Annotated in this window: 186 protein-coding genes, 3 tRNA genes and 14 pseudogenes (1 of these 203 only partly in view); 133 read left to right on the forward strand and 70 right to left on the reverse strand. The window is 50.1% G+C overall.

Annotated features, from left to right (window positions below):
* From apbC to dcuC, 5 genes and pseudogenes are all read left to right on the forward strand, one after another.
* Positions 1-757, forward strand: the 3' portion of a protein-coding gene (gene apbC / locus LOZ86_RS06990) for an iron-sulfur cluster carrier protein ApbC (RefSeq protein ID WP_039482652.1). It extends 353 nt beyond the left edge of the window; only the last 757 of its 1,110 coding nucleotides appear in the window; its start codon lies beyond the left edge, outside the window; its stop codon occupies positions 755-757.
* A gap of 378 nt (positions 758-1,135) precedes the next feature.
* Positions 1,136-1,777 carry a uridine kinase gene (udk, locus tag LOZ86_RS06995; protein ID WP_010281304.1) on the forward strand — a complete coding sequence of 214 codons (642 nt, stop codon included), beginning with the start codon at positions 1,136-1,138 and terminating at the stop codon, positions 1,775-1,777.
* 107 nt (positions 1,778-1,884) lie between these two features.
* Entirely contained in the window at positions 1,885-2,466 is a 582-nt protein-coding gene (dcd, locus tag LOZ86_RS07000) for a dCTP deaminase (protein WP_039482649.1), read from the forward strand.
* 63 nt (positions 2,467-2,529) lie between these two features.
* Positions 2,530-4,363: pseudogene (gene asmA, locus LOZ86_RS07005) on the forward strand (outer membrane assembly protein AsmA).
* Positions 4,364-4,625: 262 nt separating this feature from the next.
* Positions 4,626-5,978 (forward strand): anaerobic C4-dicarboxylate transporter DcuC, encoded by a 1,353-nt coding sequence (gene dcuC, locus LOZ86_RS07010; RefSeq protein ID WP_230242991.1) that lies wholly within the window; start codon positions 4,626-4,628, stop codon positions 5,976-5,978.
* A 43-nt stretch (positions 5,979-6,021) separates the two neighbouring features.
* Here dcuC and hepT read toward each other — a convergent pair whose 3' ends face one another.
* The 3 genes from hepT to LOZ86_RS07025 form a co-directional block, all read right to left on the reverse strand.
* On the reverse strand, positions 6,022-6,441 hold the full coding sequence (gene hepT, locus LOZ86_RS07015) for a type VII toxin-antitoxin system HepT family RNase toxin (protein WP_230242992.1): 420 nt from the start codon (positions 6,439-6,441) through the stop codon (positions 6,022-6,024).
* The gene (mntA, locus tag LOZ86_RS07020; RefSeq protein ID WP_039482638.1) at positions 6,438-6,821 is read right to left on the reverse strand and encodes a type VII toxin-antitoxin system MntA family adenylyltransferase antitoxin; all 384 of its coding nucleotides are present in this window, start codon (positions 6,819-6,821) and stop codon (positions 6,438-6,440) included. Before mntA ends, hepT begins: the two co-directional genes overlap by 4 nt.
* Before the next feature lie 139 nt (positions 6,822-6,960).
* Positions 6,961-8,547 carry a TerC family protein gene (locus tag LOZ86_RS07025; RefSeq protein ID WP_039482635.1) on the reverse strand — a complete coding sequence of 529 codons (1,587 nt, stop codon included), beginning with the start codon at positions 8,545-8,547 and terminating at the stop codon, positions 6,961-6,963.
* A 733-nt stretch (positions 8,548-9,280) separates the two neighbouring features.
* Here LOZ86_RS07025 and wecA point away from each other — a divergent pair.
* The 15 genes and pseudogenes from wecA to LOZ86_RS07100 all read left to right on the forward strand — a co-directional run.
* A complete protein-coding gene (gene wecA / locus LOZ86_RS07030) occupies positions 9,281-10,378 on the forward strand; it encodes a UDP-N-acetylglucosamine--undecaprenyl-phosphate N-acetylglucosaminephosphotransferase (RefSeq protein WP_111779044.1) in 1,098 nt (365 codons plus the stop codon).
* Between the two features lie 119 nt (positions 10,379-10,497).
* Complete coding sequence (locus tag LOZ86_RS07035; RefSeq protein WP_230242993.1) at positions 10,498-11,634, forward strand: polysaccharide export protein; 1,137 nt, start codon at positions 10,498-10,500, stop codon at positions 11,632-11,634.
* A gap of 8 nt (positions 11,635-11,642) precedes the next feature.
* Complete coding sequence (locus LOZ86_RS07040) at positions 11,643-12,077, forward strand: arsenate reductase/protein-tyrosine-phosphatase family protein (RefSeq protein WP_230242996.1); 435 nt, start codon at positions 11,643-11,645, stop codon at positions 12,075-12,077.
* A gap of 15 nt (positions 12,078-12,092) precedes the next feature.
* Complete coding sequence (gene wzc / locus LOZ86_RS07045; RefSeq protein ID WP_230243000.1) at positions 12,093-14,261, forward strand: tyrosine-protein kinase Wzc; 2,169 nt, start codon at positions 12,093-12,095, stop codon at positions 14,259-14,261.
* 291 nt (positions 14,262-14,552) lie between these two features.
* A complete protein-coding gene (locus LOZ86_RS07050) occupies positions 14,553-15,347 on the forward strand; it encodes a glycosyltransferase family protein (protein WP_230243002.1) in 795 nt (264 codons plus the stop codon).
* Positions 15,348-15,368: 21 nt separating this feature from the next.
* On the forward strand, positions 15,369-16,454 hold the full coding sequence (locus tag LOZ86_RS07055) for an FAD-binding protein (RefSeq protein ID WP_230243003.1): 1,086 nt from the start codon (positions 15,369-15,371) through the stop codon (positions 16,452-16,454).
* Entirely contained in the window at positions 16,447-17,958 is a 1,512-nt protein-coding gene (locus tag LOZ86_RS07060; RefSeq protein WP_230243005.1) for a lipopolysaccharide biosynthesis protein, read from the forward strand. The genes LOZ86_RS07055 and LOZ86_RS07060 overlap by 8 nt, the downstream gene beginning before the upstream one ends.
* Positions 17,959-17,962: 4 nt before the next feature.
* Positions 17,963-19,048 (forward strand): polysaccharide pyruvyl transferase family protein, encoded by a 1,086-nt coding sequence (locus tag LOZ86_RS07065; RefSeq protein WP_230243006.1) that lies wholly within the window; start codon positions 17,963-17,965, stop codon positions 19,046-19,048.
* Positions 19,041-19,943 carry a glycosyltransferase family 8 protein gene (locus LOZ86_RS07070; RefSeq protein ID WP_230243007.1) on the forward strand — a complete coding sequence of 301 codons (903 nt, stop codon included), beginning with the start codon at positions 19,041-19,043 and terminating at the stop codon, positions 19,941-19,943. The genes LOZ86_RS07065 and LOZ86_RS07070 overlap by 8 nt, the downstream gene beginning before the upstream one ends.
* Positions 19,944-20,083: 140 nt before the next feature.
* On the forward strand, positions 20,084-21,022 hold the full coding sequence (locus tag LOZ86_RS07075) for an EpsG family protein (protein ID WP_230243008.1): 939 nt from the start codon (positions 20,084-20,086) through the stop codon (positions 21,020-21,022).
* The gene (locus LOZ86_RS07080; RefSeq protein ID WP_230243009.1) at positions 21,019-21,903 is read left to right on the forward strand and encodes a glycosyltransferase family 2 protein; all 885 of its coding nucleotides are present in this window, start codon (positions 21,019-21,021) and stop codon (positions 21,901-21,903) included. Before LOZ86_RS07075 ends, LOZ86_RS07080 begins: the two co-directional genes overlap by 4 nt.
* On the forward strand, positions 21,900-22,934 hold the full coding sequence (locus LOZ86_RS07085; protein WP_230243010.1) for a glycosyltransferase: 1,035 nt from the start codon (positions 21,900-21,902) through the stop codon (positions 22,932-22,934). Before LOZ86_RS07080 ends, LOZ86_RS07085 begins: the two co-directional genes overlap by 4 nt.
* Positions 22,935-22,936: 2 nt before the next feature.
* A complete protein-coding gene (locus LOZ86_RS07090) occupies positions 22,937-23,743 on the forward strand; it encodes a glycosyltransferase family 2 protein (protein WP_230243011.1) in 807 nt (268 codons plus the stop codon).
* A 397-nt stretch (positions 23,744-24,140) separates the two neighbouring features.
* A pseudogene (locus LOZ86_RS07095) lies at positions 24,141-24,442 on the forward strand (transposase); the annotation flags it as partial.
* Positions 24,443-24,510: 68 nt separating this feature from the next.
* Positions 24,511-24,648 (forward strand): annotated as a pseudogene (locus LOZ86_RS07100) (IS5/IS1182 family transposase); the annotation flags it as partial.
* Between the two features lie 85 nt (positions 24,649-24,733).
* Here LOZ86_RS07100 and LOZ86_RS07105 read toward each other — a convergent pair.
* From LOZ86_RS07105 to rfbA, 4 genes are all read right to left on the reverse strand, one after another.
* On the reverse strand, positions 24,734-25,771 hold the full coding sequence (locus tag LOZ86_RS07105; protein WP_230243012.1) for an acyltransferase family protein: 1,038 nt from the start codon (positions 25,769-25,771) through the stop codon (positions 24,734-24,736).
* 633 nt (positions 25,772-26,404) lie between these two features.
* Entirely contained in the window at positions 26,405-27,247 is an 843-nt protein-coding gene (gene rfbD / locus LOZ86_RS07110) for a dTDP-4-dehydrorhamnose reductase (protein ID WP_230243014.1), read from the reverse strand.
* Positions 27,244-27,780, reverse strand: coding sequence for a dTDP-4-dehydrorhamnose 3,5-epimerase (gene rfbC / locus LOZ86_RS07115; protein WP_230243015.1), 537 nt, complete (start codon positions 27,778-27,780; stop codon positions 27,244-27,246). The genes rfbD and rfbC overlap by 4 nt, the downstream gene beginning before the upstream one ends.
* A gap of 1 nt (position 27,781) precedes the next feature.
* Complete coding sequence (gene rfbA / locus LOZ86_RS07120; RefSeq protein WP_165708474.1) at positions 27,782-28,651, reverse strand: glucose-1-phosphate thymidylyltransferase RfbA; 870 nt, start codon at positions 28,649-28,651, stop codon at positions 27,782-27,784.
* A gap of 240 nt (positions 28,652-28,891) precedes the next feature.
* On the opposite strand from rfbA, the gene LOZ86_RS07125 reads away from it, so the two are divergent.
* From LOZ86_RS07125 to LOZ86_RS07210, 16 genes and pseudogenes are all read left to right on the forward strand, one after another.
* Positions 28,892-29,788, forward strand: a complete 897-nt coding sequence (locus LOZ86_RS07125) for a sugar phosphate nucleotidyltransferase (RefSeq protein WP_044203345.1) — start codon at positions 28,892-28,894, stop codon at positions 29,786-29,788.
* A gap of 230 nt (positions 29,789-30,018) precedes the next feature.
* On the forward strand, positions 30,019-31,425 hold the full coding sequence (gene gndA, locus LOZ86_RS07130) for an NADP-dependent phosphogluconate dehydrogenase (protein WP_044203344.1): 1,407 nt from the start codon (positions 30,019-30,021) through the stop codon (positions 31,423-31,425).
* Between the two features lie 468 nt (positions 31,426-31,893).
* The gene (locus LOZ86_RS07135; RefSeq protein WP_230243016.1) at positions 31,894-32,178 is read left to right on the forward strand and encodes a hypothetical protein; all 285 of its coding nucleotides are present in this window, start codon (positions 31,894-31,896) and stop codon (positions 32,176-32,178) included.
* 75 nt (positions 32,179-32,253) lie between these two features.
* Complete coding sequence (locus tag LOZ86_RS07140) at positions 32,254-32,931, forward strand: YjbF family lipoprotein (protein WP_230243017.1); 678 nt, start codon at positions 32,254-32,256, stop codon at positions 32,929-32,931.
* 9 nt (positions 32,932-32,940) lie between these two features.
* The gene (locus LOZ86_RS07145; RefSeq protein WP_039482576.1) at positions 32,941-33,723 is read left to right on the forward strand and encodes a capsule biosynthesis GfcC family protein; all 783 of its coding nucleotides are present in this window, start codon (positions 32,941-32,943) and stop codon (positions 33,721-33,723) included.
* Positions 33,720-35,860, forward strand: a pseudogene (locus LOZ86_RS07150) (YjbH domain-containing protein). Before LOZ86_RS07145 ends, LOZ86_RS07150 begins: the two are co-directional and overlap by 4 nt.
* A gap of 515 nt (positions 35,861-36,375) precedes the next feature.
* The gene (locus LOZ86_RS07155) at positions 36,376-36,933 is read left to right on the forward strand and encodes a chorismate mutase (RefSeq protein WP_111779059.1); all 558 of its coding nucleotides are present in this window, start codon (positions 36,376-36,378) and stop codon (positions 36,931-36,933) included.
* A gap of 20 nt (positions 36,934-36,953) precedes the next feature.
* A pseudogene (locus LOZ86_RS21385) lies at positions 36,954-38,581 on the forward strand (S53 family peptidase).
* 271 nt (positions 38,582-38,852) lie between these two features.
* Complete coding sequence (gene licT, locus LOZ86_RS07175; protein ID WP_039482558.1) at positions 38,853-39,689, forward strand: BglG family transcription antiterminator LicT; 837 nt, start codon at positions 38,853-38,855, stop codon at positions 39,687-39,689.
* A gap of 233 nt (positions 39,690-39,922) precedes the next feature.
* A complete protein-coding gene (locus tag LOZ86_RS07180) occupies positions 39,923-40,984 on the forward strand; it encodes a diguanylate cyclase (protein WP_111779061.1) in 1,062 nt (353 codons plus the stop codon).
* A gap of 532 nt (positions 40,985-41,516) precedes the next feature.
* A complete protein-coding gene (locus LOZ86_RS07185; protein ID WP_230243022.1) occupies positions 41,517-49,235 on the forward strand; it encodes an Ig-like domain-containing protein in 7,719 nt (2,572 codons plus the stop codon).
* Positions 49,236-49,291: 56 nt separating this feature from the next.
* Complete coding sequence (locus LOZ86_RS07190; RefSeq protein WP_039482548.1) at positions 49,292-50,788, forward strand: TolC family protein; 1,497 nt, start codon at positions 49,292-49,294, stop codon at positions 50,786-50,788.
* A 177-nt stretch (positions 50,789-50,965) separates the two neighbouring features.
* Positions 50,966-51,727, forward strand: a complete 762-nt coding sequence (locus LOZ86_RS07195; RefSeq protein ID WP_106389056.1) for an efflux RND transporter periplasmic adaptor subunit — start codon at positions 50,966-50,968, stop codon at positions 51,725-51,727.
* Positions 51,724-53,043, forward strand: a complete 1,320-nt coding sequence (locus tag LOZ86_RS07200; protein ID WP_230243024.1) for an efflux RND transporter periplasmic adaptor subunit — start codon at positions 51,724-51,726, stop codon at positions 53,041-53,043. The genes LOZ86_RS07195 and LOZ86_RS07200 overlap by 4 nt, the downstream gene beginning before the upstream one ends.
* A complete protein-coding gene (locus tag LOZ86_RS07205) occupies positions 53,043-55,145 on the forward strand; it encodes an efflux RND transporter periplasmic adaptor subunit (protein ID WP_039482542.1) in 2,103 nt (700 codons plus the stop codon). The genes LOZ86_RS07200 and LOZ86_RS07205 overlap by 1 nt, the downstream gene beginning before the upstream one ends.
* Before the next feature lie 370 nt (positions 55,146-55,515).
* Positions 55,516-56,229, forward strand: a complete 714-nt coding sequence (locus LOZ86_RS07210; RefSeq protein ID WP_052012038.1) for a phage tail protein — start codon at positions 55,516-55,518, stop codon at positions 56,227-56,229.
* 87 nt (positions 56,230-56,316) lie between these two features.
* On the opposite strand, the gene LOZ86_RS07215 is transcribed toward LOZ86_RS07210, so the two are convergent.
* The 3 genes from LOZ86_RS07215 to LOZ86_RS07225 all read right to left on the reverse strand — a co-directional run bounded on the left by LOZ86_RS07215 (position 56,317) and on the right by LOZ86_RS07225 (position 58,956).
* The gene (locus LOZ86_RS07215) at positions 56,317-57,420 is read right to left on the reverse strand and encodes an ABC transporter substrate-binding protein (protein WP_039487678.1); all 1,104 of its coding nucleotides are present in this window, start codon (positions 57,418-57,420) and stop codon (positions 56,317-56,319) included.
* Between the two features lie 325 nt (positions 57,421-57,745).
* The gene (locus LOZ86_RS07220) at positions 57,746-58,051 is read right to left on the reverse strand and encodes a putative quinol monooxygenase (protein ID WP_039487676.1); all 306 of its coding nucleotides are present in this window, start codon (positions 58,049-58,051) and stop codon (positions 57,746-57,748) included.
* 47 nt (positions 58,052-58,098) lie between these two features.
* On the reverse strand, positions 58,099-58,956 hold the full coding sequence (locus LOZ86_RS07225; protein ID WP_010281425.1) for a MurR/RpiR family transcriptional regulator: 858 nt from the start codon (positions 58,954-58,956) through the stop codon (positions 58,099-58,101).
* 327 nt (positions 58,957-59,283) lie between these two features.
* Between LOZ86_RS07225 and LOZ86_RS07230 the strand changes: the two genes are divergently transcribed.
* The 12 genes from LOZ86_RS07230 (at position 59,284) to LOZ86_RS07285 (ending at position 74,854) form a co-directional block, all read left to right on the forward strand.
* Positions 59,284-60,795, forward strand: a complete 1,512-nt coding sequence (locus LOZ86_RS07230) for a CoA-acylating methylmalonate-semialdehyde dehydrogenase (protein WP_039487674.1) — start codon at positions 59,284-59,286, stop codon at positions 60,793-60,795.
* Between the two features lie 357 nt (positions 60,796-61,152).
* Positions 61,153-63,084: a 3D-(3,5/4)-trihydroxycyclohexane-1,2-dione acylhydrolase (decyclizing) gene (gene iolD, locus LOZ86_RS07235; RefSeq protein ID WP_039487672.1), complete on the forward strand. Its 1,932-nt coding sequence runs from the start codon at positions 61,153-61,155 to the stop codon at positions 63,082-63,084.
* A 757-nt stretch (positions 63,085-63,841) separates the two neighbouring features.
* A complete protein-coding gene (iolG, locus tag LOZ86_RS07240; RefSeq protein WP_039487671.1) occupies positions 63,842-64,828 on the forward strand; it encodes an inositol 2-dehydrogenase in 987 nt (328 codons plus the stop codon).
* Between the two features lie 71 nt (positions 64,829-64,899).
* Positions 64,900-65,838, forward strand: a complete 939-nt coding sequence (locus LOZ86_RS07245; RefSeq protein ID WP_039487669.1) for a substrate-binding domain-containing protein — start codon at positions 64,900-64,902, stop codon at positions 65,836-65,838.
* A gap of 72 nt (positions 65,839-65,910) precedes the next feature.
* Entirely contained in the window at positions 65,911-67,458 is a 1,548-nt protein-coding gene (locus LOZ86_RS07250) for a sugar ABC transporter ATP-binding protein (protein WP_111778860.1), read from the forward strand.
* 12 nt (positions 67,459-67,470) lie between these two features.
* Entirely contained in the window at positions 67,471-68,502 is a 1,032-nt protein-coding gene (locus LOZ86_RS07255) for an ABC transporter permease (protein ID WP_010281439.1), read from the forward strand.
* Between the two features lie 40 nt (positions 68,503-68,542).
* The gene (locus tag LOZ86_RS07260) at positions 68,543-69,676 is read left to right on the forward strand and encodes a Gfo/Idh/MocA family protein (protein WP_039487665.1); all 1,134 of its coding nucleotides are present in this window, start codon (positions 68,543-68,545) and stop codon (positions 69,674-69,676) included.
* A 57-nt stretch (positions 69,677-69,733) separates the two neighbouring features.
* On the forward strand, positions 69,734-71,638 hold the full coding sequence (locus tag LOZ86_RS07265; protein ID WP_039487663.1) for a bifunctional 5-dehydro-2-deoxygluconokinase/5-dehydro-2-deoxyphosphogluconate aldolase: 1,905 nt from the start codon (positions 69,734-69,736) through the stop codon (positions 71,636-71,638).
* A 158-nt stretch (positions 71,639-71,796) separates the two neighbouring features.
* Positions 71,797-72,687, forward strand: coding sequence for a myo-inosose-2 dehydratase (gene iolE / locus LOZ86_RS07270; RefSeq protein ID WP_230243025.1), 891 nt, complete (start codon positions 71,797-71,799; stop codon positions 72,685-72,687).
* A gap of 86 nt (positions 72,688-72,773) precedes the next feature.
* Positions 72,774-73,604 (forward strand): 5-deoxy-glucuronate isomerase, encoded by an 831-nt coding sequence (gene iolB, locus LOZ86_RS07275; RefSeq protein WP_039487660.1) that lies wholly within the window; start codon positions 72,774-72,776, stop codon positions 73,602-73,604.
* A gap of 180 nt (positions 73,605-73,784) precedes the next feature.
* The gene (locus LOZ86_RS07280; protein WP_052012117.1) at positions 73,785-74,492 is read left to right on the forward strand and encodes a zeta toxin family protein; all 708 of its coding nucleotides are present in this window, start codon (positions 73,785-73,787) and stop codon (positions 74,490-74,492) included.
* Positions 74,493-74,518: 26 nt separating this feature from the next.
* Entirely contained in the window at positions 74,519-74,854 is a 336-nt protein-coding gene (locus LOZ86_RS07285; protein ID WP_039487659.1) for a hypothetical protein, read from the forward strand.
* Between the two features lie 76 nt (positions 74,855-74,930).
* Here LOZ86_RS07285 and LOZ86_RS07290 read toward each other — a convergent pair whose 3' ends face one another.
* The 5 genes and pseudogenes from LOZ86_RS07290 to LOZ86_RS07310 all read right to left on the reverse strand — a co-directional run.
* Complete coding sequence (locus LOZ86_RS07290; protein ID WP_039487658.1) at positions 74,931-75,611, reverse strand: ABC transporter ATP-binding protein; 681 nt, start codon at positions 75,609-75,611, stop codon at positions 74,931-74,933.
* A gap of 21 nt (positions 75,612-75,632) precedes the next feature.
* On the reverse strand, positions 75,633-77,330 hold the full coding sequence (locus LOZ86_RS07295) for an ABC transporter permease (RefSeq protein WP_039487656.1): 1,698 nt from the start codon (positions 77,328-77,330) through the stop codon (positions 75,633-75,635).
* Positions 77,314-78,363, reverse strand: a complete 1,050-nt coding sequence (locus tag LOZ86_RS07300) for a Fe(3+) ABC transporter substrate-binding protein (protein ID WP_039487655.1) — start codon at positions 78,361-78,363, stop codon at positions 77,314-77,316. The genes LOZ86_RS07295 and LOZ86_RS07300 overlap by 17 nt, the downstream gene beginning before the upstream one ends.
* Before the next feature lie 234 nt (positions 78,364-78,597).
* A complete protein-coding gene (locus LOZ86_RS21505; RefSeq protein ID WP_230243026.1) occupies positions 78,598-78,720 on the reverse strand; it encodes a PRD domain-containing protein in 123 nt (40 codons plus the stop codon).
* A 130-nt stretch (positions 78,721-78,850) separates the two neighbouring features.
* Positions 78,851-79,078 (reverse strand): annotated as a pseudogene (locus tag LOZ86_RS07310) (family 1 glycosylhydrolase); the annotation flags it as partial.
* Positions 79,079-79,369: 291 nt separating this feature from the next.
* Between LOZ86_RS07310 and LOZ86_RS07315 the strand changes: the two are divergent.
* Entirely contained in the window at positions 79,370-80,410 is a 1,041-nt protein-coding gene (locus tag LOZ86_RS07315) for a sensor domain-containing diguanylate cyclase (protein ID WP_039487649.1), read from the forward strand.
* 41 nt (positions 80,411-80,451) lie between these two features.
* On the opposite strand, the gene LOZ86_RS07320 is transcribed toward LOZ86_RS07315, so the two are convergent.
* The 4 genes from LOZ86_RS07320 to LOZ86_RS07335 form a co-directional block, all read right to left on the reverse strand.
* Positions 80,452-81,258: a hypothetical protein gene (locus LOZ86_RS07320; RefSeq protein ID WP_039487647.1), complete on the reverse strand. Its 807-nt coding sequence runs from the start codon at positions 81,256-81,258 to the stop codon at positions 80,452-80,454.
* A 108-nt stretch (positions 81,259-81,366) separates the two neighbouring features.
* The gene (locus LOZ86_RS07325) at positions 81,367-81,819 is read right to left on the reverse strand and encodes a hypothetical protein (protein WP_039487680.1); all 453 of its coding nucleotides are present in this window, start codon (positions 81,817-81,819) and stop codon (positions 81,367-81,369) included.
* A 582-nt stretch (positions 81,820-82,401) separates the two neighbouring features.
* Positions 82,402-82,740, reverse strand: a complete 339-nt coding sequence (locus LOZ86_RS07330) for a DUF1869 domain-containing protein (protein WP_039487646.1) — start codon at positions 82,738-82,740, stop codon at positions 82,402-82,404.
* 10 nt (positions 82,741-82,750) lie between these two features.
* Positions 82,751-83,083, reverse strand: a complete 333-nt coding sequence (locus tag LOZ86_RS07335) for a TehB family protein (protein ID WP_039487645.1) — start codon at positions 83,081-83,083, stop codon at positions 82,751-82,753.
* Between the two features lie 381 nt (positions 83,084-83,464).
* On the opposite strand from LOZ86_RS07335, the gene LOZ86_RS07340 reads away from it, so the two are divergent.
* Positions 83,465-84,052, forward strand: coding sequence for a flavin reductase family protein (locus tag LOZ86_RS07340; protein ID WP_039487644.1), 588 nt, complete (start codon positions 83,465-83,467; stop codon positions 84,050-84,052).
* Between the two features lie 187 nt (positions 84,053-84,239).
* Here LOZ86_RS07340 and LOZ86_RS07345 read toward each other — a convergent pair.
* Positions 84,240-84,315: transfer RNA gene (locus LOZ86_RS07345), tRNA-Lys, on the reverse strand.
* Between the two features lie 336 nt (positions 84,316-84,651).
* Here LOZ86_RS07345 and cycA point away from each other — a divergent pair.
* Entirely contained in the window at positions 84,652-86,064 is a 1,413-nt protein-coding gene (gene cycA / locus LOZ86_RS07350) for a D-serine/D-alanine/glycine transporter (protein ID WP_111778862.1), read from the forward strand.
* Between the two features lie 169 nt (positions 86,065-86,233).
* Here the strand turns inward: cycA and iraP are convergent, their stop codons facing one another.
* Both iraP and LOZ86_RS07360 read right to left on the reverse strand, forming a co-directional pair.
* Positions 86,234-86,500, reverse strand: coding sequence for an anti-adapter protein IraP (gene iraP, locus LOZ86_RS07355; protein ID WP_039487640.1), 267 nt, complete (start codon positions 86,498-86,500; stop codon positions 86,234-86,236).
* A 409-nt stretch (positions 86,501-86,909) separates the two neighbouring features.
* Positions 86,910-87,179, reverse strand: a pseudogene (locus LOZ86_RS07360) (LysR family transcriptional regulator); the annotation flags it as partial.
* A 379-nt stretch (positions 87,180-87,558) separates the two neighbouring features.
* Here LOZ86_RS07360 and LOZ86_RS07365 point away from each other — a divergent pair.
* Positions 87,559-87,634: transfer RNA gene (locus LOZ86_RS07365), tRNA-Asn, on the forward strand.
* Between the two features lie 703 nt (positions 87,635-88,337).
* Here the strand turns inward: LOZ86_RS07365 and LOZ86_RS07370 are convergent.
* Positions 88,338-89,425, reverse strand: a protein-coding gene (locus LOZ86_RS07370; RefSeq protein ID WP_230242759.1) for an IS3 family transposase whose coding sequence is annotated in 2 segments (ribosomal slippage) — positions 88,338-89,173 and positions 89,173-89,425 — 1,089 coding nt in all. Because the reading frame shifts where the segments join, the coding sequence is not laid out codon by codon here.
* Between the two features lie 71 nt (positions 89,426-89,496).
* Between LOZ86_RS07370 and LOZ86_RS07375 the strand changes: the two are divergent.
* Positions 89,497-89,801: pseudogene (locus tag LOZ86_RS07375) on the forward strand (Tn3 family transposase); the annotation flags it as partial.
* Between the two features lie 360 nt (positions 89,802-90,161).
* Here LOZ86_RS07375 and LOZ86_RS07380 read toward each other — a convergent pair.
* From LOZ86_RS07380 to LOZ86_RS21340, 4 genes are all read right to left on the reverse strand, one after another.
* Positions 90,162-90,989, reverse strand: coding sequence for a hypothetical protein (locus LOZ86_RS07380; RefSeq protein ID WP_111778751.1), 828 nt, complete (start codon positions 90,987-90,989; stop codon positions 90,162-90,164).
* A complete protein-coding gene (locus LOZ86_RS07385; RefSeq protein ID WP_230243027.1) occupies positions 90,986-91,795 on the reverse strand; it encodes a lysozyme inhibitor LprI family protein in 810 nt (269 codons plus the stop codon). The genes LOZ86_RS07380 and LOZ86_RS07385 overlap by 4 nt, the downstream gene beginning before the upstream one ends.
* Positions 91,796-91,805: 10 nt before the next feature.
* Entirely contained in the window at positions 91,806-92,342 is a 537-nt protein-coding gene (locus LOZ86_RS07390) for a hypothetical protein (protein ID WP_230243028.1), read from the reverse strand.
* A 223-nt stretch (positions 92,343-92,565) separates the two neighbouring features.
* Positions 92,566-92,691, reverse strand: coding sequence for a hypothetical protein (locus LOZ86_RS21340; RefSeq protein WP_039488102.1), 126 nt, complete (start codon positions 92,689-92,691; stop codon positions 92,566-92,568).
* A 184-nt stretch (positions 92,692-92,875) separates the two neighbouring features.
* Here LOZ86_RS21340 and LOZ86_RS07395 point away from each other — a divergent pair, with 184 nt between their 5' ends.
* Entirely contained in the window at positions 92,876-93,124 is a 249-nt protein-coding gene (locus LOZ86_RS07395; protein WP_052012136.1) for a GNAT family N-acetyltransferase, read from the forward strand.
* 247 nt (positions 93,125-93,371) lie between these two features.
* Here LOZ86_RS07395 and LOZ86_RS07400 read toward each other — a convergent pair.
* Positions 93,372-93,446 (reverse strand) — tRNA-Arg (locus LOZ86_RS07400).
* Between the two features lie 522 nt (positions 93,447-93,968).
* On the opposite strand from LOZ86_RS07400, the gene mlaA reads away from it, so the two are divergent.
* From mlaA to LOZ86_RS07415, 3 genes are all read left to right on the forward strand, one after another.
* Complete coding sequence (gene mlaA, locus LOZ86_RS07405; RefSeq protein WP_039488099.1) at positions 93,969-94,730, forward strand: phospholipid-binding lipoprotein MlaA; 762 nt, start codon at positions 93,969-93,971, stop codon at positions 94,728-94,730.
* A gap of 362 nt (positions 94,731-95,092) precedes the next feature.
* Positions 95,093-96,676: a malate dehydrogenase (quinone) gene (gene mqo / locus LOZ86_RS07410; RefSeq protein WP_039483966.1), complete on the forward strand. Its 1,584-nt coding sequence runs from the start codon at positions 95,093-95,095 to the stop codon at positions 96,674-96,676.
* A 385-nt stretch (positions 96,677-97,061) separates the two neighbouring features.
* Positions 97,062-98,972 carry a PI-PLC domain-containing protein gene (locus tag LOZ86_RS07415; RefSeq protein ID WP_052012059.1) on the forward strand — a complete coding sequence of 637 codons (1,911 nt, stop codon included), beginning with the start codon at positions 97,062-97,064 and terminating at the stop codon, positions 98,970-98,972.
* 168 nt (positions 98,973-99,140) lie between these two features.
* Here the strand turns inward: LOZ86_RS07415 and fadL are convergent, their stop codons facing one another.
* Complete coding sequence (gene fadL / locus LOZ86_RS07420) at positions 99,141-100,442, reverse strand: long-chain fatty acid transporter FadL (protein WP_039483968.1); 1,302 nt, start codon at positions 100,440-100,442, stop codon at positions 99,141-99,143.
* Positions 100,443-100,905: 463 nt separating this feature from the next.
* Between fadL and LOZ86_RS07425 the strand changes: the two genes are divergently transcribed.
* Positions 100,906-101,202 (forward strand): YfcZ/YiiS family protein, encoded by a 297-nt coding sequence (locus tag LOZ86_RS07425; RefSeq protein ID WP_080728052.1) that lies wholly within the window; start codon positions 100,906-100,908, stop codon positions 101,200-101,202.
* Between the two features lie 59 nt (positions 101,203-101,261).
* Here the strand turns inward: LOZ86_RS07425 and LOZ86_RS21510 are convergent, their stop codons facing one another.
* Positions 101,262-101,378, reverse strand: a complete 117-nt coding sequence (locus tag LOZ86_RS21510) for a thioesterase, FlK family (protein WP_373425774.1) — start codon at positions 101,376-101,378, stop codon at positions 101,262-101,264.
* A gap of 93 nt (positions 101,379-101,471) precedes the next feature.
* On the opposite strand from LOZ86_RS21510, the pseudogene LOZ86_RS07430 reads away from it, so the two are divergent.
* A pseudogene (locus LOZ86_RS07430) lies at positions 101,472-101,627 on the forward strand (transposase); the annotation flags it as partial.
* A gap of 163 nt (positions 101,628-101,790) precedes the next feature.
* Here LOZ86_RS07430 and LOZ86_RS07435 read toward each other — a convergent pair.
* Positions 101,791-102,081, reverse strand: a pseudogene (locus LOZ86_RS07435) (hypothetical protein); the annotation flags it as partial.
* Positions 102,082-102,248: 167 nt separating this feature from the next.
* Positions 102,249-103,607, reverse strand: coding sequence for a hypothetical protein (locus tag LOZ86_RS07440; RefSeq protein WP_052012060.1), 1,359 nt, complete (start codon positions 103,605-103,607; stop codon positions 102,249-102,251).
* 274 nt (positions 103,608-103,881) lie between these two features.
* On the opposite strand from LOZ86_RS07440, the pseudogene LOZ86_RS07445 reads away from it, so the two are divergent.
* From LOZ86_RS07445 to fadJ, 3 genes and pseudogenes are all read left to right on the forward strand, one after another.
* Positions 103,882-104,004 (forward strand): annotated as a pseudogene (locus LOZ86_RS07445) (DUF4158 domain-containing protein); the annotation flags it as partial.
* Between the two features lie 205 nt (positions 104,005-104,209).
* Positions 104,210-105,523 carry an acetyl-CoA C-acyltransferase FadI gene (gene fadI, locus LOZ86_RS07450; protein WP_230243029.1) on the forward strand — a complete coding sequence of 438 codons (1,314 nt, stop codon included), beginning with the start codon at positions 104,210-104,212 and terminating at the stop codon, positions 105,521-105,523.
* Positions 105,520-107,757: a fatty acid oxidation complex subunit alpha FadJ gene (gene fadJ / locus LOZ86_RS07455; RefSeq protein WP_039514039.1), complete on the forward strand. Its 2,238-nt coding sequence runs from the start codon at positions 105,520-105,522 to the stop codon at positions 107,755-107,757. The genes fadI and fadJ overlap by 4 nt, the downstream gene beginning before the upstream one ends.
* On the opposite strand, the gene LOZ86_RS07460 is transcribed toward fadJ, so the two are convergent.
* The 5 genes from LOZ86_RS07460 to LOZ86_RS07480 form a co-directional block, all read right to left on the reverse strand.
* The gene (locus LOZ86_RS07460; RefSeq protein WP_039484172.1) at positions 107,750-108,760 is read right to left on the reverse strand and encodes a Csu type fimbrial protein; all 1,011 of its coding nucleotides are present in this window, start codon (positions 108,758-108,760) and stop codon (positions 107,750-107,752) included. The two genes, fadJ and LOZ86_RS07460, sit on opposite strands and share 8 nt — an antisense overlap.
* A 4-nt stretch (positions 108,761-108,764) precedes the next feature.
* Positions 108,765-111,134, reverse strand: coding sequence for a fimbria/pilus outer membrane usher protein (locus LOZ86_RS07465; RefSeq protein ID WP_230243031.1), 2,370 nt, complete (start codon positions 111,132-111,134; stop codon positions 108,765-108,767).
* Positions 111,135-111,192: 58 nt separating this feature from the next.
* Positions 111,193-111,969: a fimbrial biogenesis chaperone gene (locus LOZ86_RS07470; protein WP_039483979.1), complete on the reverse strand. Its 777-nt coding sequence runs from the start codon at positions 111,967-111,969 to the stop codon at positions 111,193-111,195.
* Between the two features lie 35 nt (positions 111,970-112,004).
* The gene (locus tag LOZ86_RS07475; protein WP_039483981.1) at positions 112,005-112,541 is read right to left on the reverse strand and encodes a Csu type fimbrial protein; all 537 of its coding nucleotides are present in this window, start codon (positions 112,539-112,541) and stop codon (positions 112,005-112,007) included.
* 179 nt (positions 112,542-112,720) lie between these two features.
* Positions 112,721-113,269, reverse strand: a complete 549-nt coding sequence (locus tag LOZ86_RS07480; RefSeq protein WP_039483983.1) for a Csu type fimbrial protein — start codon at positions 113,267-113,269, stop codon at positions 112,721-112,723.
* 1,096 nt (positions 113,270-114,365) lie between these two features.
* On the opposite strand from LOZ86_RS07480, the gene sixA reads away from it, so the two are divergent.
* Positions 114,366-114,848: a phosphohistidine phosphatase SixA gene (gene sixA, locus LOZ86_RS07485; RefSeq protein WP_039483985.1), complete on the forward strand. Its 483-nt coding sequence runs from the start codon at positions 114,366-114,368 to the stop codon at positions 114,846-114,848.
* 86 nt (positions 114,849-114,934) lie between these two features.
* Here sixA and smrB read toward each other — a convergent pair whose 3' ends face one another.
* A complete protein-coding gene (smrB, locus tag LOZ86_RS07490) occupies positions 114,935-115,477 on the reverse strand; it encodes an endonuclease SmrB (RefSeq protein WP_039483987.1) in 543 nt (180 codons plus the stop codon).
* Between the two features lie 171 nt (positions 115,478-115,648).
* On the opposite strand from smrB, the gene prmB reads away from it, so the two are divergent.
* The 6 genes from prmB to LOZ86_RS07520 all read left to right on the forward strand — a co-directional run bounded on the left by prmB (position 115,649) and on the right by LOZ86_RS07520 (position 120,460).
* A complete protein-coding gene (gene prmB / locus LOZ86_RS07495) occupies positions 115,649-116,581 on the forward strand; it encodes a 50S ribosomal protein L3 N(5)-glutamine methyltransferase (protein WP_039483989.1) in 933 nt (310 codons plus the stop codon).
* A gap of 200 nt (positions 116,582-116,781) precedes the next feature.
* The gene (aroC, locus tag LOZ86_RS07500) at positions 116,782-117,867 is read left to right on the forward strand and encodes a chorismate synthase (protein WP_039483991.1); all 1,086 of its coding nucleotides are present in this window, start codon (positions 116,782-116,784) and stop codon (positions 117,865-117,867) included.
* Positions 117,868-117,873: 6 nt separating this feature from the next.
* Positions 117,874-118,719, forward strand: a complete 846-nt coding sequence (mepA, locus tag LOZ86_RS07505) for a penicillin-insensitive murein endopeptidase (protein WP_039483993.1) — start codon at positions 117,874-117,876, stop codon at positions 118,717-118,719.
* Positions 118,720-118,768: 49 nt separating this feature from the next.
* Positions 118,769-119,569: a sulfite exporter TauE/SafE family protein gene (locus LOZ86_RS07510; RefSeq protein WP_039483995.1), complete on the forward strand. Its 801-nt coding sequence runs from the start codon at positions 118,769-118,771 to the stop codon at positions 119,567-119,569.
* A gap of 27 nt (positions 119,570-119,596) precedes the next feature.
* Positions 119,597-120,142 carry an elongation factor P hydroxylase gene (locus tag LOZ86_RS07515; RefSeq protein WP_010285076.1) on the forward strand — a complete coding sequence of 182 codons (546 nt, stop codon included), beginning with the start codon at positions 119,597-119,599 and terminating at the stop codon, positions 120,140-120,142.
* A 33-nt stretch (positions 120,143-120,175) separates the two neighbouring features.
* Positions 120,176-120,460: a YfcL family protein gene (locus tag LOZ86_RS07520; protein ID WP_014916053.1), complete on the forward strand. Its 285-nt coding sequence runs from the start codon at positions 120,176-120,178 to the stop codon at positions 120,458-120,460.
* A gap of 410 nt (positions 120,461-120,870) precedes the next feature.
* Here the strand turns inward: LOZ86_RS07520 and mnmC are convergent, their stop codons facing one another.
* Entirely contained in the window at positions 120,871-122,898 is a 2,028-nt protein-coding gene (mnmC, locus tag LOZ86_RS07525; protein ID WP_039484174.1) for a bifunctional tRNA (5-methylaminomethyl-2-thiouridine)(34)-methyltransferase MnmC2/FAD-dependent 5-carboxymethylaminomethyl-2-thiouridine(34) oxidoreductase MnmC1, read from the reverse strand.
* Between the two features lie 173 nt (positions 122,899-123,071).
* Here mnmC and fabB point away from each other — a divergent pair, with 173 nt between their 5' ends.
* Both fabB and LOZ86_RS07535 read left to right on the forward strand, forming a co-directional pair.
* Complete coding sequence (fabB, locus tag LOZ86_RS07530; RefSeq protein WP_039483997.1) at positions 123,072-124,289, forward strand: beta-ketoacyl-ACP synthase I; 1,218 nt, start codon at positions 123,072-123,074, stop codon at positions 124,287-124,289.
* Between the two features lie 333 nt (positions 124,290-124,622).
* The gene (locus LOZ86_RS07535; protein WP_039483999.1) at positions 124,623-125,942 is read left to right on the forward strand and encodes a hypothetical protein; all 1,320 of its coding nucleotides are present in this window, start codon (positions 124,623-124,625) and stop codon (positions 125,940-125,942) included.
* A gap of 153 nt (positions 125,943-126,095) precedes the next feature.
* On the opposite strand, the gene flk is transcribed toward LOZ86_RS07535, so the two are convergent.
* Positions 126,096-127,352: a flagella biosynthesis regulator Flk gene (flk, locus tag LOZ86_RS07540; RefSeq protein ID WP_039484001.1), complete on the reverse strand. Its 1,257-nt coding sequence runs from the start codon at positions 127,350-127,352 to the stop codon at positions 126,096-126,098.
* A 103-nt stretch (positions 127,353-127,455) separates the two neighbouring features.
* Positions 127,456-128,427 (reverse strand): DMT family transporter, encoded by a 972-nt coding sequence (locus LOZ86_RS07545; protein WP_039484003.1) that lies wholly within the window; start codon positions 128,425-128,427, stop codon positions 127,456-127,458.
* Between the two features lie 190 nt (positions 128,428-128,617).
* Here LOZ86_RS07545 and pdxB point away from each other — a divergent pair, with 190 nt between their 5' ends.
* The 9 genes from pdxB (at position 128,618) to purF (ending at position 138,258) form a co-directional block, all read left to right on the forward strand.
* Positions 128,618-129,754, forward strand: coding sequence for a 4-phosphoerythronate dehydrogenase PdxB (gene pdxB, locus LOZ86_RS07550; RefSeq protein ID WP_039484005.1), 1,137 nt, complete (start codon positions 128,618-128,620; stop codon positions 129,752-129,754).
* Positions 129,755-129,915: 161 nt separating this feature from the next.
* Positions 129,916-130,926 (forward strand): aspartate-semialdehyde dehydrogenase, encoded by a 1,011-nt coding sequence (locus LOZ86_RS07555; protein WP_039484006.1) that lies wholly within the window; start codon positions 129,916-129,918, stop codon positions 130,924-130,926.
* A complete protein-coding gene (gene truA, locus LOZ86_RS07560; protein ID WP_230243032.1) occupies positions 130,926-131,777 on the forward strand; it encodes a tRNA pseudouridine(38-40) synthase TruA in 852 nt (283 codons plus the stop codon). The genes LOZ86_RS07555 and truA overlap by 1 nt, the downstream gene beginning before the upstream one ends.
* 194 nt (positions 131,778-131,971) lie before the next feature.
* Entirely contained in the window at positions 131,972-132,634 is a 663-nt protein-coding gene (locus LOZ86_RS07565; protein ID WP_039484009.1) for a DedA family protein, read from the forward strand.
* Between the two features lie 224 nt (positions 132,635-132,858).
* Positions 132,859-133,776 (forward strand): acetyl-CoA carboxylase, carboxyltransferase subunit beta, encoded by a 918-nt coding sequence (accD, locus tag LOZ86_RS07570; protein ID WP_039471294.1) that lies wholly within the window; start codon positions 132,859-132,861, stop codon positions 133,774-133,776.
* A 103-nt stretch (positions 133,777-133,879) separates the two neighbouring features.
* A complete protein-coding gene (gene folC / locus LOZ86_RS07575; RefSeq protein ID WP_039484012.1) occupies positions 133,880-135,148 on the forward strand; it encodes a bifunctional tetrahydrofolate synthase/dihydrofolate synthase in 1,269 nt (422 codons plus the stop codon).
* Positions 135,138-135,902, forward strand: a complete 765-nt coding sequence (gene dedD, locus LOZ86_RS07580) for a cell division protein DedD (protein WP_230243033.1) — start codon at positions 135,138-135,140, stop codon at positions 135,900-135,902. The genes folC and dedD overlap by 11 nt, the downstream gene beginning before the upstream one ends.
* Positions 135,903-136,218: 316 nt before the next feature.
* Positions 136,219-136,719 carry a colicin V production protein gene (gene cvpA, locus LOZ86_RS07585; RefSeq protein WP_005969889.1) on the forward strand — a complete coding sequence of 167 codons (501 nt, stop codon included), beginning with the start codon at positions 136,219-136,221 and terminating at the stop codon, positions 136,717-136,719.
* A gap of 21 nt (positions 136,720-136,740) precedes the next feature.
* The gene (gene purF, locus LOZ86_RS07590; RefSeq protein ID WP_039484016.1) at positions 136,741-138,258 is read left to right on the forward strand and encodes an amidophosphoribosyltransferase; all 1,518 of its coding nucleotides are present in this window, start codon (positions 136,741-136,743) and stop codon (positions 138,256-138,258) included.
* Between the two features lie 120 nt (positions 138,259-138,378).
* Here the strand turns inward: purF and LOZ86_RS21345 are convergent, their stop codons facing one another.
* Positions 138,379-138,504, reverse strand: coding sequence for a hypothetical protein (locus LOZ86_RS21345; RefSeq protein WP_258210247.1), 126 nt, complete (start codon positions 138,502-138,504; stop codon positions 138,379-138,381).
* Between LOZ86_RS21345 and LOZ86_RS07595 the strand changes: the two genes are divergently transcribed.
* The 5 genes from LOZ86_RS07595 to hisP all read left to right on the forward strand — a co-directional run bounded on the left by LOZ86_RS07595 (position 138,491) and on the right by hisP (position 142,705).
* Complete coding sequence (locus LOZ86_RS07595) at positions 138,491-139,063, forward strand: UbiX family flavin prenyltransferase (RefSeq protein ID WP_010285043.1); 573 nt, start codon at positions 138,491-138,493, stop codon at positions 139,061-139,063. The genes LOZ86_RS21345 and LOZ86_RS07595 overlap by 14 nt on opposite strands.
* 532 nt (positions 139,064-139,595) lie before the next feature.
* Positions 139,596-140,375 carry a lysine/arginine/ornithine ABC transporter substrate-binding protein gene (locus LOZ86_RS07600; protein WP_014916042.1) on the forward strand — a complete coding sequence of 260 codons (780 nt, stop codon included), beginning with the start codon at positions 139,596-139,598 and terminating at the stop codon, positions 140,373-140,375.
* Between the two features lie 140 nt (positions 140,376-140,515).
* Positions 140,516-141,205 (forward strand): histidine ABC transporter permease HisQ, encoded by a 690-nt coding sequence (locus tag LOZ86_RS07605; protein WP_230243034.1) that lies wholly within the window; start codon positions 140,516-140,518, stop codon positions 141,203-141,205.
* Complete coding sequence (locus LOZ86_RS07610) at positions 141,198-141,914, forward strand: ABC transporter permease (RefSeq protein WP_039484021.1); 717 nt, start codon at positions 141,198-141,200, stop codon at positions 141,912-141,914. The genes LOZ86_RS07605 and LOZ86_RS07610 overlap by 8 nt, the downstream gene beginning before the upstream one ends.
* A gap of 17 nt (positions 141,915-141,931) precedes the next feature.
* Positions 141,932-142,705, forward strand: coding sequence for a histidine ABC transporter ATP-binding protein HisP (gene hisP, locus LOZ86_RS07615; RefSeq protein ID WP_039484023.1), 774 nt, complete (start codon positions 141,932-141,934; stop codon positions 142,703-142,705).
* 243 nt (positions 142,706-142,948) lie between these two features.
* Here the strand turns inward: hisP and LOZ86_RS07620 are convergent, their stop codons facing one another.
* The 3 genes from LOZ86_RS07620 to yfcG form a co-directional block, all read right to left on the reverse strand.
* On the reverse strand, positions 142,949-143,854 hold the full coding sequence (locus tag LOZ86_RS07620; RefSeq protein WP_039484025.1) for a TIGR01777 family oxidoreductase: 906 nt from the start codon (positions 143,852-143,854) through the stop codon (positions 142,949-142,951).
* A gap of 143 nt (positions 143,855-143,997) precedes the next feature.
* On the reverse strand, positions 143,998-144,369 hold the full coding sequence (folX, locus tag LOZ86_RS07625) for a dihydroneopterin triphosphate 2'-epimerase (protein ID WP_039484027.1): 372 nt from the start codon (positions 144,367-144,369) through the stop codon (positions 143,998-144,000).
* A gap of 125 nt (positions 144,370-144,494) precedes the next feature.
* A complete protein-coding gene (gene yfcG / locus LOZ86_RS07630; protein WP_039484029.1) occupies positions 144,495-145,121 on the reverse strand; it encodes a GSH-dependent disulfide bond oxidoreductase in 627 nt (208 codons plus the stop codon).
* Between the two features lie 262 nt (positions 145,122-145,383).
* Between yfcG and yfcE the strand changes: the two genes are divergently transcribed.
* Positions 145,384-145,935 (forward strand): phosphodiesterase, encoded by a 552-nt coding sequence (yfcE, locus tag LOZ86_RS07635; protein ID WP_039484031.1) that lies wholly within the window; start codon positions 145,384-145,386, stop codon positions 145,933-145,935.
* Between the two features lie 123 nt (positions 145,936-146,058).
* Positions 146,059-146,727: an NUDIX hydrolase YfcD gene (gene yfcD, locus LOZ86_RS07640; protein ID WP_080728053.1), complete on the forward strand. Its 669-nt coding sequence runs from the start codon at positions 146,059-146,061 to the stop codon at positions 146,725-146,727.
* Between the two features lie 72 nt (positions 146,728-146,799).
* On the opposite strand, the gene LOZ86_RS07645 is transcribed toward yfcD, so the two are convergent.
* The 3 genes from LOZ86_RS07645 to ackA all read right to left on the reverse strand — a co-directional run bounded on the left by LOZ86_RS07645 (position 146,800) and on the right by ackA (position 151,319).
* Positions 146,800-147,660 carry a DUF817 domain-containing protein gene (locus LOZ86_RS07645; protein ID WP_039484033.1) on the reverse strand — a complete coding sequence of 287 codons (861 nt, stop codon included), beginning with the start codon at positions 147,658-147,660 and terminating at the stop codon, positions 146,800-146,802.
* A gap of 239 nt (positions 147,661-147,899) precedes the next feature.
* On the reverse strand, positions 147,900-150,038 hold the full coding sequence (pta, locus tag LOZ86_RS07650; protein ID WP_039484035.1) for a phosphate acetyltransferase: 2,139 nt from the start codon (positions 150,036-150,038) through the stop codon (positions 147,900-147,902).
* A gap of 78 nt (positions 150,039-150,116) precedes the next feature.
* Positions 150,117-151,319, reverse strand: coding sequence for an acetate kinase (ackA, locus tag LOZ86_RS07655; RefSeq protein ID WP_039484037.1), 1,203 nt, complete (start codon positions 151,317-151,319; stop codon positions 150,117-150,119).
* A 441-nt stretch (positions 151,320-151,760) separates the two neighbouring features.
* Between ackA and yfbV the strand changes: the two genes are divergently transcribed.
* The 4 genes from yfbV to LOZ86_RS07675 all read left to right on the forward strand — a co-directional run bounded on the left by yfbV (position 151,761) and on the right by LOZ86_RS07675 (position 155,510).
* The gene (yfbV, locus tag LOZ86_RS07660) at positions 151,761-152,216 is read left to right on the forward strand and encodes a terminus macrodomain insulation protein YfbV (RefSeq protein WP_039484039.1); all 456 of its coding nucleotides are present in this window, start codon (positions 151,761-151,763) and stop codon (positions 152,214-152,216) included.
* 165 nt (positions 152,217-152,381) lie between these two features.
* Positions 152,382-152,876: a YfbU family protein gene (locus LOZ86_RS07665; RefSeq protein ID WP_039484041.1), complete on the forward strand. Its 495-nt coding sequence runs from the start codon at positions 152,382-152,384 to the stop codon at positions 152,874-152,876.
* Positions 152,877-152,897: 21 nt separating this feature from the next.
* Positions 152,898-153,554, forward strand: coding sequence for a sugar phosphatase (locus tag LOZ86_RS07670; protein ID WP_039484043.1), 657 nt, complete (start codon positions 152,898-152,900; stop codon positions 153,552-153,554).
* A gap of 123 nt (positions 153,555-153,677) precedes the next feature.
* Positions 153,678-155,510: an SLC13 family permease gene (locus LOZ86_RS07675; RefSeq protein ID WP_230243036.1), complete on the forward strand. Its 1,833-nt coding sequence runs from the start codon at positions 153,678-153,680 to the stop codon at positions 155,508-155,510.
* A gap of 44 nt (positions 155,511-155,554) precedes the next feature.
* On the opposite strand, the gene yfbR is transcribed toward LOZ86_RS07675, so the two are convergent.
* Both yfbR and LOZ86_RS07685 read right to left on the reverse strand, forming a co-directional pair.
* On the reverse strand, positions 155,555-156,154 hold the full coding sequence (gene yfbR, locus LOZ86_RS07680) for a 5'-deoxynucleotidase (RefSeq protein ID WP_039484047.1): 600 nt from the start codon (positions 156,152-156,154) through the stop codon (positions 155,555-155,557).
* A gap of 142 nt (positions 156,155-156,296) precedes the next feature.
* Positions 156,297-157,511: a pyridoxal phosphate-dependent aminotransferase gene (locus tag LOZ86_RS07685; RefSeq protein ID WP_039484049.1), complete on the reverse strand. Its 1,215-nt coding sequence runs from the start codon at positions 157,509-157,511 to the stop codon at positions 156,297-156,299.
* 502 nt (positions 157,512-158,013) lie between these two features.
* Here LOZ86_RS07685 and lrhA point away from each other — a divergent pair.
* The 16 genes and pseudogenes from lrhA (at position 158,014) to elaB (ending at position 175,395) form a co-directional block, all read left to right on the forward strand.
* A complete protein-coding gene (gene lrhA, locus LOZ86_RS07690; protein ID WP_039484176.1) occupies positions 158,014-158,964 on the forward strand; it encodes a transcriptional regulator LrhA in 951 nt (316 codons plus the stop codon).
* Positions 158,965-159,640: 676 nt separating this feature from the next.
* Complete coding sequence (locus tag LOZ86_RS07695; protein ID WP_010278904.1) at positions 159,641-160,081, forward strand: NADH-quinone oxidoreductase subunit A; 441 nt, start codon at positions 159,641-159,643, stop codon at positions 160,079-160,081.
* A gap of 17 nt (positions 160,082-160,098) precedes the next feature.
* On the forward strand, positions 160,099-160,773 hold the full coding sequence (locus LOZ86_RS07700; RefSeq protein ID WP_005969846.1) for a NuoB/complex I 20 kDa subunit family protein: 675 nt from the start codon (positions 160,099-160,101) through the stop codon (positions 160,771-160,773).
* 98 nt (positions 160,774-160,871) lie between these two features.
* Positions 160,872-162,671, forward strand: a complete 1,800-nt coding sequence (nuoC, locus tag LOZ86_RS07705) for an NADH-quinone oxidoreductase subunit C/D (protein ID WP_230243038.1) — start codon at positions 160,872-160,874, stop codon at positions 162,669-162,671.
* A 2-nt stretch (positions 162,672-162,673) separates the two neighbouring features.
* Positions 162,674-163,219: an NADH-quinone oxidoreductase subunit NuoE gene (gene nuoE, locus LOZ86_RS07710; protein WP_010295381.1), complete on the forward strand. Its 546-nt coding sequence runs from the start codon at positions 162,674-162,676 to the stop codon at positions 163,217-163,219.
* Entirely contained in the window at positions 163,216-164,565 is a 1,350-nt protein-coding gene (gene nuoF, locus LOZ86_RS07715) for an NADH-quinone oxidoreductase subunit NuoF (RefSeq protein ID WP_039484053.1), read from the forward strand. Before nuoE ends, nuoF begins: the two co-directional genes overlap by 4 nt.
* 187 nt (positions 164,566-164,752) lie before the next feature.
* Positions 164,753-167,479 carry an NADH-quinone oxidoreductase subunit NuoG gene (gene nuoG / locus LOZ86_RS07720; protein WP_039484055.1) on the forward strand — a complete coding sequence of 909 codons (2,727 nt, stop codon included), beginning with the start codon at positions 164,753-164,755 and terminating at the stop codon, positions 167,477-167,479.
* Positions 167,476-168,450, forward strand: a pseudogene (gene nuoH / locus LOZ86_RS07725) (NADH-quinone oxidoreductase subunit NuoH). Before nuoG ends, nuoH begins: the two are co-directional and overlap by 4 nt.
* Positions 168,451-168,467: 17 nt before the next feature.
* Positions 168,468-169,010: an NADH-quinone oxidoreductase subunit NuoI gene (nuoI, locus tag LOZ86_RS07730; RefSeq protein ID WP_039484056.1), complete on the forward strand. Its 543-nt coding sequence runs from the start codon at positions 168,468-168,470 to the stop codon at positions 169,008-169,010.
* Positions 169,011-169,019: 9 nt separating this feature from the next.
* A complete protein-coding gene (gene nuoJ, locus LOZ86_RS07735; RefSeq protein WP_005969837.1) occupies positions 169,020-169,580 on the forward strand; it encodes an NADH-quinone oxidoreductase subunit J in 561 nt (186 codons plus the stop codon).
* The gene (gene nuoK, locus LOZ86_RS07740) at positions 169,577-169,879 is read left to right on the forward strand and encodes an NADH-quinone oxidoreductase subunit NuoK (protein WP_005969835.1); all 303 of its coding nucleotides are present in this window, start codon (positions 169,577-169,579) and stop codon (positions 169,877-169,879) included. Before nuoJ ends, nuoK begins: the two co-directional genes overlap by 4 nt.
* A complete protein-coding gene (nuoL, locus tag LOZ86_RS07745) occupies positions 169,876-171,723 on the forward strand; it encodes an NADH-quinone oxidoreductase subunit L (RefSeq protein ID WP_039484057.1) in 1,848 nt (615 codons plus the stop codon). Before nuoK ends, nuoL begins: the two co-directional genes overlap by 4 nt.
* A gap of 100 nt (positions 171,724-171,823) precedes the next feature.
* Positions 171,824-173,359, forward strand: coding sequence for an NADH-quinone oxidoreductase subunit M (gene nuoM / locus LOZ86_RS07750; RefSeq protein ID WP_039484058.1), 1,536 nt, complete (start codon positions 171,824-171,826; stop codon positions 173,357-173,359).
* Positions 173,360-173,365: 6 nt separating this feature from the next.
* A complete protein-coding gene (gene nuoN / locus LOZ86_RS07755; RefSeq protein ID WP_039484059.1) occupies positions 173,366-174,823 on the forward strand; it encodes an NADH-quinone oxidoreductase subunit NuoN in 1,458 nt (485 codons plus the stop codon).
* Positions 174,824-174,884: 61 nt separating this feature from the next.
* Positions 174,885-175,028: a hypothetical protein gene (locus tag LOZ86_RS07760; RefSeq protein ID WP_156890180.1), complete on the forward strand. Its 144-nt coding sequence runs from the start codon at positions 174,885-174,887 to the stop codon at positions 175,026-175,028.
* A 55-nt stretch (positions 175,029-175,083) separates the two neighbouring features.
* On the forward strand, positions 175,084-175,395 hold the full coding sequence (gene elaB, locus LOZ86_RS07765) for a stress response protein ElaB (RefSeq protein WP_039484060.1): 312 nt from the start codon (positions 175,084-175,086) through the stop codon (positions 175,393-175,395).
* 376 nt (positions 175,396-175,771) lie between these two features.
* On the opposite strand, the pseudogene LOZ86_RS21515 reads toward elaB, so the two are convergent.
* A pseudogene (locus LOZ86_RS21515) lies at positions 175,772-175,977 on the reverse strand (IS630 family transposase); the annotation flags it as partial.
* A gap of 46 nt (positions 175,978-176,023) precedes the next feature.
* Positions 176,024-176,245: pseudogene (locus LOZ86_RS21520) on the reverse strand (IS630 family transposase); the annotation flags it as partial.
* Between the two features lie 439 nt (positions 176,246-176,684).
* Between LOZ86_RS21520 and LOZ86_RS07775 the strand changes: the two are divergent.
* From LOZ86_RS07775 to LOZ86_RS07810, 8 genes are all read left to right on the forward strand, one after another.
* Positions 176,685-177,473: a class I SAM-dependent methyltransferase gene (locus tag LOZ86_RS07775; RefSeq protein WP_159105489.1), complete on the forward strand. Its 789-nt coding sequence runs from the start codon at positions 176,685-176,687 to the stop codon at positions 177,471-177,473.
* Positions 177,474-177,527: 54 nt separating this feature from the next.
* Positions 177,528-178,043 (forward strand): dCTP deaminase, encoded by a 516-nt coding sequence (gene dcd / locus LOZ86_RS07780; protein WP_039484061.1) that lies wholly within the window; start codon positions 177,528-177,530, stop codon positions 178,041-178,043.
* Between the two features lie 27 nt (positions 178,044-178,070).
* Positions 178,071-178,592, forward strand: a complete 522-nt coding sequence (locus LOZ86_RS07785) for a dCTP deaminase (RefSeq protein WP_207783099.1) — start codon at positions 178,071-178,073, stop codon at positions 178,590-178,592.
* Positions 178,585-179,664 carry a hypothetical protein gene (locus tag LOZ86_RS07790; RefSeq protein WP_072012376.1) on the forward strand — a complete coding sequence of 360 codons (1,080 nt, stop codon included), beginning with the start codon at positions 178,585-178,587 and terminating at the stop codon, positions 179,662-179,664. Before LOZ86_RS07785 ends, LOZ86_RS07790 begins: the two co-directional genes overlap by 8 nt.
* 1 nt (position 179,665) lies before the next feature.
* Entirely contained in the window at positions 179,666-180,445 is a 780-nt protein-coding gene (locus LOZ86_RS07795; protein ID WP_039484066.1) for a metallophosphoesterase family protein, read from the forward strand.
* A gap of 80 nt (positions 180,446-180,525) precedes the next feature.
* The gene (locus LOZ86_RS07800) at positions 180,526-181,713 is read left to right on the forward strand and encodes an ATP-grasp domain-containing protein (protein WP_225969832.1); all 1,188 of its coding nucleotides are present in this window, start codon (positions 180,526-180,528) and stop codon (positions 181,711-181,713) included.
* Complete coding sequence (locus LOZ86_RS07805; RefSeq protein ID WP_052012063.1) at positions 181,710-182,924, forward strand: ATP-grasp domain-containing protein; 1,215 nt, start codon at positions 181,710-181,712, stop codon at positions 182,922-182,924. Before LOZ86_RS07800 ends, LOZ86_RS07805 begins: the two co-directional genes overlap by 4 nt.
* Positions 182,815-184,068 carry an MFS transporter gene (locus LOZ86_RS07810; protein ID WP_080728057.1) on the forward strand — a complete coding sequence of 418 codons (1,254 nt, stop codon included), beginning with the start codon at positions 182,815-182,817 and terminating at the stop codon, positions 184,066-184,068. Before LOZ86_RS07805 ends, LOZ86_RS07810 begins: the two co-directional genes overlap by 110 nt.
* A gap of 70 nt (positions 184,069-184,138) precedes the next feature.
* On the opposite strand, the gene treC is transcribed toward LOZ86_RS07810, so the two are convergent.
* From treC to LOZ86_RS07830, 4 genes are all read right to left on the reverse strand, one after another.
* Complete coding sequence (gene treC, locus LOZ86_RS07815; protein WP_039484186.1) at positions 184,139-185,827, reverse strand: alpha,alpha-phosphotrehalase; 1,689 nt, start codon at positions 185,825-185,827, stop codon at positions 184,139-184,141.
* Positions 185,828-185,903: 76 nt separating this feature from the next.
* Entirely contained in the window at positions 185,904-187,322 is a 1,419-nt protein-coding gene (gene treB, locus LOZ86_RS07820) for a PTS trehalose transporter subunit IIBC (RefSeq protein ID WP_039484072.1), read from the reverse strand.
* Between the two features lie 826 nt (positions 187,323-188,148).
* On the reverse strand, positions 188,149-188,292 hold the full coding sequence (locus LOZ86_RS21525; RefSeq protein WP_224651332.1) for a hypothetical protein: 144 nt from the start codon (positions 188,290-188,292) through the stop codon (positions 188,149-188,151).
* A 13-nt stretch (positions 188,293-188,305) separates the two neighbouring features.
* Positions 188,306-189,202 (reverse strand): PhzF family phenazine biosynthesis protein, encoded by an 897-nt coding sequence (locus tag LOZ86_RS07830; protein ID WP_039484074.1) that lies wholly within the window; start codon positions 189,200-189,202, stop codon positions 188,306-188,308.
* A 1,532-nt stretch (positions 189,203-190,734) separates the two neighbouring features.
* Here LOZ86_RS07830 and LOZ86_RS07835 point away from each other — a divergent pair.
* Positions 190,735-195,993: an inverse autotransporter beta domain-containing protein gene (locus tag LOZ86_RS07835; protein WP_052012064.1), complete on the forward strand. Its 5,259-nt coding sequence runs from the start codon at positions 190,735-190,737 to the stop codon at positions 195,991-195,993.
* A gap of 651 nt (positions 195,994-196,644) precedes the next feature.
* Here LOZ86_RS07835 and LOZ86_RS07840 read toward each other — a convergent pair.
* Positions 196,645-196,803 (reverse strand): hypothetical protein, encoded by a 159-nt coding sequence (locus LOZ86_RS07840; RefSeq protein WP_230243040.1) that lies wholly within the window; start codon positions 196,801-196,803, stop codon positions 196,645-196,647.
* A 234-nt stretch (positions 196,804-197,037) separates the two neighbouring features.
* Here LOZ86_RS07840 and LOZ86_RS07845 point away from each other — a divergent pair, with 234 nt between their 5' ends.
* Positions 197,038-198,630 (forward strand): ABC-F family ATPase, encoded by a 1,593-nt coding sequence (locus LOZ86_RS07845; protein WP_072012377.1) that lies wholly within the window; start codon positions 197,038-197,040, stop codon positions 198,628-198,630.
* A gap of 238 nt (positions 198,631-198,868) precedes the next feature.
* On the opposite strand, the gene LOZ86_RS07850 is transcribed toward LOZ86_RS07845, so the two are convergent.
* The 3 genes from LOZ86_RS07850 to LOZ86_RS07860 all read right to left on the reverse strand — a co-directional run bounded on the left by LOZ86_RS07850 (position 198,869) and on the right by LOZ86_RS07860 (position 200,404).
* Positions 198,869-199,201, reverse strand: a complete 333-nt coding sequence (locus tag LOZ86_RS07850) for a hypothetical protein (protein WP_103862156.1) — start codon at positions 199,199-199,201, stop codon at positions 198,869-198,871.
* Between the two features lie 119 nt (positions 199,202-199,320).
* A complete protein-coding gene (locus tag LOZ86_RS07855) occupies positions 199,321-199,890 on the reverse strand; it encodes a hypothetical protein (protein ID WP_116162623.1) in 570 nt (189 codons plus the stop codon).
* Positions 199,891-200,095: 205 nt separating this feature from the next.
* Positions 200,096-200,404: a Rha family transcriptional regulator gene (locus LOZ86_RS07860; RefSeq protein WP_116162621.1), complete on the reverse strand. Its 309-nt coding sequence runs from the start codon at positions 200,402-200,404 to the stop codon at positions 200,096-200,098.
* Between the two features lie 307 nt (positions 200,405-200,711).
* On the opposite strand from LOZ86_RS07860, the gene hutW reads away from it, so the two are divergent.
* The 7 genes from hutW (at position 200,712) to fdhE (ending at position 207,478) form a co-directional block, all read left to right on the forward strand.
* The gene (hutW, locus tag LOZ86_RS07865) at positions 200,712-202,025 is read left to right on the forward strand and encodes a heme anaerobic degradation radical SAM methyltransferase ChuW/HutW (protein WP_039484080.1); all 1,314 of its coding nucleotides are present in this window, start codon (positions 200,712-200,714) and stop codon (positions 202,023-202,025) included.
* A gap of 14 nt (positions 202,026-202,039) precedes the next feature.
* Positions 202,040-202,540, forward strand: coding sequence for a heme utilization cystosolic carrier protein HutX (gene hutX, locus LOZ86_RS07870; protein ID WP_010295337.1), 501 nt, complete (start codon positions 202,040-202,042; stop codon positions 202,538-202,540).
* Positions 202,537-203,166: an NAD(P)H-binding protein gene (locus LOZ86_RS07875; protein ID WP_039484082.1), complete on the forward strand. Its 630-nt coding sequence runs from the start codon at positions 202,537-202,539 to the stop codon at positions 203,164-203,166. Before hutX ends, LOZ86_RS07875 begins: the two co-directional genes overlap by 4 nt.
* Positions 203,167-203,326: 160 nt before the next feature.
* Positions 203,327-203,803: a YlaC family protein gene (locus LOZ86_RS07880; protein ID WP_039484084.1), complete on the forward strand. Its 477-nt coding sequence runs from the start codon at positions 203,327-203,329 to the stop codon at positions 203,801-203,803.
* A gap of 225 nt (positions 203,804-204,028) precedes the next feature.
* Positions 204,029-204,751, forward strand: a complete 723-nt coding sequence (locus LOZ86_RS07885) for a glutamine amidotransferase (protein ID WP_230243041.1) — start codon at positions 204,029-204,031, stop codon at positions 204,749-204,751.
* Positions 204,752-204,859: 108 nt separating this feature from the next.
* On the forward strand, positions 204,860-206,311 hold the full coding sequence (locus tag LOZ86_RS07890; RefSeq protein ID WP_039484087.1) for an aminotransferase-like domain-containing protein: 1,452 nt from the start codon (positions 204,860-204,862) through the stop codon (positions 206,309-206,311).
* Between the two features lie 237 nt (positions 206,312-206,548).
* Positions 206,549-207,478 carry a formate dehydrogenase accessory protein FdhE gene (fdhE, locus tag LOZ86_RS07895; protein WP_039484091.1) on the forward strand — a complete coding sequence of 310 codons (930 nt, stop codon included), beginning with the start codon at positions 206,549-206,551 and terminating at the stop codon, positions 207,476-207,478.
* A 53-nt stretch (positions 207,479-207,531) separates the two neighbouring features.
* Here the strand turns inward: fdhE and LOZ86_RS07900 are convergent, their stop codons facing one another.
* From LOZ86_RS07900 to LOZ86_RS07930, 7 genes are all read right to left on the reverse strand, one after another.
* Positions 207,532-207,858, reverse strand: a complete 327-nt coding sequence (locus tag LOZ86_RS07900; RefSeq protein ID WP_039484092.1) for a DUF202 domain-containing protein — start codon at positions 207,856-207,858, stop codon at positions 207,532-207,534.
* Between the two features lie 3 nt (positions 207,859-207,861).
* A complete protein-coding gene (locus LOZ86_RS07905; protein ID WP_039471932.1) occupies positions 207,862-208,227 on the reverse strand; it encodes a YidH family protein in 366 nt (121 codons plus the stop codon).
* 141 nt (positions 208,228-208,368) lie between these two features.
* Complete coding sequence (gene cydX / locus LOZ86_RS07910; RefSeq protein WP_010295317.1) at positions 208,369-208,473, reverse strand: cytochrome bd-I oxidase subunit CydX; 105 nt, start codon at positions 208,471-208,473, stop codon at positions 208,369-208,371.
* A gap of 19 nt (positions 208,474-208,492) precedes the next feature.
* The gene (gene cydB / locus LOZ86_RS07915) at positions 208,493-209,632 is read right to left on the reverse strand and encodes a cytochrome d ubiquinol oxidase subunit II (RefSeq protein ID WP_039484094.1); all 1,140 of its coding nucleotides are present in this window, start codon (positions 209,630-209,632) and stop codon (positions 208,493-208,495) included.
* A 2-nt stretch (positions 209,633-209,634) separates the two neighbouring features.
* Entirely contained in the window at positions 209,635-211,224 is a 1,590-nt protein-coding gene (gene cydA / locus LOZ86_RS07920) for a cytochrome ubiquinol oxidase subunit I (protein ID WP_039484097.1), read from the reverse strand.
* 539 nt (positions 211,225-211,763) lie between these two features.
* Positions 211,764-212,381 carry a tail fiber assembly protein gene (locus LOZ86_RS07925; RefSeq protein WP_039484099.1) on the reverse strand — a complete coding sequence of 206 codons (618 nt, stop codon included), beginning with the start codon at positions 212,379-212,381 and terminating at the stop codon, positions 211,764-211,766.
* A complete protein-coding gene (locus tag LOZ86_RS07930) occupies positions 212,381-214,000 on the reverse strand; it encodes a phage tail protein (protein WP_230243048.1) in 1,620 nt (539 codons plus the stop codon). Before LOZ86_RS07930 ends, LOZ86_RS07925 begins: the two co-directional genes overlap by 1 nt.
* A gap of 300 nt (positions 214,001-214,300) precedes the next feature.
* Between LOZ86_RS07930 and LOZ86_RS07935 the strand changes: the two genes are divergently transcribed.
* The gene (locus LOZ86_RS07935; protein WP_230243049.1) at positions 214,301-215,590 is read left to right on the forward strand and encodes a nitrate regulatory protein; all 1,290 of its coding nucleotides are present in this window, start codon (positions 214,301-214,303) and stop codon (positions 215,588-215,590) included.
* 125 nt (positions 215,591-215,715) lie between these two features.
* Here LOZ86_RS07935 and LOZ86_RS07940 read toward each other — a convergent pair whose 3' ends face one another.
* Positions 215,716-215,877 (reverse strand): hypothetical protein, encoded by a 162-nt coding sequence (locus LOZ86_RS07940; RefSeq protein WP_156890179.1) that lies wholly within the window; start codon positions 215,875-215,877, stop codon positions 215,716-215,718.
* A 390-nt stretch (positions 215,878-216,267) separates the two neighbouring features.
* Here LOZ86_RS07940 and LOZ86_RS07945 point away from each other — a divergent pair, with 390 nt between their 5' ends.
* The 7 genes from LOZ86_RS07945 to LOZ86_RS07975 all read left to right on the forward strand — a co-directional run bounded on the left by LOZ86_RS07945 (position 216,268) and on the right by LOZ86_RS07975 (position 228,129).
* A complete protein-coding gene (locus LOZ86_RS07945; protein WP_230243051.1) occupies positions 216,268-217,527 on the forward strand; it encodes a CmpA/NrtA family ABC transporter substrate-binding protein in 1,260 nt (419 codons plus the stop codon).
* A gap of 12 nt (positions 217,528-217,539) precedes the next feature.
* The gene (gene ntrB / locus LOZ86_RS07950; protein ID WP_039509401.1) at positions 217,540-218,454 is read left to right on the forward strand and encodes a nitrate ABC transporter permease; all 915 of its coding nucleotides are present in this window, start codon (positions 217,540-217,542) and stop codon (positions 218,452-218,454) included.
* A gap of 10 nt (positions 218,455-218,464) precedes the next feature.
* Entirely contained in the window at positions 218,465-219,259 is a 795-nt protein-coding gene (locus LOZ86_RS07955; RefSeq protein WP_010295297.1) for an ABC transporter ATP-binding protein, read from the forward strand.
* 19 nt (positions 219,260-219,278) lie between these two features.
* Positions 219,279-223,466 carry a nitrite reductase large subunit NirB gene (gene nirB / locus LOZ86_RS07960; protein WP_230243154.1) on the forward strand — a complete coding sequence of 1,396 codons (4,188 nt, stop codon included), beginning with the start codon at positions 219,279-219,281 and terminating at the stop codon, positions 223,464-223,466.
* Positions 223,463-226,171, forward strand: coding sequence for a nitrate reductase (locus tag LOZ86_RS07965; RefSeq protein WP_039484106.1), 2,709 nt, complete (start codon positions 223,463-223,465; stop codon positions 226,169-226,171). The genes nirB and LOZ86_RS07965 overlap by 4 nt, the downstream gene beginning before the upstream one ends.
* 25 nt (positions 226,172-226,196) lie before the next feature.
* Positions 226,197-227,030, forward strand: a complete 834-nt coding sequence (gene cobA / locus LOZ86_RS07970; RefSeq protein WP_230243053.1) for a uroporphyrinogen-III C-methyltransferase — start codon at positions 226,197-226,199, stop codon at positions 227,028-227,030.
* A gap of 154 nt (positions 227,031-227,184) precedes the next feature.
* Positions 227,185-228,129, forward strand: coding sequence for an Rpn family recombination-promoting nuclease/putative transposase (locus tag LOZ86_RS07975; RefSeq protein WP_039484110.1), 945 nt, complete (start codon positions 227,185-227,187; stop codon positions 228,127-228,129).
* 115 nt (positions 228,130-228,244) lie between these two features.
* On the opposite strand, the gene LOZ86_RS07980 is transcribed toward LOZ86_RS07975, so the two are convergent.
* Both LOZ86_RS07980 and LOZ86_RS07985 read right to left on the reverse strand, forming a co-directional pair.
* Positions 228,245-228,709 carry a YehS family protein gene (locus LOZ86_RS07980; RefSeq protein ID WP_039360165.1) on the reverse strand — a complete coding sequence of 155 codons (465 nt, stop codon included), beginning with the start codon at positions 228,707-228,709 and terminating at the stop codon, positions 228,245-228,247.
* 223 nt (positions 228,710-228,932) lie between these two features.
* Entirely contained in the window at positions 228,933-229,238 is a 306-nt protein-coding gene (locus tag LOZ86_RS07985; protein WP_072012378.1) for an ArsR/SmtB family transcription factor, read from the reverse strand.
* Positions 229,239-229,326: 88 nt separating this feature from the next.
* On the opposite strand from LOZ86_RS07985, the gene LOZ86_RS07990 reads away from it, so the two are divergent.
* Positions 229,327-230,415 carry an NADH:flavin oxidoreductase/NADH oxidase gene (locus tag LOZ86_RS07990; protein ID WP_230243054.1) on the forward strand — a complete coding sequence of 363 codons (1,089 nt, stop codon included), beginning with the start codon at positions 229,327-229,329 and terminating at the stop codon, positions 230,413-230,415.
* Positions 230,416-230,686: the final 271 nt, after the last annotated feature.

Below are 230,686 nucleotides of genomic sequence, written 5' to 3' on the forward strand. Positions count from 1 at the left end.
AGTCGGCAAATCCAGTACGGCAGTCAATATGGCGCTGGCGCTGGCGGCTGAAGGCGCGAATGTGGGCATTCTGGATGCCGACATCTACGGTCCTTCCATTCCGACTATGCTGGGCTCGGCCAGTGAGCGCCCAACCTCGCCGGACGGTCAGCATATGGCACCGATTATCGCACACGGCCTGGCAACCAACTCGATTGGTTATCTGGTGACGGACGATAACGCTATGGTGTGGCGTGGGCCGATGGCCAGCAAAGCGTTATTGCAGCTGCTGCAGGATACACTCTGGCCGGATCTGGACTATCTGGTATTAGATATGCCGCCGGGTACGGGTGATATTCAACTGACGCTGGCGCAGAGCATTCCTGTCACTGGTGCGGTCGTCGTGACGACGCCACAGGATATCGCGCTAATGGATGCCATGAAGGGCATTGCGATGTTTGAAAAAGTCAGCGTGCCGGTATTGGGCATCGTTGAGAATATGAGCGTACACATCTGTAGTAACTGTGGTCATCTGGAGCCGATCTTCGGCACGGGTGGTGCGCAGAAACTGGCGGAAAAGTACCACTGTTCCCTGTTAGGTCAGCTTCCATTGCATATCTCCCTGCGTGAAGACCTTGACCGCGGTGAGCCGACGGTAGTCAGCCAACCGGACAGCGAATTCACTTCTCTGTACCGCGAACTGGCGGGGCAGGTTGCCGCCCAGCTCTACTGGCAGGGTGACACGATTCCCAGCGAAATTTCTTTCCGAGCGCTGTAGCCTGCTATATGCCATACCCTAAATAATTCGAGTTTCAGGCAGGCGGCAAGAGAAGGACAAATTCGTCGGGAACGAATTTGACCAGCCAACGGCTGGCCTCCGGTGAGAGACAGGATGTCTCTCATTTCATCCCGATGAGCTTACTCAGGTAAGTGATTCGGGTGAGAGAACGCAGCCAACGCACATGCAACTTGAAGTATGACGGGTATAAAAGCCGGGCTGTGTCCCAGGTTGACCTGCGCCAGCATGCGGTTTCCCTCGCGCGCAATACGCGGAAAGGGTGGCGTGAAGGGGGGTAACTCCCTATAATTGCCGCGTCAAAGCGCCTATTGGCGCATTCCCCTCTCTTTTATTTATGTTAATCAGGTCGTTAATACCATGACTGATCAGTCTCACCAGTGCGTCATCATCGGGATCTCAGGAGCATCCGCTTCGGGTAAAAGTCTTATTTCCAGCACCTTGTATCGAGAATTGCGCGATCAGGTTGGTGATCAGCATATCGGGGTGATATCTGAAGACAGTTATTATAAAGATCAAAGCCACCTGACGATGGAAGAGCGGGTAAAAACTAACTATGACCACCCGAGTTCGATGGATCATAGTCTGCTACTCAAGCATTTGCAGATGCTGAAAGCGGGTCAGGCGATCGAAGTCCCGCAGTACAGCTATGTCGAGCACACCCGCAAGCAGGAAACCGTGCATATCGAGCTGAAAAAGGTCATTATTCTGGAAGGTATCCTGCTGCTGACGGATGCGCGCCTGCGCAGTGAGATGAATTTCTCTATTTTTGTCGATACACCGCTGGATATTTGCCTGCTGCGCCGTATGCGTCGCGACGTTAATGAGCGCGGGCGTTCAATGGATTCCGTGATGGAACAGTATCAGAAGACCGTGCGCCCGATGTTCCTGCAATTTATCGAGCCCTCTAAGCAGTATGCCGACATTATTGTTCCGCGCGGCGGGAAAAACCGTATTGCGATTGATATTTTGAAAGCCAAGATAAGCCAGTTTTTTGAGTAGTCGATACCCTAAATAATTCGCGTTGCAGAGCTAACGCGGAGGCAACGTGCAGCATGATGGGTAGATGAGGTTTATCTGATAGATACCGGCGTCGAATGGAGAATAAGATGAGACTGTGTGACCGTGACATTGAAGCCTGGCTGGATGATGGCCGACTGGTGATTACGCCCCGTCCGCCTACTGAGAGAATCAGTGGTGCGACTGTTGATGTTCGTTTGGGAAATCAGTTTCGCGTCTTCCGCGGACACACTGCGGCTTTCATTGACTTAAGCGGCCCGAAAGATGAAGTCAGCGCGGCGTTGGATCGCGTCATGAGTGATGAAATCAATTTGCCGGAAGGCGAGGCATTTTTCCTGCATCCGGGAGAATTAGCGTTGGCAGTGACGCTGGAGTCAGTCACGCTACCTGATAATTTAGTTGGCTGGTTGGATGGCCGTTCTTCGCTAGCGCGTCTAGGATTGATGGTTCACGTCACCGCACACCGCATCGATCCAGGTTGGCAAGGAAGAATTGTGCTGGAGTTCTATAATTCAGGTAAGTTGCCGTTGGCGTTACGCCCCGGCATGATGATTGGCGCTCTGAGTTTTGAACCGCTTTCCGGGCCGGCTGCTCGTCCTTACAACCGCCGTCAGGATGCCAAATATAAAGATCAACAGGGTGCGGTAGCGAGCCGGATCGATAAAGACTAAGCGTCTGGCGACAGGCCTGTAAGGTAAAAAGCAGGTGGCCGTGCGTTTCGCAATGAGGATGGCATGAGAAGATTTCTGACGACGCTGGCAATTCTGCTTGTGGTGGTTGTGGCAGGAATGACGGCCTTGGTCGTCCTGGTTAATCCCAATGACTTCCGCGCCTACATGGTGAAGCAGGTTGAGGAACGCAGCGGCTATCGCCTTCAGTTGGATGGCGATCTGCGCTGGCATGTGTGGCCGCAGCTGAGCATATTATCCGGTGGGATGTCATTAAGCGCACCGGGTTCCAGTGCGCCGATTGTCAGCGCTGAGAACATGCGTCTTGATGTGCAACTGTGGCCGCTGCTGTCTCACAAGCTGGCGGTCAAACAGGTGATGCTGAAAGGTGCCATTATTCGACTGACGCCGGAAAGTGAAGCCAAACAGGCCAACAATGCGCCCATCGCCCCGACGGGATCGCAGGCCATCCGAAGAACGGCACTGGCGGCTGGATATTGATAAGATAAAAGTTGCCGATAGCCTGTTGATTCTGCAACGCAGCAATAATGAACAGATTAATGTTCGTGATATTAATCTTGCTATTGAGCAGAACGGCGACCGTCAGGCCAACATCGAATTATCAAGCCGCATCAATCGCGATCAGCGCGATATTGCCTTCTCTCTTGCTGCAGATGTCGATTTGCTGCATTTCCCACAGCAGGTCAATGCCAATATCACCAAACTGGATTACCAGCTTCAGGGGGCAGGAATACCAGCAAATGGTATCAGTGGAACGGGGAGTGTTCAGGCAAGTTATCAACAGCAGCCTGAAAAAATCACGTTTAGCCAACTTTCACTCAATACCAATAATAGTCAGTTGTCGGGTGCCGGTAGTGTCACGTTGGGGGATATCCCCCATTACGAATTGGATCTGTTATCTGAGAAGCTGGATTTGGATTCTCTACTGGGGATCGCGTCAGCAAAAGAAAACAACGGCTCCAAGGCACCCGTTAAATCATCAGCCCCTGTGATTTCAAATGAAAGTGGGTTAACCAAGCCAGAAGACAGCTTACAGACATTCACTGCGCGTCTGTCGCTACAGGCCGCGACGCTGATCTACCGTGGGCTTGATGTCCGCCAATTTATGCTACGGGCAGATAATCAGCCAGGGCTGCTGGATGTGGCGACCTTGAGTGGTGAGCTGGGCGGTGGACATTTCTCATTGCCCGGTAAAGTTGTGACGAAGTCATCAACCACTATCACATTACGACCAGACCTCAAGGATGTTGAGTTATCTCAGTTGATGTCCGCATTTGCGCTGCCCGCCGAGACGGTCAGTGGGAAATTGTCGATGGCAGGACAGTTCAGCGGCAATAGCTTTGCGCTACCTGCGTTGCTCCAGCAGTGGCAGGGAACGGCGACGCTGCAAGCCAATAATGTCCGCGTGCAGGGTTTGAATATCCAGCAAATGGTGCAGATGGCCGTGGCGCGTAGCAACGGAAACGTGCGAGGACAAGAGCGCTATGAGCGTTACACTGAGCTGCAACGGCTAACTGGGAAAGTACAACTGAATGCGGGTAAGTTACGTCTTACCGATCTCACTGGCCACTCAGAGCTGCTGTCGCTAAACGGTGTTGGACAATTCGATTTGCCAGCCCAGACGTGTGACGTCAATTTGAATGTCTCTATCACGCAAGGGTGGCAGGGAGATGAGCAACTGGTCAGCGTGTTGAAAAATACAGCAATCCCGTTACGCGTCTATGGCGAGTGGGATAAATTGAATTACCAATTACAGGTGGATCAACTGCTGCGTAAACGTCTGCAGGACGAATTGAAAAAACGCCTAAATGACTGGGCCAGCCAAAATCAGCAAAGCCAGAAGGGCAAAGACCTGAAGCAACTCCTCGATCGCCTTTAATTTTCTAAATACGCCGATTTAGCTGGTTTGCTGACTCCTGTCAGCAAACCAGCAGCGTCTCCCTAACGTTTTCCTCTGGTTTGTCATCCTTCGCCAGACCGGCTTTGTGCTCGGTGTCTCTTTTTTAATGCTACATGTTAATATTTTTCTCTTTTTTTATTTTCTAAAGCAGTAAACTTCGCTCCCTATTTTCGGTGCGGCGTTACTCCGCTACCGGGGAATTTTCTGTCAGATAATTTATTACTCAGGTATCGAACCCACTATGCTCGAACTTTTGATTGGTGCTGCTGTAACGATTCTGGTTGGTCGTTACATTATAAAAGGGTACTCCGCGACTGGCGTGTTGCTGGTGGGGGGCCTCTTACTTCTGGCAATCAGTGCCATGCTGGGGAAAAACGTATTGCCAGCCAGCGCGAAGGCGACAGGCTGGAGCGCAACGGATATTGTTGAATACGTAAAAATTTTGCTGATGAGCCGCGGTGGCGATCTCGGCATGATGATTATGGTGCTGTGTGGTTTTGCCGCTTATATGACGCACATTGGTGCCAATGATGTCGTCGTCAAGTTGGTTTCCCGTCCGCTGAAAATGATTAACTCACCTTACTTACTGATGATCGCGGCCTATTTTGTCGCTTGTCTGATGTCGTTGGCGGTGTCATCGGCTACGGGATTAGGTGTGCTGTTGATGGCAACGCTGTTCCCCGTCATGGTGAACGTTGGTATTAGTCGTGGTGCCGCTGCTGCAATCTGCGCCTCCCCTGTGGCGTTGATCCTGTCGCCGACCTCGGGCGACGTGGTGCTTGCCGCACAAGCATCACAGATGAAATTAGTGGATTTTGCCTTTAAAGCCACGCTGCCTATTTCCATCATGGCGATCGTGTGCATGGCCGTCGCGCATTTCTTCTGGCAGCGCTATCTGGATAACAAAGCGAATGTCAGCCATGAGATTCTGGACGTCAGCGAGATCACGACGGATGCCCCGCGTTTTTATGCCATTCTGCCTTTTACGCCGATCATGGGTGTGTTGGTGTTTGATGGTAAATGGGGGCCGGAACTCCACATTATCACCGTACTGGTTATCTGTATGGTGCTGGCCGCAGTGCTGGAATTTGTCCGTTCGTTCAGCGCGAAAAAAGTGTTTGATGGGTTGGATGTGGCTTACCGTGGGATGGCCGATGCCTTCTCTAGCGTTGTCATCCTGTTGGTTGCCGCCGGTGTCTTTGCCCAGGGTCTTGGCACTATTGGCTTTATCAGCGGCCTGATTGGTCTTGCGCAGTCATTCGGCAGCGGCGGGTTGGTGATTATGCTGGTACTGGTCGCGATCACGATGTTGGCTGCGATGACAACGGGCTCGGGCAATGCGCCGTTCTATGCGTTTGTTGAGCTGATTCCAAAGCTGGCGTCGCAAATGGGTATCAACCCTGCCTATCTGGCTATTCCTATGCTTCAGGCTTCCAACTTGGGCCGTACCATTTCTCCGGTATCCGGAGTCGTGGTTGCCGTTGCCGGGATGGCGAAAATATCGCCTTTCGAGGTGGTGAAGCGCACATCGGTTCCGGTTCTGGTTGGGCTGATTGTGGTGGTGGTTGCTACCGAAATTATGGTGCCTGCCTGATAACCGAAATTAGGTAAACAGCAGCACCTTTAGTCTATGTGGCCTAAAGGTGCTGACTGTCGCTGTATCGGGCTACTTTTTTGATGAAACGTTCAAAGTCGCTTAAACGATGAGAAATGACGTGGATGACAATATCCAGATTGAGCGCCTGATAGTCATGTACGGCAATATTTCTTAATCCCACCATTTTTTGCAAATTATCAGACAGATCAATGGTAATTATCTGGTTTGCAGCAAGAAGCGCGAAGCTATCTCGGCTGCTTTGTGGTATGCCTAGATGCTTGATACGGATAAGATAATTAGCGATATCAATAGCGGCTTCGCAGGCGCGTTGTATGTTAAGTATGACGGAATCTTGCTTGGTGAAGTTCTGGCGAAACTCTTCTTTAGTATCGAATTCCTCACGAATACGACGTAGGCATCTTTGAATGGTGCTGCTTTTGTTGAGCAAAATATCTGTCATGCTTTTAGATCCTGATTAAAGCTACGAATGATATCCGCACGCTCTCTTTGCAGATGCTGGTACATTGAAAGTGTTGTCATTTCAAATTCTCCTGCCGCTGCTTTTGCATCATAAAGTAGCTTGCCGTTACGAACGATCTCCATTTTTAATACCGTTGAGGCCTGCAATAAATCGATAAGATCGACATCACGTCCCACTTCCTTTGCTAATTGATTGGATAGCTCCCAGCGTTCGACGGGATCCAATGCTCTCGTCGCCAGGATGGCGATATCAACATCGCTGTCTGCTCTGGCATTGCCCGTTGCCTGGGAACCAAAGAGGTAAATAATCTTGATGTCTGGTATCTGCTTTTTTAATGTTGAAACGATCTTATCGAACATGTAATAGCCCCCGTTCCTACTATTATCTTATTGTCTGACAGGATTGCCCGAACATCAATGTATTGCCAGCCAGATGAAAGAGAGAAGAAAAGTTATCTCCTCCACCTCTCTCTATTTCACGCTTTATTGACCTACTTCATCACACTTCAAAATCAGTCTGTGGCTCGTTGTTCGGTGTGATGCGGACTTCTACGATACGGTGGCTCTCCACCGCCAGAATAGTGAACTGATAGCTATCAATTGATAATGTATCGCCCACCTGTGGAACCCGTTGTGAATGCTCCATCAGCAGCCCTGCCAGCGTGTAGTATTCACGCTTTTCATCGAGCGTCAGCGGCACATACATTGTCAGGTCTTCCAGCGGAATATAGCCATTTACGGTCCAACTGCCGTCGTCATTTTGCTGAATACTGTGGCGTGCATCGCGATCTTCTCCTTCGCGCGGCAGGTTGCCGGCAATGGTTTCCATCACGTCGCTTAATGTAACTATCCCTTCCATTGAGCCGAATTCATCAACGACAAACGCAAAGTGCGTTCGCGCTTCTCTAAACTGTTCCAAAGCCTGTAAAAGCGAAAGTTGTTCAGGAAAGACCAGCGGCTGACGAATCAGAATACGTGGGTTAAACGGCTCGCAATTTAGCTGCTGCTGGAGTAAATCAGCAACATGTACGATACCCAACGGTTCGTCGGACGTATTGCTGTCGGTTACCACCAGTCGGGAATGCTGGTTGGTCGTTAACAGTTTAGCGAGCGCATCCTGTGTAATATCCAGCTCAACCGAATCAATATCATGCCGCGACGTCATAATGCTGCTGATGGTTCGCTGCGCCAGCCCCAATACCCGCTTTATCATCCGTCGTTCCTGAATATTGAAGATTTCCCGACCGGCTCGGGTATTGTCTGCAATCATCGACGACGTTTGGTTGTCCAGCTCAGCTTCTTCATGGTTGCCGCGCAAAATACGCAAAACCACTTCCGCGGTACGCTGGCGCAGCGGAACCGAAGAAGACAGGAAGCGTCGGCGGTTGAACAGAGAAACCTGATTCAACATCTCAATCATCACCGAGAAACCTATCGCGGCGTAGAGATAGCCTTTGGGAATGTGATAACCGAAGGCATCCGCTACCAGACTGAAACCAATCATCAGCAGGAAGCTGAGACACAGGATAACGATAGTCGGATGTTCAGCAACAAAGCGGGTCAGTGGTTTGCTGGCCAACAACATCAGGAAAATGGCAATAGTCACGGCGGACATCATGACCAGCAGATGATCGGTCATGCCGACGGCGGTAATCACGGAGTCCAGTGAGAATATGGCATCGAGTACCACGATCTGTGCGACGACTGGCCAGAAACGCGCAGCTTTACGTTGGTTTTGCTGCTCCTCATCTTTTCCTTCGAGACGTTCGTTGAGTTCCATGGTGGCTTTAAAGAGTAGAAACAGCCCTCCAACCAGCATGATGACATCACGAGCGCTGAATGTGTGCCCAAGGAACGTGAAGAGGGGGGTTGTCAAAGACACTAGCCACGAGATGGACGCCAGAAGGCCCAGGCGCATAATCAGGGCAAGTAACAGACCGACGACTCTGGCTTTATCGCGTTGTTCTTTTGGTAATTTCTCAGCCAGAATGGCAATGAAGATAAGATTATCAATGCCCAGAACCAGTTCCAGGACGACCAGCGTGGCCAACCCGGCCCATATCGTGGGATCAGCGATCCACTCCATATCTATTTTTTCACCTTTAAATGAACATCACTCCGATAGCGTATCAGGGCATGCGCGGATGAACCAGAATTTGCAGGGATATTCTTTGTTATAGGGTAGCGTTAGCAGATGTTAGGTTCTATTTTGGTCTTTTTATGCACAGCATATTAGGGACCGACGTTACAAAATTATGTTATCGCCCTTAAGCAAAATTTTATGCTGCTAACAGAGATACGGGTCGTAACATTTGATTACGTTATGTATCCGAGCATAGAATAGTGCGCAGATTGAATTCCCACATAATCATGTGGTTTTACATTCCGCGTAGCCTTTTTTATGGCTGAAATAGGCTGGCTTTGTTTTTTAGCCGGTTTTTATACTTATAGAGATTTTTACACAATGGATATCCGTAGTCTTATTCCGAAAAAACGGCTTCCTAAACATCTTATCCTTGTACTCCCACTTGAGTGGTTAATACTATGTTAGTTGTTGAGGCTAAGTTTAGTATAGCCTTTCACAGTGAAGGTATGGAATGGCGGGTCTGCCAATTGCCGTATGCCCTCTGCTAGAGAGGCAGTAAGTAGATGGTTTACTCTTCTCTAAAATAAAAACCATAATAAATCTGTAGCTTAACGATTTAAAAATGTAAACCACAGGACTGGGGCCGTACTTTGATAGTGCATTGGTAGCTACAAGCCAAGGGCGGTAGCGTGCCTGTTGCATAAACATACAACGGTTAATGATGGTGTAAAAAATGCAAGAATTCATAGTGATCTTTCTAAGCGCTTTTACTGCACTTTTCTTAGCCAGAAAAGCGGCAATTCGCGTTGGTTTAGTCGATAAACCCAATGTACGTAAAAAGCACCAGGGCCATATTCCCCTTGTTGGCGGTGTGTCCATCTATCTTGCGCTATGGGTTTTATATGTGCTGCAGCCAGATTGGTTGCCTGATTTCTCTCTGTATATGATTTGTGCCACCGCGCTTCTGGTGGTTGGAGTTCTGGATGATCGCTTTGATCTTCCTGTATTACCGCGTGTGGGATTACAAGCCTTTGTCGCTGGGCTAATGATGTATGCAGGGTTGTATTTGGAGACATTAGGACACGTTCTCTTCGGATATGAGCTTTTCCTCGGTATCTTTGGTTATACGGTGACATTATTTGCGGTATGGGGAGCCATCAATGCCTTCAATATGGTTGACGGCATTGATGGCTTATTAGGGGCGCTATCCTGCGTGACGTTTGGCGCGCTTGCTATTGTGTTCTACCTTGGTGGCGCTAATGAATTAGCGCTTTGGAGCGCGTGCCTGCTTGCAGCAACGTTGCCTTATATCCTCCTTAATTTAGGCATAGTGTGGGGGCGGAAATTCAAGGTATTCATGGGCGACGCAGGCAGTACGCTGATTGGTTTTACGGTGATATGGTTACTGATGTTGGCGACGCAGGGTGAGAATGCAGTTATTCATCCGGTCACTGCACTCTGGCTTATCGCAGTTCCGCTCATGGATATGGTAACCATTATGGTTCGCCGTATTCGACGTGGTGATAGTCCGTTTAAGCCCGATCGAGAACATTTACATCATATCTTAATGCGTGCAGGTCTGGCGCCACATCAGGCGCTGGTCGCTATTCTTCTTGTGGCGATGCTATTTTCAGCGATAGGAATTCTTAGCGAGCGTATTGGCATCGCTGAGTCTATTATGCTTAGTGTATTTTTAATGGTTTTTTGCGGTTACTTCTGGGTGATTAGTAGGATATGGCGTGTGTTGACATGGTTTCGGAAAACCACTAGCGACCCGCATTCTGCTGTAACGATCGTGGAAAAAAATGGTACAACACCGTTAAAACGGTAAACTATTAGTGTTTTATACCGTAGACCATGGGTTAATCTAATAACTTATTCTCTATAATAAAATGAGCTATTTTGTAGGGATTTGCACAATATTCAATCAAGAGCGATGGCATAGACAGGATGATGAAGCACAAACGAAAATTGATGCCCTTGATGGTGTCGGTAGCGCTATTGAGCGGTTGTACCCTAGTTCCTGGTTCCCACCTTTCTACTAGCGGTAAAAACGTAGTTGAACAGCAAGATGCGGATTTCAATATCGATAAACTGGTCAATGTTTACCCACTAACCCCTTATTTAGTGGAGAAGATGCGACCTAAACCACTAATAGCGCAAGCTAACCCTGCTTTGGAAAAGGAATTGCAGGGGTATGAATACCGCATCGGTATTGGGGATGTCATCATGGTCACGGTGTGGGATCACCCTGAATTGACAACGCCAGCAGGGACGTACCGGACTGCAGCGGATACCGGTAACTGGGTACATTCCGATGGTACGATTTTTTATCCTTACATTGGTAAAGTGAGCGTTGCGGGTAAAACGGTTACTGAAGTTCGCGATCAAATAATGGGGCGTTTAGCGCAATATATAGAGTCCCCGCAGGTAGACGTCAGCATTGCGGCCTTCCGCTCACAGAAAGCCTACGTGACGGGTGAAGTGGCGACATCCGGCCAACAGCCGATTACTAACGTGCCACTGACCGTTCTGGACGCAATTAACAAAGCGGGTGGGCTGACGGAAAACGCCGACTGGCGTAATATTGTGCTAACCCACAATGGCAAAGAACAACGACTCTCCCTTCAAGCGCTGATGCAAAACGGTGACCTTTCACAAAACCATCTGCTTTACCCTGGTGATATTCTCTACATTCCCCGTAATGACGATCTGAAAGTCTTTGTGATGGGGGAAGTGAAAAAGCAAAGTACCCTCAAAATGGACCGCAGTGGTATGACGCTGACGGAAGCGCTGGGTAATGCAGAAGGGATGGATCAAACCTTTTCTGATGCCACAGGGATCTTTGTGATTCGCTCGTTACGCGGCACACAAGGCCCTAAGCTGGCAGATATCTATCAGCTTAATGCCAAAGATGCTACCGCGATGGTGATGGGCACCGAGTTTCAGTTACAACCGTATGACATCGTGTATGTCACCACCGCGCCGATTGTTCGCTGGAACCGCGTGATTGGACAGCTTGTACCAACCATTTCCGGCTTTAACGAATTAACAGAGGGAACGTTACGGATTCGTAACTGGCCGTAGAGAACATTATGTTTGATTCAATCTTGGTAGTGTGCGTGGGTAATATCTGCCGTTCGCCAACTGGGGAGCGGCTGTTAACGCAAGCTTTGCCAACGAAAAAAATTGCGTCCGCTGGGTTAGGCGCACTGGTCGGGAAGCCTGCCGATGCAATGGCAACCGACGTGGCCATTCAGCACCATCTTTCGCTTGAAGGGCATGAGGCTCAACAATTAACCTCTGCCTTATGTCGCCAGTACGATCTGATCTTGGTGATGGAGAAAGGCCATATTGATGGGGTGAGCCGTATCGCGCCAGAGGTGCGAGGTAAGACTATGCTCTTTGGGCATTGGTTGAATCAGCAGGAAATTGCCGATCCTTATCGTAAAAGCCGCGAAGCATTTGAATTCGTTTACTCACAACTTGAGCAGTCTGCGCAAAAATGGGCACAGGCATTAAATCGTTAATCATCAGAGAATCCGATGACAGAGAAAACCTCAGTAAAAGTATCTGAAGCAAATTCAGATGAGATCGATTTAGGGCGTTTATTAGGGACATTGCTGGATAACCGCTGGTTAATTATTGGTGTGACGGCGGTGTTTACCGTTTTAGGCATTATGTATGCCATGTTAGCCACGCCGATTTATAAAGCCGATGCGTTGATTCAGGTAGAGCAGAATCAGGGGAATTCGCTGCTGAATGATATTTCCAGTATGTTGCCTGATGCCAAGCCGCAATCGGCTGCGGAAATTGAACTGATTAAATCCCGCATGGTCATTGGCAAAACGGTGAGCGATTTAGCGCTGGATATCAGCGTTCAGCAAAAATATTTCCCGCTAGTGGGTAAAGGTATTGCGCGGTTGGCGGGTAATGAACCCAGAAAAATAGCCGTATCCCGTCTTGATGTACCAGCATCCTGGCAGGATGAAACCCTGTCGCTGGAGGTGTTAGCTAACCAGCAATATGCTGTGGAAGCGGGTGACACTGTGAAATTTACTGGCAGCGTAGGCCAGTTAGAAAATTATAATGGCATTACATTATTAGTCAGTGATATTGAAGCTGAGCCGGGTACTATTTTTCGTATTCAAAAGCTGAATCAGTTAACGGCGATTAATGGTTTGCTAGATAATTTCAGCGTGGCAGATAAAGGGAAAGACACGGGCGTATTAGCGCTTAGCTTGGAAGGCGAAGATCCGGTGCTTACCGCTAAGATATTAAGCAGCATTAGCCAAAATTATCTGCAACAGAACGTAGAGCGTAAATCGGAAGAAGCAGGCAAGAGCTTGGAGTTCTTAAAAGAGCAGTTGCCTAATGTACGCGGCTCACTTAATGAGGCCGAAAACAAACTCAATCAGTTCCGCCAACAGAATGAGTCGGTCGATCTTTCCTTAGAAGCAAAGGCGGTACTGGATACGACCGTCGCAGTTGAAGCGCAGTTGAATGAACTAACGTTTAAAGAAGCGGAAATTTCAAAGCTCTATACTCGCGAGCACCCTGCCTACCGCGCCTTGATGGAAAAGCGTAAAACGCTGGAGCAGGAACGCGATAAACTTAATAAGCGTATAGGGGCAATGCCGAAAACGCAGCAGGAGATCTTACGTTTCACGCGGGATGTGCAGGCAGGGCAAGAAGTTTACATGCAACTGTTGAACAAACAGCAAGAGCTTAGCATTAACAAGGCCAGCACGGTCGGTAACGTACGTATCGTCGACAATGCGGTGATTCAGCTCGGTCCAGTAAAACCGAAAAAAGTGTTGATTGTGCTTCTGGCAATGATTTTGGGTGGGATAGCATCGACGGCATTTGTGGTATTAAAAACCATGTTGCATAAAGGGATTGAAAGTCCTGAACAGTTGGAAGAGCTAGGCATTAATGTTTATGCCAGTGTTCCTTTATCTGAATGGCAGCAGAAGAAAGATCGAGCTTTATTAGGAAAAGGCAAAAAGGGCAATACTCGTTCTACGGAGCTGCTGGCAGTAGGCAACCCGGCGGATCTGGCGATTGAGGCCATTAGAAGCCTGCGTACCAGCCTGCACTTCGCCATGATGGAAGCGAAAAATAACGTACTGATGATTTCCGGTGCTAGCCCGGCAATCGGTAAAACGTTTGTCAGCGCTAACTTGGGGGCGGTGATTGCACAGTCAGGGCAGCGAGTGTTGATCGTTGACTGTGATATGCGCAAAGGTTATGCGCACGAATTGATGGGCACTCATGGCACGGATGGTTTATCGGACATTTTGTCTGGGCAGTGTGAAGCAACGAAAAGTGTGCGTAAAACTGCCGTGGAGAATATGAACTTTATTCCCCGTGGGCAGGTACCGCCGAACCCTTCTGAATTATTAATGCATAGCCGTTTTGCTGAATTTATCAAGTGGGCTGGAGAACAGTATGATTTGGTGCTGTTAGATACGCCACCGATTCTGGCAGTGACAGATGCAGCGATTATTAGCCGCCATGCTGGCACCTCGCTTCTTGTTGCGCGCTTTGAGATGAACACTCTGAAAGAGATTGAAGTGAGTATTCGCCGCTTTGAGCAAAATGGTGCAGAAATTAAAGGTGTAATCCTTAACGCCATTGTCAAACGTGCGGCGAGTTATTATGGGTATGGTAATTATCATTATTATGCCTATGAGTATAAGTCTGAAAAATAATTACTGATGTAGTGGTATTATCAATATATTGATAATACCACTATTTAAAGTGGCATTAGGGTAATAACTATCCGTAGCTAAACAATTAGCTAAAAGAACAATGTTTTATCTCAAATCAAAAATAATTCCTCACAAAGCTATACTAACGTGGTAAAGATGCATGCGTATTTTTTGTGCAGTAGCTGTGCGCTTATCTTGAAAAACTGAGCTATCTTTTATGGTATTCATACCCCTATTGTAATCTATTTAAAAGAACAGCTAGGTTCACTTTAATAAGAGTAAAGAACTAAAATGAGCATATATATCGCTGTGGTTTCTCATGGGCATGAGAAAATAATAAATGAAATAAATTGCCTCCATGAGTTGTGTAAAGAATACAAAGTAATACTAAAAAGTAATATTAAGGGGGATGATTTTAGTGTATTACAAGCACATGAAAATTTTCACTGGATAAATGAGCAATACTCATGCGGGTTTGGTCATAATAATAATATTATTTTTAACTACTGTTTGGAAAAATTTAAAATAAAAGAAAGTGATATATTTATTGTTTTGAATCCTGACGTTGATATCAGTGTAGATAAAATAGCAGAACTAGCAGAATATATGAAAAAGGATGGCGCCAAAATATCAGCGATTAATTTGTTCAAGGATAAAGAACAAAAAAAATATGATAATTCAATTAGACATTTCCCCACGCTAAAGAAGTTCATACTTTCTTTCTTAGGATATAATTCGTCATATATAATTGACAAAAATACGCTTAATAAATATTATCCAATAGCAGTCGATTGGGCTGCAGGTTCTTTTCTTGCATTTACTGTTTCTCACTATGCTAATTTGAAAGGATTTGATCAAAAATATTTTATGTATTGTGAAGATATTGATATATGTTACCGAAGCAATCATTTGCTGCAAGAGCCTGTCATTTATTATCCACAAATAATTGGTTATCATTTTGCGAAGCATGAAAATAGAAAAATCATATCTAAACATTTTGCCTGGCATATATTAAGTATAAGTCGTTTTTTACTCACTAAAGTAAGTATGACTAAACCTAAATCGTGTATTAACATAGCTAAATAATATCATTATGGTTAAATAATAATGTTCAAAAAATTATACGAATTCTTACAAAAAGAAAATATATCATTTAAAGAAGACTACAAAATGAGCTACCATTCTTACTGTAAAGTTGGAGGGGAAGCTAAATTTTATATAACACCTGATTCACAGAGTAAATTAATATCATTAATCTCGCATTTGAAATATGAAAATATAGAATATAAATTGATCGGTGAAACATCTAATCTTATTTTTTTAGATGAAATAGTTTATGGTGTAATAATATCAACTAAGCTATTAGATCAGATTCAAATTGACGCATATAAAGCGATTGTTGAACCTGGTGTAAATTTAAGTAGTTTTTTAAGAATATTATACTCCAAAAAAATTGAGGGCTATTCAGGTTTAGAAGGTATACCTGGTAGTATCGGTGGTGCTATTGTGATGAATGCTGGCGCCTATGGTTATACTATATCTGATAAGTTAATTAGCGTTAAAGTTTTAGATCAAAATGGAATTGTTCAGTTAATATCACGTAATGACTGCTTGTTCTCTCCAAGAAATTCTTTTTTTAGGGAAAATAAGAAGGTAATTATACTAGAAATCATATTTGATATCTCAGTGAGATCAGAGATATCAGATGTTGAATATTATAAAGAGATTGAAACATATCATATAGCACGTCATTCCTACCAAGAATTTGTCCTTCCAAATGCCGGGAGTATTTTTACCACCGATAGATGTATCTATGATGATTTCTCGGACATTAACATCAAGTTTAAAATATGCTACAAGCTAACAAATAAACTATTTCATAATAAATTAATGCGGCTGAAAAATAGGAAATCGCCGAATCGTATCTTGGCAAATAGAATAATATCTAAAATATTCAATTTGGATGAATTTGAAAAAATATATTCAATTAAGCATATAAACATGTTTGCGATTAAGGATGGAAATAGTTATGAATTAATTAATTATATATATAAATTAAAATCTATTCTTGCAGGAAAAATAAGAATTGAGAATGAGATAATTATTGATTCTGTTATCAACTGGCGTAATGTTAACGAAAATGATGTGAAAGAAAAACTAATATATATAGAAACAGGGAAAAGATGTGACTGATAATAAGCTAATTATAAGGAATACACTGTACTTGTTATTTAGGCTTTTTATTACTGTTTTAAGTGGCTTGTATATTAGTAGAGTTGTTTTACAAGAGTTAGGCGCAACTGACTTTGGCATATATAATGTTGTTGGTGGTATTATTGCCTTGATGACAATATTCACAGGTTCTTTATCATCCTCTGTTAGCCGATTCTTTAATTTCCAAATGGGGATTGATAATAATATTAGTGAACTTTTCTCGACAGCGTTAATGATCCATCTACTTTTATCTGGCATTGTCCTAATTATAGGGCTTTCGTGCGGTGATTACATTATTAATAATATACTTAATATCCCGAAAGATAAATTGCTTACCTCTAAATATGTCTTTATTATCACCATGGCAATATTTATATCAAATTTAATGATAATACCATACTCATCAATTTTGATTGCTTATGAAAATATGAAAATATATAGTTTCCTTGGCATTGTAGACACATTTATAAAATTATTGATGCTTGTGCCATTGATTAATATAAATCATGATAAACTTCTCATTTATGCTATATTACAACTTCTTATAAGTTTAATTATACTATCCATCTATATTTTATATTGTTCAATGCGATACAAGGAAGTTAGAGTATATCCGAAGTTCAATATGATGTTATTAAAGAAAATAGGTGGTTTTTCAGGGTGGAATGCAATAGGTGTGTTTGCTAATATCATCAAAGAGCAAGGTGTTAATATACTCATTAATGTATTTAGTGGCCCATCCATGAATACAGCTAGGGGGATCGCATTCCAAATAATATCATCTCTATCACTTATCTTAAATAACACAATGCTTGCTGTTAATCCTAGAATCACAAAGTTATACGCATCAAATGAAGTTGCATCTTCATACTCTCTAATGGAAAAGTCAGCAAGGCTAACAGCCTGTTTTATGATGCTCTTGATTGTCCCATTACTTATTAGTTTAGATTCAGTTCTAAATTTATGGTTAATTGATGTTCCTAAATATACACGATTTTTTGCATATTTAGCATTAATAAACCTTATGGTCGATAGTTTTTCATATCCGCTCATTAGTTTGATGCTTGCAAATGGTAATATAAAGTCGTACCAATTACTTGTAGGATTTATAAATATAATGTCACTTCCACTTTGTTACATTGTATTAAAAAATGATTTCAGTGCATATATGACTATGTATGTCCTTATTCTATTGTCTGCTGTAAATTTATTTGCACGACTGTATATGTTAGCAAGAAAAGTAGATGTAAAAAAGTTACGTTACTTAACACATGTCGTATTTAGGGTGTTATCTGTATTTGTAACAACGCTAATAATATCAACAGCCGTGTCTAAATTTTTCGTGATAAACTCAACCATACTAACTGTATTGATAAATACAGTTTTATCGGCGTTAATTGTTATTATTTTTATTTATATTTTCTGTCTTGAAGCTACAGAAAGAAAATATATATATATAAATATTAAATCATACATGAGATAGTTTAATGGAAAAGAAAATCGGGATTGTTACTTTTCATAAAGCCCATAATTACGGTGCCGTTCTGCAAGCATATGCTTTAAAAAAAATTGTGTCTAATATGGGAGGCATAGTTAAATTTTATAATTACAATCCACAATGGTTAAAAGAAAAATACTGTAAGTATCCTACATACAATGACAAGGGGATATATAAAATAAAAAGATATATTGGTTATGCCCTTGATTATAAAAGAAGAAATAAGAGATATAAAGGTTTTGATTTATTTATTGAAAACTATCTTTATGATTGGGACAGTAGTGAAGTATGTTCGCTAACTCATATTATAGTAGGCAGTGACCAAATATGGAATCCTAAGATTACAGGAGGTGTCGATGATATATGTTATGGGATTCTTCCAGAGAGTAATAACGCGTATTGCTTTTCGTATGCGGCAAGCGCGGAATCCCTAAACTTGTCACCAATTGAAGAGACCTCCATTTTAAAAAAAATTAGAACATTGAGAAATGTTGGTGTAAGAGAAAGTTCTCTGGCTACTTGGGTTAATAAAAGAGCGCAGAGTACTATTGCAACCCAAAATCTTGACCCAACCTTGCTACTAACGCCGAGCGAGTGGAGGGAAATTGCAAAAGAAAAAAATATTAATGAACCATATTTGCTAGTTTATGAAAACTACAAAGATGAAAATACAATTAGAATTGCTAATGACATTGCCCATAAATTAAATTTAAAAGTCATAACAATAACTACTTCTAGTAGTTGGCGCTATGGGGAAAATACACTTAGTGATACATCTCCTGATGAGTTCATAGATCTATTTAGTAAAGCTAGTTTTGTGTTAACTACTTCATATCATGGTTGTGCGTTTTCGATAATTTTTGGAGTTCAATTTGTAGCGCTAAAAGTGAAAAATGGCGTGAATAATCGTACTGAATCATTGTTTAATTTGTTAGGAATAGAAAATAATTTAGTTGTTTCATCTGATTTCAATTATGATCAGTACAGAGAAATTAATTATCAAGCTTTAAACGAAAAATTAAAAATGCGAAGAGCGGAATCATTATCATTTTTACGGAAAACAATCAATGATTAAAAATATCATCCTTAATATAGACAGAAATTATATAAAATATTGTGCAATTTTCATTATTTCAACATGTAAATATAATGATAATGTGTTTTTTCACATATTATCTCATGACATTGATGGAGACGGCGAACGCTTTTTGAAAAGTTTTTTAAGCGATACTGCTCAAATTAAGTTTTATGATGTTGATTCATCGATATTTAACGGTATGCCTACATCATCAAAATGGCCAAAAGCTATTTATTATCGATTATTAATACCTGTGTTGTTGGGGAGTGATATTGATAAAGCCTTATACTGCGATTGTGATATTTTAATTAGAGGGGCTTTAGATGAGCTATTTGATACTGATTTAAGTGACTATGCAGTTGCTGCTGTTGAAGATGTTCTCAGTCCTATTGCCCCGATGATTACTGATATTGGATGCAACCCAGAATATGGATATTTCAACTCTGGTGTGTTACTTTTCAATTTGATATATTGTAGAGAGTATCAGTTAACGAAAAAGTGTATATCATTTATAAATAATAGTAATCATTTAATAACGCATCCAGACCAGGATGCACTTAATGTTATATTGGCTAATAAATGGAAAAAATTGCATTACAGATGGAATTTTTTAACTCCATATCAAAGTTTATATTATACTCATGATCAAATGATGTCTGACTATAATAAGTATAACTCTCATTATCCAGTTATATTACATTTTTCTGGTGATAAACCATGGTTGTCAACATGTAGAACCATATACAAAATAGAGTATCTGGAATATTTTTCTGATATTAGACTAAATATGGTTAAACCTAATCACTCAATAAAAGAAATAATTATTCATTATTCAATTGTTCTATTGGATAAATTTGGTTTACGTCCTAAAAGAGTTAATTACTTTTATTAAAAATGAACGAAAAACTTCAACTCATTACCATAATAAATATGGTCTTATTTTTTTCATTGATGATGTTGTCATTAGTTGATGTAAAAAAAATATCATATATATACATATCGATTTTATTTGCTCTATTATGCATTTTTCCTGTGTTAAGGACAGTGCATTATGGCGATACTGAAAACTATTATGAGTATTATACAAATGTATTTGAGAATGACAGATTTGAGTATTTATTTAGTAGATTAACTGAATTTTCTTTGTCTATTGGTTTGGGGTTTACTGAGTATATATTTTTTGTTTCATTATTAACAACATCGATATATATTTATTCATTGTTGAAAATATCTAAAATTCTCAATGCTGAAATAAAAGCTGCTATATTTGCTATTGCATCTTCATTGGCTTTTTTTCCATACTATTACATGACATTTGAAACTGTAAGAGATGGTATATCGACGGCAATTGTCCTGGTTTCTCTCGTGTTTTTGATTAAAAGTCAATATGTAAAATATTTGATTTTTATTGTTGTTGCAATACTTTTCCATAAAGGAGCTTTCATTTTTTTATTTATTCCTTTTTTGATGAAATTAAATATAAATAACACAAGAGTTTTAATTGCATTTACTTCTGTTTTTTTATTGTCATTTATAATTAAAGATTTCTTGCTGTCCCTTCCATTTTTTGGTGAGAAAATAAATTCCTTGCTTGTTTTTTATTCGCGTGATTTGTCTTCTTCAAAAACAGTAATTGTAAGGTATATTATTATACTGTTATTTTCTTTGTTTTTGCTTGGCCGTTCTGAGTATGATAGCCGATCGTATAGAGTAATAAAATTTATCATATTAATAGTTATTGCAGCATCTATGTTTGCATCTTTCCCAGACATGCATAGAAGGATTTTGTTAAAAATTGAGTTTATTACATATCCTCTTTTAATGATGTTATTTTTGGAAATTAATAGAAATAAGAGAAAATATTTTCTTACTTCTCTTTTTGTTATTTTTTATTATATCTTTTTCTTATCAAATTATAGTGCATATTATCAACTGCTAAATATTCCACCACTAATAGATCTTGTAATATGAAAAAACCAGATGTAAGTATAATAATTGTAAGTTTTAATACATTGGCTCTGACAATTCAAACAATTGATTCTATAATCGATATTTGTGATGAAAATATATATGAAATTATTGTTGTTGATAATTCATCTTCTGACGGTAGTGAGTTTGTAATTAAGAAAAAATATCCATCCGTAACTTTTATTCAGAGTGGTGAGAACTTAGGTTTTGGCAAAGCTAATAACATAGGTGCTTTATATGCAAGTGGTGAGTTTTTACTGTTCCTAAATTCTGATGTGATTTTGCTAAATGACATTTGTACAGAGTTTAAAAAAGTTATACTCTCTTACAAAAAAAATGATATTATCGGCGCTAGTTTATATGATGTAGATCTAAAGCCCAATACTTCATTCTGTAGAGCATTTCCTGGTGTTAAATTGGAACTGTTGAATTTGATTGCTCTCATTCTTCCATCTTCATACATGTTTGCTAATAAAAAAAACAAAAACATTATTATTGATGGGCCTGTATCCGGAGCCTGTTTTTTTCTTTCAAGGGATACATTCAGAAAAATTAATGGATTTGATCCTGATTATTTTATGTATTATGAAGAGACCGATTTATTTTTAAGAGCAAAAAAAATAGGCTCAAATATAATCTCATCACCGTTTGTCCGAGCTATTCATTTGGAAGGTGGTTCTGAGGGTATAAAAATAAAAACACTAGAACGTGGTTTTAAAAGTAAATCAATGTATTACAAAAAAAATCTTTCTAAAATAGAACGAATAACTTGCAAGGTTCTTTTTTTTATAAACGCTTACTTGAGGATGATTTTTTTCTTCAAAAATCCATCTAAAAAAAATTTCTGGAAAACTCTTCTCGACTTGGAAAATAAGTATTTATGAATCCCAAAACTCATTTGATATTACTTAATGCTTTCGATGTTGGTGGAATCGAAAGAGCATCATTTTCATTAATGCAATCTTTTACTGAATATGGTTTGAATGTTGAACTACTATCTCTCAGACCTTCAAATAAGGGAAAGCCTCTATCGTCTGCGTTCTCCCCCGTAATAATAGATAAAAACAATAAAGGTGATTTTTGGGCATTATATGAATATAGTAAAAATTTGAATGATAGAATAACTGTAATATCCACATATGATAGAATATCGATTATGTTAGCGTTTATTTTTTTTCTTTTAAAGAAAAAAAATGTATTGATATCACATCAACATGCTGATTATTTTGCACATAGAAAGTTGATACGAGGTATTAGAAGGCTCTGCTATGGTAGAGTTAATAATGTTCTTGCGTTGACACAAAAAGATCATGCTTTTTATGCTAGGTGGCACAAATGCGTTAATGTGTTACCTAATATTTTAATATATCCTAAATACTTGCCAGAAAAAAGATGGAAAGATCGAGAAATAGATATTATTGCAGTGGGTCGATTAAATGTTATAAAACGGTTCGAACATTTTATAAAATTATCTAATTCTCTTATTTCAAAAGGAATTGTTAAAAATTGCAAACTATACGGGTGTGGAGAAGAAGAAGAAAATATTATTAATTTGCAAAGGTTTGAGATACTAGCAGGTCGAAGCGATAATGTTTTTGAACATATGAGAAATGCTAAGATATTAGTTGTTACTTCTTATCGCGAAAGTTTTTCGATGGTTATCCTTGAAGCAATGTCCCAAGGCTGTATTGTCATTAGTTACGATTGTCCAACGGGACCAGGTGAATTGATTCAGGATAGAGTAAATGGATTTCTTGTTGAGAATGGGAATGTATTAAAACTTGAGGAGAAATGTGAAGAGGTCATTAATAATTACGATAATTTATATCATATAATGAAAAGCGCAGTAGAAACAGCAAAGAAATATTCTACAGATGAAATCATGCCTAAATGGGTTAATTTACTTAATTGTTAAATATGAAAATAAGCGTAGTTGTTCCTGCTTTTAACTCAGAAAAAACAATCATTGATTCGCTAAAATCAATTTTAAATCAAGGTTTTTCTAGCGATGAGATAGAGATTATTATAATAAATGATGGTTCATCTGATTTTACAGTTAATAAAATAAATTATTTTAAAAATGAGTATGATATCTATGATATTCAAATTATTGATCAGGAAAATTATGGTGTGGCAACAGCAAGAAATAATGGGGTTAAATTATCTAGCGGTGACTATATAGCTTTTCTTGATTCGGATGATATATGGATGCCCGGTAAATTAAGGCGACAAGTGGATTTCATGCGTAGTAATCCTGATTATGTATTATGTGGTTCGAATTTTGATGGGTTAAATGCAAATTTTGATGGTTTAAAAAAAATAATTGATTCTTTTTATTGTGTTGATTTTGAAAAAATAATATTTAAGAATTACTTTCAGCCATCCACTGTATTAATGAAAAGAAATGTCTTTTTTGACGTTGGTGGTTTTAAAAATGGAATGAGGTACTCTGAGGATGCCTTACTTTTTTATAATATTTGCTACCAAGGGAAATGTGCAATAGATTCCAAGGTGTCAATAATTTATGGTGGTGGTAAGCATGCTTTTTCTTCAAATGGTTTAGCTTCTAATTTATTAAAAATGGAAATTGGGGAATTAAGTAATTATATTTCATTGGTTTGTGATAAGAAAATATCAAAAAATAAATTCTTACTTTTATTCGTGTTCTCATTGTTAAAGTTTTTTCGGCGTTTATCTATAAAAACCTTTAATAAAATAAAATAAAATAAAAATATTAATTCTATGCAAGAGTGAGTTTCTGTATATGGTAAGTTATTTTTTTTCTGCTAGAAATCACATTGCAAGCATTAGAGGATGTTGAATTTAAATAAATTCTTCGGAGTTAACTAGTGTTTTTTAAAGAGGATGCGAGATTGGGGGATATCTGAAAAATTTATAAATTATGTAATATTAAAGTGCTAAGTGTGTTTTTTTGTCCGCCGAATTATTGATCTTGACTACAAGGTTTTTTAATCAAAGAAGAAGTTTGAACCTACCCACGTAATGTGAACAAAGCCCTAAGTAAGGTTCTGTTTTTCAAACTGTTCCGGGCTGAGACTGAATCGCCACGGGTTTAACAGACACCTCAGAGTCATTTAAAATGGCTTAAAGAGAGGTGCACATGAGCAGTAAGCGTTATCCTGAAGAGTTTAAAATTGAAGCAGTCAAACAGGTTGTTGAGCGTGGCCATTCTGTTTCCAGTGTTGCAACACATCTCGATATCACTACCCACAGTCTTTATGCCTGGATAAAGAAGTACGGGCCGGACTCTTCCACCAACAAAGAGCAGTCAGATGCTCAGGCCGAGATCCGCCGACTCCAGAAGGAGCTGAAGCGGGTTACTGACGAACGGGACATATTAAAAAAAGCCGCGGCGTACTTCGCAAAGCAGTCCGACTGAGGTACGCCTTTATCCGTGACAACTATCCCATCACGTAAGAAAGAATTCGATTCTAGGCAAAGATAATATGAATTACAAAGCCCGTCTGTAGGTTATAGGGCGAACGCACAGTTGGATGAATCGCTTCCATCGGCTTCAGACTCGTTGGGAGAAAAAAGTCGAAAACTATGAGGCGATGCTGCATTTTTCCTGTGGCATTATTGTCTGGAATAAAATTCTATTAGGATAAGTTCTTATAAAAGCACATAAAACAGCCAGCCAGTTTTTAACTGACTGGCATTCTATAAATAATGATCTATTATATTTACCGTTACTCAATCACGTGCAGTGGTGGATGGCATCGCTGATGCTTGGGGGCGCTGCATGCGCTTTAGGAAACGACTCTCTAGGTGATGCCAAGAGATGTAAGCCATTGATATAGTAATTAAAATGGTTGCTGATAGCCCTAGGGATGCGTTAATATCAAACACATTGTAGTGTTGTAAAACCTGAATAATTGGAAAGTGATAGAGATATATTCCATAAGAAAGATCTCCGTATTTGCTGATTTTTATTTCTTTACACAGATTGGTGCAGAATATAATTACTATTGATGAGAATGCTACAGGTTCAAAAATAAATGCATAACCTGTGTTTTTAAACAATAGAAAAATAACTAATGAGACAATAGTAATATCCTTCAGGCGATCAAAGGTTGTTTTATGTATAGCCAAAAGACTGCCAAAGAAAAAGTAAGGAGAAAGATAAATAAATTGCTTGGCTAGAGTTTCTGCTTTCGGTCCACTGTATATTGAAGTGAAGTAGAAGAACCAAACACATGAAATGATAAAAATCATCCCCCATACCTTCAGAGGGTTCTTCTTCATTAGAGTCAGTGTAAATGGTAATAAGATATAGAGTCCAACTTCTGCCTTAATTGTCCATAGTGAACCATCCATCGCTTGTAGGGGATTGTTACTAAATACTCCAGGAAGATTTGGTTGGATAAAATTCAGAAATGAAAGATTAGCTATCAGATATTTAAAACTCTCTTCTCTTTGTAAGAAATTCATTATTGGTAACGTTGTCAAACACATTCCAATGAAAAAGCACATGATAATGACAAAAATATAGGCGGGAAGTATTCTTTGTGCTCTTTTAATAAAATAAGATGTGATTGATTCACTTCTTAAATAACTTTTTGCAATAAGAAATCCACTTATTGTAAAAAATCCTTTTACAGCAAAATCACTGTTTAGATAGTCTGATAAAAATTGGATGTCACTATTTTTCGTAAGTTGTGCTGCGTGGACCAACATTACAGTAAATGCGAGTGATAGCCGTACTATATCAAAATTATTTTTTTCGTTCATCTTGGCGCTTTTAATTAAAATTCGTTAAAAAACCAATAAAAGGATACCCTATTTATTTAAGATGATCCCAACGTCATATAAGTAGAACATGCACTACATAAATGTAGTAAATATTTCCCTGTAAGGTTGGTTTAGAACCTACCGCAATAATAGACTCTATATTCTATAAAGTAACTCGATGCACTGCATAAACACAACTATGATTCATACGTCTTTCCTAAAAAGTAGAACTCTTGAAAGCGATTGTATATTTTTCGCGTATCTAATTATATGCTCTAAGTTTCCACCATCTGCGCCCTGCGCCAATTTTTTTTATCGCTTAATTTAGTACTGAGTAAAAATCCACCTGCGTAGCAGGTGGCATTGAATGCGCCCCAGAGGGGCGTACTAAAATCCCTAAAAAAAGTCTCTGCCAGTCCTGTTAAACTTAAATCAAAAGACAATAAGGCAGAGCCAAAATATACTGATGACCACGCCCACAGGACGTGGTTTTGAGTTAGCAATAAAAGAACATATCGATGAATTTTCAGTATGTTCTTTAATCATTCTCTACTATGGGTTTTGTTCAGATACCATTTTTCCGATTATCAATTTGGCAGTTTTGTTACCTATTGTAAATAGTCGATGCTGTGTTTAGATAACCGTAAGTGATTTTAACCAATTAGAAGGAGTGATTGCTATTTTTCTGATTTTTTCGCATGCTAGTGAAGAATATTGAGGTCTATGTGCAGGGGTTGGATAGTGCTCTGTAGTGATCGAAATAACCTTTGGTATTTTTTTTATAATACCTTGTTCTTTGGCTATTTCAAATATAATTTTTGCAAATTCATACCAACTCACCTCTTTATCACCACAGTAGTGATAAATTCCGCCTTCAGCATTTTTTTCCAGAAGGGAAATAATCGCCTGTGCCAAATCTCCTGCATAAGTTGGGCAGCCTCGCTGGTCGTCAACGATACTTAATGCATCTCGTTCTTTAGCTAGCCGTAGCATGGTTTTCACGAAATTATTGCCGTATTCACTAAATACCCAGGCGGTACGAACAATAATTGCCTCGGGGGAGATTTTTGCTACCGCTTGTTCACCTGCCAGCTTGGTTTTACCATAAACACTTAGCGGATTTGTTGCACTGTCTTCGTGGTAAGGCTCTGTTGCATTCCCATCAAAGACATAATCAGTAGAAACATGGACTAACCGAATACCTTGCTTGCTGGCGACAATGGCTAAATTCTCTGGGCCTGTAGCGTTGATCTTTTCTGCAAGTTCAGGTTCTGATTCCGCCTTGTCTACGGCGGTGTACGCAGCAGCATTGACGATGGCGTCTGGCTTAAATTGTTTTACTGTTTGCTCGACATGTTCTAGATCCGTAATGTCGAGTTCAGCTGTATCGGTTGCCAAAATTTCCCATTCTGCTGGTAAGCGATCCTGAAAACAGCGACCCAATTGCCCATTCGCACCTGTCAGTAATATTTTCATTTTGCTAGATCCTTGAATAACCTACCTAACTTATCTTTTTCGGATAACAGCGGGGCTGATATTGGCCATTCAATGCCAATCGCAGGATCATTCCATAACAGGCAGCCTTCATCGCTCGGATCATAATAATCCGTACATTTATATTCGAAATCGGCAATATCAGAGAGCACAACAAAACCATGCGCTAAGCCGGGCGGTAGCCAGAACTGGGTTTTGTTTTCTTCCGACAGTGTTACACCGCACCATTCACCGTAGGAAGGGGAGTTCTGACGAATATCTACGGCAACATCAAACACCTCACCGTGTACAACACGGACGAGCTTTCCTTGTGGGTTCGTTTTCTGGAAATGCAGACCGCGTAATACGCCTTTACTTGAGCGGGAATGGTTATCCTGAACAAAGTCTACATCAATATTCAGCATCTTCTGATAGCGTTTCTTCTCAAACGTTTCCAGAAAAAAACCTCGTGCATCGCCGAATACTTTCGGCTGAATAATTTTTGCACCGTGAATAGTAGTATCAATAATTTGCATATTATTTTTCTGCGATGAGTTGGTTTAAATATTGCCCATAGGACGTTTTAATCATCACTTTTGCTTCGTCGGCAACCTGCTGTTTAGATAGCCACCCTTTGCGAAATGCGATCTCTTCGAGGCAGGCAACTTTCAGCCCCTGACGCTTCTCAATGGTATGAATAAATTGTGATGCTTCAATCAGACTGTCATGCGTACCTGTGTCCAGCCAGGCGAAACCACGTCCTAATAATTCAACGTCTAGCTTACCTTGCTCTAGATACATTTGATTCAGCGTGGTGATTTCTAACTCACCGCGGTGTGATGGTTTGACCTGTTTCGCCATTTCTACAATATTCTTATCGTAGAAGTAGAGTCCGGTAACGGCCCAATTTGATTTAGGTTCGGTAGGTTTTTCTTCAATAGATAATGCTTTGAAGTCTTGATCGAATTCGACGACGCCAAACCGCTCGGCATCAGTAACCTGATAGCCGAAGATTGTTGCGCCTTCTTCTTTTGCTGCCACGGCTTCGAGTTTCTTACCAAAGCTCTGACCAAAATAAATATTATCACCGAGTACCAGCGCGCAGCGTTCCCCATTGATGAATTCTTCACCGATGATAAAGGCTTGAGCCAATCCATCAGGGCTAGGTTGAATCGCGTAGCTCAGCTCAATACCAAAACGGCTACCATCGCCTAAAAGACGCTGAAAAGCTGGCATATCTTCAGGCGTGGTGATAATCAGTATTTCACGTATGCCTGCGAGCATAAGAACCGAAATCGGGTAGTAAACCATCGGTTTATCATAAATCGGTAGTAGCTGCTTAGAAACTCCGCGAGTAATCGGGTATAAGCGAGTGCCACTTCCCCCTGCGAGCACGATCCCTTTCATTAATAACTCCACCTTTATTTCATTAAAAGTTGTCTTTAAATAGTCGCTTTAGTATATCACCCTGCTCCACCAGAATTGTCTGATGTATCAGAAAAAGTCGATACCTGAGATCGCTTTATGGCTGATTGGGTGTAATCTTAGTGTCATGCGTGGCGTTATGGCATTACCCTCGCTGGGTGAAAACGATCGGCCAGATCAAAACAGTTAGATAAAAACCATCAGATTGAAGAGAGTCAATCCATGACATCATTAAAAGCGATTATCCCAGTAGCAGGTTTAGGGATGAATTTGTTACCAGTGACCAAGGCAATTCCTAAGGAAATGTTGCCGCTGGTTGACCGCCCGGTGATTGAGAAGATCGTCAACGAGTGTGTGAGGGCGGGGATTAAAGAAATTGTTCTGGTGACGCATGCGTCGAAAAATGCGATTGAAAACCACTTCGATACCTCGTTTGAGCTTGAATCTCTGCTGGAAGAACGTGCAAAGCGTCAACTGCTGGCCGAAGTTCAATCTATCTGCCCGAAAGGCGTAACGATCATGAACGTTCGTCAGGGGGAAACGCTGGGGTTAGGGCATGCGGTCTCCTGTGCTCGCCCAATCATTGGCGATAGTCCATTTGTTGTGGTGTTGCCGGATGTGGTGCTGGATGAAAGTACGGCCGATCAGACGAAGGAAAACCTGGCGCTGTTGATCTCCCGTTTTGAAGAAACAGGGCGTAGTCAGGTGCTGGTTAAACATCGTCCTTATGAGGTGTTGCCAGAGTACTCTGTCGTCGATTGTGACAAACCGCTGGTGAACCCCGGCGATGCCGCAGCGATTACCTCTATGATTGAAAAACCTGAGGCACCGTCTGAAACAGGGTCTGACCTGTCTGCAGTAGGGCGTTATGTGTTAACTGCCGATGCCTGGCCACTGCTGGATAAAGCGCTCCCTGGTGCATGGGGACGTATTCAGTTAACGGATGTGATTGCCGATATGATCGCGACTCAGCAGGTGGATGCTGTGCAAATGTCAGGAAAGAACTTTAACTGTGGCCGTAAGTTGGGTTACGCGCAGGCATTTGTGTCTTATGGGTTACGCAACCCTGAGTTTGGTGCCGAATTTAAAGAAAGTATTAAGGCGCTGCTGAAAAAGTAATATTGAGTGATAACTCGCTGTAAAACCGCAGATCGTTGAATCGTTCTGCGGCTTTTTCTTTTTCCCACCATACGTTCCGATTGGGTGAGCTTTCGCTATCAAACCAATCACTACCCACTCACGCAAAGCTGAGTTACCATGTCGGCCTGTTTTTAAATTGCTTGCGAGGTCGCAACGCGAGACGTTGTCGCCGTTGCAGGCAGGTTATCCTTCAGACAGGAGTTGCTTTAATGTCCAAACAGCAAATTGGCGTTGTCGGTATGGCGGTGATGGGGCGCAATCTGGCGCTGAACATTGAGAGCCGTGGCTATAGCGTTTCCATCTTTAACCGTTCTTCCGATAAAACTGATGAAGTTATCGCGGAAAATCCGGGTAAAAAACTGGTGCCTTCTTACACCGTTGAAGAGTTTGTCGAATCCCTGGAAAAACCACGCCGTATTCTGCTGATGGTGAAGGCCGGTGAAGCAACCGATAAAACGATTGAATCGCTGAAACCTTACCTGGAAAAGGGCGATATTCTGATCGATGGCGGTAACACCTTCTATAAAGATACGATTCGCCGTAATCGCGAACTGTCCGCTGAAGGGTTTAACTTCATCGGTACTGGCGTATCCGGTGGGGAAGAAGGCGCGCTGAAAGGGCCTTCCATCATGCCGGGTGGTCAGAAAGAAGCGTATGAGCTGGTTGCGCCGATTCTGGAACAGATTGCCGCGCGTGCTGACGGCGAAGCCTGTGTGACCTATATTGGTGCTGATGGCGCAGGCCACTATGTCAAGATGGTGCATAACGGCATTGAATACGGCGACATGCAGCTTATTGCTGAAGCTTATGCATTGCTTAAGCAGGCACTGGATCTGGGCAACGACGAGCTTGCCGCGACGTTCTCTGAGTGGAACAAAGGCGAACTAAGCAGCTATTTGATTGAGATCACTGCAGATATCTTCAGGAAGAAAGATGAAGACGGTAACTATCTGGTTGACGTGATTCTGGATGAAGCAGCTAACAAAGGTACCGGTAAATGGACCAGCCAAAGCTCTCTGGATCTAGGTGAACCGCTGTCTCTGATCACGGAATCCGTTTTTGCCCGCTACCTGTCTTCACTGAAAGATCAGCGTGTTGCGGCCTCTAAAGTGCTGACGGGCCCAACGGCTCAGCCATTCGGCGGTGATAAAGCCGAGTTTGTTGAGAAAGTGCGCCGTGCGCTGTATCTAGGTAAAATCGTTTCTTATGCTCAAGGCTTCTCACAGCTGAAAGCGGCATCAGACGAGAACAACTGGGATCTGAACTACGGTGAGATCGCCAAGATTTTCCGTGCTGGCTGCATCATTCGTGCACAGTTCCTGCAGAAAATCACCGATGCGTACGAGCAGAAAGCAGATATCGCTAACCTGCTGTTGGCCCCTTACTTCAAGAAAGTGGCTGACGAATACCAGCAAGCGCTGCGCGACGTGGTATCTTACGCGGTTCAGCAAGGTATCCCGACGCCAACTTTCTCAGCGGCCATTGCTTATTACGACAGCTACCGTTCAGCCGTGTTGCCTGCTAACCTGATTCAGGCTCAGCGTGACTATTTCGGTGCACATACTTATAAGCGTACGGATAAAGAAGGCGTATTCCATACCGAGTGGCTGGAATAGCCGTTTCTTATGCTCAGATAGCGCCGTTTGTTAATAAAACGCCAGATTAGGAAATATCTGGCGTTTTTTGTATTGATGAATCAGTGGATCGATATCGTTAAGATATCTATGACTTTTTTTCTGGAATACTGTAAATTTCATTAAAGAAATCTGCTTTTTTACTGAGATCATTGCTGTTTATTACATCGGGATCTTGCTATTTTTAACGGTGTTGCAAAAATTGAGTTGTAGTTTTGTTTTCTGGTGTTGGTTGTCAGAGGTGGTTTTATCTCATAGAGGGGTTATTTCCTCATTGATAGTTTTATCGCCATTGAACTGTAACTCATTACTGGGAGGATCCCAGTAACGGTCGGTAACGACGCAAAAACTAAATCGGTTTGCTGTTGTGCTGGCTGAAATGAAGGACGGGGTATGGTCTTTTCGACGGTACCCCACCCTGAAGTACTTCATGTTAAAAAGGAAATCGTAATGAAGAAAACGTTAATCACGCTGGCTGCGGTACTGGCCATGTCGTCAAACGCGTTTGCTGTTGATGGCGTCTCTAGCAGCACTGCTGCTGGTACCTCTACCACCACGACCACCAGCGCTGCTGCTGCTGGTGCCGCTGGTGCTGGCTTTGCTGCTGGTACTACTGCTCTGATTGCTGTCGGTGCTGCTGCTGCGATCGGTGTTGCTGTTGCAGTTGCTGTTTCCAGCAACGATGACAGCTCTCCTGCGGGAACAACGACGGCAACTACTGGTACTCGTAGTTAATTTCGTTTTAATTCTAAGGCCACTTCGGTGGCCTTTCTTTTTCCGGGCTACGCTGTTCAACGAGAACTGCATTCCATGACAAAAATAAAACGAATGGCAAAGGTGAGAGCGCTAATTGCCATACCTCTTTTATCGATTGTGCTGACTGGCTGTTCCCAAAATGTGGATCAAGTGGGGAAAACCTTCAAGCTGGCATTTTTCGGCCAGGATGACACCCATGTGACGGCTAAACAGGTTGCCAATACGCCCTATGCATCGGCCTATCTGAAAGTGGGTAAAGCGCCACAGGCGTTTGTTGTGCTCGCTTTCGCCGAGCAGAATCAGTTGAAATGGATCGGGGCCGATAAAAATATGGTATCGACCCAACATGGTCGTTTGGTGAAAACGCAGGGCTTCGGCGAAGACATTACCTATGTGGATAACCTGCAACACGATCCCCTGGCGTTAGGCCTATTGAAGACATCAACGCCAATGACATGGCAAAGCCGGGTTGAATGGGCTCAGGTCTTCCGGGGCGGGTACGCGACCACGTCTGTTTTTCAGGCTCGCGGCAAAGAAACCGTAAAAATTCTGGATATCCCGCGTGAGCTGCTGCGTTTTGATGAGCAGGTGACCGTCCCCGCATTGAATGAATCTTATACGAATAGCTATTGGCTCGATCCGACTAACGGAAATGTCATTCAAAGCCAGCAGTATATGGGGCCAGATATGGCATTGGTCAAATTCACCGTATTAAAACCCTACGTCCAATAAGGGGCTGCAATGTTAGCACTCAATCGTATCGCTACCTTGTTGCTGCTGGTTTCCGGTGTTGCGACGTCTGCGCAGTTGACTGTGAAATCGCCTCAACAGACGATAGCCGTCGTCAAATTGGATGATGGCACGCGTCTTGAAAAATTTTACGAACAGGTTCCCTGGCCACAGAATATCAACTGGCAAACGGCGTTTATTTCTGATTTTGCGACGACAGAGAAGGTTCGTGCGCAAGGGGATGTCTTGCTGCAAAAGCTGGCTGAACTGGAAACGCGCTGGCGTAATTCAGGCGATGGCGATCTGGCGATCTCCGCCTGGCTACTGAGAAAGACCATTAACCCGATTAACGTTGCGGGTCGTATCCGCACCGATCTGGATCCTGACCGCGTGCGTGTCTATGTAGAAAATAATCGCCCTCTGGTGGGAGAATATGCACTGTATGTGGCGCCTCATGATGACAAGCTGTCGCTGATCGGTCTGGTGAATACCTCCGCTGATGTGGGAGAACTGGAGACATCGGGGAAAGTGGCGCTGCGTGCCGGATGGTCGGTCGAAAATTATCTCTCTGGACGCCGACTTCTCGCGGGAGCGGATAACAGTTATGGCTATCTGATTGCGGGAAATGGCAAGTGGCGCAAAGTGCCGCTGGCGCTGTGGAACCGCCAGCATGTTGAACCCGCCGCGGGCGAAACGCTCTTTATTGGCTTTAATCCCTCAGTTTTGCCACAGGATATGTTATCACTCAACGATCAACTTGCTGACTACCTTGCTAACCGGACGCCACTCGAATGACAAAGAATAGAAACGTTAAACTAGGCTGTCTGTCGTTGGCGATTGGCAGCATCTTGAGTGCACAGGCGATGGCGGCTGAAACCGAAAGCGACCGTACTGCGACAAACCCGAATCTGCGCTTTCAGCCGGTGGGGGTATCACAGTCTGATTTCGGTGGTACAGGTCTGTTGCAGATGCCTACGGCGCGTATGGCGAAAACAGGCGAGTTTAGCCTTAATTACCGCGACAACGAAGAATATCGGCGCTACTCCATATCGCTCCAGCTCTTTGACTGGCTGGAAACGACGGTGCGTTATACCGATATCCGTACTCGTCCTTATAGTTTTGATTCTAGTTTCAGCGGTAGCCAAACCTACAAAGATAAGTCATTCGATGTCAAAGCGCGTTTGTGGCAAGAAAGCTACTGGATGCCGGATGTTTCTGTCGGATTGCGTGATATTGCCGGTACAGGCCTGTTTGATAGCGAATATCTGGTGGCCAGTAAGCGTATGGGGCCTTTGATTTTACGCTGGGTATGGGCTGGGGCAATATGGCTGAAAGTGGCAATATTAAAAACCCTGCCTGTTCGCTGAAAGCCAGCTTCTGCCAGCGTAATGACAGCTTTTCAGGTGGCGGTGGGGAATTTGAGGTCGATAACTTCTTCCATGGTCCTGCCGCGTTGTTTGGTGGCGTTGAGTATCAGACACCCTGGGATCCCCTGCGCTTAAAGCTTGAATATGACGGCAACGATTACAGTGCAGAAAGAACGTCATCCAATGGTGTGCCACAGAAGCTGAAACACGATTCTCCTTTCAACATCGGTGCGGTCTATCGCGTCGGCGATGTGTTGGATACCACGTTATCGTGGCAGCGCGGCAATACCCTGATGTGGGGCTTTACCCTACGCACTAATTTCAACGATCTGAAGCCGAACTACTTAGACGATGCTCCACCCGTCTATGCGCCGGTACAGGATGGCAAAGGCACAAACTGGCAGCTCGTTTCGAAAGAGCTGAACGATAAGGCCGGCTTTAAGGACGCCGATATCTACGCGGACCAAAAGCAGGTCACCATTGTTGCTGAGCAGACAAAGTATCGTGATAGCGAACAGGCTACGCAGCGTGCGGCTACGGTATTGGCAAACCATGTACCGGGCAGTATTGATGAGTACCACATTGTTCAGCGCAGCCAGCGTTTACCGATTGCCAGCACGGAAGTCGATGCCAAACCTTTCCATCAGGTTAAACAGGCGGCTATTCCACTGGGGCAACCGGAACCTGTCACGCATCGCAAAGAGCCGGTATCTGACGTGCGCGGTCAGCAGGTGCTGCTCGCAGAACCCGATCGTCTGACGTATTCATTAGATCCGACACTGACGCAGTCTTTCGGTGGCCCTGAATCCTTCTATATGTATCAGGTCGCATTGAAAGGTAACGTGGACTACCGTCTGAGCGATCACTGGAGCGTAGGCGGAACGGCAACACTGAATCTGGTGAATAACTACGACAAGTTCAACTATAAAACACCACCAGCGGATGGCGCTGCGCTGCCGCGTGTCAGAACCTGGGTGCGTGAATACACTACTTCTTCCGATCTGTTATTGACCAATCTGCAATTGACTCGCAGGGATAATCTCGCACAGGACTGGTATACCCAGGTCTACGGCGGCTATCTGGAAATGATGTATGCGGGTGTCGGATCTGAAGTGCTGTATCGTCCGTTTGGTAAAAGCTGGGCGCTGGGGCTGGATGTGAACTATGCCAAACAGCGTGACTGGAACGACATCATGAGGATGGCCGATTACGATGTGGTGACAGGTCATCTGACCGCCTACTGGGAACTGCCGTTTGTGGAAGGTGCGGTAGCGAAGGTGAGTGTGGGTCGTTATCTGGCAGGGGACAAAGGGGTGACTCTCGATCTGTCTCGCCGCTTTGACAGCGGAATTATTGCCGGTGCCTTTGCGACCAAGACCAACGTCAGCGCCGCTGAATATGGGGAAGGGAGTTTCACCAAAGGCTTCTACGTCTCGATACCGTTTGATCTACTGTTCACCGAACCGACGGTGAAACGTGGTGCGGTCGGTTGGGTACCGCTGACGCGTGACGGTGGTCAGATGCTACAGCGCCGCAGCTCACTGTATGGCCTCACCGAACACTAATCGATCCCCATTCGTTTAGGGTGTTAATCAAGCCCGTCATCGCCGAGTGCCGTGACGGGCTTTTTTGTGCGTGTTTACTTTGCGGAGTAAAATTATTTGATAACTGAAATGAACTATTTCATTTGGTTATCGTTTGTATCTTAATCATGCCGTACTTAGGATGACGCTTCTAAGTTTTTAGCGATAAATTAATGATAATTTAATAGCTTAATCACGATTGTCGTGACGAGTCGGGGCATTTTTAAGACGAAATGTGTCCTGAGGGTAATGATTGAAATAGTTTCGTCATGGAAGATTCATATAGCGAAACCTATTATCTCCTGCCGCAATGGTGAAATAAAAACATATACCCTAAATAATTCGAGTTTCAGGAAGGCGGCAAGGGAAGGAATCCCGATGAGCTTACTTCAGTAAGTGATTCGGGTGAGTGAGCGCAGCCAACGTACATGTAACTTGAAGTATGACGGGTATAGCCATAGACCTTCATGGTAATGCTGACAGAAGAGTGCAACCCGATGAATTTGCCTATTTCCGCTGTTATCTCGTTAATGATGAGCTCTGTTTGGTGTGTTCCTCTCTATGCCGTAGCGCAGGACAATCCTCTTGGTATTTATCAACTGATTCAGGAGAGGATGGTGTTGATGAAAGACGTTGCGGGGTATAAGGCCCGTCAACACCTGCCCGTTGAAGATCTAAAACAAGAGGAACGTATTTTGAGTAAGGGGCGGGAGCAATCTGCTGCCGTTGGTTTATCCCTTCAGAGTACACAGCTGTTTTTTACTTCATTAATGAATGCCAGCAAAGCGATTCAGTATCGTTACATGGCGGATTGGCTTGCGATACCGGAGAGCGACTGGATGCCGCTTTCGCTGAACGACACCGTTAGACCCACGCTACTCACGATTGATGACCAGCTCTTGGTGAGTATTAAACGTTATCTTGCGAGTGGCGGGCATTTTGCGCCTCAGCAGGAGGACACATTTCTTTCTTCTATTAATGTTGAGCATCTGTCACAGAACGACAAACGCCAGATTTATGCGGCATTGAGTCAAATTGAACCAGACGGCAAATAGCTGAGTGGGAGAGAAAAACGATGACTTACCAATTATTGAAAGGGAGTGAACGCGGAAATATCGCTGACGCCGTGTACCGCGAACGCTGCGATGTTAACGAAAGGGTCAGAGTCATGCTGGTGTTACGTTTTACGACGCCAGATGATGAGTATTACACCGAACTGCACGATAGCATCGATCCGCAATTTTGCGGTATCAGCGCCAATAAACCGCTATCGAGAGCCAGCTATGCCAGAAAATTCGGCGCTGATGAGGCCGATCTAGAGCATGTCCGTGCGTTTGCACGGCATTATCGACTATCTGTCGAGCGTGAACATGCTGCCAGCCGTACCGTCTTCTTGACGGGAACGGTGGAGCAAATGGAGCAGGCGTTTCGCGTGAGCTTAGCCCGATATGACCACAAACGCGGGGCATTCCGTGGGAGATCGGGGGATTTATCTGCCGGGATACCTACAGGGGGTGGTTATCGCCGTATTAGGCCTTGATGAACGTCTTACGTCGAACTGTTACCTGCGCATGAATGACGCGTTCTCTACTACGGCAAAGCGCCTGTCGGGCTATACGCCGCTCGAGCTGGCAGAGCTTTACCACTTCCCAGAGCATGACGGAGCGGGGCAGTGTATTGGCATTATTGAACTGGGGGGCGGATATTGCTTACCGCAGTTGGAACACTATTTTAAACGAATGGGCGTCAATCCGCCGCAGATCGTCGATGTGTGTGGGGGGCGCTAAGAATGCCCTTGCTTCGTCAGATGACGACAAAGAGGTGAACCCGATTGATATCGAAGTGCAGATGGATATCGAAATCGCGGGTACATTGGCACCCGGCGCTAAAGTGGTGGTGTATTTTGCGCCGAATACCGATGCTGGGTTTTTAGAGGCGATTAACGCGGCGATTCATGATGAGAAAAATGCGCCGTCGGTGATTTCGATTAGCTGGGGGGGGGGCAGCGAGTCAGAATGGACCGCGCAAGCATTACAGGTGTACAACCAGGCCTTTCAGACCGCCGCGGCGCTAGGGATTACGGTGTGTGTGGCGTCTGGTGATCATGGCTCACAGGATGGTGAACCCCATGGTTTGCACGTCGATTTCCCTGCATCCAGCCCCTACGTTTTAGCCTGTGGTGGCACTCGCTTGCAAAAATCGATGGAAGAAACCACTTGGCATAGCCGAGACGGCAGCGCGACGGGCGGTGGCGTTAGCCAGCATTTTGCGTTGCCCGGTTGGCAGCTAGGGATGTCTCTGGTCGATAAATATGGCGGTCATCATCCCTTGCAACACCGCGGCGTACCTGACGTCAGTGGCAATGCCGACCCCGAAACTGGCTATCTGATTGAAGTAAACGGACGGGAAGGGGTTGTTGGGGGAACCAGCGTTGTCGCACCGCTGTGGGCGGGATTGCTGGCGCGTATGCTCGCTTTGACCCACTCGGCATCGCTGTTTATTCCTCCCTTACTGTACCGTAATCGCAATAGCTGCAAGGATATCGTGCGGGGAAATAATGGGGCATTTGTCGCCTCTGAAGGATGGGATGCCTGCACGGGGCTGGGGTCGCCGAATGGAATGAAACTGCTCAGGCTGTTGAAACAGCTCGTGAGGCTCAATGTCAATGGCGTGCACGACCGCGATGATGGGCACGAGCGGTGAGTCTGCCTGAGAGGGCTGGCGCAGGGGACACCGCTGCTCAGACGAGGACATTATCGGTGATATTCATCACAGATTGCCCGACCTCGGTTTGAGTCTAGGGCGGTTAGCAGATATAACCCGATAAGAAGGACGTGATCGGGCGAAGGCCTGAGCGAAACCTGATACGACGCATGCGATTAAGGCATGTTCGTATCAGGTTTTTTTTGTTAACGCAAATATGCTATAAGTTTCCAAAGTGCAAAACGGCAGGGAAGGCAGGACGGCTGATGCGGTGATCATTGAAAAAATACTGAGCAATAACGCCGTTCTGGTGCTGGCAGATGACCAACGGGAAATTGTGGCAATTGGCAAAGGTGTCGGCTTTGGCAAGAAAGTGGGTGACCCTATCGACCCGCAGCGCATAGAAAGCCAGTTCGTGAAGAAAAGCGACGGCATAGCGGATGTGCTGTCACAATTGTTGGCGGACATTCCGCCCGACTGTCTGGCGGTCACGCAGCAGATCATTACTCTGGCGCAAAAAACGCTGCGACTTGATGTACAGGACACGCTGTTTCTGGCCTTAAGCGACCACATTAACTTTGCTATTCAACGTCATAAAAAAGGGCAGACGATCAAGAACCTGATGCTGTGGGATATTCGCCAGTTCTATCGCGGTGAATTTACCGTTGGGTTAGAGGCACTGGAACTAATTCGCACCAGACTGGATATCGATTTACCGGAGGATGAGGCGGGGTTTATTGCGCTGCATTTGGCAAATGCGACGAATAACAGCGATATGCAGAGCACGATGCAAAGCGCGGGTATCATTAAAGATATTCTGACCATTCTGAAATACGATCTGCACATCACGTTTGATGAACATTCTCTTAATTATCAACGCTTGATTACGCACCTGAAATTTTTCGCTCTGCGTTTGCTAAATCGGGAAACCGTGAATCACGGCGACGATTCTATCTATCAAGGGATTACCGAACTGATGCCACGAGCTTATGCCTGTGCGATGAAGGTGTATGACTATGTGGAAAAAAATTACGCCTGCCAGCTAACCACCGATGAGATCATGTTTTTGACCATTCATATTAATCGGTTACAACCCTCTCCCGCTTAATAACATGGGCTATCATGACGGATACACCCAGCGGCAATCATCGATACGGAATGAAAATCACGGGTAAGACCAGCTACCGTTAATATCTGTGCTACTCTCTCCAACCCTGACGACATCCGTTCGTTTCGTTATGTAACAAAATAAATTCAAAAATTGCTCACTGTTGCTGACATGCTTTCAGCCATAATGTTCTTTTTTCTCGCTATTTGTTAGTGAACCGCATGGGGGTCGTTATGTCAGCCTCGCCGCCGATGTTTTTGACGGTAGATGTACGTCGCTCAGGGCTACGCTTTTCCCAGCGAGTCTATATTCCACGGATTGTCGGTACGATACTGTGCGCTCTCTTTATTTCCTCGGTGCTGATTACTCGGCCTATCCCGGCGCTATTGTGGGTGCTGCTTTTTCTTAACACCTTTATCTGGCCTCACATTGCCTACATGCTGTCCCGGCGGTCACTCGACCCGATGCAGTGCGAGAAGCGTAATTTATTGATTGATGTGGCATTTGGCGGCATATGGATAGGGTTTATGGGCGTGAATCTTCTGCCCAGCGCCCTGATTGCGGCGATGGTTGGGATGAACTGTACGGCTGGCGGTGGGATAAAGCTGTTTGTGCAGAGCATCGTATTACAGTGCGTCGCCTGTGCGCTGGTTCTTGTGCTGTTTGCCGTACCTGTTTCGCTGGATACGACGCTGCTACAACTTTATGCCTGTCTGCCGATGTTGCTGATCTATCCGATTTTTCTCGGTTATGTCACCTATACCACCGCACTGAAACTGGCGGAACATAAACGTATGCTGATCGAAGTCAGTATTCATGACGGAATGACCAGCCTCTATAACCGTCACCACTGGGAACGCCTGCTGAAACACGAGTATGACAGTTGCCAGCGCTATAAACGCACGGCGACGTTAGTCCTGTTTGATATTGACCATTTTAAAGCTTTTAACGATAACTTTGGGCATAACGTCGGTGATCAGGCGATATTGCTGTTGGCGTGTGAGCTGACATCCGGTTTTCGGGAAACGGATGTGATTGGGCGATTCGGCGGAGATGAATTTGCCGTTATTTTACCGCAGACTAGCGCGGGAGAGGCGCTGGATGCCGTGAATCGTATTCGGGAGAGTTTGTCGCTGAAATTCCTGAACCAAACACCGCAGCTGGCGGTGTTTGTCAGCGTCGGCATTGCGGAGATTTCACCAGAAATGGGTCAACATATTGACTGGTTAAAGGCCGCAGATATGGCACTTTACCGAGCAAAAAACAAAGGCCGCCGCCGAACCGAAGTTGCTTGAATATCCCAGGCCATAGTCTGATCGCTTTTATCCTGTCTGATAATGACCAATAAGCCCTTATCGTTATCGAGGTGATGATTGGGGGCTCGTCTTCTTTATGTCTTCAGTAATACCATACCACTCTCAAACGATCTCGAACCATCCCTGCTAATTTTTTAGAAATAAGAGGAAATAATACGCGTAATACCTGTTTTATCTTTACATAAAACAGGTAGGGGTTATGCAGTAAAAATTTACGTTTAAATGGAAGAAAGGCCATGGTCTAACGCTATTGATTTGATATTTATATCATATTTTCATTATTGGCATTTGTTGGGATTTTTAGGGAATATTTCTTTTTAAAAGCTATTGTTAATAGATGTGTGTTTATGAAAATATAGCAACAAGATCTTATCTCTCCAGTTTTTTCCTTCCTCTATCCGGTATCCCCTGCCGGTTGGGATGGCGTGAACGTGTGATGTCTGGTCACAAAGAAAACATCATTTAAATTAAACATCGGGCAAGGAACAGCGCCGCTTAAAGGAGTCCCGCTATGGCATGGCATAATTGGTTTACTCGGTATCCCCAGTCAGCAAATGCGGTCAGTAAGCAGGCGGCGACAAATCCGATGCAGGTTTCTTCACTACCGGCTTATGTTTTGGAGCCGCGTATACTTTTTGATGGTGCGATTGCTGCAACGGTGAATGACACGGCGGCAAACACATCGGAACCGACCGCCACATCTGACTCCCATGCCTCCACGGCAGATCAAACCGCCTATGACTCACAATCTACCGCAACGCAGGATAGTGATATTGCTGCCGTGGCCGACGGCACCGTTTCCTCACGTAAGGAAGTCGCTTTTGTCGATACGTCAGTGAAGGATTACCAAACGCTGGTGGCAGGAATCAAGCCAGGTGTTGAGGTCGTACTGATTGACGGCTCGCGGGATGGTTTGCAGCAAATGGCCGACTGGGCGGCGACACATACCGGTTATGACGCTATCCATGTCTTTTCCCACGGCTCTGAAGGCAAAGTGAATCTGGGTACGCAGGTGCTGACGGATTCATCGCTGAAATCGAGCGAGGTGCAGGCACAGCTTGCGGCCTTAGGCGCAGCATTAACCACGGAAGGCGATTTACTGCTCTATGGGTGTGATATTGCCGGTGGTGCAAACGGGGATGCGTTCTTAGCGAATCTGGCACAGGCTACGGGAGCGGATGTCGCCGCGTCCGTGGATGCAACAGGGAGCAGCCTGATCGGTGGGGATTGGATCTTAGAAAAAACGACAGGCGGCATTGACACCGAAGTCATGGCTATTGAGTCCTACAGCGATGTGCTGGAAACAGTCGTGTTTAATGACTACGATCCTGATTTGGACGCGACCAAGACTACAATAACCCGCACGATTGATGGTAAACCGGTAACCTTTTCTGGTGGTATTGGCACGGGGGGATTGTATATCGACCCCAGCTATGGCGGACCTCAGAATGGTGGCCTATATGCGTACGACGGGACTAAAAACGGTAATAATACCGAACTAACGATAAAACCCCCCTCTGGCTATACTTTCGATATCACGGGAATCAGAGCCGGCGCGACGACAGGCGTACTGACCTTTACTGTGACCGATAGCAACGGGGGTATTTCGTCATTCAATGTGACCGTTACTGACAGTTTTTCGACCATAACGAGTTTTCCCTCGGCAATGAATGATGTTACACAGGTCGTCATCTCTTCTGGTAACTACTCTGCCTTTCAGGATATCGTCATTTCCGATATCAAACTGAATGTACCCTCCCCAGCGATCACGTCTGCCGCCTACAACGCCGGCACTAACGTGTTGACTGTAACGGGTGTCAACCTGGCAACGGGTGACACCATTGACGTCTCCAAACTGACGTTGGTGGGTGAAAACGGCAATACCTATACGTTAACTAGCAGCAATGTGACCGCAGTAAATGCCACAACATTCAGTATCACACTAAATTCGACTGATCAGATCAATGTTGAAGGGCTGCTGAACAAGAATGGGACAACCTCTGCGGCCAGTGGGACGACCTTTAATTTGTCTGCCGCCGCTGGGTGGAATGCGACACAATCTTCAACGCCTGCTGATTTGATAGGCAATGGCGTCACCGTGAGCAATGTGCAAACCCCCACCATTACCTCTTCGACCTACGATAACGCGACCGGCACATTAACGGTGACGGGCACCAATCTGGTTAAGCAGAGTGGGTTAAATAACGATATTGATATCTCTAGGCTCACCTTCACTGGTCAAGGCGGTAGCGCTTATACGCTCAGCGCAACCAGCAATGTTGAAATCATCAACGCGACCGCCTTTGTGGTGGTATTAAGCGCAACCGATAGAGCCGGGCTTAGCGCGATAATTAACCAGAACGGTACGTCCTCATCGGGCGGTACAACCTATAATCTGGCTGCCGCCGATGACTGGAACGGGCCAATTACGGGCGGAAATATTGCCGATCTGACTGGCAACGGTATAACCGTCAGTGGATTCAATGCTGCGCCAGTCATTGGTAACCTGAACGGTGATGGCGTTAACTTTACCGAGGGCGCGTCACCGATTAGTTTAGATGCGGGCGGTAACGCTACGGTTACGGATGCGGATTCAGCCGATTTCAACGGCGGCAGCGTGCGGGTAGCGATCACCACGAACCGTAATAGCAGTGAAGATGTGTTAGGTATCATGAATCTGGGTACGGGCAGCGGGCAAATCGGCGTGTCTGGCTCGAATGTCACGTATGGTGGCGTGGTGATTGGCACTTTCACTGGTGGCACGGGTAACAACGATCTGGTGGTGGCCTTAAACGCCAGTGCCACTCCAACCGCCGTTCAGGCATTAGTTCGCGCACTTTCTTATCAAAACAGCAATACAGCCGATCCTGCTATCACGACGCGTTTCGTTAGCATTACCGTGAATGATGGCGACGGCGGGAGTGCTTCCGCCATGGTAGCTGTTGGCGTGACTGGCGTGAACGACGCCCCAACGCTGTCTGCCACTGGTAATAATGTGACCTATACCGAAAATGGTAGCGCGGTCGATCTCTTCAGTAACGTTTCAGTCAGCACGGTTGAAGCTGGGCAGAACATTACCCAGTTCTCTCTTGTCATCAGCAATGTGTCGAATGGCAGTAGTGAACAACTGCAAATCGATGGAACAACCATTGCATTGATCAACAGTAATAGCGGCACCACGACCGCAAACGGTTTGTCTTATTCCGTTAGCGTGGCTGCAGGCACTGCCACGCTAACGTTGAGTAAAGCGGGTGGCATAAGCGCCTCAGTGGCGGCCGCGGCGATCGACGGTATCACCTATCGCAATACCAGCGAAAACCCTACGGGGCCAACCCGTACTGTGACGTTGATGAGTATTTCTGATAATGGTGGGACGAGTAATGGTGGTGTAGAAACCACAACGCTGTCGATTGCTGCCACGGTAACTATAGTGGCGGTGAACGACTCACCGACTATCAGCGCGCCCACTTCGATCACGGTAACGGAAGATCTGGCTAAGGCTATTACCGGCATCAGTTTCGCGGATGTCGATGCTAATAGTAATGACGTTACGGTGACTTTATCCGTAGGCAGCGGCGTGCTTAATGCAAGCAATGCTGGCGTTACCGTTGTGGGTAGTGGCACGAGTAGCCTGACGTTGACGGGCTCAATCATCAATATCAATGCCTATATCGCAGACGGTAATGTGCTATTCAACCCGGCCAGCAACGCAACAGGAAATGTGACGCTGACGGTCGGCATTGATGACGGCGGTAACACGGGGAGTGGCGGTGCCAAAACTGCGTCGAGCACCGTGACGCTGAGCATTGATGCGGTTAACGATGCGCCAGTCAACGGCGTACCTGTGGCACAGGCGGTACAGCAGGATGGCTCGCTGGTATTTAATACTGCTAACGGCAACCTGATTTCCGTCAGTGACGTCGACATCGGTGGTAACACCATGGAGGTGACGTTAACTGCGTCGAATGGATTACTGACCTTGTCGCCATTCTCTGGGCTGATTTTCAGCGTGGGATCGGGCGCAGACGACAGCACGATGACCTTCCAGGGCAGTCTGACCAATATTAACAATGCGTTAAATGGCCTGACGTTTACCCCAACCAGCGGCTATAACGGCAGCGCGTCGATCCAAATTGTCAGTAATGATTTAGGCAGCTCAGGTTCCGGTGGAGCACAAACGGACACCGATACTATCGCGATTACGGTGAATCCGAATAACCCCACGATTACCAGCGTCAGTGCGAGTAGTGCCGATGGAGCCTATAAAATAGGACAAGCCATTCAGGTTACGGTAGCGTTTGATTCCAATGTCGTTGTAGATACCACTGGTGGTGTGCCAACTCTATTACTCGAAACGGGCGCGATCGATCGCGTGGCGACGTATGTGGCAGGTTCTGGATCTAACACGCTGACCTTCGAATATATTGTGCAAAGTGGCGATCTGAGCGCCGATCTGAACTACGCCAGCACGTCTGCGCTGTCGCTCAATGGTGCGACGATTCAGGATAACGCCAACCGCACGGCGGTGCTGACTCTGCCAGGGCTCAATAGCCTTAATTCACTGGCGGCACAGAAAGCCATTGTTATCGATGGCGTGCTGCCGACAGCGACGATAGCCGTCAGCGACAACGCCCTGAAAGCGGGTGAAACTACTGAAGTCACCATCACCTTCTCGGAGGCTGTGACGGGCTTCAGCAATGCCAACCTGTCGGTGGCGGACGGCACGCTAAGTAACGTGACCAGCACCGACGGCGGAGTGACGTGGACAGCGACCCTGACCCCGAATACCAACGTGACCAATGCGGGTACGGCGATTGGCCTGACTTACAGCGGCATCACCGATGCGGCGGGTAACGCAGGCGTGGGCAGCGAGACCTCTGGTAATATCAGCATCGATACGGCGCTGCCGACGGCGACGATAGCGGTGAGCGATAACGCCCTGAAAGCGGGTGAAACTACTGAAGTCACCATCACCTTCTCCGAAGCGGTCAGTGGTTTCAGCAACGCCAACCTGTCGGTGATCGATGGTACGCTGAGTAATGTGACCAGCAGCGACGGCGGCGTAACGTGGACAGCGACCCTGACCCCGGACACCAACGTGACCAATGCGGGCACGGCGATTGGCCTGAACTATACCGGTGTCACCGATGCGGCGGGCAACGCGGGCGTGGGCAGCGAGACCTCCGGTAATATCAGCATCGATACGGCGCTGCCGACGGCGACGATAGCGGTGAGCGATAACGCCCTGAAAGCGGGTGAAAGCACTGTCGTCACCATCACTTTCTCCGAAGCGGTCAGTGGTTTCAGCAATGCCAATCTGTCGGTGGCAGATGGTACGCTGAGCAACGTGACCAGCAGCGACGGCGGCGTAACGTGGACGGCCACCTTTACCCCGAACACCAACGTGACCAATGCGGGCATGGCAATCGGCCTGACCTACAGCGGCATCACCGATGCGGCGGGCAACGCGGGCGTGGGCAGCGAGACCTCCGGTAATATCAGCATCGATACGGCGCTGCCGACGGCGACGATAGCGGTGAGCGACAATGCCCTGAAAGCAGGGGAAAGCGCTGAAGTTACTATCACCTTCTCGGAAGCGGTGACGGGCTTCAGCAATGCTAACCTGTCGGTGGCGGACGGCACGTTGAGCAATGTAACCAGCAGCGACGGCGGCGTGACGTGGAAAGCGACCTTCACCCCGAACGCCAACGTGACCAACGCGGGCACGGCGATTGGCCTGACCTACAGCGGCGTCACCGACGCCGCAGGTAACGCGGGCGTGGGCAGCGAGACGTCTGATGCGATCGGCATTGATACCGCGCTGCCGACGGCAACGATTACGTTGAGCGACAGCGCCCTGAAAGCGGGTGAAAGCGCACAAGTCACCATCACTTTCTCGGAAGCGGTGACGGGCTTCAGTAGTGCTAACCTGTCGGTGGCGGACGGCACGCTGAGTAACGTGATTAGCACCGACGGCGGCGTGACGTGGACAGCGACCTTCACCCCGAATGCCAATGTAACTAATGCGGGGATGGCGATTGGTCTGAACTACAGCGGCGTCACCGACGCCGCAGGTAACGCGGGCGTGGGCAGCGAGACTTCCGGTAATATCAGCATCGATACGGCATTGCCGACAGCGACGATAGCCGTCAGCGATAACGCCCTGAAAGCAGGGGAAAGTGCTGAAGTCACCATTACCTTCTCGGAAGCGGTGAGCGGTTTTAGCAACGCCAATCTGACCGTGGCAGACGGCACGCTGAGTAACGTGATTAGTACCGACGGCGGTGTGACGTGGAAAGCGACTTTCACCCCGAACGCCAACGTGACCAATGCGGGCACGGCGATTGGCCTGACCTACAGCGGCGTCACCGACGCCGCGGGTAACGCGGGCGTGGGCAGTGAGACCTCCGGTAACATCAGCATCGATACGACATTGCCGACAGCGACGATAGCCGTCAGCGATAATGCCCTGAAAGCGGGGGAAAGCGCCGAAGTTACTATCACCTTCTCGGAAGCGGTGACGGGCTTCAGCAATGCCAACCTGTCTGTGGCGGACGGCACGTTGAGCAATGTAACCAGCATCGACGGCGGTGTGACGTGGACAGCGACCTTCACCCCGAACGCCAACGTGACCAACGCGGGCACGGCGATTGGCCTGACCTACAGCGGCGTCACCGACGCCGCGGGTAACGCGGGTGTGGGAACTGTCGCTTCCGACAGTGTTAGCATCGATACCGCTCGCCCTGTACCCGTCAGCTTAACGCTGACGGAGACGTCAGGTTCGCAGGCGCTGAGCTACACGCTGGTCTTTTCAGAAGCGGTGACGGGATTAGATATTCGTGACTTCTCTCTGCTTAACGCCAACGGCACCACGGCGACAATAGGTGCAGTGACAGCACTGAGTCCGACAACCTATCGAATTGATTTAACCAATGTGACAGGGGCGGGGGCAGTGCAGTTGGTCTTTACCGGTAATCATGGTGGGGTGACAGATCTGGCGGGCAATGACTTGAACGGTCAGGGGCTCAGCGGCGACGTGCATAGTAACACTGCACCGGTTACCAACGGTATCGGAAATCAGTCCGCTAACCAAGGTAGTACGTTTACCTTCACGCTACCGACTAACGCGTTTGTCGATAACGATGCAGGCGACAGTCTGGCTTACCACGTTTCATTGTCCGATGGTTCTGCTCTGCCGTCCTGGCTGGTGTTCAATCCTCAGACGAAGACCTTCTCTGGTACGCCGCAAAATGCCGATGTGGGATTGTTAGCGATTCGTGTTACTGCGACCGATAAAAACAGCGTCTCGGTGTCCAGCGGTTTTACGGTTGTCGTGAATAACGTTAATGATGCGCCGACCACTGAGGGTATTAGCAACCAAACGGTGACTGGCGATGGGGCGTTTAGCTTCCAGATTCCTGCTAACACCTTCTCTGATATCGATGTAGGCGATACGCTGCGCCTTAGTGCAACACAGGCAGATGGCTCCGCGCTGCCAGCTTGGGTTAACTTCGATCCTGCAACCGGCACCTTTAGCGGATCGCTGGGGCGTGGGAATAGCGCCGATCTGTCAATTTTGGTTACCGCAACGGATGTAGCGGGCGCGAGCGTGAGTACCACATTTGTCTTGCGTGTCCAGTCTTCTACACAACCGGATGGCGATCCCGAATTCAAATCGAATGCTGGCAGGCCAGTGGTGGCGATCGTTGGTAATAACGCCGCGGTCCAAAGTCAGCTTTCGCTGTTGACGATTGGTGCGGCGTCAACCAGTGGCGATGGCCTGTTGGGGGCACCGTCTTCACTCTTTAATGCCGGTACGGCGGAAGGATCTATGCCGGGAACCGCCAGCGTGTTTAGCGTAGCGGCACAAGGCAGTGGTGTTGCTGGCGGTTCTGCTGTGGCCGTGGCCTTTGCCAACAATGGCGTAAACCGTTACGAACCCGGTATACCACGCAGCAACGTCTCTGATTTCAACCAGTCGATGGGCGGAAAATCCACGCTGGCGGGGATGTTTGCGAACAATATCATCCCAGATAATACCGCGCTTGAGGTGTTCAGTGGCGGCAGTTGGCAGTCCGTGTCGGAGGGCAACTCGACATCCGTCATGTCGCCCGTATCTGTCTTTGGCGCGCCCGTATTTAGCCAGCAGCTAAAAGCATTGGATGACTATGAACGTCTGCAAATCGCCTCTCTCGAGGGCGCATTGCAAAACATGAGCAAACCAGCCTGAAATGGCGGTGGCAGGGTGTGATGAATACAATAAAAAACAGGGGTAAGGAATCGATTATGCAAAGGTGCCCGAAAATTTTCAGCGTCACACTGCTGGCGCTATTAGTCAGTGGATGTGCGGTATCAACTCAGCCGATTGATAAAGCAGAAAGTACCCGACGTGCGGATACCGATCTGCGCGTGATGTTCAGTAATCAAGAGCCTGTGACGGCACCTATTACGTTACATGATGCGATGGCAAGGGCGCTGAAATATAACCTCGAAGCGCGTTTAAAAGTGATGGAACAGGCGCTGGCGCAGGAGCAGGTGGATCTGGCTCGTTTTGATCTGTTGCCAAGAATGGCGGCGAATGCGGGCTATGTGACGCGCAGCAACGTGAGCGCTTCCAGTAGTCGCAGTATAGAGCGGGGTGTTACCTCACTGGAGCCGTCGACCTCGCAGGATCAAACTCGTCGCGTCGCGGATCTGAATATGGTGTGGAATGTTCTCGATTTTGGCGTTAGCTATGTCACGGCGCATCAACAGTCGGATAAGCGCTGGATCGCCGAAGAGCGTCGCCGCAAAGTGACGCACACCATCGTGCAGGATGTGCAGTCGGCTTACTGGCGGGCGGTGGCGGCAGAACGTTTGCTGCATCGTATTGATGCCTTAATCGAACGCGTTAACATGGCGCGTGAAAATAGCCAAAAAATGTCGGCGCAAAAAGTGGGTGACATTATTGAAGCCTACAGCTACCAGCGTGCGCTGCTGGATGCGACGCGCCAGTTGGAAGAGCAGCGCCGTGCGCTGTCTTTGGCGAAAACCGAACTGGCGACGTTGATGAATTTGCCGCTGGGAACGGATTACACACTGGTCTTGCCGAAGGAGAGTGAACTTGCCGAGCCGGAGCTGAAAGTCGCCTTTAGCGACTTGGAGAAGGCGGCGTTAGTGAGCCGTCCTGAACTGCGCGAACAGGATTATCAGGTACGTATCAGCGCAGCAGAAACGCGTAAAGCGCTGCTTCGTATGTTGCCGGGGATTGAAATGTCGGTTGGGGGCAACTACGACAGCAACTCGTTTCTGGTTAACCAGCATTGGGCGGATGCCGGGGTGAAAGTGACCTGGAACCTGTTCAACTTGTTCTCTGGCCCTGCCGCTATTGATGTGGCAAAAGCGGGTGAATCCGTCTCCGAAATGCGCCGTCAGGCGATGTCGATGGCGGTACTGGCACAGCTTTATGTGGCCCGCGCCAATTTCAATGAAGCGCAGCGTCAATACCGTACCGGTAAAGAGTTGCAGAAGCTGGATGTGGATATCCTTGAACAGCTGAATAACCGCTACAAGGCTGGCAATATCGGTGAATTACAGCTGATTCAGGGCGAGTTGAACGCGGTGAATACGTCTTTGCGCAATGATTTGGCCTATGCTGAATTACGTAATGCGTATGGCCAGATCTTTATTACCGCGGGCTTGGATCCTCTACCAGCAACGCAGACCTTGAATGACATCCCGTCAGTAGGGAAGGCGCTCGATCAAACGGAGAAGCGCTGGGCGACCGGTAACCTTTCGTTGTAAGGAACGGTGTGCGGTCTGGATATTTCTCTTCAGACCGCCTCATAACACACTGCGTGTTGGATGAATACGTTGAATAAGAAAACTCTATTACAGAAAACGATGCCGCTGAACATGATGTTTCATCGCCGGACGCTTCATAACATTCTGCCGAAGAAAACCACGCTTTCTCTCGTGCTAATGGCGTTACTCTCTGCTGTGTCGTATTCTGCTATGGCAGAAAATATAGAGGATGAGCTACTGCTCGCACCGGTAAGCAATGCGACGACAGAAACCTCGGCGAGAGAGGCCAGAGGGGTATTAAGGGCGGTGGATCAGGCAACGCTGTCCGGTGAGCTGAATGCGAAAGTGGTTGAGATGCCATTTCGAGATGGTGAAGCATTCCAGAAGGGCGATTTGCTGGTGCGTTTTGACTGCTCGGCTTATCAGGCACAGCTGGCCGCCTCACAGGCCGCCATGAGAGCGGCACAGCAGGAGCTGAGTCAGAACAGACAGCTGGCAGAGATGAAATCTGTTGGCCGCAATGCGGTCGCGGTGGCGGAAGCGCGTCTGGCACAGGCCACGGCGGAAAGTCAGGTTTATCAGATCCAGACTAACCGCTGTCGTGTTGTCGCTCCGTTCTCTGGTCAGGTTGTGACGCGTAAAATTCAGGTTTCTGAATATGTCGGCCAGGGGATGCCACTGCTGGAAATTGTGGATAACCGCCATCTGGAGATCAACGTTCTGGTGCCGTCCCGCTGGCTGGCTTCCCTTAAACCGAAACAGCCATTTACTTTCATTCCCGATGAAACCGGCGTGCCACTACAGGCGGAAGTGCTGCGCATCGGCGCACGCATTGATGAAAGCAGCCAGACTTTAACGCTGATCGGTCGAGTGCTCAAACCCGATAACAGCTTGCTCGCCGGAATGAGCGGCAGCGCACACTTTACGGGGCAGCCGTGAGCGAATCGCAGCCCTTCACGGTTGAGCGGGCATTTGCCGAGTTTATTCATCTGGAGCGCCTAGCGCGTAGCGCCAAAAATAGCGAAACGCTCGCTTACTCGATGGTGAATGACAGCCAGAGGTTGTTTGGTTTCCGTCATGTCGCGCTGGTGATCAATGGGCGTGTACGTGCCGTCACCGGCGTTTCCGCTCCCGATCCGCATGCACCGTTTGTCGCGCTTATCGAACGCGCAGGCAAGCAACTAGTTACCCAAAAAGCCGCTGAACAAGTCACTACGGTGCGAGCCGACTGGTTTGATGCGCAAACACAGAATGACTGGCAAACGCTGTCTGCGCAAGAGGCGCTCTGGGTTCCGCTGAAAGATCGGCAGGAACAGCTCATTGGCGGGTTATGGTATGCGCGAGATTTGCCGTGGCAGGAAACCGATCGGACGCTGATAGCGCAACTGACTGATGCTTATGCGCATGCTTGGCTGGCGCTGGAGCCGCGTAAAGCATGGCGACCGGGGATCCCGAAAACCAAAGTGATGATTGCCGTTGCGGCAGTCATCGGGGCGCTGCTGATACCGGTTCGTCAGTCGGTACTGGCACCGGCGGAGGTGGTGCCGCTGGATGGGCGGATCGTGACGGCACCACTGGACGGTGTGATCGCTGAAATCACGGTGAAGCCGAATCAGACCGTGAAGAAAGATGACGTGCTGGTGCGGTTTGATAACACCACGCTGAAAGCTCAGGCTGATGTGGCAGAGCGAGCGCTGGGCGTAGCCGAAGCAGAGTGGCGTTCGGGGTCGCAGCGGGCTTTTCAGGATGCCGATTCCAAATCAAAACTCGATTTGCTGTCGGCACAGGTCGAGCAGAAACGTGCCGAGTTGATGTATGCCAACGATCTGCTGTCGCGCAGCGAGGTGAGGGCGGAACGTAATGGTATCGCCGTGTTTGCTGACGGTGACCGACTGCGCGGGAAGCCAGTCAGAACGGGGGAGCGCCTGATGGAGCTGGCCAGCCCGCAGCAGGCAGAACTCAAGATTGAACTGGATGTGGGCGATGCGATCCAGTTTCCGATAGAAGCTGATGTTGCACTCTTCCTTGACAGCGATCCGCTGAAACGTCATGAAGCCACGCTGCAACGTATCGCCTATGAAGCGGCGTTAACCGACCGTAGCACGCTGGCTTATCGACTCGATGCGCGTTTTATCACCGATGCACCGCGTATCGGTTTACGCGGCACGGCGAAGATTTACGGTGAATATGTGCCGCTGGGCGTTTACCTGTTCCGCCGTCCCGTCGCGGCGTTGCGCAAAACGGTTGGGTTCTGATGGCCGTTTTACCTCCGCTACGTGACGATCTACACCTCTCTCCGGTAGCGCCTGCGCGAGATGGTTCTCCGCAGTGGACGTTAGCAGATACAGTTTCTGGCCGCTATTTTAAGCTGAACAATACGGCAATCCGCCTGCTGCGTCACTGGCCTCTGCGTGAGTCGGAACAGGTGATGGCTGCCGTGAATAAAGAGCCGGGTATACCGCTTGGGAATGACGATCTTGAGCAGTTCCTGCGCTTTTTACGCACACACGACTTGATCGCGGGCAGCGATAAAGAACAACGAAGCAGCTACGAAGTTAAAGCGGCGAGCCGTCGCCGTAGCCTGATCAAACAGGTGTTGCACCAGTATCTATTTTTCCGCATTCCGCTGTGGCGTCCCGATCCTTTTCTGAATAAAACATGGCCGTGGCTACAGCGCTATGGCGTCACGCTGTTGCGCGTGTTTTTTCCGCTGGTTTTACTGCTGGGCATATTTCTGGTTGGCCGAGACTGGCCACGCTATCGCAGTTCGTTTCCGCATCTCTTCAGCCTTGAAGGAATGATGGCGTTTGGCTGCGCCCTGATTTTCGCCAAATTTATTCATGAGCTGGGTCACGCCTACATGGCGAAAAAGGCGGGCTGTCGGGTTCAGAGTATGGGCGTGGCGTTCATCGTGATGTTCCCGATGCTGTATACCGATGTCAGCGATGCCTGGCGGGTCGGCGATCATCGTGTGCGCGTGCTGATTGGCGCAGGGGGAATTCTGGCGGAGCTGTTATTGGCGACGGTAGCGCTGCTAGCCTGGTCGCTGTTGCCGGAGGGGCCGCTGCATTCGGCGGCGTTCCTTCTTTCCAGCGCAACCTGGATTACCACGCTAATTATCAACGTTAACCCGCTGATGCGTTTTGATGGCTACTTTATGCTGAGCGATGCCTGGCGTATCGATAATCTGCAAGGGCGCGCCTATGCCCTTTGCCGCTGGCACCTGCGAGAAAAGCTGTTTGGCTATGGAGACGTGCCGCCGGAGCGCTGGTCGCCTCCGATGGTGAAAAGGCTACTGCTGTGGGGATATGCCTCTTGGGTATGGCGTTTCTTCCTGTTTTTCGGTATTGCGCTGGCGGTCTATCACTATTTTTTCAAAGTCTTGGGCATCTTCCTGATGCTGGTTGAGGTTGGCTGGTTCATTGCCCTGCCTATTGTGCAAGAGTGTGCACAGTGGTGGCATCAGCGTAAACGCTCGCAGTCTCACACAGTCTGGCGTACCGCGCTGTGTTTATTGCTATTGCTCATCGTGCTGTTTTTCCCCTGGCGCAGTCAGGTCGAAATACCGGCAGTGCTGGAAGCGTCTCGCGTCAGTACGCTGTATTCACCCGTGGCGGCACAGGTGAAACAGCTACAGGTGAAGGATGGGCAGCGGGTTGAGGCGGGTGAGGTTCTGCTGACGCTGACCTCTGGCGATCTCGATTTCCGGCTGGCGATTATTCGTCAACGTATTGGCATCCTGCAATTACAAATGCGTCGTCAGGCGGCGAATCGTGACACAGTGGGAGATTCGCTGATTCTGGAACAGGAGCTGGCGGCGGCGCTGGCACAATACCGCGGCCTGAAAGCACAGCAGGAACGGTTACAGATCCGTGCACCACAGCCCGGTGTCGTGAGAGACATTGCCGTCGATTTAACGCCAGGGCGGTGGCTGGATGCTGACCTGCCGCTGCTGCGCGTTGTGGGCAGTGAAGGCAGCCGTCTGCGTGGCTACCTACGTGAAGATAAGCTTAATCGTATTACTGCGGGGATGTCTGGTCAGTTCATCGCGGATGATCCGGCACATGCTGCGGTGCCTGTGATATTGAAAGATATTGATCCGACAGGCATTGCCTTCATTGAATATAGCATGCTGGCCTCCGAACACGGCGGGCCGATAGCGGTAAGGCGGGATGAGCAAAAACAGCTGCGCCCAGTTCAGGGCTGGTATGGTGTAAACCTTGATGTCGCTACCGATTCGACGTTGCCATTACAGCCACTGCGTGGGTTGGTTGTGATAAACGGCGAAGCGGAGTCGCTGTTCACCGGGGTATGGCGTCAGGTTGCGGCGTTAGGTGTAAGAGAAAGTGGTTTCTAGGCCAACTAGCATAAGCGTATTGTCATAAAGCATATAGCGGGCATGCTGCCGCCATCACGGTATTCTTATTGAAAAGAATACCGTGGGATTTTATCTCAAAATCGCCATTGAAAATAATTTATATGAAATGATTAGCACGATCTCTTTATATGTTTTGCTTCTGATTTATTGCTTTAATTTCTTTGTTTTTTCTGCGATTTTTATTTCTTTCTGCGCGCATTGACGAAATGAAATTTACATCTATACATAAATAATCAAACTAATTAACGTTATCGATATGGCTTAACGGCAATATTATTACCGCTGCTTTTTTAGGTGAGAGGGGAAACCCTATCGCGATTATCAATGGGATGGGATAAGGAAGATTCACATGAAAAAAGATCTGAAATCGTATTTATGCATGGCGGCCACGGGGCTTTCTCTGTTCTCCATTTCTCAGGTAGCTCAAGCCTGCTCAAATGAAGACTTCACCGGTTCAGTGTGTTTTACGGCAGCAACCTATTGTCCTAATGGCTTCCTGGAAGCGAATGGACAACTGCTACAGGTTAATGAATATCAGGCACTGTATAGCGTGGTGGGGGTGCAATATGGTGGCGATGGTCGCACTAACTTTGGTATTCCCGATTTGCGCGGAAGAAGTCCGGTAGGGCAAGGGCAAGGGCCAGGGCTGCAAAATGTTCCTCAGGGATTGCCTCAGGCATCAAGTTTGCGTGGGGCAGAAACGGCAACGCTGACGGTCGCTCAGATGCCGGTGCATAGCCATTTGGCTACGTTCACGCCAACGGCGGGGTCGGGTGGGCCAGTGGTCGTCAAGGCGACGACGGAGGCGGGTCAGTCCGCAGCCCCCAGCGCGACGAATAACCAGTTAGCGACGCCAGTGACGCCAGCGGCCAAAATTTATGCCCCAGAGGGTGCCGCTAGCACGCAGGTGCCGTTAGCGGGTGTGAGCGGTGGTGGTTCAGGTGGCGGGGGGACGGTTGCGGTGGGCAACAACGGCGGTTCGCAGCCTGTGAAGATCATCCCGCCGCAAACGGCGTTGCGAGCTTGTATCGTGGCGAACGGTTACTATCCACCTCGCCCATAATTACTGCTCTGCAAAAGTGAAGCCAAAAATAACCCCGTCTTGAGACGGGGTTATTTTTGGCAAAGTAATCAATACGCAAATAACGTATTAATGAGGCAAGGCTTCTTTAGGATGCAGCCCCAAGTGACCCGGAGACGGCTCACCTTTCACTTCGCCGAGGTACAAACCGATCTGGGCACGGAATGACTCCACCGCCGCACGGTCGCTCATGAAATCGGCAAAAGCCTGCGGGCTGGTGTTCTTATATTCCCAGATAGGCTTATAGCCAGCGGGTGGCGTAACGTCAGTACGCACCGACCACATATACCAGACATTGCTCTGCGTTTCTTTATCCAGCAGCCAGCTCAGATATAACTTGGCGCTTTCTGGGTGTTTAGCCTGCTTGAAAATAGCTGCACGCTGTGCCCAGGAAACAAACGGATCGCTTTTAGGCAGAACGAAACGGGAATTCGCGTTTTGATCGGGAGAAAGCGCGCCGTCGGTTGAGAATGTCGCCGCTGATTTACCGCTTTCAACATCGTCTGCGGGAGCCTGTGTACCGCGAACATAAACCGGGTTCTGTTCTTTGAATTTAGCGACATACTCCCAGCCGTATTTATCTACGACCTGCTTAAACCAGAACAGCACAGCGTCGTCATCGTTCGGGTAGGTTAAGACAATGCTGCCTTTCAGATCGGGACGTAAATAGTCATTGGCTTCTGTTGGCCTGGCATTTTCGGCAATCAGCTTGGTATTGACCACGTTGCTGAACGCATCGACAAAGACACCGGTCCAACTGCCGTCTTTATCTTTAAATGCAGGGTACACTTTGTCCCAGCCGATAGGTTTGTAGTTCAGCAGCACGCCTTCTTTTTTCCAGCGCGGGTAATCCTGCAAGGTTTGTAGCTGTACAACATCCGGCACCAGCGTATTCGTCGCCAGCTGGTTATCAATACGAGCATCGTGGAATTTGCTGTAGTCCACAATGACGTTGAGTGTCATGCCCGGAAAGCGTTTTTCAAACGCCTGCTTGATACCATCCTGCTGACCTGGCGTGTCACCGCCGGCATAGACGGTCACGATACCGCCTTCCCGTAACGCATTTTGATAAAGCTCGTTAATCGGGCGTTTATCGGCCTCTACTGCCGCATAGCTGGCTGCTGCCGTCGCCATCAGCGCCGTAAATGCGACCACCTGTTTTCGTTTAAACATCGATTCCTCCTGAATGAGAGCCGTTTCTACCGACGCACTTTTTATCCTTGTCGCTGCTGGTCAGGATAAGCGTGCATAAGCAGAATCATTGAATGATTATCAAATTATTTAATTTTCTTGATAGTCATTACCCTGCTGAGATAACGGTTTATCTCGCTGCTATCAGCGGGGTTTTGTATGTTATCCAGTTGTGAATAATGTTAAATGAGAAAAAATTGAAATTTTAATTCAAAAAAAATGAATTAAAATTTGGCGTAAAAGGAGGCACAATAACGGGGAATTGCGGCGATATTTAGGCCACCCTGCGACCTAAAGTCGGATTAATTCAAACGGTGGGGAGAGTACTGTCGAACGGATCCATCAGCAGGAAGGTGCACTCGGCGCGCTGGTGGCTATTGATCATCGGAACCAGTCGCTGGAAGTGCTCAGTCTGACAGTGAATATCCAGCGCGGCTCTATCCGGCCAGGTTTCGATAAAGGTGAAATGCCCCGGATCTTTCTGATTGATAAAAAGCTCATAGGAGATGCACAGCGGCTCCTGTCGGGTTTTCTCTACTAATTCGCGGTACAGCGGCATGACTGCCTCAATGTATTCAGGTTTAATAAAATCCTGTGCGATCACTTTAAGCATAAAACGGCTCTCCCTCTCTGTAAGTCCTGCTGATTAAACGGTTCCGGCTAGCCGCGCTGCTGTTTTTCACTCTGATCTGCGCCGTTCCCCTGCCGGTAGGCCAGCGATACCATCAGCGATTGTACCAAACACAGCGTGGCGGACTGTGAACGGAACGCATCAACCTGCGCTTCCTTCACGACAAAGCAAACGTCGCTGAGCGTCGCCAGCGGGCTGATCTGACTGTCGGTAATCACGATTTGCCGTGCTCCGGCTTTCGCGGCCATCTCGCTGACCATCACTGTTTCCTGTGAATAGGGTGAGAAGCTGATAGAAACTACCACATCGCGTGAGCTGACACGGCTGAGCTGTTCGCGAAACATGCCTCCCAACCCGTTGACCAGAATGGGGCTGCTTTCCAAATGACTAAGCGCATAGGTCAGGTAAGTAGCGACGCTGAACGAGCGACGCAGCCCGACGATATAGATTGTTTCCGCCTGAGCCAGCAAATCGACGGCTTTTTGCAGATCTTCTTGCGGGGTACGTGCGGCTAGCTGCTGCATCGCCTGGGCGTTTGAACGGGCAAACTCATGCAGAATATCCAGCGGCGTTTCAGGTACGGCGTCAGCCTCCATCGCCCGAAACAGCCGCGCCCGGTCGGTATAGCTGGCCGTTTCCTCCACCAGATTCATACGGAACAGCTGTTTCATTTCGTTGAAACCGCTGAAATCAAAGGCGTTGGCGAAGCGAATCAGGGTTGAGGGAGGAACGTCCGCGCGTTCGGCGATCACCGCAACGGTATCGAAAGCGATGCTGTTGGTATTATCCAGCACATAGTGCGCTACCTGCTGTAACCGCTTGCTGAGCGAATCATAACGCTCGCGGATCTGTTCCTGTAATTCTCTCAGGCTGGTTGCCATGGGCATATCGGGTTATCTCCCAAAGACGTATAAGAACCTATCCCATTAGGGCGATTTCATGACTGGCGCCTGAAACGGAACAGAAAATTCATTTCTGGATACGGTTGTTTTATCTGTACGACATTTCCGGCTGCACACCTTTTATCGATAACGCTATTTTCAGAGGCTGCTCGCCTGTCTTTATGGACAGCTGTCTTCAAGTTTACATAAAAATTCGCAGCGGATCACAATAATCAACATTTATTTTATTTTTACGTTAAGTGGAATATTCATTTCATATACTGTAATCCGATGTCAGCCGTTTGTCTCCTCAAAACCCACAAAGGTGTAAACATGGAAACCGTATCTAACTTCATTCAGGGGGCGATTGCCTCCAGCAACAGCCAACGCTACGCCGCGGTGTATAACCCTGCGACGGGCGAGCAGATTCGCCAGGTTGTGATGTCTGATAAGGCGGAAGTCGAGCAGGCCATTGCCAGCGCGGCGGCGGCATTCCCTGCGTGGTCAAAACACTCTCCGCTGCGCCGTGCGCGCGTACTGTTTCGTTTCAAAGCACTGCTGGAAGAACGCATGGATACGCTGGCCCGGCTGATTTCACAGGAGCACGGCAAGGTCTATTCCGATGCCGTGGGGGAGGTGACGCGCGGTCTGGAAGTCGTTGAATTTGCCTGTGGTATTCCCCATCTGCAAAAAGGTGAACACTCGGCGAATGTCGGTACCGGTGTGGATAGCCATTCACTCATGCAGCCGCTCGGCGTGTGTGTCGGGATTACACCGTTCAACTTCCCGGCGATGGTGCCAATGTGGATGTTCCCGATTGCACTGGCGACCGGCAATACCTTTGTGCTTAAGCCGTCGGAAAAAGATCCGTCGTTCTCGCTGCTGTTAGCGCAACTGCTGAAAGAGGCGGGTCTGCCGGACGGCGTGTTTAACGTCGTTCAGGGTGACAAAGAAGCGGTGGACATCCTGCTGACCGATCCGCGCGTACAGGCGGTGAGTTTTGTGGGATCAACGCCGGTGGCGGAATACATTTATCAGACGGCGTCGGCACATGGCAAACGCTGTCAGGCGCTGGGCGGGGCGAAAAACCACTGCATCCTGATGCCGGATGCCGACATGGACATGGCTGCCAGCGCGATCATGGGCGCGGCCTTTGGCGCGGCAGGCGAACGCTGCATGGCGCTGTCGGTGGTGGTGGCTGTCGGAGATGACACGGCGGAAGCGCTGCATCAGCGGCTGAGCGCACAGATCAAAGCAATGCGCGTCGGGCCAGGTCTGGTTGACGGGCAGGAAAATGAAATGGGGCCGGTGATCAGCGCACCGCACCGGGCGAAGATTGCCGACTATATTCAAAGTGGCGTCGATCAGGGCGCGACGTTGCGCATCGATGGCCGCACGCTGTCTGTACAGGGGCACCCGCAAGGCTACTTCATCGGGCCGACGCTGTTCGATAACGTCACGCCGGAGATGAAGATCTATCAGGAAGAAATTTTTGGCCCGGTGCTGTCCGTAGTGCGTGTGCCGGATTACCAGACGGCGGTGACGCTGATTAATAACCATGAATACGGCAACGGCACCGCTATTTTTACCCGCGATGGTGAAACAGCACGCCAGTTCTGCGAAGAGGTGCAGGCGGGCATGGTCGGCGTGAACGTACCGATTCCGGTGCCGATGGCATTCCACAGCTTCGGCGGCTGGAAGCGCTCCATTTTTGGGCCGCTGAACGTTCACGGCAACGACGGCGTGCGCTTCTACACCCGCATGAAAACCGTCACCAGCCGCTGGCCCGCCAGCGTCCGTCTGGAACACCACACCAGCAGCTTCGTCATGCCCACACTGGAGTGAGGATTTGACCGCTAACGGGTGATGAATGGCGTGCACTGGTTTTGCTCTTCCGGCGTCAAAAATTATGCTGAGGTAGGGGACACCGCCGAAAGAGCGACAGGGATGTCGTGAAAGCCAGTGCCGCGAAGGGACCGCGTCACTGGCGGTTCGGATGACGGTGACACATACCGAAGGGCCCGCGTAGCGGCATAATTTATCGCCATAAGCCTGGGTTCTCAGGGCGGCGGCGATTGAGCGCCCTGAGTCGGGCGCGTGCGACAACGTAGCATAAGAATGGCTAAATTATCGCGCACGAAATGCTCGCTGAATATACATAGTTCATTATAGAAATCAGATCCTTATTTAAGGAGTAGATCAATGGATACGTGTCGCATCACCATGGCGCAGGCGCTGGTCAGGTTTCTCAACCAGCAATACCTCAGCGTAGACGGTGAAGAATCCCCCTTTGTGCAGGGCGTCATGACCATTTTCGGTCACGGTAATGTGCTGGGCATCGGTCAGGCGCTGGAGCAGGAGGCGAATCGTCTCACCGTGCATCAGGGGTGCAACGAACAGGGAATGGCGCATATCGCCGTCGGATTCGCTAAACAGCACAAGCGGCGGAAAATCTATGCGGTGACCTCATCGGTGGGGCCGGGGGCGGCAAATATGGTAACTGCGGCGGCGACCGCCACTGCCAACCGCATTCCGGTGCTGTTGCTGCCTGGCGATCTCTTCGCCTGCCGCCAGCCAGATCCGGTATTGCAGCAGGTCGAGCAGTATCACGATCTGTCGATCAGCACCAATGACTGCTTCAAACCCGTTTCCCGCTATTGGGATCGCATTAATCGCCCTGAACAACTGATGAGTGCGCTGATTAACGCCATGCGCGTGCTGACCGATCCGGCTGATACCGGCGCGGTGACGCTATGTTTACCGCAGGATGTGCAGGCGGAAGTCTGGGATTATCCGGCATCGTTTTTCCGTAAGCGCGTCCATCACCTCGAACGACGTCCGCCGGATGCGGCACGACTGAGTGAGGCGGCAGCGCTGATTGCGAAAAAGCGTCGTCCGATGCTGATTTGTGGCGGCGGTGTCCGTTATTCCGGCGCACATGATGCGCTGGCGCAGTTTGCCGAGCGGTTTGCGATTCCGTTTGGCGAAACGCAGGCAGGCAAAGGTGCGATTGTGTCATCACATCCGCTGAACTGCGGCGGTATTGGCGTGACGGGCGGACTGGCGGCGAATCGGCTGGCGCACGAGGCGGATCTGATTATCGGCGTCGGGACGCGTTTAACCGATTTCACCACCGGTTCCAAGTCGCTGTTTCAGAATCCGAACGTTGAATTTTTACTGCTCAACGTTGCCGAGTTTGATGCACTAAAACTGGATGCGCTGCCCCTGATCGCTGATGCGCGTGTCGGACTGGAGGCGCTGGCTGAACGGCTGGAGACGGTATCGTATCGCAGCGGCTGGCAGCAGACTGTCGAGCTGGCTCGTGCGGAATGGGAACGCGAGCTACAGCGGCTGTTTACCGTGCAGGATAACAGTGAACTGGTGCCAGAAGTGGTGGATGGTCTGGAAGACAAGCTGGATGAATACCGCCAGATGTTGAATACCCACCTGACGCAAACGCGCGTGCTGGGCATATTGAATGAGGATCTGGAAGACAACGCGATTGTGGTGGGTGCGGCGGGCTCGTTGCCGGGCGATCTACAGCGCATGTGGCAGGTAAAAACGCCGGACAGCTATCATCTGGAGTACGGCTATTCCTGCATGGGATACGAAATTGCTGCGGCGATTGGTGCACGCCTTGCGGCACCGCAGCAGCCGGTCTATGCGATGGTAGGCGACGGTTCCTATTTGATGCTGCATACCGAACTGCAAACGGCGGTGCAAGAGGGCATAAAAATCACCGTACTGCTATTCGATAACGCGGGCTTTGGCTGTATCAACAATCTGCAAATGAGTCAGGGAATGGGCAGCTTCTGTACGGAAAACCGCTACCGCGATGCGGAATCGGGGCAGCTGCGCGGGGCACTGATTCCGGTAGATTTCGCCAAGAACGCGGAAAGCTACGGCTGCAAAGCGTGGCGGGTGCATGATGAAGCCTCGCTCAGGCAGGCGCTGACGGAATCACGCCAGCATTCTGGGCCCGTGCTGCTCGACATCAAGGTACTGCCGAAGACCATGACGCACGGCTACGAATCCTGGTGGCGCACCGGCACGGCACAGGTTGCCGACAACCCAGAGATCGAGGCTGCTGCCAATAGCGTGAAAGCCGCGCTCTCGCGCGCACGGCAATATTAGGTGATCTCCCCTTAGTGGCTATTTCTGAGTCACAAATAATGTCGGGACGTAAGTGGGATTTGGGCGTTACTCGGCGTAAAAATTATGCAGCGGTGGGCGTGAGCATCGAGTGAGCGGCATGGATGCCGCGAAAGCCAGTGCCGCGTAGGGAACGCGTCACTGGCGGCTCGAATCGTGCTCATGAACACCGATGGCATCGCGAAGCGACATAATTTAGCCGGAAGCCTGGGTTCGCAGGGCGGCGGCGACTGAGCGCCCTGCGTCGGGCGCGTGCTACGAGGTAGCATGGAATAGCAGTATTGTAGCGCACGAAACCTTCTCCTCGTTCGCATAAAATTTGACGAAGGGACAGCCTGTGCAGATGACGTTTGCGATCTTTAGTGCTGCCTAATATTGCCTCTATATTCCCAAATCTAACTGAAACATTCATTTCATTTTCAAACCGTAGTTTCATTTTCTCTCCTATTGCGTTCCTGTGCTGCTTCGATCCGCTGACAGCCTTGTATACCTCCACAGACGTACTCATACGATGTGTGATTGGGGTTGCAGAAAACAGCGAAGATGTCATGAAAATGTTAACTGACACGCAAAAATATAATTTTCAATTTATACAAAATTGAAATAAATGTTTTATTTTACCTATCGGGATTCGCGGTAAAGAGCGGGTGATGATGGGGCTGGGGAGAATGCGACTAGCCGTTATCCGTCACTTTTTCAGTCTGGCATTAAACGCCACTCAGGCAGCAAGGGAGCACCTATGTTTAACATCGCTTTACTGGGCGCGGGCCGCATCGGTCAGGTCCATGCAGTGAACATCGCGGCACACAAAGAAACCAACCTGTACGCGGTGGTCGATCCCAACCCAGCCAATGCCACGGCGCTGGCCGAACGCTACCACACCAAAATACAAACCGTGGATGAGGTCATGAACGATCCGGCGGTACACGCCGTCCTGATTGCCTCCGCGACCGACACGCACGCCGACCTGATTGAGCTGGCCGCCAAACATGGCAAAGCCATTTTCTGTGAAAAACCGGTGCATCTGGATATTGCTCGCGTTCGCGATTGCCTGACCGTCGTCAAACAGCAGAACGTGCCGTTGTTTGTAGGCTTCAACCGCCGTTACGACCCGCAATTTCGCCGCGTCAAAACGCTGGCTGGTGAAGGCCGCATCGGCAAGCCGGAATCTCTCCTGATTATCTCCCGCGATCCGTCGCCGCCGCCTGCTGAGTACGTCCGCGTTTCCGGCGGCATGTTCCGCGACATGACGATCCATGATTTTGATATGGCGCGTTTTATTATGGGCGAAGAGCCGGTGTCGGTCTTTGCGCAAGGCAGCAATCTGGTCGATCCGGCGATTGGTGAAGCGGGTGACATCGATACCGCGTTTATCGTGCTGAAATTTGCTTCTGGTGCGATGGCGACCATCGTCAACAGCCGCCGTTCTGGCTACGGCTACGATCAGCGCCTCGAATTGCATGGCGCGAAGGGCGTGCTCAGCGCGGGGAACATCCGCGAAAACGTGGTCGAGCAGTGGACTGACGACGGTTGTCTGGCGGCGAAACCCGAATACTTCTTCCTGCAACGCTATCACGCCGCCTACGCGGCAGAGTGGCAGCACTTTGTCGATGTACTGAATGGCCGCACGCAGCCGGAATGCTCCGGGCTGGACGGTGAGCGTGCGCTGAATCTGGCGGATAAAGCCTTTGAATCACTGGCTCAAGGCAAGGAGGTCGCCGTGTAACCCTATCGGCACACGTTTTACCTGCTTTCAACCCTACACCCATACTCATAACAGAAGCAGAGAAAAGACATATGAAAAAGATCATCAGCGTTTCCGCAATCGCCATCGCACTGGGTCTGTCTGGTTTTGCTCAGGCCCAAAATGAACAAATCGTTTTCAGTACGCCGAATCTCGCTATGCCGTTTGAAGTACATATGCAGCGCACCGCCGTTAAAGCCGCCAAAGAACTGGGCGTGAATTTGCAGGTGCTGGATGGGCAGGGTAGCTCACCGAAGCAGGCCGCCGACTTGGAGAATGCCATTACGCGTGGGGCACAGGGCTTTGTTGTATCGCCGAATGATGTCAATGCGGTGTCCAGCGCGGTTACCGATATTCAGGATGCCAAGCTACCGGTGGTGACGCTGGATCGTTCGGTAAAAACGGAAAAAGCGGTGCCGCACTTTGGTGCCAATAACTATAAAGGCGGTCAGGCGATTGCTGACTATGTCAAAACCAAATTCCCAGATGGCGCAGCGATCATTCTGCTGACCGGTCAACCGGGTTCGTCTTCTAACATCGAGCGTACGCAGGGGATTCGCGACAGCCTGAAAGCGGGCGGGAGCAAATACCACATCGTCGCGGATCAGACGGGGAACTGGATGCGTTCCGAAGGGATGCGCATCGTGGAAAGCGTTTTTCCTTCGCTGCCTAAACGCCCGCAGGTGATCCTCTCTGCGAATGACGACATGGCGCTGGGTGCAATTGAAGCGTTACAAGGGCAAGGTCTGAAACCCGGCGATGTGATGGTAACCGGCTTTGACGCCGTACCGGAAGCGCTGGCTCGCGTACGCGACGGTTGGCTGGCCGTGACTGCCGATCAACGTCCGGGCTACGCGGTGACCACCGCGTTGACGCAGTTGACCAATAACATCCGCAGTAAAGCGCCTATCACCGGGGCAGACTACCAACCGACCATGATTACCAAAGATAACCTGAACGATGCTGAACGTATTGGCGAAGCGGGTAAATAAGTCGTTTTCTACGTAATCAATAAAGGTATTCAGCAGGCCGCGTCCGCGCGGCCTTGCGGGAGGAAGGTAAACATGACGGAACCCCTACTGAACATTACCAATCTGGCAAAGAGCTTCTCAGGCGTTTGGGCGTTGAGCAACGCGCAACTGACCGTACAGCCGGGAGAGATTCATGCGCTATTGGGAGAAAACGGCGCGGGTAAATCGACGCTGTTGAAGGCGCTGGCAGGGGCGCAGCCGCAGACCAGCGGCGACATCTGGTTTGGTGGCGAGACGCTGTTACCGCTCGAATCGCCCGTTGAGCGCCAAAAGCGGGGGATTATCACCATTTATCAGGAGTTTAATCTGCTGCCCAATATGAGCGTGGCGGAGAACATGTTCCTGGGACGCGAGCCGCAGAGCCGCGGTGTATTCGTGGACGCGCTGGCGGTGAATCGCGAGGCGAAAGCGGTACTGGATTATCTGAAATTGAACATTACGCCGACGACGCAGGTGGCGCGTTTGAGCGTGGCGCAGCAGCAGATGGTGGAGATTGCCAGAGCGCTGACGCTGAACGCCAAACTGATTGTGATGGACGAACCGTCGGCGGCGCTGAGCGACAGTGAAGTCGACAGCCTGCACCGTGTGGTGCGCGAGCTGAAAGGGCGTGGCGTGAGCGTGGTGTATGTCACGCACCGGCTGCACGAAGTCTTCCAACTGTGCGATCGGTTTACCGTATTTCAGGACGGCCGTTACACCGGTTCCGGCGACGTCGCCAGCACGAATGTGCAGGAGATTATTCGCCTGATGGTCGGCCGTGACGTGGTGTTTAACCGCCGTCCACCTTCGGAAACGCATCATCAGGATAAGCCAGTACGGCTGGCAGTGAAGGGCTTAAGCCGGGAAAAACCACCGCTGGATGCGCACGGCATCGCGCTGAAGGACATCAACTTCCAGGTGCATGCGGGCGAAGTGCTCGGTATTGCCGGGCTGGTGGGCGCAGGACGTACGGAAATCGCGCGCTGCCTGTTTGGTGCCGACGCGTTCTCTACCGGTGAATTTGTGCTGGATGACGCCCCCTATCATCCATCTACGCCGCTGCATGCGCTGTCGCAAGGCATTGCGCTGGTGCCGGAAGACCGCAAGAAAGAGGGCGCGGTGCTGGGGTTGTCGATCAGGGAAAACATCTCGCTTTCCAACCTCTCGTCGCTGATGCGCTGGCGTTGGTTTGTCGACACCCGTAAGGAGGACGACCTGATTGAGGCCTACCGTCAGGCGCTGCACATCAAGATGGTGAACAGCGATCAGGAAGTGCGCAAACTGTCGGGCGGTAACCAGCAAAAGGTGATTCTTGCCCGCTGTATGGCGCTGAACCCCAAAGTATTGATTGTGGATGAGCCCACGCGCGGCATCGATGTCGGCACCAAGTCCGAAGTGCATCAGGTGCTGTTCGATATGGCGAAACGGGGCGTCGCCGTGATTGTGATTTCCTCCGACCTGCCGGAAATCATGGCGATTTCCGACCGCATTATCACGCTCAGCGAAGGGCGGATTAGCGGGGAAATTCATGGCGATGACGCCACAGAAGAAAAACTGATGACGATGATGGCCATTTGCCACGACGCATTACACGCAGCATAACGGAGGTGACGCATGTCCCAGCAGCCGCTTTCTAAGAGCATTACGCCGTCCAATCCGCGTGGACGTTTTGACCCCATTGCCTTTTTTGAACGCTTTGGCGTGTTTATTTTCATGATTCTGCTGCTGATCTTCTTTCAGTCGCAGAACAGCAATTTTCTGTCCGAGCGCAACATCACCAACATCCTGACCGAAGTCTCCATCTACGGCATCATGGCCGTGGGGATGACGTTCGTTATTCTGACCGCCGGGATCGACCTGTCCGTCGGCTCGATTCTGGCAGTGTGCGCCATCACCGCCGCCTCGGTGATTAAAGGCGACAACTTCACCACCGTCGATCCGGATGCCTGGTACGGCTTGAGCTGGCTGGTTGCATTGGGCGTCTGTCTGGCGATGGGCACCTTCATTGGTTTCCTGCATGGTTTGGGTGTCACCAAACTGCGTCTGCCGCCGTTCATCGTCACGCTGGGCGGGATGACAATTTGGCGCGGGTTAACGCTGGTAATGAACGACGGCGCGCCGATAGCCGGCTTTGACCCCGGCTATCGCTGGTGGGGACGAGGCGAGATCCTGGGTATTTCGGTGCCGATCTGGATCTTCGCACTGGTCGCCTTACTGGGTTATCTGGCGCTGCATAAAACCCGCTGGGGTCGCTTCGTGTACGCCATCGGCGGCAACACCGAAGCCGCGCGACTGGCTGGGGTGAACGTGCAGCGTGTACTGGTCAGCGTCTACGTCGTGATTGGCTGTCTGGCAGGGCTGGCGGGCTTCATTCTCAGCGCCCGTCTCGGTAGCGCAGAAGCGGTCGCGGGGATCACCTTCGAGCTACGCGTCATCGCCTCGGTGGTCATTGGTGGCACCTCGCTGATGGGCGGCTACGGCCGGATCAGCGGCACGATTATCGGCTCGATCATCATGGGGATCCTGATCAACGGACTGGTATTGATGAATGTATCGGCCTACTACCAGCAGATTATCACCGGGTTAATTATCGTGCTGGCCGTGGCGTTCGACACCTACGCCAAGAGCCGTCGCGGCGCTATCTAAGCCGCACCCGTACCGACTCTCTTTTCGCACCGAGGTGGATATGAAGGATGTACGCATTGGGTTAATCGGCACCGGCTATATCGGTCGTGCGCATGCCATCGCCTACGCGCAGGCACCGACGGTCTTCCCGCTGAAAGGCAATCTGGTGAAGGCGATGCTGGCAGAAGTGTCGCCGGAGCTGGCAGCCCGAAAGGCGCAGGAGTTTGGCTTCCTGCGCTCAACGGGGGACTGGCGTACGCTGGTGGCAGACCCAGACATTGACGTGGTGGATATCTGTGCGCCGAATTTTCTGCATAAGACGATGGCGATGGCGGCTATCCAGCACGGCAAGCACGTTTACTCAGAAAAACCGCTGGCGCTGAACGCGCGTGATGCCCGAGAAATGGTCGACGCCGCGCAGCAGGCCGGCGTGAAAACGCTGGTGGGCTTCAACTACATGAAGAACCCGACCTCACAGCTGGCCAGAGAGATTATTGCCAGCGGCGAGATTGGCGACGTAGTGCATTTTTACGGCACGCATAACGAAGATTATCTGGCCGATCCGAACAAACCGGCTGACTGGCACTGTTTCAAAGAAGCGGCTGGGCTGGGCGCGCTGGGGGATCTGGCAGCGCATATCGTCAACATGGCGCAGTATCTGGTGGGCGATATCGCCAGCGTCTGCGGTGACCTGCAAACGGTGATTGCGCAGCGTCCGACGGCACTGGGCAGCAGCGAGTTCGTGCAGGTGGAGAATGAAGATCAGGCGCATGCGATGGTGCGGTTTGCCAGCGGCGCACGCGGTGTGATTGAAACTTCACGCATCGCCTGCGGCCGCAAAATGGGTCTGACCTACGTGGTGACCGGTACGAAAGGTACGCTGAGTTTCACGCAGGAACGCATGGCAGAGCTGAAGCTCTATCGGCATGACGAACCAGCGAATCGACAGGGATTTAAAACGCTGCTGACCGGGCCACAGCATCCTGACTATGCGGCTTTTTGCGCCAGCGCTGGACACGGTATTGGGTTTAACGATCAGAAAACGGTAGAGGTGCGCGATCTGATCGACGGTATTGCGGCTGACGTCCCTATGTGGCCGGATTTCGAAGAGGGCTGGAAAGTCTCGCGAGTTCTGGATGCGATCGTGCAGTCACACGAAACAGCGCGCTGGGTGAACGTGGACGAGGTGGGCTAATACGCCAGCTGACGTGATTTCTTCTTTTTTGCAGGATTTTTTACAGGATTGACCGCTATGAATAAGGAAAAGACGTTTGATGTGATTTGCATGGGGCGCGTTGCTGTCGATCTGTACGGGCAGCAAATCGGCGCGCGTCTGGAAGATATGGGCAGCTTTGCCAAGTATCTGGGCGGGTCGTCCGGCAACGTGGCTTACGGCACTGCGCGACAGGGGCTACGTTCTTCTATGCTGGCGCGGGTGGGCGACGAGCATATGGGGCGCTTCCTGCGTGAAGAGTTGAATCAGGTCGGCTGCGACACCAGCCATTTGATTACCGATAAGGAACGTCTGACGGCGCTGGTGCTGTTGGGCATCAAAGATCGCGATACCTTTCCGCTGATTTTCTACCGCGACAACTGCGCCGATATGGCGATTTCGCCGGAGGATTTCACCGAGGATTACATCGCGTCGTCACGCTGCCTGGCGATTACCGGCACGCATCTCTCTCACCCTAACACGCGTGAAGCGGTGCTGACGGCGCTGCAATACGCGCGGCGCAACGGGGTGAAGACGGCGTTGGATATCGACTACCGTCCTGTGCTCTGGGGGCTGACATCGCTGGGCGATGGCGAAACCCGTTTTGTTGAAGCGCAGGCGGTCACGGAGCAGTTACAGCAGGTGCTGTCGCTGTTCGATGTGATTGTCGGCACTGAGGAGGAGTTCCACATTGCGGGCGGCAGTACGGATACCTTGCAAGCGCTACGCACGGTGCGGCAGCACACGCAGGCGGAACTGGTGTGCAAACGCGGGGCGCTGGGCTGCTCGGTGTTTAGCGATGCGATTCCTGACCATCTGGATAAAGGCATCACGATCAAAGGCGTGCGCGTGGATGTACTGAACGTGCTGGGGGCAGGAGATGCGTTTATGTCCGGCCTGCTGCGCGGCTACCTCAACGGAGAAGGCTGGGAAAAAGCCTGTGCGTACGCCAATGCCTGCGGCGCGCTGGTGGTGTCACGCCACGGCTGTGCACCCGCGATGCCAAGTAAGATCGAACTGGATAACTATTTAGCCCGCGCGGCAAGCGTCCCGCGTCCCGACTTGGACGAAGAGCTTAACCATCTGCACCGTGTTACGACGCGCCGTAAACAGTGGCATGAGCTGTGCGTAATTGCATTCGATCACCGCAGCCAGTTGGAAGACATGGCGCTGAACTGCGGCACAGAAATCAGCCGTATTCCGGCACTGAAAAAGCTGATTCTGCGTGCCAGCTATGACGCGGCACAGCAGGCAGGGCTGGACGGCAAAGCGGGTCTGCTGTGCGACGGCACGTTCGGACAGGATGCGCTGAATGACATCACCGGAAAAGGCTGGTGGATCGGCCGACCGATTGAGCTGCCGGGATCGCGTCCATTAATGATGGAGCGCGGCAATATTGGCTCACAGCTGGTGAGCTGGCCGCTAGAGCACGTAGTGAAATGTCTGGTGTTCTTCCACCCGGAAGATGCCCACGCGCTGCGGCGCGAGCAGGAAATGAAGGTGATGGAGGTCTATCAAGCCTGTCGCCAGTCCGGCCATGAACTGCTGCTCGAAGTCATTCTGCCGGCGGGGATGCCACACAGCGATGCGCTCTATCTGCGCGCGATTCAACGCTTCTACAACCTCGGCGTACGGCCTGACTGGTGGAAACTGCCGCCGCTGTCCTCCGAAGGCTGGGCGCAACTGACACCGCTGCTGGCCCAGCGCGATCCTTACTGTCGGGGCGTGGTGATTCTTGGGCTAGATGCACCGCTGGAAACGTTGCAGCAGGGCTTCAGCGCCGCCGTGGGCTTCCCGATTGTGAAAGGCTTTGCCGTTGGTCGCACCCTGTTTGCCCAGCCTGCGCAAAAATGGCTGCGTAACGAGATCGACGACGCCGAATTGATTGAGCAAGTTAAACATAACTACCTGCAACTGATCGCCGTCTGGCGTCAGCGCGGCTAACCCATTTCTGTGCTCTAAATAATTCGAGTTTCAGGAAGGCGGCAAGAGAAGGAGTCCCGATGAGCTTACTCAGGTAAGTGATTCGGGTGACTGAACGTAGCCAACGCACATGCAACTTGAAGTATGACGAGCATATCTATTTGAATAAGGGACATAACATGACCGTTCAACTTGGTATTAATCCACTCACCTGGACCAATGACGATCTGCCTTCTCTGGGCGCGGACACCCCGCTGGAAACCTGTCTGAGCGAAGGGCGGCAGGCGGGTTTCGCCGGTTTTGAATTAGGTAATAAATTTCCGCGTCAGGCCAGCGTGCTGGGACCTATTCTGCAAGCGCACGATCTGCGCTTAGTCTCCGGCTGGTACTCCGGCGAACTGCTCACTCGTTCAGTAGAAGAAGAGATTGAAGCGGTGCAGGGGCATCTGGCGTTGCTGCGCGACCTCGGTGCGACGGTGCTGGTGTTTGCCGAAGTCACGGGCGCGATTCACGGCGACCAACAGAAAGCGGTCCATCTGCGCCCGCGTTTCCCAGAAGATCGCTGGCCGGAATACGGCAAAAAGCTAACCGAGTTTGCGCGTTATACGCAAAGCCAAGGTGTGCAGATTGCCTATCATCACCATCTGGGCACGGTGATTGAAAGCGCGCAGGACGTGGACAATCTGATGGAACATACCGGGCCGGAAGTCGGGCTGTTGCTGGATACCGGTCACCTTACGTTTGCGGGTGCCGATCCGGTGGCGGTAGCGACGCGCTGGATTAACCGCATCAATCACGTTCACTGCAAAGACATTCGTCCAGACGTGCTGAAAGACGTGAAAAACCGCAAGACCAGTTTTCTGGACGCGGTGCTGAGCGGCGTCTTTACCGTACCGGGCGATGGTTGTGTCGATTATCCAGCGGTGTTCAACATCCTGAAAGCCCATAACTACAGCGGATGGCTGGTGGTCGAAGCGGAACAGGATCCGGCTGTCGCGCATCCGCTGACGTATGCGACGCTAGGCTACAATAACTTGCAGCGTTTCGCCCAGCAGGCGGAATTGATCTGATTCGTGGTGATATCCCCGCATATTCATGCTGCCAGCAGACCAACGTGCAGGCAGCTTGAGGTAGGGGGGAGATAAGGAGGCAAAAGATGTCCCGACTGTTATCACGCCATCGTACCCCTGACGAACACGGGCGTACGCAGCACATCACACCGGAAACGGCGGGCTGGCGATACGTGGGGTTCGAGGTCTATCAACTGGCACCGGAACAAGTGCTATCTCTGCCCGCCAGCGATAGCGAACGTTGTCTGGTGCTGGTCAGCGGCAAGGCAACGGTGGTCACGCCGGGTGAGCGCTTCGAGCAGATTGGCGACAGAATGAGCCCGTTTGAGCGCAGAAAACCCTATGCGGTTTATGTCACGACGGGCGAGACGATTACGGTGACGGCGCACACGGCGCTGGAACTGGCAGTTTGCGCCGCTCCGGGGTTCGGCACGCATCCGACACGACTGATTGCCCCGCAGGATATCGACGCCGAGCAGCGTGGTGTCGGCAATAACCAGCGCTATGTACATAATATTTTGCCGGAGGACAAAGCGGCCGACAGCCTGCTGGTGGTCGAAGTGTACACCGATGAAGGCTGCACCAGCTCTTATCCCAGCCACAAGCACGATGTCGATAATCCGCCGCAGGAAACCTATCTGGAAGAAACCTACTACCATCGTTTGAACCCAGAACAGGGATTCTGCCTGCAACGAGTCTATACCGATGACCGTTCATTAGATGAATGCATGGCGGTCTACAATAGGGACGTGGTGCAGGTGCCGCGCGGCTATCACCCGGTTGCCACTATCGCAGGCTATGACAGCTACTACCTGAATGTGATGGCCGGCCCGACGCGCCAGTGGCGTTTCACCTGGGAAGCCGATCATCAGTGGATCAACAGCCCCGAGTATGCGAATAAGCATAGGCAGGGATAGCAATAATCGTATTGCCGCAAGGCGATAGTGAACGTATCTGGCATAGCGCCTCTCTGTTTTGCGGGGCGTATGCCAGTTTTACGTTTGGTCAGTGCATTTTCTCATTTAAACCTACCGTTTCTATTGGGCTACTCGTTATATTGCCTCGCAAGCATCATAAGGAATGACGGTAAGGGATTCATGGATGACATAAAAATCTCTGCGTTAGCGGAGGCTGTTGCTGAGGCGATAAAGGATATTGTTTATAACGCGATAACTGCTGGCCTGATGAAATCGGTGACCCCAGCAGTATTTTTTACGGCAGGTTCTCCCGGTGCTGGCAAGTCTGAATTGATTAACCAAAGGCTCCGCGTTTTTTCTAATATTCTGGTGATAGATGCTGATGAGTTTCGACGGCTATTGCCTTACTACGAAGAAACCAATGCGCCACTCTTTCAGCGTGCAGCATCGAATCTTGTTGAATATGTCTACATGAAAGCGACAGCCGAAGGCTTAGACATCATCATGGATTCAAATTTTGCGAGTTTTAAGAACGCTGAGTTCAATCTCTCTCTGGCTTTAGGTCGTGGTTATTTAACGGCTATTGATTATGTCTATTTGGATCCTGCACTCGCTTGGGCGTATGCCAGACAGCGAAAGCGTAAGGTACCGTTGAGTGTACTAAAGAATAATTTCATGACGTGTCGCTCGACGATTAAGAAGGTGTTGAAGGATGAACGATTTATAGGAAGGGTACAGGTGACGGTGTATTACCGTGAAAAAGACTTTACGCAGCCCAATAAATTTAACGTTACTCGTATCAGAAATATTAAAACAGAGACGGAGTTTTTGAACTCGCATCGCTGTCCCTACACTAAACTTGCCCACCTTAATGTCATCACTGTATAATAAATATCCAGATTTAAGGAGCGATTATGTCATCAAAATCCGAAGCCATACGGGAGAGAAATGCGTTTTCTCTTGCCGATCTCTATGGTGAAGACATTTCCCCTGATGCCGCAGATGCTGACATGGCTGCCTTCGAACGTTCTATGGATGATATGCTCCCTGCATTACTTTCCGCTAATGCAGAGAAAACGGATCTCACCACCGATTCGCTGAGAAAAAAACCTGCCGTTGCAGCTAAAACTGATGAGACTGCCTTAGTGGAACATATTGTTTTGGTAGAAAGTTCAGGAATGCACGGGGATAGTGAAACAAGGCGTCGACGGAATAAACCGGTATTCTCTTCCAGATTCAAAAGTAAGTGATAAATCGGCTTCACATCAGAAGCCGATTTCAATTCACCAAACCACAATACCATTCTATTTCTAGATTACTCTACTTCTAGCGTCGTTCCCGCCATTCCAACGTGCCTGCTTTCAAATAGCCAATGTGGCTGGCCATCAGTTCGGCTTCCTGTTCGCTGTGCGTGACTAAGAGCGCGGTTTGTCCGGCGTCGCGCAGGATGTCGCGCACTTCCTGTCCCAGTCGTTTGCGGCTGTCGGGGTCGAGGCTGGATAGCGGTTCGTCGAGCAGCAGCACGGCGGGCTGCGGAGCCAGCGCCCGTGCGAGTGCAATACGCTGCTGTTGTCCGCCGGACATTTCATGCGGATAGCGCTGTGCCAGCGAGACAAGATCGACCAGCTCAAGCATGGCGCGGACGCGCGACTGCTGAAGATCCTTCGGCTGTTTTCTCAGGCCAAAGGCAATATTCTGCTCGGCGGTCAGATGGGGAAACAGCGCGTAGTCCTGAAACACCATCCCAACGTTGCGTTGTTCCGGCGGCAGATGCACGTCTGGACCGGCCACACAGCGTCCGCCGACGTGAATCGTTCCCTGAGTCAGGTGCTCAAAACCCGCAATCGCGCGTAAAGCCGTGGTTTTACCGCATCCTGATGCGCCCAGCAGACAGGCCAATTCACCAGCGGCAACTTCCATGGAAAAACCGTTCAGTACGTGATGAACATTATGCTTGTGCCCGTAGGCGACGTGGACATTATTCAGAACGAGTGTAGCCTCAGACACCTTGACTCTTCCTCATGATTTTCATTCTTTCTCAACCGACGTTTTTAGCTGACTGCGAGCCAGCAGCACAACGGGCAGCGTACCCGCCAGCACAATCAGCAGTGCGGCAATCGCGCCTTCTTCGTAGGTGCCTCTGGCGGCTTCGGCATACAGAACGGTCGCCAGCGTTTCGAAATTGACCGGCCGCAGCAGCAGCGTGGCGGGGAGTTCTTTCATCGCGTCGGCAAACACCAGCAGCGCACTGGTCACCAACGCCGGACGCAGAAGGGGAAGGTGCACGCGGAAAAAAGTGACGAATTCACTTTCGCCCAGCAGACGCGATGCCTGTTCCATCACCGGGGGAATGCGCGTCAGCCCGGCATCAAGTGCACCAATCCCAATCGCCATAAAGCGAATTGCGCAGCAGACCACCAGCAGGACACCGGCGGAAAGCAGCGGCAATCCCTTATAGCCTATCAAGTCGGCGAGGAAATTATCCGTCGCCATGCCGGGCGTCAGCATGCCAATCGCCAGCACCGTACCGGGCACGGCATAGCCCAGCGAGGCAATTCTCAGTAGGGTGCGGCGGCGTTCTGGTGAACGATCATTGATAGCTGAATGACGGGCATACCACGCAATAATCAGGCTGACGAACGTGACGACCAGCGTGACGCCAACGGCCAGCAGAAGCGAGTTCTGCAATGACTGTATCAGGCCAGCGGAGATCGTCACGCTATCACCCAGCCGTTTGGCGCTTTCCCATGCCAAAAAGAGGGCAGGGGCGATGAAGCCGAGCAGGATAGGCAACGCGGTCGCACAGGTTGCCAACCAGGCGCGTACACCTTTCAGCGGTGTGGGCATGATGCCGCGCATCTGTCGGCTGGTACCGTAGCGCTGATTTTTCCGGCCGTAATACTCCAGCGTCAGCAGCAGGATAACGACCGTCAGCATTGTGCAGGCAATTTGTGCAGCGGCGGGTAAATCCGAGCGGGTGACCCAGGTGGTGTAAACCGTCACGGTCAGCGTATTGACCCCAAGGAATTCAGAGGCACCAATATCATTCAGCGTTTCCAGCAAGGCCAGACTGGTGCCGACGGCTAATGCAGGGCGCGCCATCGGCAGGGCGACGTGCAGGAAGGTGCCCGTGGCGCTCAAACCCAGCGTGCGAGCGGCTTCCAGCAGGTGTGCAGGCTGGCTGATAAACATCGCGCGCATAGTCAGATAAACGTATGGATAGAGCACCAGCCCGAGTAGCAGAATCGCACCCGTCATGGAGCGCAGATCCGGCAGGCGGAACTGACGCGGACTGTCGTAGCCCAGCACGCTGCGAATAGCTTCCTGAATCGGCCCTATAGGATGCAGCAGATCGAGCCAGGCAAAAGCGACAATATAGGTTGGCATCGCCAGCGGTAGCAGCAGCGCCCAGCTAACGAACTGTCTGCCGGGGAAATCAAACGCGGTCACCAGCCAGGCGCAGCCTGCGCCAATCACCATGACGAGTGCGCCGACGCCGACGAGCAGAATGAGCGTGTTGAGTGCGGCATCGGGCAGCACGTAGCGCATCAGGTGATCCCAATGGCCAACACCCGCGCCAGCCGCTAGCCAAAGCAGGGAAACCAGCGGAGCCAGTACGCCGAGTGCAATGATGACGGCAGCGATGCGAAGCGGAGAAAAAAAGAGGCGCGGCCGCCCGAAGGCGCCGCGCATGGTTGACGAACCGGTCTTATTGATCGAATCCAACTTTATCTACCAACTGACTGGCCTGTTTACGGAATTTAACGATGTCGGTCAGCGGAGTGCTATCCACATTAACTTCACCAATCGTGCTACCAATGGTGGAATCCAGCGTGACGCCTTTGCGAACCGGATATTCGTAGTTTGCCTGAGCGTAGATCTGCTGAGCCGGAGCGGAGACCAGATATTCCATCAATTTCACGGCCTGATCTTTATGCGGAGCATGACGTGCAACCGCTGCACCGCTGATATTGACGTGTGTGCCGCTATTTTCAAAGGTAGGCTGAACAACTTTGATGGCATCGCCCCATTTACGGGCATCGGTGCCTTCTTTGGCGTTCTTCATATGGCCGACATAATAAGAGTTCGCCAGACCTACATCGCAGATGCCGCCGAGGATATCGCGCGCCACGTCACGGTCACCGCCAGTCGCTTTACGTGCCAGATTGTCTTTCACACCGCGCAGCCAGGTTTCGGTTTTGGCTTCGCCGTGGTGGGCAATCATTGCGGCAACCAGTGCGGTATTGTAAGGGTGTTGACCTGCACGGATACACACTTTGCCTTTCCATTTCGGATCGGCCAGATTTTCATAAGTAATGCCAGTCAGCGGCAGTGATTTTTCTGCATAGAGCACGCGAGAGCGCATTGACAGACCAAACCATTGGTTATCTTTGTCACGCAGCGCCGCCGGGATAGCCTCGGTTAATGCACTGGACTGAATTGGTTGTGTAACACCGGCTTCTACCAGATCGATCAGGTTACCGGCATCAACGGTCATCAGCAGGTCAGCCGGTGAGTTTTGGCCTTCTGCCTTCACTCGCTCCAGCATGCCGTCCTTGATGAACACAGTATTGACTTTAACCGACGTCTCTTTGGTGAACGCATCCAGCAGCGGCTGAATCAGGCCGGGCTCACGCGTGGTGTAGAGGGTCAGAGAGTCATCTGCGGCAGCAGCGGGCAGTGCATAGGCAACCATTAGCGATGAGGCTAGCGTCAGCAGGCGCGCTTTTTTGCGCAGAACAGACAGCGTTTTTGACATGTTGTTATCTTCTCCAGAGTGAATGTGGGGCTAAATTAATAAAATAAGGAGATATTTTCTGCAGGTGACAAAAACTATATATGATAATCACTCTTGTTTTCAATCTCATTAAGCTGCGCGATCCGCGATCGTGATGAGGGTCAACATACGGGCTCATCGGGAGAAAGCGGCTGCGTTATTTTTCAGCACGTTGATAAACATAGCAGTGATTGATTATGTTGCGTGAGGCGAGCGCTATGGCGTCTGGCTTTCGGCCAGCCTGCTGATATGCATGGTCAGCCAGGTAAGCTCTTCTTTCGGCAAGGCCATTTGGTATTTTTCCTGCACGTAATCCCTGATGGCCCAGGAAATCGCCATCGCGTCAGGATAGTGTTTCAGCAGTTCCTGATAGAAGTCGTCTGTGCGTCCCGGTGCGATTTTGCGGGCAATTTGAGAACAGCCAGATCGTCGGGCTGCATAGTGATGTGAATACCACGTCGTTCAAGGTCGCGCTTTTTTCTTCACGGATACCCGCGGTGGTAAACGGGTGACGGTGGATACTGTCGATCTCATTAAAGGTCAGCCAGTAGCGCACCAGATCCTTATAGCGATCGAAGCAGACATTGCTGAAGCATACGAAGGCATCCAGCACGTTGCAGTGCACCCAGCCATTGTATTTCTCACTCAGCGCCACCAGCGGTACGATGCCGTGCTTGCGCATCTCGCGGAACAGATCGTGCCGACTTGATGGGTAAGTGTGATGGCAATGGCAGAATGGAAGGCTTAGCCTGACGAAGGCGATGCATTTCAAGCATGTTGAATAAAATATGACGCTTTTTAACCGATTATAAACAACAGAGAGTAGGTCGGCTCGCAGAGTGAAAATGGACAGACGAAAGGCGAAAAACGCGTATGACTTCTATAGTATGGAGAGATTGTCTGTTTGCATCAATGATAGGTTGATGTAAGCCACATATTAGTTAATTTATTGTTTTTTCTAAAATATGCAAAATTGGGATCTATTGCTATGACTGATAATTTGCTTTCTCACCTCTCGAACGCATTACGTTCAGAGGATTCCTTCGAGGGGCTCGTTCGCCAGTTATTGGTCATGCTGGAGCTGGTCACCGATCTGGAATCGACTTACCTGACGCAGGTTGACACCGAAGCGGGTTTCCAAAATATCCTGTTTGCTCACAACACGAAAACGCTCAACATCCCTGAAGGGGCCTCGGTTCCGTGGCATGACACGTTGTGCAAGCGTGCGCTGGACGAAGGGCAAAGTTACACGCCTAATGTGGCCGAATGTTGGGGGGATTCGCAGGCGGCGAAAGCGCTGGGTATTATGACCTATGCCAGTACGCCGGTACGCATGGAGGACGGGCAGTTGTATGGCACCCTCTGTGCCGCGAGTTCCTACCATAAGCCGCTGACAACCAAGGGTGAACAGATCCTGAGTTTATTCGCACAGCTTATTGCTCAACAGGTGCAGAAAGAGTGGCTGGTGCAGCAATTGACGGCCGCCAATGCCGCATTACATGAATATTCTTACACCGATTCACTGACCGGATTGCTTAACCGTCGGGGCGTGTTTTACTCGCTTGAAACGCTGTTTTCTCAGGCAAAAAACGACCATCAGCGGGCGCTCATTGTTTTCATTGACCTCGATGGTTTTAAGAAAATTAACGATCAGTTCGGCCATGAAGCCGGTGATATCTTCTTGCAAGACGTTAGTCGACGTTTGCTCATGTGGGGTAACCCAGGTGATGTTGTCGGGCGTCTAGGTGGTGATGAATTTGTTTTTGCCCGCATGGTAAATATTGCGCCGGGAGAGAATGAGCGTGTGATTGCTTCCTTCAGGGATGACATTACGCCCTTGTTGCAGGGGAACTATTCGCTCGGTATGGTCAGTATTGAATATTTGGGCGCAAGCATGGGGATCGTCACGGCAGCTCCTTCCGTCGAGGAGCCTGATGGCGTGATTCGCCGGGCTGATGCTGCAATGTACGCCAATAAAATCACGCGAAAAAAAGATCAAACCCGCGCTTTTGAGATCATCGCAGCATAATCGTAAATACCTATGCAGAGGTAATCATTATCATCTGCTCATCAGGCATCTTTGGTGGCATCCAGAGTGAGTTTGCCATCTTCTAAATGAAGTTTGGTGGAGGAAAGAAGTTCAAACAGGCGGTTGAACGGATCGGCGTCTTTGCCTGATTCCCCAGTCATAAAGTTGAAGTCCATTTCTATCAGGTACTTCAGACGTGGTACATAGCCTTCCGGTGCCTGCGCTTGTTCGATCAATGGCAGACTCTCATGGTGATCTAACACCATTTTGAAAAATTCGGTTTGTTTAAACTCGCCGCGACTCCACTCCAGTTTGCTTTGTGCTATGGCCATCGTGCGCCACACTTGCTCCTGGTCATAAGCCTCGCTCCAGGCCGCGCGCCGCTCATTCACCGTAAAGGTTCCGCTGTCGTCATAGGTAATCAGCGCCAACTGTTCACGAGACAGGCCTTTGAAGGGGTTACTTCCTTGACCATTGGTATACGCTGTAGCTTGTTTCGCTCTAGCTAATCGCTCGGGGTCATCGCTATTGGGGACTTCCGCATCGTGGGTTTTTCTGTTGTTGGCGTAATTCACTCCGAGAATTTCATTATGCGCACTTTTGGCTTTGGCCGCCAATGCATTGCGATCGTTTGTTGCATCTCTGGCTTCGGCCCTGACGGCGGCGTCGCTGAGCTGTTTTGCCAGCGTTGTAATGCCGATATTTTTTTTATTTGAATAACCATCAGACACTGTAGACGCGGACTGTGTGCCTTCGGATACGTTTTCCTGCTTTTTTATCGAGCGACTGTCATTGGTGGACTGCGCATCTGCCACCGTACTTTTTGAAAGGCCATTGAAGTTAATCATTCGTTCTTCTCACTCGTTGTGATTAAGGGGTAAGTAACGACTCATGTTGCTTACCTCTATTCATAAAAAATGTCTGAGTGGTTGCTCAGCTATTTTTCAATACGGGTGTTATCTCATGGTAATTTCTACATCTGAGTCGTGAGTATTGACGTTGGCATACGTCACCCTCAGGTCACAGCGTGCGCCGTTGCTAGGCGTGGTGCTCTTAGTCCATTGGGGGATTTTATTTCCCAACACATACTTCACAGTATACGTCATATCAAACTGGCAAACTTTGGCCCCAACTTTGTAACGAACATGCATTGAACCGACGTCACTGATTGGATTGGAGATCGTATATTGATTTGAATTCCCAGATTTGACGAATTCACTCGGTGTAGGTGACGCATTCGCCTGTGAAAAAACTTCTGCTGTCGTCGTTGGCGAAAAAATGGCATCCGGAGCGCTTGATGCACCAAGATTCTTAAAGGTGACATTAAATTTCGGGCCCGCATTAGCAGCTGCTGATGCAAAAAGGGCTGTCATGAACAGCGAAGACAACAGAATATTGCTTGATTTCATTTGAAAAAACTCCATGTATTTTCATCTGTGACCACAGTCTTTTTATTCTTTCTATCCTACTACGCGGAATACGACGCTGTGTGCTGTAGTCGTAAACGCAGGCAGACCGCGTGATTTGATAATAGATCGGCATTATATAAAAAATGTTTAAGTATTTATCGTTATTTTAATAGCTATTTATAGGCTTTAAAAGTATATATAATTTCTATTATTAATTTACGCATGCTAATAATATTCATTATAATTATTCATTTACACTCTGCTTCTCCAGAATGAGATGATGGTGTTATACGAACCGCTATAGACAGGCTCTCATTACTGAATGATATGCTTTCTGAGTTAGCGAACGATGCGGATAAACAGCGTGGAGATACCTATGGTTGCCGTTGGCAAGCTGGTATTGCGGCATGAATGGCTATTTTGAATAATCGAAGAATAGGGTACAGGGGCGCTTGTTAAGTCAAAAGACATCCAGCGCCTATTTTTTTAATAAGTACGGGTACTAAAGGTAACGATTAAATCATTCGAACTGCGGAAAAATCGATACACGGGCAGCTTGAATAGTGATTAAACTATATTGCTTTACCAACCGCAGACGTTAGTCTCTTCATCCGCATCGTAACCACGTACGATATTAACCAGCTCTTTTACCGCTTCAGCCGAAATTGTCTTGTCATTTAATTCTTCGACCGTAGAGATATTTTTATCAACGGAGACGCCATTATTATTATTAGTTACCGTCAGCAGAAAACCTTTTTTATTTTCTCTGGTCGACGGCAGCTCGTTGAGTAGTTCTACAACTGCACCTGCGGCGAAATCAGGTACATAAAAAGCCATCGGTTTAAGATAGACTTTTTCTGCTTTCTCCTTATTGTCGCGGTTCAACAATGTTAATGAATATCCTTTGTTTTCACTTGTCATTATGTTTACCTCAGCCTTCTATCAGAATTTTTGGATCGACATAAAAATCCACGTTAAATAGCGTATCATTAGACAACGCTTCGATTCTGTGCCATTTTTCTGGCGGGAATACGCCAAACTGCCCGGCTTCGATAGTCAGCATTTCGACGGGCTCAGGGCTTGTCTCATCGGCGTAGCCATAATAACGAATCGTCCCTTGCATTACGCACAAGCGCGGATAAACGCCTTGTCGTGTCCCTGCATCCAAATGGCGCTGCCAGATAGATGCCGGTGCAGTTTCCTTGGTCCAAAAAGGCGTGGTACGGGTATGAACATAATTCGCTGGTATAACAATTCGTTCCATGTTTAAACCTCATGCTTTACCCGGCCACATTGCAGGGCAGGAAGGAAAAACCATATAGTGCATATCATATACCTCTTTTAATGTTTGTGAATTATTTTCTGCTAATTAATTTTTTACAATACCGCGAACACCTCGCAGAAAGGCTGTATTATCAGAGTTCGACGTTTCTCTCGTTGGCTATTTATTTCCCCCGATTGGTGGGGATGGAAACTAACATCAAGGAATAGTTTCATTAAGTTATTTTTTGATTTTCCCCTATTTGATAGGGCTGGATCTAAAAAATATCCTTATTGGTACTCAATTGGGGTTATTGTTAAAGATAAATCAAAAGAGTAAAAATGAAAGAATATAAAACTACTCGATGATGAGGTTTGAACTCAAATGAAAAAGAACGTAAAACTTAGTTCGTTTTATTATGGTTTCCCAGTTTTTCTTGTTACGACAACGGATAATAATGGAAGTATCAATGTTGCTTCTGTATCGTCGTCAATTTCCCTCGGCGATAAAATTATTATCGGTGTCACGAAAGGAAGTAAAACCTACAGTAATTTATTATCTGGTTCTGATGTTGTCATCAATATTCCTGATTATAAACTGTGGGAGAAAGTTGAAGCGCTGGGTAAGTTGACCGGAAGCGATACGTTATCTGAAGGCCAGGCTAAATGGGGCGTTGAGGTCTGCCACGACAAATTTTCTAAAGTCGGCCTTCACACTGAAGCGTCTACCGATATTACGCCACCTCGGGTGATTGAGTGTCCTATCCAGGCGGAATGTAAAACCGTCAGCACGACGGACAAAGGGCGTTTTATTCTTGTCGAACTGGATATTGTTAATGTTTGGGTGGAGAGTGAGCTATTAGGAGCAAATGACGTTGTTGATTCGTCAAAATGGAAGCCGCTGATCTACAACTTCCGCGAATACGACACCACAGGTGATGCATTAGGCTTTAATTTTAAATACGGTCATTAACACCACCACAGAGAATTTTTCCCCTCAGTGAAATATTGTTAAACCGTTTTCTGCCAAATTGGCTTAAGGCCTTAAAATAGAAACGGAGCTCAACCCGCTTCGACTGCCTTTAATGGGATGGCAATTACACGGAACTATTTACAATGCACGGAACTATTTACAAAATTTATTGGCTCACAAAGTTTATTGGTGGGTCGTGCAGGGTTCGAACCTGCGACCAATTGATTAAGAGTCAACTGCTCTACCAGCTGAGCTAACGACCCAACGGGGAGAATTATTCTCCTCCCCAGCGTGCCTGTCAAACACTTCATATTAATTTTTTATGCGTGATAATAGGATTGTTAGCGATTGGTAATTTTGTTAACCTCCTCAGCCTATTTATCTCTGCCTCTCATCATTTTATATCCTCTTCATTTTAGGGCGAAAAACATACAGCATCATCTTACACCATTAGCTGCCCTCCTTATGCCTGGCTATCTCCGACATCCGCTGTAATAAGTACTGCGGTTGCGCTATCTTATTCGTTTCGATTTTCGTAAACGAGAGCCGCCAAAGAGCTCAAAAAAACATCACAGACAGAAACAGGAAAGTGTACTTACATGGTCGAACAATCAAAAGAAGCCGCAGACCTTGCCCCTGAACAGGGAGAAGGACTGCAACGGAATCTGACTAATCGTCATATTCAGCTCATCGCCATCGGCGGAGCGATCGGTACTGGGCTATTTATGGGCTCGGGCAAAACAATCAGCATGGCGGGTCCTTCGATCATCTTCGTTTATATGATCATTGGCTTTATGCTATTTTTTGTCATGCGCGCAATGGGAGAACTATTACTCTCTAACCTTAACTATAAGTCATTCAGCGATTTCGCTGCTGACCTCCTCGGGCCATGGGCTGGTTTCTTTACCGGCTGGACTTATTGGTTCTGCTGGGTTGTAACTGGAATTGCAGATGTTGTAGCTATTAGCGCCTACTCTCAATACTGGTTCCCCGATTTATCCCAGTGGGTATCTTCACTACTTTGTGTCCTACTATTACTTACGCTGAATTTGGCAACGGTGAAGCTGTTTGGTGAGATGGAATTCTGGTTCGCGATGATCAAAATTGTCGCTATCGTTGCGTTGATCGTTGTCGGTGTCGTACTGGTGATGATGCAATTCTCGTCCCCATCAGGAAACGTCGCCTCTTTTACTAACCTCTGGAATGATGGCGGTATGTTCCCTAAAGGAATAAGTGGTTTCTTTGCCGGATTCCAGATAGCTGTATTTGCGTTTGTTGGCATTGAGCTGGTTGGTACCACTGCTGCTGAAACTAAAAACCCGAAAGTTGTGTTACCTCGCGCGATTAACGCTATCCCGATTCGCATCATCATGTTTTATGTTTTTGCGTTAATTATGATTATGTCCGTCACCCCGTGGGGCGCAATTACGGCGGATCGCAGTCCTTTCGTGGAAATGTTCGTACTGGTTGGCCTACCTGCTGCCGCCAGTATGATCAACTTTGTCGTACTGACGTCGGCGGCATCCTCGGCCAATAGCGGCGTATTCTCCACCAGCCGCATGCTCTTTGGCCTGGCGAAACAAGGCGATGCACCGAAAAGTTTCGGCGTGCTCTCTAAACGCGCGGTTCCTTCGACTGGGTTGATGTTTTCCTGTATTTGTTTGCTTTCGGGCGTGGTGCTGATCTACCTGATTCCGAACGTGATGACGGTCTTTACACTGGTGACCACCGTCTCCGCGATTTTATTCATGTTCATCTGGAGCATCATCCTGTGCTCTTACCTGACATACCGTAAAAAGCGCCCTCAGCTACATGCAGAGTCATCCTATAAAATGCCGTTGGGTATTTTCATGTGCTGGATATGCTTGGCCTTTTTCGCTTTTGTTATTGTACTGTTAACATTACAGCCAGATACACGGCAGGCACTTATTGTCACGCCGCTGTGGTTTATCGTTCTGGCGATTGCTTATCAGTTTATTCGTCGGAAAAAGCAGGCTGTTGATGTGAAGTAAAAGGGATGAACGCAAGAAAGGCGCGGACAACCGTCGGCGCCTTCAACTTTTTTCAGCAAAATTATGCATAGCACAAATACTCTCTATTATTGGATATAAAAGTTCTCAATTTGATATACGAAAATCAACATGTGCCAATTAATGTCATCACCATCGAAATATAAGAAAGTTATTCTCGTAATGGAACGGTTGTGATTCTATTGATATTCTTTGCTAATAGTTCGAAAGCTAAGTAACTGTATTCATCCTTCTGCTGAGAAGCATCAGCAACCACATCTTTTATTTTCTCATTTAACTCATTGATTTTACTATCATCTAGTGTTGAGACAATAGCGGAAATCAGCATCTCTAGCGATTCAATCTTCGCGTTAAGCGCCTTTTCGCCAACTTCTTTTTCTGCCAGCTTTATTAAAAGATGAGAGAGGATATTATTCATTTGAACTCCTTAATCAAAAAAATAACCGTCATACACCCATAAGGCAATATCTGTTCCTGGTGCACAGGATTAGAGAAAACATAACGAAGATTAATGTAACACTGTGAATGGCCTGACCGCTAGTGTCTATTGCCATTTTAAGGGAATCATACTCACACTGCGGCAATAAAATGAATGTGCAGATAAATAAATCAAATAAATAAAAAAAATAAAAAACCATTTTATTTTTAAGATAGCCTGCTTGTTTTGAAGAAGAACGATAACACTATAAATTGTGATTATCTTCACAAAAAAGAATGAATAGTACTGTTTTTATAGAAAATCTGAGCAGCAGCCAGCCATAGGAAAATGGCTGGCTCTATGGCTCTATGGCTCTATGGCTCTATGGCTCTATGGCTAACGCTTACGCACTCATTGATTGCCGTGCGCCACTCACCGCATCCTTTGCCTGTTCGCACTGTGACAATATCGTCTGTGCATGAAAATAAAGAATTTTCCCCGCCTCGGTGGGCGTCACGCCACGCCGACTCCGTACCAGCAGCTGTTTTTCGAGTTCACTCTCCAGCGTCGCGACCTGCTGGCTCAGCGCCGGTTGTGCAATATGCAACAACTCAGCAGCCTGCGTCAGGCTACCGATATCAACAATTTTCACAAAATATTTGAGCCGTCTAAGATTCATGTCTGCCTCCTGAGTAGTTACCCTAAATAATTAGCAAAAATCGAGCCATATTATGATTTCCTATCTAAGGAAAAGTGATACCTCATTGATAAACCACGAGTAAAATAAGGAAAAACAATAATGCTGCTAACGAACGCTCCCAATTTTGTGTGGGAAATCCGTCATCAGGCCAATGCCAGTCTGCACCACCCTAAAGCAATCCTTGCTGTTTTGGAGTGCAAATCCGCCCATAAATTAGTGCATTTCATTGTTTTCCTGTGCTTAACTTAGGCAATAATTTCAACATGTTGGTTATTAGTTCGGCAATCAAACGTACTAAACGATAACAGCCTTTGACAACCGTAAATGCTCTCGCTATTATCCATCGCACTTAACCGATTCCTCTGTAGTTCAGTCGGTAGAACGGCGGACTGTTAATCCGTATGTCACTGGTTCGAGTCCAGTCAGAGGAGCCAAATTTTTGTTCTTATACATCTTTGTAAATTGCTATACACTGTAGGTTCATTCCAGTACGCCGGTTCCGAGCAAAATACCCGCTGGCCGATCAAGCTGCGTTTTAAAAGATTGTCTTTTCAAATGCTGGGAACGGGTTCTTCATTACTGGGAATGTGATGTGAATCTACCAATCTGCTTAGGTTTTTGCCTTCTTTAAGTATTTCCTATAGTTCAATTCTCTCGCCGTTGTTGCTGTCTTCCCCAGAAGGTATATTCCTTATATGCTATCCGTAACTGCTGCCAGGCTTGGTTTAGATAATCTGATATTCTGTTTGGCGTACTCCCTTGTTTAAGTTCATGATCGATGTTACAGACGAAGCCTAGAGCTTTCGTAAGGGGAGTTAGTTCTGCTGCCTTCTGCATCGTTATATCTATATCTTCCCACATCGAAGGGGGAAGGATATGTATCGTTATTAATATCGGACATTAGTCGCGTCTACTGAACACGTATTTTTCATCAAATAATTATTCTAAATTCGTATCGTTTGGGATTCTAAAAAAGCCTCTTTTGCCGCGAGGCGACATGATGGCGATAACAGGAGGTAAATTCTGCGAAAGCCAACTATCGGTGCTACCACTGCCTCAATCTAAGATTTGAAAATGTCAATGTCATGGTCGCGTGTGGTGGTAATCCCCCATTTTTAGCGGAGGTGATAAGTAGAATCAGGTTATGCGTTGAATATGCTGCATCGGTGTGTAGCCATTCAACGCCATATTCGGACGTTCGTTATTATAAAACCATTGCCACTGAGTGGCATAATTCTGCAATTCATCCAGTGATGTAAATAGGTATTGCCCCAGCCAGTCATAACGCACCGTCCGGTTATATCGTTCAATATAGGCATTCTGCTGAGGTTTGCTGGGCTGAATAAAACGAAGGGTTATATTCTGATGAACCGCCCACGACATCAGCATCTTCCCCGTATATTCTGGCCCGTTATCACACCGTATTGCCGTCAGTTTTCCTTTCCACTCAATGCGTTGTTCCAGCGTTCTGATTACCCGACTGGCGGGCAGGGAAAAATCCACCTCAATTGCCAGTGCTTCACGATTAAAGTCATCAATAACATTCAGCAAACGGACTGAACGACCATCCGATAGCTGATCATGCATGACGTCCATCGACCAGCATTCGTTTCTGTTTTCAGGCACCGCCAGCGGTTCAGGTTTATCCCGTTTCAGTCGTTTTTTCGGCTTGATTCGCATGTTCAGCGACAACTCGCAATAAATCCGGTACACCCTTTTGTGGTTGAACCTGAAGCCTTTGACATTACGCAGGTACAAAAAACACAGACCAAATCCCCAGTTGCGCTGACTGTCAGTGATGCGGAGCAGCCAGTCAGCAATGAGGTCATTTTCTTCATTCAGATGAGGCTGATAGCGATAACAGCTTTCGCTGACAACAAACAACTGGCAGGCAAAACGCACACTGACGTTTCGGTTTCTGACCGCGTCCTGTGCCATCTGCTTTCGACACGATGGCATCACCACTTTTTTGCCATGGCCTCCTGAATGATTTCGGCTTTGAGCCGTTCTTCAGCATACATTTTTTTGAGGCGACGGTTTTCGTCTTCCAGTTCTTTCAGACGGGTCATCATGGAGGCGTCCATACCGCCAAAGCGAGAACGCCACTTATAGAAACTGGCATTGCTCATACCATGCTCGCGGCACAGTTCGGCCACAGGTGTTCCGGCCTCGGCTTGCTTCAGGATGGACATGATCTGGCTGTCAGTAAAACGTGATTTTTTCATAGAGATCTCCCCAGTTCAGATTACGAGAAAATTCTACTTATAAACACACCGCTTTTTCGGGGGGATTACCTGGTGAATTGCCTAATATGGAAATATCTAACGTGGGCGTAAAAGTCTCTCCGCTGGATAACAGTGTTCTGGGGCAGATTTCACCGCTTGCAGAGCTAGTTTACTGCATGTTACCGCATCCTAAAATCACGAAAATTATCGGCTCGGTAAACAGCTAGACGATGCTTACTCGATATTTCTCGCATATAAAAATGACATTACTCCTCCCGATACACGCCTTTTTCTTATCACGATTTTTGATGACGGTACCAACCTTGGTTTGACCAAAATGGTAGAGGCTCTGCCCCAAAGGACCAATAAATTATTAGGTATATTATATCCGTCGGAACCTGTTCAACCGTCCTCTCAGGACTCATCTCCAGACGTTTTATCTGCGCTTTCAACTGCCGGATTTCTCGCTGTTTGGATATAATAGCGTTTCCCATCGGCTTACTTCAACGTGGTATAGCCTTCAACAATCAGAAATGAAGTCTGATTTGAGTATGCGTTTCTTTGTAGAATTAAGAAATTTAACGCAAAAGGAGGAGTCTGTATCTTATGTTAGCGATTTCCTGCCAAATGGTTTATGTACATATCGTTTTGTTGGTTACTCACAAAAATCCCTCCCAAACTAAGAGAAAGGGATATCCGAGAATACTGTTCAGAGCAATTGGTTAAATTAGTCACTTTATTGCAGAAATGCCGAGAAATCCTCCCATTCATCTGGTGATAAACTCGATACTTGTTCACTCATCGTTGCATTATGGCAGCGGTAAGCATGAATCTGTTCTTTAATTGAAAGATTATTCGTCTCTAAGGATTCGGTATTTCCGCATTTTTTATTTCTTTCTTTAACCCATTTTTCTTGAGAAGAGTGGAATTTTCTATTTATGTCTTCAGGTGCGTCTTCCAATATTCCATATACGTCGGTGAAAAAGAAAATATATTGTTCCTTTTCACTTTTAAGCGTTTTCTCTTGTGCGGTTTTTGTGATTTTTTCGGCGTTTTCACTGAGCCAGGCTACGGCATAAATTGCTCTGGATAGGGCATCATAGGATTTTTTCTCTACTTTTATTTCCTTTTCATATTCAGGAATACTGAGATCGTAGGAAAATGACGGAATGACGATCTTTTTATCGCTGAGTCTATTATCTTTGCTTTCGCCTGTTTTAGTGAAAATGTTATTGCCAATTTTACCCATTTCATCTTTTGTATACAAAAATTCATCTTTATTAAGAATGATGTCGATGATCTCCTGGCTAATGAGAATTTCGACCCGAAGGCTACATGAGAATGCTTTTCCCCAGCGTGGCTGAGTTGATATTTTAGAATAAATAACGTTTACAGTATCAACAGACTGAGAAGAGGACTTATAGAACATTGCTTTTGCACGGTCGGCAAACGTTTTTTTAACGGCTTCAACCGCTTTGGGATCGCTGCATTGAAAGTCGTCCTTTGCATATGCTGACGTGCAAGTAAGGATAATTCCAATCATGACATAGAGGAGCTGTTTCATTTCTTGTCCTTGTTTTCAGTCAATCCAAGCTGTACAAGCCTTTCCCTCGTCATCTGCTGTTGGCAGGTATAAATTTTTGCCTGATCTTCCAAAGAACGATTTTGGCTTGCGATAGTTTCTATTGCACCGCATCTTTTGTTTTTATTTTTTATCCACTGCCGTGTATCCTCTTTCATCTGCCCTTTAATATAGTCGGGCAGGCTACTCCAGTAAATGTTTAATGCACTATCCGCCTCTCTGAATTCGACAATGGCTTTAATATATTTAAAATATGGTGATTTTTCTTCCAGCCTTGCCGCATTTTCTTGTAACCAGGCTAGGCCATAAAGTGTGCGTGAGACTGACTCATCGTGTGGATACATAATATTGGTTTCTTGCTGATTGTCAGAAATATGAACATTATAATAAACACGGTCTAATGCGATGTATTCATTACCTTTTTTGTAGGGGTAAAGATTGAAAAGGTAAATGCTTTTTGCTTTAGGATCTCCATTCTCTAGAATAGGATAATACTTTAAAAAGGTTGCCACATCAGATGGGATTTTTATCTTGGCTTTGCCAAAGCAACTTAGATTATTTTTTGTTTTAAGTTTTGTGATAATGATGTCATATTCAAATTCAATTTTTACAATTGTCTCTAAAGATACACGGTCGCTAATGGGCTGTGCTTTCTCTTGATCTTCTTTGATTAACGACTGAATAACAAGTGGACTACGACACACAAGATTATTTGCGTTAACATAGTGTGATGAAAGTATTATCAAAAATAGCGATTTTATTATGATTTTTATCATTTTCAATTCCATTGAAATCCTGTTAGCAGGACATACAGATTCGTTTATCTGAAGATGAATAGGCATTGGTACTGACCATCTTATAGGTATCATTTATTTTTTTGAATTGGTAAATATAAGCCCCTTCGCCTGCTTCTTGTCTAAGTTCAGATTCCCTTTCGTTAAGTATATTGATGATAATTCCTTTGAGGCCAGGAGGAGACACGATGTCCATCTGGATATTAATGATGCTTGATGACAGCGTATAGTAATTCATGACGAAGACCGATCCTGAATCTGTGTAGGATTTTTCAAAATATTTTTCTGACGGCGGTAGGTTTTTTATTTCTTGCAGAAATGAAAAAAAAGCCGTTTTTCCATTTGAACCATTAAAGATAAAGCTAGCGTCAGATTCCAGTTTTGGCATTATTTCGTTGTTTTTATAACTTATTTTATTTTTTTTCGCTATGTTTACACCATAGCTAGATGGAATAAAATAGGAATTAGTGAGTTCAATAAATTGGTTATAGTCCTTTTGTGATAGTTTACTTTTTTGCAACACATTGGTGAAATTTGTCACAAAAGTGGGGAAGTCTTGCGCTGGAGAGAAAAAGAAAAGGTAAAACGACGATTTTTATATAACTCCGTTTCATAATAAATACGTATTCCTTACAAATAGTGAATGAATTATTTTGATATTATAAGGTTATTCATGGTTGTAAGTACATATTCTTTGCGATTCAAGCCGTTGTCGCTGCTTAGGGCTACGTTTCATTATCGGCGTCGTTATAATGATATCGGATTCACTGCCAGTGCGCCGAATCATCAGCAATAACACCAGCGCTTTGTAGATGCTCGTCCATCGTTGCCTGGTGACGCTCAAACAGCAATCGTTCGTCCTCCGGCGTCATGATATGTCGCCATTCCATATAACCCCCGTATTGTTAGATAAAATTAATGTGACCCTAGAGCCCACGCAGATCGCACAATAAAATTACCCTCTATTTATGTGATAGCGGCTACAGCGAGTGAGCAATCGGCCTGATTACCGTGACAAGCCGTAGTATCGTTATCCGCGGAATGAAAAGAGATGTCCTTTTCTGGGAAAAGACCATGAATATTCGGCTGGCTGCATTAGAAGATATTTCAGTTATTCATTTTTTGAATAAAGATGCACGGTACTATGATTATCCGCCTGAAGAGACAGAACAACGTCTGTGTTATTTACTTTCGTCACCAACGAACCAGCTATTTGTCACTGAGTACATTAGTTCGTATGGACCGAGGCTAGTGAATATTTTGGCGCTGGCTGTCAGGAGCGATGTCCAAAGAAAAGGCATCGGAAAAGCGCTGATGGAATAGGCTGAGCATTGGGCTAACGCTACTGGCGCCGCAGGCATACGGTTGAACTCAAGCGAAAGCAGAATAGAAGCACATCGTTTTTACGAACACATGGGTTTCAAAGAAATAAAGAATCAGGCGTCGTTTAGAAAAATGCTTGGCGATGAAGAGTAGAGGCCGTCTTGCACTGATTAGGAAGTAAAGAAAGAGGGCACAATAGCAATAATAGTAGTTAATCAGGGCGCTGCGGAGTGATATTTCGCGTGAATGGTGTCCCCAGCAGGAATCGAACCTGCAACTAGCCCTTAGGAGGGGCTTGTTATATCCGTTTAACTATGGAGACGTAAAGCCCAAGCATTATACGCATTTTTGCTCTGAGAATAAGCACTTAACGGCTCGTTTGCTCAAAGTGTCGCCAATCGGCGTGCTGACAGGCGTTCTTTTTCCTCGTTTTGCGTCGTTTTTAGCGTTTTACGTGGGATGAATGCCTCCCGCTGTTGCCGAATCTGTGCATGGCTGATGAGTGCGAAAATAATAAGCGTAGTCAGTTTTTACAACATGGGGCGTTGCGTGACTCACTGATTTAGGCTGGCGGTGCTAAGCAGTGAGGGGAACAAGGGAATACCGTGCTGTCGCCCACGCTGGAGCGCGTGTCGCAACGATGCCGCGTGTTGTCCCCATAAGAAAAATGGCAAACCTCTGAAAATGCAGTAATGCGTAAGCCAACGTAGCGATGGAGCGATAAAATGTTACACTGTTGGCCGATATCCCGTCCTTGTCGCTCAGCCTGATAGGCTGGGGCTGATACTGGGAATACCCATTTTCGGTCGCGGGTATAGCACACTATAAATCAGGGAGAACAGATATGAATTACCGCCTGAGTGGGGTGGTGTTTGCCAGCGTGTTATTGATCGGCTGCGCCAGTTCTGGGGATCGAGCTCAAGAAGGACGTTCTGATCCGCTTGAAGGCTTTAACCGTACCATGTTCAGTTTTAACTATGACGTTCTGGATCCTTATCTGGTGCGTCCTGCGGCTGTGGCCTGGCGCGATTATGTGCCGACGCCTGCGCGTAACGGACTGGGGAACTTCTTCAGTAACCTGGAAGAGCCTGCAACGATGGTGAACTACTTCGTTGAAGGCAAGCCGTATAAAGCGATGATTCACTTTAACCGTTTCTTCCTGAATACCTTGCTCGGGATGGGCGGCCTGATTGACGTAGCCTCAATGGCGAACCCGAAACTGGCGAAAGAAGAGTCTCGCCGCTTTGGTAGCACATTAGGCCATTATGACGTGGGCTACGGGCCTTATGTGGTGGTACCCGGCTACGGTAGCGTGACACCTCGTGAAGACGGCGGTGGCGTAGTGGATACGCTGTATCCGATGCTGAGCTATCTGACGTTCTGGATGTCCGCGGGTAAATGGGCTATCGAAGGGCTGGAAACGCGAGCACAGCTGTTGGATTCTGACGGGCTGCTGAGTAACTCTTCCGATCCTTATCTGATGGTGCGTGAAGCCTATTTCCAACGGCATGATTTCCTTGCCAGTGATGGAAAACTCACCCCGCAGACGAACCCGAATGCGGCAGCGATTGAAGACTCGCTCGACGAGATCGATTCAGCGAAATAGTGTTGCGTCACATCGCTCATTTCACAGGCACCTGCGGGTGCCTTTTGCTTTTATAAAACACTGCTAAACTTACTTTTACCATGAGGATTCTGTGGTTTGTTTCTTAAAAGTTATGGCATTGTTGTTCATTTATTTACTTACTAAAATTTATTTCCTCCCTCCAGATAACAATAATGCTACGTCGTTAACCCGTACTGATGTCCATCATGGTTGAAATGTGCCTGCACGCTGATTTTTTTGTTAGCAAGGTTATTAACAAAAAGGTCATAAGAATGATGCCTTTTACGGATGGTTGCGTGGTCGTGTGTTAATGAATGCCCGGAATTCTATTTACCTGCACTTATAAAAATAGAGATATAAGCATGAAAAAACTACTTGCTATGTTCTTCTGCCTCAGCGTGGTGGTTAACGCCCCACTGGCGATGGCTGAAGATGCTAAAACGACAGAGAAGACAACGGATGTGGTACTGATCGGCGGGGGCATTATGAGCTCTACGCTGGGCGTGTATTTACAGGAGCTGCAACCAGACTGGTCTATCGACATGGTTGAGCGGATGGATAACGTGGCGGAAGAGAGCTCTAACGGCTGGAATAATGCCGGTACGGGTCACTCGGCTTTCATGGAACTCAACTACACGCCGGATAATCCTAACGGCCCAATCAACATCAGCAAAGCGCTGGAAATTACCGAAGCGTTTGAAGTCTCGCGCCAGTTCTGGTCCTATCAGGTGAAAAACGGCGTGCTGAATAATCCGCACTCTTTCATCAATAGCGTGCCACACATCGCCTTTGTCTGGGGTGATGAGAACACCGCGTTCCTGAAGCACCGCTATGATGCGATGCAGCACAGCACGCTGTACCGTGGCATGGAGTTCTCTGACGATCCCAATACGATCAAAGAGTGGGCGCCGTTGGTGATGGAAGGCCGCGATCCGGCTCAGAAGATTGCGGCGACTCGTATGCCTATCGGTACCGACGTGAACTACGGTGAAATCACGCGTCAGCTGGTTGGTGCGATGAAAACCAAATCCAATTTTGCGCTGCACCTGAATTCAGAAGTGCGTGATATCAAGCGTAATGCGGATAACACTTGGAGCGTGACTTACGCCGATCTGAAGAACGGCGAGAAAGAAAGCGTGATTAAGGCGAAGTTTGTCTTTATCGGTGCGGGTGGGGCGGCACTGCAACTGTTGCAGAAATCCGGCATTCCTGAGGCCGAACTGTACGGTGGCTTCCCAGTTGGTGGTGAATTCCTGGTGACAGAAAACCCGGAAATCGTGACGCGCCACATGGCGAAAGTTTACGGTAAAGCCTCTGTCGGTGCGCCACCGATGTCAGTTCCTCATCTGGATACCCGTATTTTTGACGGTAAGCCAGTGCTGCTGTTCGGGCCTTTTGCTACGTTCTCCAGCAAGTTCCTGAAAAATGGTTCGCTGTGGGATCTGATCGGTTCTGTCACCTTCTCTAATATTATGCCGATGACGCACGTAGGCCTGGATAACTTCGATCTGGTGAAATATCTTGTTAGCCAGGTCATGCTGGACGACGATGATCGTTTCGCCGCGTTGCAGGAATACTTCCCGAACGCGAAGAAAGAAGACTGGAGACTGACGATTGCTGGCCAGCGCGTTCAGATTATTAAGAAAGATGATGAAGAGGGCGGTGTGCTGAAGTTGGGTACTGAGATCGTCAGCTCGCAAGATGGCTCGATTGCAGCACTGCTGGGAGCCTCACCAGGCGCCTCTACCGCTGCGCCGATTATGCTGGGCCTGCTGGAAAAAGTGTTTAAAGATAAAGTGGCTACGCCGGAATGGCAGGGCAAACTGAAAGAGATCATTCCATCTTATGGTCAGAAGCTGGACGGTAATATTGAAATGACCAATAAAATCCGCAGCTATACCAGTAGCACGCTGGACCTGGACTATATTGAGGTTAAGCCTGAGTAATCGGGTTAGCTGGAAGTCACGATGTAAGGCCGCGAAAGCGGCCTTTTTTCACGCTGTCCCATCCTGAATCGCAATTCGTTGGACTACGATAAGGAAAAAAAACTTTATCAATGCGTTAGGTGTGTTAAAGCTTTCCGAAATAAGTGATGCGTTACATAACTTCCAGCCAGTTGATCGTGTGGTAACGTGGCTTAGGTTGCCTCATAGGCAAAGTCTGTCTGTGTCCGCGACTGTTCATCCAATATCGCCACATTTATTAAAAAAATAAATTTTTCACATTGATTTTTTTTGAAAGTCACTCTAGATCTTAGATCACCTCCTTTCGAGGTGATTTTTTACCGTTTCAAAAAACCAATGTTATTTATATTCTTTAAGGATAGCTATTATGCCAAGTAAAGGTGTGGATTTCGGTGTTTATATTAACGGTGTTGATTTTACTATGTCAGCATCAAAATATGATGCAGGAAGTGAAAGTCCTAGTTTTAATAAAATATTCTTCTCAAATGACTCTTTTCAATTCAATCAATTTGAAGTAAATACAGATTTACCTTTCCATATCATCGGAACGTTTGATTGGACTGTTAACAGTGCACCTCCTTTTTATCGAAAAGTTGAAATCAATGGTCTCACTGGAAATATGAGTGGAGACTTTGAAGATATGATGAACACACCTTCAATAATCAATGAAGGCTCTGCAATATCTTATGGTTTCTACGATGCTGGTTCTGGTGCTGGGGGTTTAACCAATAGGGATCAGAATTATGTGTACATAACACCAAATATGAGCAAATGGATGGGGGATGCCGCAGGAAAAAATCCAAATTTTAAATCATCTCCGTTTTACAATATTGCTCTCGCTGGTTCTCATGATGCAGGATCTTTCGATTTAAAAGCCTTGGATAAAATACTTCAGAACGGTGGTTTGTTAACCGCATTTCTAGGTTATTTGGCACCTATTTTAGGCGTTGCTGTTCCAATATTAGTGGCTTTAGGATTACCAAAACTTAGGCGATTATTAATAAAACTTGCTGTTACTCAAAAAGACGATATAACTACCCAGCTAAACTTAGGATGTCGTTATTTTGATTTCAGGCCAGGAAAACTCCCCTCCCCATTCAACACCGTAGCACCTGAATTCTATCATATTCATTCAGTTATACCAGGATACTCCCTGAATGCTTTCCTGACTGACGTCTTCGGATGGCTTGACAAAAATCCAACTGAAATTGTGATTGTCAGCTTGAACGGACAGGGTTTATCTGATGCAATAATAGAACCAAAAAAAGAGGAGTTAGAAACAATCGTATCAGCGGTAAATAATATATTTAAAAATATAAAAACAGGAAATGCATCAGATCTAGACGTCAGTTACGAGAACCTCATTGCTGAAAATAAAAGATTAATCTTCCTTAATCAAATTGCAGACTGGAATTTAGCACAAAAATATGACTCGTACAGCGACGCCGATTACAGCACATTAAATCCTGAAAGTATTATTAATGCGCTTAAACGCATCAAACCAACGCCTCCAGCAGGAGATGCCTATACCGTTCTTCAGCTTCAGGATACGGCGACTAATGCCATTAATATTCCATCATACATCTCTGAATTCCTCTCCCTCAGCGATGCATCTTCCATTTTAATGTCAACAAAATTAAATTTTGATAAAACCACTTATCCGTGGGTGTTAAGTAACGCTGCTAAAATAGCACCTCAAAAATTACCATTAATTTTCCTAAATGATTTTGTTGATAATAACCTGGCGCTTATTTCATCAACTGTAACATTACAACGTATTGAGCAGAGTACAGAATACTTTACTATTGAATCTGTGCACTTCGAGAATGTATTTCTACGAATGGATGGAGCAGGAAGTAACCAACAAAATCCTGCTGGATTCGGTATAGTTAATGCGCAGTATGGACCGCCTGGAGAATGTGAAAAATTTTCAATTGAAACGGATGAAAATAATGTTAGCCGAATACGTTCCTTAGCATTTCCTGATGTTTACTTACGCTTGGATGGGAGTAACGTAAACGAGAATATTTATTCTGGTGCTGGAATTGTAAACTGTCAATATTCTCCTCCCGGTCCTTGGGAAAGATTTTATATAGAAAAAAATAGTGGAGGTAACTTCACCATTAGGTCAGTACAGTTCCCAAATGCTTATTTACGCCTGGATGGATCAAATATAGACAAATTTGAACCTCATGGAGCTGGGGTTGTAAATGGTCAATATACGCCTCCAGGCCCTTGGGAGGTGTTTAAAATCAAAAAATCAAGTGGTAATCAGTAGTTGAAAATTAAAACTAACACGAATCTTTTGAGGTTCTTCGCCTTGTTACATTAGGGCAATAAAAAAGCAGGTAAGTTGCCTTACCTGCTTTATCACGTTCTGACTGATAGCAATAGAACGCGTGCTTTATTTATAAACTCGTACGTTACTTAGAACGCCATTCTTTATTTAGAACGCATAGTTAAAGTTCACGCCGTACAGCCAGGCTTTACCTTTGGAGGTAAAGTTGTAACTTGGAGAACCTGCTCTATCAGAGATCGGTTCGCTGATATCAACTTGCTTACCATGCATATAAGACACGCCAACATCAACAGACGCGTCTTTATTGAAGGCGTAGGTGGTGCCTGCGCTCAACCAGAAACGGTCCTGATCGGGAATAGAGATAGAACGTCTGTCGGCTGGTACTGGGCTATCATCAAACGCGATACCGCTACGGAACGTCCAGTTATCGTCATGATAGTAGGTGGTGCCGAGTGCGATACGGTAGGCATCACGGAAGCCTTCCTCTTTCTGGAACAGCGTGTTGCCACCGTTACCTGTCGCTTTCAGTTCCTGGAAATGGCTCCAACTGGTGTAGGTCAGGCTGTAGTGAACTGCCCATTTCGGCGCTACACGGTGGTAGGCAGATGCTTCCCACATTTCTGGCAGATTGAGTGTTAATTGACCCGGTACTGTTGCGCCATTGAGGGCACCAGGTCCAGCGGTGCGTTGGTTACTGTAATCGCCATTGAAATCGATATCGACTTTGGAACGATAGGTCAGGCCGAAGCGATTATTGTCATCCACTTCATACAGAATACCGGCGTTCCAGCCGTATCCCCATTCTTTACCTTCCAGACGAGCCATCTCTGAAGACGGGCCCGCAACGGCACCCTGAGCGCCACCCGCACCGGCAGGAACATTAGCCAGTTCACCCGCGCGCCGAATAAATTTGGCATCGGCATAAACCGCGTTAACCCCTAAACCAAAACTGAAATGTTGGTTCAGGCGATACGCGGCACTCAGGTTCAGGTTTGATGTCAACAGGTCGGTTTCTCCACCGATAGAACCTGCTGCATAGTTATCATTAAATTTAGTCGCCAGACCATAGTTAGTGGTGGCGGAAGCACCAATTGCCCACTGTTCATTCAGCGGCATGATGAAATGCAGGTTCGGTACCCAGGCGTGTGGTGCGATATTTTTGGCGCTGGTATCTTGCCCGGTCAGGGAGTTTTTCCCCTGAACATCGATATCCGGGTTGATATAGGTGACACCACCGGAGAAAGACGGGCGGTCAAACATGGTCATGGTCGCCGGGTTACGGCTACCGGAGGTCGCATTATCGGCTACGGCACCTTCACCAGAAAACGCGCGTCCCAGACCAGATGATGAGTATTCATTTAGCTGGAAGCCAGCCGCGGACACATTTGCTGAAAACAGGGCCACCGCAACAGCAATTGTGGATTGTTTGAACAGGTTTTTCTGGTTCATGACCAAAACCTCTTTATATGCTTGTTATTTAACTTTGTTACACGAAGTAACAAGGGACGCGCATTGTAGGGGGCGCACTCAGCCTGACAAATCAGACCAGTTGGCAAAGTATAAGTTGGGAATCCGACAATGTTGCGATGGTGTGTTAAAAATATGTCCGGAATGATGCAAAATTTAGATCTGCTTAACGTTTTGGTTAATTTGTGTGAAGAGATATTACTCGGTCTTTACTGCCGCACAACACCGTAATGTGATTGATATCACTAAAATTACTGGTCAGCATGAAGTGCTGGTACTGCTTCGGGATGAGGGAGTAAAATATGAGGAAGATAAAAATATTTGAACTGGATCATATACGCTAAATAATTCGAGTTGCAGGACAAAACGTTAGCGTTTTGAACAACGCACATGCACCTTGAAGTATGACGAGTATATATCTCCCGCGTTTTAAGAGGAAAGTAGTATGGCGAACGTAATCAACAAATGCAGCGCTGAAGAAACCGCAGCCTGCTGCTGTGTCGATGTCGGCACAATTATGGATAACACGGATTGCACGGCGTCTTACAGCAACGTTTTCGGCGATCGTGCTGAGGCGGAAGCAGCACTGGCCGCCCTGACGGAAAAAGCGCGAGCGGTAGAATCCGAACCTTGCGAAATCACCAGCACGCTGGAAGATGTAGGCGGCGGCGTTAAATTGGACATTGATTTCACGTTCAGCTGCCAGGCTGAAACGATGATTTTCCAGCTCGGCCTGCGTTAAGTCTTCCTTCTGGCAGGCATTGCGTTATCGCAGAGTCTGCCAGACTCGCTTTATTTCTCCTACAAACGCTTCATGAAGCGCTCTACGTTGATGATTGCGCGCTGGTGAGTTCCTTCACCAATCAGTCCGTTTTCATCATGACAAGTGACCCAAAAGACAAGTGTCCTGTGGCCGATTTCAACAAGCTCAACGCTGGCGGTAACCTGATTTTACCCGCCAATAGTGGACACGAGACTAAGTGAGTAAACTCTCTACCTGGGGTAGCTCACATGGCAAAATCCGTATCAACCAGTAAAAAGCCACGTAAGCAACATACGCCTGAATTCCGCAATGGAGCCCTGAAGCTTGTAGTACGCATCGGTGTTGCTGTCGCTGCTCGTGAATTCAGTTTGTATGAATCCCAGCTCTATAACTGGCGCAGCAAGTAACAGAGCCAGACAACATCAACGCCAAACAGCGGCACGGTGCCCCACGACTGGCTGATGAGCTACCGGAATATAACGTGGAAACCATTGCAGCGAGCTTCCCTTTGATAAACCGCTTCTTGTCGTGGAGATCCCTGATCCGCGAACAGAACGCAACAAGGGCAGCCATGGTATTGACCTCTTCAAGTCTGGACTGAAGCAGAGTCATACGGCTGGTAATGTACTCATGATAATCAGCAGGTACGGGCAGTGGCAGCGCCAGTGTGAGTTTGTCAAAGTCCTTTTCGGGTATGAGGTAATCATCAAAATTTTTGTAGCGGCGCGAGCTTTTAACCCAGATATCCCCGGAGCGCAACGCTCCCTTAAGTTCGCTGAGCGCACAAAATTCATAATACTGCCGGTCAATACCCGCAGGTGTAATCACCACCCTGCGCCAGCTTTCAGGGACAAACTCGGTTAGGCTTCAGACCCCTAATAGCCCGATAGCAGGTCACGTCATTTGTCCCGGAATTCATCGTTCGCGTCCATCAATATTTAGATGGACGCGATTGTTACCAGAAAAACAATCTTCTCAAGACGTCTTTCACGGGGCGCTTACATATCAATGGGATAATGCAGACGTTAAAATCCCGTTGATTTAATATTTTTCATTCTGGATTTAATTAACTCACAAATATATTTTTCTGCTGTATTGGATGATATTATTTTATCTAACTCGTTTACTTTTGTCAGTTGCTCTGGGGTTAAGGTTTGTTGTGTTATGTTTGATTTTAAAGATGATATTATTTCTCCTGTGAATGGCTTTCTCCCAGTAATTCTATTGTCTAGGTGTTTTTCTAAATCCCGACCACCGAGTTTTTTTATAGACTTCACCAAAGGAGCCTTCCAAGGCTGCATGTCATAATAAGGGAATTTCCCTTTTATAGTGAGATAATCACTAAGAGACTGATCTCCACTAGCCATCCCAGTGTCAGCTAATATTAGGAAATCATCATAGATATTTTTTGGCAATTTATTTGTTATAATAATTTTTATTTTTTTTGTTCCACTACCAGTAAAAATATTTTGTCTTTCAATATTACCGCTATCAGAGTTTATCACAGTAATTGTGGCCTTGGAAAAGAGAGATGCGTAGTCAAATTCCTCATTTTTTGTTTTCAGAATGTTTTCTATCCCGTTAGTAAGAACGGTGATTCTCGAGGTATGAAGTTCCCGCAGACTCATGATGAAAGTTGCACTTCTTTCATCTTCGACTATTTCGCTGAGTGTGTTGGCAATGAAGACCTGCGATCCGGTAACATAAGTGTCTGAGCTAATGTACGCTAGGTGATAACTATTGTCCCTTGAAAGAGTTACATTGTAGCTATCAAATAAATTTATCAATTCACCTTCAAATCTGGATTTTATTTCATTAATTGTTCTTTCATCTGTAGGTATGTACCCTATAGATCCGCTATCAAATCCAAGTTTATTTATGCTAATGTTAGTGAACCCAATTTTTTTTAGCATGTCATTATAGTTGTTTAATTCTTGACTATTACTATCGAGTAGATCCATCTCCTCTATAAGGATAATGTCATCTTTTTGGAATTTGAATTCTTCACATATTTTTTTTAAGTGTTTTTCCAGAATGCTTGTTTTAGCAATCCCCACCGGGGAGATGATAAAAAGAGGGTCGTTTAAATGGGATATGTGGTGAGGTTCTTCATTGTGCAAGGTATAGTTTTGATATTTTGGATTGTGCGCATTTTCACCATATGAAAATAAATTTAGTGAATATATGGTTACCCTACAACCTGCATCTAAAGCTATATTGGCTATTTTTTTTGCCAAGGCATGATCTCCGCCGCCCTCACAAGTCGGATTTATTATGATTATATCTCTTCCGCGAATATTTTTTGAGGATAAATCGGCAGGATTAATTCCTTCAACGCCGTTGATACTGAGTGGTACTTGGGAAATACAAGGTGTTATATTCATACTTAAACTCTCTTTGGTGTGATTTTAGTGTCGGCATATTATTTCACTCACATATTGTAAACATACTCGTAGCTGTGACCTCAATATTAGCATTGTTTTATTTACTGGAAATACAGGAAACGTTTTTCAGTCGTGCCGTTTGAGCGGAAAACAGAAGTAAAGAAAACGACCGTTTTCTTTACTCATGCGAGGGTGAGTTACTTTTTCTGCCTATTTTTTAAACGCCTATCAACGGGTCAGCTATGGTCAGTTTTCCGGCGAACCTAGTGATGTTCAGCTGCCCCGTTTTTTTCTGCTGGGCGAAGCTGATATGGCTTTCATTAACAACCGGCACGGCAGAGCCAACCGTCTTGCAGTGGCATTGCTGATCGGAAGCGTTCGCTTTCTTGGCATATGACCTCATGATCTGTCATCGATACCGGCTAACGTGCACTAGTTTGTTGCTCGCCAACTGGGAATTATTGCTGGTATCAGGGCTGACAATCGCATGCTCTTCACACTTTTGTGTTGCGCAGCTTTGCGTAATGTAACTATCTGGTTAACAATGAAATCAGGTCTGACCTGTTGTGCGCGTACTTTATTTTAGGTTAACAGGAGCGCTTATGAGCGAGGTATTACCTCTGATAACCCGCCGTGGCGATCGCATTGCGTTCGTGAGCGGATTACGCACCCCATTTGCCCGGCAGGCAACAGCCTATCATGGTGTACCTGCCATCGAATTAGGAAAGCTCGTCACCAGTGAATTACTGGTTCGCACGGGGATCGATCCTGAATTGATCGAACTATTGGTGTTCGGACAGGTGGTTCAAATGCCTGAAGCGCCGAATATTGCCAGAGAGATCGTGCTCGGCACGGGCATGAGTGTGCATACCGATGCCTACAGCGTGTCGCGCGCCTGTGCTACCAGCTTTCAGGCGGTCTCCAACGTGGCGGAAAGCATTATGGCGGGGACGGTGGAAGTCGGCATTGCTGGCGGGGCGGATTCCTCTTCCGTGCTGCCGATTGGTGTCAGTAAAGCGTTGGCCAAAACGCTGGTGGATATGAACAAGGCTCGGACGCTGGGCCAGAAATTGAAACTGCTAAGCGGCCTGCGCCCGAAAGACCTGCTGCCGGTTGCGCCCGCCGTGGCGGAGTATTCCACCGGGCTGCGCATGGGCGATACTGCCGAACAAATGGCAAAAACCTACGGCATCACGCGTGAAGAGCAGGATGAACTGGCGGACCGCTCGCACAAGCTGGCGGCTCAGGCCTGGGAATCCGGCGTGCTGCGTGATGAAGTCATGACGGCTTACGTCCCACCTTATGACAAGGCGCTGAGTGAAGATAACAACGTGCGCCATGATTCTGCACTGGAGCAGTATTCCCGCTTACGCCCGGCGTTCGATCGTCGACACGGTACGGTCACGGCGGCGAACAGTACACCGCTAACGGATGGCGCGGCGGCGGTGCTGATGATGAGTGAATCCAAGGCCAAAAGTCTGGGGCTCACGCCGCTAGGCTATCTGCGCAGCTATGCATTCAGCGCCATCGGTGTGCAGCGTGATATGTTGCTGGGGCCGGCTTATGCCTCCCCGCTGGCGTTGGCAAGGGCTGGCGTGACGCTGGCCGATCTCACGCTCATTGATATGCACGAAGCCTTTTCCGCCCAGACGTTGGCAAATCTCAAACTGTTTGCCAGCGATGAGTTCGCTCGGAATCAATTAGGCAGAAACGCCGCGCTGGGCGAAGTGGATCGCGACAAATTTAATGTGCTGGGAGGCTCTATTGCCTATGGGCATCCCTTTGCCGCCACTGGGGCGAGGATGATTACCCAAACGCTGAATGAACTGCGTCGTCGCGGCGGCGGGCTGGGATTAACCACCGCTTGTGCGGCTGGCGGGCTGGGTGCGGCAATGGTACTGGAGGTGACGCCATGAACGATCAACAGCCTTTCTCCGTGACAACATCGTCTGCAACGGAAAAGATATTATCTGCAACGGAAAAAACAGTGCCCGCAACAGAAAGTCCGACTGCTTTTTCCCTCACTATTCGGCCGGACAATATCGGTGTGATTCGCATTGATGTCCCCGGCGAAAAGGTGAACACGCTAAAGAGCGAATTTGCAGAACAGATTCTTTCGGTCTTCGAGCAGGCGCGGCAGCATGCGACGCTCAGAGGGCTGATTTTTATTTCCGCCAAGCCTGATTCGTTTATCGCCGGCGCGGATATCACCATGTTGAACCAGTGCAGCAGCGCCGAACAGGCAGAAAATCTGGCGAAGCAAGGGCAGGAAACGTTCGATCAGGTTGCCGCGCTGCCGTTTCCCGTGGTGGCTGCGATCCACGGTGCCTGTCTGGGCGGCGGTCTGGAGCTGGCATTGGCCTGCGACTATCGCGTCTGCTCGCTGGATGAAAAAACGGTACTGGGGCTACCGGAAGTGCAGCTTGGCCTTCTTCCCGGTTCAGGCGGAACGCAGCGGTTGCCACGGCTGATTGGCCTGGATAGCGCGCTGGATCTCATTCTAACCGGTCGCCACCTCCGTGCGAGTCAGGCACTACGGCAGGGGCTGGTTGATGAGGCTGTCCCGCACGATATCCTGCTGGAGACGGCGGTCGAGATTCTCAAAAAAGGAAAACGCAAAGCGGTGCCGCTGGGCTGGCGTTCGCGTTTGCTGAGCAGTCCGGGTATTCGCCATGTGCTGTTCAAAATGGTGAAACGCAAAACGCGTGCGAAAACACACGGCAACTATCCGGCCACGGAAAAAATCATTCAGGTGGTGCGTCGGGGCATAGAAAAAGGCCGTGAGGAAGGGTATCGGCATGAGGCGAAAGCGTTCGGCAAACTGGTGATGACGCCGGAATCGGCCGCGCTACGCCATCTGTTCTTTGCCTCCAATGCATTAAAGAAAACCTCCGGTGCGGCTTCTGAAGCGAAGCCGATCCACCGCGTCGGTATTCTCGGTGGTGGGCTGATGGGCGGTGGGATTGCCAGCGTCACGACGACGCGCGGGCAGTTGCCAGTGCGTATTAAAGACATCAATGAACAGGGTATTAACCATGCGCTGAAGTACAACTGGCAGTTGCTGACCAAGCGCGTTCAGAGTAAGCGGATGAAGCCGACGGAGCGCCAGCGGCTGATGACGTTGATTTCCGGTAGTGCGGACTATCGTGGTTTTGAACATGCGGATATCGTCATTGAGGCCGTTTTTGAAGATCTGGCGCTGAAGCGGCAAATGGTGGCAGAGATTGAAGATCATGCCGCACCGCACACGATTTTTGCGTCGAATACTTCCTCGCTGCCGATCCACCAGATCGCAGAGGGCGCGCACCGCCCGCAGCAGGTTGTGGGCCTGCACTACTTTAGCCCGGTGGATAAAATGCCGTTGGTTGAGGTTATTCCCCACGCTCACACCAGCGCAGAGACGGTCGCAACGACGGTGGCTCTGGCGAGAAAGCAGGGGAAAATCGCGATTGTCGTGGGCGACAGCGCTGGTTTTTATGTGAACCGCATATTAGCGCCTTATATCAACGAAGCCGCTTATTGCCTGCTGGAAGGGGAGCCGATCGAATCGATTGACTATGCGCTGGTGCGTTTTGGCTTCCCTGTCGGCCCGCTCGCGCTGCTTGATGAAGTCGGTATTGATGTCGCGACCAAAATTGTGCCAGTGCTGAGTGAAGAACTGGGCAAGCGCTTTACCTCTCCGCCAGCGTTTGATGCGATCCTGAAAGATGGGCGCAAAGGGCGCAAGAATGGGAAAGGGTTCTATCGGTACAATAAAACGCGCCGTTTCTGGCACGCGGGCAGAGAGGTAGACAGCTCGGTTTATCCGCTGCTGGATGTGACACCGAAGGCCCATATCGACCCCGCGCTCATCAGCCAGCGTGCTGTGATGATGATGCTGAATGAGGCCGCGCGTTGTCTGGATGAAGGGGTGATCCAGTGTGCCCGCGATGGAGATATCGGCGCGGTATTTGGCATTGGCTTCCCCCCTTTCCTCGGCGGGCCGTTCCACTATATGGATCGTCTGGGAGTGGAAACGGTCGTGAAAACGCTGCTGGTGTTGCAACAACTGTATGGCGATCGGTTCGCGCCGTGTGAACGTTTGCTCTCGATGCGGGAAGGTCGACGGACGTTTTATCCGCCAACCGATGAGGACGATAGCGCTAGTTGATCGTGACGTTAATCGTGACGGTGTCTTTATACGCCCCCTCCGGCTTGCTGGCCTGACTGGCGTTAATTCGGGCGGTGTAAGGGATATTCTGTGTGATCCCCGTCCCCGCCCCGCTGTAATCGTTAGTCTCGGTCCAGGCGATGTTCCCCGTGCGGTAGAGCTGATATTGCAAATAGTAAGGCGTGCCGCCGACGGTGGCCGTCATTCTACGCCAGTTGGCATCGTCGGGATGCGTACTGACGAGCTTGACGGTGTACGCGCCCAGCAGCGTACAGCGAATCCCGAGGCTATTACTAACTGCCGCGAAATCGGCGGGAAATGCCGCTGTGCCAAAGCTGATATTTGGCGCGCTGGTGATCTGGCAATCATTGGTAATGTTCATGGTAATGTTGAGGGTTGAAGTCGTCGATCCCCTATCATAAAGACAGGCGATTAGGATCCCCAGAGAGCAAATATTGTAATCCCACAGAATGGTTACCACGTCGGTATAAGTACCTGCGGCAATATTGTTGCCAATGCTGGTACGGATATAAATTGGCATGGTGCCATCCGATGAATTGAACAAGCCGAGTATGCCCAGCACAGTTGTTTGGCTCCAAGTGTAGCTTGAGCCGATGTTATAGACTGTACCGCATCCTGTATCCATACACAGGCTATAAGGAATATAGTCTGAACTTGTCCCTCTACGCATTCTCATAGTGGTACCGCTGGGGTTACTATCACTCTGTATCGTGGCCTTAATGGTATTGGTAGCCCCCACACTTAATACCCCTCCTGTGCAGCGAAACCCACTCCCCGATGCCACGATCTGTGGGGTACCGTTAACGCCGACGACGGAAGAACCATAAGGCCCGAGAGTAGTGGAACTCGGTGGCGTCGTGCAGGCGGCGTAGCTAAAGGGGGCGTAATACAGCGCCATCAGCAAGAAAGCCAGACGTAGCCAGCAGGCGGATCGCCAATTGGTGGGGAAGACGTGCTGGATTTTCGGTATTGTGGTCAGCATCATTTTATCCTTTTGGGGCAGTCGTCTGGCAGATGAGTGGGCCGATGGTCGCCATCACGGCCTGTGATTCCGGCAGTGAGAATTCCACCCTGCAAAGCCGCCCATCTTCTTGTTCAAAACGTAAGCGATTAGCGGTTCCCAGATTAGCGAAGTAGGCTAGGCCATCGTAGCCGCTGATGGTGGTGTTGCCGCTGATTTCGTCGGTTATCCAAGTGCCGATGATGAGTGGGTTTCCATCCGTATTGCGCAGCTTAATGTTGGCGGCTCGCACGACATGAACGGGGAATTTCACGATGGTGCCACTGCCTTCTTTGACCGACACGCGTGATTCAACCTGTGGTGTGGTGACGTTGGCTGGCAGTTGTAACGTATCGATTTCCAGTTTCGCGGGGTAGTTGGAGACGACCCACGGTACGAGTAAGTGGCCGCGTTTGTTGGTTTTCCCCACCAGTTGGTTTTCATATTTTACTGGAACATCGGGGTATCCTTCAGTATCGACCACAATAAAGGCGTCGTTGATGCGGTTGCTGGGGAAAACCCCCCCATTCATGTAGATCAGTGAGCCGCTTAGTTCCCCCCACTGCGTGGTATCGCCTTCATTGCCATAGGTTCCGCCGGCAAGCATGGCATAAGGGCCACGCCAGTTCAGCGAGCCTTGGTGATAAGGATTTTTCCCCGCGCCATACGCGGCGTTCCAGCCTAATCCGCCTTCAGTCGGCGCGGTGCGGTTCACCCCTACGCGCGGTGAATAATCACCATTGCTGTCGCGCTGAACCCCCGCATTGATGCTGCCGTTTCTACCAAAAGGCATCACAAACTGGAGCTGGGCGCTGTAGCCGTTTTCTCCCAGTGCCTTGTTAAAGGCAAGGTAAATGGAGTTGTCTTGCCAGATCTGACGGCTGAAAGAGAGATTCAGCAGGCGGGTACGGGTTGAATCGTACGCGCGGATGTCGAAGTAACCCACGCCGAATGAACCATTCCCTTCACCAAACAGCTGGCTGCTGAGCGTTGCCTGATAGGTTTCCCGACTGAGGCGACCTTCTGTAAGTACGACGGTTAAGTCGCGGTACTTCTCACTGCGTTTAGCGTGTTGAACGCTCAGGCCAAAGGCGGAACTGTAGTAAGAATAACCCGTGGTGTATTGGTGTCCTGTGGCTTCCTTTTCGCTCTGGCTGTAGGAAGAACTCAGCGTGCCCCAGCGGCCGATGGTAAAATCTACCCCAGCGCCGAGCAGATACAGATCCTGTAAGGCCTCGCCATGTGTCGATACCGTCAGTTTATTGGTCAATCCATAGCGATAGATGCCGCTAATGGCAGGATCGTCAGTGTAGGAATTATTCTGTACGCCATAATCCTGACGTAACATGCCAACGGACAGATCGAAATCGCTTAATCCTTCTCTCAGCAAGGCGTTGGAGACGTAAAAGGGGAGCGTGGTGGAAACCTGTCGCCCCTGTGCGTCTGTGGTTATGACGGTCGCTTCCCCTGCACCGTTCAGGTAAGGCGTATTGGTAAGGGTGAATGGACCCGCGTTCAGGCTGGTGCTGTTGGCTTTATAACCGTTTATAAACAGGTCAAGTGTGCTGGGTACGGCGGCCGTACCGGTGTATTGCAGCATCGGATAGGTCACGATATCCGGGCGAAGGCCGAAGTTGCGGGCGACACGCAGGCCGCCCATGCGTACCGAGTTGCTCCATGTCAGAGAGTTGCTAATCAGGTCGCCAACCTGATAGGTGATCATGCGTTCGTTATCGTTATAGCGCCAATAGGTGTCAAAGCGCTGATAGCCATCTTGCTGCGAAGTGCTGTTGCTCGATGCGAAAGAGTAGATACCCGTGTTGGATAAAGTTCCGTAGGGGCTGAAAAAACGCTGTTCCATCCAACTGCTGAGCGAATCTGAATTGCCGTGGGGCGAGGTATAATAAAGGTTATAGTTGAATAGCAGGCCGGGGCTACTGCGGGCGTTGAAACGTGCCATATCCTGCCCCCCACCGTCAACGGATTGCTCGGGTAGCCAGTGCATGGGCACGGTAAGCTTTAGCTGCTGTATGGCCTGGTCGTAATCGACGGTGACCTCTTGCAGGGCGCTGATGTTAACCTGCCCTACGCTTTGCTCCGACAGGTGAATGTGATTCTGACGCAGTGTTGCCGCATCCACATAATAGCTCCCGCCACGATACGTGACAGGGATAACTGTGTTATCGCTCTGTCCGTTAACGGAAAGCGTTAAATAATAAACGGATTCGCTGAGTGAGGGCATAGCGCTGGGGGGGGCGGGAAGATCGGTATAGTCTTCCGCGAGAGTCGCCGCAGAATAAAACAGCGCAAGGGGAGCGTAGATGAGCAGGGGAAAGGCACCTGGTTTACGCTTCACACTTGGCCTCACCATAGCCGCACGGCCACTAGACACGTCTCTGTCATCAACCGATCCATCATTCGCGTTTAATCAGTATGGGATCGGTGATATCGATCAAGTTGGTGAAGAGCTTCATCGTCGCGCCCGGTGTGGATATGCCCGCAGGCAACAGCCAGCGCATCTCTTGCCCCGGTAGCACATAGCCTAAAAAACCATCGGTTACTTTTATCCGGCTTCCTTTCCCACTCCTCTCGTCGGCTGACCAATAGACGTTACTCAGCCGGGCATGTACCACGCCACGGTTGCGAACATACAGATAGTTTTTCCCTCCCATGGCACCAACTCGCCAACTGAGCACGGGCAGAGTAGGTTCGTCGTTGGCGCGTCGCTTCTCCGGCCGACTATGCGTCCAGACGCCTTCGCCATCAAGAAACAGAGGCAACAGATAGCGCATCTGGAATTGCAGCCCCATCTGCGGAGCATCTTGTTGATAGGGTGCGGAAATCTCATCAACGATGATGCGGTATGCCTGTTCGGTATTGGCGGGGGGCGAGTTGACGCGAATCAGTCGTACCATATTGCGCTTGCCCGGCTCCAGCGTCATGAACGGCGGTGTAGCAATCACATTACTTTGTTCGGCATAACGATCCTGAAAATCTATTTGCTTCCAGGACATGATGCGGATTTGCAAACCGACCGGCGCATTGCCTTTGTTTTCCAGCCACAGCGCTGAGCTGTTCTCATCGGCTTCAATCACCTGATAAATCGGCCAAACGAGGATAGAGCTGGCGGCAAAGCAAAACGCACTGAAACCGCTTAATAAAAAGGCCATTGCCCGAATAAAAAACGTCATTTTCCTCTTCATTCTATATTCACCCTGTTTTGTTTTTAATAAGTCAGGCTGACGGTCACGTTATCGGTATAAACCCCTGCGGGAGGCAGAGGCGTACCGCCAAAATAGCGGGCATAGACGGTGTAGGTCTGGGTTGTGGCGGGAAAGGAGACAATACTGAGCGCCAGACTTCCCGTTCCCCACACTTGCGTGCGTGCCGCATCGCGGTAAAGCTGATAGGCTAGCAGACGCGTTCCCGCTGCATTTTTCAGATAACGTTGCGCACTGCCGCCGCCATTGGCGCCGTAGCCCAGTTCAATGATGGCGCTCGTGCCGGGTGTGCAGGTGGCAACAATCGAGCCGCCGCCGCTGGTACTTGCGATATCTACGTTGGTTGCCGTGGCGCTGAGCGTCCCAAAATTAAGTGTTCCCATATTGGGCTGGCTGTTTGCCGTGCTGGTACCAAAAACACAGCCTCTTTGTATTGTTGCCGTGACATCGAATGTGCTGCTAACGGTGAGCGCCATCGCCAGCGTAGGAATGATGGCGCCGGATAGCAGAAGTGACGAAATCAATGCCGATAGAAAATGCATCGTAATACCAACTGTTACCTAGCCTGAATGGCGGCGAGGAACATATCCAACACAAGGATGAACGGCAGAGTGCAAGCAGTTTCGATATCGCGTATAGGCTGTGGTGACATAACGGTTCCTTTTCTTACGGGTCAATGCCTCTAAAAAGGCCGACATGTAAACATGCCGACCTGTAAAAACTACCATTCGATAGTTGCAGTGACAGTATCAGTATAAGCCCCTGCGGTGGGTGCCAGAACGGTCTGGTCTGACGGCAGGATACGTGCATACACCGGAACCAGCTGCGGGTTGCCCGTTGACACAATGGCAATACCGGTTGAGCTACTCAGCGGGATTTCAGTGTTGCGGGTTGAGTCGCTATACAAGCGATAAGGAACGTTGTAGGTTCCTGTACCCGGTGCCAGTCTGCGTAGCGAGGCGGTGGCGTTTGCACCTGCACCGATGCGCAATGTGGCTGGGGTGCCAACAGAGCAATTAACCGTAATCCCGCTGCCCCCGGTGCTGGTAACCTGGCTATCAATCGCGGCAGTTAGGTCGGAGTGGGGGCCGAAGTCTATTGTTCCCCATGTGGTTCCTGCACCTCCCCCGTTGTTGACCGTACAGGCGGCGGTAATGGTGAGTGATACTGGAATCTGACCATTAATCGTCACGCCACTGGCTGTGGGGGATAGGCTGAATGCGGTAAATAGCGTAGCCAGAATAGGTAAAATTATTCGTTTAGAATTCATAATGATTCCTTTATATGCATCTTACTTATTTTCATTGCATCTCACTTATTTTTATCGAAAGTGCCTTCACGAAAACGTATTAATTTTTGTGAAAACGGTTTGTCACTAATGACTACTACAAACGAGATCATAACGATTCGTTTTAATCAGCATGGGTTAACCGAGCAGGAAAGTGCAGAGAATTCATTCCCTTTCCTGACTTGAAGAACCACTGACACTAAAGTTTCAGCACTGCTGAAATATGTATTACTACTTCTTTCCGTATGGTGAAAATAATGCAATAAAGAAAATTTCACTAATTATCATCTTCCATGATGAAGAATAATAACGTGCATATAATATAATAAAAAATATCTTTAATTTTTCCTGATTTACGTGATCTTCCATAATAAAAGATAAATTTATTTTTTATTAGATAACGTTATATTCCATATGATTACCTTGTTTGAATAAAATGAATCGAAAAAGATACGCTATTTAATATAAAGATAGAAGCAGAGTGGTTTTTTAACAATATTGCAAAATTGATATTTGTTATTATGGGAATAACAATTTATTTTTATGGTTTTTTTGGTGTTTTATACTTAGTTGTTGTTTTATTTTGGTATTTAAATCTGAAAAAGTAATTGTGTTGTAAGTGGCTATAATGGCTAATTTAAAAATATGGTTATGATTTATATGAGGAATAGGTTTCGTTGAAGACTATAAAGTGTTTATTTATCAGATAATTAATGTGATGTAATGAGGGTAGGGATGCATTTTGGATATGTCGATGTATTACGATTATTGGCTCGCTGGTGAAGGATGCGTTAAAAGCTCGTCTTGAGAATAGTTAATGTTATAACAGTTTTTAGTCGCATTCCTGCAGGATTTTTCTTGGCAACAGACCAGCAGCATACAACCGAAAAGGAGGATAGTAGATTTTTCTACCAAAATCTGATCTTAGGCGAGTTTACATCGCGAGAAACTCAGGTAACCTACAGTAAATCTTATATGGCTTACGTTGCAAACATGCCAGAATTGCAACGTAAGCCAATTCTCATACCGCCAAGGCTATGAGGATATATCATATATTTCATTAACATAGCGGTGTAATATGCAAGTGTTGATAATGCGTCATGGTGATGCGGTACTTGATGCAGCGAGTGATGCCCTTCGGCCGTTGAGCGACGCTGGTCGTGATGAATCCCGCCAGATGGCGTGTTGGTTGAATGAGCAAAATATCGATATTGAGCGCGTTCTGGTGAGCCCCTATTTGCGTGCCCTGCAAACGCTCGAGGTGGTGAAAAAAGTGCTGCCGTTGCTGGAAGAAGCGGATTGCCTGAATGAGCTGACGCCCGGTGGTGATGCCCAGCTTGTCAGCTATTATCTGCAAACGCTGGCGAGAGAAGGCGTGGGGGCGGTACTGGTTGTGTCGCATCTGCCGCTGGTGGGCTATCTGGTTGCCGAATTATGCCAGAATGAAACTGCGCCGATGTTCGCCACATCTGCTATTGCCTGCGTGAAGGTGGAAGCGGAATCCGGTCATGGCGTTCTGCACTGGCAAGTCAGCCCAGCCCAGTTGAACGCGAAATCCTGATACGACTACCCCCACATTCCTGAATTCATACGGTATGAGGCATGTAATGAACTTACATGCCTCATTGTTTTTGAATAAGGGTGAGTTTATTCAAGCGAAGGGGCTTCCAATGCCACCAACACCAGCAGCGCGGCACTCCCACCAAACTCTTTCGGGGCCTGATGAAAAGCCAGCACGTCAGGGTGCTGTGCCAGCCAGAGTGGCGTTTGTTGCTTAAGTATATGTTTGCCGTGCCCGTGCATCACACAGGCGCAGTAAACATACTCCCGCCGACAGGCCGCTAGCAGCGCGCCCAATTCCTGCTTCGCCTGAAGCTGCGTCAGGCCATGCAAATCCAGAAACAGCTCCGGTGAATAATCTCCCCGTCGAAGCTTCTTCAATTCATAGGGGCTGGCACCCGGACGGGTATAGCGCGTCGGGCCTTCTGCATCCAACTGTGGCTGAAATTCATCCGAAAAATAGAAACTGGCATCAACCTGCTCCTGCCATGCCCGTTTGGCGGGTAATTCGCCCGGTTTTTTGCGCAGCGGTTTATGGGTATAGGTATCCTGACGCAATTTTTTTGTGCCAGTGATTGACGTGCGAAAAAGCTGTAATTCGTCGTCATTCAGCGAAAATTTATTACTCATGTTTCATTCATCTTGCGTCAACATTCGATCAGTTTACCTTGTCTCCCCGCTGTCGCTAAATAAAAGTCTGTATCGGGGCGCGTTCAGTCGGTTATATCTGCTGATTTGTCGCGGGCTTCATGGCAAACTAAGCGCCAATTTCCCATTCAGAACTGTCTGCGGAGGACACCCTTGGACAAAATTTTCGTCGATGAGGCCGTCAGTGAACTTCATACCATTCAGGATATGTTGCGCTGGGCTGTTAGCCGGTTTAACGCAGCCAACGTCTATTACGGCCACGGGACGGATAATCCCTGGGATGAAGCCATACAGCTAGTATTGCCTAGCCTGTATCTGCCGCTCGATATTCCTGAAGATATGTACACGTCCCGTCTGATCACCAGCGAACGGCAGCGCATTGTTGAACGTGTGATTCGCCGCGTCAATGAGCGTATCCCGGTTGCCTATCTGACCAACAAGGCCTGGTTCTGCGGCCTGGAATTCTACGTGGATGAACGCGTGCTGGTGCCGCGCTCTCCCATCGGTGAGTTGATCAATAACTATTTTGATGAGCAACTGCCAAAAACACCAAACCATATTCTGGATCTGTGCACGGGCAGCGGCTGTATTGCTATTGCCTGCGCTCAGGCGTTCCCGGAAGCGGAGGTCGATGCGGTCGATATCTCCAGCGATGCGCTGGCGGTAACCGAGCAAAATATTCAGCAGCACGCTCTGGAATACCGCGTGACGCCGATTCGCTCTGATCTGTTTCGCGATTTACCGGCGATTCGCTATGATTTAATCGTGACTAATCCACCGTACGTGGATGAAGAAGATATGTTCGATCTGCCGCAGGAATTCCGTTTCGAGCCTGAACTGGGGCTGGCGGCGGGTAACGACGGTCTGGATCTGGTGCGTCGTATTCTGGCTTGTGCGCCAGATTATCTGAGCGACGACGGCGTGCTGATTTGCGAAGTGGGCAACAGCATGGTGCACCTGATCGCTCAATACCCAGAAATCCCGTTCACCTGGTTGGAGTTTGATAACGGCGGTGACGGCGTGTTTATGCTAACGCAATCACAGCTGGTCGATTGCAAAGCGCACTTTAGCGCTTACCGTGATTAAACGGTCATAACGATATTCATTAGTCTTACCGTTTATACTCTAAATAATTCGAGTTGCGTGAAGGCGGCAACCGTACGAATCCCCAGGAGCTTACAAAGGTAAGTGACTGGGGTGAGTAAGAGCCGCCAACGTACAAGCAGCTTGAAGTATGACGGGTATAGGCGGTAAGGCAGAAACAGAACACAGGCGAAGGAGTTGTGATGGCAGGCAACAGTATTGGGCAATTTTTCCGCGTCACTACATTTGGTGAATCCCACGGTATTGCTCTGGGATGTATTGTTGACGGCGTACCGCCGGGCATCCCGCTAACGGAAGCGGATCTGCAACACGATTTGGATCGCCGTCGTCCGGGGACCTCCCGCTACACGACGCAGCGCCGCGAACCCGATCAGGTCAAGATTCTGTCCGGCGTTTTTGAAGGCGTAACGACAGGGACCAGTATTGGCTTGTTGATTGAAAACACCGATCAGCGTTCTCAAGATTACGGTGCGATTAAAGATGTCTTTCGCCCCGGCCACGCCGATTACACCTATGAGCAAAAATACGGCCAGCGCGATTACCGTGGTGGTGGCCGCTCTTCCGCGCGTGAAACGGCGATGCGCGTTGCCGCGGGTGCGATTGCGAAGAAATACCTGCAACAGCAACATGGTGTGAAGATACGTGGCTATCTGTCGCAGATTGGTGATGTCACCTGCGAGCTGAAAGATTGGGAACAGGTTGAGCAAAACCCGTTCTTCTGTCCGGATATCGACAAGCTGGAAGCCCTGGATGAACTGATGCGGGCGCTGAAAAAAGAAGGCGATTCCATTGGCGCGAAGGTCAGCGTCGTGGCGGAATCGGTGCCTGTCGGATTAGGCGAGCCGGTCTTTGATCGTCTGGATGCTGACTTGGCTCACGCACTGATGAGCATCAATGCTGTAAAAGGCGTCGAAATTGGCGATGGCTTTGCGGTTGTCACCAAACGCGGCAGCGAAAACCGAGACGAAATCACGCCGGACGGTTTCCAAAGCAATCACGCTGGCGGCATCTTGGGCGGGATCAGCAGCGGTCAGAATATCGTTGCGCATCTGGCGTTGAAGCCGACCTCCAGCATTATGGTGCCGGGGAAAACGATCAACCGTCAGGGTGAAGCGACTGAAATGGTTACGCGCGGGCGTCACGATCCGTGTGTGGGTATTCGCGCGGTGCCGATTGCCGAAGCCATGATGGCGATTGTGTTAATGGATCACCTGCTGCGCCAACGTGCACAGTGTGGGGATGTGAACAGTCAGGTTCCTCGCTGGTAAAAAATAATGAAACAAGTGTTAATCGGGGTTCTCGCGCTGGCACTGAGCGCGCCGCTGTTGTCGAATGTCGCATGGGCGAAAACGCCCTGGCAGGAGATAACGCATCCGGTCGCGGGTACGTCACAGTCAATTGGGAGTTTTTCCAATGGCTGTATCATCGGTGCCCAGCCGCTGCCATTGCAGTCGCTGGATTATCAGGTGATGCGCGTCGATCAGCGCCGCTATTTCGGTCATCCCGATCTTCTGGCGTTTATCCACCGCCTGAGCAACGAGGTCAAGCGTACGACCTCAGGTAATGTGCTGGTGGGGGATATGGGCATGCCTGTTGGTGGACGTTTCAGCAGCGGCCACGCCAGTCACCAATCTGGGCTGGATGTCGATATCTGGCTGCAATTGCCCAGACAGCGCTGGAGCGAGCAGCAGTTGCTGAAGCCGCAGCCTATCGACTTGGTTAACGCCAGCGGGCTGAACGTTAACCCACGCGTTTGGCGACCGGAAATCACCACCCTGATCAAAACCGCCGCACTGGATAGTGAAGTGACGCGTATCTTCGTCAATCCGGCGATTAAAAAACAGCTGTGTGGTGAAGCCGGTCACGATCGTGACTGGCTGCGTAAAGTTCGCCCTTGGTTTGCACACCGCGCGCACATGCACGTTCGTCTACGTTGCCCAGCGGATAGCCTTGAGTGTCAGGAACAGAGCGAACCACCCATCGGTGACGGGTGCGGTGCCGAGCTGACCAGCTGGTTCCAGCCGAAGCAGCCGAGTAGCGAAGCCCCAGAAAAAACCACGCCGCCGCCGTTGCCTCCGTCTTGTCAGGCATTGCTCGACAGTCATTTTGCCGCAAGGTAACGATTTTTCGAGATAGCTACTTTCCGAGATAATTATTTTCGAGATAAATATGGATTGGTTGGTTCTTGGGCCAGAAATGCTGGCCGTGTTGTTTTTTGTCGGGGCGTTGGCAGGGTTTATTGATTCGATTGCGGGTGGTGGTGGTTTATTGACGATCCCCGCCTTGCTGGCGGCGGGCTTATCCCCGGCGCAGGCGCTGGCAACGAATAAACTTCAGGCTGTCGGCGGCTCCTTTTCCGCCAGCCTGTATTTCATCCGCCGCCGTGCGGTGAATCTGGGCGAGCAGAAGTTGGCGATTGCGCTGACGTTTGTCGGCTCGACCTTTGGTGCCTGGCTGATCCAGCAGATCAATGCTGATTTTCTGCGCCAACTGCTGCCGTTTCTCATCATTGGCATCGGCCTCTACTTTTTATTAACGCCTAAAATCGGCGATGAAGATCGGCAGCGTCGCCTAGCGCCGCTTCCGTTTGCGATGGTGGCTGGCGGTTGTGTCGGTTTTTATGACGGTTTCTTCGGCCCCGGTGCCGGGTCGTTTTACGCGCTGGCCTTTGTCACCCTGTATGGCTTCAATCTGGCAAAAGCGACAGCGCATGCCAAAATCCTGAATCTCACCTCTAACTTCGGCGGGTTGCTGTTTTTTATGCTCGGTGGGAAAGTGGTTTGGGTGGTCGGCTGCGTCATGCTGATCGGGCAGATCCTCGGTGCGCGGCTTGGGGCCAAAATGGTGATGACGAAAGGGCAAAAGCTGATTCGTCCTATGCTGGTGCTGGTTTCCGCCATCATGAGCGGCAAGCTGATTTATGACAGCCACGGGCAGGAGATTGCCGTTTGGCTGGGACAGTTTTTATAACAACAAATTATGATAACAATAGATAACATGACAACGACGCACCATTATCAACAGTTGATTGATATTTTTAATGATTGCTTTGGCGATGAATACAATACCCGTCTGGTAAAAGGCGATGATGAGCCGATTTATCTGCCAGCGGATGATGACATTCCGTATCACCGGATTGTGTTTGCCCACGGTTTTTATGCCAGCGCGCTACACGAGATTTCTCATTGGTGCATTGCTGGCGCCCAGCGGCGCTTGCAGGTTGATTTCGGCTACTGGTACTGCCCGGATGGCCGCGATGCCTCGACGCAAAGTCAGTTTGAGGTGGTGGAAATCAAACCACAGGCCTTCGACTGGCTGTTCTGTGTCGCCGCAGGCTTTCCGTTTAACGTCAGCTGCGACAACTTGAACGGCGACTGCGAGCCGGATCGTATTGATTTCCAGCGGCGCGTGCACGCGCAGGTGATGCAATATCTGGAAGAGGGGATTCCCGCGCGTCCGGCCAGCTTTATTCGTGCATTACAATCGTTTTACAATACGCCACCGCTGACGGCGGCGAGCTTCCCGTATCCAGCCGATCTGTGATGCGCGGGAACCGCAAAAATTTGAGGATAATAAATGATCGCAGAATTTGAAACGCGCATTCTGGCGCTGATTGATGACATGGTAGAGCATGCCAGCGACGATGAACTGTTTGCCGGCGGCTATTTGCGTGGTCATCTGACGGTGTCGGTGGCAGAAGCGGAAGAGCATGGGGAACACACGCTTGAAGCACTGCATCTGCGCGTTAGCGACAGCATTAATAACGCTATCAAAAACGGTGAGCTGTCACCACCGGATCAGGTACTGGTTAACGGGATGTGGGAACGTCTGTTCCAGCAGGCGCAGAATAGTACCCACTAGCTTGAATTGTTTAGAATGAGTTTAGCCGAACTCGTTATGACCGCTCCCTACTCACTGTCTCTCAGTTACATTCCTATGCAGACTCAGAGACAGTTTCGTGCGCCACACTGCTGCTATTCATATGCGATACCGTATACGCGCCCGACGCATGGCGCTCAGTCGCCGCCGCCCTGCGAACCCAGGCTCCCGGCATAAATTATGCCGCTTCGCGGTGCCATCGGTGTTCATGACCGCTAATCGAGCCACCAGTGACGCGTTCCCGACGCGGCACTGGTTTTCGCGACGTCCTGTCGCTCACTCGGCGGCTAAGCTCACCGCTGCATAATTTTTTAAGCCGGATTCTGGCAAAAACCATTACAAGTCGTGGCATTTGTGCATAAGAGGCCGTTTGTCTGTGAAGAGATAGTTTATTAATCCTGAGTGACGGGTTTACCTTTCAGCAGTTTTCTTATCCAGAAACGATTTGGATTGAGTGCGGCGAGCGTATTGCGGTCCAGCGGTAGCGGTTCGCCATACATCTGTGATGCCAAAATTTCTGCCGAGAGTGGGGCGGAGCAGAGCCCGCGTGAGCCCAACGCACCGATAATAAACAGATCCTGCCAATATGGTGCGTTTGGCACCGCGTCGGTACGGTGTTGAGGGTGCAGTCGATCTTCATACTCGGTTAGCGTTTGTTCATAGTCTGGCACCGCCCCTAATAGCGGCAAATGGTCGCGCAGCGCGCAGCGGACGCCCTGACGCGCCTGCGCATCGCTAACATCGACCGTTTTCGCCCAGTCTGCGTCGGGCAAACAATTCAGCAGCCGTTGGCGGTTGTCTTGCTGCTCGTCTTCCCGGTAATCACAGTGTGTTTCACCCCGTAAATAGCTCGCTCCGATGCAGTGTGTCTGATGTTGCGGACTCACTGGCGTCAGATAGCCGTCGTAACACAAGACCTGTTTGAGCTGGCCTAGCACCGAGTTGGTCGGAATATGGCTGACCTGTCCGCGCACGGCGTAAGCGGGTAAATGTGATGTCTGTGGCCAGTCGGTAATGTGATGACCATTGGCCAGCACCACGACCGCATGGTTTACCCGCTGGCCAGTGCTCAGGGTGAGTGCCCAGCCGTCGTCCGTTTTATCTAATGCGGAAACGGCAGTACTCATCTGTAACGACAGACCGTTCTGCTCTGCCAGCTTCAGTGCAGAAGCTGTCAGTTCTGCCGGGTACAGCCAGCCGCCGTCAGGATAAGTGATGCCGTTTACGCCTATATTCAGGCCGCTGTGACTTTCCAATTGCTGCGCATCCATGCTGACGGCCAGCGCTTCCGGCCATTCGCCTTGCAGAATCTGCTCTATTTTACGCGCACTTTTTTCATCCCAGGCGAGCTGGTTGACGCCGCACCACTGATGCTCAAACGCCAAACCCTGCTGTGCCAGCGCGGTATAGCTGCGGTGGGCAAAGTCAAAGGCGAGAGAGAAAAAGCGGGATACCGCATCGTGCCGGTTATTCAGCAGAGGATAAAGTGCCCCCTGACGATTGCCGGATGCGCCTGTAGCAGGTTGTGCTTCCGCGCAGTAGAGCGTGACGTTTGCACCGCGTCGTTGCAGCGCCAGTGCAGTGAGCACACTGGCGATGCCGCCGCCGATAATCGCAATATCGTCAGTCGTGCTGGCGGCAGGGCGCGAATACCACGGCGTCGGCGACATGACGGGAAGCGTGTCGGGAAGAATGCCGCTCAGCATCTCACGTTTCTGCCCGAACCCTTTGACTTTACTGACCTTAAACCCCGCCTGTTGCAGGCCGCGACGCACAAATCCTGCGGCGGTAAAGGTGGCGAACGTGCCTTCTTTACGGCACAGACGTGCCATTGCCTGAAACAGATTTTCCGTCCACATGTCTGGGTTTTTGGCAGGCGCGAAGCCATCCAGAAACCAGGCGTCGACCTGATGGTTCTGAGTCTCATCCAGCTCAGGCAGTAAGACGTTAACGTCACCGAACCACAGATCGAGCGTGATAGTACCTTGCGCCAGAATCAGACGATGGCAGCCCGGCAGCGCTAGCGGCCATTGCTCACGTAGTTCATCTGCGAATGCAGCCAGCTCCGGCCACTGTGCGTGTGCGGCAGCCAAATCATGCCGACGCAGAGGGAATTTCTCGAAACTAATGAAATTCAGGTGTCGCAAGGTCGCCTGTGGCTGCTGTTGGCGAAAGTCGGTAAACGCCTGCCACAGCGTCAGAAAATTCAGGCCAGTGCCAAAGCCGGTTTCCGCTATCACGCAAGCTGCGCGCGGGTGCGTGGTGAAACGCTCAGGAAACTGATTGCTCTTTAAAAACACATAACGGGTTTCTTCCAACCCATCCTGATTCGAAAAATAGACGTCATCAAACTGTTGCGATACAGGTGTACCCTGAGCGTTCCAACTTAACGACGCGTGTTGGATGGGGAGGTTGGTCACGATAAAAGGCTCATTATTCAAGTGATGATGAGATTCTATCGGGCTGAATATTGTGGCGCAAATTTAGCAATGATTTCGCGATAGTTTGGCTGATCGGACTTGTTCAGCTTACAACTGTACGCTAAAGTGCGAAGCGAAATCCCAAACTCTATAAGTGGAAGAAGAGGTATTAAATGAAACGTGCAGTGATTACTGGCCTAGGGATCGTATCAAGCATCGGTAATAACCAGCAGGAAGTTCTAGCATCATTGCGAGAAGGCCGCTCGGGCATTACTTTCTCTCAAGAGCTGAAAGATTCCGGCATGCGTAGTCACGTCTGGGGGAATGTCAAACTGGACACCACTGGCCTCATTGATCGCAAAATTGTGCGTTTTATGAGTGATGCATCGATCTATGCCTACTTATCCATGGAGCAGGCGATTCAAGATTCTGGGCTGTCTGATGAGGTTTATCAGAATAACCCGCGCGTTGGCCTGATCGCCGGTTCCGGCGGCTCTGCGCGCTATCAGGTATTCGGTGCTGACGCGATGCGTAGCCCGCGTGGTCTGAAAGCTGTTGGCCCTTATGTGGTAACTAAGTCCATGGGTTCTGCGGTATCCGCCTGTCTGGCAACGCCATTCAAAATTCACGGCGTGAACTACTCCATCAGCTCGGCCTGTGCCACTTCTGCACACTGCATCGGTAACGCAGTTGAGCAAATCCAGATGGGCAAACAGGACATCGTGTTTGCTGGCGGCGCGGAAGAACTGTGCTGGGAACTGGCCTGTGAATTTGATGCGATGGGCGCGCTGTCCACCAAATATAATGAGACGCCAGAAAAAGCGTCCCGTACCTATGATGCCGGCCGCGATGGTTTCGTCATTGCAGGCGGTGGCGGTATGGTCGTGGTAGAAGAATTGGAACACGCACTGGCACGTGGCGCACACATCTACGCGGAAGTGGTCGGCTACGGCGCGACGTCTGACGGTGCGGATATGGTTGCCCCGTCAGGTGAAGGTGCGGTTCGTTGTATGAAGATGGCGATGCACGGTGTGGATACGCCGATTGATTACCTGAACTCTCACGGCACGTCTACGCCGGTTGGCGATGTGAAGGAACTGGGTGCGATTCGTGAAGTATTTGGCGACAACTCACCAGCTATTTCTGCGACCAAAGCGATGACCGGTCACTCTCTGGGGGCAGCTGGCGTTCAGGAAGCCATTTACTCACTGCTGATGCTGGAACACAGTTTCGTTGCACCGAGCATCAACGTGGAAAATCTGGACGAGCAGGCTGCTGGCCTGAACATCGTGACTGAACCGACGGAACGTAAACTGACCACGGTGATGTCTAACAGCTTCGGTTTCGGTGGTACGAATGCGACGCTGGTCATGAGAAAATTCGATAAATAATCGGTTTATCAGTCAAATATTCTCATTGAAACGTTCTCATTGAAATAAAGAAAACCCCGCAGGCGCAAGCCGCGGGGTTTTTTGTTGGTGCGGGTTTGGTAAGCACGAGGTGCCGCGGTGGAATGGGCCCGCCCCATTTTTTTGACTGCTGCCGTGCCATTCTGCATGGCATCGTTTGCTGCCCAGCTTATGACGAGTTAATGATTTTCTGGTGTATTCTGGGTCGAGAGGCGGAGTAAGTGAACTGGAGTTGCCATACCCGTTTTTTGATATACAAAAAGCAAAAAATCATCAACGGTGGACTGTGTTTTTTCTAAAAGAAGGAGTTTTAAAATGCCTAGTAATATTTCGAATACTCCACTTTCAACGTCTACTTTACTACATAATACCTCTGCGAAGTATGAAATGAGAGGTGATAACTCACCAGATAGTAAGGGGGGGGCTCCCATTACTTCGAAAGTAAATTTCGTTTGTAATAGTAAAAGCAATTTTTCCAAAACTGATAACACTACGATCAACGATGCTGCCCAGAGTCTGAACCAAGTGTGGCATAATCTTAGAACATCAGATGGAAAAAATTATATCGGAGGGAACGTCAGTAACGAAGAAAGCGTCGAATTGACTAAAGTCCTTTCTAGTCAACAATATGTGGATATGCAGGATCAGAGTTTAGTATGCAACGCGATAGTTAATGTTCCACCACATACAATTATTGATATGCCAGAGCATAATAACAGTATCTCAAATACTAATTCCACTAAGCTAAACGATTATCAACAATTGTTACTAACACATATAAAAAATATGGGAATGACACTTACACGTAATTTAGTCTCAGTAGGGGTACCAACTGCTGCACGCGAATACGTGAGAAGGTCCGCGCTTCCAGCCTTGTTTGACAATATCCCACAGGCAGCACGCGTGAGCGCGGGGGGAATTGCCATCGCAATGCCAATTGTTCTGCAACTGGCAGGAATTATCCGAGATATTTGCGCGGGAACTCAGACACCAGAAAGCCTGAGTTCGCGACTCGCCGAGATTGCGCTTGTTACCGGGACGGGGGCGGCTTTGGCAGCAACAAGTGGACTTTCTGTAGCAGCAAATGCCCTTATCGCGGCAGTCTTTGTCTATGTACCATTACGAGATTTGTCCCAGTATTTTTTACTGCTACAGGATAATAATAAAGGTGGTGTTAATTTTAGGGCATCAGCGTTATCTGCAGCTGCTTATGCGGGGAATCAGGCTGCTGTTGATCAGGGAATGGAAATACTGGCGAATGCTTTGGAACCGACAATGGGTACATTGGCTGCGAATATTGTCGGTAGAGCGATAGTTAACATTGGCGGTGAAACTCTGGATGAGTTTACAAACCGTGGGCTCCACGCTTATTCATCCAATAACCCCAGACTTGAATTCGGTCTTGGTTTTCGACCTACAGATGAAATAACACAAAAAACAGTGTTTGATAGTATATTCAATACACTAGCTGGCCGCTCTTCCCTATTCAGTTCGGCATATTTGGGAGGGTATGCAGCTCCCGTTCAAGGTGTACTTAACAGTATGGTGACGGGCGCAGTCCTAGGACTCGGATATATACCTTTTATCTATAGCCATGCACAAAAATCTGAAGAGAGCCATAACATAATAGTCTAGCCTGTGTCCCTTAATTAAATAACCGTTGATAAAAGAACTGACTTTCGTTAGCTCGTTCAGGAAACAGACTAGTGTCATCTCATGCCCTTTGGTTGAAAAAAACTGGATAGCGTGATGAAGGCGCACTGGGGTGATTAGCCTGTCATTTATGTGCTAGATCAATACCCAAAGCAGAAAGGCAGCCACGCAGGTGCTGACAATCACCAAAAACATCGGCTTATGGAACAGGGATTGCCAACTGAGCGGCAATGACGCAATCAGCGGGTTAAACAGCGGATGCAGCAATTGTGAGGTCGTGGTCCAGTCTGTTTCCTGTGAACGCTGAATGCGCTGCGTAAACAGGAACGTCAGCAGATCGCTAACCTGCATCGGCGTCAGCGGGGTTTGTAATCCGATATTGAAGCGATTCTGCGTGTAATCCATCAATAAGTGCTGTTCCTGCGCGGTCATAGGCTGTTGTAGCAGAGCCTGCAACGGCGCGAGATTCGGGGAAAGCAGCGTGTTCTGTGCCGATAGTGGCTGTGATGATAGATTCGCTGTGGACGACGGATTCGCGTTTGTCGCGTTAGTGGTGTTGGCTGTCAGCGGTTCTGGCGCTGCGCCTGTCGTGCCTGCATGGGTCTGTGTTCCCTGCTGCGCTGGTGGAGTGGCGCGCAACAGCGTCTGCGTCTGTTGCAGCTCAACCTGTGCTTGCAGGAATTGCGTGATCAGCGGCAGATGTTTTAACGGGATAGCGTCGCCTGGGCTAAGATTTTGCATCATCATCAGATTGTTCAGCACTCTTGCAGGCTGTTCCCCAGTCATGGTCGCTAAGCGGGTGACTAACTGATTCAAGCCGCGCTGTTCCGCAGGAGAGAGCGGGCGATCGGGCGAGTTGGCGGCCTGAGCGGTTTGCGATGCTGTGGCTGATGCCGTTGACTGCGGGATTTGCCCGTTTTGCAGCAGCGTAACAACCTGCTGTAGCTGCGTTTTAGTCAGCGCGCTTAGCGTGGTGCTACCGAACTGTTGCTGGATGAAATTGCTGACCGCCTGACGGTTATTTCCCTGAGACAGCATATCCGTCAGACGCTGAAGCAACTGCTGACGTCCACCGCTATCTTGCGCCTGTGTTAAACGCGTCTGGAGTATCTGCTCGGCAGGTTGGTAATGGCGGGACAGCAGTTCATTATTTTCTGTCAGCCCTAATCCCTGTTTTACCGTTGTCCAGACTTCCGCTGCCTTTGACGTTGTCAGTGCGGCAACTCTAAGCACCAGATTTTCTAACGTCGTACGCTGCGCCAGCGTCAGCGGGCGATCGCCGTTGGCGGAACCCGCGGCGTTAGTGGATGATGCAGAAGTGGACGATGTGGTGGTTGGCGTCACCGAACGTTCGCCGGGCAGCGGGGCACCTGGGCCACTTACAGGTTGCATATCGGTTATCCTCACTGCCGTCATGATTGAGATGAATCATAGCAATCTCCCGTGACGGCCGATAGTCAGACGTCGCCTAAAACGGCACTAATCTTCTGGGGGCTTATGAGCTACGCCCTAGTGGGATGCGCAAGCGCTGGGCGAGGATCACGCCGAGTAGCGTGATGCCACCGCCAACCAGATGATAATGATGTAACGGCTCATGCAAAAAGCCAATGGCGATCATCGCCGTAAAGATCGGCGTCAGGTTCATAAAGATGGAGGCTTTGCTGGCTCCGAGGCGCATAACTCCCTGAATCCACAGAAAAGGTGCAAGGATTGAGGCCATGATGCCAGCGAAAATTACCAGCGGCAGATTTTCGGCATTGAGTTGCACATTGTCCGTCAGTAGGAAATTTGGAATCAGCACGACTACGCCAAAGGCAATTTGCACATAGAGCGATACCCAATTGGGCAACGGGATGCTCCAGCGTTTGGTCAGCACGCCATAGAGTGCATAGGACAACGACGCACAAAACATCATGAGTTCACCGGGGCCGATGCCCTGCGCCAGAATTTGTTCTGGGTGTCCCTCACCGATCAGCCAGACAATCCCGACCAGCGACAGTATGCTACCGAGCAGCACGCCCAGCGTGGGAGCCAGGCGCAGCAACGGAATGCTGAGCAGGACGGTGAGTAGCGGCACGAGTGACCCCATGATCCCCATCATCACGGCGCTGATCGAGTGCGCCGCGTAATAGGCCAGACTTTGATACAACACCATGCCAAGCAGACCCAAAACCAGCAGTTTCCAGGCGTGTTGACGAATGGTCGCCGCGTGCTGACGAAGCGTTGGCAGCATGAACGGCGTCATGACGAGGAACGCCAGCAGCCAGCGATAAAACGAGATAGCGGCTGGGTCAATAACGCTTGCTGAGAGCTTGTTGACGATGACGTTAACTGACCAGATCAGGACGGCAATGGTGGGAAAGAGGGCGTTCAACGTTGGGTTTCTCATAACAGACCAGACGAAAAACGCACCAATTGCCAGTCTGGTCGATAAAAATGGGGCAAGTGCAGCAATGGCAAACAACATAACAGAGCCATGTGATGACTATCAACCTTGTATGGCGTCGGCTTTCTATGGCGACCATCTTGTCAGATCCTCATGGGTGCTAACCGATAACGGAAAGATATCGCGTCGTAATTGCCTTGGGTTTCTGCACCATTCGGTGGCAAAATATCTCCCCGCTTTTTTTGGCTGGCTACCGATGTCGGAGAAGACAATGAAGATTCTGGTTGATGAGAATATGCCGTATGCCCGCGAGCTATTTAGCCGTCTGGGTGAAGTGCAGGCCGTACCGGGACGTCCTTTGCCGCGCGATCTGCTGGCGGACGCGGATGCGTTGATGGTGCGCTCGGTCACGAAGGTGAACGCGGATTTGCTGTCTGGTTCGGCGGTAAAATTTGTCGGCAGCGCGACGGCAGGCACCGACCATGTTGATGACACCTGGCTTAACGCCAACGGGATCGCGTTTTCTGCTGCCCCCGGCTGCAATGCCATCGCGGTAGTGGAATACGTCTTTTCTTCTTTGCTGATGCTGGCCGAGCGTGATGGTTTCCAACTGCGTGATAAAACCGTAGGGATTGTCGGCGTGGGTAATGTTGGCAGACGTCTGGATGCGCGTCTGAAAGCCTGGGGCGTTAACACGCTGCTGTGCGATCCGCCGCGTGCCGATCGCGGTGAGGCGGGGGATTTCCTGCCGCTCGACACGCTGGTGCGTGATGCCGACATTCTGACGCTGCATACGCCGTTGTATCTCGACGGCCCGTACCGTACTCACCATCTGGTTGATGCCGCTGTACTGAACGCGTTTGCGGACGGACGTATTCTGATTAACGCCTGTCGTGGCCCAGTGGTGGACAATGCTGCACTGCTTGAAGCGCTGCAACAGGGTAAAAAGCTCAGCGTCATTCTTGACGTATGGGAGCCGGAACCTGCGTTATCGACCGATCTGCTGGCGCGAGTAGACATTGGCACGGCGCATATCGCTGGCTATACGCTGGAAGGGAAAGCGCGCGGCACCACGCAGGTGTTTGAGGCGTGGAGCGAGTTTATCGGAACCCCGCAGCAGGTGGCGCTTTCGTCGCTTTTGCCTGCACCAGAGTATGCCGAAGTGACATTGACCGCGCCGCTGGATGAGGCGTTGCTAAAACGTCTGGTGCATCTGGTGTATGATGTGCGCCGGGACGATGCGTTGTTGCGCCACGTTGCGCATCAGGAAGGCGAATTCGATCGCCTGCGCAAACATTATCAGGAACGACGCGAATGGTCGTCACTCCATGTTATCTGCGCTGATGCTGATAGCGCAGATTGCCTGAACGCGCTGGGGTTCACGGCGTCAGTGCGGGATGCACGTTAACGGAGCACCGCTGAGGTTCTCCGCTGGCGGATACGTCGCATAAGCATACTATTTATTCATTAATAGACAGTTATTTATTCATGAACTGACAGACGGTGTCGCTATCGTCTGTCGGTTCCATTCGTGATTTGTGTTTCATTCAAAATTTGGGAGAGAACCAAATGTCTGACGGCTGGAATATTGCTCTGCTGGGCGCAACGGGCGCAGTAGGCACGGCGTTACTGGAATTATTGCAGGAACGCGAATTCCCGGTGGGTGAACTGTATCCGCTGGCCAGTGAACGTAGCGCGGGTGAAACCATACGTTTTAACGGCAAATCTTGCCTGGTCACCGATGTGGCGGATTTTGACTGGTCACAGGCGCAGCTGGCGTTTTTTGTTGCTGGTCAGGACGTCAGCGCCCGCTATGCGGAAGACGCGGGGGACGCGGGCTGTCTGGTTATCGACAGCAGCGGTCTGTTTGCGCTGGAGCCGGATGTTCCGCTGGTGGTACCTGGCGTGAATACGCATACGCTGGCAGATTATCGTAACCGTAATATTGTCGCGGTGGCTGACAGCCTGACTAGCCAACTGCTGACGGCGATTAAGCCGTTGACCGATGCGGCTGGGCTCTCGCGCCTGCATGTCGTCAATATGCTGTCCGTTTCCGCACTCGGTAAAGCGGCGATAGACGATCTGGCCGGGCAAAGTGCGCGTCTGCTGAATGGTGTTCCGCCTGAGGCTGGGATTTTCCCGAAACAGCTGGCATTCAATCTATTGCCTTTACTGCCCGATGATGCGGGCAGCGTGCGCGAAGAACGCGCGCTGGTCGATCAGGTGCGTAAAGTCTTACAGGATGACGGATTGCCGATTTCAGTGACCTGTATTCAGTCCCCTGTGTTCTATGGTCACGCGCAGGTTGTTCATCTTGAATCACTGCGTCCGCTGTCTGCGGAAGAAGCGCGCGATGAACTGCTCAATGCCGGGAATATTGAGGTAAGCGACGAGCAGGATTACCCGACGCAGGTTGGCGATGCTTCGGGCAATGGGCAACTGAGCGTCGGCTGTCTGCGTAATGATTATGGTATTCCTGAGCTACTGCAATTCTGGTCGGTCGCCGATAACGCCCGCTTTGGCGGCGCGCTGATGGCGGTGGAAACGGCAGAATGTCTGGTGCAGGAGTATCTCGGGTAATGTCGGAAACCACTCAGGCAGAGGCTATTCAGGCCGATGCCGCTGCGGAAAACGAACGCGCCCCGCTGAAAATCGCGCTAGGCATTGAATACGACGGTAGCCTCTATTATGGCTGGCAGCGTCAGATTGATGTCGCTAGCGTGCAGGCCTGTCTTGAAAAGGCGCTGAGCAAAGTCGCGGATGAACCGATAGAGGTGTTTTGCGCCGGGCGAACCGATGCTGGTGTTCACGGCACCGGGCAGGTGGTGCATTTCACCACGCATGCGATCCGAAAAGATGCCGCCTGGACGATGGGCGTGAATGCAAATTTACCGCCGGATATCGCGGTGCGCTGGGTGAAAACGGTGGATGAGGATTTCCATGCGCGCTTCAGCGCCACGGCACGTCGCTACCGCTATGTCATCTACAATCACCGCTATCGTCCTGCGGTGCTTTCGCGCGGCATGACGCACTTTTATCACCCGTTAGACGTGGAACGCATGGAACGAGCCGGGCAATGCCTGTTGGGGGAGAATGATTTCACCTCCTTTCGTGCAGTGCAGTGCCAGTCGCGCACGCCGTGGCGCTATGTAAATCATTTAAAGGTTACACGTCACGGTGACTATATCGTGGTAGATATTAAGGCCAATGCGTTCGTTCATCATATGGTGCGTAATATCGTTGGTAGCCTGATGGATGTCGGCTGTGGCAATCGCCCAGAGTCGTGGATTGCCGAGCTGCTGGCGGCCAAAGATCGTACGCTGGCTGGCGCAACAGCCAGAGCCGGAGGGCTGTATTTGGTGGCGGTAGATTATCCTGCGCGTTTTGCTTTGCCGCGGCCTACGAGGGGGCCGCTCTTTTTAGCGGATTGACGTTTTTTGTTGTAATGAGTGCGTCTTTTTACCTGTTGCACGCTGCCAGATGGCCGTAGGCCAAAGGCAGGGTGCGATGCGTATTAAGGACGAGGCTATTCAGCGTGCTATACGCAAGGCAACACGGAGAGTGCGGCTGCCTTGCGTATATCGACCGCGTGCGTTCGATAGACACTTTGGGAGAAGAAGTTGTGATGGAATTTATACAGTTTATTATTGATTTTATTCTGCACATTGACGTTCATCTGGCGGAACTGGTGGAGCAATATGGTGTCTGGATTTATGCCCTTTTGTTCCTGATTCTGTTCTGTGAGACCGGGCTGGTGGTGACGCCGTTTCTGCCGGGAGATTCGCTGCTGTTTGTCGCAGGGGCGCTGGCGGCGTTGCCGTCGAACGATCTGAATGTGCACACGATGGTATTCCTGATGATCGTTGCCGCGATTACGGGTGATGCAGTGAACTACACGATTGGACGACTGTTCGGTGAGAAGCTGTTTAGCAATCCGAACTCAAAGATTTTCCGCCGCAGCTATCTGGATAAAACGCATGCGTTTTACGAGCGTCACGGTGGCAAGACGATAATTCTGGCGCGCTTTGTCCCGATTGTGAGAACATTTGCGCCGTTTGTTGCCGGGATGGGGCACATGAGCTATCGGCATTTTGCAGCCTATAATGTCATTGGTGCGCTGCTGTGGGTGTTGTCGTTTACCTATGCGGGCTACCTGTTTGGCGATTTGCCGGTGGTGCAGGAAAATCTGAAATTACTGATTGTTGCAATTATTTTTCTCTCTATCCTGCCGGGCATTATTGAGATTGCCCGTCACCGTAGAGCGGCCTCGCGCGGCAATGTGAAATAAGTGAAGTATTTTAACATCCGGTTTGACCAGTTTTTTATCCACAGTACCGGAACGTTATGGTTTAATGGGCAGCATTTATGGTCTGTTCTTGGGAACACCCTTGGTGCCGATGCCTTTGTACCGCGATTGTCGTGCGTCTCAGGCATTTTTTCATTGGCAATGTTGTCAGGGAATAACATGAACAGCGGACTGGCATTTGCCAGGTTCAAGCAGAAAGGTTATCAATGAGCTGGATTGAACGAATTCTTAACAAAAGCAATATCACACCGACCCGTAAAGCGAACATCCCTGAAGGGGTCTGGACAAAATGTGATAGCTGCGGCCAGGTTCTTTATCGTGCCGAGTTGGAGCGCAATCTGGGTGTCTGCCCGAAGTGCGATCACCATATGCGCCTTTCCGCGCGCGCCCGTCTACAGGCTTTTCTGGATAAAGAAAACACTGTCGAACTGGGAAGCGAACTGGAGCCGAAGGATGTCCTGAAATTCCGGGATTCCAAAAAATATAAAGATCGTCTGGTTTCTGCACAGAAACAGTCCGATGAGAAAGATGCGCTGGTCGTGATGAAAGGCACGCTGTACGGCATGCCAATTGTCGTCGCGTCATTTGAGTTCTCTTTCATGGGCGGTTCAATGGCGTCTGTTGTGGGTGCGCGCTTTGTGCGTGCCGTTGAGCAGTCGTTGGAAGACGGTTGTCCGCTGGTGTGCTTCTCCGCCAGTGGCGGTGCGCGTATGCAGGAAGCGCTGATGTCGCTGATGCAAATGGCGAAAACCAGTGCAGCGTTGGCAAAAATGCGCGATCGCGGCTTGCCTTACATTTCTGTGCTGACCGACCCAACCATGGGGGGTGTTTCCGCGAGTCTGGCGATGCTGGGCGACCTGAACATTGCCGAACCGAAAGCGCTGATCGGCTTTGCCGGCCCACGCGTTATCGAACAAACCGTGCGTGAAAAACTGCCGCCGGGCTTCCAGCGCAGCGAATTCCTGATTGAGAAAGGGGCGATTGATATGATCGTTCGTCGTCCGGAAATGCGCTACAAGCTGGCCACGATTCTTGCCAAACTGACGAACCATCCAGAACCGGGCAACGATGATGTGGAAATCCGCAGCGATGCGCCGTCTGAATCATCACAGGATGACGCATAATTGACATGATGGGCAGGACATGTGGTGCTCGACCACGTCGTTCTCGACCGAGTAGCAATGCACGCTCTGCCCGCAATGAACCGTAAGCTAGTGAACGGGACTCATGGATACTCTTCAAATACCTCAAGCCACGTCACCTTTGGTCACGTGGCTTCATTATCTTGAGCACCTGCACGCTCAGGCCATTGATTTAGGTCTGGAACGCGTTAAGCAGGTTGCCGAACATCTCCAACTGCTCCAGCCTGCCGCCACGATCTTCACCGTCGCGGGGACAAACGGCAAAGGAACGACCTGCTGTACGCTGGAATCCATTCTGTTAGCCGCCGGGCTGCGGGTGGGTGTGTACAGTTCTCCCCATCTTGTTCGCTATACCGAGCGAGTGCGTATTCAGGGCAAGGAATTGCCTGAAGCGCAGCATACGCGGGCGTTTGCGGATATCGAAGCAGGGAGAGGGGCGGTATCGCTCACCTATTTTGAATTCGGTACGCTGTCGGCACTGCAACTCTTCAAGCAGGCGAATCTGGATGTCGTCATTCTGGAAGTGGGGCTAGGCGGGCGTCTGGATGCCACCAATATTGTGGATGCGGATGTATCCGTGGTAACCAGTATTGCTATCGACCATACCGATTGGTTAGGTAACGATCGGGAAAGCATTGGCCGCGAGAAAGCCGGGATATTCCGACAGGGTAGACCTGCCGTCGTCGGTGAACCGGATATGCCGGGAACGATTGCTGATGTTGCCGCAGAGAAAGGTGCACAGCTGCGCCGTCGCGGTCGCGACTGGGAATATTCCGTTCAGCGTGAGACGTGGAGCTGGCAGGATAAACAGCGCGAGTTGTCACGGCTGCCGTTGCCCAACGTCCCGTTAGCCAATGCCGCCACGGCACTGGCTGCATTGCACTATTCTTCACTCAACGTGAGTGAAGAGGCGATTCGACAAGGTTTGCAGCACGCCGCATTACCCGGCCGTTTTCAGACCGTGCAGGCGTCACCGCGATTGATTCTTGATGTTGCACACAACCCGCATGCGGCGGCGTATCTGGCAAACCGTTTGGCTGCACTGCCGAAAACTGGAAAAGTGCGAGCTGTCGTCGGCATGCTGTCGGATAAAGACATCGCCGGTACGTTGGCCCACTTAACGCCGTTGGTGGATGCGTGGTATTGCGCACCGCTGGAAGGGCCGCGTGGTGCCACGGCGCAGCAGATTGCCGAGCACCTGACGCATAGCCAATCGTTCTCCGATGTCGTTGCCGCCTGGCAGCAAGCAATGTTCGAGGCGACGGAGCAGGATATCGTCATTGTGTGTGGATCTTTTCATACGGTAGCGCATGTGATGGAAGCGCTGGATGAGGAGAAGGCGAATGGCGAGTAAATTTCAGAATCGACTGGTCGGTACGGTTATTCTGGTCGCGCTGGGCGTGATCGTCTTACCCGGCCTGCTGGACGGCAAGAAAAAGCACTACGAAGACGAGTTTGCATCGATTCCGCTGATCCCTAAACCGGGTGACAGCAATGAGATGGAAGCGCTGCCTGCGCTGAACCCGTCGCTGCCGAGTCAACCGCCGGAAGGGGCGGAAGCGGCGATGCAAAACAGTGCGGAAGCCGAAGCCGCTGAAGCGAGATCGTCTGCATCATCTACAACGACAGGATCTGAAACCACGACGCAGACGCCGCCATGGTCCCATTTTGGCACGAATACGCCAGCCATGACGGCACCGCCAGTGGTGGTTGAACGTCCGCCGGTTCAGACGCCAGTGCCGGTAACACCGAAGCCTCAGCCAAAGCCTGAGGTGAAGCCAGAAGTGAAACCGAAGCCAGAGCCTAAACCGGAACCCAAACCGGAAGTGAAGCCTGAAACGCAGCCGACGCCGCAAGCGCCTGTCGGGCAGGCCTATATTGTGCAGCTTGGTGCGCTGAAAAACGCCGATAAGGTGAACGAAATTGTCGCTAAGCTTCGTCTCTCTGGCTACCGCGCGTATACCGTGCCATCAACGCCGGTTTCAGGCGAAATCACCCGTATTTACGTGGGGCCAGATGCATCGAAGCAGAAGCTGGAGTCTTCACTGGGCGAGCTGAAACAGCTCAGCGGGCTAAGCGGGCAGGTTCGGGCGCATTCCGTTCGTTAACGGTCGTCGAGCGTGATGATTACGTGATGGATGGTTCTCCGTCGGCCACGTAAGTAAGCAAAAGCAGGCAGCGGGGATGAGGTTCACATCAGCGATACGTCGCCCCGCCGCTGTTTTAAGATGCCTGCTGTGAGTTTTGAGATGCCGAGAGTTAATAGAATCAGGCATGACGTCTTGTCGGTTTTTTCGCCTGATTATCTATCGATGAAATCGGCGGAAATACGCTACGCAAACGTTTTCTTTTTCTGTTAGAATGCGCCGCGAACAGGATGACGTAGCGGCTTATCGGTAGCATCGTTCATTATTAGGATAGTTCATGGTTTGGGTTGATTACGTCATTATTGGCATCATCGGATTTTCGGCTCTGGTTAGCCTGATCCGGGGGTTTGTTCGCGAAGCGCTGTCGTTAGTAACCTGGGGATGTGCTTTTTTTGTTGCCAGCCATTACTACGCTTACCTCGCGGTCTACTTCACCCGTTTTGATGATGAGCTGGTGCGTAACGGCATTGCGATTGCCATTCTGTTTATTGCAACGTTGATTGTGGGAGCTATCGTCAACTATGTGATTAGTTCACTGGTTGAACGTACCGGATTATCCGGCACCGATCGCGTTCTGGGCATCTGTTTTGGTGCTCTGCGCGGGGTGCTGATCGTTTCCGCACTGCTATTCTTTCTGGATACGTTCACCGGTTTTTCACAAAGTGATGACTGGAAGCAGTCCCAGTTAATCCCGCAGTTCAGTTATATTATCAGGTGGTTTTTTGACTACCTGCAAAGCACGTCAAGTTTCTTGCCGCAGCATTTATCGCTGCGGTAGCGCTGATGAGGAAAAGACACCATGTGCGGTATTGTCGGTATCGCCGGTTTTACACCGGTCAACCAGTCGATTTATGACGCGTTAACGGTGTTGCAACACCGTGGGCAGGATGCTGCGGGTATTGTGACCATCGATGCCTTTAATTGTTTTCGCCTGCGTAAGGCCAATGGCCTGGTGAAAGATGTGTTTGAAGCGCGGCACATGCAACGCTTACAGGGCAACATGGGGCTTGGCCATGTGCGTTATCCGACCGCGGGCAGTTCCAGCGCCTCGGAAGCACAGCCTTTCTATGTTAACTCACCGTTCGGTATCACGCTGGCTCACAACGGTAACCTGACTAACGCCCACGAACTGCGTAAAAAGCTGTTCGAGCAGGAACGTCGTCACGTTAACACCACGTCTGATTCTGAAATTCTACTGAATATTTTCGCCAGAGAGCTGGACCGTTTCCAACACTACCCGCTGGAAGCCGATAATGTTTTTGCGGCCGTTGCCGCAACGCACCAGCAAATTCGCGGTGCCTATGCCTGTGTTGGCATGATTATCGGTCACGGCATGGTCGCTTTCCGCGATCCAAACGGGATTCGTCCTCTGGTTATCGGTAAGCGCGATCTGGAAGATGGCCGCAGCGAGTATATGGTGGCGTCAGAAAGTGTCGCGCTGGATACGCTGGGCTTTGAATTTTTACGCGATGTGGCGCCGGGAGAGGCGATCTACATTACGGAAAAAGGGCAGCTGTTTACCCGCCAGTGTGCAGAGAATCCGAAGAGCAATCCGTGCCTGTTCGAATATGTCTACTTCGCGCGCCCGGACTCTTTCATCGATAAAATCTCGGTCTACAGCGCACGCGTTCGTATGGGCCAGAAGCTCGGTGAAAAAATTGCGCGCCAGTGGGAAGATCTCGATATTGATGTTGTGATCCCAATTCCTGAAACCTCTTGTGATATCGCGCTGGAAATCGCGCGCATCATCAACAAGCCGTATCGTCAGGGATTTGTGAAAAACCGCTATGTTGGCCGCACGTTTATCATGCCGGGACAGCAGGCGCGTAAGAAATCGGTACGCCGTAAGCTGAACGCCAACCGTGCTGAGTTCCGTGACAAGAACGTGCTGCTGGTGGATGACTCCATCGTGCGTGGTACAACGTCAGAGCAGATTGTAGAGATGGCGCGTGAAGCAGGAGCCAAGCGTGTTTATCTGGCCTCGGCGGCACCGGAAATTCGCTTCCCTAACGTGTACGGCATCGATATGCCAAGCGTCAATGAGCTGATTGCCCACGGTCGTGAAGTGGATGAAATCTGTAAGATTATTGGTGCCGATGAGCTGATATTCCAGGATCTCGACGATCTGATTGAAGCCGCGCGTGAAGATAACCCGGATATCGCTCAGTTTGAATGCTCGGTGTTCAACGGGATTTACGTGACGAAGGATGTCGATCAAGGTTATCTGGATTATCTGGAAGTCTTGCGTAACGACGATGCCAAAGCGCTGCGTAGCCAGAATGAAGTTGAAGATCTGGAATTGCACAACGAAGGTTAACAGCTAGCCGTACATTAAGCTGTGTTGAAGGGGGGAGGACGCGAAAGTGTCCTCCCCTTTGTTGTATGTAGAGAAAAGTTGTATGTAGAGAAAAACTTTGTATGGAGAGAAAATTGCATATCAAAAACAGGCTTTCGGCGCTTGCCCTTGCTTATCGCTCATCAATGCGGCAGAGTTTGCGCAGATGATTTTTCCGCGTTTCTGCTGACGCGGCCAGCCAGAGGCAGTATGAATGAAGCGACTCATTGTAGGAATTTCCGGTGCCAGCGGCGTCATTTACGGCATCCGACTGCTACAGGTTTTACAGACGCTGGAAGGTATCGAAACGCATCTGATCATGAGTCAGGCCGCCCGGCAGACGCTGGCGTTAGAAACGGATTTTAGCCTGCGTGACGTACAGGCGCTGGCTGATGTGGTACACGACACGCGTGATATTGCTGCCAGTGTCTCTTCCGGGTCGTTTAAAACGGCGGGGATGGTGATTTTACCCTGTTCGATAAAAACCCTTTCCGGCATTGTGCACAGCTACAGCGATAATCTATTGACCCGCGCGGCTGATGTGGTGCTGAAGGAGCGCCGTCCTCTGGTGCTGGGAGTGCGTGAAACGCCGCTGCATTTAGGGCATTTACGGCTGATGACCACTGCCGTTGAACTGGGCGCGATAATCATGCCGCCGGTGCCAGCGTTTTATCATCGCCCAGAAAGTGTGCAGGATATTGTCGATCAGACGGTGAATCGTATTCTGGACCAGTTTGACATCGACCTGCCAAAAGATCTCTTTATCCGCTGGCAAGGTGCGTCGTAGCAGGATAGAGACTCAGACACGCTATTTTTTTCTCTCGGGGCGGTAAACTTTCACTGCCCTTTTTTTGTGCCTTTTTATCACATTGCACTAATTTTGTGCGCAAAGGCACCAAAATGGTGCGATTGAGTTTTTGTATTCATGCCAATGTTATCTATCCTTATTGTTACGCGCCAAAAAGTATCCTCTGAAAATATTGCAGAATCAAATGGTTAACCCTTATTTTCTGCGCGCTTCACTCATGGGGTTTTTACGACGTCCATACGTTTATTGTGGCATGAAAACTGCTACAAAAACGGTAATAGTCGGCGCAGAAAACAAATAGCACTCATATCGTTTATTTTTAAAACAATCCACCCTAAATAATTCGAGTTTCAGGAAGGTGGCAAGAGAAGGAATCCCGATGAGCTTACTTAGGTAAGTGATTCGGGTGAGTGAACGCAGCCAACGCACATGCAACTTGAAGTATGACGGGTATAAATCGTTCCGACATTGACGACATACGACATCAATCACTCATGATAAGGGTAGCAATATGAAGAAACTGATCAAAGTCTTACCATTGGCACTCATTCTGGCTGCGGGTAGCGCGATGGCGGAGATTCCTAAGAATATTAAAATTGGTACCGATCCTACCTATGCTCCCTTTGAATCCAAAAACGCCAGCGGCGAACTGGTTGGGTTTGATATCGATCTGGCGAAAGAGCTATGCAAGCGTATTCAGACTAACTGTACGTTTGTAGAAAGTGACTTTGATGCATTAATTCCGTCCCTGAAAGCTAAAAAAATCGATGCCATCATCTCTTCTCTGTCTATCACCGAAAAACGTCAGCAGGAAATTGCCTTCACTGAGAAGCTGTATGCAGCCAATTCACGCCTGATTGCGAAGAAAGGGACGAGCATTGAACCTACGTTGGCTTCTCTGGGCGGCAAACGTGTTGGCGTATTGCAGGCATCAACACAGGAAGCCTTTGCTAATGCTAACTGGCAGCCGAAAGGCGTTGACGTTGTCGCTTACCAAAATCAGGATCTGATTTATGCCGATCTGGCCGCAGGCCGTATTGATGCAGCCTTTCAGGATGAAGTCGCAGCAAGTGAAGGTTTCCTGAAGTTGGATGCGGGTAAGGACTATGAGTTTGCTGGCCCGGCGGTAAAAGATGACAAGTTCTTCGGTGTGGGGACCGGTATGGGCCTGCGCAAAGCGGATACCGAGCTGAAAGCCGCGCTGGATAAAGCTTTTGAAGAAATGCGTAAAGATGGTACCTACGATACCTTCGCGAAAAAATACTTCGATTTTGACGTCTACGGCGGCTAATGTCGCCAAGGTGACGCTCATTTCTTTATCACATATGTAGCGGGATCGTAGGGCATGCGGCACGGGATCGTTCCTCCCGTGTCGTGTTCCTGACTGATGACGCAGCGTGCCATTAACCGCTATTTCAACGGATATCATTGATGCTCTATGGCTATTCCCCGCTAATTCTGGATGGTGCCATCATGACGCTGGAGCTGGCTGCAAGTTCGTTACTGCTGGCGCTGGTTATCGGCCTGATTGGCGCATCGGCGAAGCTGTCTTCCAACCGTCTGCTGGCGGGGTGTTTTTCCTGCTATACCACGCTGATTCGCGGCATTCCCGATCTGGTACTGATGCTGCTGATTTTCTATGGTCTGCAAATTGTCTTAAACGGCGTGACGGAGTCGATCAGCCTGGATCAGATTGACATCGATCCGTTGACTGCCGGAATTATTACACTGGGCTTTATTTACGGCGCGTATTTCACGGAAACCTTTCGTGGAGCCTATCTTGCCGTGCCGCGCGGGCAAATCGAAGCTGCCGTCGCGTTCGGCTTCTCTCCCATGAAGGTGTTCCGCCGTATTCTGTTTCCTTCCATGATGCGCTTTGCGCTGCCGGGTATCGGCAATAACTGGCTGGTGATTCTGAAAGCGACGGCGCTGGTGTCACTGCTTGGCCTGAATGATGTGATTAAGGCGACGCAACTAGCTGGCAAGGGCACACACGAACCGTTTTATTTTGCGCTGGTTGCTGGGGCGATGTACCTGATTTTTACCACCGTTTCTAACGGCGTGTTGTGGTGGCTGGAAAGGCACTATTCGCAGGGAGTCAAAAAAATAAATTATGAGTGAGATCCTGCAACAATATTGGCAGCCGCTACTGTGGAGCGATGGTTACCGCCTGACCGGGATGGCGATGACGCTCTGGCTGCTCATTTCCTCGGTGGTTATCGGCGGGCTGATGGCGCTGCCGCTGGCGATTGCTCGCGTATCGCCGAGACGCCGATTCAGCTTTCCGGTTTGGCTATTCACCTATGTGTTCCGCGGTACGCCGCTCTACGTACAGCTTTTGGTGTTCTATTCTGGCGTGTATAGCCTGGAGATTGTGCGCGGCACCGACATGCTGAATGCCTTTTTTCGCAGCGGACTAAACTGTGCCATTTTGGCGCTGGCACTGAATACTTGTGCGTACACGACAGAGATTTTCGCGGGGGCCATCCGCTCGGTACCTCATGGGGAAATTGAAGCGGCCAGAGCATACGGCTTCTCCCGCTTTAAGCAGTATCGCTGCATTATTTTGCCGAGTGCACTGCGTATTGCGCTGCCCGCCTACAGCAACGAAGTGATTTTGATGCTGCATTCAACGGCGTTGGCCTTTACCGTAACGGTACCGGATATTCTGAAGGTTGCCCGTGATATCAATGCGGCAACCTACCAGCCGTTTTATGCATTTGGCATCGCGGCGGTCATCTATCTGGCGATCTCGTTTGTATTAATTGGGCTGTTCAGAAAGGCGGAACGGCGCTGGTTACGTCATCTTTATACCCGTTCATCTCATTAAACGCAGGAAAAAAGAGTATGTCGAATAACAAACTGATGGTGACGGAACTGCGTAAACGTTATGGCCAGCATGAGGTGCTGAAAGGGGTCTCATTACAGGCGAAAGCGGGTGACGTTATTTCGATTATTGGATCGTCTGGTTCCGGAAAAAGTACCTTACTGCGCTGCATTAATTTTCTGGAAAAGCCCTGTGAAGGGGCGATTTACGTCAGCGATCAGGAAATCCGCATGGTGCGTGATACTGACGGGCAGCTGAAGGTTTTTGATAAAAAGCAGCTTCAGATGCTGCGGACACGTCTGACGATGGTGTTTCAGCACTTCAACCTGTGGAGCTTCATGACGGCGTTGGAAAACGTGATGGAAGCGCCAATTCAGGTGTTAGGACTCAGTAAAGCGGAAGCGCGTGAGCGGGCGGTGTTCTATCTGAACAAGGTCGGGATCACGGATGCGGCCCAACAGAAATACCCGTCGGATCTCTCCGGTGGTCAACAGCAGCGTGTTTCCATTGCACGGGCGCTGGCGATGGAGCCGGAAGTCTTGTTGTTTGATGAGCCTACGTCAGCGCTCGATCCCGAACTGGTCGGCGAGGTGTTGCGCATCATGCAGCAGCTTGCGGAGGAAGGGAAAACGATGGTGGTGGTGACGCATGAAATGGAGTTTGCCCGCCATGTTTCGAGCCACGTTATCTTTCTGCATCAGGGTGTGATTGAAGAAGAAGGACCACCGGATCAGCTGTTCGGTAGCCCGAAAAGTGCGCGTTTACAGCAGTTTTTGTCAGGTGCGTTGAAGTAGGTTTTGGGGCTGATGGTTATCAGCCGCGGGCGTTTCTCTCAAATAGAACGGTGATAATGGAATAGAAGAATAAAGCGTTTGCGCCAGGGACAAAAACGTCAGGAACGTTTTTGAACGTCGCTAGCGACGGCCCTGCAAGGGTGAATCTCAGGGATGAGATTCATATCTGCGCAAGCCGAGCTTACAGGGATGTACTTGCAGCGTCTTTACGATCTATCCATTATCACCGCTCTCTGCACTGAGTCAGCTCGGTTTTTTGATGACGTCCTGCAGGGCTTCTTCCAGCTCAAAGAAGCGGAAATTAAAGCCTGCGGCCTCTAACCGCTGCGGAATGGCGCGCTGTCCACCCAGTACCAGCGTCGACGCTTCTCCCATCAGTAGTTTGATCACAAAAGCGGGAGCCCGCAGAAAACCGGGGCGATCCAATACGTGTGCCAGCGTGGCAGAAAATTGTTCATTATGAACCGGGTAGGGCGCAACCATATTGAAAGGGCCGCTCAGTATCGGCTGGTTCAGCAGATAAATAATGCCGCTCACCATGTCATCAATATGAATCCACGGCATATATTGCTTGCCGGAACCCATCGGCCCGCCAAGCCCGAGGCGGAAAATCGGCAGCATTTTTGCCAGCGCACCGCCCTGTGCTGAAAGAACAATGCCAGTGCGCAGCAGGCAGATGCGGGTCTTATCGCTTTCGGCGGACTGCGCCAGCGCTTCCCAGCGGGCGCACAGATGATGTGTGAATTCATCGACTGGGGATTCATCTTCCGTGACCAGCGCTTCCCCCTGATCGCCATAATACCCGACAGCGGATCCCGAGATGAAAACCGCTGGCGGCTCACTGCTGGCCTTAATCAGCGTCGCAAGTTGCTCGGTGATGTTCCAGCGGCTCTTTGCCAAGCGCTGTTTTTGCTGTGGCGTCCACCGCTTGTCGACGATAGGTTCGCCCGCCAGATTGATGATGCCGTCAAAGTCGTTCAGTGAGGTGATATTACTCAGCGTGGACCAATATTCCACCTGATTGCCAAGAACGCCTCGGGCGCGCTCAGGATCGCGTGTCAGTACCGTAATGTCATGGGAAAGCAGCTGTAATCGCTGGATAAGGTGACGGCCAATAAGGCCGGTTCCGCCTGTTATAAGTAGTTGCATCGCCCCTCCCTTTATACTCGTCATACTTCAAATTTCATGTGCGTTGGCTTCGCTCACTCACCCGAATCACTTACTTGAGTAAGCTCATCGGGACTCCTTCCCTTGCCGCCTTCCTGAAACTCGAATTATTTAGAGTATATTACTTATGTCTTGTGATAACGCAGGGTCATGGAAACCGAATCGGCGTATCGCAGGGCAAACGGTTTATCGACTTCTACTTCAGCATAGGTGATCCATTCGTGCTCGCTGGCGATGTTGAGCACATCCTGCGTTAATTTTTCCAGCAAAGCGAAGCGGTTATCTTCCACGTGGCGAATAATGCTTTTGGTGATGGTGCGGTAGTTCAGCGCATCAGCGATATTCTCGCTATTGCGTGCCTGTTCTGCTGGGTAGTGAATCACAACGTTGATGATCACATCCTGCTTATTCGTGATTTCCTCATCTTTGATACCGATGAAGGTGCGCAGCCGCAGATTTTTTATACGAATAATGGCGTCAGAATGATGATGTGGCATTGCTCGGCCCTCGGTTGCTTCTGTTACTGCGACTAAACCGCAGCGTCAGGGGGTATCGTTAACGACAATATGTTGATTACCATAGCAGAAGATACCCAAAGGCCGAATCAGATGATGCCAGAATTTTATTGCTCAGCGAGCTGGTAAGCCCGTTGCGTTGCCGGACGCTCACTGATACGCGTATACCATGCTTTCACCGCTGGGTAGTCATCAAGATCGACGCGCTGGCGAGCATAAGAAACCACCCACGGATAGGTTGCGATATCAGCGATGCTGTAATTTTCTCCTGCTAGCCAAGGGCTGTCTTTCAGATGTTTATCCAGCACGCGGTACAGACGCTGCGTCTCCTGCTGATAGCGTTCAATGGCGTAAGGCACGGGCTGAGGCGCATAGTGGTTAAAATGATGGTTCTGCCCCAGCATCGGCCCGAAACCGGCGACCTGCCAGAACAGCCATTGCAGTGTGGCTGTACGCTCACGTAGTGACGAACTCAGCAGCACGCTGTGTTTTTCCGCCAGATAGAGCAGAATCGCGCCGGACTCAAACAGGCTAATTGGTGTGTCACCTTCCGCGGGCTGCGTATCGACAATCGCGGGGATTTTGTTGTTAGGTGAGATAGCCAGAAACTCCGGTCTGAACTGTTCGCCTTTGCTGATATTCACGCGGTGGAGCTGGTAGGGGAGATTAGCTTCTTCCAGAAACAGGGTGATCTTGTGCCCGTTAGGGGTTGGTGCGTAATACAGGTCAATCATGAATCAAGTCTCCGTTTTAATTCAGAAAAACATCATGGACTGTATGGCAGTTGATCGCTTCAGAGAGCGATGCGCTGTCAGAATAGCGTATTGAGGAACGGGTTCTTACCCTACCACTTTTGCGAGTGAAAAATAAGCGATGACGCACCTCGTTGCACGATCTTTATCGGAAGCACGTTGCCAACTTTGGTAGACTACGTCCGATAAAGGATGCGGGTGTTGTCGATGTAACCTTGTTGATATAAACGTTGTGGAGATAACGATGAAGTTGATGTTTTCGTCCGATATACATGGTTCTCTCTGCGCGACGGATCGCGTGCTGGAGATCTTTGAGCAGAGTCATGCCGACTGGCTTATTTTGCTAGGCGATTTTCTCAATCATGGCCCGCGCAACCCGCTGCCGGATAACTATCAGCCCGCAGAAGTGGCTGTCCGGTTGAACGCCTATGCGTCACGCATCATTGCCGTGCGAGGGAACTGCGACAGCGAGGTTGATCAGATGCTGTTGACCTTTCCGATAACGGCACCCTGGCAACATGTGCTATTGCCGCAGAATCGCCTTTTCCTGACGCACGGTCATCTTTATCATCCAGAGAATATGCCGCCGCTACACGCGGGGGATGTTCTGGTATATGGTCATACCCATATCCCGGTTGCTGAGCAACGCGGTGAATATTATTTTTTCAATCCCGGCTCAGTGAGCTTGCCGAAAGAGGGATACCCCGCGAGCTACGGTTTACTTGAACAAGACGAGCTGCGGGTTCTGCCGTTACACGGCGGCGAACCTATTGCACAGGTCGCGATTAGGCACTAATTTAGCGTATACCCTGTTTTTGACCTTGAATAACGGCAAGGCAGCAGGGAATATTCACAGCAAAGTTCGATCATTTAAAACAGACGCGCGTAGCAACGTGCCAATACTAAAGGGTTTCAGAGGATGGCGGAACAAAGTCAGGCAGCAGGCACAGAGTGGGTTGATATCGTCAATGAAAACAACGAGGTAATTGCTCAGTCAAGTCGTCAGCAGATGCGTGCGCAGAGTCTTCGTCATCGTGCCACTTACATTGTTGTGCATGATGGAATGGGTAAAATTCTGGTGCAGCGCCGGACGAAAATCAAAGATTTCTATCCAGGCTGGCTAGATGCGACCGCTGGCGGCGTAGTGCAAAGCGGTGAGCAAATGCTGGAATCCGCACGTCGTGAAGCTGAAGAAGAGCTTGGCATTGCGGGCGTGCCGTTTGCAGAGCATGGCTTGTTCTATTACGAAGGCGAAAATTGCCGGGTGTGGGGCGGGCTGTTTAGCTGCGTCACCCACGGGCCGTTTGCGCTACAGGAAGAAGAGGTTGATGAGGTCAGCTGGCTGACGCCGCAAGAGATCACCGCACGCTGCGATGAGTTTACGCCAGATTCGCTAAAAGCCCTGTCGCTGTGGCTGACGCGCCATAGCGATCAGGAATATGGCAAGCCGATTTCACGTAAGCTGAACGAGGCAGTCGAAGCCGCTGCGACACCTGCTGTTAATGATAAAAACAGTCATGACGAAAATGATCATGATGAAAACGACAGCAATATCGTCACTTCATCAGACGCTGATTCGCAGAAGTAATACCGCTCCTCTCTCGCCGCTGCTTTTCCCCGCAGCGGCGTCTATTTTTTCCGAGTGATCAACTGCGGGCGATCACTCGGGAACATGAATACTCTTTTTGATGTCCTTCAGGTAAATCACGATGGTGAACGTCATGATCACCAGCAAAGCCCACGAGCTCCATTTCCCTACGTGAACCATCGACCAGGCTCCAAGCTGTTCCGGATAGTTCCAGATACTGAAAAACGTACTAATATTTTCAGCTAGCCAGATGAAAAAGCCGATCAGAATAAAGGCCAATGACAGCGGCATCCGTCGTTCCCGATCGTAAGGCGTGAAAATGACGGTGGTACGCGCATAGAGCCCGACGGCCAGTGCAGCAATGTACCAGCGGTAGTCGCCGATGTAGTGGTGGGTGAAGAAATTGGCATAAATGAGTAGCGCAACCAGCGTCGCCAGCCAGTAGGGGGGGTGATGGCGAATTTTCAGATCGAATAGCCTCCAGGATTGAATGATATAGCTACCGACAGAGGCGTACATGAATCCGGCAAACAGCGGCACACCCAATACCTTGGTGTAGGCGAAATCAGGGTAAGACCAGGAACGAATACCTGATGAGGTTTTAAACACCTCAAGCGCAAAACCCACGAGGTGAAACAGCGTGACGGCTTTTAACTCATCCCAGGTTTCCAGCTTGCTGGCGATCATCCATCCCTGAATCACAATGGCAAATATCAACAGCAAATCATAGCGCGGGATAGCGAACCAGCCGGCTTTCGGCACGCTGAAAACGGCAAGAAAGAACAGGCCAACGAAGATACAAGCGCGGGCCTCCTTGACGCCGAAATAGAGAAATTCAATCAAAAAACGGGTTAACCCTTTTGGCGATGAAGGCGTGATCCCTTTTTCCAACTGCTGCTGAAAGTGTTGATCCAATAATCGTATTACAGTCATCCATAGACCCTGTTTATGGTTATTCTTGAGCCTGCTCAGTGTGATTTTTTGTGCGGAGAGCAATAAAAAATGCCAGCGCTGAGGCTGGCATCGAAGATAACAGAATTAATCTGAATATATCCGTCATACTTCAAGCTGATTGTGCGTTGGCTGCCCTTACTCACCCCAGTTACTTGAGTAAGCTCCGGGGATTCGTGCCGTTGCCGCCTGCAAGCAACTCGAATTATTTAGGATATAGATTAGAGCTGTGTAGCCTGAATTGCGGTCAGGGCAACGGTGTAAACGATGTCGTCTACCAGTGCGCCACGAGACAGGTCGTTAACTGGCTTGCGCATACCTTGCAGCATTGGCCCGATGGAGATCAGGTCGGCAGAACGCTGTACCGCTTTGTACGTGGTGTTACCGGTGTTCAGGTCAGGGAAGATGAACACGGTGGCTTTACCCGCAACTGGCGAGTTCGGCGCTTTGGACTGTGCAACGTCAGCCATGATAGCGGCGTCATATTGCAGCGGACCATCGATAACCAGGTCAGGGCGTTTTTCCTGCGCCAAACGGGTTGCTTCACGCACTTTCTCAACATCGCTACCCGCGCCGGAGTTACCGGTAGAGTAAGAGATCATCGCAACGCGTGGGTCGATACCGAACGCGGTAGCGGAATCAGCAGACTGGATAGCGATTTCAGCCAATTGCTCTGCAGTTGGATCTGGGTTGATGGCGCAGTCGCCGTAAACCAGAACCTGCTCAGGCAGCAGCATGAAGAACACAGAAGATACCAGCGAGCTGCCCGGTGCAGTTTTGATCAGCTGCAACGGCGGACGGATGGTGTTTGCGGTGGTATGAACAGCACCAGAAACCAGACCGTCAACTTCGCCCTGTTCCAGCATCAATGTACCCAGAACCACGTTGTCTTCGAGCTGTTCGCGCGCAACCACTTCGGTCATGCCCTTGCTTTTACGCAGCTCAACCAGACGCGCCACATAGCGCTCACGCACGACAATCGGATCGACGATTTCGATGCCTTTGCCCAGTTCTACGCCCTGAGCGGCAGCAACCCGTTGAATCTCTTCCGGGTTACCGATCAGCACACAGTGAGCAATACCACGTTCAGCACAGATAGATGCTGCTTTAACGGTACGTGGTTCATCACCTTCTGGCAGAACGATACGTTTGCCTGCTTTACGCGCCAGCTCGGTAAGCTGATAGCGGAACGCTGGTGGAGACAGACGACGTGAACGCTCAGACGCTGCGCTCAGGGAGTCGATCCACTGGGTATCAATGTGGCGTGCAACATATTCCTGCACTTTCTCAACACGCTGACGGTCATCAGCCGGAACTTCAAGGTTGAAGCTTTGCAGGCTGAGTGACGTCTGCCAGGTGTTGGTGTCGACCATAAATACTGGCAGGCCAGTCTGGAAGGCACGTTCGCACAGCTTGGCAATGTTCGGATCCATTTCGTAGCCGCCAGTCAGCAGCAGGGCACCGATTTCCACGCCATTCATGGCAGCCAGACAAGCGGCAACCAGAACATCAGGACGGTCAGCGGAGGTCACCAGCAGTGAGCCTGGACGGAAATGTTCCAGCATGTGAGGGATGCTGCGTGCGCAGAAGGTTACAGACTTAACGCGACGCGTCTGAATGTCACCTTCGTTGACGATACGCGCATTCAGGTGCTTGGCCATATCGATGGCGCGCGTAGCGATCAGGTCAAAGCTCCACGGGATGCAGCCCAGAACCGGCAGCGGGCTGTTAGCGAACAGCTGCTTCGGATCGATGTTGGCAACGCTGGCTTTCGTGGAATCATCGAAGATTTCAGACAGGTCAGGGCGAGTACGTCCCTGTTCGTCTACTGGCGCATTCAGTTTGTTGATGATCACGCCAGTGATGTTTTTGTTTTTGCTGCCGCCGAAGCTGGAGCGTGCCAGCTCGATGCGGTCTTTCAGCTGTGCTGGGGAATCGTTACCCAGCGCCAGTACGAAGACGATTTCTGCATTCAGCGTTTTGGCGATTTCATAGTTCAATGCGTTAGCAAACTGGTGCTTACGCGTAGGAACCAGACCTTCAACCAGAACGACTTCAGCGTCTTTGGTATTTTCGTGGTAGCGCGCGATGATTTCTTCCATCAGCACGTCTTGCTGGTTGGAGCTCAGCAGGGCTTCAACGCGGCTCATCGCCAGCGGCTCGGCGGCGCTGATGGCGGAATTAGCACGAATAATGGTGGTCGTTTGATCTGGCGTATTGTCGCCACTGCGCGGCTGAGCGATAGGTTTGAACACGCTCAGGCGGACGCCTTTCTGTTCCATGGAGCGGATGACACCCAGGCTGACGCTTGTCAGACCAACGCTGGTGCCAGTTGGGATCAACATGATTATACGGGACACGGCCGAACCTCTTTACGGTTGCTCGTTAGTCAAAACAACACCGTCAGCCTTGGCTGACGGTGTTGGGCGTTACGTGTTTTACGCGGTCAGACGGTAAGCATCTTCGGCGATGACCAACTCTTCATTGGTCGGGATAACTAGCGCAGGGCGAGTGCCATCTTTAGCGATGTTGCCACCTTTACCGAAGCGTGCAGCCAGGTTGCGTTCGTGATCGATGTCAAAGCCCAGCAGGCCCAGTTTTTTCAGCGACAGTTCACGAACCATTGCGGCGTTTTCACCGATACCACCGGTGAAGATGACGGCATCCAGACGGCCTTCCATCAGTGCAGCGTAAGAACCGATGTATTTCGCCAGACGGTGGCAGTAAACGTCCATTGCACGTTTAGCGTCAGCTTTCGTCTCGTAGTTATCTTCAACGTAGCGGCAGTCGCTGGTCACTTCGGTCAGACCCAGCAGACCAGATTCTTTGGTCATCAGGGTGTTGATGCGATCAATGTCCATGCCCAGTGCATCGTGCAGGTGGAAAATCACAGCTGGGTCGATATCGCCGCAGCGCGTACCCATGACCAGACCTTCCAGCGGCGTCAGACCCATAGAGGTGTCAACGCATTCGCCATTACGGATTGCAGTAACGGAACCACCGTTGCCCAGGTGGCAAGTGATCACGTTCAGCTCTTCTACTGGTTTGTTCAGCACTTTAGCGGCTTCACGAGAAACAAAGTAGTGGCTGGTACCGTGGAAACCGTAGCGACGGATGTGGTTTTCTTTATACAGTTTGTACGGCAGTGCATAAAGGTAGGATTCTTCCGGCATGGTCTGGTGGAACGCGGTGTCGAAAACAGCGACGTTCTTATCAGCCAAGTGCGGGAAAGATTTCAGTGCTTCGTCGATGCCGATCAGGTGCGCCGGGTTGTGCAGAGGTGCAAAAGGTACGGAATCTTTGATACCCTGAAGAACATCATCAGTGATGATCGCGGATTGGGTGAACTTCTCACCGCCGTGAACGATACGGTGACCAATAGCAACCAGTTGAGCTGACAGCTCCGGTTTCTGAGACAGAATGGTATTGACGATGAAGTTCAGCGCTTCGCTGTGAGCTGCACCGGCACCCAGTTCGGCGTCTTGTTTACCGCCGTCCATTTTCCATTTGATGCGGGCTTCAGGCAGGTTGAAACACTCGGCTAAACCAGACAGGTACTCTTCTCCGTTAATCGCATCGATGATCGCGAATTTCAGGGATGAACTACCGCAGTTAAGAACCAGTACTAACTTACTCGACATGGAAGTACCTACTTGTTATACATGGTTAAAAAAATATCATCAGGGCATAGCGTATCGCATGCCGCCGCTGGCATTTATGATTAACATCATACCTTGGTGTGATACACCAGACACGATGATGAAATAGGGTCGATACTATGACGTAGGTTATATCGGATAACCGATACAACTAATCTCTACAACAACGTGACATCGACCTGATGTAAACCGCAGCTTTTAAAGCGATGGATAACCGCGTTATGGCCGTTGGCTGCGCTTATGTCGCGAAGGGAATTATACTCCTTGCGTGTAGTCATACTACTTTAGGTATACAGCGGCCAAAAGGCCGATCTAGGATACCGATAGCGTAGGCTAAACACAAAATATATTTTAACCTTATCAACTTGAGTTGTTGATTTGTGCAAAAGTTTTATTTTTTATCTGTAAAGTTGAGGTGTGGCTATGGCGACGAAACCAGACAGTAGAATCAGTTGGCTACAGCTACTCCAACGTGGGCAGCATTACATGAAAACGTGGCCAGCAGAGAAACGGCTGGCTCCGGTATTTCCTGAAAACCGCGTGGCGCGAGCAACGCGGTTCGGTATCCGCATCATGCCGCCGCTGGCGGTGTTTACCTTAACGTGGCAGATTGCGCTCGGTGGTCAGCTCGGTCCGGCTATCGCCACCGCGCTGTTTGCCTGTAGCCTGCCGTTGCAGGGGCTTTGGTGGCTGGGTCGCCGTTCTGTGACGCCTTTACCGCCGACGTTGGCACAGTGGTTCCATGAGATTCGCCATAAGCTCGTGGAGTCAGGGCAGGCATTAGCACCATTGGAAGAAGCGCCCACTTACCAAGCGTTAGCGGATGTGCTGAAGCGTGCGTTTAACCAGCTTGATAAAACCTTCCTGGATGATTTGTGATCGGCGTCAGGCTGTGTGCGGGTTGATGGCTATTTTGTTCTTTCCCCTGTTTCAAATCAAAGAAGCGGTGGCTACCGCTACCGTGACACGATTCAGTATGCGATTCTGAGGCCAATACCTATTTAGCGATATTGGCTTACCCCAAAAAGGGTTCAGGAGAGCAACATGGAAATGACAAATGCCCAGAGATTGATCCTTTCAAATCAATATAAAATGATGACGATGCTCGATCCCGACAACGCCGAGCGCTATCGCCGGTTACAAACGATTATCGAGCGTGGTTACGGTTTGCAGATGCGCGAACTGGACCGTGAGTTTGGTGAGCTGACCGAAGAGGTTTGCCGTGCCATTATTAACATCATGGAAATGCATCATGCCTTGCAGGTGTCGTGGACCAATCTGAAAGATAAGCAGGATTTGGATGAGCGTCGCCTGACCTTCCTGGGCTTTGATGCCGCAACGGAAGCACGCTACCTCGGTTTTGTACGCTTTATGGTACATGTTGAAGGTCGCTATCCCCACTTTGATGCGGGTACGCATGGGTTTAACGCTCAGACAAAAATGTGGGAAAAATACAACAGAATGCTGGCTGTCTGGCAATCCTGCCCGCGCCAGTATCACTTGAGTGCGGTTGAGATCGCACAGATCATCAACGCCTGATTAATGAAAAAGGGGCTTTCTGTGGAGTGTAAAGGTTTTCTGTTCGACCTCGATGGTACGCTGGTTGATTCACTGCCTGCTGTAGAACGTGCGTGGATTAACTGGGCAAAAGATCACGATATTGAACCACAGGAAGTGCTGGATTTTATTCATGGCAAGCAGGCAATCACCTCCCTGCGTCACTTTCTTCAAGGGCAAAGCGAAGAAACGATTCAACAAGAGTTTGATGCGCTGGAGAAAACAGAAGCGTCTGATACGCAGGGCATTGTTGCCATGCCAGGGGCGAAGGCGCTGTTGGAACGTTTGGATGCGCTGGATATTCCCTGGGCGATTGTAACATCTGGCACGGTGCCGATTGCCAGCGCACGTCATCACCGCGGAGAACTGCCTGCTCCTCGTGCCTTTATTACCGCGGAACAGGTTGCTAAAGGTAAACCTCACCCCGATGCCTATTTACTTGGTGCACAGCAGCTAGGGCTGAAGCCGGAAGAGTGTGTCGTCGTTGAGGATGCACCCGCGGGGGTGCTATCGGGCCTAGCCGCTGGCTGCAAGGTCATTGCGGTGAAGGCACCTGCGGATACGCCGAAACTGGATCAGGTCGATCTGATCCTTGATTCGCTGGAGCAGATAGAAATAGAACCATTACCGAATGGTGCTAAGGTGCTTCTGCGCCAGTAGGTCGTCTGTAACATAATGACAAAACTGTGACTAAATATGATCAGACCTCGCATCCGCGAGGTTTTTTTATGGCATGCTGAACCACCACCTCTCAATATGCATTTTTCCGTCAGGGGAACCGTTTTGAATAGCGAACTTCTCTGGGTTTTATCCCTGTTGCTGATCGCCATTGTGTTGTTTACCACCAATAAATTACGCATGGACGTCGTCGCGCTGTTGGTCATTATTGCGTTTGTACTGAGCGGTACACTGACGCTATCTGAAGCGTTGGTAGGGTTCAGCGATCCTAACGTGATATTGATTGCAGCCCTGTTTGTGATTGGTGAGGGGTTGGTTCGTACCGGTGTTGCTTATCAGGTCGGTGATTGGCTGGTTCGCGTGGCGGGTAGCAGTGAGATGAAGATGCTGATCTTACTGATGGTCACCGTTGCGCTGCTGGGGGCTTTCATGAGCTCCACTGGTGTTGTCGCGATTTTTATTCCCGTGGTGCTCAGCGTTTCCGCTCGGATGAAAATTTCCCCCGGAAGGCTGATGATGCCGCTGAGTTTTGCCGGATTGATTAGCGGCATGATGACGTTGGTCGCAACGCCGCCGAATATGGTGGTGAGCAGTGAGTTGATGCGTGAAGGTGTTGCGGGCTTTGGGTTTTTCAGCGTGACGCCGATAGGGATGGTGGTATTGCTGCTGGGCGTGGCGTATATGATGGTGGCGCGTTACTGGCTTGGCGATGCCGAGACGGCAACAGCAAAAGAGATGTGGAAGAGAAGAACGTTTCGCGATCTGATTCGTGATTACCGTCTGACGGGCAGGGCGCGTCGGCTGGCGATTCGGCCAGGATCGCCTTTTATCGGCCACCGTCTTGATGATTTACGCTTGCGTCAGCGCTTTGGGGCGAACGTAGTCGGGATTGAGCGCTGGCGTAAATTTCGCCGTGTGATGATCAGCGTGGCGGGCAATACCGAACTTCGCCTGAATGATGTCTTACTGATCGACATGTCGGCGTCTGAGGTGGACTTACGCGAATTTTGCACTGCACAGCGGCTTGAACCGATGGTGCTGCGCGGTGAGTATTTCTCCGAGCAGGCGCGTGATGTCGGAATGGCGGAAGTCTCTTTGATTCCTGACTCTGAGCTGTTGGGTAAAACGCTGTACGACGTCGGGTTTCGAAGCCGCTATGGCCTGAGCGTAGTAGGGATTCGCCGGGCAGGTGAAGCGATGGAAGGCATCCTCGCCGATGAACCGCTCCAGCTCGGTGATATTCTGCTGGTGATGGGTGACTGGCGCATGATTCGACAACTGCACACGCAGAAAAACGACTTCCTTTTACTTAATCTCCCTGCCGAAGTGGATGACGTTGCGCCCGCGGTGAGTCAGGCTCCACACGCGCTGTTTTGCTTAGCGCTGATGGTAGCGATGATGCTGACGGATGAAATACCGAATGCGGTCGCCGCACTGATCGCGTGTTTGCTGATGGGGAAATTCCGCTGCATCGACATGGAAAGCGCTTATCGAGCCATCCACTGGCCGAGCATTATTCTTATCGTCGGGATGATGCCGTTTGCGCTGGCGTTGCAGCAAACGGGGGGGGTTGCACTAATTGTTAAAGGGTTGATGGATGTTGCCGGGAACGCCGGGCCGCATGTGATGCTGGTGTGCTTGTTCATACTGTGTGCCGTGATCGGCCTGTTTATTTCCAACACGGCGACGGCGGTGCTGATGGCACCCATTGCGATTGCCGCAGCGAAGCAGAGGGGCGTGTCGCCTTATCCTTTTGCGATGATCATCGCCGTGGCGGCATCTGCCGCATTTATGACACCGGTGTCGTCACCAGTGAATACGTTGGTACTGGGGCCAGGCGGTTATAAATTCGGGGACTTTGTACGCATTGGCGTCCCCTTTACCGTGCTGGTAATGTTGGTCAGCGTAGTGATGGTGCCGTGGCTGTATCCGTTCTGACGGTGTCCGCTGTTATTCTCGTTGCTCGCGTATAACGGCAAATGTTATAGCGGCGAGTCCTGACTGATTTCGTCAAGCGACAGGCTAAAGCTGGGCACGAAGACTGTCATGAAATAGTCCATTTCCGGGCTGTGGCGCAGCTGCAAGGTTTTTTCCAGTCGTGCTTTGGCAAGCGTGAATTCTGCGTTGCCTGCCGATAATTCTTCCAGACATTTCAGGTAGGCGCACAGGGCGTCTGCCTGTTTAACGATGAGGCGTTCTTCTTCGCTGGTGTAGTTATCATCCAGTAGCATGCGATAATCCTGCTGCAACTCTTCCGGCAACATCTCAATCAGTTTCTGCTGTGCAATCTTCTCTATCTTCTTGTACTCATGTGCGATCTGTGCGTTGTAGTACTTGATGGGCGTCGGCATGTCACCGGTTAGCACCTCGCTGGCATCATGGTACATCGCCAGTAGTGCGATGCGTTCAGCGTTCAGGCTACCTTCAAATTTGCGGTTTTTGATTACCGCCAGCGCGTGAGCGACGAAGGCGACCTGAAGACTGTGCTCGGAGACGTTTTCCGTGCGCACGTTGCGCATGAGCGGCCAACGGCTGATGAGTTTTAGACGAGATAAATGGGCGAAAAAGTGGCTCTGATTCATGGCGATCTCTCAGACAACAGCGCGGTGAAATAGCAATATCGTGGGCATCTATTGTGGGCACTTGCCAGAGATTATGCAAACGGAGGTGAGGTATTCGCCGAGCGGTGATTGCCCGGCGAGGATAGGCGCGATGACTGCTGGGCTATTGGTGATAGTGACCCAGAAAACGACCTAACTTGTGGATTGCCATGTCTAGTTCATCAATACGCGGTAGCGTGACAATGCGTACGTGGTCTGGGTAAGGCCAGTTAAACGCAGTTCCCTGAACCAGTAACACTTTCTCCTGCAACAGGAGATCCAGCACCAGTTTTTGGTCGTCGTGGATATTAAAGCGCTTAGCATCAATGCGTGGGAACATATACAGCGCGCCGCGTGGTTTTACGCACGACACTCCGGGGATCTGATTGATCAGTTCCCAGGAACGGTTGCGCTGCTCGTACAGGCGTCCGCCGGGCTGAATAAATTCACTGATGCTCTGATAGCCACCTAGCGCGGTTTGAATCGCATGCTGCATTGGCACGTTGGCACACAAACGCATGGAAGCCAGCATTTCCAGCCCTTCAATGTACCCTTTGGCGTGCTTTTTCGGGCCGTTCAGTACCATCCAGCCTTGACGGAAACCCGCTACGCGGTAGGTCTTGGAAAGTCCGTTGAACGTAACGGTCAGCAGATCCGGCGCGAGAGCGGCAATAGAATGATGCTGCGCGTCGTCATACAGAATTTTGTCGTAAATTTCGTCGGCGAAAATGATCAGGTTATGTTCGCGTGCAATCGCCACGATATCCAGCAGCAGCTCTTTGCTGTAGACCGCACCCGTTGGGTTGTTCGGGTTGATGATCACAATACCGCGAGTATTGGACGTGATCTTTTTACGGATATCATCCAGATCGGGGAACCAATCGGAGGATTCATCGCAGAGATAGTGAACGGCATTGCCGTTAGACAGGGAAACTGCGGCGGTCCAAAGTGGGTAATCCGGCGCAGGGACCAGCATTTCATCACCCGGATTAAGCAGCGCCTGCATGGATTGCACGATGAGTTCGGAAACACCGTTACCGATATAGACGTCTTCGACCGTCATATCGCGCATATCCCGCGCCTGATAGTGCTGAACGATGGCCTTACGGGCGGAATAGAGGCCTTTGGAATCACAGTAGCCCTGTGCCGTTGGCAGGTTACGGATGACATCGACCAGAATTTCGTCCGGTGCCTCGAAGCCGAAAGGGGCAGGGTTGCCAATATTCAGTTTAAGGACTTTATTGCCTTCTTCTTCAAGCCGCTTGGCTTCCTTTAAGACTGGGCCACGGATGTCATAGCATACGTTCTCCAGCTTCTTGGATTTTTCAATCGGAGACATAAATAGTACGAACCTTTTGCAGAGAGCGCATATTCCCAGACGGAATAGCATAACCTGCTTAATGTACTCCTCCTATAGTACCTTTTGAAGAATGATTATCGCTTTCGCTGCAAATGATTGCGCATCTGCACTATATGGTTGTGTACTCGTTGGATGGTGCGATATGGTAGGGGGGCGGACAACTGTTCATGCCGCACTTTTTTAGCGCCAAAATAGGGTGACAGGGAGGTCTCGTTTATTTAAGTGTGGAGCGTATTTATTTCGCAAGATGAAATAAAGGGAAGGTGCCGTTGTTATTGAATTAAGGATTAAGGCTGGTGAGCCATTTAATTACATGATGTCTTACCAATGGAAAGGCGATAGTGGTAACGAAATATAAGTATTTTTTTGCCCTTATCGTGCGTCTGCGATAGTGTCTTTAAATGTATCGGTCATTACCTGTACATGTAATAAAACACCAGGAATATTTTGTTAAAATTAAAATAGATAAGTGAAAAATCGTATGACCAGTGCAAATCGACCAGTACTTAATCTCGATCTTGATTTACTGAGGACGTTTGTTGCCGTTGCAGATTTAAATACGTTTGCAGCTGCGGCGGCCGCAGTTAATCGAACTCAATCGGCTGTCAGCCAGCAGATGCAGCGGCTGGAGCAACTCATCGGAAAGGAGCTTTTTGCTCGACACGGGCGTAATAAACTGCTGACCGAACATGGTATTCAGTTTCTGGGTTATGCCAGAAAAATATTACAATTCAATGATGAAGCCTGTATTTCACTAATGTACAGCGATATTCAGGGTACGCTGACCATTGGGGCGTCTGACGATACTGCAGACACTATCCTCCCTTATATTTTACACCGAGTGACATCTGTATTTCCTAAACTCTCCGTCAATGTCAGCGTAAAGCGTAGCGCTGAAATGATGGAGATGCTGAATGAGGGAAAAATAGATCTGGTCATTACCACAATGAACGGTGTGGTGTTTCCTCATGTGTTACTGCGTAGTTCTCCGACGCTATGGTACTGTGCCGCGGATTATCAGTTCCGAGCGCAAGAACCTGTGCCTCTGGTTGTTCTGGATGAACCGAGCCCTTTCCGTACGCTGGCTACGCAGCAGCTGACGGCTGCTGGGATCCCTTGGAGAATTGCTTATGTGGCTTCAACGCTGTCTGCGGTGCGGGCTGCGGTGAAGGCCGGCATGGGTATCACCGTACGTTCAGTAGAAATGATGAGCTCGGAACTGCGGGTATTGGGCGAGGAGGAAGGGTTGCCGAGATTGCCTGAAACACGTTATTTCCTCTGCCAGAATCCTAACCTGGAGAACGAACTGGCGACGGCAATTTTCAATGTGATTGAATCAGGGAAGCCCTCTCACATTACGCCTGTCAGCATGTTAGCAAACAGTGCGAATGGAAAACTGTCTTCCGATCCGTCACTGAAGGACGCGATCTAATCGTAATGGGTAATTAAGTATCATTCGGGGAGGGTAGGGATGCACCCCGAATGATGATGATTTATGACTAACGTGTTAAACCCACATCGGCAGCGCCTTCTTGGCCCGATTTTTTCACGCCGATCCCACTTTGCGTTTTCCATTTCACATCAATAGGCTAGGCGTGGCGAGATTAATGACTCCTTCCATTTTATAAAACGCCGGTTCTATTTTTTTAAAATAATGTTATGGAAAGTAGCATCAAACCTTGTCCAGCATCATCTTGATTTTTTTACTAACTAAATTGGTAAAAATGTGTGCTGGATCAAAAAATACCCCTAATAACCACATGGGGGAACAGGCATTTTCTGTGAAAATGGTATAGTGACGCAGTGAACTTGCTTCCTGTGCTGCTGCACATTGGTTAACTGACAAAAGTACTGACTCGATTTAGCTGCGGGTGAGAACACAAAATGTTAACAAAACAGCGTGCATGTAAAGTAATGTACTGTTATTTTTAGTAAGGTTGAAAAAAAGTTGCAAATTTAGGGGCTCAACCATACCAAGCAAGGCTTACCTGATACGTTTCCGTGCTTTTTTGTGGTTATTAATCCTTCCTTTTAATCGATGTGGCGCATTAACTGCCGATAATAGAGCAGAGATGTTACCCGCCACTTTTGATGAGTAAGCAAAGAGAATGTCAACAACGACTGAAATCCTCGCCCATCATTGGGCATTTGGGCTATTCCTTATCATTGCCGTAGGCCTTTGCGTCTTCATGCTGACCGGTGGATTCTTGCTGGGGGGAAGAGCAAAAGGCAGGGCCAAAAACGTACCTTATGAATCCGGTATCGACTCCGTAGGTTCAGCGCGGTTACGCCTGTCTGCTAAATTTTATCTTGTCGCTATGTTCTTCGTTATCTTCGACGTTGAAGCCCTCTATCTCTACGCTTGGGCTGTGTCTATCAAAGAAAGCGGCTGGATTGGCTTCATTGAAGCAACCATTTTCATTTTGGTGCTGTTGGCTGGTTTGATTTACCTGGTTCGCGTTGGGGCACTTGACTGGACCCCGGTACGTTCCAAGAGACAAGTCGTTAAATCAGACATCATCAACACTACCAACAATCATCCGCAGTAACAGCGAGGCATTTTAAGATGGACTATACGCTCACCCGCATAGAGCCGGACGGTGAGAATGACCGTTATCCCCTGCAACGTCAGGAGATCGTTTCCGACCCTCTGGAGCAACATGTTCACCGCAGTGTCTACATGGGCAAACTGGAACATGCATTACACGATACGGTGAACTGGGGTCGTCAGAACTCCCTGTGGCCGTACAACTTTGGCTTGTCCTGTTGCTACGTAGAAATGGTGACGTCATTTACTGCTGTTCATGACGTGGCGCGTTTTGGTGCTGAGGTTCTGCGTGCGTCGCCACGTCAGGCCGACTTCATGGTGGTAGCGGGAACCTGCTTTACCAAGATGGCCCCTGTTATTCAGCGTCTGTATGAGCAAATGCTTGAGCCTAAATGGGTTATCTCCATGGGCGCATGTGCTAACTCCGGCGGTATGTACGATATTTATTCCGTCGTTCAGGGCGTAGATAAATTCCTGCCTGTTGATGTGTATATTCCGGGCTGCCCTCCGCGTCCTGAAGCTTACATGCAAGCGCTGTTGCTGCTGAAAGAATCCATCGGTAAAGAACGCCGCCCTCTGTCATGGGTGGTGGGTGAACAGGGCGTTTACCGCGCCAACATGCAATCTGAGCGTGAGCGCAAACGCGGCGAACGAATCGCTGTGACTAACCTGCGTTCGCCTGATGAGATTTGACCTGTAGATGATAAACTCGGTGGCCGTGTAATACCCCGATAATAGTGTGCGGTCATTATCAGCTACAGAAATAGCACATTTAATGTGGTGACATATTTATGACAGATTTAACGACACACGATCTCGCTCAGCCAGGCTGGCAAACCCGCGATCATCTTAACGATCCGGTCGTTGGCGAACTGTGTAACCGTTTTGGACCAGATGCATTTACTGTACAGGCAACCCGCACAGGTATCCCTGTTGTGTGGGTCAAACGTGAGCAATTACTGGATGTTGTCGCATTCCTGAAAAAACAGCCGAAGCCTTATGTCATGCTGTTTGACCTGCACGGTACGGATGAGCGCCTGCGCACCTATCGTGAAGGTTTACCTGCCGCCGACTACTCCGTCTTTTATCATCTCATTTCCATCGAGCGTAACCGCGACATCATGCTGAAAGTCGCGTTGGCTGAAAATGATATGCATTTGCCGACCGTGACCAAGCTGTTCCCGAATGCCAACTGGTATGAGCGGGAAACGTGGGAGATGTTCGGTATGACCTTTGATGGTCACCCGCACCTGACGCGCATCATGATGCCGCAGACGTGGGAAGGGCATCCGTTACGTAAAGATTATCCAGCGCGTGCGACCGAATTCGATCCTTTCGAGCTGACCAAGCAGAAAGAAGATCTGGAAATGGAATCGCTGACGTTCAAACCGGAAGAGTGGGGAATGAAGCGCGGTACTGAAAATGAGGACTTCATGTTCCTCAACCTCGGTCCGAACCACCCATCTTCACACGGCGCATTCCGTATTATCCTGCAATTGGATGGCGAAGAAATCGTCGACTGCGTGCCTGATGTGGGTTACCACCATCGCGGTGCGGAGAAAATGGGCGAGCGCCAGTCCTGGCACAGCTACATTCCTTATACTGACCGTATTGAATACCTCGGCGGCTGCGTTAACGAAATGCCGTACGTACTGGCTGTGGAAAAACTGGCAGGTATTGAGGTGCCGGATCGCGTCAAGACGATTCGCGTCATGCTGTCTGAGCTGTTCCGTATTAATAGCCATCTGCTGTATATCAGTACTTATATTCAGGACGTCGGTGCGATGACACCGGTGTTCTTTGCGTTTACTGACCGCCAGAAAATTTACGATTTGGTTGAAGCGATTACTGGTTTCCGTATGCACCCAGCGTGGTTCCGTATTGGCGGTGTGGCGCACGATCTGCCACGCGGCTGGGAACGTCTGCTACGTGAATTCCTTGACTGGATGCCGGCTCGTTTGGACACCTATGTCAAATCTGCATTGCAGAACACCATTCTGAAAGGCCGTACTCAGGGCGTTGCTGCCTACAATGCGAAAGAAGCATTGGAATGGGGCGTAACGGGTGCAGGTCTGCGTGCTACTGGTATCGGTTTTGACGTGCGTAAATGGCGTCCGTATTCCGGCTATGAAAACTTTGACTTTGAAGTGCCAGTAGGCGACGGCATCAGCGATTGCTATAGCCGCGTTATGCTGAAAGTTGAAGAACTGCGTCAGAGCTTACGTATTCTGGATCAGTGCCTCAAGAACATGCCGGAAGGCCCGTTCAAAGCGGATCACCCGCTGACGACGCCGCCGCCAAAAGAGCGCACGTTGCAGCATATCGATACGCTGATTAACCACTTCCTGCAGGTTTCCTGGGGACCGGTTATGCCTGCCAATGAATCATTCCAGATGGTTGAGGCAACGAAGGGCATTAACAGCTATTACCTGACCAGTGACGGCGGCACGATGAGCTACCGTACCCGTATTCGCACGCCGAGCTATGCGCATCTGCAACAGATTCCTTCTGTAATTCGCGGATGTCTGGTATCCGACCTGATCGTTTACCTCGGTAGTATTGATTTCGTAATGTCAGATGTGGACCGCTAATTATGCATGATCACAACAATCACGATCATATTGACGCTCAGGGACAACCTGCTGCCGACTCGCTGACAAAAGACAATGCTTTTGTATTGAGTGACGCCGAACGTGACGCTATTGAGCACGAAAAACATCACTACGAAGATGCACGCGCCGCGTCAATCGAAGCACTGAAAATTGTGCAGAAAGAACGCGGCTGGGTACCGGATGGGGCTATCCACGCGATTGCCGATCTGCTGGGTATCCCCGCCAGTGACGTGGAAGGTGTGGCAACGTTCTACAGCCAGATTTTCCGTCAGCCTGTCGGGCGTCATGTTATTCGCTATTGCGACAGCGTCGTGTGCCACATCAATGGCTATCAGGGCGTTCAGGCTGCGCTGGAGCGTAAGCTCAGCATCAAACCGGGACAGACAACGTTCGATGGACGTTTCACGCTGTTGCCGACCTGCTGCCTGGGGAACTGTGACAAGGGGCCGTCAATGATGATTGACGAAGATACCCATACCCATGTGACGCCGGAAGGAATTGAATCGTTATTGGAGCAGTATCAATGAGTAAAGACATTGTTCTGACTGCTGAGCAGCATCCTCTGACCTGGCGTTTACGTGCAGACAAACAGCCAGTATGGCTGGATGAATATCGCAGCAAAAACGGCTATGTCGCCGCGCAAAAAGCGTTAACCGGCATGGCGCAGGATGAAGTGGTCTCACTGGTTAAAGACGCTGGCCTGAAAGGGCGTGGCGGCGCGGGCTTTTCGACAGGCTTGAAGTGGAGCCTGATGCCGAAAGACGAAAGCATGAATATCCGCTACCTGCTATGTAACGCGGATGAGATGGAGCCGGGCACTTATAAAGACCGCCTGCTGATGGAGCAAGAGCCGCATCTGCTGGTTGAAGGCATGCTGATCAGTGCCTTTGCGCTGAAAGCCTACCGTGGCTACATCTTCCTGCGCGGTGAATACATCGAAGCTGCCGTTCACCTGCGTCGCGCAATCGAAGAAGCGAAAGCTGCGGGTCTGCTGGGTAAAAATATTCTGGGCAGCGGATTTGATTTCGAGCTGTTCGTGCATACGGGCGCTGGGCGTTATATCTGCGGTGAAGAAACCGCACTGATTAACTCACTGGAAGGCCGTCGTGCCAACCCTCGCTCTAAGCCGCCGTTCCCGGCGTCTGCGGGTGTTTGGGGCAAACCGACCTGCGTTAACAACGTGGAAACGTTGTGTAACGTACCGGCGATTATCGAGCACGGTGCGGCGTGGTATCAGGGGCTGTCTGCGGGTAAAAGTAAAGATGCAGGCACGAAACTGATGGGGTTCTCCGGCCGCGTCAAGAACCCGGGCCTGTGGGAATTGCCATTCGGTACGACTGCGCGTGAAATTTTGGAAGACTACGCGGGCGGTATGCGCGATGGTCTGAAGCTGAAAGCCTGGCAACCGGGTGGTGCCGGTACGGATTTCCTGACGGAAAGCCATCTCGACCTGCCAATGGATTTTGAGCACATTGCGAAAGCGGGTAGCCGTATGGGTACCGCTCTGGCAATGGCCGTCGATCACGAAATCAATATGGTTTCGCTGACACGCAATCTCGAAGAGTTCTTCTCCCGTGAATCCTGTGGCTGGTGTACGCCGTGCCGTGATGGCCTGCCGTGGAGCGTGAAGATTCTGCGTGCGCTGGAGAATGGCGAAGGCCAGCCTGGTGACATCGAAACGCTGGAACAACTTTGCCGTTTCCTCGGACCGGGTAACACCTTCTGTGCGCATGCGCCGGGTGCGGTCGAGCCGCTGCAAAGTGCCATCAAGTATTTCCGGGAAGAATTCGAAGCGGGTATCTCTAAACAGTATTTAGGCAATCTTAAAGCGATTGGCGGTATTCAGCCTAACCTGTTGAAAGAGCGCTGGTAAGCTATTGCTCAACACGTGCGAGATGCAGTGAATGTATCCGCAGGGTGGCGCAAATAAGCCACCCTCATAAACCCAATAGATTTCAAGGCGCAGGTAGCCAACGCATTTGCGATTTGAAAGATGAGGGTATACAGAATTTTTGATTAGCGCTCGTGGTAACACGGGCCATTATGGAAGCATGCTGACTATGGCTACTATTCATGTAGACGGCAAAGAGTATGAAGTAAACGGAGCAGACAACCTTCTAGAAGCTTGCCTGACTCTGGGACTTGATATTCCTTACTTTTGCTGGCACCCCGCGCTCGGGAGCGTCGGATCCTGCCGCCTCTGTGCGGTAAAACAGTACCAAAACGCGGAAGACACCCGCGGTCGTCTGGTGATGTCTTGTATGACACCAGCAACCGAAGGAACGTTCATCGCGATTGAAGATGAAGAAGCGAAGCTATTCCGTAAGACGATAGTTGAGTTTCTGATGACCAACCACCCGCACGATTGTCCGGTGTGTGAGGAAGGCGGTAACTGTCATTTGCAGGATATGACAGTCATGACGGGACAGAACTTCCGTCGCTATCGCTTCACCAAACGTACCCACCGCAATCAGGATCTCGGGCCGTTCATTTCTCATGAAATGAACCGCTGTATCGCATGCTATCGCTGCGTGCGTTACTACAAAGACTACGCGGATGGCAAAGATCTCGGCGTTTACGGCGCACACGACAATGTCTACTTCGGTCGTCCGGAAGATGGCACGCTGGAAAGCGAGTTCTCCGGAAACCTGGTTGAAGTGTGTCCGACTGGTGTATTCACCGATAAAACGCACTCTGAGCGCTATAACCGTAAATGGGATATGCAGTTTGCACCGAGCGTCTGCCAACAGTGCAGCATCGGCTGTAATACCAGCCCAGGTGAACGCTATGGCGAACTGCGTCGTATCGAAAACCGTTTCAACGGTAGCGTAAACCACTATTTCCTGTGTGACCGCGGCCGTTTTGGTTACGGCTATGTCAACCAGAAAGATCGTCCGAACCAGCCGCTGCAACGTCGTGGTAATGACTGGATCGCGCTGAATGCCGATCAGGCATTGCAAGGTGCGGCGGATGTACTGCGTCAGGCGAAGAAAACGATCGGTATCGGTTCACCGCGCGCCAGCATTGAAAGCAACTTCGCGTTGCGTGAACTGGTGGGTGCCGAGAACTTCTACACCGGCATCGCGCAGGAAGAACAAAATCGTCTGCAACTGATCCTGAAAGTGCTGCGTGAAAGCGGTGTGAGAACGCCAGCGCTGCGTGAGATCGAAGGCTACGATGCAGTTCTGATCCTGGGTGAAGACTTGACGCAGACGGGTGCGCGTATCGCACTAGCTGTTCGTCAGGCCGTGAAAGGTAAAGCTCGCGAAATGGCAGCCGCGCAGAAAGTGGCTGACTGGCAGATTGCGGCGATCATGAACATCGGTCAGCATGCCAAGCACCCGCTGTTTGTCACCAACGTCGACAACACCCGTCTGGACGATATCGCCGCATGGAACTACCGTGCGCCGGTTGCCGATCAGGCACGTCTTGGCTTCGCCATTGCACACGGTCTGGATAGCAGCGCTCCGGCAGTTGCCGATCTGGCTGCGGGTCTCGACCAGAAAGTCGATATCATCGTACAGGCACTGGCCGGTGCGAGAAAACCACTCATCATCTCCGGCACCAATGCTGGCAGCGAAGACGTGATCTCTGCTGCGGCAAACGTTGCCAAGGCGCTGAAAAATCGCGGCTCTGACGTTGGCATTACCTTTGTTGCGACTGCTGCTAACAGCATCGGGTTGTCAATCATGGGTGGCGGTTCGCTGGATGACGCGCTGACGCAGTTGGAAAACGGCGACGCTGACAGCGTGGTGGTTCTGGAGAACGATCTCTACCGTCATGCCCCAATCGCTCGCGTTGACGCGGCGCTGGAAAAAGCTGAGAACCTGATTGTGGTTGACCATCAGCGTACTCGCATCATGGATAAGGCAAGCATCATTCTGTCTGCCGCCAGCTTTGCTGAAAGCGACGGTACGTTGGTGAATCAGGAAGGCCGCGCTCAGCGTTTCTTCCAGGTTTATGACCCAACGTACTACAACGACAAGATTGTGATGCTGGAAAGCTGGCGCTGGCTGCACTCGCTGTATATCACCTATAACAGCCGTCAGGTTGACTGGACGCAGCTGGATAACGTGATTGATGCGTGTGTTGCTGAATTGCCACAGCTGGCTGCGATTAAAGATGCCGCGCCTGATGCCTCGTTCCGTATTCGTGGTCAGAAACTGTCGCGTTCACCGATTCGCTCCAGCGGCCGTACTGCGATGCGTGCCAATATCAGCGTGCATGAACCGCGTCAGCCCGTCGATAAAGACACTATGTTTGCCTTCTCAATGGAAGGGAACAACAGCCCGACAGCTAATCGTCAGCAGATTCCGTTTGCCTGGGCGCCAGGCTGGAACTCACCGCAAGCCTGGAACAAATTCCAGGACGAAGTGGGTGGACATCTGCGTCATGGCGATCCGGGTGTGCGTATGATCGAAGCCGGAGAAGGTTCGCTGGCGTATTTCGACAACATTCCTGCGGCTTTCGTCCCACAAGCGGGTCAATGGCGCGTTGCGCCGTACTATCACCTGTTTGGTAGTGATGAAATGTCACAGCGTTCTGACGTGATTCAGCAGCGTATGCCAGAGCCTTACGTGATGGTGAACCCGGCTGATGCGGCAACGCTGGGCGTGAACGCCGGGACGTTGCTGGAATTGACCTGTGCAGGACAAACGCTACGTCTACCACTGCGCTTAAGTGCGGCATTGAGTCAGGGACAAGTTGGTTTACCGCTGGGCTTACCGGGTATTGCACCGATGCTGGCGGGTGCAACCGTTGAAAATCTGCGGGAGGCCGCACAATGAGTTGGTTAACACCGGAATTAATCGAGATTCTGATCTCTGTCGGAAAAGCGATCGTGATTCTGCTGGTTGTGGTGACCTGTGGCGCATTCATGAGTATGGGTGAACGTCGACTGCTCGGCCTCTTCCAGGGACGTTATGGGTAGAACCGGGTAGGTTGGGGCGGTTCATTGCAGCTTGTCGCTGACATGATCAAAATGTTCTTCAAAGAAGACTGGGTGCCGAATTTCACCGATAAGGTGATCTTCACACTGGCGCCGATGATCGCGTTTACCTCAATGCTGATTGCCTTTGCGATTGTGCCGATCACGCCAACTTGGGGTGTCGCCGATCTGAACATCGGGATCCTGTTCTTCCTGATGATGGCGGGTTTGGCCGTTTACGCGGTGCTGTTTGCTGGCTGGGCGAGTAACAACAAATACTCGCTGCTCGGTGCGGTACGTGCTTCTGCTCAGACCGTAAGCTACGAAGTGTTCATCGGCCTGTCGTTGATGGGCGTTGTCGCGCAAGCGGGCTCGTTCAACATGCGTGACATCGTCGATTCTCAGGAACACCTGTGGAATGTGATCCCGCAGTTCTTCGGCTTTATTACGTTTGCCATCGCAGGCGTGGCGGTGTGTCACCGTCACCCGTTTGACCAGCCTGAAGCTGAACAGGAACTGGCAGATGGTTACCACATTGAATACTCCGGTATGAAATTCGGTCTGTTCTTTGTCGGGGAATATATCGGGATCGTGACAGTTTCCGCGCTGATGGTGACCTTATTCTTCGGTGGCTGGCATGGTCCAATTCTGCCTCCGTTTGTCTGGTTTGCGCTGAAAACAGGCTTTTTCATGATGATGTTCATCCTGATTCGTGCTTCGTTACCCCGTCCGCGTTATGACCAGGTGATGTCTTTCGGTTGGAAAGTCTGTCTGCCGATAACGCTTTTGAATCTGCTGGCGACAGCGGCCGTTATTTTGTACAACGCTTAAGAAGGGGTGAATAAACCATGACATTGAAAGACATAGTGGTTGGTTTCGGCACCCAGATACGCAGTATCTGTATGGTGGGATCGAACGCTTTTAAGAAGCGCGAAACCAGAATGTATCCAGAAGAGCCTGTGAATCCACCGCCGCGCTACCGTGGTCGTATCGTGCTGACGCGCGATCCTGATGGTGAAGAGCGTTGCGTTGCCTGCAACCTGTGTGCGGTGGCCTGTCCGGTCGGCTGTATCTCATTGCAGAAAGCGGAAACCAAAGATGGTCGCTGGTATCCGGAGTTCTTCCGCGTCAACTTCTCGCGCTGCATTTTCTGTGGCTTCTGTGAAGAAGCATGCCCGACAACCGCTATCCAGCTGACGCCGGATTTCGAAATGGGCGACTACAAACGTCAGGATCTGGTGTACGAGAAAGAAGATTTGCTGATATCGGGGCCGGGTAAATATCCGGAATACAATTTCTACCGGATGGCTGGTATGGCAATCGATGGTAAAGACAAAGGCGAAGCTGAAAACGAAGCCAAACCCATTGATGTCAAAGGCCTGTTGCCCTAAGGAGCTAGCATGGAATTCGCTTTTTATACCACAGGCTTGATTGCGATACTGGCGACGTTGCGCGTCATTACGCATACCAATCCTGTGCATGCATTGTTGTATATGGTCACCTCGCTCATGGCGATTGCGGGCGTATTTTTCTCGCTGGGGGCTAATTTTGCCGGCGCGCTGAGCATCATCGTGTATGCGGGTGCCATCATGGTGCTGTTTGTGTTCGTGGTCATGATGCTCAACCTTGGTAATTCCGTAGAAGAACAAGAGCGGAATTGGCTGAAACCCAGCGTCTGGATCGGTCCGAGCATTCTTTCACTGGCGTTACTGGTGATTGTCGTCAATGCCATCCTTAGCCTGAAAGAGCAGGGCATCACGGGTACGCCTGTTGAGGCGAAAGCCGTGGGTATCAGCCTGTTTGGGCCTTATGTTCTGGCCGTTGAATTGGCATCAATGCTGCTGCTGGCGGGATTGGTTGTCGCTTTCCACATTGGTCGTGAAGATAAACGTGGTGACGTTGTCAATAAAGAAGGCGCGAACCAGGACGTTGAGAAGAAAATAACGGGGGAACGCGCATGATTCCGTTACAACATGGGTTAATTTTAGCCGCTATTCTGTTTGTTCTCGGGCTGACTGGTCTGTTGATTCGTCGTAACCTGCTGTTTATGTTGATCAGTCTCGAAATTATGATCAACGCTGCCGCGCTGGCCTTTGTTGTCGCAGGCAGCTATTGGCAGCAGCCTGATGGTCAGGTGATGTACATTCTGGCGATTACGCTGGCAGCGGCCGAGGCCAGTATTGGTCTGGCTCTGTTGCTACAAATGTATCGTCGTCGTCAGACCCTGAATATTGATACAGTCAGTGAGATGCGCGGATGAACTTACTCTATTTAACAATACTCTTCCCGCTGCTCGGCTTTCTGTTGCTGGCATTTTCCCGCGGTCGCTGGTCGGAAAATACATCCGCGACCGTCGGTGTTGGCTCGATTGGTCTGGCAGCGTTGGTTACCGCTTGGGTTGTGGCTGATTTCATGGGGCAACAGCACGGCGGCGTGACCTTCTTTAATCAGCATCTGTGGACATGGATGACCGTTGGCAACTTCGACATCAGCGTCACGCTGACGCTTGATGGCCTTTCGGTGACGATGCTGTCCGTTGTTATCGGTGTTGGGTTCTTTATTCACCTGTTTGCTTCCTGGTATATGCGTGGGGAAGAGGGATATTCCCGCTTCTTCGCCTACACCAACCTGTTCATCGCGAGTATGGTCGTTTTGGTACTGGCAGATAACCTGTTGTTGATGTACCTCGGTTGGGAAGGGGTGGGGCTGTGCAGTTACCTGCTGATCGGTTTCTACTACACCAATCCGAAGAACGGTGCGGCGGCGATGAAAGCCTTCATCGTTACGCGTGTGGGTGACGTCTTCCTCGCCTTTGCCCTGTTCATCCTTTACAAAGAACTGGGTACGCTTAACTTCCGCGAGCTGATGGTATTGGCACCGCAGAAACTGGCTGAAGGTTCACCGGAAATCACCTGGGCTACGCTGATGTTGCTGGGTGGTGCGGTCGGTAAATCGGCACAGCTGCCGCTGCAAACCTGGCTGGCGGATGCGATGGCTGGTCCAACACCTGTATCTGCTCTGATCCACGCCGCGACGATGGTTACCGCGGGCGTTTACCTGATTGCGCGTACCAATGGCCTGTTCCTGATGGCGCCGGATGTTCTGCATCTGGTAGGTATTGTGGGTGCAGTAACGCTGGTGCTGGCGGGTTTTGCCGCTCTGGTTCAAACCGACATCAAGCGCGTCTTGGCTTACTCTACCATGAGCCAGATTGGTTACATGTTCCTGGCGCTGGGCGTTCAGGCATGGGATGCCGCGATTTTCCACCTGATGACGCACGCGTTCTTTAAAGCGCTGCTGTTCCTCTCTTCTGGTTCGGTGATTCTGGCCTGCCACCACGAGCAGAACATCTTCAAGATGGGCGGCCTGCGTAAAACGATTCCACTGGTTTATGTTTGCTTCCTGGTCGGGGGCGCGGCGCTGGCTGCACTGCCGCTGGTTACCGCAGGCTTCTTCAGTAAAGACGAGATTCTGGCTGGCGCATGGGCAAATGGTCACGTCAATCTGATGGTGGCTGGCTTGGCCGGTGCTTTCATGACCTCGCTGTATACGTTCCGTATGATTTTCATCGTGTTCCACGGTGAAGAGAAAACCAAAGCGCATGCAGGAAAAGGCATTTCTCACCACTTACCGCTGGTTGTGCTGATGATTCTGTCCACCTTTATTGGTGCGATGATTGTTCCGCCGTTGCACGGTGTATTGCCGGCGACGACAGAGCTTGAACACGGCCAGTTGATGACGCTGGAAATTACCTCTGGCGTGGTGGCGATTGCCGGTATTCTGCTTGCCGCTGTGCTGTGGCTGGGTAAACGTCAGGCGGTGAATAGCATCGCGAAGAGTGCTCCGGGTCGTTTCTTCTCGACCTGGTGGTTCCACGCGTGGGGCTTCGACTGGTTGTACGACCATGTCTTTGTTAAACCGTATCTGGCTATCGCGAAGCTGTTGCAGCGTGATCCGTTAAATGCCTTGATGACGCTTCCGGCTACAGTTACCCGTTGGGGTAACCGTGGGCTGGCTCTCAGTGCGAATGGTCAGTTGCGCTGGTACGTTGCTTCTATGGGCTTTGGTGCCGTACTGGTGCTGGCCTTGTTACTACTGGTCTAAGGCAGTATCCGGTAACGTATAAAAGGTAGGGCATTCCGCAGATAGGGATGCCCGCCACGGCAAGTTTTCAGATTTCTTTAATTTAGGGACACAAAACGCCATGCTACTACCTTGGCTAATTCTTCTCCCCTTTATCGGCGGTCTACTGTGCTGGCAGTTAGAGCGTTTTGGTACGAAAGTACCGCGCTGGATAGCGTTGATTGCAATGGGGCTGACACTCGCACTGTCTCTGCAACTGTGGTTGCAAGGCGGTTACTCACTGACGGCGCCGACAGGCGTACCACAATGGCAATCCGAGTTTTATGTGCCATGGATCCCACGCTTCGGCATCGGCATCCATCTTGCGCTGGACGGCCTGTCGCTGCTGATGGTGGTGCTGACTGGTTTGCTGGGCGTGTTGGCAATCCTCTGTTCTTGGAATGAAATTCAGCGCTACCAGGGTTTCTTCCACCTGAACCTGCTGTGGATTCTGGGCGGCGTTATTGGCGTGTTCCTTGCCATCGACATGTTCCTGTTCTTCTTCTTCTGGGAAATGATGCTGGTACCGATGTACTTCCTGATTGCACTGTGGGGCCATAAAGGCTCTGACGGTAAAACCAGAATTACGGCGGCAACCAAGTTCTTCATTTATACCCAGTCAAGCGGCCTGATCATGTTGATCGCGATTCTGGCGCTGGTCTTTGTGCATCACAATGCTACCGGCGTTTGGACGTTCAACTATGAAGACCTGCTGAAGACGCCAATGTCATACGGTGTTGAATATCTGCTGATGCTGGGCTTCTTCATCGCGTTTGCTGTAAAAATGCCTGTCGTGCCGTTGCACGGTTGGCTGCCGGATGCACACAGTCAGGCGCCAACTGCGGGTTCTGTTGACCTTGCAGGGATCCTGTTGAAAACGGCGGCCTATGGTCTGCTGCGTTTCAGCCTGCCGCTGTTCCCGAACGCGTCCCATGCCTTTGCACCGATTGCTATGTGGTTGGGTGTGATTGGTATCTTCTACGGTGCCTGGCTGGCGTTTAAACAGACGGATATCAAACGTCTGATTGCTTATACCTCTGTGTCCCACATGGGCTTCGTGATGATTGCCATCTATTCTGGTAATCAACTGGCTTATCAGGGCGCGGTGATTCAGATGATTGCGCACGGCTTGTCCGCTGCTGGTCTGTTCATTCTGTGTGGTCAACTGTACGAACGTCTGCATACCCGTGACATGCGTGAAATGGGTGGCCTGTGGTCGCGTCTGAAGTTCCTGCCTGCGCTGTCTCTGTTCTTTGCTGTGGCAACTTTGGGTATGCCGGGCACAGGTAACTTTGTCGGCGAATTCATGATTCTGTTCGGCAGCTATCAGGTTGTGCCAGTGATTACGGTGATCTCAACCTTCGGTCTGGTCTTTGCGTCGGTCTACTCACTGATCATGATTCAGCGTGCTTATTACGGTACGCCTAAATCTGATGAGCCATTGAAGAGTATGTCGCTCCGCGAATTGTCTATCGTGATGCTGTTGGTGGTATTACTGGTGTTGTTAGGGGTTTACCCGCAACCGATTCTGGATACCTCCAGTGCCGCGATGTCAAATATCCAGCAGTGGTTTATGTCGTCTGCTCCAGATTCAATTATTTCAACAACAAGGCCGTAATTCGCCATGACAATAACTCTTCAACAACTAATTGCGCTATCGCCGCTGTTGATCGTCGGATTGACGGTAGTGGTTGTGATGCTGTGCATTGCGTGGCGACGCAACCATTTTGTCAACGCAACCATGACGGTTATCGGCCTGAATATTGCGTTGCTGTCACTGTACTTTGTTGGTCAGGTTGGCCCAACGGACGTGACGCCGCTGCTGCGTGTTGATGGCTTCTCGATGTTCTATACCGGACTGGTTCTGCTTGCCAGTCTGGCAACCAGCACGTTTGCCTATCCGTGGCTGCAAGGCTATCCAGACAACCGCGATGAGTTCTACCTGCTGGTTCTCATCGCGGCGTTAGGTGGAATTCTGCTGGCGAGTGCTAACCACCTGGCCTCGCTGTTCATCGGGATTGAACTGCTTTCTCTCCCGCTGTTTGGTCTGGTTGGCTATGCCTTCCGTCTGAAACGTTCGCTGGAAGCCAGTATTAAATACATGTTGCTATCGGCAGCCGCGTCTTCCTTCCTGCTGTTTGGTATGGCGCTGATTTATGCTGAATCAGGCGATATGAGCTTTGCCAGCCTCGGTAAGAACCTGAGCGATCACCAAATCCATGAGCCGCTGTTGCTGGCAGGCTTGGGGATGATGATTGTCGGTCTGGGCTTCAAACTGTCTCTGGTTCCGTTCCAGCTGTGGACGCCTGATGTGTATCAGGGCGCGCCTGCACCAGTGTCTACGTTTCTGGCGACGGCCGGTAAAATTGCCGTTTTCGGTGCCGTCATGCGTTTGTTCCTGTACGCGCCGGTGGCTGACAGCGAATCTGTCAGAATCGTGCTGGGTATTATCGCGTTCGCGTCGATCCTGTTCGGTAACGTGATGGCGGTATCGCAAACCAACATCAAGCGTCTGCTCGGCTACTCTTCCATCGCGCATTTAGGCTATTTGCTGGTTGCCTTGATCGCGGTTCAGAGCCATCAACTGGCGCTGGAAACCGTTGGCGTGTATCTGGTGGGTTACCTGTTCAGCAGCCTGGGGGCGTTCGGTGTGGTTAGCCTAATGTCCAGCCCGTACCGTGGCCCGGATGCTGATTCACTGTTCTCTTACCGTGGTTTGTTCTGGCATAAACCGATCCTGTCTGCGGTGATGACAGTGATGATGTTGTCGCTGGCGGGTATCCCGATGACGCTGGGCTTCTTCGGTAAATTCTACGTGCTGGCTGTCGGTGTTAATGCTGAGCTGTGGTGGTTGACCGGTGCAGTCGTGCTGGGTAGCGCCATTGGGCTGTACTACTATCTGCGCGTGATGGTCAGTTTGTTCCTGAATGCGCCGCAGGTGTTGCAGCGTGATACGCCAAACAACTGGGCTTTAACCGCTGGTGGTGTGGTCGTACTGATCTCTTCCATCGCCGTACTGTTCTTTGGTTTGTATCCGCAGCCGCTTATCTCTCTGGTGCAATTGGCGCAGCCAATGATGTAACTGCTGACGAGAGTCTGCTTGAGTAATGAAACGCCGTTGATGAGAATCAACGGCGTTTTTTATGGCGAGCTTCCTGCTCGCCACCCTTCGGGTCGTCGCAAGCGACGTTGAAAAACGCTCCCTGCGTTTTTTTATGGAAGCAAAATACGTTTTAGGAATGATCTGGTCTGTTGAAGCCGTAGGAACGGCGCAAAATTGTCTATAGTTAAGAAGGCAACGACTTATAACTCATGACTTTTCATAACAGAAGGAAGCACTTTATGGCAGCGACAAAAAAACAGCCTGAAGATATTCGTGTTGATGATGATTTAAAACTTCTGTCTGAAACGCTGGATGAGGTATTGCGCTATACGGGCGATCAGGCAGACCAAGCCTACCTTGATTTGAAGAAGGGCGCGGAAAAAGCGCTGCTGGAAGTTAAAGCCCGCATTGGCGTCACTGACAGCTATTATGCGCGTGCCAAGCAGGTAGCTGACAAAGCCGACGTCTATGTGCATGACAAACCCTGGCACGGTATCGGTATCGGTGCCACCGTCGGTCTGGTGTTGGGATTACTGCTGGCTAAGCGTTAATATTATATCGGCTATCTGTACTGTTATGACGATACAACCTGTACCTGTACCTGTACCTGTATAGGATAGCTGTGTTTACTCTCATCATGAATACCTCTGACAAACGTTTTGTGAATGATTTTTGTCTACAAAACGTTTGTTTTTATTTGCCACGATGGTCGCTACCTGCCTTTACTTACCTCCTGCTATCTATTTAGCTGAATTATCCCCTCTGCTGGTTTTCTGAAGAGAGAGAAATGGTTGATGGGGATAGCCGTCACGAGTTATGCCGATACTCAATTTTTGTGCAGAAGGGGCCTTCATGTTGCGAGCATGCTCTCGTTGTTGTACCGGTCACGTACCCTCGGTGAGAATGGGAATATATACCCAATAAACCTCAAGATGCAGGTTTGAGCACCTGAAAACGATCATGAATTCTGGGCGTCAGCGAGTCCGCTATTTCTGGCAACGTGCTCGCAAAAAATTGAATATCGCATCCCGAAAGTCGCGGGTATTTTCAAAATAGCAACTATTCCGCGCATGTTCGTTCATCACTTTCCATAAACACGCTATTGCGTTCAGATTCGGACTGTAAGGCGGTAAATTCACGACAAAGGCTCGGATGGACGACATCGATAAACCGAAGCGGTTCATCACCTGCCGCTTTCAGGTTGAGTTTGCGCTGGTTGACGAAGCCATTGATGTGATGATTTACCGTGGTTTCATGAAGGCAAAAGGCTTGCGCAATTGAACTCCAGTCTTCGGAGGCAAGAAGGACAGCTTTGATGCGATCACAAACAGGCTTATCACGACGGGTATCATGAAGGTATTCGAACTCGGTTTTTTGTTCGTCGATAATGAATATCTTCATAGTGGGTGAGCATGATCTTCTTACCGCTTAAAACCAAGTATCTTCAATAAGTACGAGTATCTTGTTAATTATTAATTGATATTGTTTCTGGTTATTTCAGTTTATGGAATAGAGTCTAACTTTAATCTCTAATAATTAATAATGTATATTATTAGTGTATTTTGTTTTTTTAATTTATTCTATTATTAAGACTTATCTTAATGAGTCAAATATCTCGTAAAGTAATCATTCGTCAAATTTAAATGTTATTTCATTGTGTTTTTTTGCATCATTAATTTGTAATGAATGCGTGTGGCGTTTTTAAAAGATACCATTTAAATAAAACCCTTGACATTTCTAAACAGAAAATGGTTCCATTCTTGTGGCACACTTAATAAGTGATGGCTGATATTTATTTTTCATGAAGTCAGTACGGATGATTATCAACAAGGAAAAGATAATGCCTATTACCAACCCAATTTGGACGGAGAAAGAACTCACTGGTCATATCGATTACAATCAAGACTTTCAAAGTATTATTGAGAAAAATGCGTGGCACGGGTTATTCTCGTCTCATAAATGGATTCTGATGAATCCTGCCGATGAAGTAATAGATTTTTACCACAAATATATTGTTAACCCCTCTAGTGCATTACGAAATCGCTTTTCGCTAACCGGTAATAAACTCCACGATTTAGGTTGTGGTGGTGGCCGTCATTTATATTATTTCGCGGAGAGAGGATTTGACGTAACGGGTAGTGATCTGTCAGAAAATGCGATTAATTATACACGTGAGGAATTAAGAAGAAGGGAGAAAGATGCTGAGCTTGTTTTGTGCCCAATGACTGCATTACCTTTTGAAAATAACAGTTTCGATATTACGCTATCACGTGCCGTCATCAACCATGCGACGCTTCAGGATGTCAAAAAAACCATATTTGAAGTGGCCCGTACCACTAAGCCCGGTGGCTTATTCTTTGTGACCTTTTCATCAGAACGTGCCTCTGACTGGAAAAAAGGATGTGAAGTTGAACCTGACGTTTCTTACATTCCAGAAAGTGGCCCTGAAAAAGGACTCGTACACACTTTCTTGAATGCCGCTAATACCGCCGCGTTACTTGAACCATTTTTCCGTATTGAAGAAATATATCTTTATGAGCATCCTTCATGGGTAACGAATGCGCCAGGAGCATCGGATCCGAACGAATATTTTGGTTCTGAATATGTAGCTATTTGCGTGCGCCGTTAATTTATCCTCCGCCAGAACATACATTCTGGCGAGTATGATAGAGGGATATTTAATATGATATTAACAGGGTTGTCGATTGAAGAGCTGATCGGTGATGGTGACATTCTTGTCGAGCCATTTGTAAAAGAGAATATTACAACAAATTCCTACGATCTGACGTTAGGGAAAACTTTTATTCGATATAAAGGTGATGTGATCGATCCAAAAATTGAGAACGAATACGATACAATTAATGCTGATGAAAATGGCATAATCATGAATAAGGGAGATTTCTTGTTGGCCCATAGCCAAGAGAAAATAGGTAGCTCTAAATTTGTTCCTATTATTCATGCTAAATCGGGCATTGCCCGGCTAGGGTTATTCGTTCATGTTACAGCAGATCTGATTGATATAGGATCGTACGGCTGTGTCACTTTCCAGCTATATAGTACGTTACCTATTCGCTTGTATCCTGGAATGAGAATAGGACAAGTTTCTTTTTGGAAGCCGATGGGCGAAGTGAATCTTTATCATGGTAAATATCAGGGGTCAGTAGGGCCAATCCCATCAAAGGTTTATCAAGATTTTTGAATCCAGCATCATGAGAATCAGGAGGGAATGATGATACTCACGGGTAATGAGATTCATCGGCGTGTCAAATATGGAGAAATTACCATTTCTCCTTTTATTGAATCCCAATTAAATCCGAATAGTTATAATTATCGACTCGGCTCTCGACTGGGTGTCCCCGATGTTAGGGGGGAGAACGTGCAGTTTGATTTCATCACGCTTCCTCCCGAAGGCTATGTCATTGAAGCAAATACAACCTATCTGGGCCATACGCTTGAAACGTTAGGGAGCGACTTTTTTGCTATGTCATTGATTGGGCGGAGTTCACTGGGGCGCCTCGGTTTATGGCTTCAAGTGTCTGCAAATCTTGGACATACGGGATCGTGCCATCAATGGACTCTGGAGCTTGTGGCAGCGAAACCGTTCAGGTTGTACCCCGGCATGCGCATTGGTCAGATATCTTTTTGGGCCAATGAGGGAGACGTTGGGCTTTATAAGGGAGGATATGCATCATTTAATGACCCGAAGACGTCCCGATTACGCCCCGAGTGGGAGGTTTGCCGTGGGTAATAAAATGGTTGATTCATGGCCGGCGCTGTCCGATCGGCTTATTAAGGCGAAAGAAAATAGTGCAGATGCATTTGTTCAATGCTTTGAAAAGCAATCGTTTGCTTTTCATGAGCCTGATAGTCTGTTGCCCACCCGGGATCATTCCACGCTCTTTATCGGGTCAACCATCAGCACGTTTAAATATCTACTGTCTGATCGACACAAGACACGGAAACCTTTGCGTTATTACACACGCCAAACGTGTCTCAGAACACAGAATAACAGGCGGTTTGGTACGAAATATCATCCCTGTTGGTCTTCTTTGTTCAGTAGCGTGGGGGCGCTAAGTGGGTGGGAGGATCGTGAGACAATCATCAGGGCGACAATGGATTTCGCCGAAGCGTTAGCCTGCATCGGGAATATTGATGTTCGTATCCATATATCGAGTACAGATGTCGATTTGGCTACGCTTCTTCACGGGTATGCTTCTCGTATCCCTCTGATCTTTGACAGCAAACCACTTCCCTATTATCGACACAAGTTTGGCATCGAAGGGGTTGGCGGACGTAATTGCAACTTTGCGGTTAGCTTGGATGGTCAACACTACAGCGATATTGGCAATCTGATCGTGATTGAAGATCTCAGCGGCCCCTTGGCCGTGGAGTCCGCGTTTGGTCTTGAAACCATCGCCTCGCGGATGTACGGCCTGGATAGTTCCGTGTATGCCCTCCAGGCCGCCCGCGATATTGAGGATCTCTGCTCTGAATCGCTCCTTCTTGTTGATGCCCTCGTGGCATCTGTCGCCATTATCTCTGTCGGTATCCGTCCCATCGCTGATAATCGTGGTCGCGTATTGCGACGTTATTTGCAAGGGATAAGTCCATTGCGTAAAGAGCTAGCTATGTCTATTGAGGATGTGGTTGCCATTGCTGGTCGCTTCGAAGCGAACTTTAATCACAGTAACCATATTCATACTTTTATTCAGCGCTATTTGTCGGCCTATGAAGACCTGCTGGAGCAGGGAAGAGCACCTGATGCGGTCAATGCTTCACTCAGCCGTCGCTTTGCCGATACCGCAAGTGAAAGGATATAAAATGAAGACTGGAATTATTTCGGACATTCATGAAGATGTTATCAGACTTGAGGCGTCACTTCGGCTACTGGATGCCGCAGGTGTCGATGATGTCATCTGCCTTGGCGACATTGTTGGCTATTCCGTCCCTTTTTACGGTTATCTCAAAACCAGAGATGCGAATCGGTGCGTAGATCTTGTCAGAGCCACATGCTCTGCGACGGTAATTGGAAACCACGATCTCTTTGCGGTACAGCGATTGCCCGTGAAGTCAGGGTCTTTCGTTTTTCCTGATGAATGGTACAGCTTGTCTTTTGCTGAACGTCAGAAACGGGCGAAAGGTGATGTATTCCTTTATGAAGACCATGAGCTTCCCTCTCTGCTTACTGAGGAGAATAAAGCGTGGCTGGGGGCGTTGCCGGAGATGGTGATAAAACATTATGGAACCCATAATGTGTTTATTTCTCATTATGCCAGTCCCGATTTGACGGGATGCTGCACCGCTGAGGTTAGCACCAGCATCGATCTCTCGGCGCATTTCGACGTACTTGAAATGAATCACTGTATCTATGGATTTTCAGGCAACGATCATATTCCCGGCATGAAAATTTTTGATACTGCGCAGGTAAGGCAATACGGTTTTGAAAAAATAGCACTAACAGAGAAAGCCGCGTGGATTACCGGGCCGACCATTTCGTTAGGAACGGTTCCGAACGGTGTCATGCTGTATGATAGTGATGAACGAACGATCTCAGTGCTCCCTCTTGAGGGGCGTTTACATACTCTCCCTTTGTCAATTTAATTCACAGTCTTTCTATGAGGCGCGATATGTCGAGAAAAACGATCCTGTATATTAATGGACGGCAGAATCCTCACGAACGTATGGCAGAAATGAAAGCGGCTCGACAGTCTGGTCTGGATATTGTGCTGCTTGGCAAGCAATTACCCGATTGGGCTATGGAACTGAGTGTGGAATCCGTCTTGCTGGACCTGAATGATGATGAGATGGTTAAAGGCCGCGTGATGGAGTTGGATAAGCGCTATGGTTTTTGTGGCGTAGTCTGTTGGTCTGAAACGGATGTTCCGCTGCGAAGTGTATTGACTGAAGCATTAGGTTTACCCGGTATGAAACCTGATTTTGTCATAGGATGCCGAGACAAAATAACGATGAAACGGAAACTTGATGCATGTCAGGATCTACTTCCGCAGTGGGATAAGGTTGACTCGCTGGCTTCTGCCGTGGCGTCAGCGGCGCGTATAGGGTATCCGGTTATTCTTAAGCCATCTTCGGGATCGGGTTCTAAAGGTATCTTCAAAATAGAGCATGAGGATGAGCTAGAAGCAGCGCTGGCGGCGCTAGCTCATATTGCGAATGCTGAGTTTGATGCGGTCTTCTCTCGTTTTGGGGGGGACATCCTGATGGAGGAGTATGTTGATGGCCCCGAGTTTAGTGTGGATGGCTATGTACATGATCATACGATTACGTTTGTCGGTATTACGGATTATCAATCTGACCAGCAGACGTTCGTTGAAAACAGACATATTTTCCCCTCAGCGCTGCCTGCAACGTATCAGCAGGTAATCCTGAAAAGTGCTGAGCGATTGATTACTGCGCTGAACATTAACGCAAGCATGTTTCATCTGGAAGGGAAGTATAGCCGTCATGGATTTCGTTTTATTGAGTGTGCTGCACGGCCTGCTGGGGGATATATATCGACGCATCTACTTCAGTCTGCTTCGGGTGAAAAGCATCTGAGCAATTATCTTCGCGTCTGTCAGGGTCTTGCCCCCGAACCGCTTCCCGCGATCCACGATACTGTGGGTGTCCGCTATCTCTTTGCGGAAAAGGCAGGAAACTACAGTGGGTGTGAAAATTTGGATGAAATACTCCGCCATCCTGCTATTCAGCACGTCTATATGCATTTTCCTCCTGGCCACCACGTTGTATTACCTCCCGACGATTTTAACGCCTATCGTCTGGGCGTGGTGATTGCAAGCCACCCAGATAGTCAGCAACTGGCATCGATTCTTGAATGGGCGGCACAAACGATCAGGTTTAATATTGTATGAATAACACGATCATTCTTTTTGGTTGCGCATCTTTTCGTCAGGGACCCAGAGCCGTTGAGCAAGCTCGATCTATCGGGCTCTATCCCATATTGGTTGATACGCGTGAAAATCTGGACAGGCTTAACAGCAAGCTTAGACTTGGTATTGAACAGTATGCGATCCCGGATAAAACTTACGGTGCGAGTTTGCCCATCATCGAGCAGCTTTCTGCTTTACACACTCTTATTGGGATCTATACGTTTGAAGAATATTCGGTGCAGACCTGTTCCTTGCTATGTGAACGATTCCGTTTGCCCACGAGCCCCTCTGATGCCGTTGCGACGATAAGAAACAAATACCAGTGTCGGCGCCGTCTTCAGGAGGCGGGGTTGCCACAGCCTGCTGCTGGTGTGTTTGCGTCTATTGAAGAGGCACATGATTTCATCATGCGCTCAGAAGGGGATAGCTGGATAGTCAAACCACTCGACGCCGCAGGAAGTTTGGGGGTGCGCCGAATTGAACGGCATGACTTTCATCAGTTAGAGCAGGCGTTCGCTTCCCTTACTCCCGATCAACAGACGTGCTTTATTGTGGAACAGTTCATCACGGGAAAAGAGTACAGCATTGAAGGCTATTTCTGCGGTGGATCGCCTTGCTATCTTGGCGTGACGGAAAAGCACCTTCGTGCCGGAGAATACTTTGTGGAAGATATGCATGTCTTTCCTGCCCCCATAACAGATGTACAGCGAGCGGCTATTCTGCATCATGCCAGTCAAGCATTAAAAGCCACGGGATTAACCTTTGGTCATTTTCATATCGAGTGCTGGCTTATCAATGGCACAGACGTAATGATGGGAGAAATTCATAATCGTCCTGGTGGAGACTATATTCATCTGCTGACGGAGTTGTGCTCTGGTGTTGAGACATATCGCGTTGTATTCGAACAATATGTTCATTCGGCTGTTAAGCCTTTGACGGTACAATACCATCGTGCCGCCGTCGTGAAGTATTTTGATGCGCCACCGGGCGTTCTTGGGGAGATAGTCGGCCTTGATGATGTGGCGGCCAATCTCTATTTGACAGAAGTCTCTGTGAGTCGTGGCGATCGGATTGTGCCTTGTCATGAATCATCGCACCGGATCGGATGTGTGGTGGCAACAGGGGCAGATACATTGGAAGCCCTGTCAACGGCAAAGGAGAACATGGCGCATGTTGTCTTTAACATGGTATAGAGAACGTGTATCAAGCTATTCGCTGAATGCTTTCCTGTTTTCGTACAGTTGGTTTGCGATTCTCGCCATCTTGGCTCTCTACTTGAGCAATACTCTGGCGCTGTCATCTACGCTTACCGCACTACTTATCATGACGGCTTCTGTTGGCGCGAAGGTGACGCGGCTTATTATCTCCCCTTTTATTGATGTGTTGCCCCCGCAGAAATCTGCCGCCTTGGCGGCGGCAGTGATGGGAACCAGTTGCTTACTGCTGGCGGTGACCCATCTGGTTCCTCTGCTTTTTGTCGCAGTATTGGGCTATGGCGTCTCTTATGGGTCAAATAGTTTGTTATTACGCGCTATAGCAGGTGCAACAGAGGATGAGAGAAAACGTGCCACTTTATTCGTCCAGCTTTCAATCATTGCCAATTTGGCGTCGATGCTTGCGCCTCTTGTCTCCATCATATTGTTCAGTAAATTTTCTCCAGTGCTGCCGTTTTACTGTACGAGTATGGTGATGTATGCGTTGAGTCTGTGGATTTATTTCAAGAATGAACTGCCGCCTTTGCCAGTGCAGAACTCATGGTTAACGTCGCTGAAATACCAGATTGCAAATAAAGCCTTACAGCAATTTTTCTTTTTAACGCTGCTGTGCTGGATGATCTACTCTCAGCTTTTTTCCGCATTGCCACTGTATGCCCAGCAGTTATTAAATCGTACGGAAGACATCGGTTTTTTGCTAAGTTTTAATGCGATTTTGTCGGTGTTTTTGGCACCTAAACTGCAAAGAATATTTATGCAGAATCACATTTCTAATCGGCAGATTATTTTTTTTTCGCTACTCATGCATGCCATCGGTTCTCTGGGGCTGCATTTTTCACAAACGTTAGTACATCTATACCTCTCACTGACACTATGGACGTTAGGCGAATTGCTATTAATTCCGACGCTACAGACCTTATTGTCTGGCATGACGGAAAAAGGCATGTTGGTGAGCGTGATGGCAGTCAATTCGATTGCGATGGGGCTTGGTGAAGGGATTGGCGGGTTTCTCGGTGTGTGGCTGACGCGTAATACGTCGTGGGGATTCGTTTTTTTCTCCGCGCTGAGTCTTTTTACCGCGTTGTATTTTATGACGAATAAATACTTCGTCCGCTTATCTTGAGTGACGATCGTTAACTTCATGGTTAAACACCGAATCGGGCACCCTATGCGCTCAATTCGGGCTATTATAGCTAAACCTTTCCTTCTTTCTCCGGCATGCCTTGTACCCAATAGATGGCTTCAAACGGGCGTAACACCAGTATTGCGGGCTGAGGCTGTGCGTCAGGGTAATTGCTGAGTAACAGTCGCCAGCGGCGGTCATGGGTATCAATGGGAGGTTGCCAGCGTTGGGGCTGTTTGCTGAGATTTGCCAGAACCAGAAGCCGCTGTCCTTCCCAGATGCGCTGATAGCACCAGACAGTAGGATGGTCTGGCAACAGATCCTGATAGTCGCCGTGCGTCAGGAGAGGAAGCGCTTTACGCATAGCAATAAGCTGCTGGTAGGTGTAGAAGACAGATTCTTTATCCACCAGCGCTTGTTCCGCGTTGATGTGGGTGAAATTCTGACATAGCGCAATCCACGGTGTACCACTCGTAAATCCAGCATGCTTGCTGGCATCCCATTGCATCGGAGTACGGCCGTTATCACGCGACTTGCTGGCGAGGATTGCTAAGGTTTGTGTATCTGGCTGGCCGCGATCGCGTTGTTCAGCAAATTGATTCAGGCTTTCAATATCGTGGTATTGTTCAATCTGTGTATAGCCGGGATTGGTCATACCCAGTTCCTCGCCCTGATAGATATAGGGCGTGCCCTGCATACCGTGAAGCACCATCGCCAGCATCTTGGCGGACTGCACACGGAATTCGCCTTCGTCACCAAAGCGTGACACGATGCGCGGCTGATCGTGATTACACCAGAACAACGCATTCCAGGCGTGATTGTGCATCCCCTGCTGCCAGTGATTAAAAATCTGTTTGAGCTGGATAAAATCAGGTTCCGCCAGCGTCCATTTTTCCCCATTGGGGTAATCGACTTTCAGATGATGGAAATTGAACGTCATGGAGAGTTCGCTGCCGTCCAGCGCGGCGTAGCGGCGGCAGTGCTCCAGCGAGGTAGATGACATCTCACCGACGGTCATCAAGCCGCGGGGCTGAAAAACATCCTGACTGAATTCCTGCAGGTAATCATGAATTAGGGGACCATCGGTATAGAAACGGCGTCCATCGCCTTGCTGAGCATCAGACGGGAAATCCTGCTGCTTGGAGACCAGATTGATGACGTCCAGCCGCAGCCCGTCGACGCCTTTATCCGCCCAAAATTCACACACCTGTTTTAATTCATCCCGTACGCGTGGGTGTTCCCAATTCAGATCGGCCTGTTCTGTAGCAAAAAGGTGCAGATAATACTGTTTGCTTTCCACGTGCCACTGCCATGCTGGCCCACCAAATTTTGAACGCCAGTTATTGGGTAGCGCACCGTCATTACCATCGCGCCAGATATAAAAATGACGGTACGGACTACGGCGATCCTGCGCGTTCAGGAACCAGTGATGCTGCGTCGAGGTGTGGTTGAACACCATGTCCATCACGACACGGATACGGCGCTGATGCGCTTGCGCGATCAACGTTTCCATATCGGCCATCGTGCCATAGGTCGGATCGATGGCGCAGTAGTCGGCGACGTCATAGCCGTTATCAACCTGAGGAGAAAGATAAACCGGCGTCAGCCAGATCGCATCGACGCCCAGTTGTTGCAGGTAATCGAATCGGGCGGTGACGCCAGCGATGTCGCCAATGCCACTTCCGGTACTGTCCTGAAAGCTCTTCGGATAGATTTGATAAATCACGCCGTTTTGCCACCAAGGAAGCGAGGCGTTCATCGTCATGAGGTCGCTCCTTTATTACAGTGGGCCGTGTTTACACGGCCTGAGTTGAGATAATAATGATATGTCACTGCTATGCAGGGTCGAGTGTGCCATTACGGATTTTGCGCTTATAGACCAGCGACGTCAGCACAATCGGAATAACGGTGGCAACCAGCGTGGCGATAGCGAAGATCCCCCAAAACTGTGGCTTGATGGAGAGAATGCCCGGTAGCCCACCTACGCCGATGCCATTTGCCGTTACGCCATATAGGCCGCAAATCAGCGCGGCGGCGGCGGAACCGATCATGGCGCACAGCATCGGAAAACGGTATTTCAGGTTGATACCGTACATGGCCGGTTCGGTCACGCCAAGAAAAGCGGAAATCGCCGCGGGAACAGAAATTTCACGTTCGTTAGTTTTTCGGCTGACGAGAATCACCCCGACAACGGCAGCCGCCTGCGCAATGTTGGACAGCGCGATAAGCGGCCAAACTGGCGTGCCGCCCATACTTTGAATCATCTGCATATCAATCGCTAGCGTCGTTTGGTGCACGCCTGTGATGACCAGCGGTGCATACAGGAACCCAAACAGCGCTGCACCAACGGGGGCGAAGCTGCCTGTCATTACTGCCTTAACGGCCCAGGCGACGCCGTCACCAATCATACGACCAAACGGACCAATTAAGGTATGTGTCAGGAACACGGCCAGAATGAGTGAGGTTACGGGCACGACCACCAGATAGAGGTAATCCGGCACGATTTTTTTCAGCCGTGTCTCGATTATCGCCAGCGCCATCCCGGCCAGAACGGACGGAATGACCTGTGCCTGATAACCTATCTTCTCAATCGTGAACCAGCCGAAATTCCACACTTCAGGCGTTTGCTGGCCGATGAGGTAGGCGTTCATTAGCTGCGGCGATACTAGCGTGATGCCCAGCACGATGCCGAGGATGGGCGTGCCGCCCATTTTGCGTACGGTTGACCAGCAGACCGCAACAGGAAGATAGAAGAAGATGGCTTCACCCAACAGCCAGAGGAAATCGTAGATGGTTTGCCAGGTTGGATAGAGCTGAACCAGCGTTTGCCCGTCGCGCATCGGGATATCGCCAATCACGTTACGTGCCCCGAGGATCAAGCCCCCGCTGATGAGCGCGGGAAGCAGCGGAAAAAAGATCTCGGCAAAATGTGAAATGCTGCGTTCAAACCAACTCATGTTCTGGCGAGCGGCGACTTTGGCTTCTTCTTTATTCATCTCGCCTTTTCCCGTGGTGGCGAGCAGCGCTTTGTAATACTCATCCACGTTGGTGCCGATCACGACCTGAAATTGTCCGGCGTTGGTAAAACACCCTTTAACAATACGCAGCTCTTCAATGTTCTTGGGATGGGCTTTGGATGAGTCGTGCAAGACGAAGCGGAGACGAGTAATGCAGTGTGTGACCGCCGCGATGTTCTCACGCCCGCCGACCAGTTCGATCAGACGGTCAATATCCTGTTGTTTAACTTTACTCATAGTCATGTCCTTTTTATACCCGTCATACTTCAAGCTGCTTGTGCGTTGGCTGTCCTTACTCACCCCAGTCACTTACCTGTGTAAGCTCTTGGGGATTCGCTCGGTTGCCGCCTTCACGCAACTCGAATTATTTAGGGTATATCTTTTAGCGCAGACGTCGGGGACGCGAAGCAAGTACAGCTAGAGGAAAGCATAGTCTGTTAACGGTGGTTTTGCCGTGAAAGGAAAACGCATTGAGCTGTTTTTAAAAGAGAATGTTCAGGCATGCGGTGTGCTGCACAAATCTGCGACGTATGGGTAGACAAAAAGGAAAGGGGGATGAACAGAGTGAGAGAGAGGCCGAAAAACAAAAGCCGCCTGTAGGAGGCGGCTTTAGAGATTGTTTATATCACAATCAGAACGGGCTGATGATTGACCCAATACGTTCACAGTAACTGACATAAACATCTCCCATTCTTTTAAAGAATTTGCTGATTTTGCGAAAGGTTTTCATTATCAGACTCCTCTAACGGGTTAGTTAAGTGTGATGTTAATCACATTTTTAATGGTAGCGAAGATGAGATCGGATTTCAACATTTTTGTGATATCAGTCACAAAAATATAACGATATGGAAAAGGAAATGTGTCGTGGAGCGAAAGAACCTGATGCGCAACCGGAAGGTCAGCGCATCAGGTGATGGAAGGCATGCGAGGTAATATCAGGCGGGATAGTGATAAATATTGTGATCGAACCACTGCTCGGCGTCTTTCTCCGTGTGGTGAAAACGGAAGCCAAGCCGTTGAGCGACAGCGTTGCTACGCATGTTGGCGGTTGAGGTAAAGTACGCTATAAGCGTGCTTTTTCCTGCTGAATCAGGGTAAAGAGCGCATTGGTGTCGCTCTCTTCCTGGATAGGAAGGCGTAGATGGGGCTCGTGACGCAATTCATATAGTGCATCTATAAATGACGTATCGACAACTGTCGCTTCCATAAAATCGCTCCCTTTACCGCTGTAACGTTCCATCAACGATTGTGACGCTGTGTCCGCCGATCCACGGTTCATCGTTCAGGTAAGTCACGGTAATGCGGCCATCACGTTGCAGCATGGTGCCCTGTCGCGCACGGTAGCTGAGTGGCGCGGTGACGTTATTGATAGCATGCTGCTGACGAAGCAATACCGCCAGGCATGCATTGGCGCTGCCGGTAACCGGATCTTCCTTGAGATGGCCGCGTTCGATGTAGAAAGCACGAATCTCATAGTCGACAGGCGTTGCGCCATCGTGCGGGCCATAGACAGCGATGCCGCTGGTCTGGCTGAGATTTTGTACGGCTGAGAGTGCTTCTGCATCCGGTGTGATGTTCAGACAGGTGTCTGCGCTGTCTACGCGAATCACAAGCCAACGAATGCCCATTTGTACGGCCGTGGGCGGGTAGCGTTTATCGATACAGGGACTATCAACGCCGGTAATACCCAGCGTTTTTTCCAGCAGTGGCATGTGCTCATCACCAAACGGAACGAGGGTGGCTTGCGGGGCGTGAAAAGCGAGGCTCTCATCATCACCGATGTTGATCGACACGAGACCAATACCACATTGTTGCACCAGTTGGCCCGGAGACTTAGGGCGCAATCCTTCTTCAAGCAGGGCATGTGCGGTGCCTAGCGTAGGGTGTCCGGCAAACGGAATTTCCGATTCTGGCGTAAAAATACGAACATGGTAATCCGCTAAAGGATCGGTGGCTGGCAGGACAAACGTGGTTTCTGACAGGTTTGTCCAGCGAGCGATCTCCTGCATTTGCACATCGGTTAATCCCTTCGCCTCCATAATGACGGCAAGCGGATTGCCCTTGAAAGACTGCTGGGTGAAAACGTCGACCTGTTTGAAACGACGTACTATAGGCATCGCATTTTTCTCCTGTATGCGCTATCGCTTAAATATTACTCAAAACTAACCGCGCTCCTATCGCGCGCTTGTGGCATAATGCGCGCCAAATCACATTCCGACTCGAGTATAAGTGCTGTGTTAAGTACTAACAATATCGCTATGCGGTTTCATATATAATAATTTTCTTTATCCTTGTCTGTGTCTATTAATTATAGATACAGTATAAATACACTTATATACCATAGCCATTTTATCAACGAATTGAATTTCTTCGTCTTCTTTTGTTGAATTTTGATTTTATTATCTACTTGTACTGAAAGTATGTAGAGCTGAAAAATAGTTACTCCTCCAGTTATTCACTATTTCCCCTATGCCTTATTCGTATCGGTTTAATTATTAATTTCCACTCGGCCATTTTATATTTTTACTTTATTGACTGTGAGGAGTTAAGTATTATAAATGTTTGCTCATTTTCCCTGTAATAAATACTATAAACGCTTCATCCTCAAACGATTTTTTAGTTTCTCCTTCAGCGGTATAGGATACCCCAGCAATCAATAGTTTTCTAAATTCAGACTGATCTTATATTTTTCTGTGAAATCAATATCAAAGCTACTTGCGGTGATTCAGTTAAGATCCGAAACATAATATTGCTCGATGATCCGTAGAAAATCATCTAACAAGTTATTAACAACTATAGCTAATGTTACTATCCACTGGCTCCTAATGATTTTGTCAAAAAACGCTACTTTTATTCGCTTGTATATTTATGGATAAATGATTAATAAGATTCACCCTTTGTTGTTTTTAGTAATTATTACCTGTAAATCAACATGTTATTAAATCGATTGAGTGTATTTAACGGAGGGGTAGGGTTTTAACTAGCTTAAATCTATCATGATTTTTATCTCTGCCATTTTGACCATAATATTTTTTTGTGTATACTTTTGCTTAATCGGAATTTAATAAGTGTCAAGATTTTATTTAGGGTGTAAGAAATGTGTTGATGGGTTTTTATTTCAATCTTTTTTTAACTCTTCGTGAGATAGTGTTTTTTTGGAAGTGGAAGCATACCATTCTCTTTAATGTGATGACTTGTATCTGAAGGGATATGGTAGTCTGTTATTGGTGTTAGAGCTAAATAGGTTGGTGGGGTGTAATAATTTCTGTTTATCAATTATTTAATGAATCAATGCTGTATGAAGTTCTTGTTGAAGTGCATCTTTCGAATGGGAATTCTATTCATTATAAAGGTGTAACAACTTTTCAATATAGAAGTAATTAATGACTAGAATGCATTCAAAGTAATCCATTCTTAGTTCAGATTAGTTTATAACTCCGTAGCTTATGGTCAATGGGATTTCTGTTATAAACATTATCCTTAATTATGGATTGAAGTACGCCGCTATCTATATATACACGGGAGAAGAGTATCTAAAAAATTTAATTTTTTCCGACTCGGGTTCTCGATTTATTAAAGACCTTACTTATTATTAATTACGTTAAGATCTGGCCGATTATAACCTGTCGGCCTTTCTAGGAGTTTTTTTGTGAAGGACAGATTTAAACACACCCATTTCGTACCTCTTCATCTTAAATTGCTTGCTTGGATGAATATCGGTATCCAGGTTTCTTTTCCGATCGTAGCGGCATTTACCCCAGCGACTGCTGTGGCAGGAGGTGATGACCGCTTCCTGCAGAATCAGGAACAGATTGCGCTGCAGACTCGGGTATACACCTTGGGTGAAGGGGAAACGGTTTCTACCATTGCAAAGAAGTACCATATGACTCTGGATGCACTGCGCAAGCTGAACCAGTTTCGTACTTTTTCCCAGGGTTTTGATCATCTGCAACAGGGTGATGAGCTGGAGGTTCCTGTTGCTCCGTTGCCTGAAGTTCGGTGGGATGATGCGTCGGTGACAGAAGAGCAGGGTAATGATACGCATGCTCATAAAGTAGCTGGCTATGCTGCACAGGCGGGGGGAACACTGGCAAACGGTGCGGGCAGTGATGCTATTGCATCAATGGCACAAGGCATAGTCTCAAGGGCTGCCAGCGATGAAATTCAACAGTGGCTTGGTCGTTTCGGAACCGCACGAGTACAACTGGAGATGGATAAAAATTTCTCCCTGAAAAACTCACAACTGGACTTGCTTGTCCCTTTGTTCGAACAAAAGGACAGCCTTGTCTTCAGCCAGGGTAGTATTCACCGGACTGATGGACGGACCCAGTCAAATTTGGGTGGGGGATATCGTTGGTTTGCCGATGATTGGATGCTCGGTGTAAATACCTTTCTCGACTATGATCTTTCTCGAGACCATTCCCGCTTGGGGCTAGGAGGGGAATATTGGCGTAATTTTCTTAAACTGGGTGCCAATATCTATTACCGCCTGACAGGCTGGAAAACGTCACCGGAGCTGAGAGACTATGAGGAGCGTCCGGCAAACGGCTGGGATGTCAGGATGCAGGCTTGGGTGCCTTCTCTGCCACAGCTGGGTGGCAAGCTGATGTATGAGCAATACTACGGGGATGAGGTGAGTCTCTTCGGTCAGGATAGCCGACAGAGGAACCCGCATGCTATCACGGCTGGCGTAAATTACACTCCGGTTCCTCTACTGACGTTTGGTGCAGAACAGCGTCAGGGGCAGTCAGGTAAAAGCGACACGCGTTTCAGTATGGACATGAATTACCAGCTAGGCGTACCTTGGCAGCAGCAGGTCAATCCAGACTCGGTGGCGATCATGCGCAGCTTGGTTGGTAGTCGATATGACCTAGTGGAGCGTAACAACAATATCGTTCTGGAATACCGCAAGAAAAAAGATGTGATCCTCCTGAGGACGGCCGATCTGGTGACGGGTTACGCTGGTGAGCAGAAACCACTCGGCGTATCAGTAACTAGCAAGTACGGTATGGAACGTATCGACTGGTCAGCTCCGTCTCTCATTGCCTCAGGAGGTAACATCGTGCAGGACGGCAGCGATTGGTATGTGGTTGTGCCGGAATATAGTTCTGTCAGAGAGGGAGGCAACAGCTATACGGTGAGTGGTGTAGCAGTCGACAAAAAAGGGAACATTTCCGACCGAGCTGACACTCAAGTCACAGCCACACAGGCTGCGCTTGATATAAGTACTAGTTCACTCTCACCTTCGTCAGCTTCACAGCCTGCTAATGGTGTTTCACAACAGAAATTTGTGTTGAAGGTGAATGATAAAGAAGGGCGCCCAGTTGATATTGCTGAAAATGAAATCAGCGTTGTGAGTACATCTAAGCTGCGCGGTAACATCAATGCCACTGTATCTGCATTCACCCGACTTGTTGCGGGTGAATATGAGATGACAGTAACAGCAGGCACTGTGCCTGAATCATTCACGTTGATACCGTCGGCTCGGAACATACAATTTGCGTCAGCCGATGTGATTCTGACTGCAGATAATGCTACCGCACAGGTTGATACGCTGGATGTCATTGAGGACGGCGCCATTGCTGACGGTAAATCCAATAACCGTTTCCGAGTAACGGTTATTGACGCCCATAATAACTCCGTATCTGGCCAGTCTATCAGACTGAAAGCAGACAAGGGGGCCACTGTTGCGGAATCAGTCATCACTGAAGCTGATGGTACCGTCATTGTTCCGATTACATCACAACAGGCTGGTGACACAACGGTTACAGCCAGTATTCACGGCAGAGATGAAAAGACGCTGACGCTTACTTTTCATCCTGACCAGAACACCATGAGGGTAGAACAGAATAATTTAAGCATTCTTCCAGAGGTCTCTCTGGCTGACGGTAAGACACCAAAAAACGTGGTAGCCAAGGTTACCGATGCAAAGGGTAACGCCGTCCCTGATGTGCTGGTCACATTTAGTACCGATAACGGTGCTACGCTCGCTGAGAAAATAGTAAAAACAGATGCGCAGGGAGTTGTTACCACCACACTTGTCAGTACCATTGCCGGCCCCTCACGCGTGCTGGCTAGCATCAATAACTTGACCACCACAAAAGACACTACGTTCATCGGTAACAATGCGACTGCCATCGTGAGTTCCGTCAGTACGGATGCGACCTCTGGTGTTGCTGATGGGGTAACAGCTGTGACATTCAGGGCGCTGATTAAAGACCTCAACGGCAACCTTCTTTCCGGTATCCCAGTGGATTGGAAATCCGATAAGAACAGCAGCATTGTAGCCTTTAATCATGCCCAGACGCTGACCTCTAAGGAGGGGATTGCTGAAGTGGCCGTGACCAGTACCCGTGCATACAGTGACGTGGTGGTGACTGCATTTACGAACGCATCGTCGGTATCAGCCTCTCCGTTTATATTCAGCGCAGGTGATGTGGATGAAAACCGCTCAGAGCTGGCACTCTCTCCGTCGGTCATTGTTGCCGGGAAAGAGACAGCAACACTTAGGCTGACGTTACGTGATAGTAAAGGCAACCTGCTCACTGGAAAAACGGTCAGCGGCATCAGCGACAACAGCGATGTGAATGTTGGTGAAAGTCAGCAAAACAGCAATACACGAGGCCGCTATACCATGGTGGTGAGCAGCGACAAGGCAGGCACTGCCACGCTGTCAGTTAAGGTAGATGGCCAAACGTTGAACATGAGCCGGATTCTGACAGTGAAAGGAGATAACGATCGCTGGAAACTATCCTCTATCGTGTCAAATACAGCCAGTCTGATAGCGGGTGATAGGAAAGGAGCCACATACCATGCTACGGTTACTGATGCACAAGGGAATTTACTGAATAATGTGGTGGTTTCTTGGCAGCTTAGCGGCCAGGCGGAAAGCTATGAACCAACGTCACGTACGAATGAAAAGGGCGTAGCGATCACAACGGTGAGAAGTAATACCGCTGGGCTGCTTCAGATGACAGCATATCTTGATGCGGATAATTATGCCCAAGCAGACGGTGTCACTGTTGTAGCGGGGGAGATTAAAAACTCTACCTTTGGTGCGGATAAAACCAACATAGGCTCCGACGGTAAGGATAGCGTAACGCTGACAGCTAGCTTGGAAGACAGCTATGGCAACCCAGTTACGGGTAAAATATTGACAATAGAGGGTGCTGATTCCCTGGCAGGCTTTAAGCTCAGTGCTGTCCAGGATCAGCAAAACGGACGCTATGTGGCGACTGGGACCTCGACAACCAAAGGGAAGGTTATTCTCAGTGCTAAGGTTGACGGTAAAAAGGTGGGGAATTCAGTTACCGTTACTGTGGGAGCCATCACACCTGATTTAAGGTTTGATAATGCGGAGCAACCTGTGACCTGGACGAGAAGTTTCACTGCCTCGCAGGTCGTTAGGGGTATGCCTGAAGGTGTGGAACAGAAATGGTCGAGTTCAGACAGTCGTGTCGCCACTGTTGACGGGAACGGGAGAGTTACGCTTCTGAAAGCAGGTTCGGCCAGGATTTCTATCTATACGCCGGGGAATGAGCAATACAACCAGTCAATGGCATCATACACCTTGAGTGTATCCAGAGCCGCCCCAGGACTGAAAGCCGGAACAGGTAATCCCATTACTGCCATATGGGCTGATGGCAAGGAACAAAACATTACCGCCAACTACACCAACAGCGATGTACTGGATGGGCTGACGGCCGTATACACGACTAAAAATACAGCTATTGTCACTGTGGATAACGTCGGCAAGCTGACCGCAGTAAAACCAGGTGCCGCGACCGTCACTGTCAGTACGCCGGAAACGGATCAGTTCCTTGCCGCTTCAGCAGATGTCACATACGTTCTGAACAAAGCGACAGCAGATGTGAGTTTCAATACGACTACTGTGAAAACCACAGACGAAGAAGCTTTCACTCTACAGAGTCCGGTTACGTCGCTGACTCCGCAAGCCAGCATTAAATGGATGTCCAGCAATACAAACGTGGTTAGCGTATCCGGTTCAGGAACCATTGAGGGGAATGTTGGCAAAGGGCAAACCCGACTGACGTTAACAGTACTTGCTAATGACTATTATAATGCCAGCTCTGGCTACTACGATGTCATGGTGTATACGAAGCCATCCATTAGTCTGGGTGATGTCTCTTACATAAGTAAAGGAAGCAAAGGTAGCTCAGGCACATGGACGCCCGTCTTTACCGATGATTCGCTTTCTGTTACATGGAGTGCTGATGTCTCTGATGAATTCAGTAAGCCTGAGAGTGTGACCGTTTATATTCTGGATAATAATGGAAATGAACTCGCCAGACAGACCGAACTGTCTCCATCGGGGAGTAAAACCACGACGGTGAACCCAAATTCTTCATTATGGGATAAAAAGGTACATGTGGCACTGATTGCTAAAGGGTTCGGGAAGCTTGAAACGAATAAGTCGTCTTCAGAGGTTATCGTTAGGAACCTTGAACCAAGGCAGATATGGACGACATTCACCGTTCGATCGCAAGTCAAAACAATGACCTCTCAGGGAGAAGATAATGCATGCCAATCATCCGCCTTTGGTCGAGATCACTGGAATAATGCAGTCGTCACTGGGGAAAGAGTCAGTTTTGGTGGTAAAACGCTAATTTCTCCAATGTCAGTGAGAGCTCGTGTTAATGCATCCCAGAATGGTTCGTCTTTCTCGAAAGAATATTTCCCAAATAGTTATACTACGGTAGTAACAAATCAAAATATCAATTTTGGAACTACTCGAATCGCACAGAATTGCTGGAGAGACCATACAGGGAGATATAACATTGACATTATCGTTGGTTATAATGGGAAGACTTACGAATATTCGGGATTGGGTTATGGGTGGGGAGGGAACGGAGATGGAATGTATGTAGATAGAATAAATGATTTTTGATTTCTGATGGATTTGAGTTATTTTGAAAAATCTACGAGGTAATCAATAATATTCAAGCAAAAACCCTCCCAGGTATTGGGAGGGTTATTTTTCGTGTAAATTTATCAAGAGTTTAACTCTCCGACTCTGGCAGGAAAACTCTACAGTTTCGCCTCCCTAGGTTGATGTTATCGTTATGCTTAATATGGTTTATATGCGGAGTATAAGGTTTTTATTTTTCTGTGATTCTCTATGGATTTTTTTTAGATAAAAATTATCAATTTATGATATTTAAACTGCATTGTTGAAGAGCTCGGGGGGGGGGGCTATTTTGTTATTCTATGGTTGTTTTTTAACAACTCCGAATGGAATATAAAAAATATTATTTTTATCAGTAATTCATATTTTAATGATGTGGGGCATTAACTAAAAAATTCTTTAATTATCTTTAAGATATTCAATCAATAATTATTTATACCAATTGAATCGTTCACAAATTTAAGTTTTTTATTGTCTGGAGTGAAATTTTTCAAATGACTTGATAATGAGAGATGCTAATAAATCAGTTGCATACAGTTATGCGAGTAACATTTTTCAAATCATTCAGGCTGTTTTTTCAATAACAAGCTACCCGAAAGACTAACTACTTACACGTCTTTATGTAGAGTTTTTTTACTGTTTTCTAGCGTTGCACTGATACTGATACTGATACTGATACTGATACTGATACTGATACTGATACTGATACTGATACTGATACTGATACTGATACTGATACTGATACTGAGACGTCAATGTGTCAATCTGACTTTCTTCAATAGGAGCCAGCATGTTAAATAGCGAAGCTCGTTTACCTTAATGCAAGGTGCTGATGCTAAGCTCTTGTTAGAAAATTATAGTCTATTCTTGATTGTGTATACTTCTGCCATTTCAGTCTGTCTTTGCAGGCTATCAGCCATTTCATGACGTTTGCTTGAAAAATGAACACAACTGTAGGCGATCCCGTTGTTTCGTTGTGGCATAATGTGTCTAAAATCACGTTTCTACAAGAGAAGAGTAAATCCTTTGCTATTAAGTAACAATATCACCATGCAGTTCGGCAGCAAGCCGTTGTTTGAAAACATTTCCGTTAAATTTGGCGGCGGCAACCGTTACGGTTTGATTGGCGCAAATGGCTGCGGTAAATCTACATTTATGAAGATTCTCGGTGGCGATCTAGTGCCGAGCGGCGGTAACGTCTCCCTCGATCCTAATGAACGTCTGGGTAAACTGCGTCAGGATCAGTTCGCTTTTGAAAAATACAGCGTGCTGGATACCGTTATCATGGGCCACGGCGAGCTGTGGGCGGTAAAAGAAGAGCGCGACCGTATCTATTCATTGGCTGAAATGAGCGAAGCCGACGGCTATAAAGTTGCCGATCTAGAAGTGCAATACGGTGAGATGGATGGTTACAGCGCAGAATCACGCGCGGGCGAACTGTTGCTGGGCGTGGGGATTCCCGTTGAGCAGCACTATGGCTTGATGAGTGAGATTGCTCCCGGTTGGAAACTGCGTGTCCTGTTGGCGCAGGCGCTGTTTGCCGATCCTGATATCCTGCTGCTTGACGAACCGACCAACAACCTGGATATCGATACGATCCGCTGGCTGGAGCAGGTGCTGAACGAGCGTAACAGCACCATGATCATCATCTCGCATGACCGTCACTTCCTGAACATGGTTTGTACGCACATGGCGGATCTGGACTACGGCGAGCTGCGTATTTATCCCGGCAACTATGATGAATACATGACGGCAGCGACGCAGGCTCGTGAGCGTTTGTTGTCCGATAACGCCAAAAAGAAAGCGCAGATTTCCGAACTGCAATCGTTCGTCAGCCGCTTTAGCGCCAACGCCTCTAAATCCAAGCAGGCGACATCACGCGCACGTCAGATTGATAAAATCCAGCTAGATGAAGTGAAAGCGTCCAGCCGTCAAAACCCGTTTATCCGTTTTGATCAGGATAAGAAATTGTTCCGTAATGCGCTGGAAGTTGAAGCGTTGAGCAAAGGTTTTGATAATGGCCCGCTGTTTAGCAAGCTGGGTCTGATGATCGAAGTGGGTGAGAAAGTCGCAATTCTGGGTGCCAACGGTATCGGTAAATCGACATTGCTGAAAACGCTGGTCGGTGATGTCGAGCCGGATAGCGGTACGGTAAAATGGTCTGAAAACTCAAAAATTGGCTACTACGCGCAGGATCACGAATACGAATTCGATGAGACGCTGACCGTTTTTGACTGGATGAGCCAGTGGAAACAGGAAAAAGACGACGAGCAAGCCGTGCGTAGCATTCTCGGTCGTTTGCTGTTCAGCCAGGATGATATCAAGAAGAAAGTGAAGGTGTTATCCGGTGGTGAAAAAGGCCGCATGCTGTTCGGTAAGCTGATGATGCAGCGTCCGAATATTCTGGTGATGGATGAACCAACCAACCACCTTGATATGGAATCCATTGAATCGCTGAATATGGCGCTGGAAATGTATGAAGGGACGCTGCTGTTCGTCTCTCATGACCGTGAATTTGTCAGCTCATTGGCGACCCGTATTCTGGAAATTACGCCAAATAAAGTGATCGATTTCACCGGCAACTATGAAGATTACCTGCGTAGTCAGGGTATTCAGTAATCCATTAGCCGCTTTCCTAAACAGTTGTTTGGGAAAGCGGATCTTTCAGCGGTTCACTATCTGGCAATGTCTTCGAATTGTAGTGAACCACGCCAGCAGCCCGAGGGTTAATTGTTCAAGGGGGACGTGTTTTGATACTCCGTTAACGGTGACAATATCGGAATCTGTTTCATGCTTCAGGCGGCACAAGTATGCCTTAGAGCCACCTATTCAGCCAGTGCGTTTATATCATCCATCATTATTTACACGCCTCGACGCCTAAGTAATATGCTATTGATTCATAGACTATCCCACTCATACGCGGGTCTGGCGATGATGCCTTCATTTGTTCGAGTGTTTCACCATCTCCAAGGTATTTAACCGTGGAATTCTTGCAATCGTAAATGCGTTTAGAATAAGAGGTTCCCGATGGCCCTACGCGTTTTGTAACGATGGTTTTCATTCCACCTTGCGAACCCTTTTCGAGAATTGTGTACTGCGCTTTAGAGTCTGTTGGAATGGTAATCACATAATTTTTAGCACTCACCCCACCAGAAGCCAGCAATAACGCTGCAATCGCTATCTTCTTCATCGCTATCCCCATTGGTAAATATTAGTTAATCGTAGACGGAACAGTGGGCAATGGGAAGCAAGAAACCCGCCGAAGCGGGTTGGATGAGGGGGGATGCAGGCTAATTTGTAGCTGTAGCGTCAAGGCGATAAGCTATCTCCGTTAAGACTGAACTCAACATGAACTCGACCTGAAACGCGCCTGTCAGAATATCCGCTTTTGCTCTCACCCATTCCTATATATAGTTTTCCAGTATAATTCTCGTGCGAAAAAACCGACTCCCACTTGCCACAGTTGGTGTTTGTTACGCAAGGGAAAAAGGAAAAATCGTCATTGTATACATGTTCGTTAACTTCTTTTGGCGTTCCGTATCTTTCAGTGAGTATTTTCTTCAGCTCATTATAAATGTGCTTACTTTTATCAATACTGTCGAGGCCAGTAAGATCGTATGTATTAAAGGTTATTCTCTTAAGTCTATCGTTTTTATATAAAAAGTTATATGCACCTTCTATATTAAAAGATTCTTTCGGCGGTGTTGTTACATATAGAATTACCCAATCACCTCTTAATGGTATTTTATTGAATGTCGGAAGCCCCAATGAGGACACGCTTCTAGATCTATCATTCCACTCAACACCAAATGGCGCTTCGGATTTTCTATCGCAACCTGAAAGCAAAACTAACAAAGTCGCAATCGCTATCTTCTTCATCCCTATCCCCATTGGTAACATTTTCTCACAGGTTAGCACAGAGACATAGCAACACAACTGATCAAGTATCAGGATTTCAGGAAGGCAATCAATCGATAGCGTAACTTAATCACTTCTCAACCTTTTCCATGTTCTTGGTAGCTTTTCTACATCTACCTTCTTCCAGTCGCAATAGTGGTATTTTTTTCTTCCGCTCATTCATCAATCAGCTGCCGATAGTGCCTTTCAGCTTCGATCTGGTATCCTCTGTCGCTAATTGGTGCATTGCCTCTTCGCCCATTAGTTGGCGGTTCTGTAACTGTCCAGCCATCCAGTTGAAAGCCTGAATGTAGGTTATTTTGCTTTGCATGGCTGCTTTACCCGTGAATCCCATAACTACCAGCATGAAGCCGTCTTTTGTCATGCTGTACATACGGCGCATTTCTCCTTTTTTATCAATATATTCAACCTCCTCAAAATTGAGGTGGTTGAATTCAGGAGGACAATCAACCTCTAACCGTTTAATCGCTCGGATAACGTTGTCGTGCCGCTTGCCGAAAAATTTTGCCTATTAATCTCTCAAATTAACGAACTTTAATAAACGCTGTTTTTTTTTCGTACTTGTTAAAAAAACAAAGAGGGATACATCGTAACCCTCTGAAATAAAATAGCGATACGTTTTTTCGGCATGATTTTCAGTTTGCACAAAAGAAAACGATTTGTTAATCCACTGCGTCATTTTGTCGCACTCACATTCCGCCTGTTTATTTACGCCTCCGTCACGTTGCCAAATAAAAATAATTATCATTTAATTTATTTTATTGATTATTTGGGGGCTGTTAATGAACATCGATTTTACGCCGTATTATGCCGAGCCCGGTGAGCAGCCTTTTGGCGCCCGACGTATGGCAATGCCTTGGCGCAACCATGTGCCGCTTTCACCAGAACAAATTCCGGCCGGTTGGCAGGCGCTGAAGCAACAAACAGTGCCGGCGCGTAAGCGCCTGCTCTACCTGCACATTCCTTTCTGCGCCACGCACTGCACGTTCTGCGGTTTTTATCAAAACAAACTGCGTGATGACAGCACGGCGACCTATACCCGCTATCTGCTTCAGGAATTGGCGATGGAAGCGGACAGCCCGCTGCATCAGTCTGCGCCGATTCATGCGGTGTATTTTGGCGGTGGTACGCCAACGGCGCTGGCGGCCGATGAACTGTTACAGATCATTCGCGCGATCCGTACCTCTCTGCCGCTGGCACCAGACTGTGAAATCACGGTGGAAGGGCGGGCGATGGATTTTGACGATGAGCGAATCGATGCCTGTCTGGATGCGGGAGCGAACCGTTTCTCCATTGGGATTCAGACGTTCGATACCCGTATTCGTCAGCGTATGGCGCGTACGTCAGATAAGCAGCAGTCAATTCGCTTCCTTGAGCGCCTGTGCGAGCGAGACAGAGCCGCCGTAGTGTGCGATCTGATGTTCGGCCTGCCGGAGCAAACGCCGGAAATCTGGCGCGAAGATCTGGCGATTGTCAGTGATTTACCGTTAGACGGCGTCGATCTGTATGCGCTTAATCTGTTACCGACCACGCCGCTGGCGAAAGCGGCCGAAAACCAGCGTGTCGCGCTGCCTGATGTGGTGGCCCGTCGTGATTTTTACCGGACTGGCGCGGCATTTCTGGCCGATGCTGGCTGGCACCAGCTTAGCAACAGTCACTGGGCACGCACCACGCGTGAACGCAACTTGTACAACCTGCTGATTAAACAGGGCGCGGACTGTCTGGCAATGGGAAGTGGTGCGGGCGGCAATATAAACGGGCAAGCCTACATGATGGAACGCAGCCTGGAGCGCTACTACCAGCAGATCGATCAGGGGCAAAAACCGATCATGATGATGACGCCAGCCAGTCCTACCGGGCCGTGGCAGCATCAGCTTCAGGCGGGAATTGAGGTTGGTCGTATCAAGCTGCCTCAACTGACTCGACATGCCCGTGAACTTCAGCCGTTACTCAGCCAGTGGCACCAGGCCGGGTTGACCTGTGACGATTCCACCTGCCTGCGCCTGACCAATGATGGCCGCTTCTGGGCGAATAACCTGATGCAGGCATTACAACAAATTATCCCCCAGCTTAATGCCGAAGAGCATGCGCACTAACCGGAGACGCAACGATGACCATGACACTGAATGAATTACTGGCAACCAACCCTGATGGCACACTGGAAGAGATTGCCGGAAAGTATAATACCTCGCTGTTTGCTGTCGTTGAGGCCTTGCCTGCGGCTCAGCGTACGCTGGCAACGGGCGATCGTTTCGATCAGGTCTGGGATACGATTGCGACCTGGGGTGAAGTGACGCTCATCAGCCACACGGCAGACGCGATTCTGGAATTCAAGAGCGAGCTGCCAACCGGTACGCACCGTCACGGTTACTTTAACCTGCGCGGCAAAAATGGCCTGAGCGGGCATATCCGTGCAACGAGCTGTCAGCACATTGCATTTATTGAGCGCAAGTTCATGGGGATGGACACCGCGTCCGTGGTGTTCTTTAATGCCAGCGGTGCAGCGATGTTTAAAATTTTCCTTGGACGAGACAGCCACCGTCAGCTGCTGAGCGCTCAGGTTGAGGCGTTCCGCGCGCTGGCGAGTGAATTACAACCGGAGCAGGTATGACGTGGTTACTTTTCGGCGCGGGCAATGGGGTCGGCGCCTGCTTATTACAGCGCGCCATTGAGTGCGAGCAGGCGGTCGTACTCGTCTTGCGTAATCCTGAACAGGCCAAACACTGGCGTGAGCAGGGAATGACGGTCGTGGAAGGCGATGCCTGCGACCCGGAAACAGTAGCGGAAGCCTGTCGTGTGGCGGGGCCTTCTGCCATTGTGGTATCGACAATGGGCGGCGGCACGGTAAATTATCAGGGCCATCGCACGGTGATCGATGGCGCAGAGCAGGCTGGTATCAAGCGTATGCTGCTGGTGACATCACTGGGCTGCGGCGATAGCTGGCCGCTGTTGTCGCCACGCGCCAGAGCCGCGTTTGGCTTCGCGGTACGTGAGAAATCACTGGCAGAAAGCTGGTTGCAAAGCAGTACGTTGGATCACTGTATCGTTCGTCCCGGCGGTCTGCTGGACGTGGTCGCGACGCACAATGCAAAACTGACGCAGGGTGCTGCTACGCTGGGATTGGTGTCACGCTGGGATGTCGCGCTGGCGGTTGATCAGCTGTTGCAGCAACCCGTTTTTGGCAATCACATCTACAATCTGATCGATCCCGATCTCACGATGCCCGCCATTCCGTAACATTCGTTACTTTGTCGTCAATGTTGCCGGGAAAATTCATCCCGGCATCAGTCAAACTGTTATAGTCAATCTGTCGAAAACTGTATCTGTTATCTCTCATGTGGCTATGTTCTAATCGATGCAAGCAGTGTTGTATTCCTCAAGCACGATGGTGATGACAATGGATGAAGTAAAACGCCTTCTGACCGAAGAGATAGAACGTATTAATCGGGAAGAAAAACGCGACAATAAAATACGTTTTAGCCGCAAATTCATGCAGTCTCACCCCTATCTGTTTGCCGCGATGCTGGTGAGCTACGTGCCAGTCGCGATCATCCTTTTTTATGCCCCTTATTTTGGTTTGCCCTACCTGCTCGGCTTTACCGTTTTCCTGCTGGTGATGACGCTGGCCCTCTCTGTGGATATCAACCCGACCTATCGCTTTGAAGACATTGATACCCTGGATCTCCGCGTTTGCTATAACGGCGAGTGGTTTACTGTCCGCCACGTGTCGCAGGACACGCAGGATAAGCTGTTACACAACGAGCAGGTGCCGTCAGCCGTGAAAGCGGGGATAGAGAAAATTCGACGCACGAAAGGTGACGTTGATTTCTACGACGTCTTCGCGCTGGCCTACCACCAACAGCCTTCCCGTTAGCAGGCTCTTTCTGCCCTCAAACCGCCCCATTTCACGATGACCAAATAATGCGCATGGCTTTTTCTATGTGCAGATTTTCATGGTGGTTGGTTTTCGTCGAGATACTGGTTTTCATGTAGTCATAATGCTACGTTCGTTATAAGCAGCGAGCGCCGCATTCTTGTGGTTTTTCAGACCGATGGTTTCTCAGGTTGATGGTTTTTCAAATACGGGCAGAACAGGACGATGAGCGAAAAGGTATTGCTGGTGATTCAGTTGGGCCAACCGCCGGAAGGCATCGCGTCTCAGGTGGGGCAGCAGGGGAAGTGGTTTACCGATGCGGTACAGGGTAAGACGCAGCCGGTGCAGGTGGTTCGTCCCGATCTTGGGGAGCCGCTACCGCCGTTTGATACGCTGGCGGCGGTGGTTATTTCCGGCTCGTGGTCGATGGTCACGGATCGGCTGGACTGGAGCGAATACACCGCTGGCTGGCTGCGTGAAGCGTATTATGCGGATATTCCTCTGCTGGGCGTGTGCTATGGGCACCAGCTGCTCGCCGATGCGCTGGGCGGCAAAGTGGGGGATAACCCGAACGGCAAGGAAGTCGGCGTTCAGGTTGTGACAACCCATGAAGCCGCTGCGCAAGACACCTTACTGCGTGATTATCCGCAGCAGTTTGGCGCTTATCTGACGCATCAGCAATCCGTGCTGGAACCGCCAGCGGGCGCGCAGGTTCTGGCGAGTTCAGAGATGGATGGCTGCCAGATTATCCGCTACAGCGATAAAGTATTGACCGTACAATTTCATCCGGAATTCAGCGCGGACATCATGCTGACGTGCCTGCGTCATAATGAAACGGCCCTGCGACAGGGTGGGTGGGATGTCGATCGGATGATGGATATTCCGCAGGAACCCGTCTGGGCGCGCAAGATCCTGCTGGATTTTGTACAACGCTACGCGGCGAAATAGCCCTCGAACAACGCATTATTGTCGATAAAGCGTCCTTCTCGATCGCCACCCATCGGTGGTGATCGAGCCAAAAATCATGACAGACTCATCCACCGAAACCGTAGCGCTATGGCAAAGTTTGAACAGCTCGCTCACCAAATCCGTGAGCAGCTTCAGGAAGGGATCTGGCAGCCGGGCGACAAACTGCCCTCGCTGCGGGAAAAATCACTGCACTCGGGCATGAGCCTGATGACTGTGCTGCACGCGTATCAGCTGCTGGAAAGTCAGGGGCTGATTGTGTCGCGTCCGCAGTCGGGTTATTACGCGGCACCGCAGCTGTCCGCATTATCGGCAGACAGCCTGCATTCGCCCGTGGGGCAGGAGCGCGTTCAGTTGACCGAAGACGTGGACGTCAATGCGTTCATTTTTGATGTGCTTCAGGCCAGTAAAGATCCGGCGGTGATGCCGTTCGGATCGGCGTTTCCCGATCCGCAGCTCTTCCCACAGCGTCAGCTGACGCGCTCGCTGGCCTCGGTGGCGCGTCATATGCAGCCACAGAGCGCGCTGGATAATTTGCCGCCGGGTAATGAGAGCCTGAGGAAGAACATCGCCCAGCGCTATGCGTTGCAGGGGATTGCCGTCTCGCCCGATGAGATTGTGATTACGGCGGGTGCGATGGAATCCCTTAATCTCAGCCTTCAGGCGCTGACGGAGCCGGGCGATTATGTGGTGATCGAGTCTCCTGCTTTTTACGGCGCGCTACAGGCGATCGAACGCCTTAAACTCAAAGCGATTGCGATTGTGACCGATCCACAGCAGGGCATCGATCTTGATGCGTTGCAGCAGGCGCTGAACGACTATCCGATCAAAGCCTGCTGGTTGATGACCAATTTTCATAACCCGCTCGGCTGCACGCTGTCCTGGGAGAAGAAACAGCGGCTGGTGGCGATGCTGGAAAAACACGGTGTCGGGCTGGTAGAAGATGACGTCTACAGCGAGCTTTACACCGGCCTGCAACGTCCGCTTCCCGCGAAGGCGTTGGATAAAAAAGGGACGATTCTGCACTGTTCCTCGTTTTCTAAAAATCTGGTGGCGGGGTTCCGCATTGGCTGGGTGGCGGCAGGGAGCTATGCGGGCAGCATTCAGCGTTTACAGCTGATGAGTACATTATCAACTAGCGCACCGATGCAGCTGGCGATTGCAGATTATCTGGCGACCAGCAGCTATGACAGCCACCTGCGCCGCCTGCGACGGGCGCTGGAACAGCGTAAACACGCGGCATTACAGTCGCTACGCCGACACTTTCCCGGCGACGTTCGCATTAATCATTCTCAAGGTGGTTATTTCCTCTGGCTGGAATTGCCTGAAGGCGTCAGCAGCACGGAGCTATACTGGCGCGCGCTGGAGCAGGGTGTCAGCATTGCGCCGGGGAAAATGTTCACTACTGGCGACAAATACGATCGCTACTTCCGCTTCAACGCATCCTATGAATGGGACGAACGCTGCGAACAAAGCGTAATCGTATTGGCATCGCTGATTCGGGCGCAGATAGGAGAGCGTTTGACTCGATCACCTCTTTAGAGGTGTGGAGATGTTTGCCGCTTTTCTGCTACTGTTCCCGTCATGGCGGAAGGTGACGGAATGGATGGCGAAAAACAGCCATAACCTTGCCGGAAATCAGGAAGTCGATAGGCACGATGCGTATAATCCCCGGCTAAAGGTGAGCTATACCTGCTATCTTTCGGACCGCGCTGGCGGCCTTCCTGCACCCCGAAATCTATCGGATAGACAACGTAAACAACAGGAAAAACCACCCTGATGAGTATTCGCATTGTTCCTCAGGAACAGTTAGAACAGAACGAAAAATCGATGCCGGAAGGGAATATCCCTCCGCTGCTTTTTGCTAATCTGAAAAGCCTGTACAGCAGCCGCGCGGAGCGTCTGCGTCAGTTAGCTGAAGAGCACCCGCTGGGGGATTATCTCACCTTCGCCGCAGGCGTGGTGGAAGCCCAGCAGAAGGTATTGCACGATCATCCGTTGAAGCTTGACCTGAGTGACGTGCTGAAACAGTCCGGTGAACGTCCGCCGCTCGATATCGCGGTGTTCCCGCGTGATGCGCATTGGCACACACTGCTGCGTGCGCTGCTCGAAGAATTAAAACCGGATGCCAGCGGACAGGTGTTATCCACGTTGGAGAATCTGGAAAAAGCCTCAGAGCAGGAGTTGGAAGAACAGGCAACTGCACTGCTGCAACATGAATTTCGTGCCGAGAGCAATGATAAAGCCCCGTTCATCTGGGCGGCGCTATCGCTGTTTTGGGCGCAGATGGCAAGCCAACTGCCCGGTAAAGCGCGTGCCGTACCCGGCGAACATCGCCAGTTCTGCCCCGTGTGCGGCAGTATTCCGGTATCGGGCGTAGTGCAGTTGGGTACGTCCAGCGGGCTGCGTTATCTGCACTGTAATCTGTGCGAGAGCGAATGGCACATGGTGCGGGTGAAATGCAGCAACTGTGAAGAGTCGAGCGAGCTGAATTACTGGTCGCTGGATAGCGAAAATTCCGCTATCAAAGCGGAAAGCTGTGGTCACTGTGGCACGTATCTGAAACTGTTGTATCAGGAAAAAGATCACCGTGTAGAAGCCGTCGCCGACGATTTGGCATCGCTGGTGCTGGATGTGAAAATGGAGGAAGAAGGTTTTTCTCGCAGTAGCATTAATCCCTTCCTGTTCCCGGAAAGTTCGATCGAATAGCCAGCCTAACCGGTGAAGCACGTTTGGGCTTCACCGCCTTTCTTTTAGAAAACCTATCCTTGCCACACGCCGCTGAAGTGCAGCAGCAAGACCAGTGCGGTGAGTACAATTGACGATGATGTAAGGACGATCAGCCCGTGGCTGGCGCGTGATAACACCGGTTGGCAAGAAGCGTTAAAGCGGTAGCGCAGAATCGCCAGCACCGACATCAGAGCAGAGACGCACAAAAGCAGGATGGCGCAGGCAAAAACGGCGCGGCTGTCGTCCACCATGCTCAGGCGAAAACACAGCATGCTGTTGATCAGCATCACAAACAGCGTACGTGACCAGGCCATGCCGGTTCGCTGCGGCTGTAATCCCGGATCGCGTGTCGTGTCCATGTGCTACCCGAACAGGATCATGGCGGCAAGCGCGATGGCAATGAGGGTGATAAACAGCGTCACGATCAGCAGCATTGGTGTGTACGGCATATCACTTTCTTGACGCATCGCCTTCTCATTGCTGACCCAGCGACGATAGGCCAGACCGCCGAGCAATGCTGCGCAGACGACCAGCAGCAGAGCCAGCCCCTGACGCACCAGCGGATCGATATGCACGGTAAATTGGTCGATACCCACCGCACCTGCAAGAAACGCCAGCGCGGTGCGAATCCACGCCAGAAAGGTGCGCTCATTCGCTAATGAAAAACGGTAGTCCGGGGTTTTCCCCTGACTCCACCACGGCGTTTTGTCCTGTCTGGGTGTTGTCATGTCGTCGTCTGATTTCAGGTTAAAAGAGGGCATCCGATTGGGCGCAGCGTCTGCATTCTAGCGCCCTTGGCGGGTTTCGTCTGCCCTGATGACTGTCTTAGTACGAAATGATGAAGCGCCCCATGGCGGCGCTTCGTTCTCTCAAGGGGCGTCTTTGCCCGCCTCATGGTTCTCAACCGCCAGCGCGGTGACCAGCGCGAATGCACAGGCCAGCAGCGTGCCCAGTATCCAGGCGAAATACCACATTTTCTTTCTCCTCAAATTGTTAGTAAACGGAGTGCTTATTTTCTTCGATGTAACGCGCATCGACCCGACCGAACATCTTGTAGTAACACCAACTGGTATAAAGCAGGATGGTGGGGACAAAAATGCAGGCCAGAATGGTCATCACCTGAAGCGTAAGCTGGCTGGACGTCGCATCCCAGATGGTCAGGCTGACATTGGGATCGAAGCTGGAGGGCATCACAAATGGGAACAGCGTAATTCCAGCCGTCAGAATCACGCAGACAATCGTCAATGACGAGGTCAGAAAACCCCAACCGCAGCGGTCTACGCGAGAGAAGAGACAGGTGAACCACGGCAGAACCACACCCAGTGCAGGAATCGCCCACAGAGCAGGGTGAGCTGTAAAGTTGGTTAACCACGCCCCGGCCTGTTGGACCACCTCTTTATTCAGCGGGTTAGACGGGGCTGCTTTATCTAACGTGGAGGTAATCAGGTAGCCGTCGATTCCGGTAACGACCCACAGGCCAGCCAGTAAGAAGGTGAGGCTCATCAGCGCGCTGGTGATTAGGACGGTTTTTTGCGCGCGACGCTGAAGTGCATCTGTGGTGCGCATTTGCAGGTAAATCGCGCCGTGTGCGACGATCATGGCGACACTCACGACGCCAGCTAGCAGCCCGAACGGGTTCAACAGGCCAAAGAACCCGCCGTGGTAGGTGAGGCGCAAATACTTATCAACGCTCAGCGGCACGCCCTGCAACAGGTTGCCTAATGCGATGCCGAACACCAGCGTGGGGACGAAGCTGCCGATGAAAATGCCCCAATCCCACATGTTGCGCCAGCGCTGGTTTTCCAGCTTGGAGCGATAATCAAAGCCAACCGGGCGGAAAAATAGAGCGGCCAGCACCAGAATCATGGCGAAATAGAAACCGGAAAACGCGGCGGCATAAACCATCGGCCAGGCGGCGAACAGTGCGCCCGCTGCGGTGATCAGCCAGACCTGATTGCCGTCCCAGTGCGGGGCAATCACGTTAATCATGACCCTCCGTTCGGTATCATTCTTGCCCAGCAGACGTAGAAGAATGCCGACGCCCATGTCAAAGCCGTCGGTGATGGCGAAGCCGATAAACAACAGGCCAATCAATCCCCACCAAATCAGGCGTAATGTTTCATAATCCAGCATTATTATGGCTCCCGTGACGGTTTTGCAGGTGTTGTGAGTGATTGTGTCGTCGGTTGCTCAAAGTGGTAGCGGCCGGTTTTCAGGCTGCTTGGCCCCAATCGGGCAAACTTGAACATCAGATACATTTCCGCGACCAGAAACAGGGTGTACAGGCCGCAAATCAGCCCCATCGACAGCAGGATGTCGTGTGCTTCCAGAGACGAATTGGCGATGGCGGTAGGCAGAACCTCACCGACTGCCCACGGCTGGCGACCGTACTCGGCGACGAACCAGCCAGATTCAATCGCGATCCAGGGCAGGGGAATGCCGTAGAGCGCCACGCGATGCAGCCATTTACGCTGCCCCATGCGGCCGCGTATGACGCTCCAGAACGACAGAGCAAAAATGCCGAGCATCAGCACGCCGCAGCCCACCATCAGACGAAAAGCGACATACAGCGGCGCGACACGGGGAATCGAGTCTTTGGTTGCCTGCTGGATCTGGTGTTCGCTGGCGTTGGCGACGTCATCGGTATAGCGCTTAAGCAGCATGCCGTAGCCAAGATCGCGCTTGGCAGCTTCAAATTGGGCACGAACGGCGGGGTCGGTGTTACCTGAGCGCAGTTCCTCCAGCAGACCATAGGCCGTCATGCCATTACGAATGCGTATCTTATGTTGCGCCATCAGGTCTTTGATGCCGACGACAGGTTTGTCGAGCGAACGCGTGGCGATGAGCCCCAGCAGATAGGGAACATGGATCGCATAATCGTTCTGCATCGTTTCCTGATTGGGGATGGCGAACAGCGTGAAAGAAGCGGGGGCGGGCTGCGTTTCCCATTCGGCTTCGATCGCTGCCAGCTTGGTTTTTTGCACATCACCCATCACATAGCCGGATTCATCGCCCAGTACGATCACGGACAGCACCGAGGCCAGACCGAAACTGGCGGCAATCGCGAACGAGCGCTTGGCAAAGGCGATATCACGGCCTCTCAACAGATAGTAAGAGCTGATCCCGAGCACAAACATCGCGCCGGCGGTGTAACCTGCTGCCACGGTGTGCACAAATTTCACCTGCGCGACCGGGTTCAGCACCAGTTCGGCGAAGCTCAGCATTTCCATGCGCATGGTTTCGTAATTGAACTCAGCGGCAATCGGGTTTTGCATCCAGCCGTTGGCGACCAGAATCCACAGGGCGGAGAAGTTGGAGCCTAGTGCTACGAACCAGGTCACCAGCATATGCTGGACTTTGGTCAGACGATCCCAGCCGAAAAAGAACAGGCCAATTAGCGTGGATTCGAGGAAGAACGCCATAAGTCCTTCCATCGCCAGCGGTGCGCCAAAAATATCGCCCACGTAGTGAGAATAGTAAGACCAGTTGGTGCCGAACTGGAATTCCAGCGTCAGACCGGTTGCCACGCCCAGCGCAAAGTTGATGGCGAACAGCTTGCCCCAGAATTTGGTCATATCCTTATAGATTGGTTTGCCGGTCAACACATAAGTGGTGTTCATAATGGCCAGCAGGAAAGACAACCCCAGCGTCAGCGGGACGAAAAGAAAGTGATACATGGCAGTCAGGGCAAATTGCAGCCGCGACAGCTCAACGACATCAAACATGTTAGGCTCCTAGCTTCAGGCAGGAAAATGCTGTTATTCCGATGCTTGCCGGAATAAATAGTGATGAATAAAATGCGAATAAATTACCGCCGACGATATTTGCATCCGTCAGAAATTAACGTCACTGATTGAAGTGAGATAAGAATGAATAGTGAATAAAACGTGCGGGGATTATAGCGTGCAAAAACTGAAGGATAAATAGTACAGTTTGTTGATTCGATTTTTTTATCTTTAATGTTATTATTTTGGTTTTATATTTTAACTTTACCTTTATTCTTGGTTTTTAATTTTATTTAACTTTGGTTTCTGGGTTTTTATTCTGCGCTATTATTGGTGTTGAAGATTTAATTTAATTAAAATAGTACAGATTTGAGATGTATAAATATAACAGTTTCATTTTTTATTTAATATTACATTTGGCGATAAAAATAATTGGGGATTATCAGAATATCCTTACTAATGAGGCGGAGATGATGCGCGTGTGCCGTATGCTAAATACGGCACACCTAATTGATATGATGAAATACAGGTGCCAGCGATTACACGGAAGGGGCTTCTGGCCACACGACTGATGCTGCGGTGAAATCAATGCGGTTCAACGTAACCAGATAAATTTTCCATTGGGTTAGCCGCTCTTGCTCTTCATCCGTGGCAATAGCCAGGTCCACTGCGTAGTTCAGCTCGGCAATTCGGGTATTTGCTGTCGCGCGTCGTGCCGCCAGTTCCTGCTGTAGGCTTTTAGTTGTAGCAAGCTGTTGCGCTTCTAAGTTTGTCACCCAGGCCGCCCCATCCCACCGATCAAACTCGGTTGCTGGAGCCAGAAATGTCATATTTTCAGGCAGTTCGCCGAACTGCGTCACCGTCTGCGCCTGTCGAGTTTCCGTACTGTAAACCGTCTGGCCGCGATGGTCTGGCACCGGTTCCCATGCCTTACCGTCTGCACTGCGGCGTAAGGCTTGGCCGACAGGCGGCAATTGCGGTTCGTCTGCGTAGCTGTCGGCGGGCAGACCAACGCCTTGCATCACATACTCATAGCTGGCGCTCTGGTATTCCCGCGTAGCCGGATTAACGTGATAAACCGTAATCCATCCCGTGTTGATGGCTAATCCGCGTTCGTTCAGTTCTGCGTTTTTAATTTGTGTTGAATAGTTGCTCATTATGCTGCTCTCACGATGTAGTTAAATGCGATATTGCGGGGACGGGTTTCGTTAGCTGTAGGAACTACGCGTGACGCGTCGAATTTTGATGGATACCAGTGCATGGCTGTAGGGCTTTGTACAACGGACATGTAATTATCAGTATCGGGGATCTTGACACTTGTATCGTAATACGTCGCACCTGTTGATGAATTATTAGTCGGTACATTTGTATCTGCATCGTAGCCATAGAATAACGATCCAGTAATGTTTCTTATTGCATCGCCCTGCGCTGACAACAACGCACGACCAGCATCAGCGCCACGTCCGTCATCCCAACCGCGCACGAATTCGCCGCGTAAATCGGGCAGGAAACCCGATGGATAGAGGGATGCTAAAATTGGATACCGTGATTTATCAAATGACTGTCCGTTACATTTTATCCAGCCTGCTGGCGGCGTTGATAGTGGGTACGGAATGGGTGCGCCTGCAGGAAAATCCAGAGGTAATGTGATATCCGCCGTCCCATCAAACGCCACGCCATTAATTTTCCGCGCCGTCGCCAGCTTCGTTGCCGCCGCTGCTGTTCCTGCCGCAGGCAATGCCCCCACATTTGCCGGAGTCAGTGAGATATTCGCCGTGCCGTCAAATGCCACTCCATTAATGGTACGTGCTGTTGCCAGCTTCGTTGCCGCCGCTGCTGTTCCTGCCGCAGGCAATGCCCCCACATTTGCCGGAGTCAGTGAGATATTCGCCGTGCCGTCAAATGCCACTCCATTAATGGTACGTGCTGTTGCCAGCTTCGTTGCCGCCACCGCCGTTCCTGCCGCAGGCAATGCCCCCACATTTGCTGGAGTCAGTGAAATATTTGCTGTGCCATCAAACGCCACGCCGTTGATCGTTCTCACCACAGCTAGCTTAGTCGCTGCTGCTGCTGTCCCTGTCGCCGGTAAGGCCCCGATGTTTTCAGGCATCAGTGCAATATCCGCAGTACCATCAAACAATATGCCTGCAATCTTTCTCGCTGCGGCCAGTTTTGTTGCTGCTACCGCTGTAGCTGCTTTTCCTAAATAACGAGCATCGCCGATGGTGATATCGGGAATATCACTGGCTCCAGAACCTACCATGCGGGTTGCGGCAGATTTTAACCCAACGTTGTCCATAAATTTTGCTTTGTCGGGAATGTCCGCGCCGTTCTGCCCCTTCTCTAATTTTTGTGCCAGCTTACTGAATATGGTGGTTGAGAAGTTCGGATCGTTGCCCAACGCGTTCGCCAGCTCTTGCAGCGTATCCAGTGCTGCCGGAGAGCCATTGACCAGTGCGGCAAGGGCCGATTTCACAAATGCTGTGGTGGCAATTTGCGTGTTGTTTGCCGTTTGCGCTGTCGTTGGCGCGGTGGGTGTTCCCGTCAGCGCCGGGCTATTTTTTGGGGCATATTGCGAATGCGGGTCGCTGGCAGCGAGATGTACCTGCAAACTCTCACCCGTGGTTTCCTGCATTTTTTTCAGGTAAGCCGTGCGGCTGGCTAATTGCTCTGCCTGACGGTTAGAGATCCCCCCTGGGCCTGCGACAACGGGGTCCGATGTCTCAAGCTGATAAATTCCATCAATCCAGCTTTCTTGTTCAGATAAATTCGCCATGTTCATGCGTTCCTATGGTTGTGACGTCGCTACGATGCGGCTTTAACAGCGATTCTTTCTGTTTCCACGCCGATGTCAGCATCATGCCGATGGCTATAAAACAGTTTTAGTAACGATGATGAGAGTACCTTTTGCGATGGGGTTGGTTTAGTAACGGAGTTTAAAAATTGAAGTGAAACGTGTACGAACTCAGCAGCCATCGTGCGGACAACATGCCCTTGCTTCCCGCTAAATGTGAATGAGTGCAAATGGCGCGCTAATTGCATATTCCTGAACGTGGTTTTTTCAGGAGAGACAGCAATGGTGGCGGAGCCTTCAACGACAATTCGATTTTTACTTGCCTCGCGCCAGTGTGAGCTGAACAGCCTGCGCTACCTGCTGCAAAGCGGTGAGCTGGTGGGCAAAATTAGCCAGCTCGTCCATCTATTGCAGCGTGAACGGGGAACGGCCAACTTGTTTCTGTGCTCCGATGGCCGACTGTTCGCCGACGAACTGGCGCTACGTGAGAAAGACGTGCAGGTGGCGCAGACGCACTTGATGACGCATCTGGCAGGATTGGAAAAAATGGCGGCGGAATTGCCGCAGGCGAGCCGTTTATTCAGCCGTGTTGCCAGCGTGGTTTATGCGCTGAGCCTGCTGCCCGCGCTGCGCCAGCAGATTTGCCAGCGTTTGCTGCCTCAGCCGCAGGCGATGACGTTTTTCAACGACATTGTCCGCAACCTGCTGGCGCTGGTTTTTGAGGTCTCAGATACGGCGGCCGATCCGGGCATTTCCCGTGCGCTGATTGCCATGTTCAGCTTTATGCAGGGGAAAGAGCTGGCGGGGCAGGAACGGGCTATCGGTGCGGCGGCCTATGCGGCGGGCTGCGTTGATGAGGAAACGCGGCAAAAACTGCTGGATTTGATTGAACGGCAGGATCGCTGTTTTGATACCTTTCTGAGTTTTAGCGATGAAGAAAGCCAGCAGCGCTGGCGTGCTATCGCGGTAGACAGCGAGTTTGAGCGCCTGCGTCGCATTGTGTGCACCCGCAGCCCGATAGAAAAGCTGCCGCAAGCCGATAGTCTGCACTGGTTTTCGATTGCCACGCGGCGCATCGATGAAATGAAGCAGATGGAAGATGAGTTGGAGCAGACGCTGATGCAGCGCTGCCGTACCCGTATTGCGGCTGCTGAGAAAGCATGCAGCGATCAGCGCGCGGATCTCGAAGAACTGATGGCGCAGCAGGAGAAGGACGAGCCCGGTTATTCGATATTTATCGCTGGCCATGATGTAGAAGGGCAAAGTGCGCAGCCCGGCTGGCTACATAGCGATGGCGTCAGTCCACAACTGGGGCGATCGCTACTGTCGCTGGTGCAGCAACAATCGCGGCGCTTACAGGCGCAGGATCATGAATTGGCTGCGCTGCGAGCCACGTTGAATGAAAGAAAGCAGATCGATCGTGCGAAGGGCTTGCTGATGCAGCACCGTGGATTAAGCGAAGAAGAGGCCTACAAAACCCTGCGCCGCATGGCGATGAGCCAGAATAAAAAGCTGATTGACATTGCGACGGCGATGCTCGCGGTGGCCGATGTATTTGGTGATACCCCTTAAGAGGTATATGCACATGAACTGTGCGTGTTCTGCCAGTTGGCGGTGCAAGGCATCGTCCCGTGAGGAGGAAATCTCAGAGTCAATGGCAGTATGAAGTGGTTTCGTGCGTAAAAATATCGTCATTTCTATGCTACGTCGTAGCACACGCACGACACGGGGCGCTCAGTCGCCGCCGCCCCGTGACCCGAGGCTTTTTCGCGGGAAATTACGCCGCTGCGCGGTTCCTTCGGAAAATCAGTCGCCTGACGGACCGTGGCTGACGCACTGGCGGCTCGATTAGCGGTCATGTCCACCGATGGCACCGCGTAGCGGCATAATTTAGCCAGAAGCCAGGGTTCGCAGGGCTGCGGCGCTTGAGCGCCCTGCGTCGGGCGCGTGTACGGTATTGCATATCATGGTGGTGGTATGGCGCACGAAACTGTCTCTGAGTCTGTATAGAAATGTGACTAAGAGACGGCTCCTGCGAAGTGGAACGCTCAAAAGTGTGATAGCTGGCACAAACCTTGCTTTAACTCATTAGCAACAACCAAACATTCATAATGCGTTTCGGGCCAACGGCGGTGCGGAAGGTGTTAATCGGACAACGGCGTCCATAAGCGTGCAGATTCTGCATGGGCTTGTGGACGCCGTTTTTGTTTTTACCGCCTGAAAAGGTGTTTTGCGCAAGGGTGTCGTTGATGAGTGATTCCAAAACCAAAAGCATGACCGTCTCTCGCCGCCAGTTTCTGTTGGGGAGTGCTGCACTGGGAGGCAGCCTGATGCTGCCGGGGTTGATGAATAGCGCCTGGGCTGCCGGTTCCGACGCGCCGGAGAAAAAGGAAATTCGGGTCGGGTTTATCCCGTTGACGGACTGCGCCTCGGTCGTGATGGCCGCAGTGAAAGGCTTCGATAAGAAATACGGCATCACCATTGTTCCTAGCAAAGAAGCCAGTTGGGCCGCAGTACGTGACAAGCTGGTATCGGGCGAGCTGGATGCCGCCCACATTCTGTACGGGCAGCTGTACGGTCTGCAAATGGGGCTGTCTGGGGCGCAGAGTAACATGGCGGCACTGATGACGCTCAACCAGAACGGACAAGGTATCACGCTGGCGAACCAGCTGCGTGCAGCCAACGTCACGGATCTCGCTGCGCTGCAAAAGTATGTTGCCGCTAGTCCTGCGGGCACTTACACCTTCGCGCAAACCTTCCCTACCGGTACACACGCCATGTGGCTCTATTACTGGCTGGCCTCCGCCGGCATTCATCCGCTGAACGACGTGCGCACCGTGGTGGTGCCGCCGCCGCAGATGGTGATGAACATGAAGATTGGCAACATGGTCGGCTACTGCGTCGGCGAGCCGTGGAACCAACGTGCCATCAGCGAAAACATCGGCTTTACTGCCGCCACCTCGCAAGACATTTGGCCGGATCACCCGGAAAAAGTGTTGGGCACCCGCGCTGACTGGGTAAACGCCAACCCGAATAGCGCCCGCGCGCTGACCGCCGCGATCCTCGATGCCTCACGCTGGATTGATGCCTCTGATGACAACCGCCGCGAAACAGCAGGCGTGGTTGCCGGACGTGCGTACATCAATGCCAAAGAAGAAACCATCGTCGGACGTATGCTGGGCCAGTACGAGAACGGGCTGGGGAAAAGCTGGAAAGACGAACACGCGATGCGTTTCTACCACGACGGTTCCGTGAACTACCCGTACCTGTCCGACGGCATGTGGTTCCTCACCCAGCACAAACGCTGGGGCTTGCTCACCGAAGAGCCGGATTATCTGGCTGTCGCGAAGCAGGTTAACCGTATTGATATCTATAAGCAGGCAGCCGACGCCGTGGGGAATGTGCCATTGCCCGGTAGCGACATGCGCAGCAGCGTGCTCATCGATGGCCGTCGATGGGATGGTAGCGATCCAGCGGGTTATGTCAACAGTTTTAGCGTGAAGAAATAAGTGAGGTTGATGATGAAAAACCAGGCCCAGGTCATTCCCATTACCGCGGATAACGCCCCAGAAACCGTACGCAGCGCTGACATTACACCGCTGCCAACTAAACCCGTCACGCCCGCAAAAGCACCCGCGGCTCCCACTTTCGCCTACCGCTTGCTGCTGCGTAAGCTGTTTCAGCAACTCTTTCCTGCGGTACTCGGGCTGGGGCTGCTGGTGGCGGTCTGGCAGATTGCCGCGCTCAACAGCGAAAACTTCCCGACGCCGTGGACGACCTGGCTTGCGGCGCTCAGCCTCTTTGCCGATCCGTTTTACATCGCAGGGCCGAACGATCAGGGCATCGGTTGGAACGTATTGGCCTCACTGCAACGTGTTGGCATTGGCTTCGGACTGGCGGCACTGGTCGGCATTCCTGCTGGTTTCCTGATTGGTCGTTTTACGTTTCTGGCCAACATGCTCAACCCGATCATTTCGCTGCTGCGTCCGGTCAGTCCACTGGCCTGGCTGCCTATCGGCCTGCTGCTGTTCCAACGTGCCGAACCGGCATCCAGTTGGACCATTTTTATCTGCTCAATCTGGCCGATGATCCTCAACACCGCCGAAGGCGTGCGCCGCATCCCGCAGGATTACCTGAACGTGGCGCGGGTGTTGAAGCTCTCTGAATTCACCATCATGCGCAAGATTCTGCTGCCGGCGGTGCTGCCTAACGTATTGACCGGTGTGCGTCTGTCGATTGGTGTCGCCTGGCTGGTGATTGTGGCAGCGGAAATGCTGACTGGCGGCGTCGGTATCGGCTTCTGGATTTGGAACGAGTGGAACAACCTGAATGTGGAAAACATCATCATCGCCATCGTGGTGATTGGCGTTATCGGTCTGCTGCTTGAGCAGGGACTGGTGTGGATTGCTAACCGTTTCAGCTATGACAATCGCTAAGGAGCCGACGATGCGTACAACACCGATTATTCAAGTGCAGCAGGTGAGCCAGCGTTTCAATACCGCCAGCGGTGAGTTTCTGGCGCTGGATCAGGTGAGTTTTGATATTCACACCGGTGAGACGATCAGCCTGATCGGCCATTCCGGCTGCGGCAAATCTACGTTATTGAACCTGATTGCTGGCCTGACGCTGCCGAGCAGCGGCGGCCTGCTGTGTGATAACCGTGAAATCGACGGCCCGGGGCCGGAGCGCGGCGTGGTCTTTCAGAACCACTCGCTGCTGCCGTGGCTGACCACCTACGAAAACGTGGCACTGGCGGTACGCCAGGTGTTTCGCGGCCAGATGAACAAGCGCGAAATGCACGAATGGATTACCCACAATCTCGAACTGGTGCATATGGAGCACGCGCTGAACAAGCGACCGAATGAGATCTCCGGCGGGATGAAGCAGCGTGTAGGTATCGCCCGCGCGCTGGCCATGAAGCCGAAAGTCTTGCTGATGGATGAACCGTTCGGCGCGCTGGATGCGCTGACTCGCGCACATCTTCAGGATGCGGTGATGGAGATTCAGCAGCGATTGCAAACCACGATTGTGCTGATCACTCACGACGTCGACGAAGCGGTGCTGCTGTCGGATCGCGTGTTGATGATGACCAACGGCCCCGCGGCGACGGTCGGTGAAATCATGAAAGTTGAGCTGGAACGTCCGCGTTCACGCGTCGTACTGGCCGACGATCCACGCTACCACCACTACCGTCAGCAGGTGCTGCATTTCTTATATGAAAAACAGCCTAAAGCAGCCTGACAGCGAGGCCGGAACGATGATGAAACCGCATCTGATTGTGATTGGTAACGGGATGGCGAGTGCGCGATTCGTCGATGTGCTGCGCCAACTGGCCGCCACGCGCTTCCGAATCACCGTAATTGGTGATGAACCGCGCGCCAGCTATAACCGCATCCTGCTGTCGCCGGTATTGAGTGGCGAAAAAGCGTTTACGGATACGCTGCTGACGCCAGCGACTCTCGACGACGATGCGGCGCTGCCGGTGAGTTATCTGCTGGGTGAGCGGGTAACCCATATCGATCGCCAGCAGCGTGAGGTGACAACGACGCAACGGCAGTTGCATTACGATCATCTGGTGTTGGCGACCGGATCTACGCCGTTTATGCCGCCGATGCCCGGTATCGATCTGGCGGGCGTGTGCGGCTTCCGCACGCTGGATGATGTCGAACTGATGTTGGCGACGATTGGCCAGTCCGTTCCTGCGGTGGTGATTGGCGGCGGTTTGCTCGGCATTGAAGCCGCCGCTGCGCTGCAACTGCGCGGTGCCGACGTCACGTTACTGCATCGCGTCCCGGTTCTGATGGAGCGTCAACTGGACGCCACGGCGAGTAACTTGCTGTGCGACAGCCTGCGCGAACGCGGCATTGCCTGCGAGACGGATGTGCAGGTGGTGGCGCTGCATGGCGATGAACGCGGGGTGACGGCGGTCGCGCTGGCTGATGGCCGCACGATTCCGGCGGGTCTGGTGGTGGTGACCGCTGGGGTGATTCCTGCCAGCCAACTGGCGCGCGACTGCGGCTTACCCTGCAACCGTGGCGTGCTGGTGGACGGACAGTTGCAAACTGCCGACCCGCATATCAGCGCGATCGGCGAATGTTGTGAACTCAATGGCGAAACCTTTGGGCTGGTTGCCCCATGTATTGCCCATGCCACGCTGGTAGCACAGCGCCTTGCCGGACATGCACCGAAAGACTATCAGCGTGAACAGGCGGCGACGCGGCTGAAGGTCACCGGTATTGGCGTGGTCAGCGGCGGCGATATTAACGTTACACCGGATGATGAGGTGTACACCCTTTTTGATCCGCAGACGCAGCACTATCGTCGTCTGCTCGTTCGCGACGGTCGGCTGAGCGGTGTCCTGCTGTATGGCGACACTGACGACAGCCAGCGCCTGCTGGCCGCGATGGATAGCGCGACAGAAGGCGAGATGATTCCGCCTGCCTCGCTGCTTTTCGGCCTTTCTTCCCCTGATTCTGACCCACAGCCTGAAGCTGTAAGGATTCCTGTCATGAGCAAACCTATTTTGGTGGTCGTCGGCCACGGTATGGTCGGCCACTATTTTCTTGAACAGCTGGTTGAGCGCGACCTGCATCAGCATTACCACATCGTCGTATTCGGCGAAGAACGCCATGAAGCCTATGATCGCGTTCACCTCTCCGAGTATTTCTCTGGCCGCAGTGCCGCCTCGCTGTCGCTGGTAAAAGACGGCTTTTTTGCCGAGAGCGGCATTGAACTACGCAGTGCCAGCGAGATCGTGGCTATCGATCGTGAACGTCAGTGCGTGTGTGATGCGCAGGGCAGAGAAACCGCCTACGACAAACTGGTGCTGGCGACGGGGTCTTATGCCTTTGTTCCACCGATTCCCGGCAACACGCGCCCCGGCTGTCTGGTGTATCGCACGCTGGACGATCTGGATGCGATTGCAGCACAGGCGAAAAAGGGCAAGTCTGGTGTGGTGATTGGCGGCGGCTTGCTGGGGCTGGAAGCCGCAAACGCCTTGCGTCAATTGGGGCTGGACACGCATGTGGTGGAATTTGCTCCGCGTCTGATGGCGGTACAGCTGGATGACGGCGGTGCCACCATGCTGCGCCGCAAGATTGAAGCGCTGGGCGTACAGATTCATCTCAGCAAAGAAACGCGGGAAATCACCGACGGCGAGCAGGCGCTACATCGCCTCTGCTTTGCTGACGGCAGCATATTGGAAACCGATCTGGTGCTGTTTTCCGCCGGGATTCGCCCGCGCGACAAACTGGCGGATAGCTGCGATTTAGAGAAAGGGCCGCGTGGCGGCATCGTGATTGACGACCGCTGCCAGACTTCCGATGACGCGATTTTCGCCATCGGCGAGTGTGCGCTGTGGAAAGGGCAGATTTTCGGGCTGGTGGCACCGGGCTACCAGATGGCACGCAGCGTGGCGGATACGCTGGCGCTGCGCGATACGCCATTTACCGGTGCGGACATGAGTACCAAACTGAAATTGTTGGGCGTAGAAGTGGCTTCGATTGGCGATGCGCATGGGCGCACGGTGGGAAGCCAAAGCTACCAGTGGACGGACGGCCCGAACGAGGTTTACAAGAAAATTGTCGTCTCTGCCGATGGCAAGCGTTTACTGGGTGCCGTATTGATTGGCGACAGCAGCGATTACAGCACGCTGTTGCAAATGATGCTCAACGATATGCCGCTGCCTAAACAGCCGGAAGGACTGATTTTGCCCGCGCGTTCCGGTGATGCGCCGAAAGGATTGGGTGTAGCGGCATTACCGGCTAGCGCACAGATTTGCTCCTGTCATAACGTCAGCAAAAGTGATATCTCAGCGGCGGTGGCAGGCGGCTGCGGCGAACTGGGCGCGCTGAAAACCTGTACCAAAGCCGGTACGGGCTGCGGCGGCTGTGTGCCGCTGCTGAAACAGGTGATGGAATATGAACTGACGCAGTTGGGCGTTGAAGTGAAGAAGGACATTTGTGAGCACTTCGCCTATTCGCGTCAGGAACTGTACCACCTGATTCGCGTGCATGAGATCCGCTCGTTCGATGGCCTCCTTGAGCGTTACGGCCACGGCTTGGGCTGCGAAGTCTGTAAGCCGCTGGTGGGCTCTATGCTGGCCTCCTGCTGGAATGACTATCTGCTGCAACCGCAGCACCTGCCGTTGCAGGATACCAACGACCGTTTCTTTGCCAACATCCAAAAAGACGGTACATATTCCGTCGTGCCGCGCGTTCCGGCGGGGGAGATCACGCCGGAAGGACTGATCGCGATCGGTCAGGTGGCGCAGCGCTATAACCTGTACACCAAGATCACCGGCGGTCAGCGGGTGGATTTATTCGGTGCGCGCTTAGAGCAACTTCCTGCGATCTGGCGCGAGCTGATCGATGCTGGATTTGAAACCGGCCATGCCTACGGCAAATCGCTGCGTACCGTGAAATCCTGCGTGGGATCGACCTGGTGCCGCTACGGCGTACAGGATTCCACCGGGTTGGCGATCCAACTAGAGCACCGTTACAAGGGGCTGCGCTCACCGCATAAAGTCAAAATGGCGGTTTCCGGCTGTACCCGCGAATGTGCTGAGGCGCAAAGCAAAGATATCGGCGTGATTGCCACGGATAAAGGCTGGAATCTGTACGTGTGCGGCAATGGTGGTATGAAGCCGCGCCATGCGGATCTCTTCGCCAGCGATCTGGATACAGAAACGCTGTTGCGCACCATCGACCGGGTCTTGATGTTCTATATCCGCACCGGCGATCGTCTCCAACGCACCAGCACCTGGATGGATAATCTGGAAGGCGGTATCGACTATCTGCGTCAGGTGATTCAGGAAGACAGCCTGAATATCGGTGAAGAGTTAGATAAAGAGATGCAGCGCGTGGTAGATGCCTACCAGTGCGAATGGCAAACCACGCTGGAAAGCCCGGAACGTCTGGCGCTATTCCGTGGCTTCCTGAACAGCGATAGCCCGGATGAAGCGGTGGTGATGGTGCCGGAACGTGGACAGATCCGTCCGGCGCAGGATCATGAAAAAGCCGTCTCGCCAGAACCCGTTGCTCTGAAACCCGCCGCGCATGAGGCGGAGTGGGTACAGGTGGCGACGCTGGGCGATATTCCGCGTCATGCCGGTATGGCGGCGCGCCTCGGACAGCAGCAGATCGCGCTGTTCCACCTGCCGGGGAGCGAGCAGCAGGTGTACGCGTTGGAAAACCACGAACCGGGCAGCGGGGCGAATGTGCTGTCGCGTGGGCTACTGGGTGATGTTGCCGGTGAGCCGGTGGTGATTTCACCGCTGTACAAGAAACGCTTCAAGCTGCGGGATGGTGTGAGCCCGGATGACAGCGCGCTGTACGTGCGTGCCTGGCCAGTGCGCGTGGAGGAGGACGAGATTTGGGTATGCCGTCAACCGCTGGCCGTGCCTGAAGACGTCGTTCTGGCAGACACTGCCATGGCAAAAGCATCATGAACGCGCGCGTCTGTCGGACAACCTGCCCCTATTGTGGCGTCGGCTGTGGCGTGCTGGCAGAACACGATGGGCAAGGTGGGGTAAAGATCAGCGGGGATCCCGTACACCCGGCGAATTTGGGGCGGTTGTGCGTCAAAGGCTCTGCGCTGGGAGAAACGCTGGATTTGAAAGGCCGGCTCTTGTGGCCGCTGGTGGAAGGGCGTCGCGTTAGCTGGGAGCAGGCGCTCGATACGGTAGCCGAACGGCTGCTGGCGACCATGCAGCAACACGGCCCGCAGTCGGTCGCGTTTTATGGTTCAGGCCAGCTGTTGACGGAAGATTACTACGTCGCCAACAAGCTGATGAAAGGCTTCATTGGCGTCGCCAATATGGATACCAACTCTCGGCTGTGCATGGCATCTGCGGTGATCGGCTACAAGCGCGGGCTGGGGGCGGATGCCGTTCCCTGTAATTATGAAGATATCGAGCTGGCGGATGTGGTGGTGCTGGTCGGTTCTAATACTGCCTGGGCGCATCCGGTGGTCTATCAGCGGCTGGTGCAAGCGAAACAGCAGCGGCCACATATGCAGGTGGTGGTGATCGATCCTCGACGTACCGCAACCTGCGATATTGCCGATCTGCATTTACCGCTGCAACCCGGCAGCGATGCGGGGCTGTTCAACGGCCTGCTGCATTGGATTGCACAAGATCCACGCATCGATCGCGCCGAATTGGCCGAGCGTTTTTCCGGCGTGGAAGAGGCATTACAGTTAGCGCAGGTGTGGTCGGTGGCGCAGGTGGCGGAATTCTGTCGGTTAGATGAAGCCGATATCGAGTGCTTCTATCACCTGTTCAGCACCAGCGATAAAGTAGTCACACTCTATTCGCAGGGCGTGAATCAATCGTCCTCGGGCAGTGATAAATGCAACGCCATCATTAATGCGCATCTGCTGAGCGGTAAAATCGGCGTGTCGGGTTCCGGCCCCTTTTCGATAACCGGACAGCCAAATGCGATGGGCGGACGGGAAGTCGGCGGACTGGCCAATCAGCTTGCCAGTCATATGGGCTTTACGCCTCAGGACATCGACCGCGTAGGGCGCTTCTGGCAGAGCGATAATGTCGCGACGCAGCCCGGTCTAAACGCGGTGGATCTGTTTCGCGCGGTTGAGCGCGGCGATATTAAAGCGGTATGGATTATGGGCACCAATCCGGTGGTGTCGATGCCAGATGCCGACCGAGTGAAACAGGCGCTGGAACGCTGCCCGCTGGTGATCGTCTCCGAGGTGATGCGCCATACCGATACCGCAGAAACCGCTGATATCTTACTGCCCGCGCTGGGTTGGGGAGAAAAAGACGGCACGGTAACCAATTCCGAACGCCGGGTGTCGCGTCAGCGAGCCTTTCTGCCCGCGCCGGGGGAAGCCAAAGCCAACTGGTGGATACTGAGTCAGGTGGCGCAGCGTATGGGATTTGCTGAAGCGTTTGCTTATCAGCATCCTGCGGAAATCTTTCGTGAACATGCTGCGCTGTCCGGATTTGAGAATAACGGTAGCCGCGCGTTTGATATTAGCGGACTGGCGACGCTCAGCAATCAGCAGTGGCAGCAGTTGGAACCGATACAGTGGCCGGTAAATGCGACATACCCACACGGGCGCGCCCGACTGGGTGACGATGGTCGATTCTGGCATGCCAATGGCAAGGCGCATCTCGTGCCGGTAACCCCGTCGCTGCCGCAAAGTCCGTGGAGCGCGGCGTATCCGCTGATACTGAACACCGGACGTATTCGCGATCAGTGGCACACCATGACGCGGACGGGCAAAGCGGCTCGGCTGATGCGTCATATCAGCGAACCCTACTGCGAGCTGCATCCACAGGATGCGCAGACGCATGATATTCAGGCGGGCGACTTGGTGCGCTTGTCGTCGGTACACGGCTGGATGCTGGCGCGGGCGCGACTCGACGCCGGACAGGCACGCGGCAGCGTGTTTGTACCGATGCACTGGAATCAGCAGTTCAGCGCTCAGGCACGGGCTGACAGTTTAGTCGCGCCGATTACCGACCCGTATTCCGGGCAGCCGGAAAGCAAGCACAGCCGGGTGCGTATCCAACCCTGGCATACCGCTTGGCAGGCAACGCTGTTTTTTGCTGACGAGCCGCCGACTGCACCATTAACGTTACCCGCAGAACATGACGTTCTGCCGCCGCCCGCCACCTACTGGAGCAAAGTGCCTCATGAGGGCGTGACGCAGTATCTGTTTGCCGACCGCGTGCCGGTAGACGATTGGCAGGCATGGCTGACCGAGCATTATGGGTTGGAAAACATGCAGTGTCAGGTTGCGCAGGGCAACGGTGTATTTCATCTGATTGGCTGGCGCGATGGTCGCGTGGTGATGGCCTGCTATGTCAGTGCACGGGCGCTGCGTATCGACAGCGATGCGGTGCGTCAGGCGTTTATCACTCCACCGCAGCTCCCGCACGAGCGCCACGCGCTGCTGGCGGGTCAGGCGCCGCAGGGACAGGTGACGCAAGGGGCAACGATTTGCAGTTGCTATAGCGTTGGCGAAGCGATCATCGTCGGCGCGATTCGTAAAGGTTGCCACAGCGTAGCAGCGTTAGGCGGCACGCTGAAATGTGGCACCAACTGCGGTTCCTGTATCCCCGAACTGAAAGCGTTATTGAGCCAGCATGTGCCGATAACGGTCAATGAATTGAAAAAAGCAGGTTGAGCGCCACGGCGTAATGAGGTGTGACATGATGACAACACAATCAATATTGGCGAAGGGCCAACGGCGTCAGCCTGTACTCGGCGGTGAAATCTGGCTAGTGGGCGCAGGGCCGGGTGACGTAGAACTGCTGACGCTGAAGGCGTTGCGGGCAATCCAGCAGGCGGATGTGGTGGTCTACGATCGGCTGGTGTCGGCGGAGATTATGGATTTGGTGCCTGAACAGGCGCTGTGTATCGACGTCGGAAAAATGCGCGGCTGTCACCGTCTGTCACAGGAAAAAATCAATCAGCTGTTGGTCGAGTTGGCGCAGGCCGAGCAGCGTGTGATCCGTCTGAAAGGCGGCGATCCGTTTATTTTTGGCCGCGGCGGTGAAGAGATGGATTATGCCCAACAGGCTGGAATCGTCTGCCACGTCGTGCCCGGTATTACCGCTGCGACAGGCTGTGCGGCAGCTGTGGGGCTACCGCTGACGCACCGGGCCTGTGCTCAGTCGGTCCGCTTCGTAACCGGTCATTCACGCGATGGCGAGCCGCAATTAGATTGGCCAACGCTAGCAGACAGTCAACAAACGCTAGTGTTCTATCTGGGACTGAGCCACAGCAGTCGATTATGCCAGCGCCTGATCGAACACGGTCTGTCCGCTCAGACGCCCGTCGCGATTATCGAACGCGGCACCCAGCCGGATCAGCGGCTATTAACCGCAACACTGGCAACCTTACCGGCATTGCTGGCACGCTATCAGCCACAGTCGCCTAGCCTGCTGGTGGTCGGTGATGTTGTCCGCTTCTGCCGTCATCCGGCGCTGCAGGTCGACGCAGCCCCAACGCGGTTGACGATGGAAAAACATGAAGCCGCCTGACAGCAACGGCTCCCTGCCTACAGTCAGCGCCTCGAAATAAAGCGGTTTTCTTCGAGGCGCTTTCCACTTTCTACGCTGTTTCCTGTTTTGTTATCGCACCATCGTTACTCTCCCTACTGAATTTTTAGTCATGGTCTACAGGGAAGGGGACGAGATGCCATCGCATGATGCGATCTTCAAACAGTTTCTCAGCGACATCGCGGTCGCACGGGATTTTCTGACTATTCATCTGCCGGATGAAATCCGCAAACGATGTGATTTCAGCACGCTGCAATTGGAATCCGCGTCGTTTATTGATGAAAGGCTGCGTGCGCGGATATCGGACGTGTTGTACTCGCTACGTACCACCGCAGGCAAAGGGTATATTTACTGTGTGATTGAACACCAAAGCCGCCCGGAAAAGCAGATGGCTTTCCGGCTGCTGCGCTATTGTCTGGCTGCCATGCAGCAGCATCTGGATCAGGGACACGATCGCTTACCGCTGGTGGTGCCGCTGCTGTTTTACCATGGCAGAGCGCGTCCTTATCCTTACAGCCTCCGCTGGCTGGACAGTTTCGCCGATCCTGTACTGGCAAAAGCGCTGTATGAACAGCCTTTCCCGTTGGTGGATTTAACTGTCATGCCAGACGATGAAATTCGCACACACCGACGTATGGCGTTACTGGAACTGGTACAGAAGCATATTCGTACCCGTGATATGCTGGAGTTGGCGCGGGAGATTGGGTTACTATTTGAACGCTGGTCGGTGCCGCTGACGCAGCGTCGGGCGCTGTTATTTTATATTGCACAAGCGGGAAACACATCCAAGCCCGCAGATTTCATTGACGCACTGGCTGCACCGCTATCAACCGGTCAGGAGGACATTATGACGATCGCCGAACAATTGAAAAAAATGGGATTCGAGGAAGGCATCCAACGCGGTATTCAGCAAGGATTGGAGCAGGGCATTGAACAAGGGATGAAAAACAGTGCCAGACAAATTGCCCGTAATTTATTGCTAACGGGAATGGATAAGAACAGCGTGCAGCAGGTCACTCAGCTTGAGGAAGAAGAGCTGGAGCAACTGGTCGCGGCCATCTTGCATGACACACAGCATTGATACCGTCCTAAACGATATCGCACTAAACAATACCGTCCTAAAAACCGAGCGTTGCTGATGCCTTTACAAGAAAAGGTCCGTCAGGCAACGCCCACGTCTTTCGTTAACGGCGCTTTTAGCCTTTGCGTACTCGTGCCGTCAGCCCTTTCAGGAAGTAGCGGATCACCTGATCGCCGCAGGTGCGATAGTTTTTATGGTCAGGCGCGCGCATCATCGCGGTGACTTCCGGCACTGAAATGCGAAAATTTTGTGCCAGCAGGATCGCCTGAATATCATCCGTTTTTAGTGAAAACGCGACACGCAGCTTTTTCAGAATAATATTGTTGGTCATCTTGCGCTCAAACTGCGGTGCAGGCTGGTTTTCATCTTGACCGCGTTTTTGCAGAATCAGCCCGTTCAGGAAATAACTCATCACGATGTCCGGGCAAGGCTGATAGCCTTCCTCTCCCTCTTTTTTGACGTAGCTCGCCAACTGCTGGGGGGGGACGGTCATCTCCACCAGCGCCAGGATCTTCAGCAGGTGGTCATTATTGAAATTCAGCATATAGCGCACGCTGCGCAGGACATCGTTGTTCATCATTACGGAGGGGGTCTCGCCGTTCGTCTTCGTACAAAACGCACAGTATAAAGGGAACGGCGGAGAAATGCAGAAACGATCGTGGAATTAGTGAAACTTCATCTTCACTATCGTATGTTTCTATATTCATAGAAATGCAAAGCAAAGCAGCAATATTGGAATAGCGGAGCATGCGGAATGGAGGGGGAATGTGCAATGGCGGAAAGCCGCCATTGACGTGATTATTTTACTCGGCGGGTTGAGACAGAATGGCGTCGAGCAGGCCGGGGAAGCGCTGTTGCATGTCGCTGCGGCGCAGTCGGTTGATGTGCGTGGTGCCGATGTTGGTGGTATGCAGCAGACCCGAGTCACGCAAGACGCGAAAATGGTGCGACACGCTGGATTTTGGGCGACCGCCGTCAAGCTCGCTGCATGTTGCTTCGCCCTGCATAGCCAGATGGCGGACGATTTCCATGCGCAGGGGATCGCTCAGGGCGTACAGGACGCGCTCAAGCGTAAACTCATCGGGGGTAGGGTGCTTAAAAGGTCTCATGGGCGAATTATAGCGTCAGGGTTGTCTAAAATCTATTATTCGAATAATATCGAAATATCGAAGTAACCTGACAAGGTAGGAAAATATTATGTCCGCACTGTTTCAACCCTTCAAACTGAAAGACATTACGTTACGCAACCGCATCGCCGTTCCACCGATGTGTACCTATTCCGCGAATGATGGCCTGATCAACGAGTGGCATCAGGTGCATTATGCTTCTCTGGCGCGTGGTGGTGCCGGGCTGGTTATCGTGGAAGCGACGGCGGTCGCGCCCGAAGGTCGCATCACGCCGCACTGTGCGGGTATCTGGAACGATGAGCAGGCGCAGGCGTTTGCCAAGGTTGCTAAATCCATTAAGGATGCAGGCTCCGTGCCGGGAATTCAGATTGCACACGCTGGACGCAAAGCCAGCGCCAATATTCCCTGGGAAGGCGACGATCATATCCCCGCTGGCGACTCACGCGGCTGGCAGACTATTGCTCCTTCCGCAGAGGCTTTCGGCGCGAATCTGTCGAAGCAGCCGCAGGAAATGACGCTGGAAGATATCGCCCGCGTTCGTGATGATTTTGTCGCTGCGGCTCGCCGCGCGCTGGAAGCCGGGTTTGAATGGCTGGAGCTGCACTTTGCTCACGGCTATCTGGCACAGAGTTTCTTCTCCGTTCACTCCAACAAGCGTAACGATCAATACGGCGGCAGTTTTGACAACCGTAGCCGTTTTCTGCTGGAAACGCTGGCTGCCGTTCGTGACGTGTGGCCGCAACATCTGCCGCTGACCGCCCGTTTCGGCGTGATTGAGTTTGACGGTCGTGATGAAGAAACCTTGCAGGAATCCATTGAACTGACGCGTCGCTTTAAAGCCGCAGGGCTGGATATGCTGAGCGTCAGCATTGGTTTCTCTACACCGGCAGCGAATGTGCCGTGGGCTCCTGCTTTTATGGGACCGATTGCTAAACAGGTGCGTGAACAGGCCGATCTTCCTGTCTCTTCCGCCTGGGGCTTCGGTACGCCGGAACTGGCTGAGCAGGCTGTGGCATCGGGTCAGTTGGATCTGGTGATGGTGGGTAAAGCGCATCTGGCGAACCCGCATTGGAGCTATCATGCCGCCCGCGAACTGGGCGTCGAACGCGCCTCGTGGACGCTGCCAGCGCCTTACGCCCACTGGCTGGAGCGCTATTAATCCCTGTCATGGCGGGTCAATATCTCTGTGACAGTTATACGCATTCTAATATAAGAAATAGTCGGGTTTCGTGGTGATAAACAGAGCCATTTTTCTGTAGCACTGATGCCACACCCGACTGAGGGCGCCAATCGCCGGCGCCCTAAAACCCTGTATTTTGCATGAATGATGCCGCTAATGTGGTTCCTTCTATGCCCAGACCCGCCTTCCGAACCGTCAGTGGTGCGCTCCAGATGTCTTAGATCTGAGCTGACACCTTCGTTGCTCTGAA

The sequence above is a fragment of the Pectobacterium parvum genome (assembly GCF_020971565.1).
Lineage (GTDB): Bacteria > Pseudomonadota > Gammaproteobacteria > Enterobacterales > Enterobacteriaceae > Pectobacterium > Pectobacterium polare.

Coding starts and splice junctions, on each gene's coding strand:
- udk (WP_010281304.1), top strand. CDS start 1,136: ATGACTGATCAGTCTCACCAGTGCGTCATCATCGGGATCTCAGGAGCA.
- dcd (WP_039482649.1), top strand. CDS start 1,885: ATGAGACTGTGTGACCGTGACATTGAAGCCTGGCTGGATGATGGCCGA.
- dcuC (WP_230242991.1), top strand. CDS start 4,626: ATGCTCGAACTTTTGATTGGTGCTGCTGTAACGATTCTGGTTGGTCGT.
- hepT (WP_230242992.1), bottom strand. CDS start 6,441: ATGACAGATATTTTGCTCAACAAAAGCAGCACCATTCAAAGATGCCTA.
- mntA (WP_039482638.1), bottom strand. CDS start 6,821: ATGTTCGATAAGATCGTTTCAACATTAAAAAAGCAGATACCAGACATC.
- LOZ86_RS07025 (WP_039482635.1), bottom strand. CDS start 8,547: ATGGAGTGGATCGCTGATCCCACGATATGGGCCGGGTTGGCCACGCTG.
- wecA (WP_111779044.1), top strand. CDS start 9,281: ATGCAAGAATTCATAGTGATCTTTCTAAGCGCTTTTACTGCACTTTTC.
- LOZ86_RS07035 (WP_230242993.1), top strand. CDS start 10,498: ATGATGAAGCACAAACGAAAATTGATGCCCTTGATGGTGTCGGTAGCG.
- LOZ86_RS07040 (WP_230242996.1), top strand. CDS start 11,643: ATGTTTGATTCAATCTTGGTAGTGTGCGTGGGTAATATCTGCCGTTCG.
- wzc (WP_230243000.1), top strand. CDS start 12,093: ATGACAGAGAAAACCTCAGTAAAAGTATCTGAAGCAAATTCAGATGAG.
- LOZ86_RS07050 (WP_230243002.1), top strand. CDS start 14,553: ATGAGCATATATATCGCTGTGGTTTCTCATGGGCATGAGAAAATAATA.
- LOZ86_RS07055 (WP_230243003.1), top strand. CDS start 15,369: ATGTTCAAAAAATTATACGAATTCTTACAAAAAGAAAATATATCATTT.
- LOZ86_RS07065 (WP_230243006.1), top strand. CDS start 17,963: ATGGAAAAGAAAATCGGGATTGTTACTTTTCATAAAGCCCATAATTAC.
- LOZ86_RS07070 (WP_230243007.1), top strand. CDS start 19,041: ATGATTAAAAATATCATCCTTAATATAGACAGAAATTATATAAAATAT.
- LOZ86_RS07080 (WP_230243009.1), top strand. CDS start 21,019: ATGAAAAAACCAGATGTAAGTATAATAATTGTAAGTTTTAATACATTG.
- LOZ86_RS07085 (WP_230243010.1), top strand. CDS start 21,900: ATGAATCCCAAAACTCATTTGATATTACTTAATGCTTTCGATGTTGGT.
- LOZ86_RS07090 (WP_230243011.1), top strand. CDS start 22,937: ATGAAAATAAGCGTAGTTGTTCCTGCTTTTAACTCAGAAAAAACAATC.
- LOZ86_RS07105 (WP_230243012.1), bottom strand. CDS start 25,771: ATGAACGAAAAAAATAATTTTGATATAGTACGGCTATCACTCGCATTT.
- rfbD (WP_230243014.1), bottom strand. CDS start 27,247: ATGAAAATATTACTGACAGGTGCGAATGGGCAATTGGGTCGCTGTTTT.
- rfbC (WP_230243015.1), bottom strand. CDS start 27,780: ATGCAAATTATTGATACTACTATTCACGGTGCAAAAATTATTCAGCCG.
- rfbA (WP_165708474.1), bottom strand. CDS start 28,651: ATGAAAGGGATCGTGCTCGCAGGGGGAAGTGGCACTCGCTTATACCCG.
- LOZ86_RS07125 (WP_044203345.1), top strand. CDS start 28,892: ATGACATCATTAAAAGCGATTATCCCAGTAGCAGGTTTAGGGATGAAT.
- gndA (WP_044203344.1), top strand. CDS start 30,019: ATGTCCAAACAGCAAATTGGCGTTGTCGGTATGGCGGTGATGGGGCGC.
- LOZ86_RS07135 (WP_230243016.1), top strand. CDS start 31,894: ATGAAGAAAACGTTAATCACGCTGGCTGCGGTACTGGCCATGTCGTCA.
- LOZ86_RS07140 (WP_230243017.1), top strand. CDS start 32,254: ATGACAAAAATAAAACGAATGGCAAAGGTGAGAGCGCTAATTGCCATA.
- LOZ86_RS07145 (WP_039482576.1), top strand. CDS start 32,941: ATGTTAGCACTCAATCGTATCGCTACCTTGTTGCTGCTGGTTTCCGGT.
- LOZ86_RS07155 (WP_111779059.1), top strand. CDS start 36,376: ATGAATTTGCCTATTTCCGCTGTTATCTCGTTAATGATGAGCTCTGTT.
- LOZ86_RS07180 (WP_111779061.1), top strand. CDS start 39,923: ATGTCAGCCTCGCCGCCGATGTTTTTGACGGTAGATGTACGTCGCTCA.
- LOZ86_RS07185 (WP_230243022.1), top strand. CDS start 41,517: ATGGCATGGCATAATTGGTTTACTCGGTATCCCCAGTCAGCAAATGCG.
- LOZ86_RS07190 (WP_039482548.1), top strand. CDS start 49,292: ATGCAAAGGTGCCCGAAAATTTTCAGCGTCACACTGCTGGCGCTATTA.
- LOZ86_RS07195 (WP_106389056.1), top strand. CDS start 50,966: ATGGCGTTACTCTCTGCTGTGTCGTATTCTGCTATGGCAGAAAATATA.
- LOZ86_RS07205 (WP_039482542.1), top strand. CDS start 53,043: ATGGCCGTTTTACCTCCGCTACGTGACGATCTACACCTCTCTCCGGTA.
- LOZ86_RS07210 (WP_052012038.1), top strand. CDS start 55,516: ATGAAAAAAGATCTGAAATCGTATTTATGCATGGCGGCCACGGGGCTT.
- LOZ86_RS07215 (WP_039487678.1), bottom strand. CDS start 57,420: ATGTTTAAACGAAAACAGGTGGTCGCATTTACGGCGCTGATGGCGACG.
- LOZ86_RS07220 (WP_039487676.1), bottom strand. CDS start 58,051: ATGCTTAAAGTGATCGCACAGGATTTTATTAAACCTGAATACATTGAG.
- LOZ86_RS07225 (WP_010281425.1), bottom strand. CDS start 58,956: ATGCCCATGGCAACCAGCCTGAGAGAATTACAGGAACAGATCCGCGAG.
- LOZ86_RS07230 (WP_039487674.1), top strand. CDS start 59,284: ATGGAAACCGTATCTAACTTCATTCAGGGGGCGATTGCCTCCAGCAAC.
- iolD (WP_039487672.1), top strand. CDS start 61,153: ATGGATACGTGTCGCATCACCATGGCGCAGGCGCTGGTCAGGTTTCTC.
- iolG (WP_039487671.1), top strand. CDS start 63,842: ATGTTTAACATCGCTTTACTGGGCGCGGGCCGCATCGGTCAGGTCCAT.
- LOZ86_RS07245 (WP_039487669.1), top strand. CDS start 64,900: ATGAAAAAGATCATCAGCGTTTCCGCAATCGCCATCGCACTGGGTCTG.
- LOZ86_RS07250 (WP_111778860.1), top strand. CDS start 65,911: ATGACGGAACCCCTACTGAACATTACCAATCTGGCAAAGAGCTTCTCA.
- LOZ86_RS07255 (WP_010281439.1), top strand. CDS start 67,471: ATGTCCCAGCAGCCGCTTTCTAAGAGCATTACGCCGTCCAATCCGCGT.
- LOZ86_RS07260 (WP_039487665.1), top strand. CDS start 68,543: ATGAAGGATGTACGCATTGGGTTAATCGGCACCGGCTATATCGGTCGT.
- LOZ86_RS07265 (WP_039487663.1), top strand. CDS start 69,734: ATGAATAAGGAAAAGACGTTTGATGTGATTTGCATGGGGCGCGTTGCT.
- iolE (WP_230243025.1), top strand. CDS start 71,797: ATGACCGTTCAACTTGGTATTAATCCACTCACCTGGACCAATGACGAT.
- iolB (WP_039487660.1), top strand. CDS start 72,774: ATGTCCCGACTGTTATCACGCCATCGTACCCCTGACGAACACGGGCGT.
- LOZ86_RS07280 (WP_052012117.1), top strand. CDS start 73,785: ATGGATGACATAAAAATCTCTGCGTTAGCGGAGGCTGTTGCTGAGGCG.
- LOZ86_RS07285 (WP_039487659.1), top strand. CDS start 74,519: ATGTCATCAAAATCCGAAGCCATACGGGAGAGAAATGCGTTTTCTCTT.
- LOZ86_RS07300 (WP_039487655.1), bottom strand. CDS start 78,363: ATGTCAAAAACGCTGTCTGTTCTGCGCAAAAAAGCGCGCCTGCTGACG.
- LOZ86_RS21505 (WP_230243026.1), bottom strand. CDS start 78,720: ATGGCGATTTCCTGGGCCATCAGGGATTACGTGCAGGAAAAATACCAA.
- LOZ86_RS07315 (WP_039487649.1), top strand. CDS start 79,370: ATGACTGATAATTTGCTTTCTCACCTCTCGAACGCATTACGTTCAGAG.
- LOZ86_RS07320 (WP_039487647.1), bottom strand. CDS start 81,258: ATGATTAACTTCAATGGCCTTTCAAAAAGTACGGTGGCAGATGCGCAG.
- LOZ86_RS07325 (WP_039487680.1), bottom strand. CDS start 81,819: ATGAAATCAAGCAATATTCTGTTGTCTTCGCTGTTCATGACAGCCCTT.
- LOZ86_RS07330 (WP_039487646.1), bottom strand. CDS start 82,740: ATGACAAGTGAAAACAAAGGATATTCATTAACATTGTTGAACCGCGAC.
- LOZ86_RS07335 (WP_039487645.1), bottom strand. CDS start 83,083: ATGGAACGAATTGTTATACCAGCGAATTATGTTCATACCCGTACCACG.
- LOZ86_RS07340 (WP_039487644.1), top strand. CDS start 83,465: ATGAAAAAGAACGTAAAACTTAGTTCGTTTTATTATGGTTTCCCAGTT.
- cycA (WP_111778862.1), top strand. CDS start 84,652: ATGGTCGAACAATCAAAAGAAGCCGCAGACCTTGCCCCTGAACAGGGA.
- iraP (WP_039487640.1), bottom strand. CDS start 86,500: ATGAATAATATCCTCTCTCATCTTTTAATAAAGCTGGCAGAAAAAGAA.
- LOZ86_RS07380 (WP_111778751.1), bottom strand. CDS start 90,989: ATGAAACAGCTCCTCTATGTCATGATTGGAATTATCCTTACTTGCACG.
- LOZ86_RS07385 (WP_230243027.1), bottom strand. CDS start 91,795: ATGGAATTGAAAATGATAAAAATCATAATAAAATCGCTATTTTTGATA.
- LOZ86_RS21340 (WP_039488102.1), bottom strand. CDS start 92,691: ATGGAATGGCGACATATCATGACGCCGGAGGACGAACGATTGCTGTTT.
- LOZ86_RS07395 (WP_052012136.1), top strand. CDS start 92,876: ATGAATATTCGGCTGGCTGCATTAGAAGATATTTCAGTTATTCATTTT.
- mlaA (WP_039488099.1), top strand. CDS start 93,969: ATGAATTACCGCCTGAGTGGGGTGGTGTTTGCCAGCGTGTTATTGATC.
- mqo (WP_039483966.1), top strand. CDS start 95,093: ATGAAAAAACTACTTGCTATGTTCTTCTGCCTCAGCGTGGTGGTTAAC.
- LOZ86_RS07415 (WP_052012059.1), top strand. CDS start 97,062: ATGCCAAGTAAAGGTGTGGATTTCGGTGTTTATATTAACGGTGTTGAT.
- fadL (WP_039483968.1), bottom strand. CDS start 100,442: ATGAACCAGAAAAACCTGTTCAAACAATCCACAATTGCTGTTGCGGTG.
- LOZ86_RS07425 (WP_080728052.1), top strand. CDS start 100,906: ATGGCGAACGTAATCAACAAATGCAGCGCTGAAGAAACCGCAGCCTGC.
- LOZ86_RS07440 (WP_052012060.1), bottom strand. CDS start 103,607: ATGAATATAACACCTTGTATTTCCCAAGTACCACTCAGTATCAACGGC.
- fadI (WP_230243029.1), top strand. CDS start 104,210: ATGAGCGAGGTATTACCTCTGATAACCCGCCGTGGCGATCGCATTGCG.
- fadJ (WP_039514039.1), top strand. CDS start 105,520: ATGAACGATCAACAGCCTTTCTCCGTGACAACATCGTCTGCAACGGAA.
- LOZ86_RS07460 (WP_039484172.1), bottom strand. CDS start 108,760: ATGCTGACCACAATACCGAAAATCCAGCACGTCTTCCCCACCAATTGG.
- LOZ86_RS07470 (WP_039483979.1), bottom strand. CDS start 111,969: ATGACGTTTTTTATTCGGGCAATGGCCTTTTTATTAAGCGGTTTCAGT.
- LOZ86_RS07475 (WP_039483981.1), bottom strand. CDS start 112,541: ATGCATTTTCTATCGGCATTGATTTCGTCACTTCTGCTATCCGGCGCC.
- LOZ86_RS07480 (WP_039483983.1), bottom strand. CDS start 113,269: ATGAATTCTAAACGAATAATTTTACCTATTCTGGCTACGCTATTTACC.
- sixA (WP_039483985.1), top strand. CDS start 114,366: ATGCAAGTGTTGATAATGCGTCATGGTGATGCGGTACTTGATGCAGCG.
- smrB (WP_039483987.1), bottom strand. CDS start 115,477: ATGAGTAATAAATTTTCGCTGAATGACGACGAATTACAGCTTTTTCGC.
- aroC (WP_039483991.1), top strand. CDS start 116,782: ATGGCAGGCAACAGTATTGGGCAATTTTTCCGCGTCACTACATTTGGT.
- mepA (WP_039483993.1), top strand. CDS start 117,874: ATGAAACAAGTGTTAATCGGGGTTCTCGCGCTGGCACTGAGCGCGCCG.
- LOZ86_RS07510 (WP_039483995.1), top strand. CDS start 118,769: ATGGATTGGTTGGTTCTTGGGCCAGAAATGCTGGCCGTGTTGTTTTTT.
- LOZ86_RS07515 (WP_010285076.1), top strand. CDS start 119,597: ATGACAACGACGCACCATTATCAACAGTTGATTGATATTTTTAATGAT.
- LOZ86_RS07520 (WP_014916053.1), top strand. CDS start 120,176: ATGATCGCAGAATTTGAAACGCGCATTCTGGCGCTGATTGATGACATG.
- fabB (WP_039483997.1), top strand. CDS start 123,072: ATGAAACGTGCAGTGATTACTGGCCTAGGGATCGTATCAAGCATCGGT.
- LOZ86_RS07535 (WP_039483999.1), top strand. CDS start 124,623: ATGCCTAGTAATATTTCGAATACTCCACTTTCAACGTCTACTTTACTA.
- flk (WP_039484001.1), bottom strand. CDS start 127,352: ATGCAACCTGTAAGTGGCCCAGGTGCCCCGCTGCCCGGCGAACGTTCG.
- LOZ86_RS07545 (WP_039484003.1), bottom strand. CDS start 128,427: ATGTTGTTTGCCATTGCTGCACTTGCCCCATTTTTATCGACCAGACTG.
- pdxB (WP_039484005.1), top strand. CDS start 128,618: ATGAAGATTCTGGTTGATGAGAATATGCCGTATGCCCGCGAGCTATTT.
- LOZ86_RS07555 (WP_039484006.1), top strand. CDS start 129,916: ATGTCTGACGGCTGGAATATTGCTCTGCTGGGCGCAACGGGCGCAGTA.
- truA (WP_230243032.1), top strand. CDS start 130,926: ATGTCGGAAACCACTCAGGCAGAGGCTATTCAGGCCGATGCCGCTGCG.
- LOZ86_RS07565 (WP_039484009.1), top strand. CDS start 131,972: ATGGAATTTATACAGTTTATTATTGATTTTATTCTGCACATTGACGTT.
- accD (WP_039471294.1), top strand. CDS start 132,859: ATGAGCTGGATTGAACGAATTCTTAACAAAAGCAATATCACACCGACC.
- folC (WP_039484012.1), top strand. CDS start 133,880: ATGGATACTCTTCAAATACCTCAAGCCACGTCACCTTTGGTCACGTGG.
- dedD (WP_230243033.1), top strand. CDS start 135,138: ATGGCGAGTAAATTTCAGAATCGACTGGTCGGTACGGTTATTCTGGTC.
- cvpA (WP_005969889.1), top strand. CDS start 136,219: ATGGTTTGGGTTGATTACGTCATTATTGGCATCATCGGATTTTCGGCT.
- purF (WP_039484016.1), top strand. CDS start 136,741: ATGTGCGGTATTGTCGGTATCGCCGGTTTTACACCGGTCAACCAGTCG.
- LOZ86_RS07595 (WP_010285043.1), top strand. CDS start 138,491: ATGAAGCGACTCATTGTAGGAATTTCCGGTGCCAGCGGCGTCATTTAC.
- LOZ86_RS21345 (WP_258210247.1), bottom strand. CDS start 138,504: ATGAGTCGCTTCATTCATACTGCCTCTGGCTGGCCGCGTCAGCAGAAA.
- LOZ86_RS07600 (WP_014916042.1), top strand. CDS start 139,596: ATGAAGAAACTGATCAAAGTCTTACCATTGGCACTCATTCTGGCTGCG.
- LOZ86_RS07605 (WP_230243034.1), top strand. CDS start 140,516: ATGCTCTATGGCTATTCCCCGCTAATTCTGGATGGTGCCATCATGACG.
- LOZ86_RS07610 (WP_039484021.1), top strand. CDS start 141,198: ATGAGTGAGATCCTGCAACAATATTGGCAGCCGCTACTGTGGAGCGAT.
- hisP (WP_039484023.1), top strand. CDS start 141,932: ATGTCGAATAACAAACTGATGGTGACGGAACTGCGTAAACGTTATGGC.
- LOZ86_RS07620 (WP_039484025.1), bottom strand. CDS start 143,854: ATGCAACTACTTATAACAGGCGGAACCGGCCTTATTGGCCGTCACCTT.
- folX (WP_039484027.1), bottom strand. CDS start 144,369: ATGCCACATCATCATTCTGACGCCATTATTCGTATAAAAAATCTGCGG.
- yfcG (WP_039484029.1), bottom strand. CDS start 145,121: ATGATTGACCTGTATTACGCACCAACCCCTAACGGGCACAAGATCACC.
- yfcE (WP_039484031.1), top strand. CDS start 145,384: ATGAAGTTGATGTTTTCGTCCGATATACATGGTTCTCTCTGCGCGACG.
- yfcD (WP_080728053.1), top strand. CDS start 146,059: ATGGCGGAACAAAGTCAGGCAGCAGGCACAGAGTGGGTTGATATCGTC.
- LOZ86_RS07645 (WP_039484033.1), bottom strand. CDS start 147,660: ATGACTGTAATACGATTATTGGATCAACACTTTCAGCAGCAGTTGGAA.
- ackA (WP_039484037.1), bottom strand. CDS start 151,319: ATGTCGAGTAAGTTAGTACTGGTTCTTAACTGCGGTAGTTCATCCCTG.
- yfbV (WP_039484039.1), top strand. CDS start 151,761: ATGGCGACGAAACCAGACAGTAGAATCAGTTGGCTACAGCTACTCCAA.
- LOZ86_RS07665 (WP_039484041.1), top strand. CDS start 152,382: ATGGAAATGACAAATGCCCAGAGATTGATCCTTTCAAATCAATATAAA.
- yfbR (WP_039484047.1), bottom strand. CDS start 156,154: ATGAATCAGAGCCACTTTTTCGCCCATTTATCTCGTCTAAAACTCATC.
- LOZ86_RS07685 (WP_039484049.1), bottom strand. CDS start 157,511: ATGTCTCCGATTGAAAAATCCAAGAAGCTGGAGAACGTATGCTATGAC.
- lrhA (WP_039484176.1), top strand. CDS start 158,014: ATGACCAGTGCAAATCGACCAGTACTTAATCTCGATCTTGATTTACTG.
- LOZ86_RS07695 (WP_010278904.1), top strand. CDS start 159,641: ATGTCAACAACGACTGAAATCCTCGCCCATCATTGGGCATTTGGGCTA.
- LOZ86_RS07700 (WP_005969846.1), top strand. CDS start 160,099: ATGGACTATACGCTCACCCGCATAGAGCCGGACGGTGAGAATGACCGT.
- nuoC (WP_230243038.1), top strand. CDS start 160,872: ATGACAGATTTAACGACACACGATCTCGCTCAGCCAGGCTGGCAAACC.
- nuoE (WP_010295381.1), top strand. CDS start 162,674: ATGCATGATCACAACAATCACGATCATATTGACGCTCAGGGACAACCT.
- nuoF (WP_039484053.1), top strand. CDS start 163,216: ATGAGTAAAGACATTGTTCTGACTGCTGAGCAGCATCCTCTGACCTGG.
- nuoG (WP_039484055.1), top strand. CDS start 164,753: ATGGCTACTATTCATGTAGACGGCAAAGAGTATGAAGTAAACGGAGCA.
- nuoI (WP_039484056.1), top strand. CDS start 168,468: ATGACATTGAAAGACATAGTGGTTGGTTTCGGCACCCAGATACGCAGT.
- nuoJ (WP_005969837.1), top strand. CDS start 169,020: ATGGAATTCGCTTTTTATACCACAGGCTTGATTGCGATACTGGCGACG.
- nuoK (WP_005969835.1), top strand. CDS start 169,577: ATGATTCCGTTACAACATGGGTTAATTTTAGCCGCTATTCTGTTTGTT.
- nuoL (WP_039484057.1), top strand. CDS start 169,876: ATGAACTTACTCTATTTAACAATACTCTTCCCGCTGCTCGGCTTTCTG.
- nuoM (WP_039484058.1), top strand. CDS start 171,824: ATGCTACTACCTTGGCTAATTCTTCTCCCCTTTATCGGCGGTCTACTG.
- nuoN (WP_039484059.1), top strand. CDS start 173,366: ATGACAATAACTCTTCAACAACTAATTGCGCTATCGCCGCTGTTGATC.
- LOZ86_RS07760 (WP_156890180.1), top strand. CDS start 174,885: ATGGCGAGCTTCCTGCTCGCCACCCTTCGGGTCGTCGCAAGCGACGTT.
- elaB (WP_039484060.1), top strand. CDS start 175,084: ATGGCAGCGACAAAAAAACAGCCTGAAGATATTCGTGTTGATGATGAT.
- LOZ86_RS07775 (WP_159105489.1), top strand. CDS start 176,685: ATGCCTATTACCAACCCAATTTGGACGGAGAAAGAACTCACTGGTCAT.
- dcd (WP_039484061.1), top strand. CDS start 177,528: ATGATATTAACAGGGTTGTCGATTGAAGAGCTGATCGGTGATGGTGAC.
- LOZ86_RS07785 (WP_207783099.1), top strand. CDS start 178,071: ATGATGATACTCACGGGTAATGAGATTCATCGGCGTGTCAAATATGGA.
- LOZ86_RS07795 (WP_039484066.1), top strand. CDS start 179,666: ATGAAGACTGGAATTATTTCGGACATTCATGAAGATGTTATCAGACTT.
- LOZ86_RS07800 (WP_225969832.1), top strand. CDS start 180,526: ATGGCAGAAATGAAAGCGGCTCGACAGTCTGGTCTGGATATTGTGCTG.
- LOZ86_RS07805 (WP_052012063.1), top strand. CDS start 181,710: ATGAATAACACGATCATTCTTTTTGGTTGCGCATCTTTTCGTCAGGGA.
- LOZ86_RS07810 (WP_080728057.1), top strand. CDS start 182,815: ATGAATCATCGCACCGGATCGGATGTGTGGTGGCAACAGGGGCAGATA.
- treC (WP_039484186.1), bottom strand. CDS start 185,827: ATGAACGCCTCGCTTCCTTGGTGGCAAAACGGCGTGATTTATCAAATC.
- treB (WP_039484072.1), bottom strand. CDS start 187,322: ATGAGTAAAGTTAAACAACAGGATATTGACCGTCTGATCGAACTGGTC.
- LOZ86_RS21525 (WP_224651332.1), bottom strand. CDS start 188,292: ATGGAAGCGACAGTTGTCGATACGTCATTTATAGATGCACTATATGAA.
- LOZ86_RS07830 (WP_039484074.1), bottom strand. CDS start 189,202: ATGCCTATAGTACGTCGTTTCAAACAGGTCGACGTTTTCACCCAGCAG.
- LOZ86_RS07840 (WP_230243040.1), bottom strand. CDS start 196,803: ATGCTGGCTCCTATTGAAGAAAGTCAGATTGACACATTGACGTCTCAG.
- LOZ86_RS07850 (WP_103862156.1), bottom strand. CDS start 199,201: ATGAAGAAGATAGCGATTGCAGCGTTATTGCTGGCTTCTGGTGGGGTG.
- LOZ86_RS07855 (WP_116162623.1), bottom strand. CDS start 199,890: ATGAAGAAGATAGCGATTGCGACTTTGTTAGTTTTGCTTTCAGGTTGC.
- hutW (WP_039484080.1), top strand. CDS start 200,712: ATGAACATCGATTTTACGCCGTATTATGCCGAGCCCGGTGAGCAGCCT.
- hutX (WP_010295337.1), top strand. CDS start 202,040: ATGACCATGACACTGAATGAATTACTGGCAACCAACCCTGATGGCACA.
- LOZ86_RS07875 (WP_039484082.1), top strand. CDS start 202,537: ATGACGTGGTTACTTTTCGGCGCGGGCAATGGGGTCGGCGCCTGCTTA.
- LOZ86_RS07880 (WP_039484084.1), top strand. CDS start 203,327: ATGGATGAAGTAAAACGCCTTCTGACCGAAGAGATAGAACGTATTAAT.
- LOZ86_RS07885 (WP_230243041.1), top strand. CDS start 204,029: ATGAGCGAAAAGGTATTGCTGGTGATTCAGTTGGGCCAACCGCCGGAA.
- LOZ86_RS07890 (WP_039484087.1), top strand. CDS start 204,860: ATGGCAAAGTTTGAACAGCTCGCTCACCAAATCCGTGAGCAGCTTCAG.
- fdhE (WP_039484091.1), top strand. CDS start 206,549: ATGAGTATTCGCATTGTTCCTCAGGAACAGTTAGAACAGAACGAAAAA.
- LOZ86_RS07900 (WP_039484092.1), bottom strand. CDS start 207,858: ATGGACACGACACGCGATCCGGGATTACAGCCGCAGCGAACCGGCATG.
- LOZ86_RS07905 (WP_039471932.1), bottom strand. CDS start 208,227: ATGACAACACCCAGACAGGACAAAACGCCGTGGTGGAGTCAGGGGAAA.
- cydX (WP_010295317.1), bottom strand. CDS start 208,473: ATGTGGTATTTCGCCTGGATACTGGGCACGCTGCTGGCCTGTGCATTC.
- cydB (WP_039484094.1), bottom strand. CDS start 209,632: ATGCTGGATTATGAAACATTACGCCTGATTTGGTGGGGATTGATTGGC.
- cydA (WP_039484097.1), bottom strand. CDS start 211,224: ATGTTTGATGTCGTTGAGCTGTCGCGGCTGCAATTTGCCCTGACTGCC.
- LOZ86_RS07925 (WP_039484099.1), bottom strand. CDS start 212,381: ATGAGCAACTATTCAACACAAATTAAAAACGCAGAACTGAACGAACGC.
- LOZ86_RS07930 (WP_230243048.1), bottom strand. CDS start 214,000: ATGGCGAATTTATCTGAACAAGAAAGCTGGATTGATGGAATTTATCAG.
- LOZ86_RS07935 (WP_230243049.1), top strand. CDS start 214,301: ATGGTGGCGGAGCCTTCAACGACAATTCGATTTTTACTTGCCTCGCGC.
- LOZ86_RS07940 (WP_156890179.1), bottom strand. CDS start 215,877: ATGACCGCTAATCGAGCCGCCAGTGCGTCAGCCACGGTCCGTCAGGCG.
- LOZ86_RS07945 (WP_230243051.1), top strand. CDS start 216,268: ATGAGTGATTCCAAAACCAAAAGCATGACCGTCTCTCGCCGCCAGTTT.
- ntrB (WP_039509401.1), top strand. CDS start 217,540: ATGAAAAACCAGGCCCAGGTCATTCCCATTACCGCGGATAACGCCCCA.
- LOZ86_RS07955 (WP_010295297.1), top strand. CDS start 218,465: ATGCGTACAACACCGATTATTCAAGTGCAGCAGGTGAGCCAGCGTTTC.
- nirB (WP_230243154.1), top strand. CDS start 219,279: ATGAAACCGCATCTGATTGTGATTGGTAACGGGATGGCGAGTGCGCGA.
- LOZ86_RS07965 (WP_039484106.1), top strand. CDS start 223,463: ATGAACGCGCGCGTCTGTCGGACAACCTGCCCCTATTGTGGCGTCGGC.
- cobA (WP_230243053.1), top strand. CDS start 226,197: ATGATGACAACACAATCAATATTGGCGAAGGGCCAACGGCGTCAGCCT.
- LOZ86_RS07975 (WP_039484110.1), top strand. CDS start 227,185: ATGCCATCGCATGATGCGATCTTCAAACAGTTTCTCAGCGACATCGCG.
- LOZ86_RS07980 (WP_039360165.1), bottom strand. CDS start 228,709: ATGATGAACAACGATGTCCTGCGCAGCGTGCGCTATATGCTGAATTTC.
- LOZ86_RS07985 (WP_072012378.1), bottom strand. CDS start 229,238: ATGAGACCTTTTAAGCACCCTACCCCCGATGAGTTTACGCTTGAGCGC.
- LOZ86_RS07990 (WP_230243054.1), top strand. CDS start 229,327: ATGTCCGCACTGTTTCAACCCTTCAAACTGAAAGACATTACGTTACGC.